Origin of the sequence: Nocardia sp. NPDC056100, assembly GCF_042266325.1 — a bacterium.
GTDB lineage: Bacteria > Actinomycetota > Actinomycetes > Mycobacteriales > Mycobacteriaceae > Nocardia.
This window is the reverse complement of the sequence record NZ_JBHJVY010000001.1, coordinates 979400-1207885: the sequence shown is the minus strand read 5'-3', so window position 1 is coordinate 1207885 and position 228486 is coordinate 979400. Positions and strand designations below refer to the sequence as shown.

The window sequence follows — 228486 nt, the reverse complement described above, 5'->3', positions numbered from 1 at the left end:
CGCGCGCATCGACGCCGATACCGTGACCCTCGCCGATGGACGCGTCATTCCCGCCGATGTGGTCGTGATGGCGATCGGCGTTCGCCCCGAGAGCGCGCTCGCCCGGGCCGCGGGACTCGACATCGGTTCCGGCGGCGGCATTGTCGTCGACGCGCGGTTGCGCACCTCGGCCCCGCACATCTACGCGGTCGGCGATGCGGTGGAGAAGCGCGACGCGGTGGGCGGGCAGGCGGCACTGATCCCGCTGGCCAATGCCGCCAATCGCCAGGGTCGCCTGGTGGCGGACGCGATCGCGGGCCTGCCGGTGCATGATCCCGCCGCGCGGGGCACCGCGATTCTCGGCGTCTTCGATCTCACGATCGCGATGACCGGCTGGAGTGAGAAGCGCTTGCGCGCTGCGGGCCGCCCGTTCCGGGCGCTGCACACCCATCCGCTGGACCATGCCGGGTACTACCCCGGAGCGGATTCGCTGTCTCTGAAACTACTGGTTGATCCCGATACCGATGAGATCCTCGGCGCGCAGGCGGTCGGCGGCGCGGGCGTCGACAAACGCATCGACGTGCTGGCCACCGCCATGGCCGGTGGTATCCGCGCCTCCCGGCTGATGGATCTGGAACTCGCCTACGCCCCGCAATTCGGATCGGCGAAGGATCCGGTGAATATGCTCGGCTACCTGGCCGACAACCTGCGCACCGGCGGAGTGGACACCCTGCAATGGCATGAGGTGGCCGAAACAGTCTCCGCCGGAACACAACTGGTGGATGTGCGCTCGCCGGAGGAGTTCGCGGCCGGATCCATTCCCGGCGCGCGAAACATCCCCCTGGACGAACTGCGCGAGCGCCTCGGCGATATCCCGCCGGGCCCGATCCTGGCCTTCTGCCAGGTCGGCCAGCGCGGGAACAGTGCCACCCGCCTGCTCACCCAGCTCGGCCGCGAGGCGCGCAATCTCGACGGCGGCTACCGCACGTGGAGTGCGGCCCGATCGTCCTAGACTACGAAACCCCTTCTTCCCGAAAGGAATTCATCTCATGTGTCAGCGCACCACCTGCCGCGCCTGCGGTAAGCCCGGTTTCACCGGATGCGGTAACCACGTCGAACAGGTGCTGGGCGATGTGCCGAAATCCGACCGCTGTTCCTGTGCGGCGGAATCGCCGACGCGCAGTCGGTGGCGGTGGTGGTGATCGCACTTTCCGCTCGCTGATCCGCGCGGGATACCGTCACGGCGTCAGGTCGGTCACGCCGCTGCCGCTCACGACATCGAACGGCACCGAGACCTGATCGTGCGCGATCAGCCAGTCGCCGTTGATCTTTCGCATACCGTAGGTGACCCGGACCCACATGCCCGCCGTCGCGGTGCCGTCACGCAGGGTGCCGCTCAGGCGGGCGAAGCCGTGGCCGAAGGCCACCTCATCGCCCACGGTGAAGGTCAGATCGCGGAGTTCGTAGGTCACCTCCGCGAAAACGGTGAAGACCTTGATCCAATTGGCGAGTTTGGCCTCGATGCCGACGTGCTGGAGCGGTGGCTCCACGTCGAAGGAGATGACATCGGGCGTGTAGAGCTGCCGCACCGCGTCGAGATCCTTGGCGCGCAGTGCCGCGATTACCTGGTCGACGGTCTCAATGGGTGACTGAAAGCTGTTCCGCGTCTTCATATTCGGCTCCTTCGATGTGACGTAGCGGTGCGAGGGCGGTGCTCCACGCGGTGAGCTGATCGAGCATGGCGTGCAGCGCCGCGGTATGGCGTTCGCCCGGAACGAATTCGGTGTAGTTCCGGAAATCGGTGAGCACCGAAATGCTGACCTGGCGGCTCACATCCGCCATGCCCAGCACCCCGCAGATCGAACGCAGATGCTCCACCGCGAGCACCCCGCCACCCGCACCGTAGGAGACGAATCCGACCGCCTTGTCCACCCATTCGGCGAAGATGTGGTCGATCGCGTTCTTCAGCACCCCGGGGGCGGAATGGTTGTATTCGGGGGTCACGATGACGAACCCGTCGAACGGCGCGATGCGCGCGGCCCACGCACGGGTGTGCTCATGCGCCGATGGTCCGAACATCGGCGCTACCGCCTCGTCCAGATGCGGTAGCGGATGATCGGCCAGATCGATCAGTTCGAATTCCGCGTCACCGCGCGCCGACGCCGTCTCCAGCACCCAGTCGGCGACCTGCGGACCATTGCGTTTGGGGCGGGTGCTGCCCAGGATGATGCCGATTTTGATCATTTCCCGAACTCCTGTTCTGCTGAGTGTCACCACCTTCCGACGACACAGGCGTCCGGAATGTCAGGCCGCCTCACAGACCGGTGCGCTATTTCGTCGGAGTCGATGAGGGCCGCAGCGACAGAGGGAGCCGACTATGACCGATCCGCAACTGGGCGCGGTGATGAGTGAGCGCGGACAGCTGATCAACCTCGCCTACCGCCTGCTCGGCTCGCTCGCCGAGGCCGAGGATGTGGTGCAGGAGACGTATGTGCGCTGGTACGCGCTCTCGGATCGGCAGCGCGCGGACGTGCTGAACCCCGGAGCCTGGTTGACCACGGTCGCCAGCCGCATCTGCCTGGATCTGCTCGGTTCCGCCCGCGCGCGGCGGGAAAGATATGTGGGCGAATGGATTCCGGAACCGCTGCCCGGCCGCTCGGAATGGCTCGGCGGTCCCGTCCCCGCCGACCCCGCCGATCGGGTCACCCTCGACGAGTCGATCGGCATGGCGTTTCTGGTCGTATTGGACGCCATGACACCGGCCGAACGGGTGGCGTTCATCCTGCACGATGTCTTCCGCTACTCCTTCGCCGAAGTCGCGGAGGTGGTCGGCCGCACTCCCGCCGCCTGCCGCCAACTCGCCTCGAGTGCGCGCCGCCGCGTCGACACCGCGCACCGCCCGTCCGGCGCCGACCGGGCCGAGGTGGTGCGCGAATTCAAACGAGCCTGGGAGACAAGCGATATCGAGGCCCTGATCGAACTGCTCGATCCCGCCGCCATCGCCACCGCGGACAGCGGCGGCCTCGCCCTGGCCTTCCGCCACCCCATCGTCGGCGGCAAGCGCATCGCCCGCGCCTGGATCGAACTCGCCGCCCGCAGAACCGAAGTGGCGCTGCTGGAGCGCACCGTCAACGGTCAACCGGGCCTGGTCGCGGAGATCGACGGGGCCGTCGTCTCGGTGTACGCCTTCGATATCGCGGACGGGCGGATCAGCCGCATCTGGGTCATCCGCAATCCGGAGAAGTTGCGGCCGTGGACCGTCAGCGAACAGCGCGAAAACCTGTCGTAGGGCTCGGCCATACTCGTCGGAAAGGTGTTGCTACAGGAGGATTGGCGTGATGGGGGAAGTACTGCCGGGGTTGTTCACCGATCCGGAGTGGGAGCGGCTCAGCCGGGCCTATACGGCAGCCACCGCCGCCGAGCGGGCGCGTGTGGTACCGCTGATGCCGGGGCTGATCGCACCCGAGGTGGAAGAGGTGGTGTGGGAGCCGGGGGAGCGCGAACAGTGGCGCACGGAGGGCGCGCGAATTCGTCTCTGGTACCGGTATCAAGAGCGGCTGGATGCCGAGGGCTGGCCCGCGACGATGGCGGCCTGCCGGCGGGGCGAGTACGACCATGCGGAGTCTCAGGTATATCTGTTCCTGAACGGACCCGAGGAATTGACCCGCCCGCTACTCGCCGAGTGGCAGCGGGACTTCGGCTGTTCCGGGACGCTGTCATGGCTGCGTGCGCTGTTCGCCAGGTTCGGCGCCGAAGTGCTGCCGCTGGTGCTGTCGCACGCGAAAGTCAGTGCCTACGACTACGGTCCGGCCCTGCTGCCGGTGCGCACCGCCGAGATCGCGGTGCTGATGGCGGACTGGCTGGTGCGATTGAAATCGGCGCGGCGTATCGCCCGCGAGTGGTTCGCCCGGCATGGGCTCGCGGCCGTGCCGCTGCTCACCCCGGACGCGCTCGGCAAGACCCGGGTGCCCCGGGAAAAGGCAACCGCCGCACTGATTCTCATTGCGGAGAAGTACGGTGCGAACGAAGTCGTCGGAGCGGCGCGGTGCCATGGCGACGAGGCCGCCGCCGGAGTAGAGGCGATACTGTCCGCGGCGTCCGATCACGGTGCTGACGCGGGGCCCGTCGAGCGGCCGGCGAAACCTCCGAAACTGCCCTGGCTCGATCGAAATAAGTTGCCGCGATTGCTGTTTCATGACGGCACCGAGCTGTCCGCGGAGGCCGAGGAACGTCTGCTCGGCGGTCTGGCGCTCTCGCCCGGGGTGTCGTGGTTCGGTCCCGCGACCCCGTATCCGGGTCTCGTCGAGGCGGTGCGCTGCTGCGATCCCGGCTCGCTGGCCGCATTCGGCTGGCGGATTTTCGAGCTCTGGGCGGCGGCTCGCACCCCGGGCCGCAATGGCTGGGTCATCGACCAGTTCTACTGGCTGGCCGATGCCGAGGTGACACGCCGATTCGGGGCGGCGATCCTGCGCTGGCCGACGGCGAACAGCGATAAGCACGCGGTGAGCGTGTTGCGTGCCATGGGCACCGATCCCGCGTTGGAACAATTGCATCGAATCTCTCAGCGCGCCAAAGCTCCCGGTCTGCGCTCCACGGCCGCCGATTGTCTGGCCGCGGCCGCGAAGCAGCGCGGGCTCAGCACCGAGGAACTCGCCGACAGGCTTGTCCCAGATCTCGGGTTGGATGCGAACGGCACGCTGGTCCTGGACTACGGTCCGCGCGCGTTCACGGTCGGATTCGACGAGAAGCTCACGCCCTTCGTGATCGACGCGGCGGGCAAACCTCGCAAGGCATTGCCCAAACCGGCCGCCGCCGATGACGGCGTCCTCGCGCCCGCCGCCTATCAGCGGTTCGCGGAGTTGAAGAAGCTGGTCCGCGGTACCGCATCCGATCAGATCATGCGGCTCGAACGCGCGATGATCTCCGGAAGAGACTGGAGCCCGGCGGATTTCGAGCGTTATCTGGTGGCTCCGCCGCTGCTGCGGCACATCACCCGCCGACTGATCTGGACCACCGGCGAAATCGTCTTCCGTATCGCGGAGGATCTCACGCTGGCCGATGTGGACGATTCGACCGTGACGCTGCCCGAATCCGCCCGGGTCCGCATCGCACATCCGCTCGAACTCGGTGCGGCGGTCAATGATTGGGGTGAGGTGCTCGCCGACTACGAGATCACCCAGCCATTCCGCCAACTCGGCCGCCCGGTCTACGAGCTGACCGAAGCGGAACGCGCCAGCGGTGAAATCACCCGATTCGCGGGGGTTACCGTGCCGGTGGGCGCGATTCTCGGTCTCATCGGCAAGGGGTGGGAGCGCGGGTACACCTGGGACGGCGGGATTCAGCACGATTTCTGTCGGCGGATCGACAAATCCCAAGCCCTGGTGGTCGAGTTGGATCCGGGCATCCTGGCTGCGGGCGCGATGATCTTCGATGAGCAGAAGATCACCGGAATCCGTTTCAATACACCGCCGTTGGAGCTCGATCCGGTGCTGGCGTCCGAGCTCCTCGCGGATCTGGCGGGGCTGGTGCCCTGAGCCGGGCGACCGCCGGGATCAGTACCGCATACGCAGGGTCGGCGGGTCCTTCTCCAACGACACCAGTTGGACCGTCGGCGGGTCCGAGGGATCGAACTCGGGCTCGGCGGCCGTGGCCCTGCGCTGTTTGCGCCGAGCCCACCAGGCTCGGATCTGGGCCGCCCGGGTCGCGCGGGCGGGCCAGAATTCCTGGACGCTGGCATTGAATTCCGCGCCGAGGATGACCGCGAACCCGAGGAAGAAGGTGAAGAGCAGGAAGGCGATGGGGGTGGCCAGCGCGCCGTAGGTGACCCCGGTGCGGGTGACCCAGGCCAGATAGCGGCGCAGGCCCTCACTCGCGGTCATGAAGAACACGCCCGCAACCAGCGCGCCGCCGAACAGTCGATGCCAAGGCAGCGTGCGATGCAGGGCGAGTTTGTAGAGCGTGGTGAGCGCGACGATGAGCAGCAGTCCCGCGCCCGGGTAATAGAAGGTGTCGATCAGTCTGAGCCCGGGCTCTTTCCATCCGCGCGGCAGCACCCGCCCCACCAGCGACGGTCCCAGCGCCACCAACGGCAGAATCAGCACCGAGGTCACCAGGAACAGCACGTACAGCCAGAGCGCGAAAATTCGCTGCCAGACCGGATGCCGCGCATTGGCCTGGCCGTGCGCGGCGGTGATGGCGTCCACGAAGGTCGCCATGGCCGAGGATCCGGCCCACAGCGAGAGCACGAAACCCACCGAGACCACCCCGCCGTGACCACGTTTGAGCACGTCATTGGTGGTGGGTTCGATGAGGTCGTCGACCACGCTGGCGCTGAACAGGTTCCGGCTGAAGGTAATGATCTTGGATTCCACGATGTCCACGGTGTCCGGGCCGAACCAGTGCCCGACATAGCCGAGACTGCCGAGCAGGCCCAGCAGCAGCGGGGCCAGCGACAGCGTCTGCCAGAACGCGGCGGCGGCGGACTTGTTGAAGATGGAATCGTTCCACGCCTTCACCGCGACGTGCACGATGAGCTCGCGAACTCGCCCGAGCCGTGTGGTGACGCGCACGTCTGCCCCGGGCGCGTCGGACGCGTCGGCGTGTTGCGGGGATTTTTCGTGCTCGTTCATCGTGGCTACAGCATCGCTCACCAGCGTTTCAAATGGACGCGGACCCACGATGTGTCGTGCGGCACTACTTGTGACCGTGTTGGATTGGTGCGTTGTCGGTCCACATCGCTAATCTCTTCCAAGTGACTTCGGGTGGTGGCGGTTCATTACGTGCTTGGCAGCGCAGGGCTCTCACCAAGTATCTGACAACCAAGCCTCGCGACTTCCTCGCCGTCGCGACTCCGGGCGCGGGTAAGACGACTTTCGCGCTGCGTGTCGCGGCCGAACTGCTCGCCGATCGAACCATCGATCAGGTGACGGTGGTCGCCCCGACCGAACATCTGAAGCATCAGTGGGCCGGATCTGCGGCGCGGCTCGGGATTCAGCTCGACTCGAACTTCTCCAACTCCACCGGATCGACCTCCTCGGACTATCACGGTGTGGTGGTGACCTACGCGCAGGTGGCCTCGCATCCGTTCAAGCATCGGGTGCGCACCGAGAACCGGCGCACGCTGGTCATCATGGACGAGATCCATCACACCGGCGACGCCAAGAGCTGGGGTGAGGCGGTCGAGGAAGCCTTCGGGGACGCCACCCGAAGACTCGCGCTGACCGGAACGCCCTTCCGCAGCGATGATTCGAAGATCCCGTTCATCACCTATGAGGCCGATGAATCGGGTTTCGAGAAATCCAAGGCCGATCACACCTACGGCTACTCCGAGGCGCTCGCGGACGGCGTGGTGCGGCCCGTGGTCTTCCTGGCCTACTCCGGTGAGGCGCACTGGCGGGACAGCGCGGGCGATGAGTACTCCGCCCGCCTGGGTGAGCCGCTGAGCGCCGAGCACACCGCGCGCGCCTGGCGCACCGCCCTGGACCCCGCCGGCGACTGGATGTCCAAGGTGCTCACCGCCGCCGATACCCGGCTGCGGCAGTTGCGGGCCACGGGTATGCCCGATGCGGGCGGTCTGGTCATCGCCACCGATCAGGACAAGGCGCGCGATTACGCCGAACTGCTGGAACATATCTCGGGCACCAAACCGACCGTGGTGCTCTCCGACGATCCGGCCTCCTCGGCGCATATCGGAACCTTCAGCGAGAGCACCGATCCGTGGATGGTCGCGGTGCGCATGGTGTCCGAGGGCGTCGACGTACCGCGCCTGGCGGTCGGCGTGTACGCCACCAGCGCTTCCACCCCGCTGTATTTCGCGCAGGCCATCGGCCGGTTCGTGCGTGCCCGCAAGACCGGTGAGACCGCGAGCGTGTTCCTGCCGTCGGTGCCGGTGCTGCTGGATCTGGCCGCGCAGCTGGAGGTGCAGCGCGATCACGTCATCGGCAAACCGCATCGGGAGAAGAACGAACTCGACGACGAACTGCTGATCGACGCCAATAAGCAGAAGGACGAACCGGGCGAGGAGGAGAAGAAGTTCATCGCCCTGGCCGCGGACGCCGAACTGGATCAGGTCATCTACGACGGTGACTCGTTCGGCACCGCCACCTTCTCCGGTAGTGATGAGGAGGCCGACTACCTCGGCATCCCGGGGCTGCTGGACGCCGATCAGATGCGCGCGCTGTTGCGTGATCGGCAGACGCGTCAGTTGCAGGAGCGCACCGCGGAATCCGCGCGGACGGTCACCCTGCCGACCAACGCCGCCTCCGCCGAACGCGCGGCCACCGCGGATCGGCTCGGTGAGCTGCGGCGTGAGCTCAACAGTCTGGTCGCCATGCACAATCACCGGACCGGCAAACCGCACGGGGTGATCCACGGTGAGCTACGCCGCGAATGCGGTGGTCCGCCAACGGCATTGGCCACGGCGGAACAGCTCACCGAACGCATCGCGGTACTGCGCCGCACCAGCTGATCCGGCGGAATCCACCGCCGATCAGGCGGTGAGGAACGTGCCCGCGTGCAGGGTCGTGCCGAATCCCGGTGCGAACGTGCCGTATTCGTACACCACGTGCCCGCCGACCACGGTGGCCGCGACCGCTCGGTCATTGCGATTGACCATGCGCGAGACGCCGCTGCCGGATAGCTCGGCTTCGGCGTAGTCGGCGGTGCCGTCGAAACCGGTCGGATCGATGACGGCGATATCGGCGCGTGCGCCGACGGCGAGCCGTCCGGCATCGAGGCCGTACCACTCCGCGAGTTCACCGGTGAGCCGGTGCACCGCCTGTTCCAGGGGCATGAAGCCGCGCCGGTGCACGCGTTCGAGCATGCGCAGGCTCGCGTTGTAGAAGGCCATATTGCGCAGGTGCGCACCGGAATCCGCGAAACCGATCTGTACCAGGGGAGAGGTTTGCAGGCGGTCCAGCACCGCGTCGCGATCATTGGCGATGGTGGTGCGCCAGCGCAGTGCCGCACCGTGTTCGACGGTCAGATCCAGCAGCGCGTCCGCGGCCGTGATACCGCGATCGGCGGCGACCGCCGCGAAGGACCTGCCGACCACGGTGGCATCGGGGCAGGCCATGATCTCGGCGTCACCGAGATCGCGATGCCATACCCGGGGACCGAATTTCTTGGCGAGATCCTTGCGGAAGCGGCGGCGATACCCCTCGTCCTTCAGCAATTCACCACGCTCGAGCACCTGCCGGATATTCAATGCCGCTGCGCCGGAACCGAATTCCTCGAAGATGACCAGATCGATCCCGTCGGCGTACACCTCGAACGGCACCGGCAGATGCTGCCAGCGCAGATCGGCCCGGCCGAGCCGATTGGCCACCCAGGCCGCGCCCAGCGCGGCATTGACCACGGTGCGATCGGCCTTGATATCGGCCGCGGACAGCAGGGAGGTCTTGAGCGGGCGGCGGCCGAACAACCGTCCGACGCTCTGCGCGAAATAGCGTCCGATCTCCAGCCGCGAGGTGAGGTTCGGTGTGCTCTGATGCACCCGGCCACGTTGCCGCAGTACGGAATTCAGTCGCGCGTACTCCGCCCACGTCGCATAGGTCGACGGCAATTGCCGAGCCGGGAAACGGGTCCCCTCGAGTTTCGAGAACGAACTGCGAATGGTGGAGAGCCCCACGAATCCGGCATCGAGCGCCTCGCCGAGCATTTCCGCCATGCGATCCAGTTCGGCGGCGGTCGGACGCTCATTCGCGTCGACCGCTCGCCCCAAACCCATGACGGCCACTCGGATATCCGAATGTCCCAGGAACGCTGCCACATTCACGCCCAATGGCTGTGCCCCGATGGCCTGCACATAGGACTTGGGACCGGTCCACGTCTTATGTTCCTTGACCGCGTCGTTGACCACATCCCACGGCAGCGCCTCGACCCGCGCGAACATATCCGCGCAGTCCTGCGCGTCCGCGTAAACGGTTGACAGCGAACAATTCCCGAAGATCACCGAGGTGACCCCGTGCCGAGCCGATTCCCCCAGCCCCGGACCGGTGAGCACCTCCGCGTCGTAATGCGTATGCACGTCGATCATCCCGGGAATGACCCACTTCCCGGTGGCGTCGATCGTCCGATTCCCCTCCGGCAGACCGGATTCGATGGCCACGACCCGCCCGTCGCGCACCCCCACATCCGCGACGATCCGCTGCCCGCCACCGCCGTCGAATATCGTTCCGCCCCGGATAACGACGTCGTAGTCGCCCATCACGCACTCCAAACTCACAGGTATTTCATGCTAACCCGCGCAAACGCCCGCGATCCCGGGAGATTCGGCCACTCTCGCGCCGATCAGGACCCGACCACTTCCAACTCCACCCGAAACGAATCCCCCGTATCGAGCCCCTCGGCCGTCCGCACCGGCTTCTTCATCGGCAACATATACGTCCCCCGCTTCCGATCCGGAAATATCGAGGTAGCCCAAGTGCTCCCCCCAACCGTCACCCGCACCCGCACCGACCCGAACCCACCCGCGAGATGCCCATGCACCTCCTCGATCTCATCCGCCACCTCCTCCGGCAAACTCGTGAAATACCACGCCGCAGGCCCCTCCCACACCCACAACTCACTGGTAAACGAGTAACGCGAAGCAGCCATCCCCAGACCGTAACCCAGCGGTACGACAGCATCGGCCGAGCGGTGGCCGGGCTCGGCTCGATGGTGCGCTGTGGGCGGACGGCTACCTTTCGCAGGCGATGCCGTCGCCGTCCCGGTCCAGACGGGAGCTGTAGCCCGGGTCGCCACGACGAAGTGGGGCGGCGCCCGCCGCCTTCGCTTCCGCGCAGCTCTTGTAGGTGACCGCTGGAGCGGCGGGTACCGGGGCAGCGGGGACCGGTACGGCGGGCGGTGCGACGGGCGCGGGAGCCGCCACCGGTGAAGTGACCACGGGCGGCACCGGTGCCGGGATCACGGCCGGGGTCGTGGCGGCGGGCGGTGGAGCCGCAGCCGGAACGGTGGCTTCGACCGTGGTGGTCGTGGCCGGAACCGTGGTGGTCGAGGTCTGCGACGCAACCGCGGTTGTGGTGGTCGGGTGCGAGCTGCTGGAGGTGCCGGTGGTACCGGAGCCACCGCCCCCGCAGCCGGTCAGTACGGCGATGGCGCTGATGGCCGTCACGGCCATCAGCATCTGATGTCGAAATGTCATGGATTCCCCGGATGCCGAATGTGGATGCGATCGGGGACGGCGGAAAGCCTGCCCCCCGACCTGGGCCTCCGATCGCGGCACTCACTCTGCCAGGAAAGCCATTCCGGCGCACTGGATCTGGGCAATCACGCGGTTTGCGCGAGGTATATCCGGATCACCGTCCCAGCAAACGCCGCCACCAAGATCGCTTCGCGGCCACTTCGACCGATTCGGCCGATACGACTGCCGCACTGGGGATTCCAACCGACCGCTCGGCTTCTCGCGCCGCCTGCCATCTGGCCACCACATCATCCGCACGCACCGGCCCGATGGGGATGTCCGGACCGCCGGGGGATCGCAGCCACCGGACTATGCGTTCGTTGAGTTCGGTGACAGCTTCGCGGACGGCGCGCTCGGAGGTCATCGTCCGCACGGTGTGGTCGATGCGTTCGCGGTCGCGGCGCAGGACTATGTGTTCGGGCAGGAGGGCGTCGGTGCCGATGCCCTCGCGTTGCAGCAGGTTCCGGACCCACCAGTTCTCATCGTCCATACCCGGCGGGATGGGTTGGCCCGCCCCGGGCAGCCTGTCGAATTCGCCCCGTTCGGTGGCCTCACGAATCTGTTTGTCTATCCACGATTCGAAGGTGAGATCGGGCGGCTTACGCTCGGTCACCCCTCCAGGGTACCGAGGGGGCAAGTGTCAGTTCTGGCAGATCGGCCACGCGGCGGCGGGGTTGCAGCGGGATGGGCAGGCCAGGATGTAGACCTGATTGCCGACGAAGAGGCCGTCGTCGAGGGCGGCGGGGTAGGAATCGTCGTCGTCGGAATCGTCGTCCTCATCGGCGACTTTGAAGTCGTAGAAGCTGAAGTTCTCCGGGATCTGGGCCAGGAAGGCCAGGTCGGTGCCGCAGGCGCAGCGGTGCGACTCGGGGCCCTGGAACCAATGCGGTGCACCGCCGATCTTGAATCCGTAATAGGGCCGGTCGTCGTCAACGTCGTCATCGTCGGTGTCGGTGGTGGGAGACAGCGACAACGCGGTCGGGGTGAGGAACGGGTCCGGTGCCTCGGCGGGGACGCCGTTGCGCTGCAGCAGGATTCGCCAGAAGGGGCGGCGGCCGTCGAGTTCGTCCCAGAATTTCTCGGGCAGTTGTTCGCCCGTGAACCAGGGGCAGTCGCTCTCCACGGGGCATTGGAAGATCAGCAGCTGATCGCCGCCGAAGACAGGGATGTCCGCGGGCACCTGGACCTGGAAGTACAGCACCATGCGCTGCCCGCACCCGCAGGCCGGCCACGGCTGATCGGCCTCCAGTAGCGGCCAGCCGCCGATGCTGTTCCGGTCGCCCGGCTTGACCTCCGCCGAATCGACGTCGATCACATGAATCCGCCCCATGCTGAACCCCTCCCGAATCGATATGTCGCGCAGACGCTATCGCATACCGGCGACAGGCTGCGAAGCCGAATCTATCGGGCGAAATAGCGGGCGGGGGAGGTGCCGACTTCGCGGTGGAAGGCGGCGATGTAGGCGCTGGGGGTGGCGTAGCCGACTCGGGTGGCGATGCGGGAGATCGGCATTTTGGCGGCGAGTAGGGGGAGGGAGGCTGCGAGGCGGATTTGGGTTCGCCACTGGCCGAAGGTGATTCCGGTTTCGGCGAGGAAGGCGCGGGCCAGGGTGCGTGGGCTGACGGCGACCGCGGCGGCGAATTCGGGGAGGGTGCGCGGGTCGGCGGGGTCGGCTTGCAGTGCGGCCGCGACCCGCTGGGCGCGGACATCGACGGGGTGGCGCGCGCCGATCGGGATGACCTCGGCGGGGTTGAGTAGATCGAAGATCACCGATTCGGCTCGCTCGCGTTGCTGCGGGGTGGTGGCGTCCGCGGTGAGGTGTTGGAAGAGTTCGTGCAGTAGCGATGACACCCGCAGCATGGTTGGTGCGGGGAAATCCACGGGCGTGCGGCTCGGATCCAGGTAGATGCCGCTCATGATCGCGCCGTCGTAGGTGCCGGTGCGGTGGCGTATGCCGCCCGGAATCCAGAGTGCGCGGGTGGGTGGCAGGACCCAGCGGCCGCCGTCCACCTCGACTGTGATGACTCCTCTTGTGGCCCAGGCGATCTGATGTTGCGGGTGTTCGTGCTCGTCGAACCAGAGTCCGGGTGGCAGGGTTCCGGCGCCGAACACCATGGCGGTCGGCCCGGCGGGTGCGGGGAAGACCAGGGGTTGGCCGTTTGGCGACACAATCTGTCACCGTAGCCGGTTCTGGTCGCGGTGAGGGCTGCCTACCGTGAGGCGCATGGGAATGAATGTCCTGCACCAACTGTGCTGCCGCTCCTCTATGTGGGAGAAGACCAGTGCCACTCGAATCGTGCCGTGGGCGCTGGATCGCCTGGATCTCGGTGACAATGCCCTGGAGGTGGGGCCGGGCTACGGGGCGAATGTGCGCACCCTGCGCGAGCGCACTGCCGTGCTGAGCGGTTTGGAGATCGATCCGGCGCTGGCCACCCGATTGCGCTCACAGCACTCCGAGCGGATGCGGGTCATCGAGGGCGACGGCACCGCTATGCCGTTGCCGGACAGGGAATTCAGCTCGGTGGTCTGCTTCACCATGCTGCATCACGTCCCGTCCCCGGCGCAGCAGGACGCGCTGTTCGCCGAGGCGTTCCGGGTGCTGCGCCCGGACGGCGTCTTCGCCGGTAGCGACGGCCTGGACCGCCCCATGTTCCGCCTCATCCACCTGGGCGACACCTGCGTCCCGGTGCCGCCCGACACCCTCGCCGACCGCCTGACGCGCATCGGCTTCACCGATATCGACATCGAACCCGGCGCGTCCATATTCCGCTTCCGCGCCCGTCGCCCCTACGCGGGCACCTCGAAATAGGCCGCCGGATCCAGCGCGGAAAGCGGCGTCCATCGCACGGCATGAGTTTCCCCGCCGTGTGCGGCCGGTACGCTCCCGCCGCTCCGGAATCCCTGCAGATCCAGTGCCAGCCAGGGCGTTTCGTCGACCTGCCGGGCCAGCGCGTAGCAGGTGGCCAGATAGTGCAGGCACCGTTCGGTGCGCGTCCGGCAGGAGCAGTCGATGCGCGCGAATTCCGGTGCGACGCCGATCCCGCGCTCGGCCAGCGCGATTCGATGCTCATCGGTCAGGGTGAGCGCATCCGCCGGAATCACCTCCGCGATGGCGGCGATGGTCGCGGCGGCGAGCGGCACCAGCTCCAGATAGGTGACGGACGCCTCGGATCCGCGATGGATCGTCGCCCGCACCATGGTGTTCTCGATCTCGGTGTGCACCAGGCCATTACCCGCGATACTGCGGGCGCGCGGCAGCATCGGCTCCGGTTTGCTCATTTTCAGCGGCTGCGCCAGCCGCACCCAGTCCATACCCCAGCCGGTGTATCCGAAGTCATTGTCGGCCATATCAGTTGGCTCGCTTTCGACGCAGGAGTTCGAATAGTCGGTCGTCGTCGAGGCGCGCGAGCGCGGCGATCCCGGCCGTATCGGTGAGATCGGTGAGCGCCGACTTGCGATCGTGCATGCCCGCGATGTGCTCCTCGATGGTGGTGCCCGAGGTCAGCGTGGTGACGGTGACCGTGCGCGTCTGCCCGATCCGATGCGCGCGATCCGAGGCCTGCGCCTCCACCGCCGGATTCCACCAGCGATCGAAGTGAATGACATCGGCCGCCCGGGTGAGCGTGAGCCCGGTGCCCGCCGCCCGCAGGCTCAGCACCAATACCGGTGGCCCGTCCGGGGATTGGAAGTTCGCCACGATCTCCCCGCGCTGCGCCTGGTTGAGCCCGCCGTGGAAGAACGGCGCGGTCACGCCCAGCTCCTCGGCGCAGTGCCGCACCAGCAGCTCCCCGGTGCGCCGGTACTGGGTGAACACCAGCGTCGGCGCGTCATTGGCCACATTGGCGGCGAGAATATCGGCACACACGTCGAATTTGCCCGAGCGCCCGGCCAATTCGTCCAGGTCCCCATTGATCAACCCGGGGTGATTGCACACCTGCTTGAGTTCGGTGAGCACCGACAACAGCCGGGTGTGCCGCTGCCCGCCCGATCCGAACCCCTCCGTCTCGGCCCGGTCGAGCAACTGGTCGTAGAGCCGCTCCTGTTCCCGGGTGAGATCGCAGACCAGATCGGTGTGGATCTTGGGCGGCAGCGATCCGGCCACCTCGGCCTTGCGCCGCGCCAGCGCCACCGGTTCGATGGCATCGCGTAGTCGCAGCACCGCCGGCGCGGACCCCTCGGAGATGGGCCGCACGAATCGCCGCCGGAATTGCGCCTTGTGCGTGAACTCGTGCGGCACAACCAGGTTCAGCAGCGCCCACAGCTCGTCGAGATTGTTCTCCACGGGCGTACCGGTCAGCGCCACCCGCGCCTCAGCCTTGATACCCCGCGCCGCCTTGGACACCTGGGTCCGCGGATTCTTGAGCACCTGCGCCTCATCGAATACCACGCTGGTCCACTGCTTCTCGTCGAGCGCCCGCCCGTGCCCGCGCAGCGTCGGATATCCGGTCACCACCACCGTCCCCGGCGCGGCCTCCGGTGGTTCCCCGCCCCGCCAGCCGACGGCCGCCAGCCCGGGCGCGAATCGCTCGATCTCGTGCACCCAGTTCCCGACCAGCGAGGTGGGGCACACCACCAGTTGCGGTCCGGCCGCCATCCGCCCCAGCAGGAACCCGATGGCCTGCACGGTCTTGCCCAGACCCATCTCATCGGCGAGCACCGCCCCGCCGTGCGCGGCCACGGTCTCGTGCAGCCAGGTGATGCCGCGCGCCTGATACGGCCGCAGTTCGGCCTTCAATCCGCTGCGCAGTTCATTGCCGAGCGCGACGGTGTCCAGCAGTGCCCGCACCGCGCGTTCCGCCGTGACGATGGCGTTCCCGCCCGCATTGGGCACCGCGTGCGCGGCGATGGGCAGTGCGGGCTCGGCACCGCTCAGTACGTCACGCCAGCCCCGCACCGAGGAACCGGGCGTGGCGAGGTCGAGTCCCGGGAACCGCTCGGGCTCGACCATCAGACAGGGCAGCTCGCGCACCGCGAAGCCGCCGTCCTCGGGGACGGCGAGGGTGACGGTATCGGGCTCACCCTCGATCTCGGGCGTGGCGCCGGGCGCGGACGCGCTCCAACTCCACAGGGCGAACATATGCCGATCGGGCAGGTAGGTGGCGTGCACGGTGGACAGAACGCGCTCCTGACGACGTGGATCCCGGCCTGAGACAGCAAATTTCATTTTTCGCAAGTCCGGGTCCGGAAACTGGACAACGGGCGACCCGTTGGGGCCGCCCGTTGTTGGGGGTAATTCTGTTGGGAAGATTCAATTTTCGAGCGGACCCCTCGGCTGGTGAACCAGGACCGAGGACGAGGAGCTGTTACAGCGCCGGTGCCGACTCCGTGTCGATCACGGCTTCGAGTTCACGGAGACGATCCATGTGCTCATTGGCGTGATGCTGGCAGAAGAGCAACTCGCCACCGGCAGGAAGGACTGCACGTACACGCGCAGCCGCCCCGCAGCGGTCACAACGATCGACCGCGGTCAGTGGGGTGCTTGTCAGGGTTCCTGGCATGACTCCTCCGTCCTGGCTCCGGGTGCTCGCACATCCCATCGCCTGGTGTGGGGCTCGCGATCCACTTCGCGAGCTCGCTACCGCTACTTCCCAGCAGTGGTTGATGACTACTCTGTCAGACGTTCGGGGCGCGGTCTTTGTTCCCGTGGAGTTTCCCGTGTGTTTTGCCTAACACGACCTGCGATTTCGCTGAAAGCGAACAGGCCCGGTTATCCCCTGCGGAGCCGTGGAAAACGCCCCTCCGTACACGCTGATCGAGTTGTCTATCGGGAGACTACCCGGGGGCACCGACACTCACACTCCGATTCGATAACCCTCCGAACACACTTAGCAAGCTCACAGCCATGAAGGGTCGAGTGCGAGGGTGGTGCGGTCGCGCGAATCGAGCAGATCGAACATCGCAGTGGTGCGCGGCAATTCCCATCGGAAGAAGTATCCGGCGGCGGTGCGCTTGCCGAGACCGAAGGCTTCGCCGCGGGCCGCGCGTGGCGCGGCGGCCAGCGCCTGTTCGAGCCAGACCCAGGCCAGCGTCACATGCCCGAACGCCTCGAGGTAGACGGCGGAGTTGGCCAGCGCGGTCTCGGCGTCGCCGTCGCGCCACAGACCCGCCGTCGTGGCGGCGAGTCGCCCGGCGGCGGCCTCCAGGGCCTCGGCGAAGCCGATCAGCTCCGCGTCATCGGTGGCGCGTGCCGCCGTGACGGTGGCGGCCATACGGGTGAGCAGGGCGGTCAGCGCCGCACCGTTGTCGAGGGTGACCTGGCGGCCGAGCAGATCCATGCTCTGGATGCCGTGCGTGCCTTCGTGGATCGGGTTGAGGCGATTGTCGCGGTAATGCTGTTCCACGTCGTAGTCGCGGGTGTAGCCCGCACCGCCGTGCACCTGGATGGCCAGATCGTTGGCGGTCAGGCACCACTGGCTCGGCCAGCTCTTGGCGATGGGGGTGAGAATGCGCAGCAGGGTCCCGGCGGCGGTGCGCTCGGCCTCGGTCTCGGCGGTGTGCTGTTCGTCGACCAGCTTGCCGCAGTAGAGGGCAAGGGCCAGTGCGCCTTCCACGTACGACTTCTGCGCCAGCAGCATGCGGCGCACATCCGGATGGTCGACGATCGGCACCTGCGGGCCACCCTTCGCGCCCAGGGGACGGCCCTGCGGGCGATTGCGGGCGTAGTCGAGGGATTTGAGATAGCCGGTGTAACCCAGTGCGGTGGCGGCCAGGCCGACGCTGATGCGGGCCTCGTTCATCATCGTGAACATCTGCGCCAGACCGTGATTGGGCTGGCCCACCAGATAGCCGATCGCACCCGGCTGCCCGCCCGGGGTGAAATTGCCGTCACCGAACACCGGCGCGGTATTGACCGTGCCGCGCCAGCCCATCTTGTGATTGATGCCCGCCAGCACCACGTCATTGCGGACGGTCGGCCGATCCTGTTCGTCCGCAAGGAATTTGGGAACGATGAACAGTGAGATGCCGCGCGTGCCCTCGGGCGCGCCGGGAATCCGGGCCAGCACCAGATGCACGATATTCTCCGAAAGTTCGTGGTCCCCACCGGAAATCCACATCTTGCGGCCGAAGATCCGATACGAGCCGTCGTCCTGCGGGATGGCGCGGGTGGTGATGTCGGCCAGGCTGGATCCGGCGTGCGGCTCGGACAGCGCCATGGTGCCGAGATTGCGGCCGTCCAGCATTGGGCGTACGAATCGGTCGATCTGTTCCGGACTGCCGTGTGTGGCAAGCAGATTGGCGTTTCCGGTGGTGAGCATCGGATAGGCGGCGGTGCCCGCGTTGGCGGCGTGGAACCAGGCCATGCACGCGGTGTAGACCACATGTGGCAGCTGCATGCCGCCGATCTCGTAATCCATTGCCGCGCCGATCATTCCGGCATCGGCGAAGGCTTTCACGGCCTGGCCGACGGCGGGGATGATGTGCACCTTGTCGCCGTCGAACTCCGGCTCGTGCAGATCGCTCTCGCGATTGTGCGGGGCGAAGTAGGTGCCCGCCAGATCCTGGCACAGCCGCAGCACCTGATCGAAGGTGTCGCGGGAGTGATCGGCGAAGCGTTCGCGCCCGGTGAGGGACTCCACATCCAGCCAGTCGTAGAGCAGGAACTCGATATCGCGGGCGGACATGATCACGGACGGGTTCATGATTCCTCGAACGGTCGGGTACGGATGGTCACGTACCCGACGGTCTACCAGATCGAGGTGATCCCGCCCACGACCCGGCGGGCCGAACTCAGGAGCGTACCGAGGTGCGGCCGCGGTGCAACCGGCCGAAATGCCCGGGTGACTGGCCCTTCCAGGTGCGGAAGGCCGAGGCGAACGCCGATACGCTGGAATAGCCCAATCGTTCGGCGGCCTGTTCGACGGTGAGCCCGGCGATGAGCAGTTCCTCGGCGAGCAGGCCGACCGTCTCGGTGCTCAGTTCGCGGAAGGTGGTGCCCTCCTCGGACAGGCGCCGGCGCAGCGTGCGCACGCTGACATCCAGATCCGCGGCGATGCGCGCCTGATCGGCGGAGCCGCCGTGCCGGATGAGCAGCTGGCGCACCCGGCCGCTGAGCCCGGTGCGACTGTGCCTGCTCTCCATCAGATCGGCGCACTGCTGTTCGTAGAAGCGGGCGGTGGACATATTCGCCTGCGGCAGTGGGGTTTGCAGGGTGGTGGTCTGAAAGCTGATGCGGGACTGGGACATCGAGAAAGCCACCTCCTCGACGCCGAAGACCGCGCCGAACATCTCGTAGATGGGATGGGCCGCGACATCCAATTCCACCCGGACGGCGGGGAGTCGCATGGGGAGCAGATCCTGCTGAATGGTGGCGATGGCGGCGAGGTCCCGCTCCAGGCAGAAGCGGCGGATGTCCTTGGGTAGTGCGCTGTCATCGCGGACCACTCGCACTTCGGCGCCATTGTCCTCGATGTAATGGTGCGCGGCGGTGAAGGACAGATCGGCGTAGCGCAGTGCGATATCCATGGCCCCGCGTAGATTCGCGGCGCTCATGAGCGCGAATCCGAGCACCCCCATGGAGGGCGGATGGCAGAGCAGACCGGCCAGCAGACCCAGACCGGGTTCGTCCTCGATACCGGTGACCACATTGCGCAGGATCGAGAATTCCTGTGCCAGCGTGATTTCGGTGGACGGATCGCGCAGATCCGTTTCCCTGATACCGGATTCGTGTAATACCGACCGGATGGTAAGTCCGCGACCCAGGGCGAAGTCGGCCAGCAGGGCGGTGCTGGTGATGGACCGCAGTTGCGCCAACTCTTCCGTCACTCAGGCATACTCGCAAACTTTCGGCGTCCCCGGGCCGTTACCGGCCGGTAAGTTGCCTGGGTGCGGCCTATATTCGTCGATTCCTGGCCCATTGCCAGCTGGTCGCTCGAAAACCTCACCCATACGGTGAGATTCATGCGCACTGCGCTTTCCGCATATTCAGAGGTGCCGTCTGCCGGAAAGGTCGGCCCGCCGATGCTCATCGTGATCGCCCCCGCCGACGGCAGAGTGATCGACACCGTTCCCGCCCACACCCCCGAACAGGTCCGCGATGCCGTCGAACGGCTGCGCGACAACAGCGTGCTGTGGCGCTCGCTAGGCGTGGTCGGCCGCATCCACTGGCTGTACCGGTTCCGGAATTGGTTGCAGGAGAACCGATCCGGGCTGGTCACGCTATTGAGCCTGGAGACCGGCAAACCCGAGACCGAGACCGAGGCCGAGCTGGCGCTCACCATCGAGGCCCTGGACCACTACCGCACCAATGCCGCCGATTTCCTCGGCGGCAAATTACCGCAGGCAGCCATGCGCCCCGGCGCGGCCATGCAATTGGCGGTCGCCCACCACGCGTGTTCGGTGGTCGGGGTGATCGGCCCGTGGACATATCCGTTGGCGCTGGCCATGTTCGACGCCCTGCCCGCCTTGGTCGCCGGGGCGGCCGTCGTTGTCAAACCCTCTTCACAGACTCCGCTCACCATGCGGGCGGTCGCGGCGGGCTGGGCAAGTATCGGCGCCCCAGCGGTTTTCGACGTCGTCGCCGGACATGAGGCCGGACCGGCGGTGCTCGACCAGGTGGATTACATCCGATTCACCGGCAGCGCCGAAACCGGAAAGGTGGTGGCGCTGCGTGCCGCTGCCCGATTGATCCCGTGCTGTCTGGATCTGGGCGGCAAATCCACGGCGGTGGTGCTCGCCGACGCCGATCTGGATAAAGCGGCCGCGAGTATCGCGCTCGGCGGGTTGGCAAACAACGGGCAAAATCCCAACGCCATCGAGCGCGTCTATGTCGAAAGTGCGGTCTACGACGCCTTTCTCGTCAAACTCGTGGACGAGACCGCCGCGTTCGGACCGGTGCTCGACGATGACACCGCCGTCGGGGTGATGACCTCGGCCAAACACATCGACCTGGTCCGCGAACAGGTGCGCGACGCACTCCTCAAGGGCGCGACGCTGCACTGCGGCGGCACCGCCATCGGGCACAGCTTCGAACCGACCGTGCTCGGCGATGTCGATCCGACCATGGCGGTGCTGACCCAGCAGACGCTCGGCCCGGTACTGCCGGTGGTGCGGGTCGCCGAAGCGGGTGAGGCGTTCGAACTCGCGCTGCGCCCGCCCGGCGCGCCCTGTGTCAGTGTCTGGACCTCGGACGCGGCGGTCGGCGCTCGCGCGGTGGGCAGGTTCGCGCCCACCCCCGTCGGCGTCAATGACGTATCGGTGCACGTGGCCCGGCCCGCGCCTTATTGATTCCGGGCCCGCGCGCCATACGGTTCCCACCCGCTCCGCCCCTGTCCCCGGCGGGCGCGGGTGGGAACGAACGCCGTATAGGACGACTAGGTTGATTTCCGTGGGAGATCAGACGACACCGAAGACGCTGCTGCACATCTGCGCCCGTGCCGAATGGGAGGCGGCCGTCGCGGCGGGGGAGTACCGCGCGCCCTCGCTCGCCGAGGTCGGATTCATTCATCTGTCCGAGCCGTATCAGGTGCATCTGCCTGCCAATCGGCTCTTCGCCGGGCGCACCGATATGGTGCTGCTGCGCCTGGATCCCGAACGCCTCGACGCGCCCGTGAAGTGGGAACCCGGTGTGCCGACCGATCCGGAATCCATGCGCTTCCCGCATCTGTACGGTCCGCTGCCGATCGCCGCGGTCGTGGAAATCACCTCCTACCAGCCAGAACCGGATGGTCAGTACGCGCCGCTCGCCGCGAGCTGAGCTGGTCCACCGGTTGGCGGCCACCCTGTCCTAATCTGGACGGGTGAACGTCGATGTGACAGCGCTGCCCGGTATCGGTGTGCGGAAGGATTTCGAGGTGCGCTCTGGGCGCCGGATCGGGGTGGTGGCGCATCGAGACGGCGCCATCGACCTGATCGTCTCCCAGCGCGACGATCCGGATGCCTGCCTCGCGCAGGTGCCGCTCACCACCGACGAGGCCGCCGTGCTGGCCAATCTGCTCGGCGCGCCGCAGCTGGTGGAAAAACTCAAGGAAGACCATCGCGATCTGCCCGGGATCACCACCCGGCAGCTGCCCATCGGCAGCAATTCGCCCTATCGCACCCGCATGCTCGGCGAGACCGGTATGCGCACCCGCACCAAGGCCTCGATCGTGGCGGTAATGCGCGCCGGGCAGTTACATCCCTCGCCCGGACCGGATTTCGTACTCGACGCCGGCGATCTGCTGGTTGTGGTCGGCACACCGCACGGGTTGGACGCGGCCGCGCGCATCCTGGCCGACGGCTGAGCCGGTGGATTTCGCCGCCCTAGCTCTCATCGAACTCGGCGCGATCTTGTTCGCGCTCGGCATGCTGGGGCGGTTCGCCGCCCGGTTCGGCATGTCCCCGATTCCGCTGTATCTGCTGGGTGGCCTCGCCTTCGGTGAGGGCGGGGTGGTGCATATGCGCGCCGCCACCGAATTCAGCCACCTGGCCGGTGAGATCGGCGTGGTGCTGCTGCTCCTGCTGCTCGGATTGGAGTACACCGCAGCCGAATTGGTGACCGGGCTGCGGCTCGGCTGGCTCGCCGGCGTGCTCGATATCGTCGCCAACGCGACCCCGGGCGCACTGGTGGCGCTGTTTCTGGGGTGGGGGCCGGTCGGCGCGGTGACCATGGCCGGTGTCACCTATATCTCGTCTTCCGGCATCGTCGCCAAGGTGCTCAACGACCTGGGCCGCCTGGGTAACCGCGAGACGCCGGTGATCCTGTCCATCCTGGTGTTCGAGGATCTGGCCATGGCGGTGTACCTGCCGATCCTGACCATGGTGCTGGTGGGGGTGAGCTTCTGGAACGGGCTGACCTCATTGGGCATCGCACTGCTGGCCATCACCGTGGTGCTGGTGGTGGCGTTGCGCTACGGCCGCTATGTCTCGGCCGTGGTGGACAGCAATGACAATGAGATCTTCCTGCTCAAACTGCTGGGCGCGGCGCTGCTGGTGGCGGGCGTGGCCTCGGAATTGAATGTCTCCGCGGCGGTGGGCGCGTTCCTGCTCGGTATCGCCATCTCCGGATCCACCGCGCAGGAAGCGGCCAAGCTGCTGGAACCGCTGCGAGATCTGTTCGCGGCCATATTCTTCGTGGCCTTCGGACTCAGTACCGATCCCACGGCCATACCGCCGGTGCTCGGCTGGGCCATCGCGCTGGCGGTGATCACCTCGCTGACCAAGATCGGCACCGGCTGGTGGGCGGCGCGGCGGCAGGGAATTCGGCGGATGGGCCGGGCGCGCGCGGGCGCGGCGCTGGTGGCGCGCGGCGAGTTCTCGATTGTCATTGCCGGACTTGCGGTTTCCAAGGGTGGCGCGGACCATCGGCTGGCCGCGCTGGCCTCGGCCTATGTACTACTGATGGCGATTCTGGGGCCGATCGCGGCCCGAGTGGTCGAGCCGGTCGTCGGGTTCTTCCAGCGGAACCGCAGCGGGATCGATCCCGTCGTCGGAGTCTGAGGGCGCGGGATCCGAAGGCGCGGCGGCTCTTTCGGCCGTCGGGCCGGAACGGGCCGCCGATTTGCGCCAGGCCAGCAGGCGGCGGGACGAGACCACCGCGAGCCCGCCGATCACGAAACCGATGATGAGCGCGAAGAAATGGCCGTAATCGGTGAAGGTGTGACCGTGCCAGACGCCGTAGCCGTACCAGATCAGTAGTCCCGCAGCCCAGATCAGTCGTGACGGGCCCTTCAACCGATACGCCATCACCGCCAGCATGGCCGAAATCCCGTAGCTCGGGCCCACATCCGACGCCACCGTCACCCGGATCGGAATCAGGTTCTGGTCCACGCGGTGCGAAATGCCCAGCACGGTAATGACTGTCGCGCCGACATGGCCGATGCCGACCACCAGGATCCAGCGCAGTGAACCCAGCCAGCGTTCGGCCAGGGCCATCACGGTCAGCAGGATGAGGATATCGCCCCACGGGAAACCGCCGTCGGTCCAGAAGGCGGAGGCCAGCAGCACCTGAATCGGATCACGCTGCATATTGCGCAGATTCGTCGACGCCGACAGGATCAGGCGGCGGCCGACCATATCGCTGGCCCCGCGCAGCGTCCACCAGGTAACGAACAGGGTGAAGGCGTAGGCGATGGAGGCCGGGGCCACCGCCAGCAAACGCTGATACGCGCTCGCGGCCCGGCGGAACCGGTGCGACCTACCCCACCACGAGCGCAGCACCCGGAGCTCGTCGACCGGGTCGACGGCATCGAGCCAGGGTGGCCGGTAGGTGCCCAAAGTCATGTGCAGGAGTCCGTTCTCGCGCGCGTCACCGTTCGAACCGACGTCCCGCCGGGGCGTCGGTGCCATGGTATCCCGAGGTCAAACACGTGTGACCGGTGTGCACAAGTAACGCGCATTAATGCCCCGGGAAAGCGGTGGTTACAGCACAGCAACATGGGCCCGGAGGATGAGCGGAATGGGCCTGTACCACCAGCGAATCGGCGGCGCGAACTACACCTTCGACGGCTTGATCGAGGTGCTCGCCAAAGCCACCCCCAAACGCAGCGGCGATGAGCTCGCCGGATGCGCGGCGGCGTCCGATGCCGAGCGGGCCGCGGCGCAGTGGGTGCTTGCTGATCTGCCGCTCACCGTGTTCCTGAACGAGGCGGTGGTGCCGTACGAGACCGACGAGGTCACCCGGCTGATCTTCGACACCCACGATCGGGTTGCCTTCCAGGCTGTTTCGCATCTCACCGTGGGCGGGCTGCGCGATTGGCTGCTCGCGGTGGCGGCCACCCCCGAGGCGGCGGTGACGCTGGCCGCCGTCTCGCGGGGGCTCACGCCGGAGATGGTGGCCGCGGTCAGCAAACTCATGCGGAATCAGGATCTCATCGCGGTCGCCAAGGCCGCCGAGGTGACCGCCGGATTCCGGACCACCGTCGGACTGCCCGGCACCCTGGCGACACGGCTGCAACCCAATCACCCCACCGATGATCCGCGCGGGATCGCCGCGGCGGTACTGGATGGGCTGCTGCTGGGCTGCGGTGACGCGGTGATCGGGATCAATCCGGCCACCGATTCGCCCAAGGCCACGGCCGATCTGTTGTACCTGCTCGACGAGGTGCGGCAGCGGTTCGACATTCCGACGCAGTCGTGTGTGCTCTCGCATGTCACCACCACGGTCGGGCTGATCGAGGCCGGGGCACCGGTGGATCTGGTGTTTCAGTCCATCGCGGGCACCGAGGGCGCGAATTCCGGCTTCGGCGTGAATATCTTGCTGCTGCGCGAGGCGAACGAGGCCGGACGGTCGCTGCGGCGCGGCACCGTGGGCGATAACGTCATGTATCTGGAAACCGGCCAGGGTTCCGCACTTTCGGCCGGAGCGCATCTCGGGGCCGGTGGCAAACCGGTCGATCAGCAGACCCTGGAGACGCGCGCCTACGCGGTGGCCCGCGACCTGGACCCGCTGCTCGTCAATACCGTCGTCGGATTCATCGGACCCGAATATCTGTACGACGGAAAGCAAATCATCCGCGCCGGGCTCGAAGACCACTTCTGCGGCAAACTCCTGGGCCTGCCCATGGGCGTCGACGTCTGCTACACCAACCACGCCGAAGCCGACCAGGACGATATGGACACCCTGCTCACCCTGTTGGGCGCGGCGGGCTGCGCCTTCGTCATCGCCGTCCCCGGCGCGGACGACGTCATGCTCGGCTACCAGAGCCTGGCCTACCACGATGCCCTCTACGCCCGAAAAGTCCTGGGCCTCACGCCCGCCCCGGAATTCGCCGCCTGGCTCGACCGCCTCGGCATGCTCAGCGCAGACGGTCGCATCCTCCCCGTCGAACCCCTGACCTCACCCCTGCGCGCTCTCGCCAGCGCCTCCTGAGGAGGAACATTGACCAGCGACAACGGGAGACGACCGATCGCCGAGAGCGACGAGAGCGCGACTTCCTCGGGTGCAACTACGAGTCATGCTGCGGCACAGCCGGATCCAGGCATGAATGCCGGGCGGATGCCATCGAGTGCTGACGGGACTACGAAGCTGGGCGCGACGGGGAGCGTTCCGCTGTCTGGCCCGGCCGCCTCGGATGCTGCCGCATCGCCGGGTCCGAGCGACATCGCCGCGCGGGCGTTCTGGGCGGAACTACGTCGGACCACGCAGGCGCGAATCGGTTTGGGGCGCACCGGAGATGCGCTGCCCACCGCCGACGTCCTGGCGCTGCGCGCCGCGCATGCGGCGGCGCGGGATGCGGTGCACAATCCACTCGACGTGGAAGCGCTTGCGGCACAGGTGAAAACGCTCGGACTGGGGGATCCGGTGCATGTGCGCAGTCATGCCGCCGACCGCTCCGAATACCTGCGGCGGCCCGATCTGGGACGGCTGCCCTATCAATCCGAACTTCCTGCGGGCCAGGGCATTTCGGCTCTCCGTCACATCGATGCGGATATCGGCGTGGTGCTGGCGGATGGTCTATCCCCGCGTGCGCTCACCGATCATGGCGCGCCTATGCTCGCCGCTCTGTTCGAGGCGCTCGGGGATCGGCTCACCTTCGCCCCGCCGGTGATCGCCACGCAATCGCGGGTCGCCCTCGGCGATCACATCGGCCACGCCCTCGGCGTGACGACCCTGCTCGTCCTCATCGGTGAACGTCCGGGCCTGTCCGTGGCCGACAGTCTCGGCATCTACCTCACCCACCTCCCGCGTCCGGGCCGCGCCGATTCCGAACGCAACTGCATCTCGAACATCCACCCGCCCGAGGGGCTCGGCTATGCCCGCGCCGCGCAGGTGGCCGCCACCCTCATCGACGGGGCTCGCCGCCTCGGCCGCTCCGGCGTGGATCTCAAGGACACCTCCGGCGACACCGCCCTCACCAGCGGTGAACCCGTGATTCTGGAAGCCGCCGAGTCCGCTTAGCCCGTCCGATCCGCGGGTGCTGCCGGAGTAGGCGGCAGGCTGTGGTTAGTGTCGAGGGTATGGGTCGCCTGCTGTTTGCTCTGTGCGTGTTGCCGGGTGGGCTCGGCGCGCTCGCGGAGCTGACGGCGGGCGGATCCTTCGGGCAGGTGCTGGTGGATCTGCTGGGGGCGGCGGGCGGAATCTACGCCTGTCTGAGCATGATTCGTGAGGACCAGGGGCCGGTGTCGCGGCGCTCCGGAGTGCTGCTCGGGGTGGCCGTGCTGGTTATCGCGATGGTGGTCGTGTGGCGGTGGCCGGAAAGTCACTCGCCCTGGGCCACCGCCTCGGCGTGGGTGGCGATCGTGGGTTGCGGGGTGGCGGCATCGCGGATCGCGGTGCCGATGGATGCGGTGTTGACCGCGATAGTGGGAGTCGCGGCGGTGGGGTCGGTACTGGGGTTGCGATCGAATCCGGCCGATGATGTGCTGCCGCTGCTGGCGGTGACGATACCGGCGATCACCGCGCTGGGAATCGGACTGCTGGTGCGGTCGCATCGGCAGCGGCTCGTGGTCGAGCGGGGTGCGGCGGTGGCCGATGAGCGGGCGCAGATGGCGCGCGAACTGCACGATGTCATCGCGCACGAGGTCATGGGGATGGTGGTGCTGGCGCAGGCCGGACAGCTCGGGGCGGATGAGCGGACCCGGCCGCTGCTGGCACGGATCGAGGGTTCGGGGCGACGGGCACTGGACGATATCCGGGCCCTGGTCGGGAACCTGCACGACGGCGCGGCACCCACGGGGACAACGGATCTCACGGATCTGGTGGAACGATTCGCCGACACCGCGCACGCCGAGGTGATCAGCGAACTCGACGAACGAGTCGGCGCGCCGGAAGTCCCGGACACGGTACTGCTGGCCGCCCACCGAATCCTGTTGGAGGCGTTCAACAATATTCGCCGCCACGCCGCCGACGCGAGCCGCGTCGACGTCACGGTGCGGCTCGTCGATGACACCGTGGATATTCACGTGTGCGACAACGGAACCGGCTTCTCCGGCCTGGGCGGCGGTGGGGGAGTAGGACTTACCGGCCTGGCCGAACGCGCCACCGCGGTGGGCGGCACCGTCACCGCCGGACGCCTGCCGAACGGACACTGGCAACTGGCGGCCAGCCTGCCGATCACCGACAACAAGGGAGGGATATGACCGACCGCGGAGATGGCGAGAGGGATCTGACAGTCCCCGGAGATGGCGGGCGAGGTATGGCCCTTCCCGGAAATGGCGGCGGGATATGACGATTCGCGTCCTGGTCGCTGACGATCAGGAGATGGTGCGCATGGGCTTCGCCATGATCCTGGACGCCGCACCCGATATCGACGTCGTGGCCCAGGCCGCCGACGGTGTCCAATCCATCGAAGCGGTCCGCGCCCACCACCCCGACGTGGCGCTGCTGGACATTCGCATGCCCCGCCTGGACGGACTCGAGGTGTGCGCCCGCATCAGCGCCGACACCCGCGTGGTCATCGTCACCACATTCAACGACGACGATTACGTCGACACGGCACTCGCCAACGGCGCGAGCGGCTTCCTGCTCAAGGACTCCGGCCCCGACCTGCTCCTGGCCGCCGTGCGCGCCGCCGTCGCCGGAGACGCCCTCATCAGCCCCGAACTCACCACCGGCCTACTGCGCCGCACCCGCGAAACCGGTTCGCGCCGAGCCCCCGCCGAGATAACCGAAGCGGTCGGTGCCCTCACCCCACGCGAACTCGACGTCACCCGCCTGGTCGCCGCCGGAGCCACCAACGCCGAAATCGGCACCCAACTCTTCCTCTCCCTCGGCACCGTGAAAACCCACGTCGCCAGCATCCAACGCCGCCTCGCCGCCCGCAACCGCGTCGAAATAGCCGCCCGCGCCTGGCAATCCGGCCTGATGGACTGAACTTCGGTTGAAATGCGGGACCATGCCCATTGCTCCCGATACTTCGTGGATACCGCCAGGTTCGGCCATTCGGCTGAGGGGTGCGGGCCGGGTTCGGTCGTTCGGCTGATGTCCCGGTGGGGTGCCGGTGGCGACCATGATCGGTATGCGACGACTACCGAGCCTCGATATCCTGCGTGGATTCGCACTGTGCGGCATTCTGTTCGCCAATGCGCCCGCGATCCTGCGGTTGGACCCGATACGGGACGATGCCGTCGATCCGGTGCTGCGGTGGCTGGAATTCGGTGTGTACCACCGGTTCTTCCCGCTGTTCTCGCTGCTGTTCGGGATCGGGTTCGCGCTCATGTGGCGATCGGCGCGGGAGCGGGCGCGGTCACCGCGCGTGGTCATGCTGCGACGGGTGCTCGCCATCGGCGCGCTGGGCGCGGTGCATCAGCTACTGCAACCGGGCGAGGCGCTGCTGCCGTACGCGATCGTGGCACTCGCGCTGCTTTTGCCCGCGACCTTCCTGCCGGATCGGTGGGCCGCGCCGGTGACAGGTGCGCTGGGCGCGATGCTCACCGTGGCGGCCGCCTTCGCCGCGAATGGCTTGCTGCTGGTACCGGGGCTGTTCCTGCTCGGGTTCGCGGCGGGTTCGGCGGGGTTGCCGCAGCGGCTGGAGGTCGGGGATAAGCGGGTGGTGATGTTCGTGCTGCTCGGGCTGGTGCCCGCCGCTGTTGCCGCTCTCATCTGGCAGGCCGCCGATGCGGAGGCCGGGGTTATCGCCGGGCTGGTTATGGCCGCCGTCTACGGCTGTGTGGTGCTGCTGGCCGTGTGTACCCGCCCGGATTCCGCGGTCGGCAGGGTGCTCACCGCTCTCGGCCGGACGGCGCTCACGAACTATTTGACCGCCACTGGAATCATCATTGCCGCACGGTTTTTCGCGACGCCGCTGGGTATCGAACCCACCGCGCCCGGGGCTTGGGGGCGCACCCTGGCGCTGTGCGTGCTGATCCTGGCCGCGCAGGCGGCGGTCTCGCTGTGGTGGTTGGGCCGATTCGCGCAGGGACCGGTGGAGTGGTTGCTGCGCCGCGTGTCCTGGGCGGGGATGTCGGTCAGTGCGCCTACCGTGCCAACTGTGCCTGTCGATGCTGCCGCAACCGCCACCGCATCCACCACTGCCTCGCCGCAGGTCGCGTTCGGTGCCAATGCGCGACCGACCGTGTCCACTGTTCGCGCGGTGCCGGTCACGCCGGACTCCGGCGCGAATGACGGCCGGGCGGAACGGTATTCGAGGTGAGCGGGTTCGTCCACCTGCTGCTGGCCGCCGGTATCGTACTGGCGGTCATCGGGGCGGTGCGCGTGGTGAGGGAACCTCGGCGGGTGTCGACGGGGCTGGTGTTGTTCGCGGCGCTCGGCTTGATCGCGCTGTGGGCGGTGTTGGCGCTGCTGGAGCGGAATACGTTGGTAGCCATTGAGATCGGCATCGCGCTGCTCGTATTGCTGCCACCGCTGTCGCTGCTGGCGGCGGGGCTCGGGCTGGTGGCTAACGGGGTGGTGCTGACCCGTCGTGAGGGGCTGCGGATCGCCACGGCGGTCGCACCGCTCGCCGGGATCGGGTTGCTGCTGTTTCCGCTGGCCGCCTGGATACTGCTGGATCCCGGTGGCCGAACGCCCGCCTGGCGCACCGGACTGGGTGTGGCGCTGGTGCTGATCGGCATGCTGCTACTGGTGCAGTTGCTCGCGTTCACCGGGTACGCGGTGCTGTACGCGCGGTTGCCGCAGCGGCCGGGCGCGGATGTGGTGATGGTGCTCGGCTGCGGGTTGGCGGGCGGGCAGGTCACACCGCTGCTGGCCTCCCGGCTGGACCGAGCGCGGGCCGCCTACGAGACGGAGCTGGCGGCGGGCGGGGATCCCATCCTGGTGACCTCGGGCGGGCAGGGGCCGGGGGAATCTGTGGCCGAGGCCGACGCCATGGCCGACTATCTCGAGGCCGCCGGGGTTCCGGCGGCGAAAATAGTGCGGGAGAACAGGTCTCGCAACACCGAACAGAATCTGCGGTTCACCACCGAGCTGCTGCGCGAACGCGCGGAGGTCACCGAGAAGCCGCGAATGACCGTGGTGACCAGTGACTTCCACGTCATGCGCTCCGCCGAGCTGACTCGCCGTCTCGGGCTGGACGCGCAGGTGGTGGGCGCGCGGACGGCCCGCTATTTCGTCCCCGCCGCCTTCCTGCGCGAATTCGTCGCCGTACTGGTCTCGCATCGGCGCGCCAATCTGGTGGTCGCGGGCGTACTCCTCACGCTCGTCGCGGCGCTGGCGGTCTACTCGTATCTGCCTGTGGGACTGGTCGATCAGGACTAGGGCGACCCGGCTTTGGTGCGCAGATCCAGGCGGCGCATGACCCGATCCACCACATCGGGCGCGATACCGGGTTCGCGCCGCGCGGCCAGTGCTTCGGTCCGCCCCGCCTCCAGCACCTCATTGGTGATGGCGCGCATCTGTTTGGCGAATACGACGGCGCGATCGGTATTGATCTTCGCATTGCCTTCCGCCGCTTCGGGATCGGCCTGTGCCAGCCGTCGTTCGAAACCGTCGCGCAGCCGCTCGTATAGCTCCTCGGGCAGAGCCTGTGTCGCCGAAATCTCTTTCAGCCGAGCCAGTTCCGCCTCCAGCACGCGAGTCCACAGGCGGCGCTCCATCTCTCGCTCGCGTTCGGTGTCCACGTGCACGCCGGTCACCCGCACCACCGCGGGCAGGGTCGGACCCTGCAACAGCAGCGTGAACATCACCACGGCGAACGCGGTGAACAGGATTTCCGAGCGGCCAGGGAACGGCGCGCCGGAATCGGTGGTGAACGGAACCGCCAGTGCCAGTGCGACTGTCGCCACCCCGCGCATTCCCGCCCACCAGGTGACCAGGGTCTCGCGCCAGGTGTACGGCTCATCGGCGTCGCGTTCACGCCACCAGCTCTTGAACAGCGCGGTGGTGATCAGCAGCCAGATCAGTCGCAGTCCCACCACCACGCCGATCACCACGGCCGCGCCGCCGATGAAGCGCGGCCAATCCGGTCCGGCGTCCTTGAGCACGGTGCTCAACTCCAGGCCGATGAGACCGAAAGCGAAACCGGTGACCAGCATCTCGGTGATCTCCCAGAAGGAATCACCGACGAGCCGGTAATCGCTATCGCTGAAATCGGTTGCGGCATCGGTGAGATAGAGCGAGCACACCAGCACCGCCAGCACGGCCGAACCGTCGCGCGCCTCGGAGACGCCGTATGCCGCGAACGGCAGCAGCAGCCCCAGCGCCACCTGCCAGGGCGCTTCACCGAGCCGCCGCATGAGCTTGCTGCCCGCCCACCCGAACAGCAGCCCGACTCCCACGCCGACCACCGCCGAGATGGCGAACTGCCCTGCCGCATGCCATGCCGAGAATTTGCCGGTGACCACCGCCTGAATGGCGACGGAGTAGACGACGATGGCCGTCACGTCATTGAACAGGCCCTCGCCCTCGAGGACGGCCACCAGGCGGCGCGGCAACCCCAGTTTGCCCGCCAGCGCGGACACCGCCACCGGATCGGGCGGTGCGACCAGTGCGCCCAGCGCCAGCGCCGCCCCGATCGGCACGGCGGGATAGAAGGCCCGGAAAGCCCAGGCCACCGCCACCGCGGTCACGATGACCAGCACCACCGCGCGCATGCTGATCGCACCCCAGTTATCGGCGAAGGCCCGCCAGGAGGTGCGGCGGGCGGCCGCGTACAGCAGCGGCGGCAGCACCAGCGGCAGGATCATCTCGGGATCGATATGGATCTCGGGAACCTGCGGTATCAGCGCCAGGACCACGCCGAAGGCGGTCATGAGCACCGCCGGCGCCTGACCGAGCCGCTTACCGAGCGGCTGGGCCAGGATCGTCGCGAACAGGACGACGAAGATCAATTCCATTTGATGCGCCACGCCAGTCAGTTTGCTGCGCGTATGCGGGTAAGTCGACCAGCGGGTCCCGTTTCTCAGCGTGCCGCCGGAAAGTTCTCAGACTCCGGTGCCCGGGGCGTAGCCGCCCGCGGGCGGGAAAGCCCCGCGCTCGGGGGCGTACAGCGGTGGTTGCGGATACTGGTACGGTTCCGGGTTCTGATACGGCTCCGGATGCTGTTGCGGCAGGCCGTGATTCTGCCCGGCAGCCGGTGTCATACCGCCCGCGCCCGCCGCCGCGCGTTGCGTGACAGCCGAATTCGCCTGCGCCCCGCGTGAACTCGACTGTAGCGACCACGGATCGTGCCGCACCGGTTCCGGCCGCACCGGTTCGCTGATCCGGCTGGCCTCATCCACCTCGGTCAGGCCGACGTGGATGAGCAGCACCATGGTGACGGTGCTGACGCTGACCATGAGCGGTGCGAGCAACTGCATCGCGCCCGCGCCGTGCGGCATGCTCGCGTGCGCGGCCTGATGCGCGCTCATGGACGCCATTCCGGTGTAATGCATGCCGCACACCGCGATTCCCATGATCAATGCCGCACCGCAGGTGGCGAGAATCCCATTGATATTCAAGGTGAACCAGAGCGCCACGATCGAGGCGACCACGGCGATCACCATCGACAGCGCGACCAGACCGAAGTCGTAGTCGATGATCGCGTCCGATTTCATGGCGTACATACCCGCGTAATGCATCGCGCCCACGCCGAGTCCGGTGATCGTGCCACCGATCGGCAATTCCCAGCCGCCCCAGCGCCCGGTCGCCACGATGGACAGTCCGACCCACACCACGATCATGGCGATGGCGGCGCTGAGCAGCGTGACCGGCACGTCATAGCGAATGGACGCGCCGTGGATGGAAAACCCCAGCATGGCAATGAAATGCATGACCCAGATACCGGTGCCGCCGATGGCGATGGCCGCCGCGATCAACCAGCCGCGGCGGCCTTCCCCGCTGCGGGCGCGCGCGGTGCAGCGCAGGCCGAGCAGACATCCGGTGACGGACATTACGTATGCCATGACGGGGGTGACCCACCCGTAACTGAAGTGGCTGATTTCCAGCACTCGAACTCCATTGCCAGAACAAAAGTTTCGCGATCGCAGCTGCGACGTGCGAAGAGTACCGGTCGGTTGCTCGATTGGGAAATTGAAATGTGAATGTTTCGTTCACATTAACGGGCGCTGAGAGCTGGGCCACGACAGCGCTTTCCGCGGGTCAGTGCGCCGCGGTCGCCGCGCTCTCGATCAGCTCGGTCACCGTCGCGGGCTGCGATAGCGCGATGGCATGGCTGCCGTCATGCTCGACCACCGTCGCATTGATGCGCTTGGCCATCGCACGCTGACCATCCGCCGGAATCATGTGATCATCGCGCGCCACCAGATACCAGGACGGAATCGACTTCCACGCCGGATCGACCGTGGTCTCGGTGAACGCCGCCACCGCCACCGGACGCTGCGCCGAGGCCAGCAGTGCCGCTTCATCGGCGGGCAGATCCTGCGCGAAATTGGCTGGGAACTGCTCCGGGCTGATCACCAGCTCCGGTGCGGTGCCGCCGGTGGTGAGCGGATAGTTCTGCGGCACAGTGATTTTGGTGGCCGGGCCACCGTAGCGGGCATCCAGTTCGCCCAGGCTCTCACCCTTGTCCGGTGCGAACGCGGCCACATAGACCAGGCCCTTCACCTTCGGCGACCCCGCGGCGGCATTGGTGATCACCGCTCCGCCGTACGAATGGCCGACCAGAATCGTCTTATTGGGCATGGCATCGAGCAGACCGCGAATATAGGCCGAATCGTAGGTGAGGCCGCGCAGCGGGACGGCCGCGCTGGTCACGCGGTAACCGTCGCGCTGGAGGCGTTCGGCGACCCGGCTCCAGCTGGAACCGTCCGCGAACGCGCCGTGCACGAGCAGTACGGCGGGCTTGTTCGGATCGGGCTGCGGTGCGGCGGCGGCCGGCTTATCGCCCGCGGCGGAACAGGCGGTGGCGGCGATACCCAGGCCGAGGGCGGTGACGATCAGCATGGTGTGGCGGAACTTCGAGGTGATACTCATGGCGACGACCATGCTTTCGATCACTCAACGGGCACTGAACGGATTCCGAAAGGCCAGCTCGCAGGCGCTTTTCGAGGTGGTCGGACGGCTGTCCCGTCCGAGACGTGGTCTTGATAGCCGCTCGCACTGACTACGCTGTCCGAGTTCGAGAAACGGATCGATCGCAGCGGTTGGGCACCCCACCCGGCGAAGAAGGGCGCGGAGTGTCGGCGGCGAATATACAGATCACCCTGCTCGACGGCGTGCAGGTGCGATTGGACGACCGCGCCGTAGCCCTCGGACCGCCACAGCGCCGCTCACTGCTGGCCATGCTCGCCATGCGCCGCCGCCGCTGGGTCGCGGCCACCGCACTGTTGGACGGTCTGTACGACGATGCCGCGCCCGCCAGCGGAATCGGCCTGGTGCAAACCCATATCTCCGCGCTGCGCCGTGCCCTCGAACCCGATCGCGCACCTCGCGCCGCCCCAACGGTGCTGCTGTCCGGACACGGCGGTTACCAGTTGAACATCACCGATGAGCAGATTGACGTCGGCGTCTTCGACCGCCTCGTCTCCGAGGCGGAACGCGCACGCGCACAAGGTGATCCGGCTATTGCCGACGAGCGGTACACGCGGGCGCTACTGCTGTGCTCTGGCGAACCGCTGGCCGGAGCGCCCGGACCAGTTGTGGCCGCGCACCGCGCACTACTGCACGAACGTGCGCTCGCCGTCCTCGAGGACAGCCTGTACGTCGCCCTCGACCTCGGCCGCACCGATCAGGTGGTCGATCGCGTTCGCCCGCTGGTCAGCGAACATCCGCTGCGCGAACGTCCCAGCGCTTTGCTCATGCGTGGGCTCGCCCGGCAGGGGAGACGAGCCGAAGCACTTGATGTGTACGCCCGCACCCGGCGGCGACTGGTCGACGAACTCGGCGTCGAACCCGGTGACGAGCTACGTGAGCTACAGAGCCGCATCCTCGCGGGTCAGGCAGAACCGGCGATCGCACCCGCTCGATCGGTTCGGGGACCGATACCGGATCCGCTTGCGGCCGCACAGGGTTCGGCAGCTGGGGTGGCTGGCGCACCATCGATGGGTTCCGAGCTATCGCGGGAATCGGCGGCCGGATCGCAGTTGGCCGCTGGTGAACGGTTGCCGGGTTCGGGGCGGGGCGGCCCGGTCGGTGACGAGATGCGGTCGCTGGTGTCCGGCCCGGTCGGTGACGAGACGCGGTCGCTGGTGTCTGGCTCGGTCGGTGACGAGATGCAGCCGCTAGTGTCCGGCCCGACGGGGATATCGGCCGATCGAACGCGGTCGGCCGGTTGGGATCGGTCAGCGGTATCGACGGCAACGGCGGGATCGCTGTCGCCTGCGGCGCATCCCGGTGGGGTTGGGCCGGAACAGTTTTCGCGCGGCCATGGCGCGGCCGCAGCGTTCTCGGTCGAATCTGCGTCGGTCGCAATGCTTTCGGACTGGTCTGCGGGCGGATCACTTGCCGCCGTCGTGCCTTCGGAGGACGCTGCCGCCTATACGCGGCTTGCGCACTCCGGCGTTGCGCTACTGGACCGCGACGAGCAGTTGGCGGCCATTTTCGGCGCGTATCAGCGGGCGATGAGCGGGCGGGGCGGGACCGTGGTGATCTCGGGGTATCCGGGATCGGGGAAGACGGTGTTGATCGAAGCCGTCGCCGAGCGGGTGCCGAATGCGGTCGTACTCAATGCCAAGGAGCTGGTCGGGCCGGAGCCGCGGTTGTTTCACGAACTTGCCCGGCTGGCCGGAATGGATACCGCGACAGCGGGAATCGAGGACACCGACTATCGCGGGCAAGCGGCGTTGCTGCGGGACGGATTCGCATCGCAACCTTGGGTGCTGCTCCTGGATGATGTGGCCGAGGCGGGCACGCCCTCGCTGGAATTGCTGGTGGCATTGACGCCGCAATTGCGCACGCTGCCCGTGCTGGTGGTGGCCGTGTTCGATGAGCGCACCTGGTACCTCGCGCCGGTCTCGTCGGTGCATACCGAGCTGGAATGCCTTGCCGCGGAGGTGATCCGGCTGGCGGGACTGCGATTGCCCGCCATCTCGGCTCTCGCCGCGCGGGCCCTGGGCGGAAGCTGTTCGGACACACTGGCGCTGGAGATACAGCAGGCCACCGGCGGTCTGCCCATTCTGGTCGGCGCACTGCTCAAAGACCTCGCGCTCCTCGATGCCCCACGGCATGTGCCGGAGCAGTTGCCCAGCGGCACCTATCAACGCGCCATGCGCCGCCTGCTGAACCGGTACTCCCGAGACGGCGGCGCGATGCTGCGGGCAATCGCCGTACTCCAGGACTATCGCGCGCCCGTCGAGGTGGTGGCCGCCGCGTGCGAGCAACCCGAGGCCGAGATTCGGGAGCGCTGTTCGCTGCTGGTCACCGAGGGCATTCTCGCCGCCGCCGATCCGCCGCGCTTCCGGCATCGCTTGCCCGCCAACACCTTGCGTCACCTGTGCCCGCGTGCGGAAGTCCGGCAGGTGCGCGAGCTCGCCGCGCAGCGTGCCCTGCTCCTCTCGCGCGACACCCGGGAGGTGGCCGCGTATCTGCTCGAACTCAGCGGACCGCAATGGTCGTACTGGGTGCCCACGCTCATCGACGCGGCGGCGGAGGCGGTGCGCGCCCTGGACCTGGCCGAAGCCACCGGTTATCTGGAAGTGGCGCAGCGGATCTCGGTGCCGGAACAGCGCTCCGACCTCGCCCTGCGGCTGGGGCTGCTGAAACAGTGGACCGATCCCGTCGCCGCTCGCGCCTATCTGGAGCAGGCGCTGGCCTTGGAGCGGGAGTCGAAAACCGCTCCGGCGGCGCTCATTCCGCTCGCCTGGACCTTGATCACCGCGTATCGCGCGACCGAGGCGGATGCCCTGCTGGATCAGGTGCTCGCCGAGACCGCCGCTCGTGATCAGGAGGCGGCGACCTCGGTGCGCGCCTCCCGCTGGATGGTCGCCGCCCTGACCTCGCAGGGCTGGTCGAGCTATCGGGAACTCGCCCGACACGATCCCCGGCCCGATGTCGTCACCGCCGCCACCCGCACCCTGGATGATGTTTTCGCCGTACGTATCTCGGCCGAAGCCGCTCGCGCGCGATTCCTGCCCGCCAGCGGCGTGCAACCTCATGAGCGGCTGCCCCGGGAGCTGTTCGGCATCTTCGCCCATATCGCCCTGTGGACCGATGAACTCACCCTCACCGCACAGCTCAGCGCGCAGAGTGAGGACAAATACTTCGGCGTGATCGACGCCTACCGCCTCATCCTGCGGTCCGAAGCGCTACTGCGCCAAGGTCGTTACGCCGACGCCGAACGCGAATGCGCGCTCATCGCCGCAACCCCCACCGGCACGCTGGTCCGCCGCCCACCCGCCCTCGTCGCGCAGTACGCGCACGCCCTACTCGGCTCCGGCCGTCTCGACGAAGCCGATGAATGGCTGGAATCCACTCGCGCCCACACGAATCCGGAATCGTGGGAATGGACCACCATCACCTACGTCCGCGCCCTGAGCTGCGTCGCCCGCAACCGGCACCGCGAAGCCGTCGCGCATTTCCTCGAATGCGGCCGCCGCCTCGCCGCCTGGGACCTGCACAACCCCGCACACATCCCGTGGCGCAGTTCCGCGGCCCTGCAACTGATTCCACTCGGCGACCACGCCCAGGCCCGTCAACTCGCCGCCGAGGAACTCGAACTCGCCCAACGCTGGAACACCCCGGTCACCCTCGGCCGTGCCTGGCGTGCGGTAGCCATGGCCGCGGCCGACGCCACCACAATCCCCCTGCTGCACACGGCAATCACCCACCTGCGCCGCGGCGAATCCGCCACAGAACTCATCCGAGCCCTGGAAGACCTCGCCGACATCCACACCGCCGAAGCCGCTTTCGTCGAAGCCCGCACCGCCCTGCGGGAAGCCCACGACATTGCGATCTCGCGCGGCGCGGCGCTGTTCGCCACTCGCATCAGCGCCCGTCTTTCGGAGCTTCCCGAATCGTAGGGGTGGCAACGACCATTCCGGCTTTCACGCGGATCCGCTGGAACCTGGTGAAGACCGCAGGGCCGAATCAGGCTCCAGGCCAACGCCGGTCGCGGATGTGGTCGGGAAGTTCGATGCCGGTGCGCAGGTCGGGGGAGGGGATCGGGCTGTCGAATGCCGTGCGCATTGGGAGGTGCCCCGCCCAGACGTCGCTGGCCGCGATATCGGCTGCCGAGTCCATCGGCCCGCCATTTCGCACCTTCACCGACGCTTCGGTGAGATCCAGCGCGAGAACACAGGTCCATCCGACATCGTGTGCGTCGGGCTCGGAAACATAATCCCAGGAGCCGGGCGCGCAGTGTTCGACAATGGTGCGCAACGCGTGCAATTTCGTTGGCGTGTCCTGGATTTCGACGGGCTGTCCATGAATTACCGCACTCCGGTAATTGAGTGAGAAGTCTTTGAGCGCCCGCGCGTAAACCACCCCGTCGACCAATGTCACCGCCACGCAAACAGGCGTGCTCGACCCCAATCGCAGACTCTCCGCGTGCGGGGAACCATGCACATACAGGGTGTCGCCATCGCGCCCGAATGTTGTCGGCAATACCAGCGGCGCACCATCCCATATCACCGCCAGATGGCATTCCAGCGCCTCATCCAGAATGGCGTAGAGCTCTGCCCGATCCGTGCGCGCCCGCTGCGCGTCACGATGAATGGTGCTGCGATCCGTCGGCGAGAGCGGGGTCAGATCCACGTACCAACACCTACCTTCGGCTTCGATTGAGGCTTCCGATGAGCGACTTCAGCACGAGCGATGAGCGGTATCGCGACTGCGATTCCCCAGCATGCCACAGCGAAAGCCCGGAACCGCCCATCCCGCGGGCCGCGGTGTATTTCGATGACGCGTCGACGCTGTACTCTTCGTCCCGAAGAAACCGGCGGGACAGCGGCCGGTACGGGAGAGATGGGGGAGTTCCAGGTGGAACTCGGCGACAACGTGCGCGCGACGAACGATCCGGCGTATGAGCCATATGGCCAGGTCCAGGCATATCCAGTCAGGATGCCGGGAGCCGCGCGGGCGGCACAGATCCTCTCCTGGAGTTTCGGAGCGCTCGGCATCGTGCTATCGGTGATAGCGGGCATCTACGGTACCGCCGAACTCTGCGGCGTGCTCATCGCGGGCTTTCTTCCGGCATTCTTCTTGGCGCTCTTCGCTTTCGGTTACACCGTGAACGGAAATGGCTTGCGGATAGCCGCAATCGTGGGTGCGAGCCTCCAAATGCTGTGGGGCGTAAGCGGAACGATGCAGAAAGTCCCACCCGGCTTCCTCGACACTCTCGTCGGACTGACAATTGTCATCCTGCTATGCAGGAATAGTTCCGAATCCTGGTTCAAACGCCCCCACTGAATTCGCGGTAACGAGCAGAACCGGTACGCACGATGTCCTCCACAACAACACCTATTCAGGAGGTCGGAATGCTATCTGCGAAGCGACTTGCTGCCGGCGCCGCCGCCGTAGCCACCGCGGCCACGGCCGCCGTGCTCACCGGTGGGGGCGTAGCCCAAGCCGACGTACCGGTCTGGCAGGCCAACTGCCACGTCTACAACATTTTCAACACCGGCGGAATGTCCAATTGCGAGCTCCCGACCTGGCACCAGGTAAAGCTCACCTGCGTAGCCTGGCCCGTCCCCTTCACCTACTGGAAATACGGCCCCATCCAATACGGCCAAAACCAATCCTGGGCCAGCTGCGACTCCCTCAACGCCATGGTCGGCATCGAAGTAATCCAAGCCTAGTGCCCGCCAACAAGATTGGGCCGCCGAACAACATTCGGCGGCCCAATCCTCACTGATTATGCGTGCCGCCAACGCAATCGTGAGTCGGTCGCGCTTGTCTCACACACCATCAGCGTTCCTGACTTGGTGTAGCCCGTCGCTCCGGCATCGCTACAGAACGCACCCGGTGTGACCGCAGTCGAAGGCTGTGAGCGAGCGGGGACAGTCGCCCAAACCTCAACAGTTGGCAGCACCGGTGCGGGCGTGTTCACCTCGGGAACCGGGACCGGGTTGTTGATCGGAGGGGGAGCGGCAGCCGCTGTAGTCGTCGACAGTGCGGGTGCCGGTGCCGCGACGAGAGGAGCCGGAACGGATTGCGTCGAATCCTGTTTCGGCGCAACAACTCCTATCAAGATGAACACCGGAAGAGCTGAGCCCAGCACCCACCCCGCCGCCCGCCTGCTGCCTATGCGCGCCCAGAGCACCCGGCCACGAATGACGCCGATGACCCCGACGACAACCAGGCCCATCCATACGAACACGAAAATAGTCGCGATTATCTGCATCAAGCTGCTTCCCTGTGATCCGGCGTCGGCGCATCCGATATCCCGGCGCATCGCGCGAAGAATCGAACGCAGCACGCGTTCCAAACGACCTTCGATCAGCTGATACAAGAAGAGTCGTTCGCCACGCCACGTCGTTACACCGCCTCACCACAACGGTTTTCAGCGATTTTCGAGGATTTCGACCTCAGGAGAATGGCAGCTCATGCGGTCGCCAACGCCATATCCAGTCCGATTGCGGGTGGGATTTCTTCAGCACGGTGCGCTCGCGGCTGTAGGCGCGCAGCGCTTCCTGAACGGCGGGGCCGGGATCGTGTCGGTCAGGAATCGGAAACCGCAGCAGCAGGTGCTGTTTCGGATGAACGAGAATGATGTCGCCATTCGGTGCACATGCCCGCAATTGGAAGTTACGCAGCGCTTTGTACTCCTTGACCGCGATATCCAACTTGGCGATCAGGCTGCCTTCGCGTGACCAAACGTAGAAGCCGTTGGAATTGAGGTGATAGGCGAATCCGCGGCTCGGATCCGTCGCGACCCGGAAATGTGAACCGGCGTACGGGCTGTCCGCGCGATCGTCGAGCCCCTCCAGCCGCCCATGCACCTTGCCCGCATCGTCCACGAGGGCGAAGGCGAACGGCATACCCTTGTTGCCGCTCCTCAACATTCGGCTGAACAGCGGCACCACGAACAGATCCTCGGACAACGGTTCCGCAACCGTAGTCCACGGCGGCCGATGCACATCCATCCAAGTCCGTTCCTCGGGCCGGGGAACGGATTCTGCCAAACTCGGTGCCGGACGGTGATCACCGAAAACCGGACTGCCGTCGAACAGTACATGCTCCCGCCCGTCGATTTCGGTCTGTTTACCCGTGTGCGGGTTCACCGTCGCGAACGCGCGTAGCAGCGGCCGATGATCGACCGCTGGACGAGTTTCGGCTATTGCCAACAGATTCGGTGTTGCGAACAGGCTGTACTCGATATTCGTCTCCGCCACCACGCACACCAACCTGCCCGCTGGAGTCCGGCGCATCGCGGACGCGAAACTCACCCCCGCGTGCCGATTGTCCGGAAGCATCCCACCATCGAATCCGGCTCGTACCGAACCCAATTCGCCGTCGATGAGAAACGTCTCATCGGAGCACCCACTGAGCGCCACCATCTCATCCGAGACCGCACACAGATGAGTCTGCGGTCCAACCCTGATCAAGCGCCCCTTCTCACTCGGTTTCCCACTGCCACAGGCGATCGCCGCGACCGGCTCCTCGTCCCGTCCATATCGAGTCACCAGCAGGCACATCGGCGAATCCCACCCATCCGCCAGCCGCGCCCAGCCCAAGGTGTACATATCCCCACCGGGCGCGAAACTCACATCCAGATGATCCACCTTCCACGCACTGTCCAACGCGCCATAGCGCAGGAGTAGTTGCTCGGGCAGAGTCAGCCGATGCACGCGAATCATGCGGACAGTGTCGTATACGCCTACGACAGAACAGGATTCATCTGTCGGCGCCAAGCGCTCCGGAATCGAGAAAGGCCCCCGAAGCCGAAGCTCAGGGGGCCTTTCTCGGATGGAACTCAGTCCAGGTAGTCGCGGAGGACCTGGGAGCGGCTCGGGTGGCGGAGCTTGCTCATGGTCTTGGACTCGATCTGGCGGATGCGTTCGCGGGTGACGCCGTAGACCTGGCCGATTTCGTCCAGGGTGCGGGGCTGGCCGTCGGTGAGGCCGAAGCGCAACCGGACTACGCCGGCTTCGCGCTCCGAGAGCGTTTCCAGGACCGACTGGAGCTGGTCCTGCAAAAGCGTGAAGCTGACCGCGTCGACGGCGACCACTGCTTCGGAGTCCTCGATGAAATCGCCGAGCTGCGAATCACCTTCGTCACCGATGGTCTGGTCGAGGGAGATGGGCTCACGGGCGTACTGCTGGATTTCCAGCACCTTCTCCGGCGTGATGTCCATTTCCTTGGCGAGCTCTTCGGGAGTGGGCTCGCGGCCCAGATCCTGTAGGAGCTCACGCTGGATGCGGCCGAGCTTGTTGATGACCTCGACCATATGCACCGGGATGCGGATGGTGCGGGCCTGATCGGCCATGGCGCGGGTGATGGCCTGACGAATCCACCAGGTGGCGTACGTGGAGAACTTGTAGCCCTTGGTGTAGTCGAACTTCTCGACCGCGCGGATCAGACCCAGATTGCCTTCCTGGATCAGATCCAGGAAGGCCATACCGCGGCCGGTGTAGCGCTTGGCGAGCGAAACCACCAGGCGCAGGTTGGCTTCGAGCAGATGGTTCTTGGCACGGTTGCCGTCGCGCATGATCCACTGCAGATCGCGGCGCAGCTGCACGGGCAGCTTCTCACCCTTCTCGGCGAGTTCGCGCAGGCGCTCGGTGGCGTAGAGACCGGCCTCGATTCGCTTGGCGAGCTCGACCTCCTCCTCCGCGTTGAGCAGCGCGACCTTGCCGATCTGCTTGAGGTAGGCGCGGACCGAGTCGGCCGAAGCGGTGAGCTCGGCGTCCTTACGGGCCTGCCGCAGGGCCTCGGATTCCTCCTCGTCCCAGACGAAATCGCCGGAAGCCTTGTCCTTCTCGGTGGGCTCCTCGGCCTCTTCGGCCTCCTCGCCCGCCGGGGCGGCCTCGGCCTCTTCCTCTTCGGCCTCGTCGTCGGCGAGATCGACTTCGACCAGATCGGTCTCATCGACCTCGAGGTCACCGAGGTCGTCGAGCTCGACCTCGTCCTCGCCGATCACATCGGCTTCGCCCTCGGCGCCCTCGGCCTTGGCCCCGGCTTTCTTGGCAACGGCCTTTTTGGCGGGCGCCTTCTTGGCAGCGACCTTCTTGGCGGCGGCCTTTTTGGCTACCGCCTTCTTGGCCGGTGCTTTCTTGGCGGCAGCCTTCTTGACCGGCCGTGCTGCGGTGGTGTCTGCGGAGTCGGCCTCATCGGCCGATTCGGCGGTCTCTCGGGTATTCGTGGCTACCACGTACGCCCTTTCGTGACGGTCTCGTGCGGCGTCACGCCAGAGTGGTGATCCGGCGGAGCGGTCTGTCGGGGGATAACCGGCGCGCATGCCGGGTTGGTTTCACCGGCGCACCGCCGGATGTTGTTCCATTGTAACGATCGAACCAGGCTGCTTACGGTGCGATACCGGCAGACACGGCCATTGCCGCTCCGACAATGCCCGCGGTGTTCTTCAAATCGGCCGCGACAACCGGTGTTCTGTTGGTCAGCAAGGGAATCCATTCAGCGTAGTCGCGACTGATGCCGCCACCCGCCACGAACACGGTCGGCCAGAACAGATTTTCGAGCGTGACCAGCACCTTACTCACCTCGGCGGCCCATTCCGCGTAGCTCAGGCCCTCGCGATCCTTGATGGACGCCGCCGCCAGATGCTCCGCCTCGCGACCGCCCACCTCGAGATGGCCGAGTTCGCTGTTCGGCATCAGCACGCCGTTGTACATCACGGCCGATCCGATGCCGGTGCCGAAGGTGAGCAGCATTACCAAGCCGGTCAGATCCTTTGCCGCGCCGTAGCGGTCCTCGGCGAGTCCGGCGGCGTCGGCATCGTTGAGCACCGTCACCTCGCGGCCGCCCAGCGCCAGCGAGAACAGCGACCGCGCGTCCGTGCCGATCCAGGACTTGTCGATATTGGCGGCCGTGCGCACCACACCGCCGATGATCACGCTCGGCATGGTGATGCCGACCGGACCGTCCCAGCCCGACTGCGCCACCACCTTCGCCACCGCCTCGGCCACCGCGTTCGGCGTGGACGGTTGCGGTGTCGGCACCTTGATGCGTTCCCGGACCAGTTCACCGGTGGCCAGATCGACCTCGGCGCCCTTGACACCGCTACCCCCGATGTCGATCCCGAACGCGTGCCCCCGAGCGGACATGACGACTCCTCGTTCTCCCAAGTGATGCCGGTGAACCCCGGCGCGCGGCACGATACCGGCTCCGGCGGTGATCAATTCACAGTTGCGGGATACACCCGCCACGCGGCCGGAACCGGCCGATGCGCTGTGTCGTGCGCGACAAGCCTAATGCGAGGTGTGCCGGATCTGTGCTGCGATGGACTTCGTGCCGGAATCCGATTTCACCTCCACCGCATCGAACACCACCGCGACCACCGACGGGACCGACATCGCCGAACTCCGGCGCATCGCGATCCATTTGGCCGAAACCGCCGCCGCGCATGTGCGCGCACGCCGACCTCAGGTCTTCGGACCGGGCGCGGTCGAAGGCGAAGCCGTGCAATCCAAGAGCACCCCGACCGATCCGGTCACCATCGTCGATACCGAAACCGAGGCCCTGGTCCGCCGCCTGGTGGACGAATTGCGCCCGGGTGACCGAGTAGTCGGGGAGGAGGACGGCGGGACGCTGGCGGACGATCCAGCGGCCGTGCAGTGGGTCGTGGATCCGATCGACGGGACGGTGAACTTCGTCTACGGGATTCCCGCGTACTCGGTCTCGGTGGCGGCGGTCCGGGACGGGCGCTCCGTGGCCGGAGCCGTCGCGGACGTCGTGCACGAGGTCACCTACAGCGCCGGACTCGGCCAGGGCGCGCATCGCTCGGTCTCCGGCACCTGGGGGAGCGCCGGCGCCACGCCGATTCCCTTGCGCTGCAATGCCGTCGACTCGGTGTCGATGGCCTTGATCGCCACCGGATTCGCGTACGCGCCCAAGCGCCGCGCCCGGCAGGGCGAACTGATCGCCGAACTGTTGCCGGAGATTCGCGATATCCGCCGTCTCGGCTCGGCGGCCCTGGATCTGTGCATGGTCGCCGAGGGCCGGGTGGACGCGCATTACGAGCACGGCCTCAACCTGTGGGACTGGGCCGCGGGCGCGCTCATCGCCGCCGAGGCGGGTGCGGTGCTGATCCTGCCCGCGCCCACATCGATGGGTACGGCCGGTGAGTTGGTGGTCGCCGCCGCCCCCGGTATAGCGACCGAACTGTCCGATCTTCTGGACCGGATCGGTGTCACCACCCCTATCCCGGTTTAGTTTCAGCCCGCTAGACACGCCCGAGTACCGAAAAAACGAATCGCCGCACCCGGTCGGGTGCGGCGATTCTCGGATTGGTCACGGCCGGAAGGGTTTTCGGCCGAGCATGCCCGAAACTGTCAGTGCCTCAGCACTTCGAGTGCCGGGCGGCGTCGAGCAGCTTCGGGTCGATGGCGGGCGTGGTGCCCGGCGTCGGATTCTTGAGGGAGCGAAGCACTTCCTCGGCATCGGTGCTGGGCCGGATATCGCGGAACAGCGAGCCCAGCACCATATCCACGGTGTCATCGGCACGCTGATCCTCGATCAGCTCCGCGCACGGCGCGACCAATTGCACGGCCGCCGCGGCGGGCCGTCCACTCACGCCGAAACGAATCTGCCCGGTGCACTCCAGATCACCGTTCACATAGACCGGATCATTGCCGACCTGCACGTCCGGTGCGCTGGCGAAGCCGAGATCGCCCAGTTCGGAGGCCACGTGCGCGGCCTGACCACGCTGGCCGTTGGCATTGAACACGCGTACTTTGGCCTGGGCGAGGGCCACCGGTTCCACATCACGTAGCCGGGATTGCCCCACCCGCTGCCCCAACGGGGCGGCGGCGGGTGCGGCGGTACTGGACGCGGGACTCGGCGAATTGCACGCCATCGCGCCGGGGTCGGACTCGGTCGTCGTCAGTGCCTTGATCCACACACCGGCGCAGATCACGACTATGACGCCAACCATGGCCGCCCACGGCTCCCAGCGTCGCCGAATGAAGGGCCGCCCCGCGGGGTCGGTCGAGTTGCCTTGGGTGATCAGTGAAACCACAGGGCACACTCTACGAAAAGCTTGCCGACGTTGCGTGCAAGGTCTCGGTAAGTCCTCGAAAGGTCGCGGGAAGCCGCGCGAAGGTCTCGGTCGGTTCCCCGGCCGGTGACGATTGACCCTCAGTTTCGACTCGCGTGTGTTTTGATTGCGACTTTTGTCCCGGGGTCCGCTATTGTCTGGCGGCCCAGATCGTATCGCCCGGGTTGAATCGGGGGTTCGATTTCGGGAACAACAAGGGCATGTCCTGCGTTGACCGAGCGCGATCAGGTGCGGACCAGGAGCATCCGGCCGGATCGGTGACAGGTGTACGTGTGGCGTACACCACGGGCGGGGCGGCAAACCCCGGTTCGATTCCGGCAGGAATCGGGTCCGGATCGAGCCGGTCCGGGATATACGGAGTAAGGACGAGGGGAAGACGACATGGCAACCGACTATGACGCACCGAGGCGTAGCGAAACCGACGAAGTGTCGGAGGACTCGCTCGAGGAGCTGAAGGCTCGTCGCAACGAGGCCGCGTCCGCCGTCGTGGATATCGACGAATCCGATACCGCGGAGTCGTTCGAGCTTCCCGGCGCGGATCTTTCGGAGGAGGTGCTCTCGGTTCGGGTCATCCCGAAGCAGGCCGATGAGTTCACCTGTTCCAGCTGCTTCCTGGTGCACCACCGCAGCCGGCTGGCCAATGAGGCCGGCGGGCAGCTGATTTGCATGGACTGCGCGGCCTGATACCAGGTCACACAGCCCTGAGCAGGAAATATCCGTCAGCCCGCGCTCGGTTCGCCGAGCGCGGCAAGGGATCTCTGGGGTTCCAGGCAGTTACTGAGTAGCCGCGTTCCGCACGCCCAGGGCTTCCATGATTCGTTCGGGCCGGCGCGTACTGACCAACCAGTACGGTGTCGGGTCGTCCGGGTCATCGAGCACGAGTAGCAGCATCGGGCCGATCCAGGCGCGGTGCTGGACATAGGCGGCCGGGTCGAGTTGTCGACCCAGGGCCGCGCTCTTCGCACTGGTCGGCACACCCGCCGCCCGTTTCACGAAGGTGGCCGGGAGATGGGCGGTGTCGATCCGCAATTCGGGGGTTCCATCACCGTCGCGGGCCACTTCGACCCGGTGCCGCGACATCCACAGCAGCACCCATACGGGGATGGGGAAGAGCAGCACATACGGCAGCCACGCCCGGATTCCCGGTGCGCCCATGTGGATTTCGGCTGCCAGCAGGCCGGTGACGGCCAAGCCGACGGGCCACCACCACAGCGGCACCCACAGGCGCTCGGAGTAGAGGGGCGTGGTCTGCTGCTGAGGTTCCATGGTCACCTGAGGGGGCTGGTCGGACACGACATCAGACTAGGTCAATGGCAGCGGGGGTGAACGCGTAGGCTCGGCGCACGTGACCGGAATTCCTCCTATCTCCCTGCTGCGGCTCGATGCCGGCATGCCCGTACCCACGCGCGCTCACGAGGGCGACGCCGGGGTGGACCTGTGCACCACCGAGGACGTCATCATCGAACCGGGGGAACGCGTGCTGGTCGGTACCGGCATCGCGATCGCGCTTCCGATCGGCACGGTCGGTTTGATCCATCCGCGATCGGGACTCGCGGCCAAGCACGGCCTGTCGGTCGTCAACACCCCCGGCACGGTCGACGCGGGGTACCGCGGTGAGATCAAGGTCTGCCTGATCAATCATGATTTACGTACTCCCATCGAGCTCCGGCGCGGTGACCGGATCGCCCAGCTGCTGGTGCAGCGGGTCGAACTGGTCGACTTCGCCGAGGTCGACACGCTCGACGAAACCGAGCGGGGCGCAGGAGGATACGGATCGAGCGGTGGGCATGCCAGCCTGACCGCGCAGTCCGGCGGGGCGGGTAGAACAGCCGGCAAGGAGGCATAACGATGTTCGGACGCAAGAAGCGCAAGGGTGACGCGGACGACGCGGGCCGGTACGAGGGCGAATACACCGAGTACGACGACTACGACGATGACGTGGAGTACGAGGCCGAGGGCTACGACGAACCCGAGTACGCCGCACCGGCTTCGGAGTTCTCCTCGGAATTCGACACCGATTCGTTCCGGGTGCCCGAGCGCGGCTCCAAGGTCGGCCCGTACAACTACGAGGACGTGGTCGATCAGCTCGAGGATGTCGCCGAGCAGCGACTCGATCTCGGGTCGGTCATCGTGCCGGTGCCCCCGGGCGGGCAGTTGCAGGTCGAGATGACCCCCGACGGCACGCCGCAGGCGGTGCACCTGGCCACCGAGCACGGCCGCATCACCGTCGCCGCGTACGCCGCGCCCAAGTCGGCGGGCCAATGGCGTTCGGTCGCAGCCGATCTCGCCGAGACGCTGCGCAAGGACGGCGCGCAGGTATCGGTGCAGAACGGGCCGTGGGGTCGCGAACTGCACGCCGTCACCGACGGTGCGGACCTGCGCTTCATCGGCGTCGACGGACATCGCTGGATGGTGCGCCTGGTCGCGGCCGGTCCATCCGGTGCGGCCTCGGAGAGCCAACCCCTGGTCGCCGCCGCCCGCGCGATCATGAGCGAGACCATCGTGCGCCGCGGCGATGAGCCGCTGCCGGTGCGCGAACCGCTGCCGGTGGTCCTACCCCAGGAGCTGGCGGATCAGCTCGCCGCCGCGCACCAGCAGCAGCTGGCCGCGCAGCAGCAGGCCGTTGCCGCGCAGCTCGCCGCGCTCCAGGGTGGCCCGCAGCCCGGCGTCCCGGCGGCCGACACCGAACCGCGTCGCGGCGCGGAAGGTTCGGCCATGCAGCAGCTCGGCCTCCAGTAACCCGAAACACCAAGAACGACAACGGCCTTCGCGCTCACCTCGACAGAGGAGCACGAAGGCCGTTCGTATATGGAATTCCCGGGTGGTCAGCGCGTTGTGATGCGGCGTTGGATCAGGGTGCTGAATCCGCGCACGCCGAGCACGGCCGGATCCGCGCCCAGCTCGTCGAGGGTGATGGGATGCAAATCGCTGCCCGGGATGAGAGTGGCCCAGCGTTCGGCGACCGCGATCGGATGCACCGGGTCATCGGTCGCGCCGACCAGTGAGACCGGGACTGTGATGCTGCTCAACAACTCCGGTTCCGGCCAGTGGTATCCGGCGGCCTCGTCGAGCGCCGAGGGCAGGTCCGGCCATTGCGAGCGCCAGGACCGGGTGAGGGCTTCGGCGAGCCAGGCGGGGCTGGACGCCCGCATGATGTCGATGACGGCGTCGATGCCGTCCGCGCGCAGCGCCGAGGCGGTGGCCGCCGCGCTCAGCGCCGCCGGGCAGCCGGTGGTATCCGCCCCGGTCCAGGCCGGGAGTGCCGCGACCACGCCGTAGACCGATTCCGGATGCCGTGCGGCCCAATTCACAGCAACCGCCGCGCCGAGGGAGATGCCCGCGATCAGGATCGGTCCCGAGCGCGCCGCGGCGTCCAGGGCGGCGTGATAGCTGTCGATGACGCGCCGGGGGTCCGGATCGACCGGATGGAACGGGATATCCAGTGCGGCGCAGGCGGATCCGAAGGCCCGGCGGGCGAAATGGGCGTCGGAGCCGGTTCCGGGCAGGGCGACGGCGACCGCCGGATGGGGGAGATCTGGCACCCGGCGAGCGTACTGGGACGGGCGCGCGTGGCGGGTGCGGGCCGTGACCTCTACAGTGGCGGTGTACATCCGCAGCCAGGGGGTAACCCCCCGGTTAAGTGGAAAGAATCGAACGACGTGCGACCCACGCCGTGAGGGTCTATCAGGAGAGCGTGCGAGATGCCATCCTCGGGTGGAAAGGACTTCCCGTCAGGGTATTTCCGGCGTTTGAGCCGGCGCCTGACGGAGGACCTGGATCGTTTGGATGCCGAGGAACTCGCCGAGACGTCGGAAGCGTCGGGCGCGTGCCGGGCATCGGAGTGTCGCCGCGGTGAGGAAGTCACCATGCTGGGCCGCCTCCGCAGTGTCGAGGCCTGTCCGAAGTCGGGCGGGGCCGAGGTGGAGGCCGAGTTCTTCGACGGCACCGACAGTGTGAACCTGGTGTTCATCGGCAGGCGTCGCATCCCGGGTATCGAGCCGGGGCGTCGTATCCTGGTCCGCGGCCGGGTCGGCGAGCGTGACGGCGGCAAGGTCATTTTCAACCCCTACTACGAACTTCGCGGGAACTCCTGACACCTATGCCGATACCTGCCAGCAGCAATGACGAGGGCCGTGCGCCCACCGGTGCCCCTCGCGAGCTGGAGGACGGCTTCGCGGCCGAGTTCGCCGCCCGTGAGGCCGAACTCACCGAGGCCGTGACCGAGCAGTACGCGGTGCAGCAGCCGCACGGTGTCCGCGAGGAATTGGAAGAGCTGCAGGAGGAAGAGGTCGAGCAGACCCTGCTCGAACAGCTCGGCGGTTTCAGCGGGCTGATCTACTCCTCCCTGCCGGTGCTGGTTTTCGTACCGGTGAATTCGCTGCGCGGGCTCACCACGGCCATTTGGGCCGCACTCGGTGTGGCCACCGCGATTCTGATCTGGCGTCTGGTGCGGCGCGGTCCGATCCAGCCCGCTATCTCCGGGTTCCTCGGTGTCGGCGTGTGCGCGTTCATCGCCTACCGGATGGGTGAGGCCAAGGGCTTCTTCCTGTTCGGTATCTACGCGAGCCTGGTGTACGCGGGCGCGTTCCTGGTGTCGCTGGTGGTGCGCTGGCCTTTGGCGGGTGTCATCTGGGGTGTGCTGAACGGTCACGGCACCGATTGGCGTTCGGATCGCCGGGCCATGCGGCTCTACGATCTGGCGACCGTGGTGTGGGCGGTGGTGTTCGGCGCCCGCTATCTGGTGCAGAACCACCTGTACGCGGCCAACAGCACCGGTCTGCTGGCCGTGGCGCGCCTGGCCATGGGCTGGCCGTTGACCGCTGTCGCGCTGGTGGTGACGGTGTGGGCGGTTCGCAAGGCCGGGCATCTGCCCGCGAATCGTGCGAAGACGGTCGAATCGGCCGAGTCGTCCGAGACCGCCGGGTCTGCCGGGAACTGACCCTCTACCAGCGACTTATCGCGCTGAACGCCCACCGCGCAACACCTTCGGGGGAATCGGTGTTGTCAAGGGGGTGACCAACCCACCCCTGGGGTGCCTATTTCCGAAGCCTCGATCATCGCAGGATCGTTATGAACGATACGGCGAAAGGATCGCGGAGTTGATTACCGACGGCAAGGCAGTGGCAGCGCAGGACCGTGTTGAGGGGCTCGGGACCGCGGTGCAGACAACGGCCGCCGCGCGCAGGCATTCGGCGGGGCGGGGAACCAAGAACGGCACCACGGCGGCTACGACGGAATCCCGGCGTGCCGCAGCGGAATTGGAGAAGCTGATCGGCCCCGCGGCCGCGGGTGACCGGGCGGCGGTCTCGGAGATTCTCAAGATCGTCTACCCCCTGGTGCGGCGCTACTGCGCGGCGCGCATGGGCGGTGCGGGACACCTGCACGTGACGGCCGACGATGTGGCACAGGAGATTTGCCTGGCGACCGTGCAGGCCATCCCGCGCTACCGGGATCAGGGCAAGTCGTTCCTGGCGTTCGTGTACGGCATCTCGGCCAATAAGGTCGCCGACGCGTTCCGGCGGGCGCAGCTGCACCCGGCGTACCCGGTGGCGGAGTTCCCGGATGAGCCGAACACCGAGGCGGGACCGGAGGAGCGGGCGTTGCAGTCCGAAACCCGGGCCGCCACAAGGGAACTCATGAAGGTGCTGGCTCCCACCCATCGCGAGGTGCTGGTCATGCGCATCGTGCTGGGGTGGACCGCGGCGCAGACCGCGGAGGCCATCGGCACCAGTCCGGGCGTGGTGCGAGTGATGCAGCACCGCGCGCTCAACAAGCTGCGCGCCGAGCTCCGGGCGGCGTCGTAAACCGTGACGGCCGCCCGGGAAGGCAGGTATCAGGCGGTTGCGCCGACCGGGCTGCCGAAACCGTTGACGCCGAGGGCTTTCCGAAGATCGTCCTCGGCCTCCACGGAGGTGACGAACAGCAATTCGTCCGACCCTTCCAGCGGATCATCGGCCTGCGGCACGATGACCCGGCCGCCGCGCAGAATGGTGACCAGCGCGGCATCGCGCGGCAGCTTCAAGGTGCGAACGGCCTTGCCCGCCAACGGCGTATCGCTGGGCAGGGTGATCTCGACCAGATTGGCCTGACCCTGGCGCAGGGTCATCAGCCGCACCAGATCACCCACCGAGACGGCCTCCTCGACCAGTGAGGCCAGCAGTCGCGGCGTGGAGACGGCGACGTCCACACCCCACGACGAATCGAACAGCCATTCATTGCGTGGATCGTTCACCCGCGCGACCACCCGGCCGACCCCGAATTCGGTCTTGGCGAGCAGGGCGAACACCAGATTGACTTTGTCATCGCCGGTGGCGGCGATGACCACGTCGTACGATTCCAGCCCGGCCTCTTCGAGCGTGGCCAGCTCGCAGGCATCGGCGTGCGTCCAGACCGCGGTGGGCGCGGCGGTGGGATCGATGTGATCGAGGCGGCGCTCGAGCAGCATCACCTGATGCCCGCCGCGCAATAGCTCCTGGGCGATGGATCGGCCGACGGCGCCGGCGCCCGCAATGGCTACCTTCATGAGTCAGTCCTCGCTAGCGGGGGCGTTACCGGCCAGCGCGACGGCTTCACCGACGGTGCCGGAGGTGGCGGCGATGTAGACGGTGTCATCGGCCTGCAGCAGCGTTTTGGAGTTCGGCAGTACGCCCTGGCCGAAGCGGATCAGGAAGGCCACGCGCGCGCCGATGGTGCTCTCCAGCGAGGTGACCGTGCGGCCGTACCACTCCTCGTGCAGCGGGATCTCGGTCACCGCGACGGTGCCGGTGGGATCGCGCCAGGTGGTGGTGGATTGATCGGCCACCAGCGTGCGCAGGAAGCGATCGGTGGTCCAGGGCACGGTGGCGATGGTCGGAATGCCCAGGCGCTCGTATACGGCGGCGCGTTTGGCGTCGTAGATGCGCGCGACCACGCGCTCGATGCCGAAGGTCTCGCGGGCCACGCGTGCGGAGATGATGTTCGAGTTGTCGCCGGAGGACACGGCCGCGAACGCGCCCGCGCGTTCGATGCCCGCGCGGGTCAGGACATCCCGGTCGAATCCGACTCCGGTGATGCACAATCCGGGGAAATCACGGCCCAGTCGCAGGAAGGCGCTCGAATTCTGATCGATCACCGCGACCTCGTGGCCGATGCGGACCAGGGCCCGGGCGAGTGAGGACCCCACTCGTCCACACCCCATGATCACTACGTACACCGTGCGAACCCCATTCCCGAAAACCGTGGTGTGCGGTCTGGTTACCGTACCGCTCGAGTTTTTCCCGAGGCATTTTCCCCCTCCGGCCGGTATCCAAACCGGAACGTGAGCTTTCACGCGCCACACTACGGTCCGTCACCCCAACGTGCCGCGCCGTGGACGCGACGGGTCGCGCACTCCCTTATGCTCACCAAAGTGTCGAAGTTGACGACGGCCGCCAAGCGCATGCTGGTTGGCCGCCCATTCCGTAGTGATTCCCTGGGGCACACCCTGCTGCCCAAGCGAATCGCGCTCCCGGTCTTCGCCTCCGATGCTTTGTCATCGGTGGCATACGCGCCCGAGGAAATCTTCCTGGTGCTGTCGGTGGCCGGGCTTTCCGCCTACACCTACGCGCCCTGGGTGGGTTTGGCGGTCGCGCTGGTAATGGCGGTCGTGGTGGCCAGTTATCGGCAGAATGTGCACGCCTATCCATCGGGCGGCGGTGATTACGAGGTCGCCACCAAGAACATCGGGCCGACGGCCGGTCTCACCGTCGGCAGTGCGCTGCTGGTGGATTATGTGCTGACGGTGGCGGTGTCGATTTCCTCGGCGGCGTCGAATATCGGTTCCGCGGTGCCGTTCGTCTCCACGCACAAGGTGTTGTTCGCGGTCGCGGCGATTGTGATTCTGACCGCTATCAATCTGCGCGGTGTCCGGGAATCGGGCACCGCGTTCGCGATTCCGACCTATGCGTTCATGATCGGCATGTTCCTCATGCTCATCTGGGGCTTCTTCCGGATCGAGGTGCTCGGCGATCAGGTGCACGCGGAGTCCTACGGATTCGAGTTGAAGGCCGAGGACGAGCATTTGATGGGGCTGGCGTTCGTCTTCCTCATCGCCCGCGCGTTCTCCTCCGGCTGTGCCGCGCTGACCGGTGTGGAGGCCATCAGCAACGGTGTGCCCGCGTTCCGGAAACCGAAGTCGCGCAATGCCGCGACCACGCTGCTGCTGCTCGGTGTCATCGCGGTGTCGCTGTTCATCTCGATGATCGTGCTGGCGCAGAAGGTCGGCATCGTCTACGCGCACAACACCGCGGATCTGATCGGCGCGCCCGCGGGCTACGAGCAGAAGACCCTCGTCGCGCAGTTGGCGGGCGCGGTGTTCCACGGCTTCCCGGCCGGGTTCTACTTCATCACCATCGTCACGGCGCTGATCCTGGTGCTGGCGGCCAATACCGCGTTCAACGGTTTCCCGGTGCTGGGATCGATCCTGGCGCAGGATCGGTTCCTGCCGCGTCAGCTGCACACCCGTGGTGATCGGCTGGCGTTCAGCAACGGCATCATCTTCCTGGCGGGCGCGGCCATCGCGTTCGTGGTGCTCTTCGGGGCCGAGGTGACCAAGCTCATCCAGCTGTACATCGTGGGCGTGTTCGTCTCGTTCGTGCTGAGCCAGACCGGCATGCTGCGGCATTGGACGCGGCTGCTGCGCACCGAGACCGATCCGGCGCAGCGCATGCGCATGAAGCGCTCGCGGGTGATCAACGCGGTCGGCCTCACCATGACCGCCACCGTGCTGGTGATCGTGCTGATCACCAAGTTCCTGGCGGGCGCGTGGATCGCGATCGTCACCATGGCGGCCATCTTCGGCATCATGAAACTCATTCGGCGGCACTACGACACGGTGTCGCGCGAGCTGGACGAGACCGAATGGGACGGCGTGCTGCCCAGCCGTACGCATTCCATCGTGCTGGTGTCCAAACTGCATCTGCCCACCAAGCGGGCCATCGCCTACGCGCGCGCCACCCGGCCGGACACCATCGAGGCCATCACCGTGAATGTCGATGAGCCCGATACCCGCGCGCTGGTGCGGGAGTGGGAGCGCAGCGATATCTCGGTGCCGCTCAAGGTGATCGAATCGCCGTATCGTGAGATCACCAAGCCGGTGGTGGATTACGTGAAGCGGGTGCGCAAGGATTCCCCGCGCGATGTGGTGACCGTGTTCATCCCCGAATACGTGGTCGGCCACTGGTGGGAACAGTTGCTGCACAACCAGAGTGCGTTGCGGCTCAAGGGCCGCCTGCTGTTCGAGCCCGGTGTCATGGTGACCTCGGTGCCGTGGCAGCTCAGTTCATCGGTCAAGGCCCGTGCGGGTCGTGAAGTCAATGCGCCCGGTTCGGTCCGGCGCGGATTCGGAGACGAGTAGTGAGCCGAGAGGACTGGCGCGGTTCGATTCTGGAGGTTCGGCTCGGCCCGCCCGGCCACGGCGGCTTCTGCGTGGCCCGCCATGAGGGCCGAGTTCTCTTCGTCCGCCACGGTCTGCCCGGCGAATTGGTGCGCGCGCGGGTCACCGAGGATCGCGGCGGATCCTTCTGCCGCGCCGACGCCGTCGAGATCCTGGAGCCCTCGGCCGACCGCATCGACCCCACCTGCCCGGTCTCCGGTCCGGGTGGCGCGGGCTGCTGCGATTTCGCACACGCCAGCCCGGAGGGCCAGCGCGCCCTGAAGGCCACCGTCGTTTCCGAGCAGTTGCGCCGACTCGCCGACTGGGAGCCGGACTTCGAGGTCGAGGTGATCCCGGCACCGGTGTACGGCGCGGCGGCCCCGCTGCTCCCGGCGACCGGCTCCGCTGCGGGTGCCAGACCCGGTGCCGTAGGGGGAGTGCGGGGCAGCGCCGCGATCAGGGTTCGAGGAGCCGTGGCGGCCTATGGCGAGGACGCCGAAGCGGCTCGCGCGGGTGCCACCGCGCCCGGCCGTGGAAGCGGCCTTGCCGCAGGCCGTGTGAAGGGCATCGCGGCGGGACGGGTACGCGACTTCATCTCCGGTCCAGGTGATGATGCCGGGATCGGAAGGGGCGCTCCTATTCTCGGAGGCCCGGAGTTCGGTTCTCCGGACCGGCCATCGGGTGTGATTGCGCCGCAGTCTTATACGGCCGGTTGGCGGTCGCGGGTGCGGTTGGTGGTGGATGCGGACGGTCGCGCCGGGGTGCATCGCTATCGCAGCACGGATGTGATCGCGGACCTGCGGTGCCCGCAGCCGATGGCGGGGGCGATGGAGGGTATCGCCGATCGCAAGTGGACGCCGGGCGCGGATCTTGTTGTGGCCGTTGACGGTGACGGGATGCGGCATCTGATCGAGTTGGCTCCGGTGGAGTCCGAGCGCGGCGGTCGGCAGGATCGCGGGCGCGCGGGTCGTGGCGGGGATCGGCGTGGTGGCCGCCAGGGCGGTGGGCACGGTGGGGATCGCAGTAGTACTGCTGCTCGCCGCGCGGCTGCGAGCGGTCCGCGCGCCGAACGCGTCATCGACGGCAGCGGCCGGACGGTGCAGTATGTATCCGGTCGTCGGTTCGAGCTGTCCGCCACCGGGTTCTGGCAGCCGCATTACGGTGCCGCGCAACGGTATTCGGATGTGGTGGCCGAGTGGTCCGATGCCGCGTCCGATGCGCTGGCATGGGATCTCTACAGCGGTGTCGGGGTATTCGCGGCGCGGCTGGCCGAGCAGGTCGGGGCGGGCGGCGCGGTGCACGGCGTGGAGTTCGCGCGCACCGCCGTCACCGAAGGCAAAGCGGCGCTGCGGGATCTGCCGTGGGTGGAGTTGCGGGCCGAGCGGGTGGAGCGCTGGATCGTCGAACAGCCCGCTACCGCACCGGATGTGGTGGTCCTGGATCCGCCGCGCGCGGGTGCGGGCAAGGAGGTCGTCGCGGCATTGGCCGAACGCGGACCGCGCCGAATTGTCCATATCGGTTGTGATCCAGCGGCTTTCGCCCGTGACCTCGGGCTCTATCGCAGCGCCGGGTACAACCCCGCTGGCCTGCGCGTCTTCGATGCTTTTCCCGGTACCCACCATGTGGAGTGCATCGCGGTGCTGGAGCGCTGACCCGGATCGTATTGCGGCAGAGTCCGTCTCCGGTTGCCCGCCGGAAGCGGGCCGTGCTGCACCCACTATCGGGCATCCGCCAAGATAGCGGTCATGACTACGCTGTCCGACCCGACGCTCGCGTCGGTGGTGGAACTGATCTACGGGGATCAGGCCAAGTTCTACTCGCTCGAGGGCCTGCTCTTGAGCGTGGACCTCAAGCGCCCCGAGTACACCGTGGAGATGTGGGTCAACAGCGATAGTTATTGGGGCCGTTTGGTCACCCCCGTCTACGGTGCGCGCATGGCGGCGCTGGCCGGTAATGCCGACGCCGATCAGGCACTGCTGAATCTGGTCGAGGTGACCGCGCAGAAGTTCCTGCGCGGGGAATCCCTGGAGCGCAAACAACTTCCGCCGTGGCTGAGCACCCTGCGCGCCGCGCTGCTGGTCGACGGCTATCAGCTGCGCATCGAAACCGTCGGCGGCACCGCCCCGGACGCCACCCTGCGCTGTCGCCTCAGACCCACGCACCGGCTCCCGGTCGCCCTGGCCGAGGAACTGGCCCTGATCGAGACCGAACTCGAATTGCGCAGTCAGCAAACACCTTTGGAACAGCTACAGCAGGCGAGCAAGGCGTACGCCCGCCGCGACTACACCGCCTGCGAGGAACACCTGAGATCCGCGCTGGACCACCTCACCGCCTACGCCGCGGGCACCCAGGACCTGGACAGCACCAAGAACGTCCGCCACCTCATCGACACCGCCCGCCTCTCGGTCCGCGAAGGCACCCGCCTACTCCGCGACCTGCGCCTGCTCACCTCGGTCAACCCGTACCCCCACCGCACCAGAGCCGACGCCACCCGCTTCCGCATCCAACTCACCGCGACCCGCGCGGCGACGCTGCTTTCGCAGATAGATTTCTGATAGCCAGATCCATATGACGGCAATGGTTCCGAACAGTGCCGCTACGGCGAATGCCACCAGCATGATCGCTTCGATGATCGCCCGGGTGAGGAATACCACGCAGACGGCGATCACACAGCCGAGCAGTACGACCAGGGGCCACGCGTGCGCGTCCCATGCCTCGTCCGCCCCGGCGTAGGCGAGCACCGTCAGGATCAGCAACCCTATGTTCCCGAGGTTGGTCCACCATTCCCGCTGTGCATCGCTCACCTGGTGAGTTTATGCCCGGAAACGAATGTTCTTCGGGTACAGCACAATCCGGCTTCGGCTAGTGGACAGGGATGTGGTTCAGCTCAATTGCCAGGTGACCTTGATCGTGGCGTTGAGTTCGCTCTCGCCGAACTCGACGGGAATCGGTGGGGCTCCGCCCATATCGCTCTTGGCGGCGGCGAAAGCTATGCGGGGCATGGGGATCGACGGCCCGGAGGTGTCCTCGGTGATTTCCAGTACCGGTCCGAGGCTGCGGCCCGCCCGGCGCGCGTACTGTTGTGCCTTGTCCAGGGCGTGATCCCAGGCGGCATCGCGGGCGAGGGTGAGCAGTGCTTCGGGATCGCTCACCGTCAGCGAGAGTCCGCCCAGTCGTACGTCATTGCCGCCCGCCTCGACCGCGTGCGCGATGATCGCCGCCGGGCCACCGTTCGCATCGGCTTTCTCCGCCGCGGCGATATCGCGCAGTGTGACCGTGAGTGAGGTGCTGGCGACGTATCCGACGACCTGCTCTCGATTGGCCTCGGTCCACACCGTATCGGTGCGTACCGACAGGCCGCTGGTCGAGATGTCCCGCCCCGGCACCCCATCCCCGCGCAGCGATTCGATGAGCGCGTTGGTGCGCTCCCCGGCAGCCGCGTAGGCCAGCGCGACCGTATCGGCCTTGGTCTCGATCGACATGGTCACGCGCATGAGATCCGGTATGTCGGTGGCGCTTCCGGAGCCGTAGATCGTAATGCTGCCGGTGTCGATTCCGGTGCTGGGCACGGCGGTCCTCCTCGATAGCTGCCAGGGCAAGTCGATGCTACCGAGGGCGATGGTTCCGCCTGGTCCGCCGCGCCCGGCCGCGGGGTCAGACGCCGCCGTGGGCCGCGAGCGCTCGGACGGCGGCATCGGCCTGGGCATAGGCGGCCGTGGCGAGGCGTTCCAGCAGCGCGAGTTTCACTTCCGGCGCTTGACGGGTCAGTTCATCGAATTTGTCCGGTGGCAGCACCGCGAGCCGAACCGTGTTCTCGGCATAGATGTCATTGCTGAATCGAACGCCGGTGAGGAGGGATATCTCACCGAATGACATTCCGGGGGAGAGGGATATGAGCCGATGCCGACGACCGTCGCGGTCTTCGAAACTCACCCGCACCCGTCCGTCGAGAATCAGGAACAGTCCGGCGCGCGGACTGTCCCGGGCGATGATGCGTTCCCCGCGCGCGATGGTGCGGATTTCGAATTCCTTGGCCAGCCGCTGCCTTTCCTCATCGGGCAGATCGGCCAGCGCCGGATGCTGTTCTATCCGCAATGCCGCCGACGGTGTGCAATCCTCCGGCCGGTATTTGTCGATGATCAGTTGTTCACACCATTCGGTGGCGCTGTCGCGGTCGGCGAATACCCGCCCGCGCGGATCGGCCGGATCCAGGCTCGATTCCATATGCCCGAGTTTGGCTTCCGGATCGACCAGCGCCACCCGGCATCCCGCCGCGGCGAGTTCGGCTTGCAGATCGTCGAGCATGCGCACCGCGATCTCCGCCACATCGGCGACCTCGCGCAGATCGAGCACCAGCGCTTCCAGGTTCCCCGACAGCGAGGCCGCCTCCACCGCGCGCACCGTGGATTCCGCGCCCGCGAACAGTAGATCGCCGTGCAGTTCGAATATCTGTGCGCGCTCACCCCATTGGCGCAGTACGTCCAATTCGTCGGCGTCGCGGCGCAATCGCGAGGGCGCTTCGGCGACGGTGTACGCGGTGCGGATCGCGGTGTGCGCGGCCCGGGTCACATGCAGGAAGTGCAGACCCAGCCGGTGCGAGAGCTCCCGGCACGCCTTGACGCCGCGCACGCTGCTGCCGTGCGCGTCCAATCGCGGTGAGTACACGGCGATGCCGATCTGCCCGGGCAGCACCGCCAGAATCCCGCCGCCCACACCACTTTTGGCGGGTAGCCCGACGGTGGTCACCCAGTCGCCCGCCGCGTCGTACATCCCGCAGGTGGTCATGACGCTGAGTACTTGCTCGACCAGCGGCCGGGACAGCGCGCGTTCGTGCGTTAAGGGATTCACGCCGTTGTTGGCCAGCGTCGCGGCCATGATGGCGAGGTCGCGGCAGGTGACGTCGATGGAGCATTGCCGGAAGTAGCGATCCACCACCTCGTCCGGATCGCCGTCGATGATTCCGGCTCCGCGCAGCAGATAGCCGATGGCGCGATTGCGGTAGCCGGTGCGCGCCTCGGAGGCGTAGACGGCCTCGTTGAGCCGAAGCTCACGGCCGGCGAATCGGCTGTAGCTGCGTTGTATCCGAGCGAACCGGTCGGCCGCGTCACGACCGTCGACGAGCCCCGCGGACGCGATCGCGCCCGCGTTGATCATCGGATTGCGCGGCCGCTGTGTCTTGGGGTCCAGACTGATTTCATTGAACGGTTCCCCGGTGGGTTCCACGTCGATGCGCTCGGCCACGGCGGCGATGCCGCGATCGGCCAATGCCAGTGCGTAGGTGAAGGGTTTGGAGATCGACTGAATCGTGAAGCCGGTGTCCAGGTCTCCGCTGCCGTACACCTGGCCGTCGGCCGTAGCCAGGCAGATGCCGAATGAATCCGGTTGTACCGCCGCGAGTTCCGGGATGTAGTCGGCCAGCTCACCGGACATATCGGATCGGCACAATTCGTACACTTCGTCGATGATGCGCGCGACCACGCCGTGCGACACGCGAGCTGGGCCGATAGTGGCCGGAATTGGGGGGACCACTGGGCCACTGTATCCGGGTAATGTGTGTGGAGCCTCACATCTATTGCGGATGTCGCAGGTGGAGTTCAGTTCCTGGCGTTGGGGGCCGGTCGGGTCTCCGTAGACTGTTGCAATCACAGGAGACATCCGGAGGGAGCAATAGCCGTGGGAGTGCTTTCCCGGGTCGACATGCCCGAGGACCTGCGTCGGCTTTCGATACCGGAGCTGCGCGAGTTGGCCGAGGAGATTCGCGAGTTCCTGGTGCGGAAGGTCGCCGTCACCGGCGGGCACCTGGGTCCGAACCTCGGCGTCGTGGAGCTGACCATCGCGCTGCACCGGATCTTCGATTCGCCGGCCGATCCGATCATCTTCGATACCGGGCATCAGGCCTACGTGCACAAGATCCTCACCGGTCGTAAGGACGGGTTCGACACGCTGCGCAAGGAAGGTGGCCTGTCGGGCTACCCGTGCCGCGCCGAGAGCCCGCACGACTGGGTCGAGTCCTCGCACGCGTCGGCCTCACTGTCCTATGCGGATGGTCTGGCCAAGGCGTTCGGGCTCACCAGGCAGAAGCGCAGCGTGGTCGCGGTCGTCGGCGACGGCGCGCTGACCGGCGGTATGTGCTGGGAGGCGTTGAACAATATCGCCGCCGGGCAGGACCGTTCGGTTGTCGTGGTGGTCAATGACAATGGGCGCTCCTACGCGCCGACCATCGGCGGTCTCGCCGAGCGGCTGGCCGGGTTGCGCATGCAGCCCGCGTACGAGCAGGCCCTGGACGCCACCAAGCGCATCGTGCAGTCCATTCCGCGCGTGGGGGATTCGGCCTATTCGATGCTGCACGCGTTGAAGACGGGCATAAAGGATGCCGTCGCACCGCAGGAGCTGTTCGGCGATCTGGGGCTGAAGTATGTCGGCCCGGTCGACGGGCACGACACCGTCGCCCTGGAGGCCGCGCTGCGGCGCGCCAAGGATTTCGGCGGTCCGGTGGTGGTGCACGTGGTCACGCAGAAGGGTCGCGGTTACAAGCCCGCCGAAGACCATGTGGCCGATCAGATGCACGCCATCAACCGCATCGACCCGGAGACCGGTGAGCCGGTCGGCGGTTCCCCGGGCACCAGCTGGACCTCGGTGTTTTCCAAGGAGCTCATCGAGCAGGCCGAGCAGCGGGACGATATTGTCGCCATTACCGCCGCCATGCCCGGTCCGACCGGTCTGTCCGCGTTCGGAAAACGCTTCCCGGAGCGCATGTTCGACGTCGGTATCGCCGAACAGCACGCTATGACCTCCGCTGCCGGTATGGCGCTGGGCGGGCTGCATCCGGTGGTGGCCATCTACTCCACATTCCTGAACCGCGCCTTCGATCAGCTGCTGATGGATGTGGCACTGCTGAAACTGCCCGTCACCTTGGTGCTGGACCGCGCCGGTATCACCGGTGACGACGGTGCCTCGCACAACGGCATGTGGGATTTCTCGGTGCTCGGCATCGTGCCCGGTATTCGCGTGGCAGCCCCGCGCGATGCGGCCACACTGCGTGAGGAATTGGGCGAGGCCGTGCACATCAGCGACGGCCCCACCGCCATCCGTTTCCCGAAGGGCACTGTCTCGGAGGATATTTCCGCCGTCGAGCGCTTCGAGGGCGTGGATGTGCTGCGCCTGCCGCAGGGTGAGGACTCCGGTGCGCAGTCCGCGCGCGGCGATGTGCTGCTGGTCGCGGTCGGCGCGTTCGCCGAATTGGCCTTGAAGGTCGCGGATCTGCTGTCGGCCGAAGGGGTTTCGGTCACGGTCGTCGATCCGCGCTGGGTGCTGCCGGTATCGGACACCGTGGTGAAGCTGGCCGAGAACTACCGGCTGGTGGTCACTTTGGAGGACAGCGGTCTGCACGGCGGTATCGGCAGTACGGTGTCCGCGCGCCTGCGCACCGCCGGAGTCGATGTCGCCACCCGCGATCTCGGTGTGCCGCAGCAGTTCCTGGATCACGCCAAGCGTGCGCAGATCCATCACGATCTGGGTCTGACGCCGGGCGATATCGCGCAGCGCGTGCACGGCTGGCTCGGTGACAGCGCCGAGGCGGATATCGCGATGTCCGAAGCCGAGGGCGGTAAGGCGGTCCGCACCACCGCGCGGGCGGTCGCGGAATAGCGAGTTGTTCTCGAGCTGAACTGTTCGAGCTGGGCGGGCGATATCTCCGGATATCGTCCGCTCTCTCATCTCCGCGGCTTTTCATATACGCCGCAGCGCATCTCGCGTAGATTCTAGAACCGGTTACAGTTTTCGGTCAGGAGTCTTGCATGTCCGTAGATGGCCCAGCGTCGAGCGATCCCGCCTTCGTACTGGTCGAGAAGCCGCGCCCGGGGATCGCCCTGGTGACGCTCAACCGCCCGGAGCGAATGAATGCCATGGCCTTCGACGTCATGATCCCGCTCCGCGAAACCCTGGAGGCGGTCGCCGCCGACAACGAGGTTCGCGTGGTCGTGCTCACCGGTGCGGGCCACGGTTTCTGCTCGGGTGCGGATCTGCAACACGCGGGCCGCGTCCCCGGTGTCGAGGGCTTGACCAAAACCACGGTCGCCCGCCGCTCGATGGAACTGCTCAACAACGTGATGCTCACCATCCGCCGCATGCATCAGCCGGTGATCAGCGCCATCAACGGCGCGGCCATCGGCGGCGGCTTCTGCCTCGCGGTCGGCACGGATATCCGAATCGCCTCGGAGGACGCCTACTTCCGCGCCGCGGGCATCAATAACGGCCTCACCTCGGCCGAACTCGGCATCAGCTACCTGCTGCCCCGCGTGGTCGGCACCACTCGGGCCTTCGAAATCATGCTCACCGGTCGTGACGTGGATGCCGCCGAAGCCGAACGCATCGGCATAGTCTCGCGCGTGGTCCCCGCCGACAAACTCCTGGAAGCGGCCTACGACACCGCGGATCAAATCATCCGCTGGAGCCGAGTCGGCACCGAACTCACCAAACGCATGCTGTGGAGCGGCCTGGAAGCAAGCAGCTTCGAATCCCATATGCAGCACGAGGGCACAGCCCAGCTGTACGTCCGCCTCACCACCGAAAACTTCGACGAGGCCATCCGAGCCCGCCGCGACCGCAGACCACCTGTTTTCGAGGACTGACGGGCAGCTAGTCCTTCTCTTCGGCCGGGTAGAGCGCTTCGGTGAGGCGGGGGACCGCGAGTTCCCGCTGCCAGGGGCGAGCGCCGCCGGCCGAGAGGAAGTCGTCGATCAGGGCCGGGGCTTCACCGTTGGTGGCGGTGCGGGGGAGTCCGTCCCAGCACATGCGGCGCAGCAGGTCGGGGGTGAGCAGGTTCTCGATGGGGACCGAGACCTCGGTGGAGAGATCGCTCATCGCCGAGCGGGCGCGCTGTAGCCGGGCCGCGGCGGCCGGATCGCGGCGTTCCCAGCGGTTGACCGGGGGCGGGCCGTCGAAGGGCTGCGTGAGCGGGGGAAGTTCGGATTCCGGAAGCGCCCGGGCGCGTTCGATCGCACCGAGCCATTCCCGGGAGTAGCGGCGCTGCCGGGGTCCGCCGAACACGGGCAGGGCGCGCAGCTGTGCGATGGATTTGGGTTCGCCATTGGCGGCCGCCACGATCGCGGAGTCCGGCAGGATGCGGGCCGGGGCCACATCGCGCAGCCGGGCCAGGCGGTCACGGGTGGTCCAGAGTTCGCGGACGATACCGAGCTGCCGGGTCCGGCGCAGCGTATGGATTCCGGAGGTGCGCCGCCATCTATCCGATTTGGGAGCGGACGGTTCGGCATTGCGGACGTGCTCGAATTCCTGTGCCGCCCAATCGGTCTTGCCCTGCTCATCGAGCTCGAGCGCGACCGCGTCCCGGAGTTCGAGCAGCAGTTCCACATCGAGCGCGGCGTAGTTCAACCAGTCGTCGGGCAATGGCCGGGTCGACCAGTCGGCGGCCCCGTGCCCCTTGCGCAGTTCGCGCCCGAGCAGGTTCTCCACCATGGCCGCGAGCCCGACGCGCTCATATCCGGCGAGCCGCCCACCGAGTTCGGTATCGAAGAGCTTGGCCGGATAGAGCCCGAGTTCGGCGAGTCCGGGCAGATCCTGATCGGCCGAATGCAGCACCCATTCCAGCCCGTTGATGGCGTCCGCGAGCGGTTCCAGATCTCCGTCGAGCGGAATCGGATCGATGAGGAATGAGCCCGAGCCCGCGCGCCGCAACTGAATCAGGTAGGCGCGATTGGAGTAACGGAATCCGGAGGCGCGTTCGGCGTCGACCGCGAGCGGCCCGGTACCGGCGGCCAAGCGGCGCGCGGCGTCCGTGATTTCGGCAGCACTGTCCAATACCGGCGGCACACCCTCCACTGGCGCGAGCAACGGTACCGCGGCAGTGGCTTCGGGCTCTTCTGGTACGGACATGGTCTTGAACTCTACGGGTAGGACAGGGGCGATCCGCGTCACGTCGGCGAAACGGTGGACCTCGACTCGGGGCCGGGCTGTTGGGAATCGTAATGGCCCCGGATCGATTTCGTTGCGGTACAGGTGTTCTCGTACGGGACTAGTCGGAATCGCCGTCGTCGTGCCGGACATCCAGCCGGGTAACGCCCGCGGGCGGCAGTCCGGCGGCGTAGGCGAGGACCTCGCAGAAGGCTTCCACATGCGAGCGCATCTCACTGTCGCCGACGGTCCAGGAGGCCCGCAGTTCGAGTTGATGCGCGCGCGGCGGTCCCGCGATATCGCCGTACCGCACCGAGGAGGTGGAGGTGACGGTGCCGCCCAGCGCGGTGAACGGGGTGCGCGATTCGAGCGCGTCCACCAGCCAGCTCCACGCCACCTCGGGCAGCAGCGGATCGGCAGCGAGCGCGGAATCGATATCGGCCTGTATATAGGCGACCAACCGGAACACCCCGTGCCAGGCTTCCTGCCCGTCCGGGTCGTGCAGCAGGATGAGCCGCCCGAAGGCGTCCCCGTCGGAGTCGACGGGAACCACATTCGTATCGGGCCGTGTGACTTCCGCACCTAGTGCGTAGGAGTACGGCGCCAAGCGCTGCGGCGGGCGGATCGGAGCTAGCTCGATCCGAGGATGCACGGTTGCGGTTCCCATCGCATCGACCGCGGCACGGAACCCGATGGGTTCTTCTGGCTCTGGGGTCGGTGCGGCGCCGTCGCGGAAGTCGAGCGGTGTCACGTATGAGGACGGTAGACCTACCCGGCGCGGTGTAGTGAGAGGCGCGCCGCCCGGGGCCTTTACGATGAGCGGTGATGAGCACTCACATCCGCCGCCAGCTGACCGACGCGCCCCTTCTAGTAGCCGCCTCGGGTGGTGTGCCGCATCGTCGTCCGGTGTGGTTCATGCGCCAGGCAGGGCGTTCGCTGCCGGAGTACCGCGAACTGCGCGCCGGTATCGGCATGCTCGAATCATGCTTCGATCCGGAACTGGTGTGCGAGATCACCATGCAGCCGATCCGGCGACACGATGTCGACGCGGCAATCCTGTTCTCGGACATCGTGGTTCCGCTGAAGGCGGCCGGGATCGATCTGGACATCGTGCCCGGGGTCGGCCCGGTGGTCGCGAATCCGGTGCGCACCGTCGCCGACGTGCGGGCCCTGCCCCGCCTGCGCGCCGAAGAGGTGGGCGCGGTGACCGCCGGTATCGGGCTGCTGCTCGACGCACTCGGCGAGGTACCGCTGATCGGTTTCGCGGGCGCGCCGTTCACCCTGGCCTCCTATCTGGTGGAGGGCGGGCCGAGCAAGAACCACGAGCGCACCAAGGCGATGATGCTCGCCGATCCGGAGACCTGGCATGAGCTGCTGGGCGTGCTGACCGATATCACCATCGAGTTCCTGCAGGCGCAGATCGCGGCCGGGGTGGACGCGGTGCAGCTGTTCGACTCGTGGGCGGGTGCGCTGACGCTCGCCCAGTACCGGGAGTACGTGTTCCCGCATTCGCAGCGGGTGTTCGCGGAGGTGGCGTCGGCGGGGATTCCGCGCATCCACTTCGGCGTGGGTACCGGAGAGCTGTTGAGCGCCATGGGCGAAGCCGGGGCCGACGTGGTCGGTGTGGACTGGCGGATTCCGCTCAATGACGCCGTGCGGCGGGTCGGGCCCGGAAAAGCGTTGCAGGGCAACCTGGATCCGGCCGTGTTGTTCGCGGGGTCGGCGGCTATCGAGTCGGAGATTCTTCGGATCGCTCGGGAAGCGGATGAGGCAATTACGTTGGGAGCCAAGGGACATATCTTCAATTTGGGGCATGGGGTGTTGCCGAATACCGATCCGACGGCAATTACCGAGGCGGTCAAATTGATTCACAGTTTGCCTATGCCGTTGTAAATGCCGATCCTTCTGAAAAGGATTGCATCACAATAGAATTAACCTTTCGGGGTCTGTTTTATCGCGGTAAAATTGTGGTATGGAATCAGGGGGATTCACCGCAGAGGTCGCCGCCAGCGTGCACGCGTTGCGCGCGGCGGTTGACGGGCTGCTGGAATCCCAGCTGATTCCTTTGTCGGATGACGAATTCACCAGCGTGATGCGGGAAGTCGAGACCGAGCTGCGGCGGCTCGACGCGCTCAAGGTCCAGTTCGCCACCGAAACCGTCCGCCGCAAGTTGCATGAGACCGTGGGCGTCAGCTCCCCGGCTCGTTTCCTGGAGGGGGCGCTGCGGCTTTCCCGCGCGGACGCCTACGGCCGGGTCAACCTGGCCGCCAAGATCGGTGTGCGACGCCAGCTGGGTGAAGAGCTCGAGCCCGAGTTCCCGATGCTGGCCGAGGCCCAGCGGGCCGGTGTGATGTCGGTGGATGCTGTGCGCCGGATCGTGCACGTGATGGATCGGCTGCCGGGCAGCACCGCTATCGAACTTCGTGAACGCGCCGAGGCTTCGCTCACCGAATACGCCGCCACCGGCTGGCCCGACGATGTGCGCCCGCTCGGCGAAGCGCTGTTGGCTCGCGTGGATCCGGATGGTCGGCTCAACACCGATGCCGACCGGCAGCGCAAGCGCGGGGTGACTCTGGGAACCGAACGGGTGGATGGCATGACCCCGCTGTGCGGTGAGATCACCCCCGAACTGCGTGCCCTGGTCGATCCACTGCTCGCGAAGTACGCGCGCCCGGGCATGTGCAACCCCGAGGATCCGGAGAGCCCCAACACCGCCGGACCGGTGGATCGTGACGCACTGGAGGCAGCCGCCAAGCGGGACACCCGCACCGCGGCACAGCGCAATCACGATGCGCTGCTTGCGTTTCTGCGCCTGGAACTCGATGCCTCCAAGCTGGGTACGCATCGGGGTGTTCCGGTCGGAACGATCCTGACCATGAGCGCCGCCGATGTGGAGAAGGGCACCGGCATCGCGACCACCGCGGCCGGAGGCACCCTCTCCATCCCCGAAGCCATGCGGCTGATCGCCAACGCCAACCACGTCGACAACTACCTCGCGGTCCTGGATTCGCACGGCATGCCGCTCCACTTCGGCCGCGTCGAGGCGCACCGATTGGCAAGCAAGGCACAGCGTTTGGCGCTGACCGCCACCGAGCGGGGTTGCACCCGCCCGGGTTGCAGCGCGCCCGCCACGCTGGTGGCGGTGCACCACGTCACCGAATGGGCCAAGGGTGGAGCCACCGATATCGACAACCTCACCCTCGCCTGCGATGCCTGCCACACACTGGTCAAAGACGGCCCCGACGGCTGGAAGACCGTGAAACTCGGTGCGGACAGCGCTTTCCCGGGCCGCACCGGCTGGATCGCCCCCCACCACATGGACCCCACCGCAACACCGCAGGTGAATCACCGGCACCACCCCGACGAGGCGATGACCGCTGCCGTAGCGCGAATCCAAGCCCGCAACAAACGCGAGCGAGACCGCCTCAAGCAGTGGCTCAACCGCCGCAACTCTTCCCTGACCAGGCATTAGCCTTCCGGGGTCACCCGGCATGGTCCCGGGGCCTTCGTAGCAAACCCATGCCCACACCCCGCCGTCCAGCGGGGTTCGGAAGAGCGCCACGATTTTTCGGAGTGGGAACCCCGCCTGCCGTACCCCGCTTTACCCCTCACCCCCGGAACCCACCTCACCTCCCAGCCCGGCTGAACGGCCCCGGTCACTTTCAAACCCAACACCCCAAATCGAGGGTTTGGTGTTGTGGTCTCGAGACGTGACCACGGCCAGCCAGCCACGCTGGAACGCGAGGTGGATTCTCAGCCGGTGGGGTAAAGCCGGGTACGGCAGGCGACGCAACCACTCCGAAAATTCGTGGCCATCTGCCGAACGCCGCTGGAAGCGGAGGCTCCGAGGGTTGGTCCGCTACGAAGGCCCCGGGTACAAACCCGCTCCCCACCCCCGGAGTAACTTCAACATGGAAAGGAGTGATCGATGCGGATCGCAATAGTCGGCGGCGGAATCAGCGGCTTGGTAACCGCCTACAGACTGCGCCAGTCCCTGGGCACCTCAGCCGACCTGATCCTCATCGATCAGCGAGACCGCCTCGGCGGCATCCTCCACACCACGGACATCGAAGGCGACCCGGTAGACCTGGGCGCGGAGGCATTCGTAGGCCGCCGCCCCGAAATCCCCGCGCTCATGCGCGAATTGGGCATCGAGGATCAACTGGTCCACCCCGCCGGTAAACGCCCCCTGGTGTGGTCCGGTGGTACCGCTCACCCGCTGCCCGGCAACACCCTGATGGGTATCCCCGCCAGCTCCGAGTCCCTTGCCGGTCTGGTCGATGCGGAGACCATGGCCCGTGTCGCCGCCGAGCCCAGCAGGCCGCTGCACTGGGAGCGTGGTGCGGATATCTCCGTCGGCTCACTGGTCGCGGACCGTTTCGGCGAGCAGGTGGTGCGCCGCAGTGTCGATCCACTGCTCGGTGGCGTCTATGCCGGAACCGCCGATTCGATCGGCGTCCGTGCCGCCCTGCCGACTCTCGCCGCCGCACTGGATGCCGGTGCGCGGAGTCTCACTCAGGCTGTGCGCGAGGCCCTCCCGCCCCCATCCACCACCCCGGTATTCGGCGGTATCCGCGACGGTTACCGAGCACTCTTGGATGCGCTCGAGGCCGCCGCCGATGTGAAGGTCGAAACCGGTACCGCCGCAACGCGGCTCACGCGCGCGGGTGCGGGTTGGCAGCTCGACCCGATCGGTGCGGTTGATGCCGTGGTGCTGGCCACCCCGGCCCCGGTGACCGCCGCCCTACTGCGTGACATCGCTCCCGACGCCGCCGAGATCGCCGCCGGTATCGAGCTGGCCTCCTCGGCCGTGGTGGCGATGGCCCTGCCCGCTGCCACCGAACTCCCTGACAACTCCGGCATCCTGGTGGCGACGGGTGAACCCTTGCGTGCCAAGGCTTTCACCCTCTCCAGCCGCAAGTGGCCGCATCTGGCCGCCCGCGATGTGGCCCTGGTCCGTGCCTCCTTCGGCCGCTTCGGGGACGACTCGCTACTCGCGTGGCAGGACGCCGAACTGATTCAAGCCGCAGTCGACGACCTCACGACGGTCACCGGCGCGAACATCCGACCCCTGAGCGCCGTGGTGCAACGCTGGCGCGGTGGCCTACCGCAGTACGCTCCCGGTCACACCGCCCGTGTAGCCGACCTACGTTCCGCCACAGCCGATCTCGCCGGCCTGGCCCTGGCCGGTGCCTATCTCGATGGTGTCGGAGTACCCGCCTGCGCGGCTTCCGGCACCGCGGCGGCTGCCCGAATCCACGCATCCCTCGCCTGACGCCCCAACACTGCCCGCCGAGCAGCACCACGGGCAGGAAGAACGCCGCTCCCGCGTGCGAGAGCGGCGTGCAGATAAGGAATTCCGGCCGCGTCGGCCATTCTCACTCTGTCGCGCGCAGATCCGCCCCGCTCCGATTCGTGGAGTTGCAGCGGGTCCCGCGCGCAAGCTGGCGCGGGAGACCTGAGCGGCGGGATTCGGGCCGACGGTTACGGGGTGACGAGGTCGGTGGGGTCGGTGTTGGCTCCGCAGATGACTACGGCGATTCGTTCGCCTGGTTCCGGGGTGTAGATGCCGGAATGCAGTGCGGCCAAGGCGGTTCCCGCCGCGTGCTCCACGGCGAGCCTGCGGTTGTCCCACAGGGATTGGCGTGCGGCGATGATCTGAGCGTCGGTCACCAGCACGGAGACGGTGTCCGCGGATTGAGCCGCTGACAAGGCCATCTCCGAGGTGCGGCGCGCGCCGAGGGAATCGGCGGCGACGGAGTCGATCGGTACGTCCACCGGATGCCCGGCTGCGAGCCCCGCATTGAAGGCGCGGCAGTTCTCCGGTTCGACCGCGACCACCCGAATGCCGTGGTGCGCGGCGGCCGTCGCCACCCCGGTGAAGAGTCCGCCACCGCCGACCGCGACGACAACGGTGTCGAGATCGGGCATCTGGGTGACGATCTCCTCCAGCAGTGTGCCCGCACCCGCCGCGATGTACGGATCGTCATAGGCGTGGGAGCGCAATGCTCCGGTGGTCGCGGCGTATCGCTCGCATTCGATGGCCGCGTCCGCGTAGGAGTCGCCGCCGCGCAAGACCTGCGCGCCGAGCGTCCGGAGCCGGGCCAGTTTGACCGCCGGTGCGGAGTTGGGCAGGAATACCGTGGCGGCGGAGTCGACCATCTGGGCGGCCCAGGCGCAGGCCACGCCCGCATTGCCGCCCGAGGCGATGGTGACCCCCACTCGCGGCAGGGTTCCTCGTTCCCGGTGCGCGAGTAGGAAATTGGCCGCACCGCGAGCCTTGAAGCTCCCCGCGTATTGCAGATGTTCCAGCGCCAGCCGGAGTTGGATGCCGTCGGTGGTTTCGGCCGGGGTGAGGATCACGGGGCGGATATGCCCGGAGATGCGGTCGCTGGCCGCCTTCACGTCGGCGTAAGTCGGATGCACTGCACTTCCTTCGCTGTTCGGTTCGGGGCTGTTACCGGTCGAGGCCGGAGGGGGTGCGCGACACGCGTCGGGGCCGATGCCGGGGATAATTACACTGTAACTTACGCTGTTCGCATGCCCAGGACCTCGAAGTCGCTCGAAGACGCGACCCCGGAGGCGATCGCGCGCGCCGGATTGGCGATCATCGAGAGCAGCGGTGCGGCCCAGCTCAGTTTCCGCGCCATCGCCACCTATCTGGGGGTGTCGCATACGACCGTGGTGCGCCGCGGTGGCGGCGATTTCCTCGGCCTGCTGGATCTGCTCGCCGATCATCTGGCAGCGGACCTGCCCGCTATCGCCCCGGGGTCGGGGGAGTGGGCGCGGGCCACCGAGGAGCGTTTCGTCGCCTGGTACACCCTGATCGCCGCCCATCCGGGTCTGGTGCTGTTCCGCGGATCCCGTCCGCTGCTCGGCCCCCGCCTGCTCGCCCGTCTGACGGAACCGCAAGTGGCCGACAATCTTTCACTGGGTCTTACCCTGCCCCGAGCGCTGCAAGCGTATCGAGAGATGTACCTGTTCACCCTCGGTTGCGCCGCGATGGTGGAGCACCGGGATACGAAAGCCGTTCAACTGCGCACCCGTTCGACCCTCGCGGCCCTGGACCCCGACGAATACCCACTGCTGTCAGGGCATTTGAACGAGGTATCCGAAGCCATAGTCGACGTCGAGCCGTTCCGCGACGGCCTGCGCCGCCTCATCGCCTCCTGGGCCGCGAGCGTGAAATAGCCCACCGGGTCCGCCGCTGTCATCCGGAAAGCCGAATGGCACGATGGGGTCATGGCGCGACTCGACTACAAGTCCCTCAACGACACCATCCGCTACCTCATGTTCTCGGTGTTCCAGGTGGAACCCGGCGTGCTGGGTGAGGATCGGGCGGCCGCCATCAAGGAGGCCCGCGCCTTCTTCGATTCGCTGGAAGAGCGCGGTGTGGTGGTGCGCGGTATCTACGATGTGGCCGGTATGCGCGCCGACGCCGATTTCATGATCTGGTGGCACGCCGAGAAGATCGAGGAGTTGCAGGCCGCGTACGCCGATTTCCGCCGGGTCACCGAGCTGGGTTCGGTGAGCAATCCGGTGTGGAGCAATGCCGCGCTGCATCGCCCCGCCGAGTTCAACAAGAGCCATATCCCCGCGTTCCTGGCGGGCGAGGATCCGGGCAACTACATCTGCGTCTACCCGTTCGTGCGTTCGTACGAGTGGTACCTGCTCCCCGATGAGGAGCGTCGCAAGATGCTGGCCGACCACGGTAAGGCCGCCCGCGAGTTCCCGGACGTGCGCGCCAATACCGTCGCCTCGTTCGCCCTGGGCGACTACGAGTGGATCCTGGCCTTCGAGGCTCCCGAACTGCATCGCATCGTGGATCTCATGCGCGAACTGCGCGCCACCGAGGCGAGGTTGCATGTGCGCGAGGAGATTCCGTTCTTCACCGGCCCGCGCGTCGAGGTCGAGCAGTTGATCGCCGCCCTCCCGTAAGCACCGTTTCACCGGTAACCGTGAGCTAGCTCGCCGCCTGCCCAGAAAATTTGGGGCATGCACGGAACCGCATACGCCCCATAGGGTTCCTGCGACCAGCTCATTGCGTTGTCCGAGGGGTGCAAGCGCAGCGGGTTCGAGTTGACGCATTAGCGCCAGGGCCCTTCGGCGCGTCGGATCGCGACGCGCCGAAGGGCTTTTTCGATCTGATTGGCTGGGTCGGTCGGTGATCGAAAGATGGGGATTCACACAATGACTCAGCCCGTGTTCAGCATTCTGACCGTGGTCGACGGACCCGAGTCGCCGCTGATCGACTTGATCGAATCGATCCGGGAGCAGACCTTCCCGGAGTGGGAGTTGATCGTCGTCGACGAATCCGGCACCGCCCAGCCGGTGGTCGACAAGTACGGCGATGACCGAATCCGCTTGGCGCAGTCCGAGGCTCCGGGTTTCGGCGCGGGCGTGAATCAAGCCGCGGGCTTGGCGACCGGCGAGATCCACACCGTGGTGCGCGCCAACCACAAGCTGATGCCGACGTTCTGTGAACGCACGCACGGCGTCCTTCAGGCGCACCCGGGGGTCGATGTCGTAGCCGTGGACGCGGTCGGTTTCACCGATGCGGGCGAAACGACCCCGACCACCTTCCGAAGCGAAGGCGGCGTCACCGCCGAGCCCGGCGTCGATCACCCTGTCACCCTCGCCGAATTCGTGGCCGGTTCGGTTCTCTACTATTCGGCTGCCATCCGAGCGGCCGCCTGGAACGCCGCCGGCGGCTACGCCACCGATGTGCCGACCGTCGAAGGTCTGCTGCTTTTCGCGCGAATGCTCGCCCGGGGCAACGATATTCGGGTACTCCCCGAACCACTGGCGGGCTACCGCGTCCCCGAGGACCCCGCCGTATTCCAGGTCTACCAGGACAGCGTCCAACTGGCGTTCACCCGCATCGCCGAGCTGACCGACGACCCCGCCGTGCGCTCGACAGCCCTGCACAAGCTCAGCGAGATCCGTTTCCACCAGGCCATGGGCCGCGCCCGCCAAGCCCTTTCCATCTCCGATGCGAAAGCCGCCCGCGCACAGGTCCGCCTCGCCCTGCGCGAACGCTTCTCCGTGAAACCCGCGATCATCTACACCGCCCTCACCATCGCCCCGAGCGGCCTGAAGCTGGCGCAATCGGCCAAGAAACGCCTGCGCCCGAACTGAGGCGGCCATTCACCCGGTAGTTCTCGGGCGCGAACTGTCAATTCGATGGCAGTAGATGTCCTTCTGCGCCCGAATTCCACGCCTTACCGTCATGCGACGGGAATTTCGACGACACCCGGGTGAATGTTGTTCGACCACAGGAGGATCGGGTGCGGCAGGTGCGTCGCTTGGTGAAGGCAACCATGATCGTTGCCACGGCATTGTCGCTGGTGGCCGCGGGTGGCGCGATGGCTTCGGCCGAGCCCGCACCGCCGCCCGATCCGAATCCGGATAACTCCTATCTGATGACGCAGCTGTCCGACCTGGTCAGCGGTATTTTCGGCGGAACAGCCCGGGATTTGAAGACGCCCGGCATGGTCGATTATCTGGTTCGCGCGGGCATCACCGATATCACCGGAAACTGGCAGGGCGGCTTCGCGGATCTGGCGAATCCCGATACCTACAGCGGCCCCGATTCCCAGCACAAGATTCTGGTCGCGGCGCAGAAGGCATGGGATCTGATCGCGCATCTGGAGGCGTTCGGAATCAATTTCCCGCCGCATCCGGATTACCTGCCCGATTGGAATCATGACGGCAATTTCGGATTGGCGGACAATCCGTCATCGCCCACCTCCGATGTGGCGCTCGATGACGTCTACGACAATCCCGCGTTCATGACCGCCAAGTTCCGCTACCCGTGCCTGAATTCCGACGGCAGCGTGTTCTACGAAACCCGTTCCGGGGCATGTGTTCCCGGCGATACCGCGGGCGCGGATTTCAAACTCGGTGACGTGCACAAGATTCAGATCATCGGTTCGCGCGGCATCCCCATGTCGGCGATGGTGTGGCTGCCCGAGGGCGCGGAGGGTTCCGGCCGGAAATTCCCGGTCGCCTACGGTATGCCCGGTGCGGCCGAGACGATGAACCACATCGCCATGTACACCGAATCGTATGTGCGCGACGGCTTCATCGGCGTCTCGCTGGCCCAGGTCGGTCAGCCGGACAGCCCCGGCACCCTGCTGGACATGTTCCTGCCCCAGTTCACCGTCCCCGACTGTTTCGCCCCGTCGACCTGCTGGTCGGCGCAGGACGGCATTCGCTGGGTCGCGGGTCAGGACATCATTCCGGTCGTCGATCTCAATAACGAGGCCGCCAATATTCTGATGGTGCCCCGACTGGTGCGCTCGAATCCCGCGTACGCGCCGGTCGGTGCCAATCAGGTGAACCCGTGGATCGACCTCATGGACGTTGACCACATCAATGTCTACGGCCAATCCATCGGCGCGGTAGGCGTTTCCAGCTATCTGGACTGGCAGCGCAAGGGTCACGGCTTCGACGGCCGCCCGCTGCCGCGCGTCTCCTCGGCCTCGCTGATGTCGGGTTTCCAGATGATGGGCTCCGACGTCCCCGTCCAAATGCAGACCGCCGATTTCGACATCCCCGGCCTGTCCACCTACGGCCTCACCAACTTCTATCAGTCCCTGTTCAATCCGACCGACGGCCCCTTCGGCACCGCCGACCGCTACCGCGACATGCTGAACGCGAAAACCGATGTCGCACAGCAGTGGATCGATATCCAGAGCGGCAGCCACGGCGATTCCATCAACTGGCTCGGCGTCCCCCGCAATGTGAAATCCCCCGCCATGTCGGTGAAGTACTCCACCGCCTGGTTCAGCTGCTACGGCCGCGCCGATGCCGACGAGTCCGCCTGCCGGACCCTGATGCAGTCCGATGACGCCATGTCCCGCGCCTTCGCCAGCGAATACGCCCCCCAGGGCGGCTCCGGCCCCAACTGGTGCCTGCGCGTCCCCGACCGCGCCTCGATCGGCCAGGCCATCCGCCCCGAATGGTTCGCCGACGCCCTGAACGGCCACCCCCGCTACAGCTGCACCCCGCAGAACTGACAACTCCCGAGACCGGCGGACATGATGTGTCCGCCGGTCTTTTTCGTGCCGTGACTACCGCCGGAAACTACCCGGGGGAGCACCGCGCCAGCGTGCGAACGCGTGGGTGAACGCCGCGGTCTCGGAGTAGCCGAGCCGATGCGCGATCTGCTCGATCGACAACTGGGTGGTGGTGAGCAGTTCCATGGCCAGCCCCTCGCGAACCTCGTCCACCAGTGCCCGATACGAGGTCTGCTCATCGATGAGGCGACGGCGCAGCGTGCGCTGCGACAATCCCAATTCCTCGGCCAGCCCCGCGATCGAGGGCATCGCACGGGGATCCGCGAGCAGCCGCGCCCGCACGACCGCCGATAACCCGCTGCGCCTGCGCCGCCCGTCGAGAATGCTCTCGCACTGTCGCAGGCAGGCCCGCAGGGTTTCCTCGTCCGCCCCGGACAGCGGTTGGTCGAGGAGCGTGCGCGCGAATCGAATTCGGGTCACCGCGGTGTCCGGGGTGGCGCGCATCAGCCCGCCGCTGTATTCGGTCAGGCGCGCGCACCGCTGTGCGTCGAGACGCAGTGCCACGCTGAGGCTTTCGATCGGCAGCACGGAACTGAAGGAGACGAACGCGACCTGTAATACCGAGGCCAGATCGCGTTCGACGAGGAACGGGCGGATATCCGCGGGTATCTCACTGTCATCGATGGTCAGCACGGCCTGATCGTCCGCCTCGGCCAGATCGAACCGCACGAACGCCGAAGACAGTGCGAGATAGTCGATTCCGACCGTGATGGCCTCGCGCACCGTGCGGCTGGACAGCATGGCGTAGCCCAGCATGCCCATGCTGGTGAGGTTGTAGTGCAGCCCGGCCTCGACCCCGAGGCCGGGGTGATCGCCGAGCCGGACCAGCAGATTGCGGGCCACCGCCAATTCCTGGTCGGCGCGGATCAGCTGATCGATATCGAGCACGGTGATGTCGAGTCCGGTGCCGCGCAGGCACTCCGCCGTGGTCGCCCCGTGCACCGCCGCCGTGGCGAGCAGGCCGCGCAGGGCGGCGGGGGAGCGGGGAAAGTCCCATGACGGCCGGGCCACTGGCCGAATGTATCAAAGGCTGGCCGTCGCGATCCTGGCTCCGGCCGGATCGCGGACCATAGCGTCTAGATATGACAATGGAGTCGAATCAGGAGCCGGGTGGCCGTGTCGTGGTCATCACCGGCGCGGGGAGCGGTATCGGTGCGCAGACCGCGCGTCTGCTGGTCACCCGCGGCATCCGGGTGGGATTGCTCGATCGTGACGAAAAATCCGTGCGGGCAATGGAATCCGAGCTGGGAATACTGTCGGCGGCGTGCGTCGCCGATGTCACCGATACCGCATCGCTGACGGTCGCGATGGCCGCGGTGGCGGATCACTTCGGCGGTATCGACGCGATCGTCGCCAACGCGGGCATCTCCGGGCCGGGGGCCACGGTCGAGTCGATCGATCCGGCGGAGTTCGAACGGGTCATCGACATCAATCTGCTGGGCGTGTGGCGAACCGTCCGCGCCGCACTGCCTTTCGTGCGCGAGCGCCGAGGCTATGTCCTGGCCATCTCCTCCATTGCCGCGGTCATTCCCTGTCCGACGATGCCCGCCTACGCCGCGAGCAAGGCCGGGGTCGAACAGTTCACCCGGGCACTGCGCATGGAACTCGCGGATACCGGGATCGCCGTCGGCACCGCGTATTTCGGCGCGATCGACACCCCGATGGTGGCGCGCATGCGAAATGAGCCGGGGCTCAACCAATTACTCGAACGTCTCGGTTTCGCGGGTCGCCCGGTACCGGTCGGCCACGCGGCGGCGGCGATCGTGCGGGGTATCGAGAGCCGCCACCGCACCGTCTCCGCGCCCGCGTACGTGCCCGCGCTCTTGGCCCTGCGCAGCGTGCTCGCCTGGACCGATCCGCTGCTGGCCCGGCTGCCCGCGATCCGCGAACTGGTGCGCGATGCTGCCGTCGCGAACGGGGCATCACGATGACGCGGCAGCCGCGCGTGGTCATCATCGGCGCGGGCATGTCCGGCATCTGCATGGCGATCACCCTGCTGCGCAACGGATTCGATGACCTCACCATCTACGAGAAGGCCGAGCGCGGCGGCGGCACCTGGCGGGACAACACCTATCCCGGACTCTCCTGCGATGTGCCGTCACGGTTCTATCAGTTCACCTTCGCGCCGAACCCCGGCTGGAGCCACTTCTTCTCCCCGGGTCCGGAGATCGACGCCTATTTCGCCCGTGTCGCAAGCGAATACGGCCTGCCCGCCCGCACCCGATTCGGCACCGAGGTGACCGCGGCGGAATTCCAGGACGGCCGCTGGTCACTCACCACCGCGAACGGCGACAGCGACAGCGCCGATTTCGTCATCACCGCAACGGGTCTGCTGCACCATCCGCGCCTCCCGCACATCACCGGTATGGAGACGTTCGCGGGAGCGAGCTTCCACAGCGCACGCTGGGATCACTCGGTCCCGTTGTCCGGCAAGCGCATCGGCGTGATCGGCACCGGTTCGACGGGTGTGCAGATCGTCAGCGCCCTCGCGGGCGACGCCGCGCACGTGGATATGTTCCAGCGCACGCCGCACTGGGTGCTGCCCATCCCGAACTTCCGGTACTCGCGCGCCGGATCGGCGCTGTACCGCGGGCTGCCCGTCCTGAACAAGGTCTCCTACCGACTCCTGCGCGGGGTGTTCGAATGGTTCGCGGTGGCCCTGATCGAACCGGGTCAGCGCCGCGATTTCATCGAAACCCTGTGCCGGATAAGCCTGTTGCGCATCCGGGACGGCGAATTGCGCGCCGCGCTCACCCCCGATTTCGACCCCATGTGCAAGCGCCTGATCATCTCCTCCGGCTTCTTCACCGCCGTGAACCGCGACGACGTGCGGATCGTCACCGCCGCCATCGATCACATCGAGCCTCGCGGCGTGGTGACCGTCGACGGTGACCTGCACGAACTCGACGTCCTGGTCTACGCGACGGGATTCGACGCACACGCCTTCATGCGGCCGATGAAGCTGACCGGCCGCGATGGCATGACCATCGACCGGGCCTGGGCCGAAACCCCGCGCGGTTTCCAGACGGTCACCATCCCGGGTTTCCCGAACCTGTTCACCCTCATCGGCCCGCACAGCCCCGTCGGCAACTACGCCCTGACCGCCATCGCCGAATCCCAAGCCGACCACATTCTGGGCTGGATTCAGCGTTGGAGCACACGCGAATTCGACTCCGTCGAGCCGAAACAGCAGGCCACGGACGACTTCAATGCGGCCATCCGCGAGGCGATGCCGGGCACCGTATGGGCATCGGGTTGCGACAGTTGGTATCTGGGCCCGGATGGCACCCCCGAACTCTGGCCCTGGACCCCGGACCGGCACCGAAACATGATGCGGCACCCCGATACAGCCGACTACACCCTGCGGTCCGGCGACCGCGGGTGAGTGATCACATCCGGCAGATCAGTCGGCAGACCCGTCGGCGGGCTCCAAGCGCAGCGAGATCGAGTTGATGCAGTACCGCTTATCGGTCGGCGTCGGGTAGCCCTCGCCCTCGAAGACGTGGCCGAGGTGGCTGTGGCAGTTGGCGCACAGCACCTCGACGCGGGACGCGCCCAGGGAGTTGTCGGCGCGCAGGATGACCGCGTTGGAGTCAGCCGGGTCGAAGAAGGACGGCCAGCCGCAATGCGAGTGGAATTTCTCACCGCTGCGGAACAATTCGGAGCCGCAGGCGCGGCAGGCGTAGACGCCTTCGGTTTCGGTGTCGGTGTATTCGCCGGTGAAGGCGCGTTCGGTGCCCGCCTCGCGGAGCACCTGGTATTCCTCCGGGCTCAGCTTGGCGCGCCATTCCTGCGGGGTGAGCTGGATGCGGGGAGCCGGTAGCGAGGTGTCAGCGTCGGAACTCATGGGGTCCACGCTAATACCTCGCGCGCTGGCGGGGCCGAATCAGGTGGTGACGGGCTCCGGAATTCGGGTGCGGCCGTTGGTCGCCGGGTCGGCTTCCAATTCGGGATGCATCCACGCCGGGTCGAGGGTCTGGCCGTCCCGCAGGCGGCCTTCGCGCTTGGCGGCCAGGTAGCGATCGCCGATCACGCAGAACGCCACGATGAGCAGCAGACCCCAGCCGAAGGTGACGCGCAGGTAGTCCAGCGAGCGGCCGATGCTCTGCCAGCGGTCCGAGAGCCACTTGTCGTAGGACATGAATCCGAAGATCGCGACCCAGGCCGGCCAGTTGCGCAGCAGCGAATTGCGTTGCACCACGGTCATCAGCATGGGGAACAGGAACATCGAGTAGTACATCTGGCCGAGCGAGCCGAGCAGCAGCACACCGGCGATGAGCAGGCCGGAGGTGGTGCAGATGAAGAAGACCTCATCCTCGCGGTAGTACCGGTACAGCAGCCACAGCGTGATCAGCACCAGCACGCCGAGGGTGATGCGAATGAGCCAGGTGAGCCAGCCCGCGACCCCGTAGTACCCGGCATTTCCGACGATCGCGCTGTTGAAGTAATCCCGCGATTCGACCAGGTACGGCAGCGTATGCGACCAGAACTGCTTGTAGTCCACGATCAGCGGCCACGCCAGCAGGTTCAGCACCACCGGTACACCCAGCGAGGTGATGAACACCTTCCATTGTCCGCGCATGAGCGGAATCAGCAGCAGCGGTGCGAACAATGGCCCCTTGACCGCGATCGTCAACCCCAATGCCACACCGGCCCACAGGTCTTTGCGCTGCAGGATCAGGTGGATGAACACCACCATGGCCAGCAGCAGACAGCCGTTGATATTGGTGAAGACGAGCGTATTGGTCACCGTCTCGGAGGCGAACATGGCCAGCAGCAGTGCGGGCGCGGCCACCGAGGAGATGCTGTAGTTGAACAACCGCAGCAGCAGATATCCGGCCAGGATGATGGCCGCCGCGTTCACCAGGATGAACAGCCAGCGCGACTTCTCCGGATCGACGATCGCGAGCGGAGAGATCAGCAGCGTCCCACTGGGCGGATACAGATAGTGCGGATCGGTCGAGTCGAAATTGGCGTTGTAGATCGCCTTGTGGTTCAGGAACGCCAGCGACGCGTTGTACACGGGCCGGAAGTCATCGGTGATGTACCCGTTGACGGCCTTGATGAACACCCGGTTCAGCACTGTGAGCACCGCGAAGGGCCACAGAGCGAAGTTCAGCACCTCGGCGGTGGTGCGAGCGGTGCGGGGCTCGAGCTGGCGAAGGAACACTCGGGCACGGTACACCGAACAGCCCCCTCCCGCGTGTGCCGACCCGCCTGTGTCGTGCCGTGGCGCTCGAGCGGACCCGCCGGTCGGAGGGCGATCCGGGGTGCGGGTGCGCTCCGATTCGGGTGTCAGGCGGGCTGCCGATGTGCGCTATGCCGGGCAGGCGGTCCCGTCCTGGGGCAGTTTGGCGTCTTTGAGGTAGTCCGTCACGGTTTGCTGGGCGCAGCCCGAATGCGCGAACGTGGGGTGCCCCCAGCCCTGCCAGACCACGGTCGCGGTGCGCGCTCCGGCCGCGCCGAGCGCACCGGTGACCGACGGTCGGCTGTCGACGCCGGCGACCGGATCGGCTTCACCGCCGAGTACCAGCACCGGCTTGTCGAACTTGTCCGGCAGTGCGGTGACCGCGGGTGCGGGCCACGCGGTGCAGGCCATCAGATCGATGGCCGCGACCTTGCCGAACACCTGGTACTTCGCACCCCATTGGGTGGCAAGGTCTTTGGCGCGCGCCGGGGTGGCGGGTTCGTGATTGTCGCTGCACCGGTTCACGTATTCGCCGTCATTGGCGATGGCGGTGGTCTGCCGCTGCACCAGCGGTGTGATCGGCCCGCGGTCACCGCGCCCCAGCGCCGAGAGCGCGTCCGCGAATTCGGTGACCTCCGAATTGCCTTGATTGCGTGGATCACCGAGGAATCCGTTGAGCGTGGTGACGAGCGCGGCTGCGGACAGATCGCCGAATTCGCCATTGCCCGCCCGGTTCACCAGCGTGGTGATGGCGGCGCGCGGATCACCGCCGAGCGAACACTTCAGCGCCGCGCATTTGCCCGCGAACGCGGTGAGCGCCGCCTCGGCCCCGCGCACCCGCTGTTCGGCCCGCCCGATGGCGTCCAGCCCGACCGCCTGCGGCGAATCGAGCACCAGCCGGGCGATGTGGTCGCCGTACTTGCGGGCGTAGCTCATGGCGACCGTCGCACCGCTGCCCGTGCCCATCACCGCGATGTGCTCGACCTGCCACTGCTTGCGCAGCTGCTCGATATCGTCCGCGGCGTGCGCGGCGTCGAACGTCCCCTGTGCGGGTGAGAGGAAGTCCAGGCACGCGATGGTGGCGTCCTGACTGGCCTTGGCGACCGCGTCCACGGGATCGGCTGTGCCGTGCGTGAATTGGGCCTGATCGGCGATGGTGCGCCGAATATCGTTGGTGAGACAGCTGACCGGCTGCGAACTGCCGATCCCGCGCCGGTCGATGGCCACAATGGGCCGCGCGGCCAGCAGTGATCCGGACGGCCCGGCCGCCAGCGAGGCGAGCGTGGCGGTGGAGGACCGATCCGATCCGGAGGTCAGCACCAGCGGCGCGACATCCTTGGGCGTGCGGTCGTATCGCGCCCGCATGGCCGCGTTGCGGAAGTTGCCGCCCACGGCTCCGGCGATATCGACCTGCGTCGAGTACTCCGCGCATTCGAGAATGAGCCCGGTGGGCGGTGCGCCCAGCGACAGCAGGGTGAACGTGGGCACCGTGCAGTCGTGCCACGCCAGATCGGTTTTGGGGACCTCCGGTGGCGGCGGCGCGTTATCGGTGGGCGCGGTCGTGGGTTCGCTGATCCCCTGATGCGGTCGTTCCACGGCAACGGCGGGCCGATCCGAGGGCCCGGCGGCACAGCCGGTGGTCACCAGGATCGAAAGTGTCGACGCCAGCAGAGCGGCCCGAGTCCAGCGCATGCGGTACAGCCTGCCAGGTCTCGCGGCCGGTTTCAGCTACAGGGTGTGCGTGCGCGTCCAGCGGGTCAGGATCGTGCCGTCCTCGTCGAAGATGAGATGGCGGCATGTCATGGGTGTGGGCATGGCATTGGGGGACATCGAGATTCGCCGTTCCGTCCCCGCGACCAGCATGGGAGACAGTGTCAGGCACAGTTCGTCGACGGCCTGGGCGACGATGAGATCACCGAACAGCGCGGGTCCGCCCTCGCAGAGCACGCGTCGCATATGGAGTCTTTCGAGCGCGTCGCGGAGTCCGGTCGCGGTGACGGTGGTGTCCCCGGCTTCGATCACCTCACCGCCCGCATCGCGCAGTGCCCGTTTGCGGTCCTCGGGTGCGGCGGCGGTCGTCAGGACGATCGGCCGCGCGCCCGTATCGGTGAAGAGCCGCCCGGCCGGGTCCAGTGTGGCCGTGGCGGTGACGACCGCGATGCGCGGCGGCGCGCCGTTCGGATCGCCGCCGAAGCCGTGATGGTGCAGTCGCGTCCGCAATCGCGAATCCGTATGCGCCGCCCCGTAATTCTCGGCCCGTGCGGTGCCCGCCCCGACCACCACCACATCGGCGAGATCGCGCAGGATCCGGAACACCTTCTTGTCGGCGGGCGTGCCGAGCCCGCCAGAGCGCCCGTCCACGCTGACCGCGCCGTCCAGACTGCTCACGAAATTCACTCGGATCCAGGGTTCCGCAGGTCCGGCGGGGTACGCGTACAGCGCCAGCAGATCGTCGAAGGCGAGTTCTGTGAGCTGGATCGCATTGGGCATACGCTGCATGAGAACCGATTCCACCACGTAACTACGCTATGGCGGTGCAACAACGCCTTGTCGATCGCCATCCGGAGGTTCCGGCAGACCAGCTCGTGGCGCAGATGGTTCCCCCGCCGACCTTCGACGAGGTGAGCTTCGCCAGCTACATCCCGGATCCGAAGGAGCCGTCGCAGGCTGCCGCGGTGCTGAAGGCCGAGCTATTCGCCGATCAGGTCACCAAGCTGCACAAGGCCAATGCGAAGAAGCCGCTGTTCGGTAAGAAGAAGCCGGTGTCCGGCATCGGCCTGTACCTGGACGGTGGCTTCGGCGTGGGCAAGACCCACCTGCTGGCCTCGATCTTCCACAGCGTGCCCGGTCCGAAGTCGTTCGGCACCTTCGGTGAGGTGACCAATCTCGTCGGCGCGCTCGGCTTCAACAACACCGTCGAACGGCTCGCCGCGAACAGCGTGCTGTGCATCGACGAATTCGAGCTCGACGATCCGGGCGACACCATGCTGGTGTCCCGGCTGCTGGCCGAACTGACCGCGCGCGGGGTGTCCATCGTGGCCACCTCGAATACGCTGCCGGGTCAGCTGGGCGAGGGTCGTTTCGCCGCCCAGGACTTCCTGCGCGAGATCAAGAAGCTGGGTTCGCTGTTCGAGCCCATTCGCGTCGACGGTCCGGACTACCGTCACCGTGATCTGCCGCCCGCCCCGGAGCCGACCGCTCCCGAGCTGCTGGCCGAAAAGGCTTCCCACACACCGGGATCCACGCTCGACGACTTCGACGCGCTGCTGAAGCATCTCAGTACGCTGCATCCCTCGAAGTACAACGCGCTCATCTCCGGTGTGTCCGCGGTGTACATCTCCGGCGTGCACACGGTCACCGATCAGGCGGTCGCGCTGCGCATCGTGGTGCTGGCCGACCGGCTCTACGACGCGGGCACCCCGGTCACCGTGTCCGGGGCCAAGCTGGATCAGATTTTCTCGCAGGAAATGCTCGATGGCGGCTACCGCAAGAAGTATCTGCGCGCCATCTCGCGCCTGCTGGCGCTGTCGCGATTCGAGGCTCCCGCGACCGCCTCCTAGATTGCCGCCTGGCTGTTCAGGTTTCGCCGGGCACTCGAGAAAGGGAAGTTCTGCAATGATTCGACCCCGCGTGCTCGGCGCTTCGCTGGTGCTGGCCTCCGCGCTGTCCTTCGGCTCGCTCCCGGCGGTGGCCTTCGCCGATCAGCCCGCCCCGGTGGCCGTGCAGCCGCCCGCCACCACCGGCAATGTGGTGCTCGATACCGCCGCCCGATCGCTGAATCTGCAGGGCGTGGTGAACGCCCGGGACGCGGGCGGCTACAAGACCGTCGACGGCCACACCGTGCGCACCGGCCTGGTGTACCGCACCGGTGAGCTGACCAAGGCCACCGATTCCGATCTCGCCGATCTGGCCGCGCGGAACGTGAAGTCCGTGCACGATCTGCGCACTTCGATGGAACAGCAGCTCATGGGCGTGGACAAGGTGCCCGCCGGGGCGACCGAGTACCACAACGACATCATCGGCCAGGCCCCGCCGCAGGTCATGATGTCCACCCTGATGGCGGGAACGGATCTGTACCGTGCCTTCATCACCGCCCCGGGTGCGAACGAGGGGTTCGCGGACGTGCTCCGCGATATCGCGAACAATCCGGGTGCCGTGCTCTTCCACTGCACCGCGGGCAAGGATCGCACCGGCTGGACTTCGGCTGTGCTGCTGACGATTCTGGGCGTCGACCGTGACACCGTCACCTACGACTACCTGCTGTCGAACTACTACCGCGGCGCCTCGGACACCGACGCGCTCAACGGCGTCAATGCCGCCGCCCTGAATTCGGCCTTCGATCAGGCGAATCAGACCTACGGCAGCTTCGACAACTATGTCCGCGACGGTCTGAAGCTCACCGACGCGGACATCGCCGCTCTGAAGGCGAAACTGCTCGCCTGAGGCATGTCAGCTCGCTTCGGCGACCTGAGTTCGCTTGCCGCGCAGGCTGTATCGTTCCCGAGCCTGCGCGGGCGTGATCGTCTCCAACGTGGTCGGCAGTTCCTTGGACAGGTGCTGCTTCAGGATCTGCCCGGCCATCGGCGCGATGAACGGCGCGGCCTTGATCAACCCGAACGATCCGAACAGTGTGAAGGCCCACACCACCAGCTTGGCCGGAATCTTCACCAGCGGGTCGACGATGCGAGGCACGTTGTAGCGCCCCAGCTTTCGCATCCACATCGGGGTGAGCGCCGCCGTGGTGAGTGAGAGCACGATGCTGCCCAGCGCGTAGGTGATGCCCGCGCCATTGCGCGGTGAGGTGCGCAGCAGGTGATGCATACCCTCTTCGGCGCGCACCGAGGTGCACAGTCGCGGCTTGACCCGCTCGAAGTACGCGCGCACCTCATCGCGGTTGCGCGGTACATCCTCGGGCTTGCAGGTCTGGAGTTCGGCCGCGATGGCGCATTCTTCCCAGAACCGCAGCTCTTCCTCCGGGCTGAGCTTGCCGGGCCCGTAGACCTCGTAGGCCTTGAGCACCGAATGCCAGCCGGTGATGTGAATCCACAGCTGCGTCTCGGGGCTGTTCGCCGCGTACCGCTGCCCGGTGATGGGTTCGATGCCGGTCATCGGCGCGTGCACCTGCATGAGGTGCTCCGAGGCCTGAATCGCCGTGCGCCCGTCCGCGATCGCCGCGAGCAGGAAGTACGAGAAGGTGTGGTCGAGGCGCTGTCGCGGATTGCTGTAGATGCCCTGCGAATCGGCGACGGCCGCGGTCAGGAACGGGTCGAAGTGTTCGAGGACGACCGCGCGCTGGAAGCCGATCACCGCGGTCGGCGCGGTCCAGATCTTCCAGCTGGGGGAGTCGGGTCCGAAGAACCCGTAGTCGTCCCGGCGAAGGGTGGTCGGATCGAAGCCCATCGGTTGTCTCCTTGGTGCGCTGCCCGCCTCGACGGTGAATACAACGCAACCGTAGCAATTGTTCCCATCGAATACAACGGTCGCGTAAGATTCGGCGGGGGAGGGTTCCCCCTACCCTCCGGACGGCTGACATGATGAAGCCGATGAGGTGGAGAAGGCAGTGACGACAACACGCGCGGCGGCCGAACGGCCCAAACGCCGCTATGCCCCGCGCTTGCCGCCCGAGCAGCGGCGCGCCCAGCTGCTCGACGCCGCCTTCGAGGTGCTGAGCCGGGTCGAGTTGCACGAACTCAGCATGGAGGCGGTCGCCCTCGAGGCGGGCGTGGGAAAACCGGTGCTGTACACCGTGTTCAAGACCCGCGCCGAATTGGTCGAGGCGCTGCTGGAACGTGAACGCGAACGCGCCCTGGATCAGGTGGTGACCACCCTGCCCACCGATCTGCTGGGCGGTGATCCGGTGGATATCGCGTCCAAGACGGTCGAGGCGTTCGTCGGTGTGGTGCTCGCGCATCCCACCCGCTGGCGGTTGATCCTGGCCAGTCCGGGCACCGCGCCCGAGGAGTACCGTGCCGCGCTGCGCAGTTCGCGCACCGGCATCTTCGATCAGGCCGAGGCGCTGGTGCGCATGGGCGCGGCGCTGGATTCGCGCTGGGCCGCAATCGATTCCGGACTGCTCACCAATTCGCTGCTGACGGTCGCGGAGATGCTCGGCGGTATGGCGGTGCGCGATCCGGGTGAGTACCCGCGCGAGCGGATCGAGGGTTTCGTGCGCTCGATCGTCTTCCTGCTCAGCGGCGGCGCGCCTGATTCTCGAGAAAACTCTTGACGGCTTCGGCGCGGCTCCGCTAACTTCCTAAGCCTCATGCATTTCTTCTTCTTCGTGTAATCGCCTCGCCGCGTTGAGCATTGCTCCGCCGCGAATCATCACCCGCACAAAACACCCCTGTAGGCGTGTGTTTTTCGTGCGCGTTCCGAGCGATCCGGCCCATGCCGAGAACAGGGGATAGCCATGCGTACCGCGCAACTCACCCTCTCCGAAATCACCAAACGATACGACGACCGCATCGTGCTCGACCGTGTCAGCCTGTCCATCCGTCCCGGCGACAAGGTGGGCGTGGTCGGCGACAACGGCTCCGGGAAGTCCACGCTGTTGCGGCTGATGGCCGGTCGCGAACAGCCCGACAACGGTGCGGTGATCGTGCAATCACCCGGCGGCACAGGCTATTTGGCGCAGACCCTGGACCTGGGTCCGGCCGCCACCGTCGCCGATGCCATCGACCTGGCGCTCACCGATCTCCGGGAACTCGAAGCCCGGATGCGGCAGGCCGAACAGGCGCTCATCGCGCCCGGTGCGCTGGGCAGGCGGCTGGCCGTCTACGACGACCTGGTACTCCGCTTCGAGGCGCGTGGCGGATATGCCGCCGAGCAGCGGGTGGAAGCCGCACTGCACGGCCTCGGCCTCCCCGGTCTCGATCGAAATCGCCTGCTGGACACGCTGTCCGGTGGTGAACGACGTCGCCTCGCCCTGGCGGGCACGCTCGCCTCGTCCCCGGAACTGCTGCTGCTCGACGAGCCCACCAACGACCTCGACGATGCGGCGGTGGAATGGCTGGAACGACAACTCCGCGCCCACCGCGGCACGGTGGTGGCGGTGACCCACGACCGCGTCTTCCTCGACCGCATCACGTCCACGGTGCTCGAGGTCGAGGCGGGCCGGGTCTCCCGGCACGGCAACGGTTACGCGGGCTATCTGACCGCCAAGGCCGCCGCCCGCCAGCGCCGGCAGCAGGAATACGACGCCTGGCAGGCCGAACTCTCCCGGGGAACTCGCCTCGCGGAGTCGAATGTGGCTCGCCTGGAGGCGATCCCGCGCAAGCTCCCGCTCGCGGTCTTCGCCGCGGGACCGTTCCGCACCCGCAGCCGCGGTCACGGAGCCCAGTCCCGCATCCGTAACGCCAAGGAACGCGTGGCCAGGCTGACCGCGAATCCTGTTGCGGCCCCGACCGATCCGCTGCACTTCCGGATGCGAATGGATATCGTCGATGCCCCGGTCGATCAGCCGGTCGCGGAGCTGACGAATGTCGTGGTCGACGGCCGGCTTCGGCTCGACGCACTGAGTATCGCTGCGGGAGAGCGGTTATTGGTGACCGGTCCGAACGGAGCCGGTAAGACGACGTTGCTCCAGGTCCTGGCGGGGGAACTCGCATCGGATGGTGGCGAGGTGACCGTGCGCGGTCGGGTCGGACACCTGAGACAGGAGGAATCACCGTGGGCGGCAACCGAAACCGTGCTCGAAGCCTTCGCCTCGGGCCGGATCGGTTACCCGGACGAGCACGCCGATGAACTGCTCTCGCTCGGCCTGTTCCGTCCGGCGGACCTGCGTCTGCGAGTCGGAGAGCTGTCCTACGGTCAGCGTCGTCGCATCGAATTGGCAAGGCTGGTAACCGATCCCGCCGATCTGCTGCTGCTCGATGAGCCGACGAACCATCTGTCCCCGGCCCTGGTCGAGGACCTGGAACAGGCCCTGGACGGTTTCCCCGGCGCGGTCGTGCTGGTCACGCACGACCGGCGGATGCGCTCCCGGTTCCGCGGTTCTCGACTGGAAATGGCCGCGCGGCATCCGGCGCTCATGGCCGGGTGATCGGGCCCGGCAGTCATCGCCGGGTGATCGTCTGCCGTGCCGCGCTTCAGAACTCGTACTGCATGACGTAATCGCTGTGCAGCTGCGATCCGACCAGAAAGGTCTTGGTGCCCGCGATGCGGAAGCCGTGTTTGCTGTAGAACCGCTGCGCCCGCACGTTCTCCTGATTCACGCCCAGCCAGACGGCCGCGCTGCCCTCGTGTCGCGCGGCCTCGAGGGCCTGGGACATCAGGCCCCCGGACACGCCGTTGCCGTGGTGCCCGGGCAGGACGTACATCTTGGAGAGTTCGGTCACCGGCCGCAGATTGATCACCGCTGCCACATCCGGGTTGGCGGGTTCGGCGGTGTGCAGCAGGCTGTATCCGATGATCTGCCCGTTGTCGACGGCCTTGAGCACGGTGCGCGCCGGATCGGTGAGGTATTCGCCGAACCGTTCCGGCGACAGCACCTCCGCGATGAAGGCCGCGATATCGGCCGCCGTCGACCCCGGCGGACAGGCCAGTGGGAACGTCGCGGCGGCGACTTCACTCAGTGCGGCCGCGTCCCCCGAATCGGCCCGATCGATGGTGACTGGGGAGTTGCTCACTTGTCCAGTGAAGCATGCCCCGCATCGGCTCGCGCATCGGCTCCCGCGGCCGGAACTGCGCCTCCGGTACCGCCGGTCCGGGTGTGGAACACCTGCGCGAATCCGATCAGCACGAACGCGAACAGCAGCGGCACCACGAATCCGGCGCGCAGGTTCGCCGCCGCCGAAATGGCCCCGACCACCACGCCACCCACCAGGGTGCCCGCGTAGTTGAACAGGTTGAGCCGCGCGATCAAGGCATCGAGTCCGCGCCCGCTGGTGAGCTGTCCGGCCTCGGAGAAGCACAGCGGCGCGATGAGCGGCAATCCGATTCCGGCAATGAGGAATCCGATGATGGCGACCACCGGATGCGGCGCGCTGACCACCACGATCAGACCGACCGCACCGACACTGGATGCGGCCCGCACCACCATGCGCGGCCCGGAGCGCCGCACCAGCACATCGCCGGTGAGACGTCCGATCAGTGACGCCCCCTGATAGGCGGCCAGCGCCAGCGCCGCCGTAGCCGACGAGGACAGCAGTACATCGGTGAGGAACAGCGCCGACCAGTTGCCGACCGCGAAGTCGATGGCGAACGCCAGCGCCAGCACCACCCCGAAGATCAGGAAGATCCGGGTGGGCACCGTCCCTACCGGCTCCGGTTCGGCGGGTCCGGCCTCGGCCTGGCTGGTGCCGAGCAGTCGTGGTCCGGCGAGCAGCGCGCCCGCGAGCACGATCGCCGACGCGGTCAGAATGCTCGCCCACAGCGGCACCCCCAGCGCCTCGAACGCGGATACGAACAGCGCCCCGATGATCGATCCGCCACTCCAGGCCGCGTAGAACGAGGACAGGACAAATCGGCCATAGCCGTGCTGAATGAATACCGCCTGCATATTCGTGCCCGCGTCCACGATGCCGACCGCGATGCCGTAGACCGCGAGCGCCCCGAGCAGCACGAACTTGTTCGGCGAGAACGCGACTCCGATTCCGGCGACCGCGATGAGCAGCAGCCCGATCCGCAGCGCGGTCCGGCTGGACCGGTGCAGTGCGATCTTCTCCGCGGTGATGCTGCCCGCGCCCGCGAGGACGGAGATCATCGCCACAGCGGCGACTATCAAGGTATCGGTCAGCCCGAACTTATCGCGCTGCTGGGGAAGTTCGGTCAGAATGACCGCGAGGAAGAATCCCTGTAGCGCGAACGCCACCGAATTCGCGGCGCGCGCCGCGCGTAGCAGCGGGTTCGTGGTCTCGAGCATCCCGAAAGAGTAGCGGCGGCAATCGAGTCCGGCATCCCGGGCGCCGATAACAATCCGCGCGGCACTTCATCACGCCGTGCTCGCGGTTGGATAACGAATCTTGCCGCTTTCTCACCTGGGGGGCTGTTCGCTGCTGCACTCTGGAGGGTACGGCGTGGGCCGGTGGTTTCCGGGTACTACTGGAGCGGCTCATGGAAGAAGTGGCTGGGGCGGTGATCGTGTGAGCACGAGGCGTGTTGAAGTTCCGCGCGGGCAATCGGTGGCCCTCGTCGATGCGGAACCGAATCAGACATCGGCGGTGGCGGATTCGCGTGGGCACGCACCGGGGGAGCGTTGCCGGGAACCGGGTTGTCCGGACTGCCGCTGGGATACCCAGCGGTTCAAATTCTGGCTACGCGCGCGCCTGCTGTCGGCGGGCGCGGATGAGGCGCAGGTCGACGTGGCGATCGGCGGTCTGACGCCGGATCTGCTGTGGCGCATAGGAGATCGCGTCTGCGCCATCGAAGTACACAGTGCCGCACCGGAGTTGGCGCGTGCACGGCAGCAGACCGCGGCGCTGAAGTCCGGCGGCTGCACCGAAGTGTTGTGGATCACCCCGCCGGGATTCTGGACCGCGCAGCTGCCCGCGCTCGGCATCGATGATTTCGCGCCCGCGGCCTGCGACTACAAGGTGCTGGGCGGTATGCTCTCCGGCGGCCCCGGTGGTGTGGTTTCGCCCAGTCAATCCGCCTGTGAGCTGCGGGAATTCATCACGGGATGGGTTGCGGAGGAGCTCGCCTACGGCTTCCGCGACGAGCATATGGGAGGCTGGGCCACGGTGACCGATTGGGAACGTCACACTCGGACACAGGCCGCCGTCATCGCACGGCAGCGCCAGGAACTCCAGAATCAGCGCACCGCGCTCGCCCTGGCCCGCAAGGCCACCCGCGATAAGACCAAACAGCTGATCCGCCTGACCCAGCGCCTGGAGCGCACCGAGGCGAGCTCACAGCAGCAGGCCGACGATCTCGCCCAGGCCCGGCGCCGCATCGCCGATCACAGTCGGGTGGATGCCACCCTGCGCATCACCGTGGCGGGTCAGAAGTCCGCGATCATGCACTGGCAGCTCATCTCCTGGTTCGCCCTGCTGATCATCGTGACTTTCATTGCCGCGGGCATGCTGATGATCTGACGCTCTACGTATACAGAATGGGTTGGTCCGCACCGGATTTCGGTTGCGGACCAACCCATTCTTCGCTGCGACGCCGCGCTACTTCTTCTCGATGTTCTCGAAGTCGAACAGTCCGGCCCAGGTGACCTTCGCCTGCACCCGATCCGACCGCGCGGAGGCCGCGTTGTACTCGAGTACCGGAACGTCCGCCATATCGGCCAGCAGCAGGGTTTGCGCCTGTGCCAGCAGCGCGTACCCCTGATCCGGGGTCGGCGCGGCCAGCGCCGCGTTCAGCAGCCGGTCGAATTCCGGGTTGGCGTAATCGATGTCATTGGTCTCGGACCCCGTGAGGTACTGCGAGGTCAGGAATTCGAACATGGACGGGTAGTCGCCCTGCCAGGCGTACCGGAAGGCCTTGTTCAGACTGCGATGGGTGATCTCATCGCGCAGATTCTTGAACGTCGGATACGGCGCGGGCCCGGCGGCGATGCCCAGGGTGTTCTTGACGCTGTTCGCGATCGCCTCGATGACGGCCTGATGATCGCCATCGGAGTTGTACGCGATCTGCAGATCCCCGGACCACGGCGAGATGGCGTCGGCCTGCGCCCACAGCTTCTTGGCCTCATCGGGGTTGTAGCTCAGCCACTGCACCCCGGGCAGATCGCCCCGGAAGCCCGGCAAGGTGGAGGCGGTGAAATCGCGGGCGGGCAGGCGTGCACCGTAGAAGATGTTGGCGCAGATCTGTTCCCGGTTGATCGCCATCGAGATGGCCTTGCGCCGCAGCACACCCTCGGCCCCGCCGAAGTGCGGCAGATCCTTGGGGAACCCAACGTGCAGATTCTGTGCCGTGGGGTGATCGATGGCGCGATCGCCGAGATCCTTCTTGTAGGTGGCGAGCGCACTGGCGGGCACGGTGTCGAGCACATCGAGATTACCGGCGAGCAGGTCCGCGTAGGCGGTGTCGAAGCTCTGGTACATCATGAACCGCAGGCCCTTGTTCTTGGCGGGCCGTCCGCCGTGATAGCCCGGATTCGCCTGCACCACGATCTTGACGTTGTGATCCCAGCTGCTGAACTGGTACGGCCCGTTCCCGATCGGATGCTCCCCGAACGCCTTCATATCCTTGTACGCGACATCGGGCAGCGGATAGAACGGTGAAAATCCCAGCGACAGTTCGAAATCCATCGAGGGCTGGGTGAGATCCACTGTGAACGTGCGATTGTCGACCACCTTGAGCCCGGACATGGTCTGCGCCTTGGGCGGATCGACCGACACATCGGTGTATCCGACGATGGGGGAGAACACCCAGCTGCTCAATTGCGCATTGCTGCCCAGCGCACCGTAATTCCAGGCGTCGACGAACGACTTCGCCGTTACTGGGGTGCCGTCGGTGAAGGTCCAATCCGGTTTCAGCGTGATCGTGTAGTGCTGCCGATCCGGTGAGTCGATGGACTGCGCCATTTCGTTGTACGACTTGCCGTCCACGTCGTAGTACTTCAGCCCCGCGAACAGCCGGTCGACGACGCGCCCGCCCTGATTCTCATTGGTATTGGCCGGAAGCAGCGGATTCTGCGGTTCTCCGGCATTGACGGTGACGTAGCCGTCATCGTCGCCGCCACCGGAGGAGCAGCCCGTCAATGCGGGACTCGCGGCCAATACGGCGGCGAAACAGAGCGCGGTGAGCCTGGACCATTTCATGTTGTCTCCCGATTCCAGCGTTTCCGGCAGATCTGGATCGTATTTGTTTCAGCAGTTTCGTGCCGAGGCAACAAGAAATACTGTGCGCGGGCTAGGTTCGGGTGAGCTGGAACGGCCCACGGTCCCAACGCCATTGGTTGCGCAGCACCATGGCGGCCAGATCCAGCGGTTCGATACCGGTGTCGGCGCGGTAGCGGCGCAGCGCGGTCCAGTCGAGCGGTCCGGCGGCGAGCCGATTGCGCAGCAGGTTCTCGTGCCGGGTGCTCACCTTGCGCGCGAGCAGATCCGTGACGCCCTCCTCCGCGCCGGTCCAGACCAGCCAGCCCCAGCCCTGCGCGTGCGCGTGCGCGCGGCCCGCGGTGGATTTCACCCGATTCACATGGAATGCGGTGTGTGCCAGCGGGATCACATCCATCAGCACCACGCGCCCGTCGGTGAAGCGGGCCACGGCGGCGGGATAGTGCACGCGTTCGCTGCCGTCGATGTCGTAGACGATCTCGGCGGGATACTCCTGGAAGCTCTCGACGCGTTCGCTGCCGTCCAGCAGGCGCAGCAGCCGGGCTTGCAGGCCGGTGTCGAAAGTCGTTTCGCGGGCGAGCTTTTCGGAGTACATGAACCCGCGCCCGTCATCGCCGAGGTCGAGGGTGCGCGCGGGCGCGGCCGGCAGCTCCCGCGGATCGCCCGCCGCCCACTCCACGCGGTGCAGCCAAGGGTTCCAGGCGTCCGCTGGGACCTCTTCCAGGTGTTCGGGCGGCATCAGGTGCCATCGGCCCTTCTGCTGCCAGCCCGCGATGCGCTGGAAGACGAAGCCCGCCAAGCGTTTCGACTCCTGGAGGTCGTGCCCCGCCAGGCGCAGATGCAGATACGCGCGATCCTGGCCCGCGATATCGCTGTCGGTGGCATAGATTTCGGCGAGCAGGGTGCGCACCAGGCGCTCATCGCTCCAGCCGACGGGGTAGCGGTCGGCGAAGACGCTCAGATCGTATTCACCGCTCAATTGGGCGGCGCGCACCATGTTTCCGATGGCGCGGGTGTAGAGCTGGCGCGCGCGATCGCGTGAGACGCCGAAGCGCGCGCCCAGCAGGGTCAGGGTTTCCGCTGGTTCGCCGTCCAGGCCGAGACGGCGAGTGATGAGCAGGCCGTCGCGCGGGCGTTCGGCCGCCTGTTCGCCGACCATGGCGGCCAGCACCTCGTCGATATCCTCCAGGCCGAAGGCATCGTGCCCGGTCGCGGCCGCATCGCGCGCGGGAACGCGCGGATCGCGCCCGGCCGCGTTCGCGGTGCGCCCGGGGGTGCCCGCGGTGCGCCCGGAGGCGCTCGTCCCACTCCCGGGGGCAGCCGCCCCGCTCCCAGAGGCTGCTGCCTCGCGCTCAGTACTCGTCACAGTGGCCCCTGCCGTTTCGCCAGTCTGTTCGACGAGCTTAGTGGCGGGGGCCGACAGGTTGCGGGAGGTCGGCCGCTCGAATCAGCCGATGGCCGCGTTCATTCAGCCGATGGCCGGGCTCATTCAGCCGATGGCCGCGTTCATGATGGTTCCGGCGCTGGTGGCGATGATGCCGCCGATCATCGCGCCGGCCACCATCTTCGGCGAGGCCAGGCCGCCGCCGGACCACTTCTCCCAGGCGAAGCGGCCACCGGCGTAGGTGATTCCCATGACGCCGGACAGCAGCACGAACCAGGTGAAGTAGCGCACCAGCTTCATCAGTTTGTCGGCCACCGGCGGTGTCTCGGGGGTCGGGTTGCTGATCTGCGCGAGCACGGTGCTGTCGCTGAAGTGAAGCGCGGAGCTGTCGCTGAGATGAAGCACAGTGTCGTGGAAGGCGCTGAGCATGGGGGTCACCCCGCTCACGATATTCCAAAATGGCCCGACATGCCCGGGAATGTTTGTGAGATGCTTTGCACCAGAGCGGATTCCGAGTGTTCAGGGGACTGAACTCGAAAGTCTTGCGAAGTCCGGGACTTGATAGCCCGGCGAGCGCCGCATCACTGGTCTTGCGAGAGTTGGATCCGGGCTGAAAAGCAGTTCGACCTGCGGCCTTGAAAGCATTGGACCTGGGGCCCGTTGAGCGGATGACGAGATTCGAACTCGCGACCCTCACCTTGGCAAGGTGATGCGCTACCAGCTGCGCTACATCCGCTTGCGCGTCCCTCGGGGCCTTGCGGCTCCTCCGGCGTGCGAGAGAAAACATTAGCCGACGATGCGCCGAACACCAAAACGGGTGTTCAGCGCGGCACTGTCTGGTTCTGCGGTGGCACTGTCTGGTTCTGCGGTGGTTCCGTCTGGCTTTGTGGCGGAGTGGCATCACCCTGCAACGGCACGATGGAGGCCACCAGGGTGCGATCCCCGCTGACCGCGGTGAGCACCAGTTGCGGCGGCCACACCTTGCTCGACTTGTCCGGATGCGATTCGCTCACCACCATGATGTGCTGCCCGGCGAACGGCCCGGGCATGATCTGCACACAGTAGGTGGTCCCCACCGGAATGCTGTCGATCCCGGCCTGGATATCGGCGACCGGCGGCGGGGTGGCATCGGGTGCGAACATCTCCCGCACCCGCGCACCGTTGCGTTCGACGTAGTACCGATTCTGCAGCGCCAGGATCGCGTCCGTCCCGGTGCGGGTGCTGCCCGGTCCATTGCCCCGGATGCTGGTGCCGCTCATCTCATTCGGGCACAGCGCCGGATCGGTGTTCGCCGCCGGTGCGGCCGAACTCGATGTGACCGATGTCGCCGGGGGAGCGGCGACCGTCGGCATGGGCCCGCTGTTGTCGGCGGGGCTCACCTTGGCGATCTGCACCGCGACGGCGGCGACCACCGCCAGCACCGCGAGCACCCCGAGCAGCGGTACCGCCCAGGCGGGATAGGGCCCCCGCTGTGGTTTCGAGCGCAGCGGTGTCGCACGCCGATGCCGGGCTCCGAGATGCGGCCGCAGTCCGGGCTCGTAGTCATCGTCATCGTCATCGTCGTAGTAGTCGTCATCGTCGTCGTAGTACTCGGGTTCGCTGTGCCGCGCGGCGACCGGTTTCGGTTCCGGCGCAATCCAATCCGACCAGTTGCCGGTGTACTCCTGGTCCGCGTCCGGATGCTGCGGTTCCCGCCGCTCCTGTGTGGTCATCGCGTCCCCTGTGGTTGCAGGTCCGGGATGAGCGGTGCGCCGCTGGTGGGCGCGGCCGCGGTGGTGGGCGCGATCGCGATCAGCGGCGCGGCCGAGGTACTGGGCGCACTGCTGCCGCCGCCGTTGGAATCGCCTATGCCGAGCGGGAATTGACCGCCGGGCACCGCGCTGGTGGTGACGGTGCTGGACGGCGCGAAATCGAAGCCGCCGCTGGGCTTGTCACTGCCGCCCTTGGGCGTCGCCCCCGGCGTGCTCACCGAGGACAGATCATGTGCCAGCGCCGCGAACCAGGTGCCCACGAATTGCGTTGGGCTGTTGCCGAATCCGCCGCCCTGCGCATGGGTGTAATCGTGTTTGGCGGCGGTGTTCCAATACCGCACCCAGGTGGTGACGTTGAGCAGATCCTTATTGTCGGTGACATTCTGCACCAGCGCCGAGAACGCCTGACTGGTCAGTTTGCTGATGGTGGTGGGCGGCACCAGATCCGCCACCGCGCCGACCAGTTTCGCCCCGAGAACGGCAAGTCCCGCAATGGGATTCGCCAATCCGGCGGCCGCTATTTCGGCGATATTGGTGCCGGTGAGCACATTCTTCACCACGGCCACAACGGAATTGAAGGCAATGGTGCCGACCTTCACCAGCGCCTGAATCGCACCCGGCAGATTCAGCGCGGTATTGGGATCGGCGGCATCGGCCACCCGCTGCGACAGCGATTTCTGCGGCTGAATCGACAGATCGGTGATCGAGTTCCCGGAGATGTCGTTGTTCACCACATTGGTGAACGTCTTGATCGAGGTGTAGGCCAGCGCCTCCGCAATGGATTTGAGCGAGGCGATCGGATCGCCGCCCGAAATCTCCACCTGCCCCGCGATATTGGCCACCGCGCGCAGCAGCGGCGCGTTATCCGGTGCGTCACAGGCGAGATCGCCGTCCGCGCAGAAGCTGGCGACCCGTCCGCTCAGACTGCCGAAGTTGACCCCGCCGCCGGTGGTTCCGCCCGTGCTGATGGTGCTCACATTGGTGCCGAGTTTGGCGGCGGTGCCCATACCGGATCCGGCGGGCGGTTGATCCGATTGCGGCGGCGGCGGCAGTTTCGCGACCTCGGTGCCGCTGGTGCCGGGCGCGGGATCGGGTTCCTTCTGTCCGGGCTTGCCGGGGAACATGGCCGCGCCCGCGGTGCGCGTCGGATCGCCGAACAGCGCGACCGCCGCGATCTTATCGGCCGGGACCACGCCCTTGCCCGCCGCGATCTCCTGTGCGAACAGCGAGGCCACGTTCGCGCCCTGCGAATACCCAGCAATCGCGAGCCTGGTGTTGGCGCATCGATCGGCCACCTGCTTGGCCATGGACCGCAATCGATCGAGACCGTTGGAAACCGATTGTGAGTAAGTGGTCTTGTCGGCGGCGATCACCCCGCCGAACGACGACTCGTACGGCACGTACGCGCGATCGACCAATCCGGTATCGGACGCCTCGGACATCATCGGCCGGAACACCGTGGACAGCATGCCGGTATCGGTGGTCACCGCGGCATCGGGTGAGGATTCCCCGGTGCCCTGCACGCCGAGCGCGAACAGCGCCGGGCAGGTGTCGATGGGCAGGCTGGTATCGGGCGGGCCCGCACCGGCCCCGCCTATGGTCACCGCGGTGAAAAGCCCCGCGGTGGTAATGATGAGCAGCAGTTTCCGGACCACGCCCGCACCTCGTTCAGTTCATGGACTCGGGTTCCGAGCGCCGGGTTGCGCGCTCGCGGTGATCCGCGCCCCGGCCGCGCGGGCCGTGGTGAGGATCAGTTCGGCGAGATGCCGAACCGGTTGTGGCGGTGTGCGGGTGGGATCGCCGTCATCCAGCGGGGAGCTGGATACGGACGGATTCCACGCCGCCATCTCATGGGGTTCCAGGGCGCGCCACTGTTCCAGCCAGCCCAGTCGCCAGACCTGCGCGCCGAGCTCATAGGCCAGGTCCTCGACGTCGCGGCGGCGTTCCTCGACCGGATTGGGCAGTGGGCGTGCGGAATCGGCGACGGTGATCATGCCGACGACTTCGCTGCCCGCCGGGGTGGCGTGCTGTTCATGCGCGACCAGCGCGCGATGCAGCATGTTCATCCCGCGCATATGGGTGCGCGCGACCAGCACCACCAGCGGTGAATCCATATCCGCGGCAAGGCCGATGCGCGCGGGCCAGCGCTGGCCGGCATCCCCGGCCCAGCTCATGCTGGCGGCCAGGCTGCTCACACCCGCGCCGCCGTGCACGCCGACCAGCCACAGCAGTGGCGGCCGGGCGGGCCGATTCGGAACCGCGCGCTGCCACATGGGCACCGGGGGCACGCTGAGCGCGGTCATCGCAGCGCTCCCAGCAGTGCCAGGTACGCGTCGCGGGTTTCGGCGGCCATCCGATGCCAGGAGATGAGGCTGCCGCTGGCGAGGTGAATATCGAAGGGCACCAACTGCACCGCGCGCACCCATTCGCCCAGGTGTGCGCGCACATGCGCGAGAATGCCGACCCCGGTGCCGGGTGTCTGTTCGGTCAGCACGATCACCGCGTCGCCGACGACGAATTCGCTGAAGTTCTCGTCCAGCCAGCTCAGTGCGGGCTGTAACCGGTTGATGGCATCGGGCCGCGCGGCCACGGTGATGACCAGCCCGACCCGGGGATCGGCGAGCAGGGGAGCGGCCAGACGACTGGTCACCGGTGCGCCCGCGTCGAAAACGGCCAGCAGTCCGGCGGTTTCGAGATGCCGGGCCACCGACACCAGCGATTCCCGGCGCGGCAGCGCGTCCGGACTGCGCGTGAGCACCCGTACCCCGGTGCTGGTCTGTCCCGCGCACGCGCCGACGCTGGACGGCAATTCGGGATGCGCGGAAACCAGCCAGGTCTGCAACGTGCTCACCGGTTGTGCGGTATCGCAGCCGCGCAGGCCGATATCGCCGCCGCCGAGCGTGGCGTCCACCGCCACCGGCCAGATCTCGCCCTCGGAGTCGACGGCGGCCGCGGCGGCCAATCCCAGTGCGGTGGTCGATGATCCGGATGATCCGGAGCCGCCCAGCACCAGCACCGAGGGCACGGCGGCCCGCATGAGACGGCCCTGTCCGCCGCGCAGCGGCACCGGGTCGGTGGGGGAACCGACCGGGGTGCGCGGCGTGGGCTCGTCCTCGGCTTCGGTGGCGCGGCGGATCAGATCGTGGACATCGACCATATCGTCACCCGCCGGAGGACCGGATCGAGCTGATCAGTACGTGGCCCTCCCGGTTGACGGTGGTGAAGACCTGCTGCCAGGACGATTGCGCGCCGTCCGGGCGGAGTTCATTGACGGTGACATCCCAGCTGTCGGCGGTGAGCCGGGCGATGGCGACGCAGTGCTGGGTACCGGCCGGGACGGCCGAAATGGCATCGCGGGTGGCCTGTTCCGGTGCGGCCATCGCGTCCGGGGTGAGCATGCTGCGCACCACGGCCGCATCGCGCAGCACGTACCAGGCGTATTCCAGGTGCAGGATGACGCCCGGGCCGGTATCGAGATCGCCTGTGCTGGAACCGCTCACCCGATCGGCGGTACTGCTGGTCTGGCACCACGGAGCCGGGGTGGGCGGATTGGCCGGGGCGGCGGCGGGTTTCGAGGTGGGTGCGGCGGTGGGGGTGCCGCTCGGGGTGAGCGTCACCCACGCGCCCACCGCGACCAGCAGCAGCACGACGGCTCCGGCCCCCGCCGCGATCAGCCGATTGCGCAGCTGACGGCGGCGGCGGGTCTGGAGCGCGCGTTCGCGCGCGGCCTCCATGAGCGGGGCCATCGGATCGTCGTCGTACAGCTCACCGTCCTCGGCGAGCGGTACGCGCACATGGGTATTCGAATCGCCGGGCGCGGTGGCGGAGTCATCGAGCCACTGCGCCCAGGCGGGAGCCCCCGACTGCGCGGAGCGCGGAGTCGGGGCCGTCGGCGGTAACGCGGGTATCGGTGGTCGCGGCGCCGTGCGGTCGTCCTGTTCGATCACGGCGTCACCCAGGCTTTCTCGTTCAGGCACCCGGCGCGGGCGCTAGTCCCGCCAGGAAGGATTCGGGAGTCAGCGGCGGCATCTGGGCGACGGCGGAACGCAGGGAATCGACCGTGGTTTCCACGGTTTGGGTCACCTGGTCGACGGTTTGCGCGACCTGGGTGCCAACCTGATTCACCACGGTCTCGACCTGCTGTGCCACGGGGGCCACGGCGTCGTAGACGGGCTGGGCCGCGGGGATCGGGGCCACGGCGGGGACGATCGGCGCGACCGATGCCACAGGGGCGGAAACCGGTGCTACGAAAGGCTGATCGACCGTTGCGGGATCGGCCGGTGGTGGCTTGCTCGCATCACCGCCGCTGAGCGCACCGGCACCGAGTGCGGCCAATGCTCCGCCGCCGGCGACGAGCGGAACGCTGGCGAGGCCGCCCAAGGATCCGCCGCCGATGCATCCTGCGATGCCACCGACGATCGCACCTGCCGGAGCGCCGACACCGGCGGTTGGGATGCCACCGATCAATGCGCCTGTGACAGCACCGACTACGGCACCGACTCCACAGCCGACCGGAACGAGTGCGGCCGGTGCCGCCACGCCGATCGTGCCCGCACCGATCAGAGCGCCCATCGAGCTGGACGCGGCCATGCGGTCGGAGTCTTCACGTGAGAAGCCCATGCGGTCGTAAGCGGCCGCGATCTGCCACTCCGTCATGTCCAGGTACGCCTGGGTCTTATCGCGCGTCTTGACGTCGACGAAGTCCGGCAGTTGGACCGAGGCCGTTCCCACCCGCAGCTTGTGCGGATCGGTCGGCATGACTTCCTGCGTCTGCGGCTGCACCGCCTCCGGCTCCACCGTATCCGGCTGCGTGGCCTGCGGTTTCGGCCCGACCAGCGTATTCACATCCGGCTGCGTCTGCTGTTGCGGCCGTGGCCGGTTGGGCGGTGCGATGGGCGGATCCGGAATCCAGTCCGCGGGACTGGGTGCGGTGGCCGCGGGTGGTGACTGGGGCGTGGTGCTCAGCCCCGGCTGTCCTTCACCCGGTACCGCGAGCCCCGGTTGTCCCGGCGCGGCCGCGGCGACCCCCTGCCCGGCGACCAGCATTATCGGTAAAACCGATAATGCGAGTGAAGTTCGTTTGGAATTCATTACCCATTCCCCTTACCCGAACGGCCGACGGCGGTTGAACCCGCCTGAAACCCCCTGCCGACCAGCACTATTCGCGCCTCCGGCTCAATCCACCGCAGTTGACCCATGACTGAACCCCACCGGTGTGCGATGATCATGTTTCCGGGTCGATCTTACCCGTAACCGTTCCCCTCACAACCTGATACGGATTAGTCGGAACGAATACTTCTGCCCCATCCGATTCCACATCGTAAGATCACTCGCGTTCATCGCAAGAACCGTGCGCCACAATATTTCTCATCGCGCCCGCCGGTTCCCGGAAGGAATTCCCATGCGCGCACGCCCAGCACACTTCGCGCTACCCCTCGCCGCAGCGTGTGTCCTCACCGCCTGCGGCGGCCTCGGCGGTGGCGGTGTGACGACCACCAATATCGCCCCGCCCGATCCGGCCCGCGCCCCCGCCGACGTCCACTGGGAAGCCTTCCAGGGCATCCAACTCCCCATCGGCGCGCACGACGGCCCCACCAAACTCTCCACCACCGCCGCGGGCTACTCGCACACCCCGCAGGGCGCGGCCCTCGCCGCGGTCAACCTTTCGGTCCGCCTATCCCTGGCCCCCGACGCCGCCTGGCCCGAAATCGCCTCCCAATCCCTGATGCCCGGCCCCGCCAAAGACTCCTGGGTCCTCTCCCGAGCCCAGATCTCCATCACCGCCCCCGCCAACCCAGCCGTGGCCCCCCGCATCTCCGGCTACAAGATCCCCGCCTACGACCCCCTCCGCACCGAAGTAACCATCTACACCACCTATCCGGACGCCAGCATCGCCGCCACCCGCCAAACCGTCCAGTGGTCAGCCGAGGACTGGCGCTTGACCCTCCCCGACCCCACCTCCAAAACCCCCACGGTGCAATCGATCCCGTCGATCCCGGCAGACGCGGTGAAACTGGAGCCCGCCAAGTAGGCACGGGGGCCGCCGCCGTTCCGGAACCGGCGGCCGCGCGCTTCAGCGCTGCCACACCCCGCTGCTCAGGAATCGATCCCACTGCTCGCCGGAGAAGACCAGCGCCGGGCCACCCGCATCCTTCGAATCCCGCACGCCCACATGATCGTCGACGAACGCGATCTCAACGCATTCGGAGGCGTTCGCGGATCTGGAGGATTTGAACCAGCTGGCGTCGGCTAGATCGTCGTTCATGTCGCGTACTCCTTCGCGATCTTACTTATGAATTCCCGAGAGTCCTTCTCGCTCAACGCTACCCGCTGGATCTCGGAGATCGCATCCTTGAATCGGGTAATCGTGTCACGTTGTTCGAGATAGAGCGCGCCCTCGGAGCCTTCGGTGTAGACAACCGGAGGCTCCGCTAGATGTCTTGCAAGATCGGGGAATTCGAGCAGGCTGAAAGATAGCGTCGCCAGGCCGCGGTACATGCCTACGCTGTGTGGAATCACTCGAATCGAGACATTGTCGCTTTCGCCGATTGTGGCCAGATGTCTCAATTGTTCGATCATGGCGGGTGGCCCGCCGGGCTGATGACGGAGTACGGCTTCCGACAGCATGACATCGAGCCGGAAGTCGTTGTCGCGGAGCCGTTCCTGTCGACGCGCGGCGAGTTCGAGTCGTCGCTCTACATTGACCGCAGACATACTCGGATGCGTTTCCTTGATGATCGCCCGCCGGTATTTGGGTGTTTGAACAAGTCCGTGCACCAGCACGAGCTGATGTGTGGTCAGGTGATTGGTCACCTCCTCCAGCCGCAGATAGTGATTGAAGTGCGGCGCGTATTGATCCGCGTACGCCTGCCACCAACCCTTCGCTATGCCTTGGGCTTTGGCCGCTTTGGCCTGCTGCCGAACCTCCTCCCACAGCTCCAGGGCCTCGGCCCGCACCTGCGGTCCGACCTTGTACAGATCGAGCAGTTCCTTCAGTTGCGGCGTGGAGACTTTGGTTGCCAGCCCGTCCTCCAGCCGCATGACGGTTTGCTTGGAAGTCTCGATTTGCAGCCCGGCGGTGAGCAGCGTGGCTCCGGCCTGCTCGCGAAGTCCGCGCAGAAATCGGCCGAAAGCCCTACGGGGAATGGTTGATCCGACCATTTCGTTAGCCTCTCTATCTGGGGAGACGCTTCATGCAACGGTTCAAATTGGAATTCCAGAATACCGACTCGGATTCGATCCCGCAGAGCTTCTGCTAGGTCATTGTGGGTTGTGCGGCTTGTTAGCCGGAGCCACAATCACATCCATTGCTGGAGGTCGTAATGTCCTGGGACGCATGGGCTCTCCTGTCGATCCTCGCCCTGTGCGGCACCGTCATCGCCTGGTCCTGCTGGGGCTTCCACCGTGACCGCGACCCACAGGAGCCCCACTCATACCGCCTGGCCCTGTCCGGCGGCGGTCACCTCTACATCCCCCGCCCCATCGATCACCCGATAGCCCGCCACCGAATGGCGCGGAGTGTCTGAAGAAAGGCGCAGCCGCCATGGAACTCGGCCATCAACCCCCGGACTACCCGATCATGAACCTCGAGGTCGCCCAACGCGGTCAACGGGCTCACCAATCCTGCGATATCGAAACGTGTGCCGCCAGAGCCTATTTCGATAAGGTCGCACTGCGTCTCGCTCGTCGGTCCTCCGAAGCCCCTGAAGGCTCCGGGTCGCCGAACCGTTGGTTGGACATGTGATCACCCGCGATCCCACTCAGTGCATCAGTGATTGGAGATTCAAAAGACGCGCGAATGTAAATATGGGATGGTCTGAATAGCGTTGTATCACAACCGAATTAGACTCTCCATCTCTGTTTCAGGGGAGTAGAATAGAAGCATGAACTCAGGGGAGGAAGTCGCAATCACGGAGAGTGCAACCGCACTCTCCGCTGCGATCGACACCCTCGTTTCTCTGCCGCTTATTCCGTTGTCGGACAACGACATCGTCGAATTGATGCAGCAGATCGAAACCGCCACCCGCAAACTCGACGCGCTCAAACTCGACCTGGTCGTGCAAACCTGCTCGCGGTCGCTGCCCAAGCGCGCCGGAGCAGGCAGCGTCGCACTGTTCCTGCAAGACACCCTGCGGATCTCACACGGGGACGCGCTGAACCGCTGGCACTGCGCTGAGCAGGCCGCGATCTGGCCGCGTGTAGGAGACGACGCCGAAGTATCGACCCCTGCGCCGGTGCTGCCCAATACTGCTCTGGCGCAAGAAGAAGGCGCGATCGGACTCGACCATGTGCGCGTGATCCGGCAGGTCATGGACCGCCTGCCCAACCAAGTCACCGCCGAAGACCGCGCCCTGGCTGAAGAACACCTCGCGCGGCACGCACGCGCGTTGAACCCGAACCAGCTCCCCAAAATCGGTGACCGCATCCTGGGACACCTGGATCCCGATGGCACCCTCACCGACGACACCGATCGGGCTCGTATGCGCAGCATGCGGTTGAGCCCCCAAGGGTTCGACCTGATGTCCACCATGACCGTGGTGTTGACCCCCGCAGCTCGCGCGGCCATGGATGCGGTCTTGGCTAAGCTCGCCCGGCCTGGCCTGTGCAACCCGGCTGATCCCGAAAGCCCGTTCGTGGTGGACGAGAACCTGAGCCCCGACGTGGTCGAGGCCGCCGCCAAGCGGGACACACGCACGACCGTGCAGCGTCAGCACGATGCCCTGTTCGCGCTCCTGCACCCTGACTTCAACCCCGCCCACCTGGGCTCACACCGTGGACTGCCCGTCACCACGATCCTGACCATGAACATCGCCGATGTGGAACGCGCCGCCGGAGTAGCGACCACCGCCACCGGCGGGACTGTGCCGGTCGCGGTCGCGTTGGAAATGGCTGCACGCAAAAGCAAGACGTTCTCCGTCGTCACCGACGGCAACAACATGCCCCTGCACATCGGCGAAGCCCGTTTGGCGAACCCGGCACAGCGCATGGCGTTGATCGCCACCGAGCGTGGCTGCACCCGCCCCGGATGCACCGCACCAGCAAGCATGGCCGCTGTCCACCATGTCACCGAGTACATCAAGGGCGGACCCACCGACATCGAAAACCTCACCCTGGCTTGCGATCACTGCCACGCCCTGGTGAACGACACTCCGACCGGGTGGACCACGATCAAGCTCGGCAAGGATTCGGCCTTCGCGGGCCGCACCGCGTGGATCGCGCCCGCGCACATCGACCCGACTCGCACACCGAGGGTGAACCATCTTCACCACCCGGACGAGTTGATGGCCACCGCCCCGGCAGCCCCGCCGTTGCCCGCACGCCCCTCTCGGGCCTGTGTGCCGAATCGGATGCGTCAGCGACCGTGGGTATTGCCTCGCCCGGCTTGCCCAGCCCGGCAATAGCTCCACCCCACCTGCCTCCACCGTCAGGAACCCTCCTGCCGGTGCTACAGGCATGTCCTCACCCACCCGACGGTGTGACAGGCGGCGGTCACCTCCCAGACCCAAGAACCAAGCCGCCCAGTTGTTTTGGTTCTTGTTGTTGGTCTTTGTCTTTGGCTCTGTTCTTGATCTTTGTTCTTGTTCTCTTCTTGTCCAGGCGTCTTTGTCTCTTGTTCTTCGGTCTCTTGTCCTCCAGAGCCATGTCTCACATCGCTGTCCGCCGTAACTGGCGTTAGGTTGGAGCGGTGGGCGAATTGGGGGTATTCGACGAATTGCGGCCGCTGCTGTTCACGATCGCGTACGAGATCCTGGGCAGTGCGGCCGATGCCGAGGATGTGGTGCAGGACAGCTACATTCGCTGGCGCGACGCCGAAGCGGTGGAGCATCCGCGCGCGTATCTCACCCAGGTGGTGACGCGGCAGGCATTGAATCGATTGCGTTCGCTGCGGCGGCGGCGCGAGGAGTACGTGGGCAATTGGCTGCCCGAGCCGATTCGCACCGAGCACGATGCCAGCCACGACGTCCTCCTCGCGGAATCGGTGTCGATGGCCATGCTGCTGGTGCTGGAAACCCTCGGCCCCACCGAGCGCGCGGTCTTCGTACTGTCCGAGGTGTTCGGGCATTCCCTGGTCGAAATCGCGGGCATGATAGGCAAATCCGATGCCACCGTGCGGCAGATCGCGCATCGTGCCCGCGCGCATGTGCGGGCGCGGCGTAAGCGCTTCGAACCCGATTCGGATACCAGCCGCGCGGTGATCGCCCGTTTCGCGCTGGCCGCGCGCACCGGTGAAGTGCAGACGCTGATGGATGTGCTCGCCCCGGATGTGGTGTCGATTTCCGACGGCGGCGGCAAGGTCACCGTGGCGGGCCGCCCGATCCTGGGGCCCGAACCGGTCGCCAAGTACCTCATCGCTTTGGCGCGAGGTCCCATGGCGGACATGACTTTCGAGCTCGGCCGGTTCAACGCGCTGCCCGCACTGCTGTGCCGCGCCGCCGATGGATCGCTCGATTCCATCCTCATGATCGAGGTGTCCGGTGACTTGATCACCGGCCTGTACGCCGTGCGCAATCCCGACAAACTGCGCGAGGTCGAGGTGGTTCGCCCACTGCTGCGAAAAATTTCGTGATCACATGTCACGGTCTCGGACCCGGAGGTGTCCCAGAGGTATGGAAACCATCACCGTAGAACGCACCATCCCCGCGCCCATCGATCAGGTATTCGATTGGTGCGCAACCACGACCAACTACGAGCGCACCCGCTGGGTGCTGCGCTGCAAGCTCACCGAACCCGGCCGCGACGCCCCCTACGGCGTCGGCGCGATCCGCGTGCACACCTGGCTGATCGGCTATTTCGTCGAACGCGTCACCCGCTACGACGCCCCGCGCTCCTTCGACTACGTGGTCGACCGCAGCATCCCGCCCTCGCGTCACGAGGGCGGCACCATGACCTTCACCGAGGTCCCCGGCGGCACCCATGTGGTGTGGTCGACCACCACCGAAATGGCCGTCCCCTTCGCCGCGGCCGCCGCCACCCGCCGCATCGCGCGGCCCATCGTGACCCATGTCTTCGGCCGCATCCTGCGCGCCTGCGCCGACGACCTCTCCTCCCGAACCCCTCCGAATCCCGTGGAAGCTCCGCATGACTGACACCACCCCGGCCCTGGCGGTCACCGAACACATCGTGGACGGCGTCCGCTGCGCCGTCCACGACAGCGATCCGGCGGGCGCGGGGGAGGCCGTGGTCTTCGTCCACGGCAACCCCGGCCCCATGGACGACTGGACGGACCTGGTCCCGCCCATCGCGGGCTTCGCTCGCGTAATCGCCATGGACATGCCGGGTTTCGGGCGATCCGAGCGCCCGAAGTCCTTCGACCACAGCGTCACCGGCCACGCCCGCTTCCTCGGTCGACTCCTGGACCAACTCGGCATCACCCGGGTTCACCTGGTGCTGCACGACTTCGGCGGCGCGTGGGGCTTGCGCTGGGCCCTGGACCATCAGGACGCGCTTGCCAGCCTCACCCTGATCAATACCGGCGCACTCCAGGGCTACCGCTGGCATCGCTACGCCCGCATCTGGCAAACCCCATTGCTCGGTGAGCTCTTCCAATTGGCGAGCAATCCCAGAGCCATGCACATCGCCCTCAACCGCGACAATCCAAAACCGTTGCCGCGCAACTACGTCGACCGCGTCGCCAGCTTCGCCGACTGGCCGCACAAACGCGCCGTCCTCACCCTCTACCGCAACACTCGCGACCCCGCCAGCGCCTTCCCCGAACAAAACCTCGGCCTATCCGCCGATTCCCTTCCGGTATGCGTGATCTGGGGCGCGGGCGACAGCTACATCCCGGTCCGCTTCGCCGACCAACAACGAAAGTTCTTCCCCGCCGCCGAGATTCACATCATCGAAGACGCGGGCCACTGGCCATTCATCGACGACCCCCAAGCGGTCCTGACACCCCTGGAAGCATTCCTTCGCCGACAAATTCACTGACTTCTCAGCGGGCGAGTACGGCCTCGAGTTTGGGCATCAGATTCCGCCATCCGCGCTCCATGGCATTGCGCGCCATCTTCTGCCGTCGATCCTCGATATCGAATCCGGTCTGCGTCAGTAGCAGCCGCGTTCCCCGCCCCTGCTGTTCAATCGTCCAATCCACCACCCACTTCGGCGGATTCTCACCCTTCGTGTAAACCCAGGTATACGTCAACTGCTCTCCGGGCCGCGCCACCAGCACCTCGGACACGATTTCCGAGGGCGGCTCGGTGGGCATGACGAACATGAAATGCGTCCCCACCTCGGGCGTGAACCCCACCGACCGCAACAGCCACTGCTCCAGCAGGTCCGGATCCGTCAACGCCCGCCACACCTCCTCCGGCGGCTGCGGAAAGAACCTCCCCACCTCCACCGCCGCCGGATTCAATTCAGCATCCTCCGCCATCCCCCCACCATGCCACGCCACCCGTGCTCATGTGAGGTAGCGACCCGCACCCGAAACGCTGCGGCGGGCGTGTCCCGGAGCGGTGCGGCGGCCGCGAGCAGCCGCCGGAATCGAGTCTCGACCTCACCGAACGCGCTATGCTGCAATGGGTTTCATGAACGCCGATCTCTCGGCCGCGCGCGGCCACGGGGCCGTTACGGAGGGCTGGGGAAGATGCTGGTCTGGCGGGATATCTTCACCGGAGATGACGTCATCTCCGATTCCTTCGAGATCGCGGAAGCGATCGACGCGCAAGGATCTGCGGTCCCCGGAATGTTCCGAGTCGATTCCAAGATCATCACCAGGGCCGCCGACGAGAAGGTCAACAATGTCATCGACGAGCAGGTGGGCTTCGGGTACACGCAAACCTATTTCGAAACCAAAGCCGAGCTGAAGGCCTACCTGAAGCAGTATTTCGTGCGAATCCTCAACCACCTGAAGGGTTCCGGCGCTTCCGGCGACGAAATCGACCGCTTCGAATCGGACGCCGTGGAAATCCTGAAATTCCTGAATCCACGGTTCAAGGACCTCCAGTACTACATGTTCCGCAGTATGGCCGGTGACGGCGGAATGGCGTTCGCCTACTACGAACCCGAAAGCCACACCCCCACCTTCCTGTACATCAGGTGGGGGCTCGAAGAAGTCAAGTCATAGCCGCCGGTGGCTCACTCGTCGGGTGATGCGCTCCACGCCGGATAGTCGATGACGACCACACCGCCGGTGGCGTAATTGGCGACATCGGCGTTCGCCCGCTGGCCCTGCGGCGACGACCGCGCTGCCTTCATGGCGTCGGCGTCGGCGAAGTCGGCTTCGAAGACCGCGAAATACGGCGCTTTTCCGCCGACCGCCGACACCTCGAAGCTGTACCGCGCCGCGAGCAGTCCGGGCATCGCCAGGGCCAGCGGAAGGTGGGTGTTCACGTAGTAGTCGCGGAAGTGGTCGGGGTCGGTGGGCGCGGGGTACAGGACCAGCAACTTATGCATGTCGGCCTCCGCGCGGATCAGGGTTGCCGTGCTCGGCCCGTTGAATTGTCATATCCGCAGGTTAGGGCTTGATGTGCGGGCAAGGGAAAGACCCGAACGGGATAGACTCAGAACGGATCGTTATCAATCGACGGGGAGGGTGCGTGGCACCGGACACGGTGAGCCTGCGGTACTTCCTGGTACTGGCTCAGGAGCTGAACTTCACCCGCGCGGCCGCACGAATCGGCATCGCACAGCCCGCGCTCAGCGCCCGAATGCGCCGCCTGGAAGCCGAACTCGGCACCAGCCTGCTGGTTCGCGATACCCGCACCGTCGTATTGACCACGGCCGGTGCGGCTTTGGCCGAGTCCGCACCGCCCGCCCTCGCGGCGCTGGACCGAGCCTGGGACGCCGCCCGGAGCGCAGGCGCGGGTGAAGTGGGCACCCTCCGCATCGGATACAGCCTCAGCACCGGTGCCGAAACGGCACCGTCCCTGGTGGACAGACTCATCCGCGACACCCCGGGCCTCGAGGTCAGCGCCGTCCCGATGGCGACCCCGGAGATCTCCACCGCCGTCGCCGACGGCCGCATCGACACCGGAATCACCCGCGGTGAACAGCCGGGCCGCGGCGTGCGTCGTTTCCTGCTGCGCCGCCAGCGCGTCGGTGTCCAACTGGCACAGCATCATCCGCTCGCCGAAGACCCGGAGATCGATATCGCCGCGGCGGCCGCGTATCCACTGCGACTCCCGGACCGCACGGTCAACCCCGCAGTCCACGATCAACTCGCCGCACTGTTCCGCGATATCCAGCCGACCCCCCGATTCCGCACGCCCGCAATCTCTTTCGATCTGTTTCAGCGCGATCTACGCGACGGCCTGACCCTCGCCCCGGCAGGCGAGGCCGCGATCACGGTCCTCTCGGCCGGTCTCACCTGGCGACCCTTGCGAGACGCCCCCACCCTGACGATTCACCTCGTCCTCCCGCGCGTCCAATCGCCCCTGCACCGCCGCGTCCGCGCCGTCGCCAAAACTCTGGCACACGAGCTGAACTGGCTGCCGGGCTGACGCGCGACCCGGCTGCTTCGGTCAGTCGAGGCGGCTCAGTTCCATGGTGACGCCCGGTGCCCGGGGCGGTGATGCGTTCGATGAGTACATCGCCGAAGGCGGCGGCCGGAGTGAGCACACCGCTGATCTTCGGCAGTCGATCCTGGTCCTGCACCAGACTCAATGCCGCCTGGCCGATGATCATGCCGGTCATCTCGTAACCGGGTTCGAGTGTCGAATGCATGCGCACCTTGTACCGAGCGCCGGTCGAGGTCGTGGTGTAGGTCTCCAGGGTGAGGAATCCGAACCGCCGCACCAGTTTTCCCAGTCCGCCCCCGGGTTTCGGCCCGAGGAAATCGACGATGCCGCGCATCCACAAATGAGCTTGATGAGCCCAAAAATCGCTGCGAGCCCGGCGATACCGATGATCGCGCGGGGCACCACGTCCAGATCGTCATTGATGGCAGTGCAGATCAGCATGACGGTGAGCGCGGCGAGTACACCGGCGACCCCGGTGCCCAACCTGGCACCGCCGCGGCCTCGCGCGCCCGTTGCGTGGCGGCCGCGGCGATATCCAGCGCCTGCTGTGGAGTCTGTGCATCTTGCATGAGCCGACCCTCGGTCAACAGGTTTCCGATTGGCCCGCTGTTTCCAGCGGTGAGAACACCCAGCCCTCATCGGTCGGGAGTTGCCGTGTCGCAGACCAGTAGGTAGTCGATCCTGCAATGATTGAGACCGGTGAGAACGGCTCAGGCTGAGCCTTTCAGAATGGCTCCGCGAACACGTTGAGGCGCAGGATGCAGCAACCCAACGGTGGACCCCGAGCAGGCGCGAGCCGGGCGGTCCTACTTGAGTCGTTCGGCGGCCCAGAGGTATTGACCGTCCAGGACGTGCCCGAACCCCAGGCGGGCGACGGCCAGGTCCGCATCCGAGTCACCGCCGCGGGCCTGAACCCCATGGACTGGGTCATGACCGCCGACGCCGAAACCGCGGCCACGTTCGGCCTGACCCTGCCCGTTGGTTTCGGCACCGATTACGCGGGCATCGTCGACCAGATCGGCCCCGACGCGACCGGCTACACTATCGGCGACCGATTATTCGGAACGGCCCTGTCCCAGCCATCGCCGACTTCGTAGTGATAGACGCGAACGGAAACATCGTCAGCGGCGTCGCCCACCACACACCCGACGAGGTAGACGACCGCACCGCAGCCACCCTGTCGATCGCCGGCAGTACCGCCTCCGCCGCCCTCGACGTCCTCGACCTCGGCCCCAACGACACGGTCCTGATCGGCGGCGCCGGCTGCGGAGCAGGCGTATTCGCCATCCAACTGGCCCGAATCGCGGGCGCACAAGTAATCGGAACCGGCACCGTGCACGTAGCCCGCGAACTAGGCGTTCCGGACACCCGCATCTGCACCATCGCCACTGTCCTCGACGGCATCCCCGCCGCCAACGGAGCCAACACCGCCCTACCGCCCTCGACACCATCGCAACCCTCATAGCCTCCGGCCACATGCGCGTCCCCATCGCCGCAACCTTCCCCATCGACGACATCCGCGCGGCAGCCGAACTCCAAGCCGCCCGCCACGTCAGCGGCAAAGTGGTGATCGACCGCTGACAGCTGCATTGAGCGCACCAACCGGATTCTCGAAGTGGCCGATGCAGGTGCGGTCCCGTCCCGTACGTGCCACGGTCGGTATGCCCGCTGAGAAGTTTCAATACACTCGATGCGAGTCCGATCTACTGAGACAATTGTCGTGAGGCGGATGGATCACGACCTTCGTTGGCGGCATAGTTCTCGCCCAGGAGAATAGGTTCAGCTCTTTCTGCAACTTTACTCGAATTCCCACTCTTCACTCTGGCATATCGAGACAAGAGAGCGAGGCTGGAACCTGCCAAGGATTATTGAGAGACATGTGCGTATTATTTGGTACGAGTATCTTTCCGGCGATTTCATTACCAGCTTTGCAGTCTCTAAGGATGGTCTATAGCCGTCGACGCGATACGCGGACTCTGGAGAATATGACCACTGAGTATCGCGCAACTCGCAGTCTCGTTGTACGAGCTTTAGCTCGTCGAGATCATCTCGTGAGCCGGAAGCATCTCTAAGATATTCGTACTCCGTCCGCCACTCAAGCCAGTCACTGAACTCTCGGTGCTTGGCATGTGTGTCAGTATAGATCAACGACCGGATATCGGCTCCAAATGCTATAGCGACAAGCGCGGCTGCACGCCCGGAGAGTGCGGTCAAGTCTACGCTACTCAATCTTTTTCGATCACTTCTAATAGCACCCTCGGCGGTCACTGCAAATAATGTAGATTGCAATGAATTGTACTCATCGGCATCGAGGTCGTCGATTAACTCGTTGATTTGTGTGGTCAAGCTGAAAAGGTTCTTCGGGCTGGACCATTGGACAACCATGCCAGCCCAAAATATTTTATCTACTCTGGTCGTCGCTTCTTCTAGCTCGTTCAACCATCGGTCTGCGCCACCTCGCCACATTCTTAGACTTCTCGCGCGAATGCATATGGGTATTTCTGCATATGAAGTATGAGTGCTATCTGAAATTTTGACGCGAGGCTTCATTCCCGCTGCTCGGATTGCTATCGACCGCAATGCCCACCGCTCTCCAAAATGACTTCGCGCGGCTTCGCAAATTATATTCCATCCATCGAATGAAAGACCATTTTGGGATAGCTCTTGGCTGACCAGGTTTGACGATCTCAGTAAATCATCGACAAACGCCGATACCTTTTCTCCTCCTGGAGGGATATCGCCTCCCAAATCGCTTTCCTGAGTGTAGTCTAAGAGGCTGTAGAGTCTTCTATATCCCGTCGTTCGAGAATCTCTTGTGTACTTAGGAATCGCCAACATCACCCTGAATGCATCAAGTGATGGAAATCGCATAGAGCTCGGACGATAGGCAGATTCTACCACCATGCCGTCGAGAATTCCTTCGATCATTGCATCGACAACTTGAATCGAGCTCATAGCTGTATTTGCCCGATCCATGCATGCAACGGTAATCCGGTCCAGAAGTACTCTCCGACTTGGTTTGTCTACTGTAAGTAGTTCCCATATCTCAGAGGGATCCGCGACCTCCGCAGCTCCACTCTGGAACACCTGAATCAGCTGTGTCGTCCGTTCCTGCCCAGTCAGGCTCTCCAGTATAGACCGGTATTGCGGCATCAAATCATGAGAGTTCAGATAGGCCAGTTGATAACTACACAGGGCCACGAGATTTCTATTCTTGATCTTCTGCAGGAACTCAAAATATAAAGTCCGCAAAATTTCTTGACCACATTCAGGCTGGAGTCGAGGAGACTCATCGAACTGCGATCCTATTGTGAGAGAGACAATTCCAAGTGAGTCAAAAATTGACCGGATAAGGTCTTCCTGTAAGAATTTCTTGGAGGTGAACAGGCGATCTTGGAGTAGAGCCAGACCAACCCTTCTTGCATGCAACGAAGTTGCGAGGTCCGGAGATGCGATTAGTTCGCGCAGACTTGATACGAGACTTCCCAGCTCGCCGCGTACGTAGAACCCAGCGTAGAATCTAGTCACATTGAGCCAAAATGGATTGGCAGCCATAGCCTCGAATCGCTGGGATCTGTCGCCGTTTACAGACCCACCGCGTCTAGTTGCAGTAGGCGCCGTAGTGTACAAATAGTGTGCACAGAAGTACTCGCGGAGAGGCTGCACCTCGAACTCGTAGAGTCCCTCAATTCTCTCGACCAAGACATAAATTCTTTCGAGACCTCCACCGAAAAGATTCTCTGCGAGGTCTGCGTCGTGATCACCTTCGCGTAGGTAGCCCCTTGCCAGTGTTAGAAGTTCGTCGTTTGAAACACTTCCGCTTGCCCGACTCGCTTCGGCTTGGCTTTGCAAATGCCAAGCAAGGTATTCAATGAAACCAATGAGGACGTCTCGGTTGTTATGAAATTCGCGTGATTTCTCTGCCTCTCGGACAAAGAAATAGTCGAGATATTTGTTATAGAGTTCCGTACGCTGGTCAGGAAGAGAATAGCCCACCTGATGAATTAGTGTCAGCAGGATCGTGAGCTGCATCGGATTGCGGGTGAGTTCACGGATGTGCGGCAGGGCTATCTTCTCGGAAAGTATGGACTTCACTTCCCGTTCATCGATGGCCCGCAATTTTCTTGCCTTTATCCATTTGTCTGCATACTCGAACACTCGAGATTCATCTATGTGTCCAAGCGTCGCGTTAACGAACCCGAAACGCTGAAAGGTGTTTACTTTCCCAAAAACCGAAGGCCGACTCGTGACGACCACTTGCAAATCAGCGCCAAGTTCCTTTAGCCGACTGAGTGTTTGTCCGGTCAACTTGACGATGTTCCGACGCATTGTGAGATCGGCGACCTCGTCGAGCCCGTCCAAGAACAGAAGAACGGGAGCTTTGGTGAGTATCTCCTGAACTTCGTGGGTATCCAGATCGACCCCGCCGGAACCATAGAAGATCAACTCTCCAAGAAAGCCTTCGAGGCTCTTCGGGCGAGTTGTAATAGTTTCGACAATCTCAAAAGGTGACTTACCCTCGAGGAACTTCGAAAAATCCCGAAGATCGACCTTCAAAGGTATTCTGAAGGCTGTTTCTTTATATTTCGTCGGAATTCGGTCAAGCAATTCTGTTCTACTGAGATACCTTGCTCGGTGAACCTGGCAGACGAACTGTGAAAGCGTTGATTTTCCCTGGCCGGGCGCTCCTTCCAGGATGATGAGCTTCATTTTTTCTTGCGCGGCGAGGCTCAATAGAAATCGACCCGCACCTATGGGACTGTAGATGCCGTTCCGGCGATCTGCGGGGTCGATGAGGGCAAATCCTGGATTTAGGCCATCCTGAAGGTAGTGATGAGGAAAAATGTCTTCGTAGTGAACTTGCCCGACGTTGTCTATCGCATTCCTGGGAAATATGATTGGTATATCTATAAACAGATTCAATAATTCATTTGAAAGGTCTATTTGGCGAAATTTAATGTCTTCATCGTCTTCGTACTGCTTTACTATGAAACAGCGAATCGCATCGTCTCGGCGCTTATTCGAGCTACCCAATACCTTCTTTAGTACGACATCAATTCCATCTTCAAGGGTTAGTATTTCGGAGTATTTCAATTTTAACTCAGTCGGCGCGAGGTCCATCCTGCGATCTATTTCATCTCGCCACCAGCACATAGAGTCTATCTGCAAATGTGATTTCAGCCAGGCGTCTATCCTGTCTATTCGTCCACTGTCGAGATGCGATGTTCCACGAGCGTTTGTGACGATCACGTACTTCTTGAGGCCGCGATCAATTAAATTCTCAATCTTTGGCAACTCGGCGGTTAAGGTATTGATCAGCCAGTCTGAATTATCTTCACCATCGTCAGCTCGTTTGAATTTTATTTGAGCAACAGTCGAACTCTCGGTGTCGAGTGCATCTCTGCCCCCATCCGGCTGCCCCACAGGATAGCACTGAAGATTCGGATATTCTTTTATGAGAAGACTCTGGCAAAGCTGTTGAAATCGATCGGGAGTGCTGTTCTCGTACAAATAGCCCACCGTTGCCCCATTCTAATAAACTATCTGTGCCACACTTTACGTTCTCGCGCTCGAGCTTTGCGTTCTCGTGCTCAAGGTGAATGCAGTCTCGTAACTCTGGCATACGATAGTGAAGGTCGTTGTCCCTATTATTGGAAGGTGCAAATTATGGCACGATTTAGCATAGCAATGGCCTTCCTGGACATACCAGTGACGGCAGCCGACCCGGTGTCGGCTACGAACCGACCAACTGCGGTGGACGAGTGCTGCATACGAGCGAACGCTCCTGTGACCGAACTACCTGTGTGAGAGAAACGCGCCCCTCGAAGGCGCTGCAGCCTCCAACCAATGGCCGATGTGCTTGCCTTTGTAGGGTAATTGGACTGCAACATAGCGGCTTGATTGGAAGGTCACGCTCCGAACAACGGCTTTCACGTTGGCTACTCGGACGTTGGCCAGAGCAGCAACAGCTCTCGGCCTTCCTTTGTCTGGCTTATACACTCGGTGAGATGGCACTATGGCTCGGCTGCCGTAAGGAGGTGCGGAGCGGGCATGAGAACGGAGTCAGGCCCCGACTGCAAGGGTGCCGGCTGCCAAACACGAAGCCCTTTGATAGGCGATCACATCGTGAGAGTCGCTCGCCCCTCCCCCATTCCGGGCGTGGGGGAGGTCTGACAGGACCGCCCACGGGAGAGGTTGGGGGGAGGTCTGACAGGACCGCCCACGGGAGAGGTTGAGTGAAGATGTCCTGGAATCCGCTGTTGCTCAAGTAAATCCACAGAAATCGAAACGAGGGACGAATGCAGACGTGGCGCGCGATCAGTGACGTGTGAAACCGGTGGTCGACACGCCATCGATGCGGAACTCGTGCGAAACATCGATAGATCGTTCACCTGGTTCGACCCAAGTCCCGAACTCCGACATGCAGACCTACCAGCATAAACGGGAGGACGGAAGAAGGTTGTGGGAGGAGTAGCTAGTGAAGGAGGGAGGGGCCTGATTGGCTGGGTCCGCTAGTTAACCGTGCGGTTGACTAGGTGGCGGCGCGCGGTTTGCCTGTGGCGGGTGACGTGGGCGGCCTGATTTAGGGCACTAACGCGGTAGTAATGCCTCGCGCGATGAGTTACGCGTAGATGACCGAGGTCGGTGTCAAGAGTCGACTTGGCGCAGTCCGATTTTCAGGATCCTGAAGTACTGTGCGAGGGGAGATTCCCCGCGTGTGCGTCGCGGTCGTGCGGTGCTGCCTATCGCGATTCCGGAGAAGGTGCCCGGTGGAACCCGAGCCTCATCTGATCCCTCGTTGGTGCGCGATACTGGGATTGAACCAGTGACCTCTTCCGTGTCAGGGAAGCGCTCTCCCGCTGAGCTAATCGCGCGAGATCGTACTTTGAGCGGATGACGAGATTCGAACTCGCGACCCTCACCTTGGCAAGGTGATGCGCTACCAGCTGCGCTACATCCGCTTGCTTGCCGGGGCCCTGGAGCCGATCGGCTTGCGGGACAGAACTTTAGGGACAAACCGGGGTGGAAAGCAAATCGGCACCATATCGGGTGTTTCGCGGCGTAGCGGGAAGCATGTCGGGGGGCGCTCAGCCGCCGTATGAGTACCGCAGATCCGCGAAGAGCAACACGTTGAGTCGCCGTCGCAGATGCCCGGCCTTGCTTGCGTCGGGAGCCGCGCCGGGCGTCAGCAGTGTGAATCGCACCAGCGTCTCCCGGCTCGGCGTCGCCGACAATTCGAACCGAATCTCATCATCCGGCCGACTCGGCCACAGCGACGACCACACCACCGTCCGTGGTTCCTCGGCCCGCAGGATCCGCGGCTCGACCTCATCGCCCAGCAGATTCAGCCACGGCCGCGCCCCGGCCCGCCGCGGCTGGGTGAGCGATTCCCACACCGCTGTCGGCGACGCCGGTAGTTTCCTTGCCCGCGAACCGAACTCGATCACGGCCCCAGCGTAGTAGCGGCGGCCCCCGATGACGCAGGTCACCGGGCCGGGAAAAGGTCATCCTTCAGTCGCTTCGATTCCAGACCACAGGCTGATGCGCACCACCGGGATCCGAAGGGAATCTTGGTGGGGTGACCGAGATCAGCATGCCCCTACGCCCGGGCCCCGCGCCGCTGCGCTGGTGGCAGCAGGGCTGGCGACTGCTGGTCGTGGTGCTCTTCGCCGCGCTGTCCTGGATCATCGCCAAGCAGAGCCTGCCGGACGATGTCTCCGGGATGCTGGTGACGTGGCTGTGTGTGGCCGATCCGATCATCGGTGTCGCAATGCTGGCGCTGCTGGGTTTCCGCCGGCGCTGGCCGGTCGCCGTCGCCGCGATCACCACGGCCGCCTCGGCGGTGTCGACGACCGCCAGCGGCCCCTCCCTGCTCGCCCTGTGCTCGGTGGCGACCCGGCGGCGGTCGCGGGAGATCGTCCCCATCGCGGTCGGCGGTGTCATCTCGGGCATGGCCATGACGGTCCTCTACCCGGACCTGAACGTCGACAACGGCCTGCCCGGCGCATTCTGGTACACCGTGGCGTTCCTGGCCCTGGCCATCAGCGCCGTGGTGGCGATCGGCGTCGCCGTCGGTTCGCGTCGCGAGGTGATCTGGTCCCTGCAACAGCGCACCGAGATCGCCGAACGAGCCCAGGTCGCCCGCGCCGCCGAGGCCCGCATCCTGGAACGCCACCGCATCGCCCGCGAGATGCATGATGTTCTCGCACACCGGATCTCACTGGTCGCCATGCAGGCGGGCGTGCTCACCTACCGCCCGGATCTGGACTCCGAACAGGTCGGCGCGATCGCCAAAACCATCGCCGACAATTCCCGTCAGGCGCTGGAGGAACTCCGCGATGTGCTCGGCGTGCTGCGCGCCGACGAATTGCACACCAGCGATCCGGAACCCCCGCAACCGTCACTGGCCGCCCTGCCCACCCTGGTGGCCGATGCCCGCGATTCCGGCCTCGCCGTGACACTCACCGACCGCACGGTGGGCGATCCGCCCGTGACGAGCGCCCGCACCGCATACCGCATCGTCCAGGAGGGCCTGACCAATGTCGGCAAACACGCCCCGGGCGCGCGCGTCTGGATCGGCGTGGAGGGTACGGCGGGGGAGGGCCTGGCGGTCACCGTCCGCGACTCCGGCGGAGACGATGCGACCCGCCCCGCCCCGCTGTCCGGTTACGGCCTGCTCGGCCTCACCGAACGCGCCGAATTGGTGGGCGGCACACTCGCTTTCGGCCCCCGCCCGTTCGGCGGTTTCCAACTCCGCGCCACCCTGCCCTGGCCGGTGGCGGTCGAGGACTGACGGCCGCCGACTCGGGCACCACGGCAGTGTGCCCGGTCGCGCGGTATGCGTCGAACCTCAGAGCGCCTGATTGATCCGCACGTGATTGCCCGCCGGATCCCGGAACGCGCAATCCCGCACCCCGTACGGCTGATCCATCGGCTCCTGCACGACCTCCGCGCCGGTGGCCTGGATCTTGTCGAACACCCCGTTGATATCGGAGGTGGTCAGCACGATGGTCGCGTACGTTCCCTTCGCCATCATCTCGGTGATCACGCGCCGCTCATCCTCGGTGATGCCCGGATCCGCGCCCGGCGGATGCAGCACGATCGACACCCCGGGCTGCCCGGCCGGACCGACGGTGATCCACCGCATCGGCCCGTATTCGACGTCATTGCGCACCTCGAATCCGAGCGCGTCACGGTAGAACGCCAGCGATTCCTCCGGATCGGTGTGCGGGAGGAAAGTATTGAGAATCGATAGGTCCATGTCCTAGACGCTATCCGCGCGCCCGCGCCGCGCGCTTCTTGATTCCTGACCGACCCACGTATTCGGCGAGATGTTCGCCGGTCAGCGTGGCGCGAGATGCGACCAGATCCTCGGGCGTGCCCTCGAACACGATCTGCCCACCGTCATGACCGGCCCCCGGCCCGAGGTCGATGATCCAGTCGGCGTGCGCCATCACGGCCTGATGATGCTCGACCACGATCACCGACTTGCCGGAGTCCACGAGCCGGTCGAGCAATCCGAGCAACTGCTCCACATCGGCCAGATGCAGGCCCGCGGTCGGCTCGTCGAGCACGTACACCCCGCCCTTCTCGCCCATATGCGTGGCCAGCTTCAGCCGCTGTCGCTCACCGCCGGAGAGTGTGGTCAGCGGCTGCCCGATGGTCAGATACCCCAGCCCGACATCCGCCAGCTGCTGCAGAATCTTGTGCGCCGCAGGCAGTTTCGCCTCACCGTCGGCGAAGAACTCGACAGCCTCGGACACCGGCATGGCCAGCACCTGACTGATATCGCGTCCACCCAGGTGGTAGTCCAGCACGGCGGCCTGGAACCGCTTACCCCCGCACTCCTCACAGACGGTGGCGACCCCGGCCATCACGGCCAGATCGGTGTAGATGACCCCGTTGCCATTGCACGCCGGGCACGCGCCCTCGGAATTGGCGCTGAACAGCGCGGGTTTGACCCCGTTGGCCTTGGCGAACGCCTTGCGAATCGGCTCCAGCAGCCCGGTGTAGGTCGCCGGATTGCTCCGCCGCGACCCCTTGATTGGAGCCTGATCGATCGACACCACATCCTCCCCGGCGGGGATGGACCCGTGCACCAGGGAACTCTTGCCCGACCCCGCGACACCGGTGACCACCACCAGCACCCCGAGCGGCACATCGACATTCACATTCCGCAGGTTGTGCAGTTTCGCCCCACGAATCTTCAACGCGCCCTTGGATTTCCGCACCGCATCCTTGACCGCGGCGCGATCGTCGAAATGCCGTCCGGTAATGGTGTCGCTCTTGCGCAATCCGTCGACGGTGCCCTCGAAACACACCGTGCCGCCGCCCGCGCCCGCACCCGGTCCGAGATCCACGATGTGATCCGCGATCGAGATGGTCTCCGGCTTGTGCTCGACCACGAGCACCGTATTCCCCTTGTCCCGCAGTCGAATCAGCAGTTCGTTCATGCGCTGGATGTCATGCGGGTGCAGCCCGACCGTCGGCTCGTCGAAGACATAGGTGACATCGGTCAACGCCGATCCGAGATGTCGAATCATCTTGACGCGCTGCGCTTCTCCGCCCGACAGCGTGCCCGAGGCGCGATCCAGGCTCAAATATCCGAGCCCGATCTCCACGAATGAATCCAGGGTCTGGCCCAGCGATTCCAGCAGCGGCCCCACCGAAGGCTCATCGAGCCCCTTCACCCATTCGGCGAGATCGCTGATCTGCATGGCGCAGGCGTCGGCGATGCTGATCTTCTTGATCTTCGATGACCGCGCCTGCTCGCTGAGCCGGGTGCCATGGCATTCCGGGCAGACGGTGAAGGTCACCGCCCGCTCCACGAACGCCCGGATATGCGACTGCAACGCATCGACATCCTTGGACAGCATCGACTTCTGAATGCGCGGGATCAAACCCTCGTACGTCAGGTTGATGCCGTCGACCTTGATCTTGGTCGGCTCCTTGTACAGCAGATCGTTCAATTCGCGCTTGTTGTACTTCTTGATCGGCTTATCCGGATCGAAATACCCACAGCCGGTGAAGATTCGGCCGAACCAGCCGTCCATGCTGTACCCGGGAATGGTCAGCGCGCCCTCGTTCAGCGATTTGTTCTCGTCGTACAGCTGCGTCAGATCGATGTCATTCACCGATCCCCGGCCCTCACACCGCGGGCACATACCGCCGGTAATGCTGAACGTGCGCTTCTCGCGAATCTGCCGCCCGGCCTTCTCCACCGTGACCGCACCCGCGCCGCTGATCGAGGCCACATTGAACGAATACGCCTTCGGCGATCCGATATGCGGTTTCCCCAAGCGGCTGAACAGGATTCGCAGCATGGCATTGGCATCGGTGGCCGTGCCGACCGTCGACCGCGGATCCGATCCCATCCGCTGCTGATCGACCAGGATCGCCGTGGTGAGCCCCTCCAGCACATCCACCTCGGGCCGCGCCTGACTCGGCATGAACCCCTGTACGAAACTGCTGTAGGTCTCATTGATCAATCGCTGCGATTCCGCGGCGATCGTCCCGAACACCAGTGAACTCTTCCCCGACCCGGAAACCCCCGTGAACACCGTCAGCCGCCGCTTGGGAATCGCGATGCTGACATCCTTGAGATTGTTCACCCGCGCGCCGTAGACACGGATCACCTCGTGACTGTCCGCCGCGTGCGCCGCGGGCTGCTTCTTCGTCGGTGTGGTCATGGGATCAGCCTATTTGCTGATCCGATGCCTAGGCTTCTCGATTCCTGATCGGTCTGGTGACCTGCTTGGCCACGCACGCCGGAATCCCGACGGTGGCGTCGGCCTCCTGCTTGCGATAGGTGCTCGGCGGTACGCCGACCAACTCGGTGAACCGCGTGCTGAACGTCCCCAGTGAGGAGCACCCCACCGCGAAACACACCTCGGTGACGCTCATATCCGCACGTCGCAGCAGTGTCATGGCCCGCTCGATGCGTCGCGTCATGAGATAGCTGTACGGCGATTCGCCGTAAGCGAGCTTGAACTGCCTGCTCAAATGCCCGGCCGACATATGTGCGTCCTGCGCCAGCGCCACCACGTCCAGCGGCTGCGCGTACTCGCGATCGATGCGATCGCGGACCTTGCGCAGGCGCGCCAGGTCACGCAGATGCTGTTCGGCGGAGGGTGTACCGGTCATGGGTATGAGCCTAAGCGCCGACTCACCGAGGCGTGCAGTCCAATTGGAAGGGATAGCAGGTCTGCGCGCTCGTGATGGGCGCGGGGGCGGTGACCGCGACCCCGTTCGAGGGCGCGGCGGGCGCGACCGGTTCGTGCCGGGGCTGCAGGAAGATCAGCGCGGCGAGCAGTATCAGCGGAAAGAAGATCAGCACCACGAGGAAGACGAGCAGCGGAACGATCCCGAACCGGGTGAGCTTTCCCCACAGCGACCGTTTCGCCCGTGGCGGCTGTACATATCGGCCATTCTGCTGTTGCCCGGGGTTGCGAACCGTCATACCGCCAGTCTGGCAGGTGCGTCCGGCGGTCGTCGCGATCTGGCTTGCGGCACTGCGTGATCCGCCTGAAACCATCATCTGAATTGAAAATGTTTCATATGCTCTGCCCCGGCGGAGCGGGATAGCACCGCGCCCGCCAGAGATCCGGATTAGGGGACAACTTCATGAAACGCACCATTCTCGTCGGCGCGACCGCTCTCGCCTTCCTCGGCGGTGTCGCCGGCACGGCCGCCGCGGAAGGCCTTCCGCTCAACGCCCAGGAGGTGGACATCACCCCCGGCTCGGCCTCGGACCTGGGCAATGTGATCGGCGCCGGCTCCGTGAACACCGGCAGCACCGCCGCCAACCTCGGCAGCGCCTTCAGCGGCGGCTACCTGGACGGGGTACTCAGCAGCCTGTCGGCCCACTGACCTGGATAAACACGAAAGGCCCGGCCGAAGCCGGGCCTTTCGTGAACTCTGGTGCGCGATACTGGGATTGAACCAGTGACCTCTTCCGTGTCAGGGAAGCGCTCTCCCGCTGAGCTAATCGCGCGGGTCTTTATGTCTCTTCATAAAGAAGAGGCGGCGACGGGAATCGAACCCGTGTGCACGGCTTTGCAGGCCGTTGCCTCACCACTCGGCCACACCGCCAAGCAGGCCGTGTTGGCCCCTCGAGCGGATGACGGGATTCGAACCCGCGACCCTCACCTTGGCAAGGTGATGCGCTACCAGCTGCGCTACATCCGCATTTCTGTCTCCCGGGGACCTTGCGGCCGTCCGGCTGACGAGGTAGAACACTAGCCGACCCGCGGCGCAGGTAACAAATCGCCTGGTAAACAGGGGTAAATATGAACTACACCCGTGTAGTTCGGCCGCTCCGGGACCGAAACCGCGTCTGCCCACCCAACCTCGTCGACACGACACCCCCGTATCGCCCCGGCAACACCCAGATGAAACCTCACCCGTCACACCTCCCCGTAGAACCCCGTTTTTACGCCGTTGTGCACGCGATTTGGCGTCCTGCCACCCCTATGTGTAATCTTCATTCTCGTTCGAGCAGCACAGAAACAGCCGCCCGAACACCGCAACATCTCCCGGTTCTATAGCTCAGTGGGAGAGCACTCGCCTCACACGCGAGGGGTCGCTGGTTCGAACCCAGCTAGAACCACAGCAAAGCCGCAGATCATCGATCTGCGGCTTTTTCGTATTCATGTCAGGTTCTCGGTCGCGTCGCGCCCCGCGGTAACCGCGCGGCGCAGGAACCCGGTGATGAGTTCGAGTTCGGCCGCGCTGTGGTCGGCGCAGATCTCGTCCAGGGACGAGTTCATCCCGGAAAACAGGCTCAGCAGTTCGGAATTGCGTTCCCGCAGCCCTTGGATCAGCGTGGCCCGGCGGTCGGACGGGTCGCGTTCGCGGGCGATCCAGCCACCCTTCTCGAGCCGGTCGAGGATTCCGGTGAGGGTCGCCGGATGCAGCCCCGCCTCATGGGCCAGCGCTTTCGGGCTGAGTGGACCCATTCGATTGATCAGGTCGAGGCAGTCGAGGTCGACATCCTTCATCTCGACCTTGCTCCCGACCCGCCGGTTGAGCAGGGACAGCTGATTGCTCAGCTCTCGCAGCGACCCCTTGAGTGCCACGGTCGCCTTCCGATGCGCAGATGATACGGAACTCATATAGTACGACTCCCAAAGTAATATGCTACGGTTCTCGTACTATACGACAACCGAATGGATCACCTCATGTACCTCGTGACCGGAGCGACCGGCATCATCGGACGCCCACTCATCGAAGCCCTGCTTTCCGAAGGTGCCGAGGTCCGCGCCGTAACTCGCGACCCGGCGACGGCCGCCTTCCCCGCAGGAGTGGAAGCCGTTGCGCCAGAGTCGATCCGCTCCGCACTGCGGGGCGTTCGCGGGCTCTTCGTCCACCCCCGCGCGGCCAAGGACGACACCGACAAGCTCGTGCAGCTTGCCGCCGAAGCGGGAGTCCCGAAACTGGTTGTCATGTCGGCGATCAATGTGGACGACCCCCTCGACCATCAGCCGTCCCGCCGCAACGGCGACCGCAACGCCGAGGTGGAGCGCGCCGTCATCGACAGCGGTCTGCCATGGATTGCGGTGCGCCCCAGCTCATTCGCGATGAACACCCTCGCAATGTGGCGCGGCCAACTCGCATTCGGCGATACCGTCCGAGGCCCGTACGGCGGCTTCACCGAGGCGGTCATCCACGAGCGCGACGTCGCCGACATGATCGCCCGTGCGCTCCTGGACGATTCGCTGCTCGGCAGAAAGATCGCCATCACCGGCCCCGAGCCGCTCAGCCTCGAAGCGATGGTCCCGATCATCGGCGAAGCGATCGGCAGGCCACTGCGTTTCCAAGAGGTCCCCGCGGAGCTGGCAGCCCAGGGCATGATCCGCAACGGTCTCGACGAAGGTTTCGTCCAAGCGCTGATGGCGCGCTACCGCCGCGAACTGGATCAACCCGCGACGGTCACCACCGAGATCGAAACGATCCTGGGTCGCCCCGCCCGCCCCTTCGCAACCTGGGCCGCCGATCACGCGGGAGCATGGGCATGACGAGATACACGCGCGTCGCCAGCCTCGTATTCACCGGCCTGTTCGCCGGATTCCTCACCGGCGTAATGGTTTTGGAGCTCTCCCTACGCCACTTCAACGGTGCGGTCTACACCCAGGTCAGACAGGTCGAACTCGACTCCCTGGACAAACTAGCCGTCGCCACCCTGCTGCCCGCACTACTCACCACGGCATTCCTCGCCTACCGCACGTTCCAAACAAATACCCGCTGGTTGCCCCTGACCGCCCTCGCGCTACTCCTATTCGTCTTCGGCCTCACACTCGTGGTCAACCTCCCAATCAACGCCGACCAACTCGCTTGGACCATCCAATCCCCACCCGCCGACTGGTCGCACGTCCGCAACCGCTGGCAACTAGCCCATTTCGCCCGAACAACAGCCGCCGTCCTAGCTTTCGGCCTCCTATCCCTGGCGTCTTCCCTTCCCGTACGTTGGGTTCGTGACCAAGCTGCGAGACCTGCAACACCGAGTGGTGACAACCGGCCAGCGATACATCGGTAACCCGATCCTGGCCCGACTGCCGATCCAAACCCTGCTCGAAACAACAGGCCGCAAGACCGGTCAGCCCCGAATCACCCCCATCGGCGGCCGCCGCGAAGGCAACTCCTTCTGGCTCGTCTCCGAGTTCGGCGAGAAGTCTCAATACATCCGAAACATCCAGTCGGACAACCGGATTCGACTCCGCATCCGTGGCCGTTGGTACTCCGGCACCGCGCACCTGGTGCCAGCCGATGACGCAAGGGCTCGGCTCCGCAAACTCCCGCGCGCCAATAGCGCGGTGGTATGGGCCGTCGGCACAGACTTGCTGACCGTCCGCATCGACTTGGACTGATCCTGGCGCTCGGTAGCTGTGTCACCGCTGACCTCTGGCCGTGATGCGATCGACGATGTATCCGATGTGGTGGCTGGTACCGATCGCTCGCCACGTCGTGGCATTACCCGGTCCGGGCGCGGTGGGCGGCCGGTCATGGTGGCTGCGGGCCTCGATTTCCCGATCTCCCCAGGTCAGTCCCGGGGTGAACTCGGGGTGTTCGGCGATCTCCGCACAGATATCGAAGAACCGGGCGTGCTGTTCATTCTTGCCGTATTTCGTTACCAGCCAAGCGTTGTCGACGGTGTAGCGCAGCTGCGGTGGAGCATGGAATCCTCGACCGATTGTGTGTCGCGGAGAAGCAACCACGTAGTCGCCGAAACCGGGAGTCCTGCCGTGCTTTTCACCCAGCTGTCTCGCAACGGTACGCCAGCATCCCACCTCCGAGCGCTCCAGTCGCGTCAGGATTTTGGGCGGCACATTGCGGAGGTCGTCCGGAAATGACCCTCCCGCAACGGTTATCGACTGCCAGTACTCGATATGCGGAAGGTATGGCAGCGCCAGTCGCGTAATTCGAGCCTTGTGTAAAGCGTCCCGCTCGCCCGCGATAGCACCGAGATCGACAACCAGATGAATCGAGTCCGGATCCTTCTCCATGGCATCTATCGCCGCGTCAATTCGTGCCGGGAGCCGAGATACGTTCTCCCCGAGCAGATCTACCTCGGTGACGCGAATGCAGATCGACTGATGGCAAGCTCGCCGCACAGCAGCCCCAACCTGGCGCTGCACACCCACGGAATCCGACAGTCTCACCGCCGGTATCACAGCCATCTGCGCCTCGGCACAGCCATCAACCATGTACGCGGTCGGATTCCACCGTTCCACCCCAGGCAGACCATGCGTATCGACGATCAACTCGAACCGAGGATTCCAATGGTTCAACAAGCTCTCCAACGAATCCTGATACCTCGGCTCGAGCGCCGTACCACCCCGCCCACCTGGCACGAAATCGACAAGCGGCAAACAACTCTCAGCAATCTCGTCCGCCATCTGCCTCAGCGCAGTCAACTCCCCGAGTCGACTCTTCAAGATCGGCAGATACCGCACCGCCCTCTTCACCGACGTCTGCCATCAGCCGCCCCGAAGGTGCCGGACATCCGAATCCCTCTGTCCCTCACTGCGGTAACCCGCCGAACCATCCCATCCGAGCTAGGCCCCCAGTATCGGATCGCACGGTCACACGCGACCCGACTCCGAACGTATGAATCCGACGTTGGCCCGATATGTCGCAAATTAGGCACGGATGGTGAAATCTTGTGCTGACACACAGGTCCCGACAGGGGCTCCGCTGGCTACGTCTCGTCGTAGATTGAGTCCTTGATTGCGGCCTTCAGCGTGCGGTGATGCCGCGGCGGTTGCGCGGCATCACTCTCCGGGATCGCTCTGCTGCTCGTCTCGGGACACGCGAACCGCTGGAAGTGTGTTCTTCCTGCGCCTGGTGTACCCGTGACACTGTCGATGATCAGGGCAAAGATCTGCGCCCGCGCCGGGGTCCGGTAGGCGGTGAAATATCGCATGTTTGTGCACGCTTCCGTGTGGCCGCACGGGTTGGGTGACTCATCCGCACCGGTGGCGTAGGTAAGGGAAAGGTCTGTCCGTGTCGGCGTGGTGTCCGAGTTGGCTTGCAGCGAAGCATGCTGGGTTGGCTGGATTGCCAGAATCGTTGTCCCCCAATCGGTTCTATGTCGCATGAAGGTGGTCGGAACCAGCGGTTACTTTTGGGCGTTGTACGCCTCGAAAAGTGGAGCGAGAGGGGTGAAGTGGGCAAACGGAACGTTGAACCCGGCCGGTCGGAAATGCTGGCCGATCGAAAGGCGCGCCGCGACGCGCGGCGCGAGGCGGAGGGGTTGCCGGCGCTGCAGACAATGAGCAAGGGTGCGAAGCGGCGAGAGCGGCAGGAGGCAAGGGCGGCGCAACGCGTAGCCCAGGGGCTACCGCCGACGAAGCCGCGCAGCGTGTATGAAACCTACATCGCGTCATCGTGGTGGGTGAACCGGAGGCGCGACTACTTCACCAAGCACGAGAAGAAGTGTTCGGGATGCGGTGGGAGAGAGGGGATTTCGCTTCATCACAAGACCTACGCCAGAAAGGGCGCTGAGCTGGACAGTGACCTCGTGCCTGTCTGCCAGCCGTGCCATACGGGGATTGGCGCCTACCATAAGGCGAAACAGTCGGGCAGCCTTGCTTCGAACACGGATATTGTTCTCGCCCATGTGCGGACCACGGGGGAGCCGGGTGCCCATCCTCTGGAGACCCCAGAGCAGTGCGAACGCCGACGTAAGAAGGCTGCGTCGAAGGCATCGCCCGGCACCAAGGCTCGGCGTAGCGCTCGAGGGATGAAGTACGACGTTTACATCGCGTCGGATGCGTGGGCGCAGCGGCGGCGCGAGTATTTCGCAGCTCACGAAAGGAAGTGCGCCGGCTGCGGAACGATTCTGGATATCACGCTGCATCACAGGACATATGCCAGGTCGGGCGCTGGTCGCGAACTGGATGCCGACTTAAGTCCGGTGTGCCGAGCCTGTCACTCTGCGATTCACCTGTATCACAAGCTGAAACTCGGACGACTGGAGGACGCGACGGACACCGTACTGGCGTACATCCGCACGACTGAGCTGGCGGGCTCGTACCCCGAGATCAAACAACAGCGGCGGGTGCGGAACAAGAGGCGCAACAGTAAAGCGCGGCTCGCCGCGGCAGGGGAAAGCTGAGCAATGCCTCGAGGGAGTCGGGCGGGGCCGTCCCCGTGCACCCACAGGGAGAGATCGAACTGACGGTCTTCGCGGCTCGATGCCGCGTAGATGCCCGCGCCCGGAACCACTTTCGATCGAAACAGCTTTTTCCGATCGCATCGTCTGGCTAATGTCGACCGCATGGACGCGGTACAGGTGCAGAAGAAGCTCGACCTCACTCCCGACGAGGATTTCATCCTCACGGTCTGGCAATACCGGATGATGCAGCGCGACATCGCCGCATCGAAGGGCAAGAACCTGTCGTCCAAGCGAGAAGTCCGTAATGCCTTCCGTGACAACGTGGTCGCGGCGATCCAGCAGCGCGACCGGGAAGACTGGTCACCCGCGGTTGCCGAGGCCGTTGATCAGATCCTCGTGCAGGGCGAGTCTCCGAATCTCGAGGCGCTCGAATCCGCTGGGCCACAGATCTTCTCGGTCGTAGCGAGAAGGTCGCGAGCTCTCCTTCTGCTCATCGACCTGTATGGGTTCGAGCCATGGGTCGAGGGCAAATGGGAGAAGGCCGTTCGCGCCGAGGTCCTCACGGCGGCTCATGAATCGATGGGTCAATTGCATCCGGAAGACCTTCATGCTGTGGAAACCGCGTACAAGGATGCGATCAAGAAGCTGTCGAAGGCGGGTAACTGGAGCAAAATTGCGCTTCTGGCCGGGGCGGGCCTCGGACTCGGCGTTCTGACCGGCGGCCTCGCCGCACCCGCGATCGCGGGCGCGTACGGGGCGATCGTTCTCGGTTATTCGGGCGCGGTGGCGACTTCGGCGGGCTTGGCCGCGATCGGTGGCGGTTCCCTCGCTGCCGGTGGTCTCGGCATGGCCGGTGGTGCCGCCGTCATCACCGGCTTGAGTGGTGCGGTGGGAGCCGGGGCGGCCACGCTTGCCGGAAAGGCCTCCGGGCTCACCGCGGCTCGCATCGCGGCCGACGCCATCCGGCTGCACGTCGTGACCCAACTCGTACTCCGCGATGTCGACGGCAACGAAGAAGCGGCGAAGGCCGTCATTGTCAGTCTGCGCGAGCGAGTCACCAACCTCGGCAGGACCGTCGTGACCCTCGCCGAACGAATTGACATTCTTCGTGCGCAGCTCGAGGCCAAGCAGGCGGAGGTGAACGCGGAGCGAGATCAGCGCGTCGCGGCCGAGGATCGCGTTGCCCGCTTCCGCGTCGTCGCCGACCGGCTCAAGGAACGTGTCACCGGCCCCGAGGATGACGAGCTTCAGGCCTTGCTCGCCGAACTCGAAGACCTCGAGGGCGAGAAGAAGACCGTCGAAAGTCTTGCCCAGGGAGTTTCCATCCTCGCGGACGATCTCGAGGACGCGGCGTGAGTACCGCCGGCGGTGACTCCGGCGACCGGACCTCACCGATCGATGCCGACTACATCGGCAACCTGGATGCCCTCACCCGCGACCTCGACGACATCGAAAAGATTGCCGCGGCAGCGCTTTCAGGAACCCCGACCGACCACGTGGCGAGAGATCGCATCGCGAGTACTCCAGCGGAGCTCACCTATTCCGAACTCACCGCCCGCCAGCAACAGCGCCGTGTAGCCGAGGGCTGGGGCGAGCCCGAAATCGCCGACATCCTCGACCCGATCGCGCTCGCGCAACTCGATGAATGGCGTGCGGCCCAACGCATTTCGTGGGAACGAAGTGACCTGGTCGTCGTCGGCATCTCCGCGCTCATCGGCGCACTCGGCAATCTCTACGATAGCCGCGTGGACGCCGCCGTTCTCGGTGGCCTGTCCTTGTTGAAGAAGACCGACCTGCTGCGCCGGTGGGAGAAGGAAGCCGCCCGTCTCCCCATCGATTACACCGGTCCGAAATTCGGCGGTCCGGCACATCGTGTCCGATCCGCTGGCCACGATATCGGCCGGTTCTTCGCCGCTCTCAATCAAGTTCGCACCGGAGTCTTCGAAGGCACATGGTGGGACGGCGGACAGCGTATGGCCGGATTCGCCACGACAACCCGTTCGGGCCTGCCGTTCGCCCAAGCCTCCGAACCGCATCTCGCAGTAGCACTTCTGCTGAAGCACTGGGCCGCAGACTTTGTCACCCCGATGAATCTTCCCCTGCCGGGCTGGACTCTTCTCTATGAGATGCCGGACGCCAACTTGCGGAAATTCGCCTACGACGCCTACGCCGGCACAAATTCCGGCGACGGGCTGAACCTCCGCTCCGGACTATTAACCCCCGGCCTAGGGATGTTCGCCACCGAGGTAGTCATCCGAACCCACACCCACCTCCGGTCCTACCGCTCCACAGGCACCGCCCGCCTGGCGACCTCCGCGGCCGCCAACCACCGAGAAATGCTCCTCGCAGCCCACGCCGCAGCCGGAGCAATCAGCCTCTCGAAAACCGCAGCCGCAGCAATCGCCGGCGAAACCGCAGTCGCCGCCAGACATCTCAACCTCGCCGTCCTCACGCGAATCGGCATGCTCGCACTGAAAGTCCGCGCCGACGCCGCAGCCCGCGCCAGCGCCGGAGCCCCTTCCTGGGACCAGCTACTCGCCGCGGAATCCGCAACCTGGACCCTCCCCGAAGCACTCACCATCGCGGACCTCCTGACGAACTAGCCCAACACCCAATTGAACCGGCTCGTCTGAAGGTTGGGGTCGTGACCAAGACACGAGAGTTGCAACACCGAGTGGTGATTACCGACCAGCGATGAATCGGTAACCGGATTCTGGTACGACCGCCGATTCAGACCCTGCTCGAAACAACAGGGCGTAAGAATCACTTCGACCCAGGTGCCGCTGTGCCGCCGCAAGCCGCAGCGAAGCACAGTCGTAGTCATAGATCGGACACCCTGAGTCGGTGATTTCTGTGCGAACAGTCGCGGCTGCCTCGCAAGACCTCGGTTTGGTAGGTGCGAGATCACTACCCACTAGGTCAGCGGCCACTCCATCGGGTCGGCTGGGCGGCTGAGATCGCCTGTGGTGACGAGGGTGAGTGGTGCAATGGAACTTGGAGATGGTGACCTGGCACCCCGAGGTGGCGAAACTCGGGGCGAATCAGCTTGTGCAGCAACCTCTTTCCTGCGCGTCCTTTGTGTGGCGGCAGCGCTGTTGGCGGCGGCGGGGACCGCGAAAACCCGCGTCGGCGGATCTCTGAGGTTTGTCCGCCAAATATTGGCTCTGCCGCTATCATCGTGACTGGCTGGCGTACACCGGCCGGATTCCGAGCCGCAATCCCGCCCACGCAGGGGCCGCTGGCAAAGAGGACAAGGGGGCCTTCCTCGTGTACACCAGATTTATTCCGCACCCCACTGGCAATGTGGCAGAGCGCGTGGGGTTCTGCCCAACTCAAAAGGGACGGAATGATGACCGAGAACAAGGCTTTCAAGAAAGCGATTCGCGCGGCTGCTGAAGCCAATGGCACCTCCTACACGCGAACGCGGCGGTTCATGCTTGCCAAAGAATCCGGCACTGAACCAGACATCACGCAACTCGTTGAGCAGGCGAAGGCGCAACTGCGGCTTCAGGTCCAACAGGAGTACGACCACGGCCGCGTCGCAGCGTTGAAGCGGATCCCGGACCTGCCGTGGCACCACCTCGAGGAAATCGCCACACGCCACAGCGGTGACGTTGAGGCATGGATCCGGTTCCATAGGAAAAACGCAGAGTTCTTCCTTGTGCAACAAGCGGAGGAGGCAGCGAACCCCGACCAACCCCAGACGCTGGCGAATGCGCGGACATTCGACTTCGTTTGGAAACTTGCGGAGGATCTGGGTGAGTTTGCGGCTCCCATTAACTTCGACCACATTTCGTACCGGCGGTCGGACAGGTGGGTTCGTGGATACTGTGATGCGATCCGAGGACTGCTTGACGACATCCTGCAGTTACAGGATCTGCCGACCGGCCCCGACACGATTTAGACGTCCAATTAGTCGTCGGACCCACATGGCTACATAGCTCTCACCTCGGACATCCTGCCGAGACTGGAGTGGTTGCCGGAGACAGAGTTTCTTTTGGCAACCACGCCGGGAGTGGATTCGGATCCGCCGCCTCATGGCTTAGGAGTCTTCGATGGCGAATCTGATGTCGCTGTCGGAACGATGCGAATCGTGAATCGGGTGCCGCGCCAGCATGTTCGCGTTGCTACCAGACGAACTGGTGTCGGACGACCATCTGAAGCCCTGCCTTGATCTCGTACACGCATGCCTCGAGCTGTAACCGGTCGTGTTCGGGATGTTGTGAATCCCAAGCTGATCGGAGCTCCATCGTTCGATCCGGGTTCAGGCGAGGAAGTGTGAGCCCATCAATCGTCGCCGTGATCTCAAGTCTGGATCGAGTGAGGACAACCCACGCGGACCTGGGTATCCCTGACCACCATGAGGCTGTGGCTGTCTTTATCAGAGTATGGTCGGACTTACGTCGCGCCAGGGTTACCCCTCCAGCCCGATCATGTGCTGGGAACAGTGGCACGGATGTGTCAAATGCATTGACGGGCAGGAGCATATCTGGACTCGGCAGGTACAGCTTGACGTGCGAGCCAGGATGTCCGTCGGCATCTATGACAACGATCCCGCTCGACTCGATCGGGCAACCCGCCAGCTCTATCACCGGTGCAAATCCCGCCGCGTCCGCTGCGCCCAACTCGCCTACTCGTGTGTTTCCGATGCTCACCTCGACCTTGTCGCCGGCGAGACGCACTGTCGCATCGTCCATGTGCATCGACTTTGGTCCCGTACGCCCACGTTCGGCGATCACACCTTCCAACGCCTGTCGATCGTGATCGTCGGCGCTGACCTCGATCCAGTAGCTTCCGAAGCTCGTACCCCGCACAGCCCTCGAAGAATCAGTCCCTCGCATATGTGGTTCATGGTCTCGGGCGGGTTGCCCGTTACCTGCTCAGCGCATCTGCGTGAACGCGCGCCCGAAATCCGTGATTCAAAGGACGGGGCGCATGATGGCTTCGAAATCCTCGACGGAGATCCTGACTCGATCAGCGTGTGTGCGCAGAATCCAAACCGACCAATATCGCGACTACTTCGCCCTGTCCACTGACCCTTGGCCTAGTGGGCGGGTGGCCCGGCGCGGGGCTGCTTTCGCGCGCCGTCCCGCCCGGGACCCCATGTGTCGCCTGGCCACTCAGAGTTGCGTGTGCCCGGAACCGCCGAGGATGATCAGTGGCATCAGGAGCACGCCGAGGATGCTGTTTCCGGTGCACTGCGCCGAAGCCGTGGAGCTGCCGGTCGGCTGGTTGACGCAGTTCTGCATCGTCATCGACTTGGATGACGAGCCCTGGGTTGCCGTGAGGTTGTAGATGCCTTCGGGAAGCTTTGAGCGGTAGATGTATTGGATGGATCCCGTGCCGGGGGTGGATCCCGCTTGCGGGGTGAATGTGCCGACGTTCTGGCCAGCCAGGGTGATGGTGACCGGTGTGAGGGCGTCCGCGCCGCTGGTGGACACCAGGATCGTGCACGTGTTGCCCGTGCCCTCGCACCATCCGGCGCCGGTGAGGACCTGCATCATGTTCACACTGTCGACTGCGGCCGACGCCGATGCCGCCGCGGCGACCGGAATCGTCAGCATGGCCACAGTGGCTGCGGCCCAACTCATTTGCCTCATCTGTACTTCCCGTTGGAGTGATCGGCACCCGAGTGCCGCTCCGACGGTAACCGCGCGGTGAGGTTGCGCGTGGATAAATTGAAAAGCTGATACTTCAGTCTGGCGACCGTCTAGGCGGCCGCCACCGCCCGGTTGCGCCGCCACACGCCGATCGCGTCGGTAGCCAGCAGTGCCCACGCCACGAGCGCCGGTTGAAACACCAGCCGCGCAGCGCGTTTGGCATCGGAGTCGAGTCCGAACGCGTCGCGATGCTCGACCAGCTGCGCGATATTCCCCGGAAAAATCACGACGAAGAACGCGGCGACGATCGCTCCGACGAGCGCGCGGCGCGGCTGCTTCCACGCCCCGAGCAGCGCCGCGCCGAGCGTGATCTCGACGACCCCGGAGGCCAGTACGACGAAGTCGGTGTCGAGCGGGAACCAGGACGGCACCTGGGCGCGGAAATCGTTGCGGGCGAAGGTCAAGTGGCTTGTGCCTGCGGATATGAGCATCACGCCTAGGAAGGCCTGCGCTGCCAACCGGACTCTGGACGAACGTTCACCGTGGATCACCATGGGGAAAGCATCGCACACGATGTATCAGGGAGCGGCCTCACCGAACCTGCGCGTATTCGTCGAAGCCGAGCCGGGGGTGGTGATCGGCGAAGCCTGTGACGGTGACCTGGTCGGTCACCATCGAATATCCGCGAACCATGACGGTGTACTCGCCGTCGGGCAGGCCGCTCACCGCGTAGCGGCCGTTTTCATCGGTGCGAGCGGTGCCGACGATGTCGCCGGATAAATCGAGCACGGTGACCCTGGCATCGCGCACCGTGCGGCCGCCGCCGCGCACCGTGCCGGACAACACCGCCATCGGCGTCAGTGTGACGTCGAAACAGAGTCGCCCGCTGTCGGGGACCGTCAATGTTGTTGCCGTGGGCCGCATTCGGGCGGCGACTGCCACCAGTGTGTAGGTTCCGGCGGGCACACCATGGCAGGTGTACGTGCCGTCCGCCGCCGTGACGGCGGTACCCGCTACATCACCGAGCAGGTCGGTCACGCTGACGGTGGCATCCGGCACCGGTTCGTGCTCGATCGTGCGCACCACGCCGGATACTTCGCCGGATCCCGACAGCGTGACGTCGAGCTGATGTACGCCGTCATTGCGCACCGTAACGTTCACCGCGGTTGGTTGATGTCCGTCTGCCGAGACGATCAGGACATAGCTGCCAGGTGCGGGCGGCTCGATGGTATAGCCGCCGCTGACGTCCGTGGTCGCCCGCGAAACCTGTTGTCCGCGTTGGCTGATCAGTGTCACTGTTGCCCCCGGCACCGGATGCCGGTCATCCCGGCGAATGTGGCCGCCGATCATCCGCCCATCGACCGGTACAAGCGGTTCGGAGGCCGCCTCGGGGCTGCGCGTAGCGACCCGATCCTGTTCGGCTGCCTCGGAATACACGGCATCGACAGGCACAGGCAGGTCGACCTGCACCGGCCGCCGCAGCTCACGCAGCCTTGCCCCTTCCACATCGATATCGGGCAGTATGCGGTTGAGCCACCGCGGAATCCACCACGATCGGTGTCCCATGATCACCAGCAGCGCCGGAACCACCACCATGCGCACCACGAAGGCATCGATAGCGACACCGCAGGCCAGCGCGAACCCCATGGATTTGGCGGTGACATCGGATTCCAGCAGGAACGACCCGAACACCGAGATCATGATGATCGCCGCCGAGGTGACCACGCGGGCACCATGGTGATACCCGGCGATCATCGCCTCTCGTGGCGACTTACCGTGCACGTATTCCTCGCGCATGCGGGTCACCAGGAACACTTGGTAATCCATGGCGAGCCCGAATACCAACCCGATCAACATGATCGGCAGAAAACTGATGATCGGCTGCGGATCGGCGATCAGCCCGAAGGTGCCTTCCTGGAAAATCAGCACGGTCGCGCCGAAGGTCGCGGCCATCGACAGCAGGAATCCGAGCGCCGCCGTGAACGGCACCAGGATCGACCGGAAAACCAGGATCAACAGCACGAAGGCCGCCCCGGCCACGATCGCGAGATAGGGCACGATCTTGCCGAGCAGGACATGATCCATATCGGCGTAAATGGCTGTGGTGCCGGTGATTCCGTACTCGATGCCGTACCGCTCGGTCAGTGCGCCTTCGGCCTCGCGAGCCGTGCGCACCAAATCCTTGGTCGCCTGGTTGTTGGGCCCCGATTTCGGTACGCCGCTGAGCATTACGCCGAGCCCGTTCGCACTCAGCTGCGGTGCGGTGACGTAATCCATCTCCGCGAACCCCGCCAGCCGATCGCGCAGCGCGCCGACCGCGGCCTCGCGTTCGCCGGCGGGCACCTTCTCCAGATCGGCGACGACGGTCAGCACACCGTTGCTGCCCTCGCCGAACCCCGCCGTCCTGATGTCGTAGGCCTGCCGCACGGTGGAATCGGTCGGGAAGCTGTTCTCACCCGGCAGCCCCAGTTGCAATCCGAGTGCCGGAGCGGCCAGCGCGCCCAGGGTCGCCACCGCGATGGTCAACGCGACCCACGGTCGTCGTCCGATCAGGCGAGCCACCCGGGTGCCGATGGTGACCGAGGTGTCGTCCTCCGGGTCGTGCCGCGCGACCATCGGCAGCTTCGGCGTGAACAGAAAGCGGCCGAAAGCCCCGAGCAGAGCGGGCATCAGGGTGATGGCGGTCAGGACCGCGAAGAAGGCCGCGACGGCCCCACCGAGGCCCATGAACGTCAGGAAGTTCACCCCGACGATGCTCAGCGCACCGAGGGCGACAATGACGGTGAGCCCGGCGAACACCACCGCGGAACCGGCGGTCCCGACCGAAATGCCCGCTGCCTCTTCGGAACTCTCCGCGACACGCAGTTCATGCTTGTAGCGGGAGACGATGAACAGCGCGTAGTCGATGGACAGTGCGATACCGATCATCGACGCGAGAAACGTTGTGAAGCTGGGTATCTCGATGATCGAAGTGCTCAGCGAGATCACCAGCATGGCCGCGCCGAGCCCGGCGATGGCGGTCACGATCGGCACGAACGCCGCCACGATGGCCCCGAAGGCGATCACCATGACGACCAGCGCCACCCCCATACCGATCATCTCGGCCTGCCCGCTCGGCTGCCCCTGCTTCTGCTCGATCGCGCCGCCGATCTCGACGGTCAACCCGTGCGCACGAGCGGGTGCGGCCACCTCGTAGGCGGCCCGCCGCTGCGCATCGGTGATATCCGCCGCCGAGGCGATATCGAATGGCACCGAGAGCACCGCGACGGTGGCGGGCGCATCATGATTCAGCACATTCAACGGCGCACCTGCGCACACCGCCGGATTGGCGTCGGTCAGACATCCCATCGCCTTGGTCACCGCGATCGGATTCTTCAGTGCCGCGGCGTCTTTCTCGGCGACGAGTGGCCGACCCTCGTTCGAAAGGTGCTGGAGATCGCTGATCAGCGCATCGATGGCGGCGGCATTGTCCTTATCGGTCAGCTTCGTCCCCGCAGGCGCCTTGATGACGTACGTACCGCCGACGGCATCGATGCCGAATTGTCCTGACATACCCGGGAACTGCTTATCCAGGATGTCGGTGGCGCGTTCCGAAGGCAGCGACGGCATGCTGAACTTATCGCTCATCGGCTTGCTCAACATGCTGCCGCCGACGCCGAGCGTCACCAGCAGCAGGAGCCACACCGGCAGCACGATCCACTTGCGTCTGAACGCGAATTTGCCCCAGCGATAAAGGTATACGGACACGAAGGGTGCTCCTAGGTGGTATCCGGGTGTGCCTGATTCGGGGCCCGAGTACAACGCTTTCGCGGCCCGCAACGCATGCGAACAGTCCCCCCGGCCCGCTCTGCCGATCCACCGCACCGTACGACTGGTTGATCGTCCGAAAGCCGAAAATGGAGGAGTAACCTCAAGTTTCGCGAGCTTACCGCACGCGAAATAGGCACCGCGGTCTGCGGTGCCTTCTCGCCGTTGACATCCGGGCTACTGCGTCGCGGCGAGGACTTTGTCGACGGCGTTGTCGACCGCGTCGGCGATGATGGTCTGCGCCTCGGTTTGCGCAGCTGCCGCCGAGTCCAGCCCCGCGGCGAACGCCTGTTCGGGATCGCCGGTAGCCGCGAGTTCCCGCGCTGCGGCATCGGGCACTTGGAACGCCGCGGACAAGACGGTATTGAAAGCCGGGAAGGCGACTGCCGCGCCCGCATCGATCACCCCGATCACCGCGGCCTGCACGGCATCATGCGGAGCGACGGTGCGTGGGGGATTGGGCATGATCGGCGCGTTCATCGCGGTGTAGGTGTCCTGCCGAGCGGTCTGGATTGCCGGGTCGATCGCGGGAAGCCCACCTGCGGCGGCAGCCGGGCCGATATCGAGCAGCCCGACCACACCCACCTCGAACGCGTTCAGCGCCCGCGGCGCCACGATCGTCCCGTCCGCGACAATGGTCTGCTGCGCCGCGACACTCACGGGTCCGGTGATAGAAGCCGCAGCGATGCCGAGCGCCGTCACCGGATCATCAACCTGCGAAGCGGCCGCGAATACACCCGGCGCCTGCCCGATCGCGGTCCCGGCCGTAGTGGCGGTCTGAACAGCGAGCGGGCAGATGATCGAACAATAGGTCACCTGGTTCTGCACGAACCGAGTGATCAAGCCACCGGGTGGAACCGCCTCGGAGATCGCTCCACCATCACGCAGCGCAGTCGGCGATGCCTGGAGTCCGCTGCCCGGATCAGCCAAGGCCGTGGCAGGCAGCGCACCAACAGCGAGCCCGGTGGCTGCGACGCCGACAAATAGCAGACGGGACGGTATCCGCATGGTGATCCTCGAATCGTCGGTTATTGACACCACTACGGTGTACGGACGTTCCGGGTTCAGTCTCCATCGCCATGGCCTTCGATGCGGGGAGGCGGCTGGCGATCACCACCTGCGGCTTCCGGGGTTTCCAGCCGCAGTCCCGTGTGGTGGGCGATGAAGGCGAGCAGGGAGATCAGGGCTTCGGCCGCGTCGTGGCCGCCTCCGGCGTGGCCTTTGCCCGCGATCACATCCAGGAGAACCGGTGCGGCGCAGTCTCGTTGGAGGGCGGCGACCATCTTGTAGGAGTGCAGCGGCGGGACTCGGGTGTCATGGTCCCCGGTGCTGAACAGGGCGGCTGGAAAGGGTTGCGCCTGTTCGCCGCTGCGAGTGGTGACGGTGTAATACGGCGAATACTGGAGTAGTACGTGCAAGGCCGCGGGGTCGCAGGCCGAGCCGTATTCTTCGCGCCAGGCTCGGCCCAGGCCCCAGCGTTCATAACGGACCATGTCCAGTGGGGCGGCGGCGCTTACGACCGCGGCGTAATCGCCGGGGCGCTGCACCATGGCACCGACCGCCATGAGGCCGCCGTTGCTGCCGCCGAGTAGCGCCAGCTCACCGCGACGGGTCAACCCCGTGTCAACCAGCCAGTCACCGGCCGCGTGCAGATCGGCGAAGGCGTTGAGCTTGTGCGGACCCGCACCGTCTCGATGCCAGCGGCGACCACGCTCGCCACCGCCGCGGACGCCCGCGATCACCATGATTCCGCCCGCCAGCACCCAGGCCAGTCCATCGGGTTGATAGTCCGGGCGGATGGTGATTCCGAAGCCGCCGTAGCAGGTCAGGATGGCGGGCCGGGGGAGTTGCGGTCCGGCGGGGGCCAGCACGGTTACCGGTACCTCGGTGGCGTCGCCGGAACGGTAAGTCGTTCTGGTGACGGTGATTCCGGACAGCGCCCGCGGTGCGGGATCGGTTGGTTCGACCTGTCCGGTCAGCAGGCTCAGTCGCCATTTTCCGAGCGGCCGGATCCAGTCGGTGTAACTCAGGGCGAGTACGCCGGGTTCGTCCGTGGGTTCTATCGCGGCGATCGTGCCCGCACCAGGTAGATCGGCATCGAGTAGCCAAGTGCCGCACCGTGGTTCGTGGACCGATAGTTCGGAATAGCCGTCGCGCGTGCGAAGGAGCACCAGCCGGTCGCCATCGTCGGTCGGGGCCAGGGCGAAGGCGGCCAGTACCGCGGGCTCCCTGCCTTCGACGAGCGTCCGCCAGGAACCCCACCCGCCGCCGGGCAGCGGATCGGCGACGAGTAATTGGCCGAATTCGCATGTGGCCGTGGATATCGCGAGTATTCGACCCGAGTCGTCCACCACGACTCCCGCCGAGGAGAGTCCGCCGAGGTCGAGTGGCTGTGGTGAATCACCGGCCGCCACATCCGCAATGGATACCCGGGTTGCCCGGCTGGTGCCGGTGCGGGCGGTGATGACCAGCCATCGGTCCTGCCAGAGGGCGAGATGGAACCGCCCCATCGGGTCGTCGTCACCGGCGAGCAGTTCATCGCAAGTGGTCGGTGTACCCACCCGATGCCGGTATACCCCACTGCCGCAACGGTTATCGTGACGACGCACATAGAAGTATCCGGTTTCGTCGGCCAGCCACGCCACCGGCGAATACCGCGTCGACGCACATGTCTTCAAGACGTCGCCGGTCGAGGTATCAATCAGCGAGAGCGGAGTCGTATCCTCGGCCCCGCCGGAAGTCACCTGCACGACCACGTATCTGCCGTTCGGTGACGGCACCCAGCGGCGCAGGATCGCATTGGCTCCCAATGCCGCCGCATCGATCAGCGTTCGCCAGCCATCGTGCGACCCACGGTCGATCTGCAGTTCCCAGGGTGATCCCGGGCGTGGCCGCGAGACCCGGAATCGTTGCGCACCGGCGATTTTCACCGATGATGCGACCGGTCCCTGCACGATGATCTCCCGCAGCACCTCCCGCAATCGCGCCCGCCCGGGCAGCCCGGCGAGATACTCCCCGGCCAACTGCCGCTGTGCCGCCGCCCAGGCCAGCACCTCCGGATCGCTCGGATCTTCGAGTCGGCGATATGGATCCGGAATCGATATGCCGTGCAGGACATCTCGCGACGCGGAGCAGGGAGCGGGTGGATATTCGGCGTTCATCGCGCCACCTCCGGTATCGGCTCGACATCGTTGTCACTGCCCGTTGTCGTGCGGCCCACGGTCGCGAGGAAAATGACGGCCGCGACCAGATCGGCGGCCACGAAGACCCAGATTCCGGTACGGGCGCCGAATCTTTCGCCGACTTCGCCGCCGAGCAGCGCGCCGACCAGACCCGCCGCCGTGGTCCCGGTCGCCAGCAGAGCGCCGATGCGGGCGAAGTAGCCGTCGCCGATACCGTCGCACAGCACCGTCACCAGCGCGATATTGAGCACCGCGCCGAAGAACATGGGCACCGCCGCACCGAGAGCGGCGGCGAGCACTACGGCCACCGCCGGTCCCGTCGCGATCGGCAGTGCGATGGCACCCAGCGCCGCTCCGAATACCGCGACCGAGAGCACCCGCCGCGGCGGCACCCCGCGAGTGTGCAGCCGCGGTGCCAGCAGCGATCCGCCGGCCGAGCTCAGCGTCGCCACCACGGCCGGAATCCCGTACACCGCAACGGGTAACGCGACCTCGTGCAGCAGGAACACCGCTCGCAGGGCGGAGACCCCGCCCGCGGCCATCCCGCCCACGAGCAGATACATCGTCAATGCCACGAGCAGCGGATGACCTCGCAAAACCCGCAGGGCGTCGAGGAATTCGCGATCGAACCGGTCGCGCTGCTCGACCGCGCGCCGGTCCGGCGCTTCGAGCCGGATCAGGCAGTAGGCGCTGAAAAGATAGCTCACCGCATCACAGGCGAACATCGCCGCCGCGCCGACCGAGGCCACCAGCGGTCCGGCGACCGAGGTGGCCACCGAACGCGACAGCATCGTGGTGGATTGCAGATCAGCACGCGCCCGCCCCAGATCGGCGACCATCAGGGTATTCAGATGAGCGAAGTAGACGCCCTCGAACACCACCCGGGTCATGCCCAGGATCAGCGACAGCGTCGCCAGACCCGCCACGGTCAATGCGCCCGCGAACATGGCGGCCGCGACCGCGAGCACCGCCGTCGCGGCCACCAGATCGGTTGCCAGCAACATCCGCCGCGGTCGGCTGACCCGGTCCAGGAAGACTCCGGCGAACGGTCCGAAGACCAGGGTCGGAAGCATCGCGCTGAGCACGATGAGCGAGACCGCGTGCGGTCCGGCTCCGAGCCCCACCACCGCGACGACCGATGCCGCGGTGCCGGTGAGGGTGCTACCGAAGGTCGATGCCGCCTGCGCTATGCGGTAGCGCCGCAGGTCGGCCTCGGGCGCGGCTGATTCCATCAGGTCACCCGAAATACGCGTCGTCGCAGTAGGTGACCGACAGCACGCTGAGCGGCGCGTCGTCGAACACATCCTCGCCGGGGGACATGATCAATAGTGGGAGTGGGTTCTTCATGGTAGTTCCTCGAATTGTCTTATGCGTGAGATGTATTCGCCGAGCTCGGTGAACCGAGCTCGGCGAAGGCATGAATTGCGTTGTGTGTGAGTTGTTTCCGCCGGATGGCGAATTACTGAGCGACCTCCCCGCCGTCGATGCAGAGCAGGATGCTCTTGGTGCTGTCGGGGGCGTCGTCGCCGATTTCCGGATCGGACTTCAGCTGGAGCTTGAGCACGTTGATCATGTTGTTCACCTCCTTTCGAGACTTGTCGTGGTCGGTGCTGCCGTGCGACTCGGTTCCGAGTCGAGGCAGTGGTCGAGGGTGAACAGCGGGTCGGTGACGCCGGTCGTGGCGTGCTGCAGGGCCAGCAGAATGCCCGCGGAGCCGGTGGCCAGGTCGGCGCTGAGCCGCTGCCCGTGCTCACCCAGCCAGCGGACGCCGCTTTCGTGCGGTATCGCGTGCATGAACAGCGCCGTCGGCCGGGCGATCGGATCGGGCAGGAGCTGCTCCCGGGGGAATCTGGCGGCAATATCGGCGTGCACGAGTGCCAGCCCCGCTTGGCCGAGGAGCAGTCCGGGTCCCGCGGTGAGCCGGATGCCCACCGCCCGGGCGCAGCTGCGCAGCAGTCCGGTCAGTTCCGGATCGGCGGCAGGCTCGAGATAGCGCGCCAGCACGTGCAGATAGCCCGCGCTGCCGCATCCGAGGTACGGCATATTGCGCCGGTCTCGCGTCGAGACTCGAAACCCGGTGGCGCCCACCGGAAGCGGTTCGGCGTGCACGAGTTCCGCGCGCAGTAGTCGCACTCCGCGCTCGAACGGCTCGTCCGCCCCGGTGAACCTGGACAGGTAATACAGCGCGAGCGCGATACCGGGCCTGCCGTGCACCAGCCCGGAGCCGTGGTCGCGGCCGAGCGCGGGAATCAGCGCATCGCCCTCGGGTATCGCGTCCAGCAGCCGCTGCGCCCGGTCGAGATGTTCCGGATCGCCGGTGCGGTGGAAGAACGAAAGGTGTGTCATGGCAACGCCCGCCGCACCGCCGCCCCATCCGGCCGCCTCGGTCGTGAGCCGGTGACCGTCGGCCTCTGCCAGCAACGTCAGCGCCGCGTCGCGTTCGCCGAGATCATCGAGGACCCAGGCGATTCCGGCATTGCCGAACAGCAGACCCGGTCCGGTCCCGCGCCGCTCGCGCAGCGCATCGGTGCGCAGTCGTTCGACCACCGCCGGGTCGATTTCCCGACCGGCCGAGCGCAGTGCGTGCAAGACGCCCGCGGTGCCGTAGGCGACACACCTGGTATTGGTCCGATGTCCCTGCGGCGCTGTGGGATACACCCACCGCGGATGGCCGGGATCGGCCATGGCCTGTAAGGCGTCGGCCGTGCGATCACGCAGCCATCGGGTCGCGTCCGCAGGCTCCGAGCGCACTCGGTCGGGCGTCAGCAGCAGCGGTGCGTCGAGTTCGCGCCGCGAACGCAACACGGCCGTCCACAGCCGCCGCGGCGGCGGGCAGATCTCGGCCAGCTCCGCATGCAGATGATCCAGCGTCTGCGGGCTGCGCCGCGCCGCCTCGTGCATCGGGAAGACCAGCAGCTGTGCGAGCGCCGACAGACCGTAGTCGTCCACCCGCGCCGGATCGAGCTTGGCGCGTTCACCCGGCGAACGTGATTCCGGCGGTTCATATCCCGGCGTGCCGAGCAGGCCGAGGGGATGGTCGATGGGCTGGGTGGCCTCGAAATCGATCAGGCGCACCGTATCGTCGTCGTCGACCAGGATATTGCCGGGCGAGAGGTCGACGAACGCGTATCCGAGCTCGTGCAGGGCGGCCAGTTGCGCGGTGAGCTGATCGAGAATGTGCTCGCACCGCCGGTAGTAGGCGGGGAATACGGTCGCATCCGGAACGGCGTGCGTCGCAGGCGAATTCGCGACGACCCATTTGTTGAGCGTGCGGCCGGGAACGAATTCGGTGACGAGATAGGTGTGCTCCCATTCGGTGAACAACTCCAGCGGCCGCGGGGCGAGACCGGGCGCGAGGGTGTGCAGGGTGCGCAATGTCAGGTACTCGCGTTCGAGCCGTTCCCGGGCGGCCTCGTCACCGGCGTAACCGTTGTGCGCCCGCGCCTCTTTCACGAATACCGTTGTGCCGTCGGCACAGTGGGCGCGGTACGCGCCACCGGCATTGCTGGGCCGCAGCATGGTTTCGAAGGTGTAGCCGTGGAAGCTGACCTCGTCACCCACATCGCCCTCATCGTCCGGGGTCGGAGCGGGGTCGAACGGATCGGCGATTCCGGTGGGCAGCAGGAAACCTGGGCCGCGCTCATCCGGAATCTCGGTGCCGTCCAGGGCCAGCATGGTCGGCACCCGGGTGCCGTCGGATTGCAGTCGATACCGCGGCCGGAACGACCCGTACCGGTAGGACACGCATTGCGACGATCCGAAGCGCCGGTCGGTGAGCACGTACGGTCCTGCGACACCGGCCAATTCGCGTTCGAGCCGGTTCAGCAGCGTGTACGCCAGCTGTGGCGTCGGGGGATAGAGCGCGCAGAACTTGCCGCTCTGTACGCGGCTGCCGTGTTTGCCGTGCAGCCACAGGAAGTAGTTGCGGCCGGTGAGGTGCTTGAATGGGACACCCAGTTCGGCGCAGGTGGCGCTGACCACGTCGAGCACCTGCTGCGCGGAGCCGAGCGTGCTCGACACGTGCACTTTCCAGCCCTGTGCGGGCAGTTCGGCCCGCGGCGGCGTCCAATGCGTCCAGATCTCGAACTGCTGCCGGGTCCAGCCGTGCGGCGGCATGGTCGGGTTGTACCGCCGGCCCGGATCGACGCAGTCGACCGGTTGGTAGTAGTCGGGGTGTGCAAAAGTGAAGGCCGCGTCGGGAAGCATTGTGCTGCTGCCTTTCTCGTGCTCTGGGGCCGGTGGATCGAACGAGTCAAGAATCTCCCGCCGACGCCCTCGCGCGAATCCGCCTGTCGCGGTGTTCTTCGCCTACCGTGGCGCGATGAGAGGTCTCATCTCCACGCGGTAGCACCGCGATTCGTGCGACACTGCCGATATGACAAGGCAGGCTTCGGTGGTGGTGTACGCGGTGGGTGATACCGGGGCCACGGGCGAATTCCTCGGCGCGGCCACTCTGATCGAACCGGAATTCGCACTCGCCGATCCACCGCTGAACCGGACACTCGCGGACAATCCGCAGGCGGTGCGGGTCGGCATCTTCGCCGCCGCGGGCGATATCGCGGAAGTCATCGATGTCGCGCGCGTCCGGGTGCTTCCCGATGCCCCGGACGTGGTGCTGCTCCAGCTCGCTGTCGTCTCGGCGGCTCCCGCGGTGGGAGTTCCGGTCGAGCTGCATGCGGACCCCACGGGTGTGGAGCTGTTTCCACAGCCGACCCGGGCGGAAATCATTGCCGCCGTGCGCCGGGTGCTGGCAGCGGCCCCACCCCCGCCGTCCCCTGATTTGACCCCGCACGTCGCCGACGATCCGATTCGATGGCTACTGCACCTCTTCGGCAACGACTGAACTCGCGGGTACGCCTGCCCAGGCCGGAGTGCGCGGGACGAGCACCTCCCCGCGTCACCTGTTCTGTGGGAAAATGCAGCGCATGAGGCGGCGGACTTCGGTGCGGCAGTGACCGATTCATGGCGTTCGCCCGCCCTGCTGCGTCACCGGCTCGCGGATCTGGCACTCGTCGTCCTGGCGGGTGGCGTGGATATGGCTTTCTGGGGCGGGGATCATCGCGATCTGACCGGTAGTGGGCGTTTGCCGTCGTGGCTGGTGCCCGTGGTCGCGATCGGCCTGTGCGCGGCGCTGCTGTTCCGCCATCGGTTCCCGGTGCAGGTGTGGCTGTTGGCGTGGTTGCATACCAGCGCCAATCTTGTTGTCCCGGACTACTATCCGTTCACCTACCTGCTGATCGCGAACTACGCGGTGGCACGCCGCGCGCCCGCTCTAACCGCCCGCATCGTGCTCATCGCATCCGCCCTGCCGCTCGGACTGTTCAGCTACCGCTCGGCGCAATCGGCCGCACCCGAGCCGCACATCCGCGATTTCCTGGCGGCGGTCGTGATCTGGTCCATCATCCTTTCCGTCGCCTGGGGGTCGGGCCGGGTGGTGCACGCTCGGGAACAACACGCGATCGCCGAGCGGGAACGCTTGACCGCGGCGGCCGAAAAGGAGCTCATCGCACAGCGATTGCGACTCGCGCACGAATTGCACGACAGCGTCACCGGTGCGGTGGCGGGCATGATCCTGCACGCCGGGGCCGCTCGCGCGCTCTGCACCGGCAGTGATTCCCGCGTGGAACAGGCGCTGGAGGTCATCGAACACGCGGGCGCGCAGGCCATGACCGAACTGCATTCCATGCTGGGATTGCTGCGCTCGACCGAGCCGCCCGGCGCGGCTCCGGCGCGTTTCGCCGATGCCGAACGGCTGCTCGAATCCGCTCGGCATGCGGGCCTGCGGGTGCGCAGCGAGATCACCGGTACGCCAAGACCTTTGGATCCCGGTGCAGATCTGGCCGCCTACCGCACCGTCCAGGAGTCGCTCACCAATGCGACCAAACACGCGGGCCGTGGCGCAGAGGTCACGCTCAGCGTCGCCTGGACCCCCGCCACCCTCGACCTGACCGTGCGCAGTTCCGGTGGCAGCGCACCGTCAGCGGCCGCCGCCCTCTCCGCCGGTACCGGTCTGCACGGCCTCCGCGAACGCCTCGACGCCTTGGGCGGCGAACTGACCTGCGGCCCGGAAGGCGACGGCTGGTGTGTGCACGCCAGCCTGCCCGCCGTGACGGGAATGCCATGACGATCACCGTGCTCGTCGCCGAAGACGAGGCACTCGTGCGCGCGGGCTGCGTCATGCTGCTCGGCACGGCCTCCGACATCGAGGTGACAGGTGAGGCCGGTGACGGTGAGGCTGCGGTAGCCGCCGTGAAAACCCTTGCGCCCCAAGTGGTCCTGATGGACCTGCGAATGCCGATCCTGGACGGTGTCGCGGCCACCCGCGCGATCACCGCCCTCCCCGCCGCCCCTGCGGTCCTCGTCCTCACCACCTTCCGGGACGAAACCATGGTCCAGGAGGCGCTCGCCGCCGGCGCCAGCGGCTTCCTACTCAAACAGGCCGCCCCCGCCGACCTCATCCAAGCCGTCCGCCGCTGCGCCGCCGGCGACGGCTGGCTCGACCCCAGCATCGTCGGCGGCGTCCTGGGTGCCCTCCGTCGCACCGGCCCCCGCGCCGCCACCGCCCCCACCACCCTCGCAACCCTCACCACCCGAGAACGAGAAGTCCTGGTACTCATGGCATTAGGCCGCTCCAACACCGAAATCAGCACCGAACTCTTCATCAGTGAAGCCACCACCCGCACCCACGTAGCCCACGTAATAGCCAAAACAGCCTCCCGCGACCGCACCCAAGCCGTAGTCCTGGCCTACCAAAGCGGCCTCATGAGCTGACGGGAGCGGGGTGTCGCGGATTCGTCCGCCACACCGAACGCCAAGCGGCGACGGCTGCCAGCGCGTAGGCGATGGTGATGGCGGTGAAGGCGGCCGAGGCGCGGGAGTACCAGTCGTGGTTCATGGTGATCGCCACGCCCATGGCGGCGATGCCGAAGAGGGAGCCGATCTGCCTGGTGGCGTTGAGGATTGAGCCGACGCTGGCGGCGTGGTCGACCCCGGCGGAGTCGACCAGGACGGCTGTCATGGCGGGGGAGATGATTCCCGCGCCGATATTTGCGACTCCGACCGCCACCGCGAGTACCCAGTACGGGGTGCCGGGGGAGATGAACACCAGACCGGCCGTGGCGGCCGCCGCGAGGGCGGGAAATGCCGTGAGCAGCAGGCCATTCGAGACGCGACCGGAGATCCGCGAGTAGACGATGTTCGAGAGGGGGAAGAACGCCGTCATCGGCAGCAATTGCAGTCCGGACTCGAAAGGGCTTGCGCCGCGCGCGTTCTGGAGGAAGAGCCCGAGTGCGAAGATACTGCCGTACAGGGCGAAGTTGAACAGGAATCCGATCAGATTGCCACCGGCGAAGGCGGGCCGGGTGAACAGCATCCACGGCATGACCTGCGAACCAGCCGAGCGCTCGCGAAGTATCGAGACCCCCGCGGCCAGCAGTGCGACGGCGTAGGCGACCAGCACCGGCGGAGCGATCCAACCCTGTTCGGGGCCCTCGATCACCGCGAAACAGATGGCGGCAAGCGCGGTGATGGCGAGCAGATGCCCGGCGATCGGGACGGCGGTCCGCTTCGGCGCGATCGGCGCGACATAGCGCCAGGTCAGTACCGCGCCGAGTACGCCGATGGGCAGGTTGATCAAGAAGATGCTGGGCCAGCCGAATGCCGAGACCAATATCCCGCCGACGGTCGGCCCGAGTCCGGCCGCGGTGGCGACGATGGCGGACCAGAGCCCCAGCATTCGGGTGCGCTGCCTCGGATCGGGAAACGAATGCACGAGCAGGGCAAGGGAACTGGGCATGAACAACGCCGCGCCGACGCCCTGTGCCAGCCGCGCCGCGATCAACAGGGCGCTGTTCGGAGCCGCCGCGCAGGCAAGCGAGGCGAGTACGAACACCCCCATTCCCCACATGTAGACGCGCAGGCTGCCGAGCCGATTGGCGAGTCCACCGGCGAGCAGTAGCAGGGCGGCGAAGGTCAGCACGTACCCGTCGACGATCCAGGTGAGTTCGGTGACGGATGCGCCGATATCGCGTTGGATACGAGCGCCCGCGACATTCACCACGGTCGCGTCCACCGAGGCCATGACGAACCCGGCCGCGAGCGCCGTGAGCTTGACGCCGCCCATCTCGGGCGCTTGTGGTGCCGATTGTGTTGTGTGACTGAGTGATCGGGTCATCGCTGATAGACCGCCTGCACGGATCGAATGGCTGCGAATGAGGTGTCGACGACTTTTCCAGGCAACCACATAGTTCGATGACCGTCAACATTTGATGCTCATCAAACGTTGATGCTGATGGTAGTATCGGCCACGGAGAGGAGTCGCCGATGACCTCGGAAACCGACAGTCGCATCACCGACCACATCGAGCCGGGTGAGATCACCGCCCAGGGCCTGCTCGACGCCCTGGTGGATCCGGTGCGCCGCAGCATCGTTCGACAGCTGGCGGCCTCGGACGTGGATATCGCCTGCGGCAATTTCGATATCACCGTGAGCCGCTCCACCGGCACCCACCACTTCAAGGTGCTGCGCCACGCGGGCGTCATCCGCCAGTACTACCTGGGCACCTCCAAGATGAACACCCTGCGCCAGGCCGATCTCGACGCCGTCGCCCCCGGCCTCATCGAAGCGATCCTCGCCCTGCCCGAGACCGCACGCCGCTGAACCGACATCCATTTCAATGGCGAGACTGTGCTGGTCGCACGATCGTTTGTCGTGGTGATTTGGATACCGAATCGCATCTGTCCTGTCGTCCTTCGATACGGACGTTTAGCTGATCCGGCTGCCAGGGGGTGCGGACCTCATTTGGCGAGCTTGGGGGAAATCAACGTTTCGTGCCAAGGTGTTGGATGTGTGAAAGGTGCTGCGTACCAATGGTTATCTGTGGGCTACATCTAGGCTCGGCTGTTTTGTGCAAATGATCGTGACATTTTGTGCCAACATGTACATGCGGAAACCGTCATGCTTGACCATGTCAGTATGGATAGCGGGGCGGGGTACTCAACTGACGATGTAGCCGTGCTGGGTGCGAATGGGGCTAAGGCACGGTTCGGCTTGGCATATGTGCGGGCGGTGTGCAGTCAGGCTGGAGTCGTGTTCCAGGAAACCAGTCCTGACGAGGATGTGCGCGCGGTCGATGGCTTGGTTGGGTTTGCAATCGCGGACGTACGAGTCCAGGTGAAATGCACGGGGCAGTTTCGGATCAACAGTGGACCGACAGCAACATGGCCGATTGAAGACTCGTGGCGCAAAAACTGGAATCAATGCAAGCTCCCCGTTTATTTCGTGCTGGTTATCGTCGATCCTGATGACCAGATCGCATGGCTGCAACACCACGACAACGCGACATTGCATCGAGCAGCTGCCTTTTGGGTTCGAGTGGATACGATCCCCGACAGTCAAGGCATCGTTGTTCCCAAGGCTCAGCGACTAACCGCTGACACGCTGCGCCTTTGGCTTGCTGATGTGGAGGCAATCTTCGACGGATCGAGAGGGTCAGGTGTTGTCTGACGACGTCTTTTTGCCATCCGTTGCTGACTTGATTACCTATCTCACCGCCCACGACTGGTCACCGAATCCTCCAGGAACGGGCGGCACATTGTGGGTGAAAGATGAGGTTCGTATCGGGGTTCCGAACGACCCTGATCAGACCTTGATCAGCTCGGTATTGACTCGTCTTGCCCGTGCGGAGCGGCGGGATCTCAAGACAACCGCGGACGCTGTTCGGTACGTTCGGTTCGACGTTACGCATCTGCGGGCCGTGAATAGTGAGCGGATTGTCGACAAGATTCCTCTCGAGACGGCAACGAAGTTGCTTAGTTCCGCTCGAATGATGCTGCGCGCGACGGCGACTACAGCAAGGTCGGAGCGAGCGCAGATTGGCGGCAACTATTCTCGTATCGGTGATGACGTTATCCGAGACGCGTTCATGGGCCACACGGAGCGAGGCTCCTACATCATTCCTGTTCTGGTACCGATTCCACCGCCCGCGGAACCGAATCTTCAGCAGCTGAGCTTGTGCGAAGACGAAGAAGGGCCGACGCTGTACAACGCCGCTCCTGAGCCTTTCGCTCGGCGCGTTGTCAGGACGTTCGCCCAATCAATGCAGGCTATGCACGATCTGGTCGTTGAACCTGGTAGGTTGCCGAACGTCGACAGTATTCACGAACTCGTCTATCGCGGGGTTAGCCGTGAGTTCTGCACGGGCTTGGTCACTGTCCTTGATGAGAGCGCAATCGGCGAGTTCGAGACCATCGTTGACTGGGCGCCTGTCGTAGCGGCTCCGGACACGATGCCGCGGAACATCTCGATCAGCGCGGACGCCGCAGATCTTGTCCGCCACGTCGCTGAACGGCTGCGCCAGCAGAAACCTCAATCCAGCCAGGTGTTTTCGGGAACCATCATCCAGTTCAGGCACGAGAATCATGATGATCCCCATGGTGAGATCGCGGTTTCGACGATGCAGCGTGGCCGGCCGTCAGAGATCAAGGTACGACTCCCTCTGCGGACGTACCGCGAGGCTTGGGAATGGCACAACGCAGGCCGGGCTGTTCTAGTTGAGGGATTGATTCGACGCACGCCTGGACGGCCAGGCGTTGTGGATGAACCGACTCGCTTCCAGCCACTCGATGAGTTGATGTTGCCTGGTCTCCGGCTTCGCTGAGATCTGCTGAATTCGTTTCCGCCACAATCGACTTCGGGTATGAGAGAGTTCGGTCATGGGGCTCTTTTCGAATGATGATCCTGCTGTCGCCGCTGAGAAGGCGCGCGTGAAAGCGCAACAGCAGGCGGACCGGCAAGCACGGCAGGCCGAGAATGAGAAGCGGGAAGCGGAAGCAGCTTTCAACGCATCGCCTGGGGGACAAGCGAGGACCGCTCATAAGAGGGGTGATCAGCTCTTTCAGATCAATGTCGACCTCGAACAGGTTTCGGGCCAGATTGTCACGATGGCGAGCGTGAGCATGAAACCGACTGGCGCACACAGTAATAGCAGAAGATCCAGCCCATCAACGGTGCTCAACGCGATTTTGGCGGAAGGCTGGTCACTTCAGATACTTTCAACTGCTTTCATACCGACTACCCAAGAGTCGAGAGACAAGTTCCTCGCCTCCGGTCAGCAGGTCGCGGTTTCAGGACGTCTTGTAGGCACCTACGTCTTTTCGCGAGCGGATTGACGGTCGGTTCGACGTGCGGACCGACCTGCTCGAATCGTGAGGCTAAGGTCCTCCCATGCCAACTACCTTGCCCGCGAAAGCCGCCGCGGCGATCAATGGCGGATTGCTCGCCCATCTGGTCACCATCAATGAGGATGGGTCGCCGTATGTGCGGTGTGTGTGGACGCATGCCGAGGCCGATGCGCTGAGCATCGGCTCGATGAGCTTGGACAAGCGGTATGTGCGGAATCTGCAACGGGATTCGCGGGTGTCGATCTCCTATCAGTCGGGTGTGATCGATGCCCACGGGCTGGCCGAATACCTTGTCGCCGAAGGACATGCGGAAGTGGTCGAAGGTGGCGACGGGCGGGCTCTGCTGAATCGGCTCGGGAAGGCGTACATCGGTCCCGACGCGGATTTCCTCGCCGATCCGGCGGTGGGACCGGGACACTTGATTCGGGTGCGACTGACCAAGGTCACCGGTGTCGGAGCCTGGCTGAACTGAGATCGCCGCCGGGTATCCGGCGGCGATCAAAAGCGCTCAGCCGTACAGGAATTCGTAGGTGCAGAACACCAGGCCGTCGCCGATCTTGCGGGTGTCGGCCAGACGCAGCGGTGTGGTGTCGCCGATCTTGTCGAAGAGGCGCTGGCCGCTTCCCAGCACGACCGGGAAGACGGTCAGGCGCAGTTCGTCGGCCAGGTGCTCTGCCAGCAGTGTGCGCACGAGCTGATAGCTGCCGTAGACCAGGATGTCGCCGTCCACCCGCCGCTTGAGCTCCGAAATCTCCTTTGCCGCATCACCGTTGAGGACGGTGGTGTTGTTCCACTCCGGGTTCTCGAGGGTCGAGGACACCGCGTATTTGGGGCGTCCGTTCATTGTGTCCGCCCACTCGGGACTCACCCGGACGTCCGCGCCGTGCATCCGGGTCGCGAACCAGTCGTAGCTGCGCCTGCCCAGCAGCAGCGCCTCGGCGTGCAGTACCTCCCCGGTCTCGTTGGTGGTCCACGCTTGCAGGTCCTCGACCGCGACGAAGCGGTGGAACCAGCCGCCCGGCCCGAACCCTTCCTGGCCGTCCGGGTCCTGGACCACGCCGTCGAGGGTGGCGTTCGCGCTGATGACGATCTTTCCCATTTCCGTACTCCTTTGAAATGCTGTCGGCTGTCACCGGTTCTGACGCCGACGTATCGAAAAAGGGGGCGCGGGGCCCGACCGCCCCGTTCCCGCCTCGGCCGACGTCCATACCGCATGGAGCCGTACACAGGGAATGAGGCGCGAGTGCCGAGAACAGATCTGATGTCGAGGGCGCGGGCCGGTGACGGTGAGGCGTTTCGCGCGCTGACCGAGCCGCACCGTCGCGAACTACAGGTGCACTGCTACCGGATGCTCGGATCGTTCCAGGATGCCGAGGACGCGCTCCAGGACACCATGCTCGCCGCATGGCGCGGTCTCGAACGATTCGACGGGCGCGCGTCGCTGCGCACCTGGCTCTACCGCATCGCCACCAACCGGTGCCTGGACGCACTGCGCTCGGCTCACCGCCGCCCGGCGAAGCAGTGGGACATCCCGGGGATCGAACCGCCCGAACCTACCGGACTCGGCGAAATCCATTGGCTGGAGCCCTATCCCGATGCCCTGCTGGACGGCGCGGTCAGCGTTCCGCTCGGTCCCGAGGCGCGGTACGAGCAAACCGAGTCGATCTCCCTGGCCTTCGTGACCGCGTTGCAGATCCTGCCGCCGCGCCAGCTGGCCGTCCTGATCCTGCGCGATGTGCTCGGATTCCGTGCGAGCGAAGTAGCCGAAATGCTGGACACCACAGTCGAATCGGTGAAGAGCGCCCTCAAACGCGCACGTGCTGGCATGCGGGACACCACCGTCCCGGAGCACCCGCCCGCCGAGGACGCGATCGTGGCGAAATTCGTCAGCGCCTACGAATCCGCCGATATCAACGCCGTCGTCGCCCTGCTGACCGACGACGTCTTCATTTCGATGCCACCGCTCCCGCTGGAATACCAGGGTCGAGACAGCGCGACGCGCTTCCTGACGTTCCTGTTCGGCCCGGCGAAGAGATTCGACCTACTGCCGACGCGGGCCAACGGTCAGCGGGCATTCGGGATCTACCGGCACACACCCGACGGCATCCACGCCGCCGGACTTCTCGTAATAGCATTCGCCGACAACGGAATTCGAGCCATGATCGCCTTCGAGAACTCCGTCTTCGCCAATTTCGGCCTGCCGCAATCCCTCCCGAGCGCCCAACCGCCCGGTTTCCGTCATTAGTCCGCGCTTGGGATCTGATTGGTCGCGCCGCCCACCATCGGTGCCATGACAAAGAAATTCCTCGCCACCGCCGTCCTCGCCGCCGCGTCCGCCGCCACCATCCTGGGTAGCGGCACCGCCGGTGCCGACGACGTGCGTCAGATCTACTTCGCCTACGGCACCGATAACGGTTATGTCAGTGGCCGTCTCACCGGTTTCAGCCACGACAGCTACCGGGTCGACGCCCGCGGCGGTCAGGTCATGATCGTCGACGCGAACCCCAACTGGTCAGATGTCGTCGTCACCGTCACCGGCCCGACCGGCACCCTGTCCTACCAGAACCAGTGGACCCGAGTTGTCCTGCCCGTCAACGGTTCCTACCAGCTCACCGTGACGTCCCCGCATCACAACACCATCGACTACGGAATGAGCGTCAAGATCGACTGAATCCGTTCCTCAGCCTTCGCGGGCTGCGATCGCGGCTTGGATTCGCCGCAGTGTGCGCAGCCCCTTCTTCGCGGCGACGCTGACCATGCCGTCGAAGACCGTCGAGCCCCGGTCATCGGCCATCAGCCGTTCCAGCGTCGGCGCGGCACGGTCGTCGCCCGTCGAACCGAGCGCGACGGCCGCCCAATAGCGCTGGTTCGGATCGGTGCTCTCGGCCGCCTCGCACAGTCGCGGGATGATGTCCGGGGCGAAGGTGGACAGCGCGCTGGCGATATACCCGATGCGGTAGTACCGGCGATTCTCGAACTCATCCCAGAGCGCGGCGAGGGCCTCCTCGCCGCCGATCATCCCGAGCGATTCCGCGGCCCGTTCGCGCATTCCCGCGATCTGATCCCGCAGTACGGGCGTGAGCGCCGGGACCACCGACTCGTCCCCGAGGACCCCCAGCGCGATCACCGCCTGCTCCCGCGCTATCTCCTGCGGATGGTCCAGCAGTGCGATCAATCCGGGAACCGCATCGTGGAACCCGAGCGCCGCACACCCCATCGCCGCCCAGGCCTGGCAGTTGTACCGCGTGTCGCCGAGTGCGGCGAGCAGCGGTTCACGCAAGGTCTCGTCCCCGAAGACCTCCGCCCGATTCAAGGCCAGGCTGTACAGCGTGCGATGGGAGCCCGAATAGTCGCGCACGAGCGCCCGCAGCGTCTCCCGAGCCGACGCGTCACCCGCAGCGGCCCGATCGAGCAAAGCTCGTAGGTTGTCCTTGCGGGTCTCTAGATCACCGTCTTTGAGGCGGCGCGTATCTGCTGGGTTCACTGCCCAACGGTACCCGCCGGTACACCGAGGTCAGATGGGCAGGCAGGGGTTGTCGTTGCCCGGGACCTCCTTCACGCTGCCGGTATTCAGCCCGATCAAGCAGGCGATCACCGCCGTGATGGCGAACGGGGCCGCCGCCGAGGCGGTGATCATCCCCGAGTCCCAGTCGATGCCGAACGCGCTCGACCCCGAATTCGGCGCGGCCACAGGGGTTTCGGCCGACGGCGCGGCTTGGGTGGTGGCCGCGGTGGTGACGGTTCCGGCGATCGCGAGCGCGGCGACGATGACGCGGATTCGAGTGCGGCCGAGCGATGCTGACATTGGTGATACCTCCGGAAAGTGATGACTACGGCCGGAGCCTATTCGAAATAACTCCATTTCAGATGACTTCCCGCGCCCCGAGAAGCTGGGGCATGACCACTGTCGATTCGACGTGTCGCGCGTAACATCGTGAGCCGCAGGCGCAATCGCGGGAAGGACATGCCGGTGGGCAGCACACTCGGTGCCGGCGAGTCCTTCGCGGGATACCGCATCGAACGACCCTTGGGCGCGGGCGGGATGGGCGAGGTGTACCTGGCCCGCGACCGTGACCTACCGCGATTCGTGGCATTGAAAATCCTCAAGGGGAACGGGGATGCGGAGCTGGCGCGCCGCTTCCTGCGCGAGGCCGAGGCGATGGCCCGCCTCGATCATCCGAATATCGTCACCGTGCACGCGCGCGGGGAGACGGCCGGGCGGTTGTGGATCGCCATGACCTTCGTCGAGGGCGGTGATCTGGCCGGTGTGCTCGCCCGGGGACCGATTGCACTGCCCACCGCCGTGCGCATCCTCGCCGAAGTCGCCGATGCGCTGGACTATGCGCACGGCCGGGGCATCGTGCACCGTGACATCAAGCCCGCGAACATCTTGCTCACCGAAACCCGGGTGCTGATAACCGATTTCGGCATCGCGAAGACTCTCGACGAGAGCATGCAACTTACGAGCGTGAGCCAGGTACCCGCGAGCTTCCAGTACGTCGCCCCCGAGCGGTTACTGCTGGACGCGACGGTCGACGGCCGCGCGGACGTGTATTCGCTGGGCTGCACCTTCTTTCAGATGGTGACCGGCTCCGTCCCATACCGTGGCGCCGACCTGCACCAGCTGATCGCGGCACACCTGCAAGCCCCGATCCCTGCCGTGAGCCGCCGAAACCCGCTGCTCCCAACAGCATTGGACGCGGTGCTCACCCGGGCCCTGGCCAAGAATCCCGCCGACCGATACGCCACCTGCGAAGAGTTCGCCCGTGCCGCCGGACGGTGCCTCCGCACTTCGCCACCCAACTCGGTCCCGATTACCGTCCGCCCTCCCCGTACCGCGGGTTCCTCGCTCCGCGGCTACCTCCGAAGGCACCGGCGTCGGACGATAGCGGGAGCCGTTGTGGCCGTGGCGATTCTGGGAACCACGGCGGCCGTTCGCGGCTGGGATGACTCCTCGTCAACCGGCGGCGCACCCGCAGTCGTGACCATCGCCGTCGGGCAGAGCCCCAACGCGATCGCCGTCGACCCCGGCGCGCACACCGCCTACGTCACCAACGGCGCGGCGAACACCGTCTCGGTTCTCGACCTCGTCACTCGCACCGTCACCGCCACGATTCCCGTCGGGAAGTATCCGAACGGTGTGGCCGTAGATTCCGCGGCGCACACCGTCTATGTCACCGACGGCCGCGATAACGCCGTCTCGGTCATCGACACCGTCTCGCGCGCGGTCACCGCCAGCATCCCGGTGGGGCGGAACCCGACCGGCGTGGCCGTGGATCCCGATATCCACACCGCCTACGTCACCGGCGGCAGCATCATGGGAAGCCCTGGCGACAACAGTGTTTCGATGATCGATACGGTCGCGGGTACGGTCACCGCCACGATTCCGGTCGGGAAGAACCCGAACGGCGTGGCCGTGGATACCGGTGCCCACACCGCCTACGTCGCCAATGGCGACAGCACCGTGTCGGTGATCAATCCCGAGGCCCGCGCCGTCTTCGCCACCGTTCCGGTGAGCGGTGGGGCGCTGGCCATCGCCGTCGACTCCGGCTCGCACGCGGCCTATGTCGTGGGCGGTGCGCACGAAAACTATGTCGTCTCGGTGCTCGAGCTCGCTTCCCGCAAGGTCACCGCCGCCATTCCCGCCGGGGACCTGCCGATCGCGGTGGCCCTGGACCCCGGCACCGGCAGCGCCTACGTCGCCAACAATGCCGCACTCACCGTGTCGGTGATCGACACCGGCAGGCGCACGATCACCAGCACACTTCGCGTCGGCCAGGGCCCACAGGGTGTGGCGGTAGATCCCGCCACGCACACCGTCTACGTCGCCAACCTGGGCGACAGCACGGTGTCGGTGCTAACTCGCTGATTGCAGAAATAGTGAATTGCATACCTTGCGGAATTCTTCAGCAATCAACTGTGATTCATCCGCGCCGCAGGTAGCGTCTCGGCACGCCAAGGCTTTTGGCGATGCGGGAAAGGAATGATCATGGCCAATATGGAAGTTGCGCTCAAAGACATGATGCTGCTGGATGGTGCGCTCGGTGCCGCCGTCGTCGACTACGGCAGCGGTATGGCGCTCGGCACCCTCGGCGGTTCGAAGAATTTGGACCTGGAAGTCGCCGCAGCGGGCAATACCGAACTGGTGCGTGCGAAGCTTCGCACGATTGACCAACTCGGGCTGAATGAAGAGATCGAAGACGTCCTCATCACGCTCGGCAGCCAGTACCATCTCATCCGGCCGACGCGTGGTCGCAGGGCCGGCGGTCTGTTTCTCTATGTCGCCCTCGACCGCCAGCGCGGCAACCTGGCACTGGCCAGGCATCGGCTGAAGGACATCGAGGAAGAGCTCGAAATCTGATTCACCTGGCGGAAAGGGTGGCCACGTAATGCCATCGATGCAGCGGCCGCTCTATCAAATGAAGGCTGAGTTCTTCAAAACACTGGGCCATCCCGTGCGCATTCGCGTTCTCGAATTGCTCAGTGTGCGTGCGCACGCGGTCTCGGAGCTGCTGGAGGAGATCGACGTGGAAGCGGCGAATCTCTCCCAGCAGCTGTCGATTCTGCGGCGCGCCGGTTTGGTGCGGGCTTGCCGGACCGGGCTCTCGGTTACCTACGAGCTCACCTCACCCAAGGTGGCGGAGCTACTCGCGGTGGCGCGCGCGATCCTCACCGGTGTGGTCGCCGACCAGGTCGAGGCGCTGGGATAGCGCACGACCACACCCGGGCCGAACGTCAGCCCTCGGCCGCGACGGTGGTGGCCGAACGCACCGGCGGCAGACCGAGGTTGTCGCGCAAGGTGTTTCCGGTGTACTCCGTGCGCAGCGCGCCGCGATCCTGTAGCAGCGGCACCACCCGATCGACGAATTCGTCCAGCCCCGACGGCACCAGATGCGAGCCGAGAATGAACCCGTCCGAGCCGTCATTGCTCACGAAATCGTCGATCTGCTGCGCCACCTGCGCCGGGGTGCCGACCAGCGGACCGCGTTCGAACTGATCGATGACGGCCTCGCGCAGCGTCAGCTTCTTCGCCTCGGCGACATCGCGCAGCCGCTGCGCGGTCGCGAAGCGATCCTGGTGCACGAACGCGCGGCCCTGAATGATCGGCGGCGCATCGGGATCCGGATCGATGGCGGGCACCGGACCCTCCGGATCGTAGGCGGACAGATCGCGATTCCAGATCTGCTCCAGCAGGATCAGCGCGGTCTGCCCGGTGACCTGCTCATTGCGAATCGCGTGATACTTCTCGATCGCCTCGGCCTCGGTATCGCCGAGCACGAAACTCGCCGACGGCAGGATCTTGATGTCGTCGGCCGAGCGCCCGGCCGCCACCGCGCGCGCCTTGATATCGCGATAGAACTCGGCCGCCTCCGGCAGCTTGCCGTAGGGGGAGAAGATGGCGTCGGCGTTCGCGGCGGCGAAGGCCCGGCCCTGCGGTGAGACACCGGCCTGCAGGATCACCGGCCGTCCCTGCGGGCTGCGCGGGACGTCGAACCGTCCGGCGATATCGAATTGACCGCTGTGGAAGGCGAATTCACCGGCCTCGGCGCGGGCCAGGAATCGGCCGGATTCCCTATCCGCTGCCAGATCGTCCTCGCGCCACGAATCCCACAGCGCGCGAACGGCATTGAGAGTCTCCTCGGCGCGGGCGTACCGATCGGCGGGCGCGAGATAGCCACCGCGCCGGAAGTTCTGCCCGGTGAACTCGTCGAAGGAGGTGACGACGTTCCACGCCGCGCGACCGCCGGACAGATGATCCAGGCTCGCGAATTGCCGTGCCAATTCATAGGGTTCGTTGAACGTGGTGTTGATGGTGCCCGCCAGCCCCAGGTGCTCGGTGACCGCGGCGAGCGAGGCCAGCACGGTGAGGGTGTCCGGGCGGCCGATAATGTCCTGATCGAAGATCTGCCCCGCGCGCTCGCGCAGGATGAGTCCCTCGGCCAGGAAGAAGAAGTCGAATTTGCCGCGTTCGGCGGTGCGCGCGGTGTGCTCGAAGCTGTCGAAATCGATCTGGCTGCCCGCCTCGGGATGCCACCACGCGGTGCTGTGGTTCACGCCGCCGAGGTATGCGCCGAGGATGACCTGCTTACGGGATGTGCTCATGGATGGCCTCGCTCAGGCGTTCGCGTATCGATTGGGGACGGTGGTGGGCAGTCCGAGCAGCCCGCGCAGGGTGGTCTCGGCGTAGCCGGTGCGGAACAGGCCACGCTGTTGCAGAACAGGCACGAGTACGTCGGCGATGGTGGTGAGATCGTCGACGGCGACACCGGGCCGCAGGCGCACACCGTCGACCCCGGCGTCCTGCCAGGCGGCGAGCAGATCCGCCAGATCCGCGGCGCTTCCGGCGAAAACGGCTGCATCGGAGACGAATTCGCGCCCGGCGAGCTCATTGAGACGGGCCAGCCGCTCCGCCCCGGTGCCGTCGCCGTTATCGAGGAATACGACCAGATCGGCATACACCCGCAGCGGTTCGCCATCGCGCTCGACCCGCTCGGCGGCCTCGGCGACCTGGCGCACGATCGGTACGGGACCGTCCTCGCGCGTCGGGGTGACGAACACCAGATCCGCACCGCGAGCGGCGAATTCGTAGATGAGCGGCGCGTGCGCCAGTGCCGTCACCACGGGCTGCCCCTGCGGCGGTCGCGGGGTGATGGACGGGCCCCGCACGCTGAAGTATTTCCCCTGGAAATCGACGTAATGCAATTTGTCGCGATCGATGAAACGCCGCGTGGCGATATCGCGAATCTCGGCACCGTCCTCCCAGCTGTCCCACAGTCGGCGCACCACCTCGACCGCATCGGTCGCCTCATCGAACAGTTCGTGCACCGCCTGCGGGAATCGGCCGGTGGCCACGGCCTCGGCAAGTTCGGCGGTGCTGAGGTCGGTGACCGTGCGCCTGCCGAAAAGCGCTGCCTCCGAGGCGGTTCCGGATACCCGCACCTGCCATCCGGCCCGCCCGCGCGAGGTGTAGTCCAGGGTGGCGAGCGCCTTGGATACGTGGAACGGTTCGGTATGCGTGGTCGTCACCACCGGTATCAGCCCGAGGCGGCTGGTCACCGGCGCGAGCCGCGCGGCGATCAATTCGGCGTCGAGCCGGGCGTGCACGCCGTCGTCTCCGGATGCGTGCCGCACCCCCAGCCCGTCCTCGATGGTCACGAAATCCAACAGCCCCCGCTCGGCGATGGCGGCGAGATCCGCCCAATAGCGGGCATCGAACAATTCGGCGGGACGAGAATTCGGTTCCCGCCAGGCCGCCGGATGCCAGCCCGCCCCGTCCAGGGCCACGCCCAGGTGCAATGGTGTCGATGCCATAGGTTTCCCGTCCTCGCTCGCAGCCCGCCGATCGGCGTACGTACTCCCCAACCTTGTCGATGGCCCGCATCCGGCCAACAGTTGCGATCAGGTTGATCCTGCGGAAATACCGCGAGGCATCGTGTGTGAGCGTGACTTCCACTGCGCGAAGGCCATTTCCGAGCGAGGAACAGCCCGGCCTGACGAGCGATTCGCGCGAACGCCCGGTTACCGCTAGGGTCGGCGGTGACAGCGTATAGGGTTCCGCGCGCACACCGCCTGAACGACAACACAATCAGGTGTGGGTGGACTGGACCGAGCTACGCCTCGGTGGACGGCAACCTGCCGGCCGCCGACATCTGAAGGGATAAAAGCCTGGAGGACTCCTATTGTGCTACCCGAAAACTCAGGTGGTACCGAGTAGAGAGTCCCGCCAATGGTTTTCGCCTCGTCCGTTCCCGCCACGGCCGGTGTTCCGGTCGTCGTTCTCATCGCGGTGCTGGTGGCCGCGGTCCTGCACGCGGCCTGGAATGCCATCGCGCACTGGATTCCCGATAAGGCCGCCGCGCTGACGCTGGTGCCACTGGGCTGTGTGCTGTGCTCGATTCCCATGATTCTCGTTGCGGCAGCGCCTGATTCGCGCAGCTGGCCGTATCTGGCGGCATCGTCGGTGCTGCACATCCTCTACAACGGACTGCTCATGCTGTCCTATCGTTTCGGCGATCTCAGCCAGACCTATCCCTTGGCGCGCGGTACCGCGCCCCTGGTGGTGGCGCTGGTCGCGGCCATCGCACTGGGCGAGACGCCCGGCCACGGACAGCTCGCCGGTGTGCTGCTGATCTCGATGGGCCTCGGGTTCCTGGTCTTCTGGGGCCGCCGCGATAATCCGAGCCGCCCGGCCGCGATGGGCGCGGCCGTCACCACCGGTCTGGTGATCGCCGCGTACACGGTCGTGGACGGAACCGGAATCCGCTTGTCGCACAGCACACTCGGCTATATCGCCTGGCTCATGCTGCTCGGCGAGGTCACGATGCCGGTGCTGGTCTTCGCCTGGATCGGACCGAAGCTGTGGCCGCGCGTGCGGCCGGTATGGCATATCGGCCTGCTCGGCGGTGTGCTCAGCGTCGCGGCCTACGGGCTGGTGCTGTGGGCGCAAACCCGCGGCGCGCTGGCCTCGATCGCGGCGATGCGGGAATCGAGCATCATCATCGCGGCGGTGATCGGCGCGGTCTGGTTCAAGGAGGGCTTCGGCAAGCCCCGAATCCTGGCCACCTGCGTCGTCGCCGCGGGTATCGCGGTCATGGTCCTGACCTGAGACGGCCGGTCCATCGGGAGGAGGATGGACCGGCCGTTCGGACTGCGCACGGCTAGTGGTGCTGCAGCCTCTCCTTCATCTCCTCGTTCATATCCTTGATCCCCGAGCGCGCCTGCTGGGCTTCACGCTTCATGCCGTCGCCCAGCCGGTCCATATCGCGCTTGGCATCATCGGCCATGCGGTCCATGCCGTCGGCCATGCGCTGGCCCTGGTCCTTCATGTCCTGCTTGACCTTGTTCGCCATCTGGCCGGGTTTTCGGCCTTTGCGGTCAGACATTCCAACCTCCGCGTCGGTAGGTTTCAGGTCCGAACTACGAGATGGGAGTGCGGGTGAGAACCCGCATCCGTCGAGTCTCCGAGCGCTGTCGAGCGTCCTTCGAAGTCTGCGAGGGTCGCCGACAACCGGATCCAGCCTGCTGCCGATGGGTCCGCGGTGTCAACCTTTCTGGCGAAAACAGGTCGCTCACCTCGGGGACTTGAACGGACGTCCGGTTTTATTTGCTCCCGTATTGCCCGAGCTTCGCAAATTCGCGGGTGATCGGGGTAACGGACAGACCGAAAGGTCCGAAGGAAGGGCATCGGGATACAACGTCTGGAAGTGAATTCATAATGTCGGCAAGGACATTCACGGTGGTGGCGGCCGCCGTAGCAGCAGTCGCGCTTTGCGCACCGTCGGTCGGCGCGGAACCTCCCACGACGACTCCGCCCGCCCCGGGCCTCGGGTTGGGTGTCGATCTCAATGGCGGTGGCAACGTCGGGGCGAACCCCGGCGGGAACGGTCCGGGGGCGAATGCGGGTCTCGGCCTCGGGGTCGACGTGCAGGCCGGTGGCGGCGGTCTCGGCGTCACCATTGCGCCTAGCGTCGGTGCGAACGCCGGGGGAGGGGTGCAGGCCGGTGGCGGTGCCCAGGCGGGCGGCGGCGTCCAAGCCGGTGGAAATGCCGGTGGTGGCGTGCAGAGCGGCGGCGGTGTGCAGGTCGGCGGCGATGCCAATGGCGGCGTCCAAGGCGGCGGTGATGCCAACGGTGGTGTGCAGACCGGCGGTGGCGTTCAGGTCGGCGGTGACGCCAATGGCGGTGTGCAGACCGGTGGCGGCGTTCAGGTCGGCGGTGACGCCAACGGCGGTGTGCAGACCGGCGGTGGCGTTCAGGTCGGCGGCACCGGCAACGGTGGCGTGCAGACCGGAGGCGGTGTGCAGATCGGTGGCACCGCGGGCGGCGTCCAAACCGGTGGCGGAGTTCAGGTCGGTGGCACTGCCGGTGGTGGTGTGCAGACCGGTGGTGGCGTTCAGGTCGGCGGGAACGCGGGCGGCGGTGTGCAGACCGGCGGACTCGGCGGCATCGATCTGATCGCCGTCGGCGCGGCGGCCGCGGGACCGGACACGGTGTACGGCATGGCGATTCCGGTCGGCGCGACCACCGGTATCCCCGGCGGCACGGCCGTCACCGATAAGACTCCGGCGGGCGGATATGTCATCCCCAAGGGCGCACCGGAGACCGGAGCGGGCGGTATGGCGTGCGTCGTGAGCGCGCGATGAGCCGAAACATCAAGGGCGCGGCGAGGATTCGGCGGACTCCACTCGCCGCCCTGATCGCCGCGCTTGCGGTCATCGCCGCCCTGATCACCGGGTGCGGATCCACCGAGACCACCGCGGCCTCGACCACGACCGCGGCCACGCCCGCCAAAGTGCAGACGGCGGCATCGGTCACCCGGTCCACGCCGGTCTCGTTCGATATCCCCTCGATCAAGGCATCGGGTTCGCTGGTCTCGTTGGGGCTCAACGCCGATGGAACGGTTCAGGTCCCGGCGGACTATCAGCAGGCGGGCTGGTATCAGCAGGGTCCCGCGCCCGGTGAGCAGGGTTCGGCGGTGATCCTCGGCCATGTCGACTCCTATAAGGGCGAAGGCGTCTTCTTCTCTCTCAAGAAGGTCAAAGCGGGCGACATGATCGATGTGAAGCGCGCGGACGGTAAGACCGCGCATTTCAAGGTCACCGATGTGCGCATGTATCTCAAATCCGAGTTTCCGGACCAGCTGGTTTATGGTCCGCGCGGCGGGGCTACCCTCCAAGTGGTCACCTGCGGAGGCGATTTCGATCAATCCGCCAAGAGTTACCAGTCCAACGTGGTGGTGTTCTCCTCACTCGATTCGGTCACCTAGCGATCGTTTTCGGCTGCAAGGTGCAAATGTACTTTCATTTGTCGTTTGCAGGTGTCGTTGTCGAGGACCTCTGGTGCCGACTAGCTGACGGGTTGTGCCACAAAGGGATTCGAGGGAGCAAAGTGCTCGCATCTCATGACAGTTTTGTGGGTGCGGCCCCGCGAGGCCGCTGTCCAGTCCGCCGCGCAACCTGATGAGGAAGTTGGCTGCCGGCGTACCCCGTTTGCGTATGGAGGCGAAACCAGAGCATGACGGCATCCGAAGAGGAGCGGCAGATCAGCGAGCTCGTCGCCCGGCTGGCCGCTAAATTCCCGCATTTGACGGCGCGGGTTGTCGGTGAGGAAGTGCGCGGAATACACCGCGATTTCGAAGGGCATCGGGTTCGGGAATTCATTCCGCTGTTGGTGGAGCGAATCGCCGAACGGCAGTTGAGCAAGCGAGTGTCGTACCGTTCGTCCGCGAATATCGGGGATCCGCTATGGAATCGGGCGCAACCCTTATGCCCGGTCTTCCGGTGGTGAATTCGCTCAGCGCGCAGCCGAGTTCGACACGCCGAAGCCGCAGGTCGGGAAACCTGCGGCTTTTTCTATCGGCGACTACTGAAGTCGCTTGGGTTCGATAGCCGCGGGGAGCCCGCGCAGCTGCGCGAAATCCGGACTCTCCTCCCAGCAATCCATGAGCAGCCGCGGCGTGGTGTGGTGTTTGACGTGGTCGCTGTGCACTGTCGACCCGAAGATGGTCAGGCTCGTGATGGCGGTGGCGGCGCATATGCCGCCCGCGATCAACGCCCAACCGGCGTATCCACTTGCGGCAGCGGCCAAAGCCATTGCGCAGGTGCCGAATGAGACGAGTATCGAGGTGTAACCGAACCAGGCGGCGAAACTGTTCCGTCTGACCCAGCCTGGGTTGTGGGGCATCCACCCAGCATACCGACATATGTGATCTACGGCACTCCGGGTTTTCCGGGGGCGATTACGATACTTCGATGACCGGCAGATACATCCACACCGCACTCGGCCGGATCTACGTCGACATATCCGGTGCGGGCGAGCCGATACTGCTGCTGCCCAGCCTGCTCACCGACCACACCCTCTTCGCCGCGCAGATACGCCATTTCGGCGATCGGTACACCACGATCGCGGTGGACCCGCCCGGTCAGGGCAGCAGCGAACACCTCGAACGCCAATTCTCCTTCGAGGAGAGCGCCCGCAGCTATCTGCAGATCCTCGATGAACTGGGATTCGCGCGCGCCCACATAGTCGGAAACTCTTGGGGCGCAATGATCGGTGGCACCCTGGCCGCGAGCTACCCCGACCGCGTGGCCTGCGCCATCCTCATCAACGGCACCGCCTCCCCGGCACCTGCCTGGGACCGCCGGAAGCTGGCTCTCTCCGCTCAGCTGAGCCGCCGCCTCGGCCGCATGGCCTTCCCTCGAATCCTGGTCGTCCCCCGCTTCCTCGGCGCGACGACCAGACGCACCCGGCCCGAATTAGTCGACGATTTCCTGACCATCCTGGCCCGCAACAATCCCCGCTCCGCGAGCCTGGCGGTCGAGAGCATCGTGGTGAATCGCCCCGACCAGCACGCCCTCTTCACCCGAATCCAATCCCCGGTCCTCATCATCACCGGCGATGAGGACATCAGCTTCCCGGTTCCCGAGGTCCGTCGCATGGCCCGCGCCATCCCCGGCTCGGAATTCGCCGTCCTCGATCACGTGGGCCATCTCGCGGCCTACGAAGCCCCCGATGTGGTCAACCGTCTCATCGACGACTTCCTGTCCCGTCACCCATCCGCATGAAAACTCAACGGGTGGAATTGATTACAGCTGAAGCGGTCGGTCCACCGTCGGGGATGGACCGACCGGGTTCGAGCTAGGAGGCGCTGCCGGACAGCAGGCCCGACAGCAGCCCGCCGCCGCCGAGGCCGGAGGAGCCGGTGGAGGTTTGCAGGGTCCAGGTGCCGCAGCCGGTGGTGAAGAAGGCGATATCGGTGGACTGGATGGTGACGGTGGCCGAACCGTTCACCGCCCCACCGGTTTCCAGCACGGCGGTGGCGCTGGGGGTCAGAGCCGAGAGCCGGGCCCAGGCGCAGGTGGAGAGCGCGGTGCTGGTGGTGTAGGTGCCGGCCTGGATATCGGTGCCGACGGTGAAGATGGAGTCGGTGCCCATGCTGGTGCCGACCGCGCTCGCGGTTCCGGTGGAGCTCAGTACGGCGGTGGCGGCGAGTGCGAGCCCGGTCGCCCAGAGTGACTTACGCATAAAGGAGTGTCCTCAATCGTCTGAAATGAATGCGTTTCGCAGGCTATGAGCCGTCGGTTCCACTCGGGACCGGATCCAGGAACCTCACAGGAACATCGCGGCTGGAATCGGCCGGGCGAGGTTCGGGGTGCGCGAGTAGCCCGATGTGAGCTCGCCGTGACTGTGATTCATCCCGTATATCTGGTTCTGCTCCCCGAACGGTCTTGGTACCGCTTAACGTCGCGGGGGCAGAACTGAGTTGGGAAGGTGGCAGTAGGCGTGATCGGTACGCAGGCGAAGCTCGATGAACTGGCCAAGATTTTGGAGATCGCCGCGGAACCCGCGGGCGAGGCCGGGGTCGCCAAGCGGGAGAAGAAGGGCATTCCGAGTGTGCGGCAGCGGGTCGACATGCTGCTCGATCGCGGGACGTTCATCGAGACCGGTGCGCTGGCTCGACAGCCGGGACAGGCGGACGCGCTCTATGGTGACGGCCTGGTCACCGGTCGCGGGTTGATCGGGGGACGCCCGGTGGTGGTGATTTCTCATGATCAGACCGTGTACGGCGGGTCAGTGGGCGTCACCTCGGCGCAGAAGTTCATGCGGGCGCTGCAATTCGCGTTCGACAACGCGTGCCCGGTGGTGACGATCAACGATTCCGGTGGTGCGCGCATTCAGGACGCGGTGGGTTCCATCGCCTCGTTCGGTGATATCTCGCGGGTGCTGGAGAAGCTGTCCGGATATGTGCCGCAGGTGTCGATCATTCTCGGCAAGTGCGCGGCGGGATCGGTGTACGGGCCGATCAATACCGATGTGCTTATCGGGACCAAGGATTCGTACATGTTCGTCACCGGGCCGGATGTGATCAAGGCCGTCAACGGTGAGGATGTCACTGCCGAGGAGCTCGGCGGCGCGGAGGTGCAGGCCAAGCGCGGCACGCTGCATCACGTGGCCGAGACCGAGCAGGAGGCGTACGACTGGGCACGCAATTACCTGAGCTACTTCCCGACCAGCTGCGTCGAAACGCCGCCGATCGTGAATCCCGGTCTGGAGCCGGAGATTACGGCCTCGGATCTGGAACTCGACCGGATCATCCCGGATTCCGATCGCTCCGGCTACGACATGCACGAGATCCTGCTGCGCCTGTTCGACGACGGTGAATTCCACGAGGTCCGCGCCGCGTTCGCGCCCAACCTGATTACCGGATTCGCCCGCGTGGACGGCTATCCCGTCGGCGTGATCGCCAATCAGCCACTGGTGCTGGGAGGTTCGATCGACGCCGCCTGCTCGGACAAGTCGACCTATTTCATCCGCCTCTGCGACGCCTTCAATATCCCGCTCGTCTTCGTCGCCGACACCCCCGGCGTCCTCCCGGGCCTGTCCGAGGAAGCCGCGGGCGTGATCATCCGCGGCGGCCGCGTCCCCCGCGCCATCATCGAAGCGACCGTCCCGATCATCAACCTGGTGGTCCGCAAGTCCTACGGCGGCGCCTACGGCATGATGGCCGCCCGCCAGGTCGGCGCCGACTTCAGCTTCGCCTGGCCCACCGCCCGAATCGCGGTAATCGGCGCCGAAAGCGCGGTCGACCTCCTCGGCAAACGCCAACTGGCCGCCATCCCCGAGGAACACCGAGCCGCCGCCCGCGACTTCATGGTCAACCAGTACAACGAAACCGTCGCCACCCCTTGGATCGCCGCCGAACGCGGCTACATCGACGCGGTAATCGAACCCTCCCGCACCCGCCTCGAAATCCGCCACGCCCTCCGCCTCCTCCGCGACAAACAACCCCTCAAGCCCGAATTCAACCCCCGCAAACACGCCATCTACCCCATGTAATGCCGGGTATGCGATTCCGCTTCGAGCTGACACCGCTCGAGGAGGTTCACCCCTGGGGCTCGGTGACCCCGAACCTGCACTGGTTCGGGCTCACCGACGGTCTCTACTGCCTCGATGTAGGTGGCGTCGAACTGCTGCGCTACACCGATCGAACGATGGATTGGCTGACAACCCAACGGGATCGGCCGCCACTGCCGTGGGTGGACTACTACGTGGTCCGCCTGTGGGAGGACATGCTGGCCGCGCTGCCGTACATCCTCGAGCCCGTCCCGGACGATCTGGTGGACTACATGGTCACCGGATCCATGGTGCCGGTCGATCTCGACGATTCGATTCTGGACGACCCCGCCGTCGACGCGGCGTGGGACGCGTCCGGCGAACGCAGGGTCGATACGTCCTACCTGCGCTTCGGTCCGACGCTCTCATGGTGCCGCACACTCGATCCGGTGGACACCGTCACCGTGGGTTGGCACACCACCGCAGACCCCGACGGTGAAATCGCGTTCACCGCACCGCTATCGGGCAGGGTGTCGGTGACCACGGCTGAGTTCATCGATGCCGTAACGGATTTCGACCGCAGGCTGTTCGAATCCATGCGGGTGCGCGTGGATCGATTGGCCGAGACCGGCCCGCCCGACGGGATAGAACTCGATATCCCGCACCTGATTCGGGAGCATGAGGATCGTCGTACCTGGTTGGCTCGGGCCATGTCACGGCAGGTCGGCACCGATTGGGAGGCGGTCCGGGCGGGCGTGGCGATTCTGGTGCAACCGGGAGTCGGTCAGAAGTAGACGCCGGGGACGCAATAGCCGGTGACGTATTGGCGGTCGCCGTAGCGTACAGCGGATGGATTCCATTGTGCGCCAAGGGCTTCTACAAAGGAGTGGACTGCGTCGAGGTCGCTGCGGTCGGCGATCAGGATGAGGTTGTCGTCTTCGGTGACGGAGCCGCCGCCGAGGGTGTCGCGGGCTGCCGGGTCGGCGAGGAGGGCGTCGTGCAGTCGGGTTCGGTCGATGCCGGGGATTTGGACGATGAATCCGTCTGCGCGGGGGTCGTCGGCGGGTAGGAACTCGATGCCGAGGACGGCTTCCTGGTGGTAGCGCACTCGCAGGTCGTCGGCGATCCAGCACAGGTTGTCGCGGCCGGTGCAGGCCAGTTCGAAGCGGCGGGCCGGTTCGTAGGTTATCTGCTGGGATTGCTCGGACCAGAACACGCCGTCGATGGGTTCGGACTGCACGGTGAGCCCGAGTTCCATGGCGGCGGTGAGGTTGGTTTCCAGTTCGAACTGGGTGAGCGGATCGTTCAGGCGTGGATCGGCCGGATCGGTGATGGTGGCGGTATTCCAGGTGCCGAACAATTCGGCGGTCGGCTGCAAGGGGTTCCCCGCCGCGCACGAGGCCGGGCCGTAGGCGTCGGCCGCGCCCGCGCCGACCGAGATCAGGGTGGCGCCGAAGGTGACGGCGGCAGCCAGGGTGACGGCGACTCGATTGGCGATCATGAGGCCGCTCCTCCTCTCCAGCGGGTCGAGATTCGACGGATCCGGGACGAGATGAGATCAATCGAAGTCTATTGCGCCGGATCCGGCGGTATTCGGAAACGCACAAGTCCGGCACCGCGCCCTACCTGGACCGTTGACCGGTGAGAGCAAGCACACACATTGCCTGCCGTTTGCCCACTTAGACTGGCTGCGAGTTCCGATCGATGATGATCGCCTGTGGCACCGCGCTTTTCGCGCGTGAATCGTTTGAGGAGTGGATCCAGTTGAGCAGCGCCTTCCGACGCCGCATCTCGCCCACCGAACGGATGTATCTATCCGCCAGGGAGGTCCACCCACACTTTCTGATCCAGGTGATCGTCGAGGGCACGGGAGCACTGGACCCGGACAAACTGCGGGACGCGGTTCAGGTCGCATCGCTGGCACATCCCGGCTCACGCCTGGAGCGCTCGGGCCGCGATTGGGTCGCCCGAGCCGATACGCCCCGGGTCAGGGTGATCGCGAACACCACCGTCGACTACGACCGGCTCACCGAGGACGACATCCTCAACGGCCCGATCTCACGGCCCGATTACGTATCCGAAGCGCCGAACTGTGAAGTCGTGCTGCTCACCGCCGACCCGGTCACGGTGATCTTCCGCGGTTTCCACGGCGTCATGGATGCCAAGGGCCTGCAGATGTGGGCCGCGGATGTCTTCCGGGTGCTGCGCGATGAGACGCCCGAGGGCGCGAACGATCCCACAACCGATCTGGAATTCGCACTGCGCCTGGGCATTCCGGGATCACCCGCGCCGATGCGAGTGCGCTTCCGCTCGCCGATCGGGCACGGTGCCGCGGTGGCGGGCCGCCCCTTCCTGCTGCGGCATCGGAACGTGCCCGGCACCACCACCGCGATAGCGGCCCGAGTCGGTGAAATCGTCGCCCGGGCAACGGGTTCCACGGCCCGCCTGATGATCCCGGTCGACCTGCGCAGACATGACGCCGAACTGCGCTCGACCGCGAACCTCACCCTGCCGCTGTTCCTGGACACCGAGCCGGGGGAGAACTGGCGGGAGATCAACGGCCGCATGCTGGCCGGACTGATGCGCCGCGATGAACTCAATCAAATGAAAAACCCGGGCCTGGAACAGATTCCGGTCCCCGTGGCCAAGGCCGCCGTACGCACCATCGACGCGATCGGCAGGCGTACGGGCCGAAACCTGTGCTCGGCCATCGTCTCGCACGCGGGCAAGGTCGCGCTCGCCGATTTCGCCGGACCGGATTTCACCCCCACCGGCGTGGTGGCGATTCCCGCGCACACCGGCCTGGCCCCGATCAGCTTCGCGATCGTGGAATCCGAGCATTCCACCGGCATCACGGTCTCCTGCCGCAACGGCCACGGCGTCGCCGAACGCCTGGAGATCCTGCTGGACTCCATCGCGGCCGCCCTCACCGAACCCGAACAGCCGGTCCAGCAGGCCGACGCGGCCCTTCAGGCCGATGTGGACGGGTCCGAATCGGAATCCGTCGAGCAGGCGACCACGCTGGTGGAATTGCTTCGCGCGCAGATCGCGGCGCGGCCTGCGGCGCTCGCGGTGACCGGGCCGGACGGTTCGCTCACATACGCGCAGTTGGGCGCGCGCTCTGCCGATATCGCGGATGTGCTTCGTGAGCGCGGGGTCGGGAGGGGCGATATCGTCGCCATTCTCGCGGGGCGCACGCTGGAGGGACTGGCCGGGCAGTGGGGCATTCTGGAGGCCGGTGCGGCCTTCCTGCCGCTGGATCCCAAGCATCCGCGCGAGCGCATCATCCAGACCCTGCGTGATTCCGGTGCGAGCGTATGCCTGGTCGAACGCCGGTACGCCGATATCGTCGGTGACGCCGTTCCGGCCCTGGTGCTCGAGAACCTGCCCGAAAGCGGTTCCGAGCCACTCGATCTCGGCGTCGAACCCGGCGACGTCGCGTACGTGACCTACACCTCCGGCTCGACCGGCCGCCCCAAGGGCGTGCGCGTCACCCACGATGGTGTCATGCACTACCTGCGCGCGGCGCGGGACTGGTATCAGCTCACGCCCGATACCCGGTACGCGCACTATCACACCCCCGCGGCCGATATGGCGGCCATGGCGATGGTGTCCCCGGTCATCGCGGGCGGCACGGTGCTGCTGGTACCGGGCGATATCAACCACCTCACCCTGTCGGACATGCTCGGCGAAAACGGCGCGAACGCACTGTTCTTCACGCCCAGCCTGGCGGAAGTCGCACTGCGCCAAGATATTCGACCCGCCGCCTTCAATACTGTCGTCCTCGGCGGGGAACAGTTGAGCCACGACCTGGCCCGCCGGGTGCGCGAATTCTTCGGTCCCGAGGTGAGACTGGTCAACAGTTACGGCCCGACCGAGGTCAGCCTGGTCTGCGTCTCGCACCTCCTCACCGATACGAGGTCGCCCGGCGCGACTTCCGCCCCGATCGGCTTCCCCGCTCCCGGCACCACCGTGCACCTGCTAGATCCCGAGGGCGAGCCGGTGCCGGACGGTACGGCGGGCGAATTGTATTTGGGCGGACCGCAAGTCGCCGCCGGATATCTGGACCGCCCCGAACTGACCGCCGAACGCTTCGTCACCGTGCACGGCGAACGCACCTACCGCACCGGCGATCTGGTGCGCCGCCTGGCGGACGGCGCGCTCGAATTCGTCGGCCGCGTCGACCACCAGGTCAAGATTCGCGGTAACCGCGTGGAACCGGATGAGATCCGCTGTGTGCTGGAATCGCATCCGGATATCGCGGCGGCCGCCGTAATCAGCCGCCGCCGTGAAGAACACAGCGATCACGTGCTGGAAGCCTTTGTGGTACCGACCTCGCAAGCCCCTGCCGATCAGGCGCTGCGTGACTTCCTGGCGGATCGCCTGCCGGTGTACATGATCCCCAGCGGCTTCCATCACATCGCCGAACTTCCGCTCACCAGCAACGGTAAGACCGACCGCGCCGCGCTCGCGGACCTCCTCGCGGGTGAGTCCGAATCGAGTCGAAATACGCTGCCCGGCAACCTTTCCAACTCCGAGGGCGGTAACGGCGCGGGCGCATCCACGCCCTCGGCCGGTGACGACGTGGATGACTCCGAGAGCGATCTCCAGGAACAGATCGCCGAGATCTGGGCTCGTGTCCTGCGATGCGATTCCGCTGCCCTCGGACCCGATTCCGACTTCTTCGCCCTGGGCGGCGATTCACTCGCCACCGTCGAGATGCTCGCCCAGGTCTCCAAGCGAATTGTCGGCCGGGACGCCGAACAGGCATTCGTGGCCCAGGTCGAGGGCCTCATCACCCATCTGACCCTGAACCGGGTATGCGAGGCCGTGGCCGTTGCCGCGGGTACAGGAGCATTCGAATGATCTTCATCGGCAGCGGTTCGCTACTGTGGCGGGCCGTCGATTTCGCCACCGCCGCAGGTCATTCCGTCGATCTCGTGGTGGTGCCCGCCGGTCAGCAGGCATCGGCCGGGGCCAGACAGGTCCCGGTGCTCGCCACCGCCGATGTGAACGCCGCCGCCGATGAGCTGGCCAGCGCCTGCACGGACGGCATCGTATTCTCCATCAATAACGCCACCATCCTGCGGGAGCCCGTGCTGGACAAGAATTTCCGCGTCTACAACATCCACAATGGCCTGCTGCCCCGCCATCGCGGCCTGCCCGAGGCCGCGATCGCGCACGCGATCCTCAACGGCGATAACGCCTACGGCGCGACCCTGCATGAAATCGACGCCGGGGTCGACACCGGCGCGGTGCTGGATGTCGAACAGTTCCCGATCACGGAAGCAGACGGCTTCCAGGACATCATGTTGCAGGGCCTGCGCGCCTGCACGGTGCTGTTCGAACGCAATCTGGAAGCCATTGTCGCGCACCGCATCACCCCGATCCCGCAGCCGACCGAGAACAGCGGCTACTACGGCCGCAAGGCCCTCGACAGCCTCCGCGATCTGACCGATCACCCCGATTTCCCCCGGGCCACCGACCTCGGCATCTTCTCGGCGTTCTACCCGGAACTGGCTGCCGCCAGCCGCACCGCCTGACCTATATCGAAGTCTCGTGTTGCGCCTTACGCCAGCGCAGTGGTGACTGCCCGGTCCAGCGCGCGAAAGCGCGGGTGAAGCTGGCGGATTCGGAGTACCCCAGCCGATCGGCGATGGTGGCGGTCGGCAGCGTGGTGGCGGACAGCAACTCACACGCGAGCGTGCAGCGCACCTCATCGACCAGTGACCGATACGAATGCCCCTCCGCCGCCAATTGCCGCCGCAGTGTCCGAGTCGAAATATGCAGCGCCGTCGCCACTTCGGATTCGGTGAGCAGTCCGCGCGGCGGGGTGAGCACCACCTCGCGCACCTGCCCCGCCGTGCCGATCCGGGCGCGGCGCGCGATCGCCAGTTCCCGGCACTGCTGGGTGGTGAGGTCGGCGGTATAGGGATCGGACTGCGGCAGCGGCGCGTCGACGGTCCGCACATCGAATACGGCCGCATAGTCGTCGGCACCGTATTGCGTTGTGTCGGAGATGAGTTCGGTGGTCGGGTGCGCACTCGCGAACTCCGGACCGGAGTATGGCAGCCGGATCGCGTGCAGCCGTGCGCCCGCCGCGGTGATATCGCTGTACAGCGTGGCGATGATGCCGATATCGCGTTCGGCCACGAACCGGGCCAGCACCGGATCGGTCACCTCCGGCTCGATCACCAGGGCGAGTTCCCCAGCACTCTCGACCGCGGTGATCCGGCTGAACGAATACGACAGATCCAGGAACCGCAGCCCGACATCGATGGCATCGCGCACGGATCGGCTCGCGATGAGCGCATACCCCCAGATACCGTGCGCGGTGGCGTGATACCGCAGCCCGGCGGCCAAGCCGAAGCCGGTGGTATCGGGTACCGCCCGCAGCACATTGGTGATGATGGCGATTTCCTGCGCCCCGGTGACGAGCGCGCCCGGGCGGCGCAGTTCGGCGGCCGCGACCCCGGTGCCGCGCAGGCATATCGCTTCCGAGACGCCGTGCTCGGCGGCCAGCCGGGTGATGAGCAGCGCGCTGGTGGGTGCCCGTAATGCGGTCAGCACGCTCATGGTCGGCTCCGCCCGGCGATTGTCACTGGCCAAAAATATCAAAAAACCGGCCCGCGCGGACGTGGGAATCACCACCCTCGCCGCCTTACCCTCGGGCTGAGCGGACCGTGACGGCGGTCACGGGAGCGGTGAGGATACGAGGCGAATTTGAGCGAGCACACCAGCTTCGACTACGTGATCGTCGGAGCGGGCAGCGCGGGTGCGGTGGTGGCCGCGCGGCTGTCGGAGGATCCATCGATATCGGTACTGCTGCTGGAGGCGGGCGGTGCGGCCGATGCCGACGAGATCGCCATTCCCGCGGCCTTCCCGCAGCTGTTCAAGACCAAATGGGATTGGAACTACGAGACCACCGAACAGAAGCATATGGCCGGGCGGCGCGCGTTCTGGCCGCGCATGAAGGCGCTCGGCGGCTGCTCGTCCATGAACGCCATGATCTACATTCGCGGCAATCGCGCCGACTTCGATTCCTGGCGTGACGATTTCGGGGCCGAGGGCTGGGGTTATGACGATGTGCTGCCGTATTTCGTTCGCGCGGAGACCAATACGCGACTGCGCGACCGATTCCACGGCGCGACGGGTCCCTTGCACGTCGAGGACCGCCGCTACACCCATGAGCTGACCGACGGCTGGATCGATGCCGCCACCGGGCACGGATTGGCGCGCAATGCCGATTTCAACGGCGCGACCCAGGAGGGCGCGGGCCACTATCAGGTGACCTGTAGGAACGGCAGGCGCTGGTCGACCGCCGACGGCTATCTGACGCCCGCGCTGGAGCGGCCCAACCTGACCGTCCGCACCCACGCCTTCGTCACCAGGGTGATCCTGGACGGCACCCGCGCGATCGGCGTGGCCTATCGCCATCGTGGCCAGGAACAGATCGCGCACGCGGCCGCCGAGGTGGTGCTGTCCGGCGGCGCGATCAATTCGCCTCAGCTGCTGATGCTTTCGGGCATCGGCCCGGCCGCGCATCTGCGTGAACACGGCATCGATCCGGTGGTCGATCTGCCCGGCGTCGGCGAGAATCTGCACGACCATCCGGTGACACCGCTCATCTGGCGCACCAGGGGCACCTCGGATCTGACCGACTTCTCCAACCCCGCGCGGCTGGCGCAGTGGAAGCTGGCCGGGCGCGGTCCGCTGTCCTCGAACGTCGGTGAGGGCGGGGCCTTCTTCGCCTCGCGCGACGGTCTTCCCGCACCCGATATCCAGGTCATCGTCGCGCCGACCGGCTTCTACGACAATGGATTCCGCGAACCCGCGGGCCAGATGTTCACCGCCGGTGTGACCCTGGTGAATGTCGGCAGCCGGGGCCGGGTCCGCCTGCGTTCCGCCGATCCGGCGTGGAAGCCGGAGATGGATCCCGGCTACTTCGAGGATCCGGCCGATCTGGCCGCCTCGGTGGCGGGGGCGCGCCGGGTGTTCGAGATCGTGCGCGAACGCCCCCTCGCGCGTTTCCTGGGCGAGCCATTCCTGCCCGATCGCGTCGACGGACTCTCCGATGAGCTGCTGGCCGACCATATTCGCGCCTGGACGCAGACGCTGTATCACCCGGTCGCCACCTGCTCGATGGGCACCGGCGACAACGCGGTCGTGGACCCGCAATTGCGGGTGTACGGCATCGACGGGCTGCGGGTGGCCGACGCCTCGGTCATGCCGGTCGTACCGCGCGGTAATACCAACGCCCCCACGGTCATGGTGGGCGAGAAGGCATCCGATCTGATTCGGGACGGCCGCACGTCATGACGCGGGCCGAAGATACGCAGGGAGCCATCGTGACGGCAACGGTCACAAAGACATTCGACTCACTGAACCCGGCGACGGGTGATCTGGTCGGCACCCATCCGGTATTCGACGCCGAGCAGGTGAACGATACGGTGGTCCGCGCCCGCGAGGCCGCAAGCTGGTGGGCGGGACTGAGTTTCGCCGAACGCGCCGAGCGGCTGAAGATCTGGCGCGGCATCATTGCCCGCCGGATGGCGCAGCTCGCCGAGATCTCACACGCCGAGACCGGTAAGCCCACCGCCGACGCCCAGCTCGAAATCGTGATGATGCTCGACCATCTGGCCTGGGCGGCGGGAAATGCCCGAAAGGTATTGGGCCGTAAGAAGGTTTCCACCGGGCTGATGGCACAGGACCTGGGCGCGTCGGTGGAGTACCTGCCGCTCGGCGTGATCGGCGTGATCGGGCCGTGGAACTTCCCGGTCTTCACCCCGATGGGTTCCATCGCTTACGCGCTCGCGGCGGGCAACGCGGTGGTGTTCAAGCCGAGTGAATTCACCCCGGGCGTCGGCGTCTGGCTGGTGGACGCGTTCGCGCAGGCGGTGCCCGAGCATCCCGTGCTCCAGGTGGTGACCGGACTCGGCGAAACCGGTGCGGCACTGTGTAGCTCGGGCGTGGACAAGATCGCCTTCACCGGCTCGACCGCCACCGGCAAGAAGGTCATGCGCGCCTGCGCGGACACCCTGACCCCGGTGCTGATCGAGGCCGGTGGCAAGGATGTGCTGCTGGTCGACGCGGACGCCGATCTCGACGCGGCGGCCGAGGCGGCGGTCTGGGGCGGGCTCTCCAATGCGGGGCAGGCGTGCATCGGCACCGAACGGGTCTACGTGCACGAGCGGGTGTACGACGAATTCGTCGGCAAGCTGGGCGATCTGGTGACGAACCTGCGCGCGGGCGATGACCCGGAGGCGCAGCTCGGCCCCATGACCATGCCGTCCCAGCCGAAGGTGGTGGCGGACCATATCGCCGATGCGCTGAGCAAAGGCGCGCGAGCGCTCGTCGGCGGAATCGCCGCGGTCGGTGAGCGATTGGTGCAGCCCACCGTCCTGGTGGATGTGCCCGAGGACTCCATCGCCATGACGGAGGAGACGTTCGGGCCGACGCTGGCGGTCAACAAGGTTCGCGATATGGATGAGGCGATCGAGCGGGCGAACGATTCGCGCTACGGACTCGGTGCCGCCGTATTCTCCAAGGGTCGCGGCCAGGAGTTGGCGCGGCGCATCCGATCCGGCATGACCGGCGTGAATCTGGTCTACCTGTTCGCCGCGCTGCCCGAACTGCCGTTCGGTGGCGTCGGTGATTCCGGTTTCGGCCGCATCCACGGCCCGGATGGGCTGCGCGAGTTCACCTACGCGAAATCCATTGCGCACCGCCGCTTCCCGGCGTTGCTGCCGCTGACCACGTTCGCGCGCACCGCCAAGATCGACAAACTGATGGCGACCCTGACCGTGCTGCGGCACGGCTGATCATCGTCATACCGGCCTCGAAATCCATTGATAGGAATCAGAGTTCAATGTTGAGCACAATGCAGGACGAGCAGCTGTCGCTGGCGACACTGCTGAAGTACGCGTCCACCTTCCAGGGGGAGAGCACGATTTCGACCTGGACCGGTGACGGGGTCCGTACCCAGACTTTCTCCGAGATCGGCGCGGATGCGGCCCGTCTTGCCAATGCCTTGCGTGACCTTGGCATCGGTGAGGGTGATCGGGTCGGGACCTTCATGTGGAACAACAATGAGCACATGGTCGTGTACGTGGCGGTGCCGGCGATGGGTGCGGTGCTGCACGCGTTGAACATTCGTTTGTTCCCGGAGCAGTTGGTGTATGTGGCCAATCATGCCGAGGATCAGGTGGTGATCGTCGATGGCACGTTGGTGCCGATGTTCGCGCGGTATCTGCCGAACCTTAAGACGGTGCGGCATGTGATCGTGGCCAACGGTGATGCGTCGGCGTTGACTGCGCCCGAGGGTGTGCAGGTGCATTCGTACGCGGAACTGCTTGCCGCGCAACCTGATACCTATGATTACCCGGTCGTGGACGAGCGGTCGGCGGCGGGGATGTGTTACACCTCGGGCACCACCGGTGACCCCAAGGGTGTCGTCTACTCCCACCGGTCGAATTTCCTGCACGCGATGCAGGTGTGCGCCCCCAACGGGATGGGTTTCAGCGAAGCCGACACGGTGCTGGCGATCGTGCCGCTGTTCCATGCCAACGCGTGGGGTTTGCCGTACGCGGCGATGATGTCGGGTGCGAACCTGCTGATGCCGGACCGTTTCCTGCAACCGGGTCCGCTGCTGGAGATGATGGCTGCGATCAAGCCGACCTTCGCCGCGGCTGTGCCGACCATCTGGGGTGGTGTGCTGGCCGGTTTGCAGGCCGCGCCGCAGGACATTTCCCATCTCCGCACCTGCGTGGTCGGCGGTGCCGCCCTGCCGCCCTCGATGATGCACGCCTTCGAGGACAAGTACGGTGTCAAACTCCTGCACGCCTGGGGTATGACCGAAACCTCCCCGCTCGGCTCGGTCTCGCACCCGCCGAGCACCTCCGAGGGCGATGAGCGCTGGGCCTACCGCTATACCCAGGGACGTTTCCCCGCGGGTGTGCAGGCGCGCCTGGTCTCCGATGACGGCGACGTCATCCCCAATGACGGAGAATCGCTGGGCGAGTTGGAAGTTCGCGGTCCCTGGATCACCGGCTCGTACTACTCCCCGGACGGCGACACCATCGATCCGGACAAGTTCCACGATGGCTGGCTGCGCACCGGGGATGTCGGCAAGATCAGCCCCAATGGCTTCCTGACCCTGGTGGACCGTTCCAAGGATGTCATCAAGTCCGGTGGTGAATGGATCTCCTCGGTGGATCTGGAGAACGCCGTTGTCGGTCACGCCTCGGTCGCCGAGGCCGCCGTCATCGGCATCCCGGATCCCAAGTGGGATGAACGTCCCCTGGTCGCGGTCGTACTGGCCGCCGGATCGCAGGCCGAACCCGAGGAGCTGCGCGACTTTTTGGCCGATAAGTTCGCCAAATGGCAGCTGCCCGAGTACTGGACCTTCATCGACGAGGTGCCCAAGACCTCGGTCGGCAAATTCGACAAGAAGCGCCTGCGCGGCCAGTACGCCGACGGCGCGCTGACGGTCACGAAACTGGGCTGATACCGGCCGCGCGGATCGGCAGCCTAACCGGCCATATGACCGGTCTGGCTGTCGAGCAGGCGGCGCAATACCTTTCCGCTCGGATTGCGCGGAATCTGTTCCAGCACAATGAATTCCTTGGGCACCTTATAGCGCTCGAGCCGTCCGCGAATATGGGTCTTGAGCTCCTCGGCGGCCGGAACGGCGTGGTCGGGCGCGGGCACCAGATAGGCGCGCAGCACCTGTCCGAATTCCGCATCGGGAACGCCGATTACGACGATATCGGCGATGGCGGGATGGTCGGCGAGGACATCCTCCACCTCTTTGGGATAGATGTTCTCGCCACCGGAGACGATCATGTCGTCATCGCGGCCGTCGATGTAGAGGCGGCCGCCGGTGTCGAAATGACCCATATCGCCGGTGTTCACATGGCCGTCGATAATCTCCTTGGCCGGTGCGGGCGACTTCCCATCGGAGACATAACCGTGGTAGCCGAGTCCGCCACGGACGAAGATCGTGCCGGTCTCACCGATGGCGGCCCGGGTGCGATCGGCGCGCAGAATCCGCACGGACACACCGATGGCGGGACGTCCGGCGGTCTTGGGGGAGTGCGCCAGATCCGCCGCCGTGGCCAGTGAGACCACGCCCGCCTCGGTGGAACCATAGCCATTGACCAGGATCGGGCCGAACGCCGCCAGGAACTGGCCGATCGTGGCGGGGGAGATCGGTGCGGCTCCGGTCACGGCCAAACGCAGTGAACCGGTGCGGAATTCACTCCGCCGCTGCTCGGGAACGGCCATCAGTCGCGCAATCATCACCGGTACGCCGACGAATACCGCGGCCCGGTGCCGGTCGATATCGGCCAGTGCGGCCTCGGGATCGAACCGCCTGCGAATGATCATGGTCGAACCGAGCGCCAGTCCACCGAGTGCGATGGCGAGGCCGAAGCCGTGGAAGAACGGCGGTGCGAGCACCATTGCCTCGCCATTGCGAAAACGGGTGGCCGCCATGGCGGTAGCGACCATCTCGGCGATGGCGCGCCGGCTGATCGGGCGGGAGACGCCCTTGGCGAGGCCGCCGGTGCCGGAGGTGAGCAGGGTGATCTTGACCGGCTGGCGCACCGGCGGCGGTGCCGGATGCGATTGCCGGGCAAGTGAATCCAGCGATGTGCCGGTCTCGGAATCCTGCCAGGCGATCACTCGGACGCCGCCGAATCCCGATGCGGTGACATCCGCGTCGTACTCCTGATCGTGTACCAGGATATCGGGCCGATGCCGCTCCAGGATCTGCCGCAACTGCGCCTCGGGCAGATCGGTATTGAGGAAGACCAGTTCGCATCCGAGCTGCGCGCCCGCCACGGCAGCCTCGAGGAATCCGCGATGATTGCGGCACAGCACCGCAAGCGATTTCGCCCCCGGCGCGAGCGAATGCAATGCGGCGGAGATCTTTTCGGTGCGCCGTTGCAAATGTCCGTAGGTGATCGAACCGAGCTCGTCGATCACCGCGACGCGGTCCGGGTACCGTGCCGCCGACATCGCCATCACCGTCGCGATCGACGGCCCGTACTGCCGGAATCCCCGGCCGATGCGGATCAGCGCACCCGGACCGATCGGCCGTACCGCACCCGAAGTCAGCAGGGGCACAACGGCATCCCACCACTGAAAGGTCATATTACGAGCCATCACGGGCTCCGTTCTCGATGCTGCGCAGCGACGCCTTGGTATCGCCGAGGAACCGGTAGAGGAAGGTGGTGGAGATTTCCAGCGGTGTGCGCAGCAGCGGTACCAGCACCGATAGCGGCCACACCACATTCGGGGCCAGCGTGCGCGGTTTGCGCACGATCGCGCGGGCGATGATGTATCCGGCGTCGCGAGCCGAATGCCCGGGAATCGCCGACACCCAGCCGCTGGGCGCGCTCATCCGGGTGAACATGGCCCCGGCGTAGAAGCTGGTCAGCGTGACGCCGTCGGGCCTGGCCTCCATGGCGACCGACCGCATCCAGATATCGAACGCGGCCTTGGTGGACAGGTAGAAACTCCATTTGGGCGCGACCGGGAACATGACCGCCGCCGTCGAGACATTGACGATGTGCCCGGAACCCCGCTCGCGCATACCGGGCAGCAGGGCCAGGGTGAGCCGCATAGGCCCGATGTAGTTGGCCGCGGTGGTGCTGTTGAGGTCCTTGGGCCGGTCATAGGACAGATGAATCGAGCGGCGCAATGATTTGCCCGCGTTGTGCACCAGATAGTCGACCCGGCCGAACTGTGTGAGCACCTGTTCGGCAAAGGTTTCCACCGATTGCTCAGATGCCAGATCCAGCGGGATGGCGACCGCGTTACCGCCCGCCTCCTTGATCTCGCGGACGATGAGATCGAGTTGTTCGGCCGAGCGCGCACCCAGCACCACGGTCGCACCGGCGGCGGCCAGAATGCGCGCGGTAGCCTCGCCGACGCCGAACGACGCACCGGTGATCACGGCGATCTTGTCCGCGACCTCCGCGCGCAGCCGGGCCTGATTTCGGTAGGGACGCGGCCCGATCAGCCAGATGACGGACCTGCCGATGGGTCCGGCGGCCAGCCAATTGTTGGGTCCGGCGTCGAGAGAGTTGCTCACTCGTTGTACTCCGTTGTCTCGGTGGGCAAGTGGGAACGGTCGAGGAGCGCGCTGATGGCGCGCGAGGACAGCGGGGTGCCGGGTGCGAGGGTCAGTACCGTCTGCCCGGTGGCGAACAGGTTGGCCACCAGCAGTTCTCGCACCTGGACCCGGCTCAATTCGCGGTGTTGCAGCCAGTCGGTCACCACACCTTCGACGAAGGCGAGCCAGCCGATGACGGCGCTGCGCGCCAAAGCCGTTGTCGCACCGCCGCTCAGCTCCTGCATGAGCCCGTCCACCAGGCGGTCGATATGGCGCTGCTGGATGGCGCGCAATTCCGCGTCGGGGACCCGGGTCGACAGTGCCAGGGGCGAACCCTCGAATTCGGCGGCGGTATCGAGGTACAGGTCCAGGCCCCGGATGAGCCGCGATACCGCGGGTCCGCGCAGGGCTTGCAGCCGATCCCAGAAATCGCCGTAAACGGTTTCGGCGGCGGCGAGGTAGAGGCCGCGCTTACCGCCGAAGTGGTAGGTGATCAAGCCGATCGCGACACCGGCGCGCTGCGCGATCTCAGTGGTGGACACCTCGTCGAAGCGTTTGGCACGGAAGACGGTAATCGCGGCTCCGAGCAGTGCGGCTCGGGAGGCTTCGCTGCGAGTCGAGGCCGACCTCTGTTTTGAATGATTTTCAACCGCGTCGGCTGCGTTGGCCGGAGGTTGAACATCTTTCAATACATCGAACCCGGCGGTGGCCAGCAGGCTCGGCAGCAACAGCGCCAAGATCCGATCGGCCGTGACCGAGGTGTCGATCAGGCGCTGCGCGCTCAACCCTACGCCCAGGCTGAACACGGTTTTCGCGGCATCGCGGAACCTGTCCGGCGCGTTCGAACCGGCCATATCGGCGAAGAGCGCGGCAATGGCGTCCTGGAGTGTGGCCACATTGGCGGTCAGTTGATCGCGCAATCCGGGATCGCCCTGTGCCACCAGCGCCAATTCCAGTTCGAGTCGATTGCGGCCGGTATCCCGCACATTCGCGCCCGCCCAATCCAGTGCCGCCGCAAGCCGATCCGCGGTCGCACCGCCGCGTTCGCGCAGTGTCGCGAGATCGGCCATGGCCTCGACGTGGATCAGCTCCACGACCTCCAGGCAGAGTTCGTTCTTATTGCGGAAGTTCGAGTACACAGCGCCTTTGGAGTATCCGGCGACTTCGGCGACGTGAGCCAGCGAGGTGTTCGACAGACCGTCCGCGATGAACAGATCGCGCGCGGTGCGAACCAGGTCGGCGCGGGTGCGCGCCTGGCTTTCCGGTCGTGACATGCGTGCCATGCGAATCAAAATACCACTGGTATCTGAGTACTGTCACTCCCGAATTTCCGGCCCGGACCGGGTGTGTCGGTGCACAACGGATTCCGCGGGGCCTTTGTGATTCGACGGAGTTTTCGCGATTCCGGCATTTCGGACCGATTGGATCGCTAGAACGGGAGGGCCGGATACCTGAAGAGTTCCGGCGGACGGGGAGTGGCACACCGGTGATAACCGACGACTTCGATATTTCCGTGGATATCGTCGCCCCTCGGCATGCGCTGTGGTCGCTGCTCGTCGATCCGCACGCCTATCCGCGCATCCTGCCCGGCATCGGCGCGTGCGAACCGCTCGGCTCGATCGATGGCGATCGGATCGTCAGCTTCCGCATCGGCGATCCGCGCATGGGCATCGGGGTGATCGAAGTGCGGGTGATCGCCGGACGTTGGTGTGAGGCACTGGAATTGCGTTCGGAGCGGCTCGGCAGCGTCGTGCGGGTGCAGCTGGTCGGCGATGCCGAGCGCACCCGGGTCACGGTCAGCTGTTTCGGAATCCGCCGGATCCATCCGGTGCTCGGGCAATTGACCGAAGCGACCGTGCGGCGCTGGATTCGGACCGGATTGGAGCGGGCCGCCGATATCAATCGGGGCGTGCGCAATTCGGTCGCGGTCAATGCCGAGGATTCCCCCGCGCGCAGACAACTGGGCGTGGCATGGCATATGTTGCAGCGCGGGGTGGTCGCGCCCAAGCGCCCCGATCTCGCGATGCGACAGCTGTCCGGACTGGTGCGCTGGGGCTTCAATCTGGCGGGGGGATATGCGGCGGGAGCGGCGGTCACCCCGGATCGGGTGGCGGTGGTGGATGCGCGCGGCAGCCACACCTTCGCCGAGATAAACAGTCGTACAACGAATCTGGCGGCCGCGATGGCGGCATTGGGGCTCCGGTTTGGCGATGCGATCGGATTGCTGGCACGCAATCACGCCGGGATGGTCGAGACCATGGTCGCGGCCGGGAAGATCGGCGTGGACGTGGTGCTGTTGAACGCGGGCCTGTCGGCGCGACGGCTGGAGGAGATCGTGCAGCGCGATCGTCTCACCAAATTGTTCGTGGACGCGGATCTGGAACCGCTGGTGGACTTTCTGCACCGGGGCATTCAGCGTGTCACCACGGCGGGTGAGCCGCCGGTGGCGGGGCGGCTCACCGTCCCGGATCTGATCGCGGTGGCGGCGGAGGGTTTTCGCCGCCCACCGCAGCCCGGACGGCTGGTGGTGCTGACCTCGGGCACATCGGGTGCGCCCAAGGGCGCGCGCCGTCCGCACGCCCGGGGCTTCGGCGCGCTGGCGGCGCTGCTGTCCCGAATTCCCTTCGGTATGAACGAGATCATGCTGATCCCGGCTCCGCTGTTCCACACCTGGGGGCTGGGCGGGCTGCAATTGGCGGCCGCGCTGCGCGCGACAGTGGTGCTGCCGGAACAGTTCTCGGCCGAACAGCTGCTGGAGCTGATCGCTCGGCATCGGATCACCAGCGTGCTGGTGGTGCCGACCATGGTGCAGCGATTACTGGACGTGCCCACCGCGGTGCGGGCGCGCTATGACCTGTCCAGCCTGCGCGTGGTGGCCAGTTGCGGTGCGCCGCTGGCGGGTTCGACGGTATTGCGATTCCTGGACGCGTTCGGTGATGTGCTCTACAACGTGTACGGGTCCACCGAGGTGTCCTGGGCGACCATCGCCACACCCGAGGATCTGCGCGTTTCCCCGATGACCGCCGGGCGGCCGCCGTTCGGCACGAAAGTCGCTGTGCTGGGCCACGATCGCAAGCCGGTGCCGGTGGGTGTCACCGGCCGGATCTTCGTCGCCAATCAGATGCTGTTCGAGGGTTATGTGAATGCCGTTCCGCCCGAACAGAATGGCGGGCTGCTCGATACCGGCGATCTGGGCTACCTCGACGCCACCGGCCGCCTGTTCATCGCGGGCCGCGACGATGAGATGATTGTCTCAGGTGGTGAGAATGTCTTCCCGCGCCCGGTGGAGGAGGCGCTGGCGCTGCTGCCGCAGGTGCGCGAGGTCGCCGTGGCGGGGGTGCCGGATGTGGAGTTCGGTCAGCGCCTGGTCGCGTTCGTGGTGAAACATGAAGGGGCGGAGCTGGATCCGGAGTCGGTCCGGCGGCACATCAGGTATCTCCTGGGCCGCGTCTCGGTGCCGCGTGAGGTCGAGTTCGTGCCGGACTTACCACGTGGTGAGACGGGCAAAATTCTCAAAAACCTGTTGACCGGCAGCTATACCGACTGAGCCGTCCGCCCGACACTGCCTGGCAAGCCTCCCGCCCGATGATCGAATACGATCCCCGCACAGGGAATTTGAGGTTTGAGAAGTACGAGGTAGTGCGTTGAACAGCGTTAAAAAGGCCATTGCGGGACTCCAGAACGAACTGGTCCGGCAGGTGGTCAATGTCTTGACCGTGCCGCGACCGCTACCGCGGCCGTTCGGCCCCACCCTGCACGATCGGGTGGCGGGCAAGACGGTTCTCATCACCGGTGCGTCCAGCGGTATCGGGCGTGCGCTGGCGTTGCGGGTCGCGGACGAGGGTGCCATCGTCGTCGTGACCGCCCGCCGCACAAGCGAATTGGATCAGCTCGTCGCCGAGATCCGGACCCGGGGCGGGCAGGCGTATGCCGTCACCTCGGATCTGTCCACCGAGGAGGGGGTGAACAAGTTCGCCGATGAGGTGCTCGTCCAGTTCGGCGCCCCCGATATCCTGGTCAACAACGCCGGCCGTTCCATCTGGCGTTCGATCGCCAGTTCCGAACACCGCCTGCACGATTTCGAGCGCACCATGCGCATCAACTATTTCGGACCGGTCGGTCTTATGTTGCGGTTGTTGCCGGAGATGCGCCGCCGCGGTTCCGGCCATATCGTGTCGAGCTCCACCCTCGGCGTCATCACCAACGTTCCCCGCTTCTCCGCCTATCTCGGCTCCAAGGCTGCCCTGGAAGCGGTCATGCGCGTGGCCGCCGTCGAATGTCACTCCGACGGAATCGCTTTCAGTGACGTCCGCCTGCCGCTGGTCGCGACCGAACTGAGCGCGCCGCTCGGGTTCACCGGCTACACCGCCCTGTCGGCCGAGGCCGCCGTGGAAATGCTGGTGAACGCGATCGTGCGCCGCCCGATCACCCTGGAGAATCCGCACGGCTCGCTTTCCCTGCTCTTCAACACGATGTTCCCGGGTCTCGCGCGCCAGGGCCTGCGCCAGCTCCACCGCATGCTCCCCGACCCCGGCCCCGGCAACCCCCAGCCGCCCGTGCGGCACGAAGGTCTGCCCGTCAGCCGTCCGACCGGCAAGGCCCCGACGCCCGCGCCCGCCGAGGTCGCCACCTCGTCAGTCCCGCTGGGCGACTGACCTTCTCGGCACGTCCGACTACTCGGCGTCGCCGGTCATCCATGTGATCGGCGACGAGGGCCCGGGCCCTTCGATGTGTCGGCACCGAATCGCATCACGGTAGCTATATATTTGCTGAAGGGAGGTTCGGGGGTCGACGGTCGACAAGGAGTTGATGCGTGAAAACTCTTCGGTTGTGGGCGATTCTGATTGTTGCCGTGGTGAGTTGCGCTCCGCTGTCGGGGTGCGGGAAGGACTCCGCTGATACCGACAAAAGCGCCACCACGAGCGGGGGTGCGAAGAGTTCGACGGCGGCGGAGTATCCGCTGGGGCAGCCGGTACAGGTGACGGCGGACAATTTCGTCCGGGCGGAAACCGATCGGGAGTTCGCCATGTCCGTGGCGGAGGGCGGGTTCGGGGCGTTCCATCACATCCGGGAGCCGATGCCGATCGATCATCAGGTGGTGGTGCGCGCCAATCGGGACACGCTGTACTCCTCGCGGGTCTTCGATCTCGATGCCGGACCGGTGACCATCACGCTGCCGGACGCGGGTAAGCGCTTCATGTCCTTGCAGATCATCACCGAGGACGAGTACACGCCCGAGGTGGTGTACAAGGCCGGGAGCTACACCTTCGATCGGGACAAGATCGGGACGCGGTACTTCATGGCCGCGATCCGCACCTTCGTGGATCCGAACAATCCGCAGGATATCGCCGCGGTGCATGCCCTACAGGACAGCATCAAGGCCGAACAGGCGGGGAACGGAACCTTCGAGGTTCCGCAGTGGGACAAAGCGAGTCAGGACAATGTCCGGAACGCGCTGCTCGCCCTCGCCGCGACGCTGCCCGATACCAAGAACTCGTTCGGTCCTGAGGGGCAGGTCGACGAGGTGCGGCATCTGATCACCGCCGCATCGGCGTGGGGCGGCAATCCCGAAAAGGATGCGCTGTACCTCAATGTCGTTCCGCCGCAGAACAATGGCGAGGTGAAGTACGCGCTGCACGTGAAAGATGTTCCGGTGGACGGCTTCTGGTCGGTCAGCCTGTACAACGCGCAGGGATATTACGAGGCGAATCCGTTCAACGCCTACTCCGTGAACAACACCACCGCGAAGGCCAACCCGGACGGCTCGATCGATATCCGGTTCGGCGGCTGCGACGGGCAGATCCCGAACTGCCTGCCGACCATGCCGGGCTGGAACTACATGGTCCGCCTCTACCGCCCGCAGCCCCAAATCCTCGACGGCACTTGGAAATTCCCCGACGCCACGATCGTGCCGTAGCGCTCCGAACTAGGATTTCCAGGCATCCCCGGTGAGGAAGCTCTCCCACTGCTCGGCGGTGAACCAGAGTTCGGGGCCACCGGGGTTCTTGGAATCGCGTACGCCGGTACGGGTTTCGCCGTGATAGACCTCCACGCACTGCTTCGCGCCGTCGGATTTGGTCGACTTGTACCATTCACCCTGCACTGACTTCTTCACGCTGCGTACTCCTTCGCAACCTTCAGCACCAGATCCCTGGTGCCGCGCGCTGTCAACGCTACAGCCCGCATACCTTCGATCGCCCGACGATATTCGCTGACCTCTTCGCTGTGCTCATGGAATGTCGAGCCGATCGCGCCCTCCGCGTAAACCACAGGCGGCAAGCTGATTCCGCTTGCGCCCGCTGGAAATCGGAGCAGATTGAATACGTGCATCGCCAGGCCGGGGTGCGGTCCGCAGGAGAACGGGATCACGTTGATATCGACGTTTTCACGTTCGCCGACCTCGGCCAGCCAGCGCAGTTGACCGGACATTGCCGAGGGTTCCGCCGGTCTGTGCAGCAACACCGCCTCCGAAAGGAAAACCTCCAGCCGAAAGCCGGTCTCATCGAGTCGGGCCTGGCGACGTGCGGTGAGTTCGAGGCGACGTTCCAGATCGACTGCCGACAGGTCTGGTTCACTCATTCGAACTATCGCGCGCCGATACTCCGGAGTCTGAAGCAGACCGGGAACGATCGTCGGTTGATGCGCGACAATATGGTTGGCCGCACCCTCGAGACGAAGGAACTTCGGGAAGTTCGGGGCGATCTGATCGGTGTATGCCTTCCAGAATCCTTTCGAATTCCCCTGTGCCTTAGCGGTTTTATCCTGGTCACGTACCTCCGACCACAGCCGCAATGCCTCTGCTCGATCCTCCGGTGTCGCTGCGTAGTGATCGAGGAGACTCTCGAGCTGTGGTGTGGTGAGCCTGGTGGGAAGCCCGTCTTCCACACGCATGAGGACAAACCGAGTCACCTCGAGGTGAGCGGCTGCCCGCGATAGCGCGGGGTGCGGTGCGCGCTTTCGAATCCCCTGGATGAAATTGCCGAAGTCCATGCGAGAGAACGTCAGTCCGGCCATTTCGTTAGCCTCGCTATCTGGGGAGTGCCTCCAGCGCACACGTGTGCGATGCACCTCAATTCTATTTCGTGCGATGTTGGCTGTGCACGTATTACAGAAACTCGATCGGGTGTCTACTTGGATCTGTAGCAGCAGTCGCGAGATCCAAGGGGTTATCGAAATGCGCTGGGACACATGGGCTCTGCTGGCGATTACCGGATTGTGTCTGGCCGTGATCGGCTGGGCGGCGTGGGGTTTCCATCGGGAGCGTGGTGATGCCCGGTCTCTCAGATTGCGGCTCTCGACAGGGGGATGCCTCTACATCCCTGTCGCGAGCGGGCAGCGCGGGGGATGGCGGCATCGGGGACGGCATCGCGCGTTCGGCGTGGGCGGAACAGTCGCATTGGGTGCGATGCGCGCATTGTCGCTCAGTGGTCACCGACTGCCAGGAAGGTGAGGTGGCTGGGGTGGTCGGTGTCCAGGATGATGCTCTGGCCGTTGACCTTTCGCTTCAGGGCGGGGCGGAGCCAGTGGCGGCCGGGGGCGTTGGCGGCGATGGCGACGCGGAGGCGGTGACCGGCGCGCAGGACCGCCGAGGTGGGGTTGATCTCGATATCGAGGTCGAAGGGTTCGCCGGGGATGACCGGCAGGACCGTATCGGCACGCAGGGTGTGCAGGGGGAAGATCAATTCGCCGTCGATGTAGGTGCTGCGTTCGGTGTCGATCGCGCGCAATGAGGACAGCAGGCAGCCGCGGGTGAGGGTGGCCGACGCGCCATCGGGCTCGACATCGGTGACGGTGACGGACCAGAAGGCGTCGGTACCACCGGCTTCCACCCGCAGCCGGAGGTTGAGCGGCCCGGACAGCGTCAGATCGGCGTCCAGCGGTGCGGTGGTGAAGGTGACCGCATCGGCTTCCGCGCCCCGGTCGTCCGAGCCCGCGCGGGCGCTCAACAGGGTGGTCAGGCCCATGGACATGAGCGCGACATTGTTGGAGGTCCAACTCGCCTTGGCCGTCGGCAGCGGCAGCCGGGTGAGGTCTTCGGGCGGGGTATCGCGCAGTGCCGCATCGGTATTCGCGTGCGCGGCGGAACCGCTGACCTCGGGGGCAAGGTAGAGCCGCCGCACCTGTGCGGCAGGATCGGGAAACGCCGGCTGCGCGACCCAGCCGCCACCGCCCTGGCGGCGCACCGTGACCGGCCCGTACCCGTCGATCCCGTTCTCGATTCCCTTACACCACCTGTCGAACCAGGCGCATTGCAATTCGTCGAGCGATTGCGGACTGTCGGGTTCACCGAATCCGCTACCCACGGTGAGGTGATATCCGTCATCGACGACCACCTGTTTGCGCCCGTCCGACAGCGCCAGCCGATCGAACATCCGGAAATTGGAGCGGTTGTAGACATCGTGCCAAGCGCCGTGAATCCAGGTGGCGCAGGTGATTTCCTCGAATCGGGCCAGTCGCTCATCCCAGTGTTCATTGAGGTATCCGTCCGGATGATCCTCCTCGCGCGCGATCCGCGCGGCATGCCCGAGCCCGCCCGGCTCACGCACCCGATCCCGCAGATACGCCCCGAGCACCCGATTCCGGATCATTCCGCGCGGTGACGGCAGGAACTTCGCCGCATTGACCGCCGCCAGCCACGCTCCCATCCCCAATGTGATTGCGCCCCCGGTCAATCCCAGCTCACGCGGCGCGTCCTCCCCGGCGACGATGGCGAAGATCGCATCGAGCCCTTCGGGCCGCAACCCGGCCGCGATGAGCGCCGCGATCCCGCCGTAGGAAATGCCGGTCAGCGCGAGATGTCCATCGCACCAGGGCTGTTGGCGCACCCACTCCAGGGTCTCGACATAGTCCCGCTGCTCGCGGGGGCTGAAGAAATCCCATCCACCCGTCGAGGAGCCGGTACCGCGCACATCGACGATCAGTTGAATGTATCCGCGCGACACCAGCGTTCGATTGGTCGCCCACACATCGATCGCGCCCCCGGCGGGCGTATGCGTCAGATCCCGCCGGGTGAATCGCCGCCGATCCGATCCGGCACCCCGCTCACTCCGGCGCTGCGCCCATCCCGCGATCCGCCCCGCGAACCGATTCCCCATGCGGTTGTACGGCGTGAAGTTCACGACCACCGGAAACGCCTGCGGCACAGGCGTGGACCGGTCATATCCCGGCCGCACCAGATCGGCGCACAACACCACCCCATCCGACATGGGAATGGTCACGGTGGTGTCGGTATGCACGGCCGCGAACCGCGCGGGCCCGATATCGAAGCGCGCATCCGGTGGCAGCGGTACGACACCGGAACTGGCGGAGACAGCGGACCTGGACATGAACAGCCTCCAAAACGTCGTCTTGGCAACGACCATAAGGCTGACTAGACACCCTCGTCCAGGATTCGGGAAAGATTGTCTGAGACGATCTTTCGCAATCGGGCCACCGCCGCCTCGCGTCAGCCCTTCGGCAGGGTATTCGCGAGGGCGCGCACGGTGGATTCCAGCCGCTCCGGCGGAAAGCGTTCCGGATCGGACAGCACCAGCCGCCCCAGTACCTCGATGAACCCGAGCAGCACATGCCCGACCAGCTCGGTATCGGCATCGCTTGGGCCGCCGCGCAATTCGATGCCGAGTTCGAGCAGTTCGACACAGCGTTCCACCAGTCGATCCCGCGCCGCGGCGAGCAATCCCCGGTAGTCGGTGGGCGCGTCCTCCGGCGGCATCAGAATCAGTCGCCATCGCACGGGATCGGTGCGAACGGCGGCCAGGAACGCCATCACCGCCGACAGATACTCGTCATCGGGGTTGGAATTGCGCAGATCCTTCGGCATGGCATCGAAGATCTGCGTCATGCCCTGACTGTGCTCGCGGTGCAGCAGCGCCCCGACCAGTTCCGGAGCCGTCGGAAACACCGCGTACAGCACGGGTTTCGCGACACCGGCGGTTTTGGCCACCGCCTGCATGGTGAGTCCGGACAGCCCGTCCTCGCCGACCACGGTCAATGCCGCATCGAGAAGTTGCTCGCGCCGCTGGTGCAATGGCAGCCGCGGACCATTGCGCCGCCTGGGCCGCGGCTCCGCGCGCTCCGGCGATATCTGCCAGACGCCGACGGACTTCTTCTCGATGCTCACCCAGCCATGATCCCTCAGTGCGGTGGTCCGTCGGCACGCACCCCGAGCCGGACTGACCGCATCGCTACGGTCGCGTAGAAATTGGCGAGTCCTGCCGTTGACGGGCGTTTCCCTGCGTGAATACCCTTTCTACGCAAGCGTAGTAGTGAAAACTACGCAGAAGTAGAAAATGGGTGGGACAGCTATGCCACTGATCGAATCCCTGCGCTCCTGGCTCGCACTTCCGGAGGTGGAACCGGCGCAGGACTACGGATTCTTCGGACCCGATTCCATCGCCTGGAAGGTGTGGAGCTATCCGAGCAGCCTGACCATCGGTTTCCAGCGCGCCGTGGTCATCGAGGAACTCGACCCCGCGCTGGTCGCGTCCGTGGACGCCACGGCCGCCATCTACGATCGCCCGCGCACCCGCTACGACCGCACCCTGCGCTATTTCGCGATGGTCATGTTCGCCGACAGCCGCTCCACCGCCAAGGCCGCGGACGTGCTGGTCAAGATCCACTCCAAGGGCGTGGGCACCTGCCCGGTCACCGGACAGCGCTATGACGCCAATGATCCCAAGTCGCAGTTGTGGATTCACCTGACGGCCTGGCATTCACTGCTCATCGCATACGAGAAGTACGGCCCCGGCCGCTTGAGCGCGGAGGAGGAGAACAGGTACTGGGAGGAGTGCGCGCGGGCCGCCGAACTCCAGACCTGCGATCCGGCGGATGTCCCGCGCACCCGAGAGGGGATTCAGGATTACTTCGAACAGATGCGACCGCAACTACTCGGCTCGGAGATCGCGAAAAAGGCGATGCGGCATCTGCTGCGCGCCGATGTCATGCTGCCGCCCATGCCGCCGCTGCTGCGGCCCGCGTTCTATATCGTCTCGGCCTTCCTGCGCCGGGGAACGCTGGCCACCATGCCGCGCTGGATGCGGAAGATGGCCGGGCTGCCGACCAATCCGCTGCTGGATCTGCTCATCGTCCCCCTGCTGAGCTCGGCGTTCACGGTGGTGAGTCTCAATGCGCGACTGGAGATCCTGCTGCTGCGCCTGATCTCGCCGATGACGGTCGCCGTCGCCGCCCCCGTACTGCTGCGCATTCCGCCGGTGCACGAGGAGACCATGACGCCACGAGAAGCGCAGCGCCGCTACGGCTATGACATCCCGTCGCAGGCGCACCTGGCACTGCGCGAGAAGCAGGCGAATCGAATCTTCGGCAGCGGACTGCCGCCGGGCGATGAGGGCATCATCGAATCCCAGCCCATTCTCGGCAATATCGCCTGATCGCGGGCGCGTCATGTTGAGAGATCTGCTGAACTACCGCATCAGCCTGCGCCAAATCATGTATCTGGCAATAGCATTCGGCGTTCCCTACCTCGCGATCGGACTGGTGTGGCTGGGCCTGCACCACGATCATCTGAATGAGCTGCACGGCCTCGATCTCGTGTTCTCGGCGATCGGCGAGGTCATCGCCTGGCCACCGCTGCTGATCTCGAATATCGAGCTGCGATGACCGTCGGCGCCCAGCACAGCGCGCGCATGCGCGTGCTGACCTCCGGCCTCGACTACTGGCGTGATCATCCGCGGCGTTCGGTGGAAACGGCCGGCAGGCAGGTGCTGATGACCGGACGAGCGACCGCCGAGCTGTTCGGCTCGCTCGTTCGGCGGCGATTCCCTATGCAGGAGTTCATAAGACAGTGCGCGTTCATGGCGAGCGTATCGGCGACGCCGACACTGCTGGTGGCGATCCCGATCGCCGTGGTGGTCTCCATCCAGGTGGGATCGCTGGTCAGTCAGGTCGGCGCGACCACCTTCATCGGCGCGGTGAACGGCCTCGGCATCATCCGCCAGGGTGCGCCGCTGGTGACCTCGCTGATGATCGCGGGCGCGGTCGGCTCGGCCATCTGCGCCGATCTGGGGTCGCGCACCATCCGCGAGGAGATCGACGCCATGCGGGTGATGGGCGTTGATCCCATCCGGCGGCTGGTCGCACCCCGCCTGGCGGCGGCCGTGGTGGTCAGCACGCTGCTGTGCGGTCTGGTGGTATTCGTGGGCTTCGCAACGGGTTACGCGTTCAACGTCTACATCCAGGCGGGTACGCCCGGGGCGTACATCAGCACCTTCGCCTCCTTCGCGGTGGCGAGCGATCTGATCATCGCCATGGTCAAGGCGATGATCTTCGGCGCACTGGCCGCGATCATCGCCTGCGACACCGGATTACACACCCGGGGCGGCCCGGCCGGGGTCGCCGACGCGGTGAACTCGGCGGTGGTCAACTCCGCGATCGTGCTGTTCGCCAGCAATATCATCGTCACCCAGCTCTACAACACGCTGTTTCCGACGAAGGTCATCTGAAATGGCGAATTATGTTCCGCCGGTGCTGCGCCCGATCCATCGGCTGCGCGCGGTCGCCGCGGCTCCGGCGGCGGTGCCGGTGCGCCTGGGCCATCAGGGGCTGGTGTTCTTCCAGGCCATCGCCGCGATTCCGTTCGCGCTCAAGCAGTATCGCAAGGAGCTGCTGCGCCTGATCACCGATGTGAGCTTCGGCAATGGCGCACTGGTCGTCGGCGGCGGGGTGATCGGCGTGGTGGCGATCCTGTGCGGATTCGGCGGGATCACCGTCGGCATGGAATCGCATACCGCGCTGAACCTGCTCAGCATGAGCCCGCTCACCGGTGCGATCTCCGGTTTCGCGACCACTCGCGAATTGGCCCCGTTGCTGGCCACTTTGGCGTTCGGGGCGCAGGCCGGATGCCGATTCACCGCACAGCTCGGATCGATGCGCATCTCCGAGGAGATCGATGCGCTCGAGTCCATCGCCATCCGGCCGCTGCCGTATCTGATCAGCACCCGCATGGTCGCCGCGGTGGTGGCGATCGTTCCGCTGTACACCGTCGGACTCGCGATCGCCTATCTGAGTACGCGATTCACGGTGATCTTCCTGGGTGGCACCACGCTCGGCACCTATGACCATTACTTCCACCAGTTCCTGAATCCGGTGGACCTGCTCTATTCGATCCTCAAAGTCGTTGTGTTCACGCTGATCTCGACGTTCGTGCAGTGCTACTACGGCTTCGTCGCCGCCGGGGGACCGGAGGGCGTTGGCGTGGCCGCCGGACGGGCCATTCGCGCCTCGATCATCGTCATCGTCTTCGTGAATCTGGTCCTGTCCCTGTCGATTTGGGGCATCGATCCCGGCATTCGGATCTCCGGATAGGAGTTTTCGTGTACATCGATCCCAGTGGCAGGGGTCTGTCCGCAGCCTGGCTGGCCCTGATCGGCCTGCTCATCGCGGCGGTCACCACGGCCACCGTCTACCTGCTCGGACTGCGCTATACCGGGGCATTCGCCGACACGGTGGATGTGACCGCGCGGCTGACCAGCACCGGTGACGGACTACCGCAGCGGGCGGACGTCAAATTCCGCGGCATGCTGGTTGGCCAGGTCGGCAGCTCCGGCATCGCCGCCGCGGGGGAACGCCAGGATGTCGTTTTGCGCATCAAACCCGAACTGGCGCAGTCCATTCCGTCCACGGTGACGGCCCGTGTGGTGCCGAACAACCTCTTCGGGGTGACCGCGGTCGAACTGATCGACAACGGCCCGTCCGGGCAGGGTTTGCGCACCGGTGCGACCATCGTGCAGGACACGAGCACCGTCACCACGCAATTGCAGGCCACCCTGACCACGCTGCGCACCGTGCTCGACGCCATCGATCCGATCAAACTCGCCCATGTACTCGGTTCGCTCGCCGACGCCCTCGATCCCGCCTATCGCATGCCGGGCTCCACCATCGAACGGCTGGACACCTGGACCACCGAGGTGCGCGCGATCCCGGGAGTCGGTGATCTCTTGGGCGATCTGGGCGCGGCGGCGTCGGCGCTGAATCGGTCCGCGCCGCAATTGATCGACACGCTCACCGAATCGGTGACCGTGGCAAGGACTCTGAATGATCACCGCGCCGGTTTGGTGGCCTTACTGACCTCCGCGAGCGGGGCGGTCGACGCGACCAACGACCTGTTCGCCCGCAATCCGGGCGCGGGCCCGGAGCTGGTCGGCGGACTCGACCAGACCTTCGGCGCGCTCGCCCGAGATCCGGACGCCATCGCCGCCTCGGTCGCGGACCTCAATGCGGCACTGGGCAAATTGTCGACTGTCTTCAACTGGGGGCCCAACAAACTGATGAGCTGGGTGATGGATTTGAGCGTCACCCCGTTCCAGCAGTACACCGCGCGCGACTGCCCGCGCTACGGCGAGTTGGCGGGTCCGCGCTGCACCGCCGCGGCGGCCCCGGGATCCGGGTCACCGCTGCCCTCGGGGTCGACCCAACCCGCTTCGTCGCGGACCGGCGGATTGCAAGGCGCGGAAGCCATTTCGGCATTGACCGGCGGCAATCCCACTGCCGCCCAGCTCATGCTGCTCGGCCCGATCCTCACCGGCGGCTCGCTCACCGTGACCGATTCGACCCCGCGACCCGGAGGGCGCTGACCATGCTGAAGCTTCGCACCGCGGTGCTGGGGCTGGCCCTGTTCACGGGGTTGGCGCTGGTGGCCACCTACACCATCTTCTCCACCCTGCAACGCGGGGTGAGCGGCGATACCGCAAGCTACACGGCGACATTCGGCAATGTGCTGGGTCTGCGCGCAGGCGATGACGTGCGCATGGCCGGGGTCCGGGTGGGCCGGGTCGACACCGTCGAACTCGATGCCGATCGCCGCGCCCGCGTGGTGATCCGGGTGCAGGCCCGGCAGCATCTCACCACCACGACCAAGGCGCTGATCCGGTATCAGAATCTGATCGGGCAGCGCTATATCGCGCTCGCCCCGGGAACCGGTGCGGCGCAACCCCTACCGCCGGGTGGCTCGATTCCCTACGAGCGCACCGAATCCTCCTTCGACGTCTCGACCGTGCTCGCCGGATTCCAGCCGCTGTTCAGCACCCTGCAACCGGAACAGGTGAATTCGCTGTCCAACACCCTGGTGCAGGCGCTCCAGGGCGACGGAGTCTCGTTGAGCGCCTTGGTGACCCAGGCCGCCGCGCTCGCGAGCACCTTCCGCGACCGCGACGAGATCCTCGGCCAGGTGATCACCAATCTGGGCGGCGTCGTCGAGGGCCTGGCCCATCGCGGAGACGAATTGGCCACGCTCATCACGCAATCGCGCACACTGCTGTCCGATCTCTACGCGCAGGGCGAGACGCTCAAAGGCGCGGTCGATCAGGCCGCCGGTTCCACCACCCGGCTCGCACAGCTCATCGAGCAGATCAAACCGGGCCTGGCGCAGGCCCAGCAGTCCGCCACCGCCGGGGTGAATCTATTGCTGTCCAACGGTTCCCGGCTCGATATCACCGCCGCCGAACTGCCCTACCTGCTGGCCGGACTGGCCCGGATCAGCGGTAACGGCACCTATATCGGTTCCTACATCTGCAGTCTGGACGTATCGCTCTGGGGCGTGCTCTTCCCGCCCGGAGTCATCAGCCAGATCGGCGGCACTGCGCATTCGGAGGTATGCCGGTAATGAAATCAGCGAATGTCCGCGCCCGCCTGAAATCGCTCTGGTACCTGGTACCCGGCTATTCGCGGAACCGCGAATGGTGGCTCGGCCTGGCCGCCGGTGCGGTGATCCTGCTCCTGCTACTGGGGTCGAGTGTGCTGACCCGGGCCGGTATCGGACGCCACACCGTCACAGCGGAATTCGCCCAGGCCGCCGGATTGCGGACGGGCGACAGCGTCGATATCGCCGGAATCGAGGTCGGCTCGGTCGAATCCGCGCGAGTGGCCGGTGATCGGGTCGTGGTCGGGTTATCGATCAAGAGTGATATCCGGCTCGGTGACGATGCCAAGGCCGCGATCAAGATGTCCACCATTCTCGGCCGCATGCACGTGGAATTGGACGCGGGCAGGACTTCCGGCCCCACGACCGAGCGCATACCGCTGGAACGGACCCAGGTGCCGTACAACCTGGCCAAGGTCGTGAACGATCCCGACTACACGCATTCGTTCGAACATCTCGAACGCGTCGACCCGAATGCGCTGCGCGCCTCCCTCGATGCGGTCGCCCGGCAGATGGGCGATTCCCCGCAGCTCACCGCGCAGGCCCTCGACTCGGTCGGCGTGCTGGCCAAGGTAATCAGCGATCGCGGTGACGAGGTGGGCAAACTGCTGCGCAATATCGACTCGGTCTCGCAATTGGTATCGGACAACCGGAGTGCGGTACTGCTGCTGCTCACCCGCGGTCAGGCCGTCGGTGACGCGGTCGCCGCCCGGCAGACCCTGATCACCCAGCTGCTGGACAATATCGCGACCATTTCGAAGAACCTGCGGGATATGGGAATCGAGAACAACGGTGGGCTCGCCCCATTGATCCGGGATCTGAACACGATGTCGGACGGTCTGCAGAAGAACAAGGACAACCTTGACAAACTCTTCCAGATCATGCCGGTGACACTGCGGCAGTTCAACAACAGCCTCGGCAATGGGCCGTACGGCGAGCTGTATCTGCCCTGGGTGTTCCCGGACAATCTGCTGTGCGCGACCGCAGCGGTGCAGGGGTGCCACTGATGCGCACTGCACCGATTCGTCTCGCGATCATCACTCTCGTCCTGCTGTTCGCCGCGGGCTGCTCCGGGCTGCCGCACGGCGTGACCTCACTGCCGGATCGGTTGCTGGGTAAGGAGAAAACGCTCACCGCCGATTTCGAGAACACGGCGGGCCTGTACGTCGGCAATGAGGTGTCGGTGCTCGGGCTGCCCGTCGGCCGGGTGACCGAACTGCTTCCCAAGGGACGCTACGTCGAAGTCCACATGGTCGTGGACGGCGATGTGGAACTGCCCGCGGAAGTCATTGCCGCGCTGGTGTCTCCGCAGCTCATCACCAACCGGCATATCGAACTGACCCCCGCCTACACCGGTGGGCCGCGGCTGTCGGACGGCGGGCATATTCCATTGCCCCGCACCAGAACTCCGGTGGAACTCGACCGCATTCTGCGATCGTTCGACGATATCGGTAAAGCGCTGGCGGGCAGCAATACCGATGGGCCGATGGCCAGCCGGGTGCTGTTCCCGCTGCTGGACGGCAATGGCGATCGCATTCGCCAGACCCTCGACGCGCTCTCGGGGGCGTTCCAGGTGACGCTGGCCAACAAGGATCAGATCTCCAATGCCATCGTCCGGCTCAGCGAGATCACCCAGACCATCGCCGACAATGATTCCACCGTCCGCGATTTCAGCGCCCGGCTCACCCAATTGGTGACCCTCATGCGCGATCAAGCCCCGGGCCTGGGCGCCGTGCTCACCCAGATCAATGATTTCGTGGCCAATATCAGCGCGGTGGTGGGGGAGAACCGGCAACCGCTCACCGATGCATTGTCGCGACTGACCGGCATCACCGCGCAAATGCGGGACCACGCCCGCGATCTCACCGAAATCGTCGATGTCGGACCGCTGTTCTTCACCAATCTCGGCAATGCGGTGAGCCCGGAGGCCAATGCGGTGCGATTACATCTGCTCACCGATAAGACCCTGCTCGACAATGAACTGCTGGCACTGTTCTGCGAACGGTTGCAGATGCGGTCCGACGGCTGTCGCACGGGCAAACTCCGCGACTTCGGACCGGATTTCGGGCTGACGGCCGCACTGCTGGGACTGCTCCGATGAGCCGCCGGATTCGCCGCCTGGCCGCCGCGAGCCTGCTCACGCTGTCGATGACCGGATGCGCGGTCACCGTCGACTCCATGCCGCTGCCCAAACCCGGTGTGGGCGGGCCGACCTATCGGGTGCGCGCCATCTTCGACAATGCGCTGAATCTGCCCGAACGCGCGCGGGTGAAGATCGGCGGCAGCGATATCGGCATCGTCACCCATATCGACACCGCCAACTTCCTGGCGACGGTGGAACTGGAAATCCGGGAGGACATACCGCTACCCCGGGACGTGCGCGCCGAACTGCGGCAGCCCACGCCGCTCGGGGATATCTATGTCGCGGTGACGCTTCCGCAGCAGCGCGCCGGTACGCCACTGCTGCATGACGGCGACGTCATCGACCGTGAGCACACCTCGGCGGGCGCATCGGTGGAGCAGCTGATGATGTCACTGTCGATGCTGCTCAATGGCGGTGCGCTGGAACAGGTCGCGCGCATCACCAGCGATGCGGACTCCATGGTGGCGGGGCGCGGCCCGCAACTGTCGCATCTGATCACCGAGATCACCGCGACCCTGACCGCCTTGAACCAGCGCACCGATCAACTCGACAGCGTGCTGCACGGGATGGACGCGCTCGGCACCACACTCAATCAGCGCAAAGCCGAACTCGGGCAGGCCGCGGACAGCTTCCCGCCGCTGATCTCCATCATCACCGAGAACAACCGGGCCATTACCGATCTCACCGCGAAGGTGACCGGAACCCTCGGCGCACTGGGGGATTTCACCGCCACCAGCAGCGCGGAAACGGTCAGCCTGTTCCACAGCGTGCAGCAGCTCATGGACGGATTCAGTGCGATGGGGGACAACCTCGCCGGTGCGCTGGACCGGCTGCACACCCTGCAACCCTCGGTACTGGCCTCCACGAAGGGCACCAACTTGGCTGTGGCGGCGACGGTTTCGTATTTGAGCATCGGGGCGCTCACCGATCCGAATGGCAGCAGACTGCCCGACGGCACCGATCCGGGGGCGTTCCTCGGCAGTCTCGCCGATGTGCTGACCCGGGTGATCAACCGGTTGCAGGGTGGTGCGCGATGAAGGGGCAACGCCCCGAGGGCGATCGTCCTGAGCTGCTCGCTCTGGTCTGGTGGGTGATCGCCTTGGTTCTGGAGGTGGTCGCGGAACTGCTTCTGGACGCGGCCGATTGGGCTCGGCGGCATATCGCCGGGTTGGCCGCGGTGGGCCTGGTGATCACGCTGCTGGTCGGCGGCGGCTACCTGCTGGTCGATGTGGTGCGCATCGATCCGCTGCGCGAGACCATGACGGTGCGGGTGGAACTGACCTCCTCGGGCGGCTTGCTGCCGCACTCCGATGTCACCTTCCGGGGTGTGCGGGTCGGCACCGTCCGATCGGCCGAATTGTCTGAACACGGTGTCATCGCGATCGCCGAAATCGATGCGGACCAGCATATTCCGGTGGGCGGTACGGTCGTGGTGGCGCGGCTGTCGGCGGCCGGGGAACAGTATCTGGACTTCCGGCCCGATAGTGACGGGCCGCCGTATCTGGCAGACGGAGCGGTCATCTCGACGGATCGCACCGGCACACCGGTGACGATCAACGAATTCCTCACCGATACGGCGGGATTCATCGGCGGGCTGAACCCCGACCGGCTGAATGTGATTGTCGCCGAACTGGATAAGGCGCTGGCCGGTGGACCGGATCGGCTGCGCACGGTGCTCAGCGGGATCAGCCAGGCCATGAACGGCCTGACCGGGCTGCTGCCGCAAACCCGCAATCTCATCGAGAAGCTCGAGGTGATCGCCGAGACCACCAGCCACGCGCAACCCGATCTCGGCACCCTCGTCGGCGGGGCGGGAGTGCTGTTCGGGCAGTTCACCGCCGCCGATCAGGAGGTGCGCCGATTACTCGAACTGGGTCCCGGACAACTGGCGACGCTCGGCGGGGTGGTGGCCGAGACCACGGACCCGGTGACGAATCTGGTCACCAATCTGTCCGCGATCACCAGGGCCGCGCGACTGCGGACACCCGCGCTGGCGGCACTGTTCCCGGCGCTGCGATCCGGCACCGCGATGCTGGGTATCCCGGTGCACGACAACGCCTTCCACACCATGGTGGACATCTGGCCGCGACCCACCTGCGAATACGCGACCATCCCGGTATCGCCGGTCAAGGTCAGCGACGGCGCGATCCGGCTCTACAACTACTGCGTCACCGACGATCCGGCGCAGCAGATCCGCGGTTCGGCCAACGCGCCCCGCCCCGGCGGCCCGGACAACACCTCCGGACCGCCACCCGGGGTGACCGGCAATGAACTATCGGTCCCCTTGCCCGCCAACTGATTACGGCAGCACCGCCATCGATAACTGGCAGAGAGATGTGATATCCGTGAACGACACCCACGACGTGATCGACGATGTGGCCGCCCCCGCGGCGGACGAGATCGACGCGGCCCCGCGCAGTGCGGCGGTGGCAGATGAGCCGTCGGCCGAGGCTCGCGGAACTCGCCGATCGACCCGTCGCACAGTACTTTTCGCTGCTGCTGCGGTGGCCCTCACCGGTGCGGCGATCGCGCACGATGTCTACACCTCGGTGCGGAGCCGACACGCCGAAGACCTCGTCGAAGCCCGCGAAACGGCTCGCAAGACCGCCTGCGAATACGGCCCGGTCCTGGCCAACTACGACGTCGAACATCTCGACTCCTACTTCGCGGCGGTTCTGGATCACGCCACCGGCGACTGGAAGCGGGAATTCGACTCCACCAGTAAGGATTTGCGCGACGTCCTGGTGCAGGGCCAGGTGACATCCAAATCCGGCACCGTCGACTGCGCCATCTCGGCCAGTGATGCGAGCACCGCCGCCGCGGTCGTCGTCATCGATCAATCCGTCACCAGCGTCGGCACCCAGGGCCAGCCGCGCCGAGGGCAACTCGCGATCACCCTGTCCCTGGTCAAATCGGGCGACCGCTGGCTGGTCGACAAGGTGTCCTCCCCGCTGCTGCGCACCCAATGACAGGAGATAGCACGTCATGACTCAGGTACTCATCGTGCTGGCGGCGGTGCTGGTCGCCGTGGGGGCAATGCTGGCCGTCATCATCCCGACCGCGCTACTGCGCCGGGCCCGGCGTCTCATCGAATCCGACGTTCCGCCCGCCGACGAGCGAGCACTCGCCGAATTCGCGGCGCAGCGCCCGACATTCACGATGACGGTCACCAATCATCTCGCCGCCCCGCCGGACAAAGTGTGGCCCGTCCTGGAGAACAACGCCTTCTCCTGGATCCCGATGATCAACGGCGTCAGCTACGCGGACACCGACCGCGCCCCCGGCGCCGTCCGCAAACTCGACCTGCTGTTCTTCGCTGCCGCCGAACAGGTCACCCACCGCAGCCCCGGCTCTCGCCTCAGCGTGACCGGAATCCACACCTCGATTCCCGTCGCGGTGAAGTCCTACACCGTCGACTATCAACTCCGCGAAACCGACGACGGCGGCACCGACCTGGAATGGACAATCGCGGGCCGCCCCGCCCTGTTCGCCTTCCTCCCACTGTCCTGGACGGCGGTCTTCATCCGTCCGTTCGCCCGAATCATCATGGCCCAGTTGCAAAGTCGCCTCTGAACCGTGCACGGCCGACCGTCAGGACACCAGGGGCTGCGCTGTCGATTCGGTCAACTGCACGATGCACAGGCCGCCGCGTTGCGCTTGGACGCCGGTCACCTCCAATTGGGTGCCCGGCAGCAGGATGAATTCCTCCTCCTCGGTGAACGCGGAGAAATCGCGAATGCTCACCGCCCGGGCGGGTCGCACCTCGAAGAGCGTTCGCTTACCCCGGCTGCCCAGGAATGCCCGCGCCACACTGGATTCCGAGGTGCAGGAGGACACGCCCCACCAGGTCACGGTGCGATTCAGCGGATATTGCGCGCGCAGATCCAGTGAGACTCCGCGCCACAGCGGTTCGGTGCGGGTGGGCAGCGCCGACACCGCCGCGAACAAGAGGCGTAGATAGGGCAGATACGGGATCAACTGGGCACGATCCGGGGCGCGCAACACCCGGTTGATCTCCCGGTAGAACGCGGACTCGCAGGTGTAGAGATGCAGTGCCGCAATCGCATCGGCGGACAGGGCGGCGCGCGACCGGTCCGCCCGCAGCTTGCCGAACTCGTCCGAGCGCACGGCATGCCGATCCAGACCGGCAAGCAGGGTGGCCACCGGTGCGATGGCATCGCGGAAACTCTGTAGCGGAGTGTCGAAGACGCCGGTGATGGCGGGCAGGACCAGGCCCTCGTCCTTGACGCTCGCCAGGCGTTCCAGATAGAGCTGATGCAATTCCATGGTGGAGGCGATGAACGCGCCCATGCGGTCGGCGGTATCCCGGTCCGTCCCAGTGGTTTCCGCCTCACCGGTTTTCCATCCGGCACTCGGCAGCCAATCGATCGGGTCCGCGCCTGTGGCGGCCAGCGCCGCGTTGACCATGGCGAAATGGTCTCCGTCGCAGAAGATATCGCCCTGCGCGGCGGGATTGGCGTGGTCCACATGCCGGACATCGACGCCCGGGTATTTCTTCTGCAGTTGCAGCACAATCTTTTTCAGGCTGCGCGCGTGCGTTCCCCACCACGCGAATACCACACCCCGATCGGCCTCATCCGCCTCCTGTTTGGCGCGCAGGATCTCCTCGATGATCCGCTCGGCCACCGGACGCCAGAAGGCGGTGTGCTGATCGGTCGCCAGCGCCCCGTCACTGCTGGCGGTCAATGCCGCGTTGAGCAGCAGCACGCCCTGGGTGAGCATGGCCTGGAACCACTCCGGCGGCTGTACGGTGTCCTGTTCGCGCAGCAGGGCGCGGATATCGGCGATCGGGGTCTTCTTGGGAATGCCGTACTTCCACATGGCCGCCGCTTTGATGATGCAGCGAATGCTGATCACCCGGCCGAACTGACTGTCCTTCCAATCGTGAAAGGCGTTGTCGAACATCGCGATTCCGGTGGCGCTCTCGGGCCGCGGATACGGGTTCTGGCCGAACACCACCACCTTCCACTTATGCGGCGGATGCGGTTTGAGCGCCTGAAAAGTCAACTCGCGCACCGGAACGACACTCGGACCCCGGCCGGGGCCGATGAAGGTGGCCGCATTCGGCTGCGCCTCGATCACCGGTCGCAGCACCGGCAGCCACGGCTCACCGCCGCCATTGAAGAGATCGGTCAGGGACAGCGGGTCATTCGTGCTCACGCCCGGCACTATATGTCATGAAAATCGCTCTGGCAGAAAGCATGTCGGTGGGTGCGGGTAACGTCCCGGGCAGTGCAGGACCGCATCTCACCGGGAGTGTTTTCATGAGTTCGAATCGGGTGCAACCGCCGCTGCGGGTGGTATTGGCCGATATCAATCCGCAGGTTGTCCAGGCGTGGCTGGCGGCGTTCGCCGACCATCCCGAGATCGAGATCCACAAGGGTTCGATCCTGGACGAGCGGGTCGACGCCTGGGTCACCCCGACCAATGCGCGCGGCCTGATGGACGGCGGCGTCGACGCGGCCATCAAACGGCATCTCGGGGCGGGCATCCAGGTGCGGGTGCAGCGCGCGATCCGGGACGGCTTCGCGGGCAGGCTGCCGGTCGGCAGCGCGGTCTGCGTGTCCTCGGGGGCGATCAATCCGAAGTTCCTGATCTCGACCCCGACCATGCGGGAGTCGGCCGAGGATGTCAGCGAGACACTCAATGTGGCGCTCGCCTGCGCGGCGGCCTTCCAGGCGATCCACCGCCAGAATCGGGACGCGCCGGGCAGCATCTCCTCGGTCGCGCTGGTGGGCATGGGGGCCAATACCGGTCAGGTGCCCGCGCGGGTGTGCGCCAACCTGATGTGGACCGGATACACCCTGTTCAACGACCACACCTTCGATGATTACGACGAATTGCGCGCGACCATCCTGGCCCAGCTGGACGATATCGAGAACGCGCCGGCCGATAAGCCGGTCCGCATCAAGCGCCCCGCGACCAGGCGCTGAGCTGATTCGACACCGCCCGCGCTCGTGGCTGCCCGAACTTGTCTGTGCCCGATGCGAGACTCTGGGACATGCGATGGGCGTTGGCGGCGACGAGCGAGGGCGGTGCGCTGCTGTGTCCGCTGGAGCAGGACGGAAGTCCCGCCGGGCCGATACTGCGCGAGCCCGCTCTCGCCGCGGCGGTACGGGACCGTCCCGAGGTGGAGCGGTGGGTGTGGCGCTCGACCGCCGAGATCTACCGGCAGCTGCTCGACGCCGGGGTGCGGGTCGAGCGCTGCTATGACGTGGAAGCGGCCGAAGCGCTGCTGATCGGTCATGAGCACGGGCAATCCGGGCAGCCGCGTTCACTGGCGGCGGCGTGGGCGCGACTGCATAAACAGCCGGTTCCGCCGGACGCGCCGCTGCGAGCCGCCGATGAGCAGCCGTCACTGTTCGACTCCGGCCCGGTACCGCTGCCGCCCGGCACCGACGAATTCACCGCGCTGCTGGAGGTTTACGCGCAGCAGGTGGCCCGCACCGCGAAGGCCGAATTCCCCGACCGCATGCGCCTGCTGCTGGCGGCCGAATCGGCGGCCATGCTGGTCGCCGCCGAAATGTCCCGCGCCGGAATTCCCTGGCGCGCGGACGTGCACCGGGACCTGCTGGATAGTCTGCTGGGGGAACGCATTTCGGGTGATGCCGAACCGCGGCGCATGGTCGAGTTGGCCGAGCAGGTCTCCCGGGCGTTCGGCGAAGGCGTGCGAGTACGCCCCGATCTGCCCCAGGACATCATCAAAGCCTTCGCCCGCGTGGGTATTCCGCTCTCCTCCACCCGCAAATGGGAACTCCAGGAGGTGGATCACCCGGCCATCGCACCGCTGCTCGCCTATAAATCGCTCTATCGGCTCTACACCGCGCACGGCTGGTCCTGGCTCGATCAATGGGTTCGCGACGGCCGCTTCCGTCCCGAATACCTGCCCGGCGGCACGGTTTCGGGGCGCTGGACCGCCAATGGCGGTGGGGCGCTACAGATCCCGAAAATCATTCGCAAAGCGATCCGCGCCGACCCGGGCTGGCGTCTGGTGGTCGCCGATGCCGACCAGATGGAACCGCGTGTGCTGGCCGCGATCTCGCGCGATCCGGGTCTGATGGAAGTGGCGGGCCGGGGCGAGGACCTCTATGCCGATCTTGCTGCCCGCTCGTTCAACGGCGACCGCGCCAAGGCCAAAATCGCGCTGCTGGGCGCGATTTACGGCCAGACCTCCGGCGATGCGCTCGTGCATATGGCCGAACTACGCCGTCGCTATCCGGCCGCGGTCGCCTATGTCGACGATGCCGCCACCGCCGGGGAACAGGGCCGCCTGGTGCGCACCTGGCTGGGCCGCACCTGCCCGCCCGCCTCGGCGCAGCCCGAGTCCGATGATGATCCGGGCCTGTCCACCCGATACGGTCCGAACCCGAAAGCCCGTGCCCGAGGCCGTTTCACCCGCAACTTCGTCGTCCAGGGCAGCGCGGCCGACTGGACCCTGCTGCTGCTGGCGGCCCTGCGGTCCGAGCTGACCCGGACCGCGCCCGCGGCGGAACTCGTTTTCTTCCAGCACGATGAGGTGATCGTGCACTGTCCGGCCGAGGATGCCGACACGGCCGCCGCCGCGATCTCGGCGGCGGCCGACACCGCGGCGCGATTGGCTTTCGGCTCGACCCCGGTCCGCTTCCCGTTCACCACCGCGATCGTCGAGTGCTATCACGATGCCAAATAGGATCGAGCCCGCCGGATGCGAGCCGGATCGCTACGAGGTTGTGCGCCGGATTTTTTCGAGGACGGTGGCGGTTTGGGCGGTGGCACCCAATGCGTTCGGATGCAGCGGATACGCCACGCCGGGGGCATTGTGCGGCGACGAGAAGGCGATGCCCTCCACATAGCGGGTCGCGGCGGGCTGGCAGACATCGTGACCGGTGCTGGGCGTGTAGGTGTCGACGAACTCGATACCGGCGGCCTTGGCCACGCGCGCGAGCATGGCGTTCATGAGGGCGAATTTATCTCGGAGATAGGTGATGTCGACATCGGCCGCGGGTAGGTCGGGGCGACAGCCCTTGCCCGAGACGGGGAGTGCGTTGAGATAGTCGACCAGCAGGATGCGCGCCTTCGGGGCGCGCTCGCGAATACCGGCGATGGTCGCCTGCACCAGCGGTGCGGTGGCTTCGATCTTGGCGGTCACCCGATCGTCGGCGGCGGGAGTCGTCGCGCAGGCGGGAGTTTCCTTGGCCGCCCCGCCCGCGGCAGCGGCGGCGGGCACCGGTTGCAGGCAGCTCATGGCCAAGGCGGGAAACCCGATATCGTTTCCGCCGATGCCGAGAGTAACCAAATCGGTTGTGGGGGATAGCTTCTCGAATTGAGGCGGATTGACCCCGCCCAGCGGGAGCTGCTGCTCCGCGGTCATATCGGCGGTGGTCGCCGAGGCGCAGCTGGCATCGCGGAATACCTTGACGCCCAGGGCCGCGGCCACCTGGTGCGGATAGTTCGAGGTGGATTGGACGCAATCGGCGGGAACGTCCGTCATCGCGGGCGGAAGGGTGGTGAAGACCGCCGCGGTCCAGGAATCGCCCAGTGCCACATATTCGTGATAGGCGGGCGAATCCGCCTGTGCCGGAATCGATATCAGGGATGCGGCCAGTACGCCCAGGGCCACCGGGGCGAGTCGTGCGGGTTGGACCGTTTTCACTGCGGAAGAACCTCCGAACTGGTCAGTTGGACAGCTTCGAGGGAGGTGGAGCAGATGATCGACGGCCATACTCGCGTACATATCGGGCATTCCGGCGACGACACGGTATGACCGCCGGTGAATTCTTACTGGACTATCAACTTTGCGGTTTCGGTATGCGGAGCGTCACGATTCCGCGGTCCGCGCTATCCGATCTGATCGCTTCGTGCCCGCGTGCCGTGATTCCGGATCAGCCGTGGTCCGGAGGCCGGGAAATCCGGCTGAACGTTTCCGGCGTCGCGGGCGGTACATTCGGAAGGGCCGTTCGCGTATGGATCCCGTCGCCCATTGGGCTCGGGGCGGGACGAAGAGTGTAGCGGTGCTGAGGGAGAATACGAACGTGAGTTACACGAACAGGAAGAATTTCAGCGACCAGGCCGAGCCGGCGGTGGTGGCGGCAAGCGCCGCCGCGACTCCTGTCGGCGGCTAGTTCGATGTCCGAGCAGGAAGGACCGGGACGGGGATCCGTACCCGGACCAGGCACGAACAGGTTCGAAGCGGTGGAACGGCTGCGCCGGAAGCTGGAGAGTCTCAAGGCCGCCGAGACCGCCACGCCCGATGCGGAAGACGATGCGTCCGGGGTTACCCGGCTGCCGCGCCGCCCGCGGCGCATGCATGAGGAACCCGGTGCGCGCCCGGATCAGATCTGGCGTCCGGATGGCGGCACCATCTACGATCCCGCACCGACCCGGCCCGTACTGCGCTCGGAATTGCAGCGGGAGACAGGGTGGTGGCCGGTCGATCCGGGCCGGATGCCGCAGCCCGCGCCGCAGGATGATTCGGGTGCCGCCGGATCGGACGCGAACATTATCGATCTCGACGCTCTGCGGCGTAAACGCGCCGGTGACGCGCCCGCCGCCGGTATCCGGCGGATCGCGCGGCCGCGCCGAATCGGACAGTCGGGGGAGCCGACCGCGGCGGAGGGCAAGGCGGAAGGTCACGACGGCGACCCTGATTCGCCGCCGGATCCACCGATGCGACGACGCTGAGCCACTACCCGAGCGTGCGAATCACGCGGGTGACGAGGTGATCGACGAATTCGGCGTCCATCGGCTCACGGGTGAGGAAGTGCCGGAAGTGAATCGGCGCGATGAGCGATTCCAAGGCCGTGCGCGCATCGGTGCCGACCGGTAGTTCACCCCGGGTCACCGCACGGGTGATCATTGCCCGATTCGCTTCATAGCGTGTGTCCCAGAACATTTTTCGCGCCGCGGCGAGTTCCGCGGAATCGGTGGCGAAGGCGAGTGCGCGCGCCAGCCCGTTCCCCAGTGGCGTGTCGAAATAGGCGATGAGCGCCTGGGCGAACGCGGTGAGGTCGCCGCGCAGTTCACCGGTGTCGGGTAGCGGCAGGGTGCGTTCGCTCGCGGTGAGCATGATGTCCAGGATCAGGTTCTCGCGCGTACCCCAGCGGCGATAGATGGAACTGTCCCGCACGCCCGCGCGCCGACTGATATCGGGAATCCCGACCTTGTCGACGCCGTGTTCGGCGACCGCTTCGAGGACCGCGCGCTGCACGGCCTCGGTGACCTTCGCCGCGCGTCCGCCCGGTCGGCGCTGACGTGCGATGTTCTCGGCTTCGGACATGCCCGGAATTCTAAAGCAGAACTTCTTGCTTTTGCTCATTCCGGCTGTCTACTCTCGCTAAAGCGGAACATTCCGCTATTACGCTTGCGGCGAGAGGTACAACGATGACGTTGTCGGAGATCGGTGAACGAGTTCGAATTACCGCGCACGCGATGACCCACACCACCGAACGGGCGGCCCACCGCAGGGGCGTCGCGCCGTTCCTGCCCCGATTGTTCGCGGACCGGTTCACCCATCTCGGCGGGTTTCGGGCGCAGGAGTTCGCCCGCCAACTGGCCGGATGCCGATCCTTCGACGATGCGCGATGGGCCGGGTATTGGGAGGGCTTCGCGGGTGAACAGCTAGCGCGAGCCGACACGGCGCTAGCCCGACTCGGCGCGCCCGGCTCGGCGCAACTGCTCGATCCGGGCGCGGCCGTCGATTTGCGTGCCCTCGGCGCATTGCTCGCCCCGGCGGTGACGATCCTGGCCGATCGTGGCGCGGTCGCCGATCCCGATGCGGTGCAACGGTTTTGCGCCGCGCAACCTGATGCGGCCGATGCCGCGATCGCGATCGACGGGTTGATCAAGGCGCTGGTCTACGAGTTCGTCGCCGCCTGGCCGGGCTGGAGTCCGCGCCGGCTGCTCGCCTATGAGCGCTCGCATCGCCTGGGTGAAGTGCTGGTCCTCGCGCTGGCCCCGGCAATGGGCCTGACCGCCGAAGTGGTGCGCATTCCGATCGACGGCGATGAGGTGCGCGGAATCCTATTGCTGCCCAGCGGTTCCGATCGCGTACCGACCGTACTGGTCACCAATGGGCTGGAGGGCACGATCGCCGAGGTGCTGCTGCCGCTGCTCGCCCAGCGCGCGGCGAGGCTGGGCATATTCGTGATGGAGATGCCCGGCACGTATTCCTATCGCGTCCGGCTCTCGGACGCGGCCGAGCGCGCGTACTCCACGGTCATCGACCACCTATCCGCCGATGCGCGGATCGATGCCGATCGAATCGGCATGATGGGCTTCAGTTTCGGGGGCTACTGGTCCACCCGCATGGCGGCGGTCGATCCGCGGCTGCGGGTGGCGGTGTCCAACGGCCCGCTCAGCCATCGCAGTTTCGGCGCACTGAATTCGATCGGGATGCCCGAGATCATGATCTCGACATTGAATTCCACCCTGGGCACGCGCGGTACCCTCGAACTGACTCGCGAGCTCGCGAAACTCTCACTGGCGCAGCTGTATCGGCGCATCGACATCCCGCTATTGGTGATCAACGGCGCGCGAGACACGCTGGCCAGTACACAGGATTCGATCGATATCGCCATCGGCGCACCCAACGCGCAATTGGTGCTCTACGCCGATGACGACCACTGCGCCATGGGCAATGCCGAGCACTGGTCGGCGCTGTCGGCGACCTTCCTGCGCGACCACTTGACCGCCCCGATCGCCGTCGAGGTCGCATGATGGGCGGTATGACGACGACTCCGCCGCCGCGCATCCGCCGCGTTCTCAACCGTGCCGACAATCGCATCGACACCCAGATCGATACCGGTGACGGATGGCGCGGCGTCGATGAAAACGACAGCGCCGGTGGGATTTCCGTGATTCCGCCCGCGTTCAGCGCCGAATTCGAGATCGCCCGCTACGACCTGCTCGGCCTGCCCGACGGTGCGACCGTGCTACCGGTGTGCCCGGCGTCGTTCCGCGATTTCATGGTCTTCGAAAAGCATGCCGTCGATGCCGCGCGCGGTATGGCCGCACGATTCCTGCCCGCCGCGCACCGCATCGCCACGGCGTACGAGACGGTGACCCGTCGCACCTTCCCGCCGTTCCGCCCGAACGCGCTGTGGTACCGCGAGCCGATCTACTACATGTCCAACGCGCTGACCATTGTTCCCTCCGGAACGCCCGTCGCCCCGCCTTCCTACAGTCGCGCACTGGATTTCGAGCTCGAACTCGGCGTCGTCCTGGGCGCCCCGTTGCGTGATGCCACCGTCGACCAGGCGGCCGCCGCCATCGCCGCCGTGGTGGTGGTCAATGACTTCTCCGCCCGCGACGTCCAATTGGCGGAGATGCGTTCGGGTTTCGGGCCGCAGCGTTCCAAGCATTTCGCGACGTCCATATCGTCGACGGCCGTCGTGGGAGCGGCGCTTGCCGATCACCTGGATCAGCTCACGGCCACGGTGAGCATCAATGGAAATGTCATCTCGCACACCGGAACTCACGCCATGAAGTACTCGATGGCCGAGGCTATCGCTCACGTCTCGCGCGGCGAACAGCTCTTCCCGGGTGAACTGCTGTGCAGTGGTACTCTCCCCGGCGGCAGTGGTATGGAACTGGGGCGCTGGCTCGCCCCCGGTGATGAGCTGCGGCTGGAAATCGACGGCATCGGCGTCATCGAACACCGAATCCCCAACTGAGCGAGGCGTTTGTGAAGATCGACCAGATTTCCGATTCCGTCTACGTGGTGGCCGGAACCAATGTCAACTGGGCCCTGGTCACCGACGGCTCCGGCGTCACCGTTATCGACGCGGGCTACCCCGCCGACGCGGCCGACCTGCAGGACTCGGTCCGCCAGATCGGCCATCAACTCTCCGATATCGCCGCCGTGCTGCTCACCCACGCCCACCTCGACCACATCGGCGGCATCCCCGCCCTCGTCGAGCAGGTGGGCATGCCCGTCTACACCGGCCCCGAAGAAGTACGCCACGCCAAACGTGAATACCTCCAGCAGATCACCCCGGTGGAAATGGTGAAACGCCTCGGCTCCGCCCGCGGCCGCCGCTGGGTCACGCACACCGTCCGAGCCTGCTTCGGTCATATCAACATGTCCGTCCCCTCGGCCACCACCGCCGACGCAGCCACGCTCGCCGCCCTCCCCGGCGGCCTCGTCGCCGTACCCACCCCCGGCCACACCGATGGCCACACCGCCTACCTGCTGCCCTCCGAAGGCGTCCTGTTCTCCGGTGACACCCTCGTCACCGGCCACCCCCTCCTGCCGAATACCGGACTCCAACTCCTCCCGGGCTTCTTCAACCACAACGAGTCCGGCACCCGCGCCAGCGCCCTGCTCCTGGCCGATCAGCCCGCCAAGATCCTGGTCCCCGGCCACGGCCTCCCCACGACCTTCGACCCCGAGGAAGTCCGGCGCGCTTTCGAGTCTTAAGCGAACTCACCGGCCTCCTTTAAGGACCCACCCCTACGGTCGATCCGCAGCGTTCAGACGTGGGGGAGGGTCCATGGACACCGATGTGGTCAGTGCGCCCGAGGAACGCTGGCATCCGCTGACCCGTATCGGGTTTCGGTTCGGATGCTGTTATTTCGGATTGTTCGGGCTGGCGGGCGTGCTCGGGTTGATGCCGGTGCTGTTGGCGGGCATGGGAATTGACGCTGGGTGGGCGTCGGTGGTGAGTGTGCTGCGATGGGTGCGGCCGCCGATCGAGTGGACCGCCGCGCATGTGCTCGGGTTGCGGGTGGTCGGCACGCAGGTGGGGAGTGACAGCGCGTTCCAGTGGGCCGCTTTGTTTCTCATGGTGGTGGTCGCGGGGGTGGGGACCGCGGTGTGGTCGGTGCTGGATCGGCGCAGGGGGCGGTATCCGAAGTTGTTCGCGTGGTCGCGGGTGTATTTGCGGCTGGTGCTGGCGCTGGCGATGTTCTATTTCGGGATGGCGAAGGCGATTCCGACGCAGATGCCGTTCGTATTGAATCGGCTGGTCGAGCCGTACGGGAACTTCAGCCCGGAGGGTGTGCTGTGGTCGCAGGTCAGCGTGTCGCAGCCGTATGAGATCGCGCTCGGCGCGGCCGAATTGCTGGCGGGGTTGTTATTGCTGGTGCCGCGCGCCACGGCGGCGGGGGCGCTGTTGTGCGCGGTGGATATGACGCAGGTGTTCCTGCTGAATATGACCTATGACATTCGGCTCAAGACCGTGTCATCGCAGTTCCTGCTGTTGAGCCTGTTTCTGCTCGCGCCCTATGCGCGGCGGCTGTTCGCGGTGCTGTTCACCGACCGGGTCCCGCCCGCGATCCGGCCGGTCCCGCTGTTCGAATCGTTGCGGGCCAACCGGATCGCGCTGGTGGCGCAGGTGGCGGTGGGGCTGCTGCTGCTCGGGGTGATCGGTGTGCAGAGCTGGCGGCAGTGGCAGACGCCCACACCGGAGCTGTACGGGATCTACCGGGTGGATGGGTTCTCCTCCGAGGGGTATGCCCGAGATCCCCTGCTCACCGACGAATTGCGTTGGCGCAGGGTGATAGTCGACCGGCCGTTCCATGTATCGGATCCGCTGATGCTGACCATTCAGCATATGGACGATTCCTTCGAGATCTACGGCGGCACAATAGATCCCAGGAAGCATCACATCGATCTCGGTAACCGCATCGCACTGGGAACCTACGCCGAGACCCCGGTCCGGGTCCGGCTCACCTATTGGTGGCCGGGACCCGGTCGCCTGGTCATCGATGCCGACGATTACGCCGGGCATCGCATCCACGCCTGGTTCACCCAGCTCGACCCGAAGTCGTTCCCGCTCTTGGAACGTGGATTCAGCTGGGTGCAGGAGGAGCCCTACAACCGGTAGCGGGTCAGTGCGCGGCGAGCTGCGTGAGTGCGGCCTCGGCCTCGGCCCGGTTGACCGTGCGGCCGAGTGCGCCGAATTCGTGCAGGTCGCCGAAGACCTCGAGGCGAATGGAGGCGTCGATGCCACCGGCGTGCACCGGATCGAAACCGGCGGCCGAAATCAACTGGGCCACCGCCGTTCCCGCCGCCTCGTCATCGGTGGCGTAGAAGGCCACCGCGAGTTCCGGGGTGCAGCGGGCGGCGGTGTCGAGGGATTCGGCCGACAGGGTGCCGAACGCCTTGACCAGGCGGGTGTCCGCGGGCAGCAGGGCCGCCAGCAGCTGGCCGGAGGATTCGTCCGCGCCGATGGTCTTGACGAAGCCGCCCTGCCCGTCCGGTGCGATGGGGTTGGACGGGTCGACGATGATCTTGCCGTGCAGTCGATCACCGTAGGTGGCGACGAGTTCGCGGATGGTGTCGAACCAGACGGCCAGGATCAGGATATCGGCCCGGTCGACGGCCTCGTCGACGGTGACGGCGGTGGCATGCGCACCCAAATCCACTGCCTGCGAACGGGTTTCATCCAGCTCTCGCCCGGCGAGCAGAATATCCACCCCGCCCTCGGTGAGATGGGAGGCGAGGCGGCGGCCGATATTGCCGGTGCCGATAATGGCGATGGTCATGGGTGTTCTCCTTCGATGGGTTATCGAATGCGGCGGCGGCGTGCCGCCGTATAGATGGCGGATCGATCGGCGGCGAGTTGATCGCGCGGGGCGGTCATACCGGTGGGCAGTCGCAGCGGATCGAAATCCAGGTCGTGGTCGTCGATGATGTGGTCCAGGCGTAAACGCCCCAGCCGGATCAGACGCGGCGGATCCGCCCAGAGCGCGGTCGGATCGTGCACCGCGTCCCCGTCCGCCGGTAGCCGCGCGTACAGCCCGAAATGGGCCGGTAGCCGCCGCGCGAGATCCCGAGCCAGGTAATCGGCCGGAAAGTGGCCCGCGGCAAAGGGATCCAGTCCGGCCAGGCCCACCTCCGGATGCCATTCCAGCCTCGCCCAGGTCTGCCTGCCGTCGTGGGCGCGGAAGCCGAACGCGTGAATCGCGTGGTACCGCTGCGAGACATAGCTGGCGGGTGCGAGCCCGGAGCCCGCCGCCAGCGCGGCAGCGGCCTCCGGATGCCGTTCGGTGAACTCGGCCATCGCGCCCGGTATCGGTTCTCCGGTAACGGGATCGGGTGCGATCGCGGCGAAGAAGTCGAGCATGTCCGCGCCATTGCGCACGAAGAACACCGGCAGCGTGAACGCGGTCAGATCCGCGACCGGTGCCCCATGCAGTGCGAATCGCACCGAGAGTCCCTGATCGCCGGTGTGCGCGTCATGGCCGTGCGCATCGCCGCGGGTACCCGAGAAGCGCCCGACCACCGGTACCGGCCCGCCCGCGAATATCGCGGCCGCGGTCAGTTCGGCGGCGGTGTCCTCGGCCTGGAAGACGCCCGTCACCGCCGTGCCGCGACTGTGCAGCAGCCGCGTATGCGGTTCGGCGGGCAGCAGTTCGGCCATGCGTTCGGCCGATTCCTCTGCGGTGAGCTCATTGTCAGTGGTCATGGTGAAGTACTTCGTTCGCCGGATGGGGGTGCGGGGCGAGCCAGCCGCGCAGCAGGCCGCTGACGGCCGGGAGCGCCGCGAAGGTCATGAGCACGCTGAATAGCACGGTGAAAACCAAGGTGCGCAACACCAGTGGCGCACCGGCCAGCAGCGGACCCAGTACGGCATTGCCGAGCAATGAGATCGGGAAGATGGCCAGGCCCGAGGCCACCGCCTGTTTCCAGCGCGCCGGTCGCGGGCACGCGCAGGTGCTGATCATCCCCGGGGCGCGGGATGGACCATATGCTTGATCTCCTGGAACTCGCCGAGCCCGCGCAGCCCGTTGAGGCGGCCCATACCGCTCTGCTTGAACCCGCCCTCCTCGAACTGATCGACCACGACCGCCCAGGTATTGGTCCACACCGTCCCGGCCTGGAGTTCCCGCCCGACCCGCAGCGGGCGATCCACATCGCGGGTCCAAATGCTCGCGGCGAGACCGTATTCCGTGGCATTGGCGCGTGCGATGGCCTCGGCCTCATCGTCGAAGCGTTCGAAGGTGGCGACCGGCCCGAACACCTCGTGCTGCACGATGGGCGAGTTCAGATCGGCCACTTCGATCAAGCTGGGGTGGTAGTAGGCGTCGGGACCGGTGGTCAGCAATCCGCCGCGTTCCACGATGGTGGCGTATTCGGCGGCCTCGGCGACCGTGCGATCCACCCGCTCGGCATTGGCGCGATCGATCATCGGGCCCATCTCGCTGGCCGGATCGTCACCGGGGCCGACCCGCACCGCCGCAAGGGATTTCGCCATCCGATCGCGCAACTCGTCCGCGATACCGCGCTGGGCCAGAATGCGACTGCCGGTCATGCAGAACTGCCCGGTGAAGGTGGTGATCGCCTTGGTGAGCACCGGGACGACGACATCGAGATCGGCATCGTCGAACACCAGCATCGGGCTCTTACCGCCCAACTCCAGCGATAGCGGCTTGAGCGTATCGGCGGCATTGCGCATGATGATTCGCCCGACCATGGTGCTGCCGGTGTAACTGACGACATCGACCTCGGGCGAGGAAACCAGCAGCGGCGCACCGTCATTGCCGGATTCGGTGAAACAGTTCATCACACCGGCGGGCAGCGATTCGGTGGCCGCGATGATCTCGTACAGCAGGCCGTTGACCAGCCCGGTCTGACCGGGCAGCTTCATCGCGACCGTGCAGCCCGCCGCCAGCGCCGGTGCGAAGGACCGCACCGCCAGCACCACCGGCGAATTCCACGGCGCGATCACTCCGGCGACACCTGCGGCCTCGGTGAGCGTCATGGAGTACAGGCCGGGCTTGACCTCGGCGGCGCGCCCCGATTCGGCCAGTGCCAGCGCACCGTAGTAGCGCAGCTTGGGAATGCTGAGATCCACCTCGAAGGCGGCCTCCGCAAGGATCTTTCCATTCTCCCGGGCCAGCAGGGCGACGAGTTCATCGCGGCGTTCTGCCATCCGGTCGGCCATCTCGAACAGGGCGCGGGCGCGCAATTCCCGGTCCCGGGACCAGGTTCCGGTGCGGAAGGCGCGGCGCGCGGCGGTGATCGCGGCCTGTGCCTCGGCCGCACCGCCTTCGGCGAAGGTGCCCACCGGCTGTCCCGTCGCGGGGCTGTACGAGGTGCCGGTGGCGGTGCCCTCGTGCCAGGCTCCGTCGATCCAGTTGCGGGCGTGCGGAAGTCGATCGTTGGTCACTGAGTCTCCTGAATATGGTTGCTGGGCAGGTGATTACAGCTGTGCGGCGATATGTTCGGCGGCCATGATCACGGTGGCGTTGGTGGCCGCGGAGACCGCGTCGGGAAGGATGGACGCGTCCACCACGCGCAGCTTCCGCACCCCGCGCACCCCGCCCAGGCGATCCACCACCGCGTCCGGGTCATCGGCTCCGCCCATCGGTGCGGTGGAGCTCGGGTGGTGGTAGGTGTCGAGGGTGGCCAGCATCGCGGCCTCCACGTCGGCGTCGCCGAGAGCCGTTGCACCCGGGGCCATTTCGTGATCGATGAGATCGGACAGCGGTGCGGTGGCCCCGATCCGGCGGCTCAATGCGATGCCCTCGAGCAGGCGCTTGCGATCGGCGGGTTCGGCCAGGAAGTTCAGGTCGATGCGCGGCGCGTCGAGGGGATCACGGCTGCGCAGGGTCAGCGATCCACGCGAATGCGGCCGGGTCAGGGCGACCGCCAGTACGAACGCCGCACCGGTCGGACTCATGCTCTGATCGATCAGGTGGGTGGCGGTGATGTGCAGATCCAATTCACCCGCGGCCGCGTCCGAACTCGCGGTCCAGACCTTGGCCCCGATGACCGGATGCGCGCCGCCGATCCGATCGGGATGGGCGGCATAGGCGTTGTAGTAGAACGGGTGGTCATAGAGCGTACGCCCGACCGGAAGATCGGCGACGATCGGGATATCCAGTGCGGCAAGGTCTTCGGCCGGACCGATACCGGAGCGCAGCAGGATGGCGGCGGAACCGTAGGCGCCCGCGCTCAGAATCACCTCACCGGCGATCAGCTCGGAGCCGTCGGCCAGCAGTACTCCTCGCGCCTGCGCGGCGTCGCCCTGCTCGAACAGCACGCGATCCACGAGCGTATCCGCCCGGATCTCCAGATTCGGCCGGGCGCGCACGGCATCGGTGAGATAGGCCATGCCGGTATTGACCCGCACCCCGTCCGCCACATTCATGGCGTACGGCGCGACGCCGTAGGGCTGCGGACCATTGAAATCCTCGGTCGCCGGAATGCCGATCGCGAGCGCGGCATCGACGAAAGCCCTTTGCATATCGCTCAATTCGGCACGATCGAGCTGATGCACCGGCAGCGGTCCGCCGCGCCCGTGCCAATGCTCGTCACCCGCATCGGTGCGCTCGAGCGCGCGGAAGCTGGGCAGGACTTCCTCGAATGACCAGCCCGTCAGGCCGCGTGCGGCCCAGCGGTCGAAGTCCGCGGGCAGGGCACGGGCCACGACCGACCCATTGACGGCGGAACTGCCGCCGAGCACCTTGCCCCGGTACGCATGCACCGGATGGCCGATGACGCCGGGCTCGGAGGCATAACCCCAATCGTGTCCGGTGTATCCGCCCAGAATGTCGCTGGCGGCAACAGATTCCGGATACCCCGTCGCGGGATACGCGGGTCCGGCCTCCAGCAGCAGAACCCGTCGCTCCGGATTCTCGCTGAGCCGGGCGGCGAGCACCGCACCGGCGGAACCGCCACCGACAATGAGGATGTCGGGGGTGTGAGACATGGCTGTCCTTTCGGGAATGTCAGGGTGTGAGAACGGCTTTGACTGTTTTTCCGGCGCGTACGTCCGCGACGGCGCTGTTGATCTGCGCCAACGGATAGGTGCGGATCATGCGGCCGATCGGGAATCGGCCCGCCTGGAAGAGGTTGAGCAGGCGCGGGATCAGCACCGCCGGGGCCTGATGGCCCATCACCGATCCGGTGACGGTGCGGCCCTTGAGCAGTTCGAAGACATTGGCGCGCATGGCCGCATCCGGCGCGGTCACGCCGAGAATGGCGGCCGACCCGAGTGGCGCGAGGACCTCGACGGCGGTATTCATCACCTGCACCACGCCGGTCGACTCCACCGCGAAGTCGACGCCGCGCCCGCGGGTGAGTTCCCGAATCGCGGCGGCGGGATCCTCGACATCGGCGTCGATGGTGTCGGTCGCACCCAGATCCGTTGCGAGGGACAGCCGCTCGACATTGCGATCGACGACGATAATGCGCGCCGCCCCGGCGACCTCGGCCGCCATCAGGGCACTGAGCCCGACCGCCCCCGCACCGAAGACCGCGACCGTACTGCCCGCCTGTACCCGCAGCGAGTTCAGCACCGCGCCCGCACCGGTGATGACACCGCAGCCCATGGGCGCGAGCACCTCGAGAGGCAGCTGAGGATCGACCTTCACCGCACCGCGCGGATGCACCAAACCGTAGGTGGCGTGCGAGGACTGGCCGAAGAAGTGATCGTGCACCGGCTCGCCGTCGGCATCGCGCAACCCCACCGATCCGTCCGAGCGGACGGCATGGAAGTTGAGCGGAATATGGCGAACGCAGTAGGCGGGCTGCCCGGCCAGGCAATTCCCGCACAGGCCACAGGAATCCAGGCTCAGCAGCACCCGATCACCGGGCCGGAAGCCGCTGACCGCCGAACCGACGGCCACTACCTCCCCGGCTCCCTCATGCCCCAGCACGACCGGTCGCGGCGTCGGCACGGTGCCGCGCGCCGCTTCCAGATCGGTATGGCACAGTCCGGAAGCGATATAGCGGACCAGCATCTCGTCCGGCCGCGGATCTTCGAGTTCGAGCCGCTCCACGCTGAATTCGGCCGCGTTGTCGCGGGCGACCGATGCGGTGATCGTCAGGCTCATGCGGCGGTCCGGCCGAGCATGAGATCGGCGGCCTTCTCGGCGATCATAATGGTGGGGCCGTTGGTGTTTCCGCTTGGCAGTGCGGGCATGACGGACGCGTCGACCACCCGCAAGCCGTGTACGCCGTGCACCCGCAGTTCGGGGTCGACGACCGCGAGCGCGTCCAGACCCATACGCGCCGTGCCGATCTGGTGATGTCCGCTGACCACGGTCGCGCGGGCGTGATCGCGCAACTGCTCCCGGGTGCGCACCGCGGGTCCGGGTACCGCCTCACCGTCCGTCCATTCGCGTAGCGCGTCCTGGGCGGCGATCTCGCGCAGCAATTCGAGATTGTCCACCAGGGTCTCGAGATCGCGCGGATCGGAGAAGACCTTCGGGTCGTAGCTCGGCGCGATCGTGGGATCGGCCGAGCGCAAACGCATTTCGCCACGGCTGTACGGATGCAACAGCTGTGCGACCGCCGAGAATCCGTGCTCGGGCAGTGCGCGATCGGGCAGCGGATAGACCCAGGACAGGAATAGCGGCTGGATATCCGGGGCGATCAATCCGGGGCGCGTGGCGGTGAACAGATGCGCCTCCAGGCCCTGCGCGGACCACTCCGGGGTCGGCCCGGTGGCACGCCAGATGAGCGGGCTGGACCAGTGATCCTGGAGGTTCCGGCCGACCCCGGGCAGATCGGTGCGCACCCGCAGACCGAACGACCGGAGGTGTTCGGCCGGACCGAGGCCCGAGAGCATCAGCAGCTGCGGCGATCCCAGCACCCCGGCGGACAGGACGACCTCGGCGTCCGCGTGCGCGGTATGCGCCACCCCGTCCACCAGATATTCGACGCCCACCGCGCGGTCCTGTTCGAACAGCACCCGGGTGGCATGCGCTCCGGTGACCACCGTCAGGTTCGGGTTCCCGGCGATGGGCTGCCCGTAGCCCACCCAGGTGCTCTGCCGCCGATGATCGCGAATGGTGTGCTGGGTGTAGCTGACACCGGTGATATCGCCGCTGTTGTAATCCTCGTTGAACGGCAGCCCGTACTGTCCGGCCGCCTCCACCCAGGCTTTGACAAGGGCGTTCGGTCCCGGATTGCGCTGCACCCAGAGCGGTCCGTCGATACCGCGACCGCCGTCGGGTCCGCCCTCGAAATGTTCGAGCCGCCGGAAGTAGGGCTCCACGCCCCGCCAATCCCAGCCCGCCGCACCCTGATACGCCCAGGCGTCATAGTCCGCGGCGATACCGCGCACATAGATCATGCCGTTGAAGGCACTGCTGCCGCCGAGCGTCCTACCGCGCGGCCAGGGCAGCCGTCGCCCGTCGGCATGGGTCTGCGGTTCGGTGCTGAAGCCCCAATCCACCGCACTGCCCCACAGTTCGATCGACCGGACCGGATCGTGGATGGCCGGATTCGTATCGGCCGGACCGGCTTCCAACAGCAGCACCCGGTGACCGGCGTCGACCAGCCGCCGGGCCAGCACCACACCCGCCGAACCGGCGCCGACGATGATGTAGTCGTGGTTCATCGACCGCAGCCCTTCTCGTTTCGCGAACGCGCCGGAAACCCGGCGCCGGGCAAACCATGTTCTCGGTCACTGAAAATGCTCTGGATGGATTCAGAACGGCCAGGTCAGCGGTATATGCGCTGGTTCGGTGCGCGGGCGGGGCGGCGGAACCGGTCATGCGACTGACTACGCTGTGCGAGTTCGAGAAGCGGCAGCTATGCGGAGGAAGGAAGCCCCCGGCCGGGCGCAAGGCGCAAGACAATGGCGACAATTCGCATCAACCTGCTCAACGGTGTCGAGGTGCTCCGCGACGATCAACCCGTGCCCTCGGGTCCGCCGCAGCGCTGTGCGCTGCTGGCCGCACTGGCCCTGCGCCGCGGGCGCTGGGTGCCCGCGACCGTACTGCTCGACGGCCTCTACGACGGCGATGTCCCCGCCAGCGGCACCGGTTTGATCCAAACCCACATCTCCGCCCTGCGCCGCGTCCTCGAACCCGACCGCGCACCCCGCGCCGAACCGCGAGTGCTGCTGTCCGGACATGGCGGGTACCAATTGCGGATCACCGATGACCAGGTCGACGCCGGAATCTTCGACGCCCTGGTCGCACGGGCGGAACACGCTCGCGCCCAAGGGGATTGGCAGACCGCGGACCAGCTCTACACCCACGCGCTACCGCTGTGTTCGGGCGAACCCCTGGCCGGACTGCCCGGCCCGGCGGCCTCCGCCCAGCGCGCGGTGCTCCGCGAGCGCTACCTCTCCGCCCTGGAGGAAAGCCTCTTCGTGGCCTCCATGCTCGGCCGCACCGACCGGGTCCTGGACCGCCTGCGCCCCCTGGTCGGCGAACACCCGCTCCGCGAACGCGCCGCCGAACTCCTCATGCGCGCCCTGGTCCGCCAGGGCCGCCGCTCCGAAGCCCTCGAGGTCTACACCCGCACCCGCCGCGCCCTGATCGACACCCTCGGCGTCGAACCGGGCAATGACCTTCGCACCCTGCAAACCAGCATCCTTGCCGGACAACCGATCCCGAGCCCCACCCGCCATCCGTCGTCGCCAGACTTGTTCCCGGCTGTGCTGTCCCGTCGGCCCAACGACGGCACGGCGGGAGTTACCGCGTCCCCGGTTCCCGCGACCGTTGCATCGAGTGATGAAAGTGCGCGGTATCGATCCTCCACCTCCGAGGCGATCGATTTACGGGAATCCCCGGCGCCGGCGACCATTCGACCGGGCGTACTGGGTGCCGCCGAAATCGCGGCGCTGGCCGAGCGGGTGCTGGGAATCCCCGGCGGCCGGTTCGCGCTTGACATTCATCGGGCCACCGGCGGCTCTCCGGTGCTGGTCACCGCGCTGCTGAAAGACCTTGCCCTGCTGGATGATCCGCCGTGCGTTCCGGAGTATCTTGCGAACGGAAACTACACGCGCGCGGTTCGCCGGCAACTCGATCAGCTCGCACCGGCCACGGTCCGAGCGCTCCGCGCGATCGCGGTGCTCCACGAGTACGCCGCACCGCCGGAGGTGGTGGCCGCCGCCTGCGGCCAGTCCGACAGCGAATTCCGGGACAGCTGCGGCACACTGATGGCTCACGGCATTACGGCTCCGCCTCGGCCGCGCCACGGCACAGCGGTCGACGAGGCCGAGGGGTATCCGGGGTACGACTCGGCTCGCACGTCGGCCTCGGCGGTCGGTGTGCATCAGCGGCCGGTCGGCGGGGGCGCGGCTCATCCGACGGCCGTATCCGGTGGTGCGCCGGAGCTGTCTCGGCTGCGGCATGCGTTGCCCGCCAATACCTTGCGCCGATTGTGCACACGCGAAGAGGTGCAGGGCATGCTGGCGGCGGCGGCCCAGCGTGCGGCGGTGCTGACCGGGGACAGTCGGGTGGCGGCGCGGTATCTGCGGGAGTTGTCGGGGGAGCGGTGGGCGGAGTGGGTGCCCACGCTGGTGGACGCGGGGGCGGAAGCTGTTCGGGCGCTGGAGCTTCCGGAGGCGATCGGGTATCTCGAAGTGGCGCAGCGGGTATGCGCGCCGGAACAGCGTGATGAGATCGGAGTGCGGCTCGGGCTGGTCAAGCAGTGGACCGATCCGGTGGCGGCGCGGGCGTACTTCGAGCGGGCGCTGATGGGGCAGCGGGCCGCGAAAGTGGCTCCGACGGCGTTGATTCCGCTCGCGTG

At 65.9% G+C, this 228486-nt stretch carries 208 protein-coding genes, 7 tRNA genes and 3 pseudogenes (2 of these 218 only partly in view); 113 read left to right on the top strand and 105 right to left on the bottom strand.

The genetic code is table 11. The annotated features are described in order from the left end of the window. Positions 1-991: the 3' portion of an FAD-dependent oxidoreductase gene (locus ACFC0O_RS05555; protein ID WP_375954089.1), read on the top strand. The gene continues 629 nt to the left of window position 1, outside the view; the window shows 991 of its 1620 coding nt (coding positions 630-1620); its start codon lies off the left edge, out of view; its stop codon occupies positions 989-991. Between the two features lie 37 nt (positions 992-1028). Continuing rightward, positions 1029-1181, top strand: a complete 153-nt coding sequence (locus ACFC0O_RS05550; RefSeq protein WP_375954087.1) for a hypothetical protein — start codon at positions 1029-1031, stop codon at positions 1179-1181. A gap of 36 nt (positions 1182-1217) precedes the next feature. Here the strand turns inward: ACFC0O_RS05550 and ACFC0O_RS05545 are convergent, their stop codons facing one another. Both ACFC0O_RS05545 and ACFC0O_RS05540 read right to left on the bottom strand, forming a co-directional pair. Beyond that, a complete protein-coding gene (locus ACFC0O_RS05545; protein ID WP_375954085.1) occupies positions 1218-1652 on the bottom strand; it encodes a YybH family protein in 435 nt (144 codons plus the stop codon). Then, positions 1618-2223 carry an NADPH-dependent FMN reductase gene (locus ACFC0O_RS05540; RefSeq protein ID WP_375954083.1) on the bottom strand — a complete coding sequence of 202 codons (606 nt, stop codon included), beginning with the start codon at positions 2221-2223 and terminating at the stop codon, positions 1618-1620. The genes ACFC0O_RS05545 and ACFC0O_RS05540 overlap by 35 nt, the downstream gene beginning before the upstream one ends. A 133-nt stretch (positions 2224-2356) precedes the next feature. Here ACFC0O_RS05540 and sigJ point away from each other — a divergent pair, with 133 nt between their 5' ends. Further along, entirely contained in the window at positions 2357-3268 is a 912-nt protein-coding gene (gene sigJ / locus ACFC0O_RS05535; protein ID WP_375954081.1) for an RNA polymerase sigma factor SigJ, read from the top strand. Between the two features lie 49 nt (positions 3269-3317). Beyond that, entirely contained in the window at positions 3318-5513 is a 2196-nt protein-coding gene (locus tag ACFC0O_RS05530; protein ID WP_375954080.1) for a DUF4132 domain-containing protein, read from the top strand. An 18-nt stretch (positions 5514-5531) separates the two neighbouring features. On the opposite strand, the gene ACFC0O_RS05525 is transcribed toward ACFC0O_RS05530, so the two are convergent. Further along, positions 5532-6608, bottom strand: coding sequence for a YihY/virulence factor BrkB family protein (locus ACFC0O_RS05525; protein ID WP_375954078.1), 1077 nt, complete (start codon positions 6606-6608; stop codon positions 5532-5534). A 122-nt stretch (positions 6609-6730) separates the two neighbouring features. Between ACFC0O_RS05525 and ACFC0O_RS05520 the strand changes: the two genes are divergently transcribed. Next, positions 6731-8446, top strand: a complete 1716-nt coding sequence (locus ACFC0O_RS05520; RefSeq protein WP_375954076.1) for a DEAD/DEAH box helicase — start codon at positions 6731-6733, stop codon at positions 8444-8446. Between the two features lie 21 nt (positions 8447-8467). On the opposite strand, the gene ACFC0O_RS05515 is transcribed toward ACFC0O_RS05520, so the two are convergent. From ACFC0O_RS05515 to ACFC0O_RS05505, 3 genes are all read right to left on the bottom strand, one after another. After that, positions 8468-10186, bottom strand: a complete 1719-nt coding sequence (locus ACFC0O_RS05515) for an amidohydrolase family protein (protein WP_375954074.1) — start codon at positions 10184-10186, stop codon at positions 8468-8470. An 83-nt stretch (positions 10187-10269) separates the two neighbouring features. Next, positions 10270-10575, bottom strand: coding sequence for a DUF1905 domain-containing protein (locus tag ACFC0O_RS05510; protein WP_375954073.1), 306 nt, complete (start codon positions 10573-10575; stop codon positions 10270-10272). Between the two features lie 82 nt (positions 10576-10657). Further along, positions 10658-10849, bottom strand: coding sequence for an excalibur calcium-binding domain-containing protein (locus tag ACFC0O_RS05505; RefSeq protein ID WP_375955958.1), 192 nt, complete (start codon positions 10847-10849; stop codon positions 10658-10660). Here ACFC0O_RS05505 and ACFC0O_RS05500 point away from each other — a divergent pair. Continuing rightward, a complete protein-coding gene (locus tag ACFC0O_RS05500) occupies positions 10773-11108 on the top strand; it encodes a hypothetical protein (protein ID WP_375956133.1) in 336 nt (111 codons plus the stop codon). The two genes, ACFC0O_RS05505 and ACFC0O_RS05500, sit on opposite strands and share 77 nt — an antisense overlap. A gap of 168 nt (positions 11109-11276) precedes the next feature. On the opposite strand, the gene ACFC0O_RS05495 is transcribed toward ACFC0O_RS05500, so the two are convergent. The 3 genes from ACFC0O_RS05495 to ACFC0O_RS05485 form a co-directional block, all read right to left on the bottom strand. Continuing rightward, positions 11277-11774, bottom strand: coding sequence for a DUF1992 domain-containing protein (locus ACFC0O_RS05495; RefSeq protein ID WP_375954071.1), 498 nt, complete (start codon positions 11772-11774; stop codon positions 11277-11279). Positions 11775-11801: 27 nt separating this feature from the next. Then, positions 11802-12491, bottom strand: coding sequence for a hypothetical protein (locus ACFC0O_RS05490; protein ID WP_375954069.1), 690 nt, complete (start codon positions 12489-12491; stop codon positions 11802-11804). A gap of 71 nt (positions 12492-12562) precedes the next feature. After that, positions 12563-13330 (bottom strand): helix-turn-helix transcriptional regulator, encoded by a 768-nt coding sequence (locus ACFC0O_RS05485; protein WP_375954067.1) that lies wholly within the window; start codon positions 13328-13330, stop codon positions 12563-12565. Positions 13331-13385: 55 nt separating this feature from the next. On the opposite strand from ACFC0O_RS05485, the gene ACFC0O_RS05480 reads away from it, so the two are divergent. After that, a complete protein-coding gene (locus ACFC0O_RS05480; RefSeq protein ID WP_375954065.1) occupies positions 13386-13970 on the top strand; it encodes a class I SAM-dependent methyltransferase in 585 nt (194 codons plus the stop codon). Here the strand turns inward: ACFC0O_RS05480 and ACFC0O_RS05475 are convergent. The 5 genes from ACFC0O_RS05475 to ACFC0O_RS05455 all read right to left on the bottom strand — a co-directional run bounded on the left by ACFC0O_RS05475 (position 13949) and on the right by ACFC0O_RS05455 (position 19924). Beyond that, positions 13949-14509, bottom strand: a complete 561-nt coding sequence (locus ACFC0O_RS05475) for a hypothetical protein (RefSeq protein WP_364631629.1) — start codon at positions 14507-14509, stop codon at positions 13949-13951. The genes ACFC0O_RS05480 and ACFC0O_RS05475 overlap by 22 nt on opposite strands. 1 nt (position 14510) lies before the next feature. After that, on the bottom strand, positions 14511-16238 hold the full coding sequence (locus ACFC0O_RS05470) for a DEAD/DEAH box helicase (protein ID WP_375955956.1): 1728 nt from the start codon (positions 16236-16238) through the stop codon (positions 14511-14513). 226 nt (positions 16239-16464) lie between these two features. After that, positions 16465-16659, bottom strand: a complete 195-nt coding sequence (locus ACFC0O_RS05465) for a hypothetical protein (RefSeq protein ID WP_029903635.1) — start codon at positions 16657-16659, stop codon at positions 16465-16467. A 336-nt stretch (positions 16660-16995) separates the two neighbouring features. Then, positions 16996-18801, bottom strand: coding sequence for an acyl-CoA dehydrogenase (locus ACFC0O_RS05460; protein ID WP_375954063.1), 1806 nt, complete (start codon positions 18799-18801; stop codon positions 16996-16998). Between the two features lie 88 nt (positions 18802-18889). Then, positions 18890-19924, bottom strand: a complete 1035-nt coding sequence (locus tag ACFC0O_RS05455) for an AraC family transcriptional regulator ligand-binding domain-containing protein (RefSeq protein WP_375954061.1) — start codon at positions 19922-19924, stop codon at positions 18890-18892. A 135-nt stretch (positions 19925-20059) separates the two neighbouring features. On the opposite strand from ACFC0O_RS05455, the gene ACFC0O_RS05450 reads away from it, so the two are divergent. The 4 genes from ACFC0O_RS05450 (at position 20060) to ACFC0O_RS05435 (ending at position 23575) form a co-directional block, all read left to right on the top strand. Then, entirely contained in the window at positions 20060-21385 is a 1326-nt protein-coding gene (locus tag ACFC0O_RS05450; RefSeq protein ID WP_375954059.1) for an aldehyde dehydrogenase family protein, read from the top strand. A 100-nt stretch (positions 21386-21485) separates the two neighbouring features. Then, the gene (locus tag ACFC0O_RS05445; protein ID WP_375954057.1) at positions 21486-21854 is read left to right on the top strand and encodes a DUF952 domain-containing protein; all 369 of its coding nucleotides are present in this window, start codon (positions 21486-21488) and stop codon (positions 21852-21854) included. A gap of 43 nt (positions 21855-21897) precedes the next feature. Next, entirely contained in the window at positions 21898-22380 is a 483-nt protein-coding gene (locus tag ACFC0O_RS05440) for a cation:proton antiporter regulatory subunit (protein ID WP_364631644.1), read from the top strand. A 4-nt stretch (positions 22381-22384) separates the two neighbouring features. Beyond that, positions 22385-23575 (top strand): cation:proton antiporter, encoded by a 1191-nt coding sequence (locus ACFC0O_RS05435; RefSeq protein WP_375954055.1) that lies wholly within the window; start codon positions 22385-22387, stop codon positions 23573-23575. Here ACFC0O_RS05435 and ACFC0O_RS05430 read toward each other — a convergent pair. After that, positions 23471-24424, bottom strand: coding sequence for a rhomboid-like protein (locus ACFC0O_RS05430; RefSeq protein WP_375954053.1), 954 nt, complete (start codon positions 24422-24424; stop codon positions 23471-23473). The two genes, ACFC0O_RS05435 and ACFC0O_RS05430, sit on opposite strands and share 105 nt — an antisense overlap. A gap of 109 nt (positions 24425-24533) precedes the next feature. Here ACFC0O_RS05430 and ACFC0O_RS05425 point away from each other — a divergent pair, with 109 nt between their 5' ends. The 6 genes from ACFC0O_RS05425 (at position 24534) to ACFC0O_RS05400 (ending at position 31232) form a co-directional block, all read left to right on the top strand. Beyond that, a complete protein-coding gene (locus ACFC0O_RS05425) occupies positions 24534-25946 on the top strand; it encodes an ethanolamine ammonia-lyase subunit EutB (protein WP_375954051.1) in 1413 nt (470 codons plus the stop codon). Between the two features lie 126 nt (positions 25947-26072). Further along, complete coding sequence (gene eutC / locus ACFC0O_RS05420) at positions 26073-26975, top strand: ethanolamine ammonia-lyase subunit EutC (protein WP_375954049.1); 903 nt, start codon at positions 26073-26075, stop codon at positions 26973-26975. 59 nt (positions 26976-27034) lie between these two features. Beyond that, positions 27035-28156, top strand: coding sequence for a sensor histidine kinase (locus tag ACFC0O_RS05415; protein WP_375954047.1), 1122 nt, complete (start codon positions 27035-27037; stop codon positions 28154-28156). An 85-nt stretch (positions 28157-28241) separates the two neighbouring features. After that, a complete protein-coding gene (locus tag ACFC0O_RS05410; RefSeq protein WP_375954045.1) occupies positions 28242-28889 on the top strand; it encodes a response regulator in 648 nt (215 codons plus the stop codon). Positions 28890-29034: 145 nt separating this feature from the next. After that, complete coding sequence (locus ACFC0O_RS05405) at positions 29035-30168, top strand: DUF418 domain-containing protein (RefSeq protein ID WP_375954043.1); 1134 nt, start codon at positions 29035-29037, stop codon at positions 30166-30168. Continuing rightward, entirely contained in the window at positions 30165-31232 is a 1068-nt protein-coding gene (locus ACFC0O_RS05400) for a YdcF family protein (protein ID WP_375954041.1), read from the top strand. Before ACFC0O_RS05405 ends, ACFC0O_RS05400 begins: the two co-directional genes overlap by 4 nt. Here the strand turns inward: ACFC0O_RS05400 and ACFC0O_RS05395 are convergent. The 3 genes from ACFC0O_RS05395 to ACFC0O_RS05385 form a co-directional block, all read right to left on the bottom strand. Then, positions 31229-32821: a Na+/H+ antiporter gene (locus ACFC0O_RS05395; RefSeq protein WP_375954039.1), complete on the bottom strand. Its 1593-nt coding sequence runs from the start codon at positions 32819-32821 to the stop codon at positions 31229-31231. The two genes, ACFC0O_RS05400 and ACFC0O_RS05395, sit on opposite strands and share 4 nt — an antisense overlap. A gap of 75 nt (positions 32822-32896) precedes the next feature. Beyond that, the gene (locus ACFC0O_RS05390) at positions 32897-33901 is read right to left on the bottom strand and encodes an MHYT domain-containing protein (protein ID WP_375954037.1); all 1005 of its coding nucleotides are present in this window, start codon (positions 33899-33901) and stop codon (positions 32897-32899) included. A gap of 151 nt (positions 33902-34052) precedes the next feature. Beyond that, positions 34053-34886: an alpha/beta fold hydrolase gene (locus tag ACFC0O_RS05385; protein ID WP_375954035.1), complete on the bottom strand. Its 834-nt coding sequence runs from the start codon at positions 34884-34886 to the stop codon at positions 34053-34055. A gap of 203 nt (positions 34887-35089) precedes the next feature. On the opposite strand from ACFC0O_RS05385, the gene ACFC0O_RS05380 reads away from it, so the two are divergent. Continuing rightward, positions 35090-38869, top strand: coding sequence for a BTAD domain-containing putative transcriptional regulator (locus ACFC0O_RS05380; protein ID WP_375954033.1), 3780 nt, complete (start codon positions 35090-35092; stop codon positions 38867-38869). A 67-nt stretch (positions 38870-38936) separates the two neighbouring features. Here ACFC0O_RS05380 and ACFC0O_RS05375 read toward each other — a convergent pair whose 3' ends face one another. Next, complete coding sequence (locus ACFC0O_RS05375) at positions 38937-39602, bottom strand: pyridoxamine 5'-phosphate oxidase family protein (RefSeq protein ID WP_375954032.1); 666 nt, start codon at positions 39600-39602, stop codon at positions 38937-38939. A 225-nt stretch (positions 39603-39827) separates the two neighbouring features. On the opposite strand from ACFC0O_RS05375, the gene ACFC0O_RS05370 reads away from it, so the two are divergent. Both ACFC0O_RS05370 and ACFC0O_RS05365 read left to right on the top strand, forming a co-directional pair. Beyond that, entirely contained in the window at positions 39828-40256 is a 429-nt protein-coding gene (locus ACFC0O_RS05370) for a hypothetical protein (protein ID WP_375954030.1), read from the top strand. A 68-nt stretch (positions 40257-40324) separates the two neighbouring features. Further along, positions 40325-40645, top strand: a complete 321-nt coding sequence (locus ACFC0O_RS05365; protein ID WP_364631678.1) for a hypothetical protein — start codon at positions 40325-40327, stop codon at positions 40643-40645. Positions 40646-40701: 56 nt separating this feature from the next. Here ACFC0O_RS05365 and ACFC0O_RS05360 read toward each other — a convergent pair whose 3' ends face one another. From ACFC0O_RS05360 to ppgK, 4 genes are all read right to left on the bottom strand, one after another. Beyond that, positions 40702-41298: a hypothetical protein gene (locus tag ACFC0O_RS05360; protein ID WP_375954029.1), complete on the bottom strand. Its 597-nt coding sequence runs from the start codon at positions 41296-41298 to the stop codon at positions 40702-40704. Positions 41299-41374: 76 nt separating this feature from the next. Continuing rightward, complete coding sequence (locus ACFC0O_RS05355; RefSeq protein ID WP_375954028.1) at positions 41375-42646, bottom strand: hypothetical protein; 1272 nt, start codon at positions 42644-42646, stop codon at positions 41375-41377. 116 nt (positions 42647-42762) lie between these two features. Then, positions 42763-44160, bottom strand: coding sequence for an RNA polymerase sigma factor (locus ACFC0O_RS05350; RefSeq protein WP_375954026.1), 1398 nt, complete (start codon positions 44158-44160; stop codon positions 42763-42765). A gap of 151 nt (positions 44161-44311) precedes the next feature. Beyond that, positions 44312-45070 carry a polyphosphate--glucose phosphotransferase gene (ppgK, locus tag ACFC0O_RS05345; RefSeq protein ID WP_375954024.1) on the bottom strand — a complete coding sequence of 253 codons (759 nt, stop codon included), beginning with the start codon at positions 45068-45070 and terminating at the stop codon, positions 44312-44314. A gap of 175 nt (positions 45071-45245) precedes the next feature. Between ppgK and ACFC0O_RS05340 the strand changes: the two genes are divergently transcribed. After that, positions 45246-46178, top strand: a complete 933-nt coding sequence (locus ACFC0O_RS05340) for an inositol monophosphatase family protein (RefSeq protein ID WP_375954022.1) — start codon at positions 45246-45248, stop codon at positions 46176-46178. 127 nt (positions 46179-46305) lie between these two features. On the opposite strand, the gene cei is transcribed toward ACFC0O_RS05340, so the two are convergent. Beyond that, entirely contained in the window at positions 46306-46983 is a 678-nt protein-coding gene (gene cei, locus ACFC0O_RS05335; protein WP_364631691.1) for an envelope integrity protein Cei, read from the bottom strand. A 420-nt stretch (positions 46984-47403) separates the two neighbouring features. On the opposite strand from cei, the gene ACFC0O_RS05330 reads away from it, so the two are divergent. After that, the gene (locus ACFC0O_RS05330; RefSeq protein ID WP_067566805.1) at positions 47404-47706 is read left to right on the top strand and encodes a DUF4193 domain-containing protein; all 303 of its coding nucleotides are present in this window, start codon (positions 47404-47406) and stop codon (positions 47704-47706) included. 90 nt (positions 47707-47796) lie between these two features. Here the strand turns inward: ACFC0O_RS05330 and ACFC0O_RS05325 are convergent, their stop codons facing one another. Next, complete coding sequence (locus ACFC0O_RS05325) at positions 47797-48288, bottom strand: DUF3093 domain-containing protein (protein WP_375955953.1); 492 nt, start codon at positions 48286-48288, stop codon at positions 47797-47799. 79 nt (positions 48289-48367) lie between these two features. Between ACFC0O_RS05325 and dut the strand changes: the two genes are divergently transcribed. Continuing rightward, a complete protein-coding gene (dut, locus tag ACFC0O_RS05320) occupies positions 48368-48868 on the top strand; it encodes a dUTP diphosphatase (RefSeq protein WP_364631695.1) in 501 nt (166 codons plus the stop codon). A gap of 2 nt (positions 48869-48870) precedes the next feature. Next, positions 48871-49761, top strand: a complete 891-nt coding sequence (locus ACFC0O_RS05315) for a DUF3710 domain-containing protein (protein WP_375954020.1) — start codon at positions 48871-48873, stop codon at positions 49759-49761. A gap of 86 nt (positions 49762-49847) precedes the next feature. On the opposite strand, the gene ACFC0O_RS05310 is transcribed toward ACFC0O_RS05315, so the two are convergent. Next, on the bottom strand, positions 49848-50564 hold the full coding sequence (locus ACFC0O_RS05310; protein ID WP_375954018.1) for an alpha/beta fold hydrolase: 717 nt from the start codon (positions 50562-50564) through the stop codon (positions 49848-49850). Positions 50565-50723: 159 nt separating this feature from the next. Between ACFC0O_RS05310 and ACFC0O_RS05305 the strand changes: the two genes are divergently transcribed. The 3 genes from ACFC0O_RS05305 to ACFC0O_RS05295 all read left to right on the top strand — a co-directional run bounded on the left by ACFC0O_RS05305 (position 50724) and on the right by ACFC0O_RS05295 (position 52826). Continuing rightward, positions 50724-51116, top strand: a complete 393-nt coding sequence (locus tag ACFC0O_RS05305; protein ID WP_364631704.1) for an OB-fold nucleic acid binding domain-containing protein — start codon at positions 50724-50726, stop codon at positions 51114-51116. A gap of 5 nt (positions 51117-51121) precedes the next feature. Continuing rightward, on the top strand, positions 51122-51961 hold the full coding sequence (locus ACFC0O_RS05300; protein ID WP_375954016.1) for a DUF3159 domain-containing protein: 840 nt from the start codon (positions 51122-51124) through the stop codon (positions 51959-51961). 160 nt (positions 51962-52121) lie between these two features. After that, positions 52122-52826, top strand: a complete 705-nt coding sequence (locus ACFC0O_RS05295; RefSeq protein ID WP_364631707.1) for a sigma-70 family RNA polymerase sigma factor — start codon at positions 52122-52124, stop codon at positions 52824-52826. A gap of 29 nt (positions 52827-52855) precedes the next feature. On the opposite strand, the gene ACFC0O_RS05290 is transcribed toward ACFC0O_RS05295, so the two are convergent. Together ACFC0O_RS05290 and ACFC0O_RS05285 are read right to left on the bottom strand one after the other, a co-directional pair. Beyond that, the gene (locus ACFC0O_RS05290; protein ID WP_375954014.1) at positions 52856-53545 is read right to left on the bottom strand and encodes a potassium channel family protein; all 690 of its coding nucleotides are present in this window, start codon (positions 53543-53545) and stop codon (positions 52856-52858) included. Positions 53546-53548: 3 nt separating this feature from the next. After that, positions 53549-54214, bottom strand: a complete 666-nt coding sequence (locus tag ACFC0O_RS05285) for a TrkA family potassium uptake protein (protein ID WP_364631713.1) — start codon at positions 54212-54214, stop codon at positions 53549-53551. A 195-nt stretch (positions 54215-54409) separates the two neighbouring features. On the opposite strand from ACFC0O_RS05285, the gene ACFC0O_RS05280 reads away from it, so the two are divergent. From ACFC0O_RS05280 to ACFC0O_RS05270, 3 genes are all read left to right on the top strand, one after another. Continuing rightward, positions 54410-56395: an APC family permease gene (locus tag ACFC0O_RS05280; RefSeq protein WP_364631716.1), complete on the top strand. Its 1986-nt coding sequence runs from the start codon at positions 54410-54412 to the stop codon at positions 56393-56395. After that, entirely contained in the window at positions 56395-58065 is a 1671-nt protein-coding gene (locus tag ACFC0O_RS05275) for a class I SAM-dependent RNA methyltransferase (RefSeq protein WP_375954012.1), read from the top strand. The genes ACFC0O_RS05280 and ACFC0O_RS05275 overlap by 1 nt, the downstream gene beginning before the upstream one ends. A gap of 93 nt (positions 58066-58158) precedes the next feature. Then, positions 58159-58968, top strand: a complete 810-nt coding sequence (locus ACFC0O_RS05270; protein ID WP_375954010.1) for a hypothetical protein — start codon at positions 58159-58161, stop codon at positions 58966-58968. A gap of 327 nt (positions 58969-59295) precedes the next feature. Here ACFC0O_RS05270 and ACFC0O_RS05265 read toward each other — a convergent pair whose 3' ends face one another. Both ACFC0O_RS05265 and glsA read right to left on the bottom strand, forming a co-directional pair. Then, positions 59296-59982: an SIMPL domain-containing protein gene (locus tag ACFC0O_RS05265; RefSeq protein WP_375954008.1), complete on the bottom strand. Its 687-nt coding sequence runs from the start codon at positions 59980-59982 to the stop codon at positions 59296-59298. Between the two features lie 85 nt (positions 59983-60067). Continuing rightward, complete coding sequence (glsA, locus tag ACFC0O_RS05260; protein ID WP_375954007.1) at positions 60068-61942, bottom strand: glutaminase A; 1875 nt, start codon at positions 61940-61942, stop codon at positions 60068-60070. Positions 61943-62086: 144 nt separating this feature from the next. Here glsA and dxs point away from each other — a divergent pair, with 144 nt between their 5' ends. Both dxs and ACFC0O_RS05250 read left to right on the top strand, forming a co-directional pair. Next, positions 62087-64060, top strand: coding sequence for a 1-deoxy-D-xylulose-5-phosphate synthase (gene dxs, locus ACFC0O_RS05255; protein ID WP_375954005.1), 1974 nt, complete (start codon positions 62087-62089; stop codon positions 64058-64060). Positions 64061-64209: 149 nt separating this feature from the next. Then, positions 64210-65043 carry an enoyl-CoA hydratase gene (locus ACFC0O_RS05250; RefSeq protein WP_375954004.1) on the top strand — a complete coding sequence of 278 codons (834 nt, stop codon included), beginning with the start codon at positions 64210-64212 and terminating at the stop codon, positions 65041-65043. Positions 65044-65050: 7 nt separating this feature from the next. On the opposite strand, the gene ACFC0O_RS05245 is transcribed toward ACFC0O_RS05250, so the two are convergent. After that, positions 65051-66304, bottom strand: coding sequence for an HRDC domain-containing protein (locus ACFC0O_RS05245; RefSeq protein ID WP_375954002.1), 1254 nt, complete (start codon positions 66302-66304; stop codon positions 65051-65053). 139 nt (positions 66305-66443) lie between these two features. Further along, a complete protein-coding gene (locus tag ACFC0O_RS05240; RefSeq protein WP_364631738.1) occupies positions 66444-67073 on the bottom strand; it encodes a DUF3000 domain-containing protein in 630 nt (209 codons plus the stop codon). A 74-nt stretch (positions 67074-67147) separates the two neighbouring features. Between ACFC0O_RS05240 and hemE the strand changes: the two genes are divergently transcribed. The 3 genes from hemE (at position 67148) to ACFC0O_RS05225 (ending at position 71597) form a co-directional block, all read left to right on the top strand. Further along, the gene (gene hemE, locus ACFC0O_RS05235) at positions 67148-68215 is read left to right on the top strand and encodes a uroporphyrinogen decarboxylase (protein WP_375954000.1); all 1068 of its coding nucleotides are present in this window, start codon (positions 67148-67150) and stop codon (positions 68213-68215) included. Between the two features lie 79 nt (positions 68216-68294). Then, positions 68295-69794, top strand: a complete 1500-nt coding sequence (locus ACFC0O_RS05230) for a DUF222 domain-containing protein (RefSeq protein ID WP_375953998.1) — start codon at positions 68295-68297, stop codon at positions 69792-69794. 456 nt (positions 69795-70250) lie between these two features. Next, positions 70251-71597, top strand: a complete 1347-nt coding sequence (locus tag ACFC0O_RS05225) for a protoporphyrinogen oxidase (protein WP_375953996.1) — start codon at positions 70251-70253, stop codon at positions 71595-71597. Between the two features lie 209 nt (positions 71598-71806). On the opposite strand, the gene ACFC0O_RS05220 is transcribed toward ACFC0O_RS05225, so the two are convergent. After that, on the bottom strand, positions 71807-72748 hold the full coding sequence (locus tag ACFC0O_RS05220; RefSeq protein WP_364631750.1) for a threonine/serine dehydratase: 942 nt from the start codon (positions 72746-72748) through the stop codon (positions 71807-71809). A gap of 114 nt (positions 72749-72862) precedes the next feature. Here ACFC0O_RS05220 and ACFC0O_RS05215 point away from each other — a divergent pair, with 114 nt between their 5' ends. The 4 genes from ACFC0O_RS05215 to ACFC0O_RS05200 all read left to right on the top strand — a co-directional run bounded on the left by ACFC0O_RS05215 (position 72863) and on the right by ACFC0O_RS05200 (position 77343). Next, a complete protein-coding gene (locus ACFC0O_RS05215) occupies positions 72863-73513 on the top strand; it encodes a TetR/AcrR family transcriptional regulator C-terminal domain-containing protein (protein WP_375953994.1) in 651 nt (216 codons plus the stop codon). A gap of 51 nt (positions 73514-73564) precedes the next feature. Beyond that, positions 73565-74260, top strand: a complete 696-nt coding sequence (gene hemQ, locus ACFC0O_RS05210; RefSeq protein ID WP_364631756.1) for a hydrogen peroxide-dependent heme synthase — start codon at positions 73565-73567, stop codon at positions 74258-74260. Positions 74261-74512: 252 nt separating this feature from the next. Continuing rightward, positions 74513-75460 carry a glycosyltransferase family 2 protein gene (locus ACFC0O_RS05205; RefSeq protein ID WP_375953993.1) on the top strand — a complete coding sequence of 316 codons (948 nt, stop codon included), beginning with the start codon at positions 74513-74515 and terminating at the stop codon, positions 75458-75460. Positions 75461-75609: 149 nt separating this feature from the next. Further along, positions 75610-77343, top strand: a complete 1734-nt coding sequence (locus ACFC0O_RS05200) for a hypothetical protein (RefSeq protein WP_375953991.1) — start codon at positions 75610-75612, stop codon at positions 77341-77343. Positions 77344-77397: 54 nt separating this feature from the next. Here ACFC0O_RS05200 and ACFC0O_RS05195 read toward each other — a convergent pair whose 3' ends face one another. Further along, positions 77398-78414, bottom strand: a complete 1017-nt coding sequence (locus ACFC0O_RS05195) for an AraC family transcriptional regulator ligand-binding domain-containing protein (protein WP_375953989.1) — start codon at positions 78412-78414, stop codon at positions 77398-77400. Positions 78415-78485: 71 nt separating this feature from the next. On the opposite strand from ACFC0O_RS05195, the gene ACFC0O_RS05190 reads away from it, so the two are divergent. Both ACFC0O_RS05190 and ACFC0O_RS05185 read left to right on the top strand, forming a co-directional pair. Beyond that, positions 78486-79334, top strand: a complete 849-nt coding sequence (locus tag ACFC0O_RS05190; protein ID WP_375953988.1) for a short-chain dehydrogenase/reductase — start codon at positions 78486-78488, stop codon at positions 79332-79334. After that, positions 79331-80788 (top strand): flavin-containing monooxygenase, encoded by a 1458-nt coding sequence (locus ACFC0O_RS05185; protein WP_375953986.1) that lies wholly within the window; start codon positions 79331-79333, stop codon positions 80786-80788. Before ACFC0O_RS05190 ends, ACFC0O_RS05185 begins: the two co-directional genes overlap by 4 nt. Before the next feature lie 18 nt (positions 80789-80806). Here the strand turns inward: ACFC0O_RS05185 and msrB are convergent, their stop codons facing one another. The 4 genes from msrB to ACFC0O_RS05165 form a co-directional block, all read right to left on the bottom strand. Further along, positions 80807-81250, bottom strand: a complete 444-nt coding sequence (gene msrB / locus ACFC0O_RS05180) for a peptide-methionine (R)-S-oxide reductase MsrB (protein ID WP_375953985.1) — start codon at positions 81248-81250, stop codon at positions 80807-80809. 39 nt (positions 81251-81289) lie between these two features. Continuing rightward, positions 81290-82573: a glycosyltransferase family 87 protein gene (locus ACFC0O_RS05175; RefSeq protein WP_375953983.1), complete on the bottom strand. Its 1284-nt coding sequence runs from the start codon at positions 82571-82573 to the stop codon at positions 81290-81292. A 147-nt stretch (positions 82574-82720) separates the two neighbouring features. Further along, positions 82721-84283: an alpha/beta hydrolase gene (locus ACFC0O_RS05170; protein ID WP_375953981.1), complete on the bottom strand. Its 1563-nt coding sequence runs from the start codon at positions 84281-84283 to the stop codon at positions 82721-82723. Between the two features lie 36 nt (positions 84284-84319). After that, entirely contained in the window at positions 84320-85090 is a 771-nt protein-coding gene (locus tag ACFC0O_RS05165) for a pyrimidine reductase family protein (protein WP_375955951.1), read from the bottom strand. A 35-nt stretch (positions 85091-85125) separates the two neighbouring features. Between ACFC0O_RS05165 and zapE the strand changes: the two genes are divergently transcribed. Both zapE and ACFC0O_RS05155 read left to right on the top strand, forming a co-directional pair. After that, a complete protein-coding gene (gene zapE / locus ACFC0O_RS05160; RefSeq protein WP_375953979.1) occupies positions 85126-86151 on the top strand; it encodes a cell division protein ZapE in 1026 nt (341 codons plus the stop codon). 55 nt (positions 86152-86206) lie between these two features. Next, positions 86207-87034: a tyrosine-protein phosphatase gene (locus ACFC0O_RS05155; RefSeq protein ID WP_375953977.1), complete on the top strand. Its 828-nt coding sequence runs from the start codon at positions 86207-86209 to the stop codon at positions 87032-87034. A gap of 6 nt (positions 87035-87040) precedes the next feature. On the opposite strand, the gene ACFC0O_RS05150 is transcribed toward ACFC0O_RS05155, so the two are convergent. Next, entirely contained in the window at positions 87041-87991 is a 951-nt protein-coding gene (locus ACFC0O_RS05150; protein WP_375953975.1) for an oxygenase MpaB family protein, read from the bottom strand. A gap of 160 nt (positions 87992-88151) precedes the next feature. Here ACFC0O_RS05150 and ACFC0O_RS05145 point away from each other — a divergent pair, with 160 nt between their 5' ends. Together ACFC0O_RS05145 and ACFC0O_RS05140 are read left to right on the top strand one after the other, a co-directional pair. Beyond that, positions 88152-88817: a TetR/AcrR family transcriptional regulator gene (locus ACFC0O_RS05145; protein WP_375953973.1), complete on the top strand. Its 666-nt coding sequence runs from the start codon at positions 88152-88154 to the stop codon at positions 88815-88817. A 183-nt stretch (positions 88818-89000) separates the two neighbouring features. Then, positions 89001-90632: a TlrC/CarA/OleB/SrmB family ABC-F type ribosomal protection protein gene (locus ACFC0O_RS05140; protein WP_375953971.1), complete on the top strand. Its 1632-nt coding sequence runs from the start codon at positions 89001-89003 to the stop codon at positions 90630-90632. A 46-nt stretch (positions 90633-90678) separates the two neighbouring features. On the opposite strand, the gene ACFC0O_RS05135 is transcribed toward ACFC0O_RS05140, so the two are convergent. Together ACFC0O_RS05135 and ACFC0O_RS05130 are read right to left on the bottom strand one after the other, a co-directional pair. Further along, positions 90679-91218, bottom strand: coding sequence for a GNAT family N-acetyltransferase (locus ACFC0O_RS05135; RefSeq protein WP_375953969.1), 540 nt, complete (start codon positions 91216-91218; stop codon positions 90679-90681). Further along, entirely contained in the window at positions 91215-92453 is a 1239-nt protein-coding gene (locus tag ACFC0O_RS05130) for an MFS transporter (protein WP_375953967.1), read from the bottom strand. Before ACFC0O_RS05130 ends, ACFC0O_RS05135 begins: the two co-directional genes overlap by 4 nt. A gap of 220 nt (positions 92454-92673) precedes the next feature. On the opposite strand from ACFC0O_RS05130, the gene ACFC0O_RS05125 reads away from it, so the two are divergent. Next, positions 92674-93624 (top strand): hypothetical protein, encoded by a 951-nt coding sequence (locus ACFC0O_RS05125; RefSeq protein WP_375953965.1) that lies wholly within the window; start codon positions 92674-92676, stop codon positions 93622-93624. Positions 93625-93702: 78 nt separating this feature from the next. Here ACFC0O_RS05125 and ACFC0O_RS05120 read toward each other — a convergent pair whose 3' ends face one another. From ACFC0O_RS05120 to ACFC0O_RS05075, 10 genes are all read right to left on the bottom strand, one after another. Beyond that, on the bottom strand, positions 93703-95301 hold the full coding sequence (locus ACFC0O_RS05120) for an ABC transporter substrate-binding protein (protein WP_375953964.1): 1599 nt from the start codon (positions 95299-95301) through the stop codon (positions 93703-93705). 91 nt (positions 95302-95392) lie between these two features. Further along, positions 95393-96685 carry a hypothetical protein gene (locus ACFC0O_RS05115; RefSeq protein ID WP_375953963.1) on the bottom strand — a complete coding sequence of 431 codons (1293 nt, stop codon included), beginning with the start codon at positions 96683-96685 and terminating at the stop codon, positions 95393-95395. A 123-nt stretch (positions 96686-96808) separates the two neighbouring features. Further along, positions 96809-97132, bottom strand: coding sequence for a hypothetical protein (locus ACFC0O_RS05110; protein WP_364632820.1), 324 nt, complete (start codon positions 97130-97132; stop codon positions 96809-96811). A gap of 234 nt (positions 97133-97366) precedes the next feature. Next, positions 97367-97439, bottom strand: a tRNA-Gly gene (locus ACFC0O_RS05105). Positions 97440-97524: 85 nt separating this feature from the next. Continuing rightward, on the bottom strand, positions 97525-98415 hold the full coding sequence (locus ACFC0O_RS05100; protein WP_375953961.1) for a hypothetical protein: 891 nt from the start codon (positions 98413-98415) through the stop codon (positions 97525-97527). Beyond that, positions 98412-100109, bottom strand: a complete 1698-nt coding sequence (locus tag ACFC0O_RS05095; protein ID WP_375953959.1) for a cutinase family protein — start codon at positions 100107-100109, stop codon at positions 98412-98414. Before ACFC0O_RS05095 ends, ACFC0O_RS05100 begins: the two co-directional genes overlap by 4 nt. 18 nt (positions 100110-100127) lie before the next feature. Next, positions 100128-100757, bottom strand: a complete 630-nt coding sequence (locus ACFC0O_RS05090; RefSeq protein WP_364631802.1) for a hypothetical protein — start codon at positions 100755-100757, stop codon at positions 100128-100130. After that, positions 100754-101611, bottom strand: coding sequence for a hypothetical protein (locus ACFC0O_RS05085; protein WP_375953957.1), 858 nt, complete (start codon positions 101609-101611; stop codon positions 100754-100756). The genes ACFC0O_RS05090 and ACFC0O_RS05085 overlap by 4 nt, the downstream gene beginning before the upstream one ends. 4 nt (positions 101612-101615) lie before the next feature. Beyond that, positions 101616-102401: a hypothetical protein gene (locus ACFC0O_RS05080; RefSeq protein ID WP_375953955.1), complete on the bottom strand. Its 786-nt coding sequence runs from the start codon at positions 102399-102401 to the stop codon at positions 101616-101618. A gap of 22 nt (positions 102402-102423) precedes the next feature. Continuing rightward, the gene (locus tag ACFC0O_RS05075) at positions 102424-103545 is read right to left on the bottom strand and encodes a hypothetical protein (protein ID WP_375953953.1); all 1122 of its coding nucleotides are present in this window, start codon (positions 103543-103545) and stop codon (positions 102424-102426) included. A gap of 310 nt (positions 103546-103855) precedes the next feature. Here ACFC0O_RS05075 and ACFC0O_RS05070 point away from each other — a divergent pair, with 310 nt between their 5' ends. Next, positions 103856-104485, top strand: a complete 630-nt coding sequence (locus ACFC0O_RS05070; protein ID WP_375953952.1) for a hypothetical protein — start codon at positions 103856-103858, stop codon at positions 104483-104485. Positions 104486-104527: 42 nt separating this feature from the next. On the opposite strand, the gene ACFC0O_RS05065 is transcribed toward ACFC0O_RS05070, so the two are convergent. Next, a complete protein-coding gene (locus ACFC0O_RS05065; RefSeq protein WP_375953950.1) occupies positions 104528-104719 on the bottom strand; it encodes a DUF397 domain-containing protein in 192 nt (63 codons plus the stop codon). Next, on the bottom strand, positions 104716-105615 hold the full coding sequence (locus ACFC0O_RS05060; protein ID WP_375953949.1) for a helix-turn-helix domain-containing protein: 900 nt from the start codon (positions 105613-105615) through the stop codon (positions 104716-104718). Before ACFC0O_RS05060 ends, ACFC0O_RS05065 begins: the two co-directional genes overlap by 4 nt. 161 nt (positions 105616-105776) lie before the next feature. Here ACFC0O_RS05060 and ACFC0O_RS05055 point away from each other — a divergent pair, with 161 nt between their 5' ends. From ACFC0O_RS05055 to ACFC0O_RS05035, 5 genes are all read left to right on the top strand, one after another. After that, positions 105777-105980, top strand: a complete 204-nt coding sequence (locus ACFC0O_RS05055; RefSeq protein WP_375953947.1) for a hypothetical protein — start codon at positions 105777-105779, stop codon at positions 105978-105980. Positions 105981-106454: 474 nt separating this feature from the next. Continuing rightward, on the top strand, positions 106455-107855 hold the full coding sequence (locus ACFC0O_RS05050; protein WP_375953945.1) for a DUF222 domain-containing protein: 1401 nt from the start codon (positions 106455-106457) through the stop codon (positions 107853-107855). A 284-nt stretch (positions 107856-108139) separates the two neighbouring features. Further along, the gene (locus ACFC0O_RS05045; RefSeq protein WP_375953943.1) at positions 108140-109021 is read left to right on the top strand and encodes an RNA polymerase sigma-70 factor; all 882 of its coding nucleotides are present in this window, start codon (positions 108140-108142) and stop codon (positions 109019-109021) included. A gap of 40 nt (positions 109022-109061) precedes the next feature. Then, positions 109062-109541: an SRPBCC family protein gene (locus tag ACFC0O_RS05040; RefSeq protein ID WP_375953941.1), complete on the top strand. Its 480-nt coding sequence runs from the start codon at positions 109062-109064 to the stop codon at positions 109539-109541. Continuing rightward, complete coding sequence (locus ACFC0O_RS05035; protein ID WP_375953939.1) at positions 109534-110385, top strand: alpha/beta fold hydrolase; 852 nt, start codon at positions 109534-109536, stop codon at positions 110383-110385. The genes ACFC0O_RS05040 and ACFC0O_RS05035 overlap by 8 nt, the downstream gene beginning before the upstream one ends. Before the next feature lie 4 nt (positions 110386-110389). On the opposite strand, the gene ACFC0O_RS05030 is transcribed toward ACFC0O_RS05035, so the two are convergent. Further along, positions 110390-110830: an SRPBCC domain-containing protein gene (locus ACFC0O_RS05030; RefSeq protein ID WP_364631834.1), complete on the bottom strand. Its 441-nt coding sequence runs from the start codon at positions 110828-110830 to the stop codon at positions 110390-110392. Between the two features lie 213 nt (positions 110831-111043). On the opposite strand from ACFC0O_RS05030, the gene ACFC0O_RS05025 reads away from it, so the two are divergent. Next, a complete protein-coding gene (locus tag ACFC0O_RS05025; RefSeq protein ID WP_375953937.1) occupies positions 111044-111523 on the top strand; it encodes a hypothetical protein in 480 nt (159 codons plus the stop codon). An 11-nt stretch (positions 111524-111534) separates the two neighbouring features. On the opposite strand, the gene ACFC0O_RS05020 is transcribed toward ACFC0O_RS05025, so the two are convergent. Beyond that, positions 111535-111852, bottom strand: a complete 318-nt coding sequence (locus ACFC0O_RS05020; RefSeq protein ID WP_375953935.1) for an EthD family reductase — start codon at positions 111850-111852, stop codon at positions 111535-111537. A 143-nt stretch (positions 111853-111995) separates the two neighbouring features. Between ACFC0O_RS05020 and ACFC0O_RS05015 the strand changes: the two genes are divergently transcribed. Together ACFC0O_RS05015 and ACFC0O_RS05010 are read left to right on the top strand one after the other, a co-directional pair. Next, positions 111996-112898: a LysR family transcriptional regulator gene (locus ACFC0O_RS05015; RefSeq protein ID WP_375953934.1), complete on the top strand. Its 903-nt coding sequence runs from the start codon at positions 111996-111998 to the stop codon at positions 112896-112898. Between the two features lie 776 nt (positions 112899-113674). Then, positions 113675-114497: pseudogene (locus ACFC0O_RS05010) on the top strand (NADP-dependent oxidoreductase). 216 nt (positions 114498-114713) lie between these two features. On the opposite strand, the gene ACFC0O_RS05005 reads toward ACFC0O_RS05010, so the two are convergent. The 4 genes from ACFC0O_RS05005 to ACFC0O_RS04990 all read right to left on the bottom strand — a co-directional run bounded on the left by ACFC0O_RS05005 (position 114714) and on the right by ACFC0O_RS04990 (position 120364). Next, the gene (locus ACFC0O_RS05005) at positions 114714-118436 is read right to left on the bottom strand and encodes an NACHT domain-containing protein (RefSeq protein WP_375953932.1); all 3723 of its coding nucleotides are present in this window, start codon (positions 118434-118436) and stop codon (positions 114714-114716) included. 1280 nt (positions 118437-119716) lie between these two features. Further along, a tRNA-Val gene (locus tag ACFC0O_RS05000) sits at positions 119717-119791 on the bottom strand. A 14-nt stretch (positions 119792-119805) separates the two neighbouring features. Continuing rightward, positions 119806-119878, bottom strand: a tRNA-Gly gene (locus ACFC0O_RS04995). 126 nt (positions 119879-120004) lie between these two features. Next, positions 120005-120364: a hypothetical protein gene (locus ACFC0O_RS04990; RefSeq protein WP_375953931.1), complete on the bottom strand. Its 360-nt coding sequence runs from the start codon at positions 120362-120364 to the stop codon at positions 120005-120007. A 131-nt stretch (positions 120365-120495) separates the two neighbouring features. Here ACFC0O_RS04990 and ACFC0O_RS04985 point away from each other — a divergent pair, with 131 nt between their 5' ends. Then, positions 120496-121710, top strand: a complete 1215-nt coding sequence (locus tag ACFC0O_RS04985; RefSeq protein ID WP_375953929.1) for a sensor histidine kinase — start codon at positions 120496-120498, stop codon at positions 121708-121710. A gap of 57 nt (positions 121711-121767) precedes the next feature. Here ACFC0O_RS04985 and ACFC0O_RS04980 read toward each other — a convergent pair whose 3' ends face one another. The 4 genes from ACFC0O_RS04980 to ACFC0O_RS04965 are packed head-to-tail and all read right to left on the bottom strand — an operon-like array spanning position 121768 to position 125376. Then, the gene (locus ACFC0O_RS04980; RefSeq protein ID WP_364631845.1) at positions 121768-122178 is read right to left on the bottom strand and encodes a VOC family protein; all 411 of its coding nucleotides are present in this window, start codon (positions 122176-122178) and stop codon (positions 121768-121770) included. Positions 122179-122188: 10 nt separating this feature from the next. Next, positions 122189-124606 carry an ATP-binding cassette domain-containing protein gene (locus ACFC0O_RS04975; RefSeq protein WP_375953927.1) on the bottom strand — a complete coding sequence of 806 codons (2418 nt, stop codon included), beginning with the start codon at positions 124604-124606 and terminating at the stop codon, positions 122189-122191. Between the two features lie 28 nt (positions 124607-124634). Beyond that, complete coding sequence (locus ACFC0O_RS04970) at positions 124635-125060, bottom strand: AraC family transcriptional regulator (RefSeq protein WP_364631850.1); 426 nt, start codon at positions 125058-125060, stop codon at positions 124635-124637. Positions 125061-125082: 22 nt separating this feature from the next. Then, a complete protein-coding gene (locus ACFC0O_RS04965) occupies positions 125083-125376 on the bottom strand; it encodes a hypothetical protein (protein WP_375953925.1) in 294 nt (97 codons plus the stop codon). A gap of 164 nt (positions 125377-125540) precedes the next feature. Between ACFC0O_RS04965 and ACFC0O_RS04960 the strand changes: the two genes are divergently transcribed. Beyond that, positions 125541-125786: a hypothetical protein gene (locus tag ACFC0O_RS04960; protein ID WP_364631856.1), complete on the top strand. Its 246-nt coding sequence runs from the start codon at positions 125541-125543 to the stop codon at positions 125784-125786. Positions 125787-125835: 49 nt separating this feature from the next. Here ACFC0O_RS04960 and ACFC0O_RS04955 read toward each other — a convergent pair. The 3 genes from ACFC0O_RS04955 to ACFC0O_RS04945 all read right to left on the bottom strand — a co-directional run bounded on the left by ACFC0O_RS04955 (position 125836) and on the right by ACFC0O_RS04945 (position 126104). Further along, a tRNA-Val gene (locus ACFC0O_RS04955) sits at positions 125836-125910 on the bottom strand. A gap of 27 nt (positions 125911-125937) precedes the next feature. After that, positions 125938-126008: transfer RNA gene (locus ACFC0O_RS04950), tRNA-Cys, on the bottom strand. A gap of 23 nt (positions 126009-126031) precedes the next feature. Then, positions 126032-126104, bottom strand: a tRNA-Gly gene (locus ACFC0O_RS04945). Between the two features lie 349 nt (positions 126105-126453). Between ACFC0O_RS04945 and ACFC0O_RS04940 the strand changes: the two genes are divergently transcribed. Further along, positions 126454-126525 (top strand) — tRNA-Val (locus tag ACFC0O_RS04940). A 40-nt stretch (positions 126526-126565) separates the two neighbouring features. On the opposite strand, the gene ACFC0O_RS04935 is transcribed toward ACFC0O_RS04940, so the two are convergent. After that, positions 126566-126994, bottom strand: coding sequence for a MarR family winged helix-turn-helix transcriptional regulator (locus tag ACFC0O_RS04935; RefSeq protein ID WP_375953923.1), 429 nt, complete (start codon positions 126992-126994; stop codon positions 126566-126568). 102 nt (positions 126995-127096) lie between these two features. On the opposite strand from ACFC0O_RS04935, the gene ACFC0O_RS04930 reads away from it, so the two are divergent. From ACFC0O_RS04930 to ACFC0O_RS04920, 3 genes are read left to right on the top strand one after another with little or no spacing between them, the layout of a single operon-like run. Continuing rightward, positions 127097-127933: an SDR family oxidoreductase gene (locus ACFC0O_RS04930; protein ID WP_375953921.1), complete on the top strand. Its 837-nt coding sequence runs from the start codon at positions 127097-127099 to the stop codon at positions 127931-127933. Further along, complete coding sequence (locus tag ACFC0O_RS04925) at positions 127924-128451, top strand: anthrone oxygenase family protein (RefSeq protein WP_375953919.1); 528 nt, start codon at positions 127924-127926, stop codon at positions 128449-128451. The genes ACFC0O_RS04930 and ACFC0O_RS04925 overlap by 10 nt, the downstream gene beginning before the upstream one ends. Continuing rightward, positions 128390-128782 (top strand): nitroreductase/quinone reductase family protein, encoded by a 393-nt coding sequence (locus ACFC0O_RS04920; RefSeq protein WP_375953917.1) that lies wholly within the window; start codon positions 128390-128392, stop codon positions 128780-128782. Before ACFC0O_RS04925 ends, ACFC0O_RS04920 begins: the two co-directional genes overlap by 62 nt. 21 nt (positions 128783-128803) lie before the next feature. Here ACFC0O_RS04920 and ACFC0O_RS04915 read toward each other — a convergent pair whose 3' ends face one another. Continuing rightward, the gene (locus ACFC0O_RS04915) at positions 128804-129868 is read right to left on the bottom strand and encodes a beta family protein (RefSeq protein ID WP_375953916.1); all 1065 of its coding nucleotides are present in this window, start codon (positions 129866-129868) and stop codon (positions 128804-128806) included. A 713-nt stretch (positions 129869-130581) separates the two neighbouring features. Between ACFC0O_RS04915 and ACFC0O_RS04910 the strand changes: the two genes are divergently transcribed. The 4 genes from ACFC0O_RS04910 to ACFC0O_RS04895 all read left to right on the top strand — a co-directional run bounded on the left by ACFC0O_RS04910 (position 130582) and on the right by ACFC0O_RS04895 (position 135436). After that, positions 130582-131532 carry an HNH endonuclease signature motif containing protein gene (locus ACFC0O_RS04910; protein ID WP_375953914.1) on the top strand — a complete coding sequence of 317 codons (951 nt, stop codon included), beginning with the start codon at positions 130582-130584 and terminating at the stop codon, positions 131530-131532. 162 nt (positions 131533-131694) lie between these two features. Next, positions 131695-132888 (top strand): hypothetical protein, encoded by a 1194-nt coding sequence (locus tag ACFC0O_RS04905; RefSeq protein WP_375953913.1) that lies wholly within the window; start codon positions 131695-131697, stop codon positions 132886-132888. After that, positions 132885-134135, top strand: a complete 1251-nt coding sequence (locus ACFC0O_RS04900; RefSeq protein WP_375953912.1) for a hypothetical protein — start codon at positions 132885-132887, stop codon at positions 134133-134135. Before ACFC0O_RS04905 ends, ACFC0O_RS04900 begins: the two co-directional genes overlap by 4 nt. A 746-nt stretch (positions 134136-134881) precedes the next feature. Continuing rightward, positions 134882-135436: a hypothetical protein gene (locus tag ACFC0O_RS04895; protein WP_375953910.1), complete on the top strand. Its 555-nt coding sequence runs from the start codon at positions 134882-134884 to the stop codon at positions 135434-135436. A gap of 1216 nt (positions 135437-136652) precedes the next feature. On the opposite strand, the gene ACFC0O_RS04890 is transcribed toward ACFC0O_RS04895, so the two are convergent. The 9 genes and pseudogenes from ACFC0O_RS04890 to lanKC form a co-directional block, all read right to left on the bottom strand. Beyond that, on the bottom strand, positions 136653-137096 hold the full coding sequence (locus ACFC0O_RS04890) for a hypothetical protein (RefSeq protein ID WP_375953908.1): 444 nt from the start codon (positions 137094-137096) through the stop codon (positions 136653-136655). 146 nt (positions 137097-137242) lie between these two features. After that, entirely contained in the window at positions 137243-137686 is a 444-nt protein-coding gene (locus ACFC0O_RS04885; RefSeq protein WP_375953906.1) for a hypothetical protein, read from the bottom strand. A gap of 37 nt (positions 137687-137723) precedes the next feature. After that, positions 137724-137984, bottom strand: coding sequence for a carboxypeptidase-like regulatory domain-containing protein (locus tag ACFC0O_RS04880; RefSeq protein ID WP_375955947.1), 261 nt, complete (start codon positions 137982-137984; stop codon positions 137724-137726). Between the two features lie 15 nt (positions 137985-137999). Continuing rightward, positions 138000-138467: pseudogene (locus tag ACFC0O_RS04875) on the bottom strand (collagen binding domain-containing protein); the annotation flags it as partial. A gap of 108 nt (positions 138468-138575) precedes the next feature. Then, a pseudogene (locus ACFC0O_RS04870) lies at positions 138576-140879 on the bottom strand (MMPL family transporter); the annotation flags it as partial. A 237-nt stretch (positions 140880-141116) separates the two neighbouring features. Next, a complete protein-coding gene (locus tag ACFC0O_RS04865) occupies positions 141117-141947 on the bottom strand; it encodes a hypothetical protein (protein ID WP_375953904.1) in 831 nt (276 codons plus the stop codon). 56 nt (positions 141948-142003) lie between these two features. Continuing rightward, positions 142004-144100 carry a prolyl oligopeptidase family serine peptidase gene (locus ACFC0O_RS04860; RefSeq protein ID WP_375953902.1) on the bottom strand — a complete coding sequence of 699 codons (2097 nt, stop codon included), beginning with the start codon at positions 144098-144100 and terminating at the stop codon, positions 142004-142006. Then, a complete protein-coding gene (locus ACFC0O_RS04855; protein ID WP_375953900.1) occupies positions 144097-145353 on the bottom strand; it encodes an MFS transporter in 1257 nt (418 codons plus the stop codon). Before ACFC0O_RS04855 ends, ACFC0O_RS04860 begins: the two co-directional genes overlap by 4 nt. A 346-nt stretch (positions 145354-145699) precedes the next feature. After that, entirely contained in the window at positions 145700-148327 is a 2628-nt protein-coding gene (gene lanKC / locus ACFC0O_RS04850; RefSeq protein WP_375953898.1) for a class III lanthionine synthetase LanKC, read from the bottom strand. 169 nt (positions 148328-148496) lie between these two features. Between lanKC and ACFC0O_RS04845 the strand changes: the two genes are divergently transcribed. From ACFC0O_RS04845 to ACFC0O_RS04835, 3 genes are all read left to right on the top strand, one after another. Next, on the top strand, positions 148497-148964 hold the full coding sequence (locus tag ACFC0O_RS04845; RefSeq protein WP_375953897.1) for a hypothetical protein: 468 nt from the start codon (positions 148497-148499) through the stop codon (positions 148962-148964). A gap of 108 nt (positions 148965-149072) precedes the next feature. Further along, positions 149073-150245 (top strand): sensor histidine kinase, encoded by a 1173-nt coding sequence (locus tag ACFC0O_RS04840; RefSeq protein WP_375953896.1) that lies wholly within the window; start codon positions 149073-149075, stop codon positions 150243-150245. Continuing rightward, positions 150242-150892, top strand: coding sequence for a response regulator (locus ACFC0O_RS04835; protein ID WP_375953894.1), 651 nt, complete (start codon positions 150242-150244; stop codon positions 150890-150892). Before ACFC0O_RS04840 ends, ACFC0O_RS04835 begins: the two co-directional genes overlap by 4 nt. On the opposite strand, the gene ACFC0O_RS04830 is transcribed toward ACFC0O_RS04835, so the two are convergent. Then, positions 150882-152243, bottom strand: a complete 1362-nt coding sequence (locus ACFC0O_RS04830) for an MFS transporter (protein ID WP_375953892.1) — start codon at positions 152241-152243, stop codon at positions 150882-150884. The two genes, ACFC0O_RS04835 and ACFC0O_RS04830, sit on opposite strands and share 11 nt — an antisense overlap. A gap of 200 nt (positions 152244-152443) precedes the next feature. On the opposite strand from ACFC0O_RS04830, the gene ACFC0O_RS04825 reads away from it, so the two are divergent. The 5 genes from ACFC0O_RS04825 (at position 152444) to ACFC0O_RS04805 (ending at position 155773) form a co-directional block, all read left to right on the top strand. Continuing rightward, positions 152444-152779 (top strand): ArsR/SmtB family transcription factor, encoded by a 336-nt coding sequence (locus tag ACFC0O_RS04825; protein WP_375953890.1) that lies wholly within the window; start codon positions 152444-152446, stop codon positions 152777-152779. A gap of 297 nt (positions 152780-153076) precedes the next feature. Next, positions 153077-153625: a DUF4365 domain-containing protein gene (locus ACFC0O_RS04820; protein WP_375953888.1), complete on the top strand. Its 549-nt coding sequence runs from the start codon at positions 153077-153079 to the stop codon at positions 153623-153625. Further along, positions 153618-154778 (top strand): hypothetical protein, encoded by a 1161-nt coding sequence (locus tag ACFC0O_RS04815; protein WP_375953886.1) that lies wholly within the window; start codon positions 153618-153620, stop codon positions 154776-154778. Before ACFC0O_RS04820 ends, ACFC0O_RS04815 begins: the two co-directional genes overlap by 8 nt. A gap of 55 nt (positions 154779-154833) precedes the next feature. Further along, positions 154834-155289 (top strand): hypothetical protein, encoded by a 456-nt coding sequence (locus ACFC0O_RS04810; RefSeq protein WP_375953885.1) that lies wholly within the window; start codon positions 154834-154836, stop codon positions 155287-155289. A 55-nt stretch (positions 155290-155344) separates the two neighbouring features. Next, positions 155345-155773, top strand: a complete 429-nt coding sequence (locus ACFC0O_RS04805) for a pyridoxamine 5'-phosphate oxidase family protein (protein ID WP_375953883.1) — start codon at positions 155345-155347, stop codon at positions 155771-155773. A 36-nt stretch (positions 155774-155809) separates the two neighbouring features. Here the strand turns inward: ACFC0O_RS04805 and ACFC0O_RS04800 are convergent, their stop codons facing one another. After that, entirely contained in the window at positions 155810-156400 is a 591-nt protein-coding gene (locus ACFC0O_RS04800; RefSeq protein ID WP_375953881.1) for a dihydrofolate reductase family protein, read from the bottom strand. A 162-nt stretch (positions 156401-156562) separates the two neighbouring features. Between ACFC0O_RS04800 and ACFC0O_RS04795 the strand changes: the two genes are divergently transcribed. Both ACFC0O_RS04795 and ACFC0O_RS04790 read left to right on the top strand, forming a co-directional pair. Next, a complete protein-coding gene (locus ACFC0O_RS04795; RefSeq protein WP_375955944.1) occupies positions 156563-157546 on the top strand; it encodes a sigma-70 family RNA polymerase sigma factor in 984 nt (327 codons plus the stop codon). A gap of 45 nt (positions 157547-157591) precedes the next feature. Beyond that, a complete protein-coding gene (locus tag ACFC0O_RS04790; RefSeq protein WP_364631916.1) occupies positions 157592-157972 on the top strand; it encodes a hypothetical protein in 381 nt (126 codons plus the stop codon). A gap of 9 nt (positions 157973-157981) precedes the next feature. Here ACFC0O_RS04790 and ACFC0O_RS04785 read toward each other — a convergent pair whose 3' ends face one another. Together ACFC0O_RS04785 and ACFC0O_RS04780 are read right to left on the bottom strand one after the other, a co-directional pair. Beyond that, on the bottom strand, positions 157982-158785 hold the full coding sequence (locus tag ACFC0O_RS04785; protein ID WP_375953879.1) for a HEAT repeat domain-containing protein: 804 nt from the start codon (positions 158783-158785) through the stop codon (positions 157982-157984). Positions 158786-158815: 30 nt separating this feature from the next. Beyond that, the gene (locus ACFC0O_RS04780) at positions 158816-159106 is read right to left on the bottom strand and encodes a hypothetical protein (RefSeq protein ID WP_375953877.1); all 291 of its coding nucleotides are present in this window, start codon (positions 159104-159106) and stop codon (positions 158816-158818) included. A 165-nt stretch (positions 159107-159271) separates the two neighbouring features. Between ACFC0O_RS04780 and ACFC0O_RS04775 the strand changes: the two genes are divergently transcribed. From ACFC0O_RS04775 to ACFC0O_RS04765, 3 genes are all read left to right on the top strand, one after another. Then, entirely contained in the window at positions 159272-161170 is a 1899-nt protein-coding gene (locus ACFC0O_RS04775; protein ID WP_375953875.1) for a protein kinase, read from the top strand. Between the two features lie 120 nt (positions 161171-161290). Beyond that, positions 161291-161662 (top strand): hypothetical protein, encoded by a 372-nt coding sequence (locus ACFC0O_RS04770; protein WP_375953873.1) that lies wholly within the window; start codon positions 161291-161293, stop codon positions 161660-161662. Positions 161663-161690: 28 nt separating this feature from the next. Beyond that, on the top strand, positions 161691-162011 hold the full coding sequence (locus tag ACFC0O_RS04765; protein ID WP_364631925.1) for a metalloregulator ArsR/SmtB family transcription factor: 321 nt from the start codon (positions 161691-161693) through the stop codon (positions 162009-162011). A gap of 25 nt (positions 162012-162036) precedes the next feature. Here the strand turns inward: ACFC0O_RS04765 and ACFC0O_RS04760 are convergent, their stop codons facing one another. Both ACFC0O_RS04760 and ACFC0O_RS04755 read right to left on the bottom strand, forming a co-directional pair. Continuing rightward, the gene (locus ACFC0O_RS04760; RefSeq protein WP_375953870.1) at positions 162037-163404 is read right to left on the bottom strand and encodes an NtaA/DmoA family FMN-dependent monooxygenase; all 1368 of its coding nucleotides are present in this window, start codon (positions 163402-163404) and stop codon (positions 162037-162039) included. 12 nt (positions 163405-163416) lie between these two features. Further along, the gene (locus tag ACFC0O_RS04755; RefSeq protein WP_375953868.1) at positions 163417-164613 is read right to left on the bottom strand and encodes an LLM class flavin-dependent oxidoreductase; all 1197 of its coding nucleotides are present in this window, start codon (positions 164611-164613) and stop codon (positions 163417-163419) included. A gap of 415 nt (positions 164614-165028) precedes the next feature. Here ACFC0O_RS04755 and ACFC0O_RS04750 point away from each other — a divergent pair, with 415 nt between their 5' ends. Continuing rightward, a complete protein-coding gene (locus tag ACFC0O_RS04750; protein ID WP_375953866.1) occupies positions 165029-165907 on the top strand; it encodes a DMT family transporter in 879 nt (292 codons plus the stop codon). Between the two features lie 52 nt (positions 165908-165959). Here ACFC0O_RS04750 and ACFC0O_RS04745 read toward each other — a convergent pair whose 3' ends face one another. Further along, the gene (locus ACFC0O_RS04745; protein ID WP_364631935.1) at positions 165960-166184 is read right to left on the bottom strand and encodes a hypothetical protein; all 225 of its coding nucleotides are present in this window, start codon (positions 166182-166184) and stop codon (positions 165960-165962) included. A 332-nt stretch (positions 166185-166516) separates the two neighbouring features. Here ACFC0O_RS04745 and ACFC0O_RS04740 point away from each other — a divergent pair, with 332 nt between their 5' ends. The 3 genes from ACFC0O_RS04740 (at position 166517) to ACFC0O_RS04730 (ending at position 168587) form a co-directional block, all read left to right on the top strand. Next, positions 166517-167443: a hypothetical protein gene (locus ACFC0O_RS04740; protein ID WP_375953864.1), complete on the top strand. Its 927-nt coding sequence runs from the start codon at positions 166517-166519 to the stop codon at positions 167441-167443. Further along, positions 167440-168066 (top strand): class F sortase, encoded by a 627-nt coding sequence (locus tag ACFC0O_RS04735; protein ID WP_375953862.1) that lies wholly within the window; start codon positions 167440-167442, stop codon positions 168064-168066. Before ACFC0O_RS04740 ends, ACFC0O_RS04735 begins: the two co-directional genes overlap by 4 nt. Before the next feature lie 248 nt (positions 168067-168314). After that, positions 168315-168587, top strand: a complete 273-nt coding sequence (locus tag ACFC0O_RS04730) for a three-helix bundle dimerization domain-containing protein (RefSeq protein ID WP_364631943.1) — start codon at positions 168315-168317, stop codon at positions 168585-168587. Between the two features lie 75 nt (positions 168588-168662). Here ACFC0O_RS04730 and ACFC0O_RS04725 read toward each other — a convergent pair whose 3' ends face one another. Then, positions 168663-168983 carry a hypothetical protein gene (locus ACFC0O_RS04725; RefSeq protein WP_364631945.1) on the bottom strand — a complete coding sequence of 107 codons (321 nt, stop codon included), beginning with the start codon at positions 168981-168983 and terminating at the stop codon, positions 168663-168665. A 68-nt stretch (positions 168984-169051) separates the two neighbouring features. Here ACFC0O_RS04725 and ACFC0O_RS04720 point away from each other — a divergent pair, with 68 nt between their 5' ends. Then, complete coding sequence (locus ACFC0O_RS04720; RefSeq protein ID WP_375953860.1) at positions 169052-169864, top strand: alpha/beta fold hydrolase; 813 nt, start codon at positions 169052-169054, stop codon at positions 169862-169864. A gap of 73 nt (positions 169865-169937) precedes the next feature. On the opposite strand, the gene ACFC0O_RS04715 is transcribed toward ACFC0O_RS04720, so the two are convergent. Then, complete coding sequence (locus ACFC0O_RS04715; RefSeq protein ID WP_375953858.1) at positions 169938-170324, bottom strand: hypothetical protein; 387 nt, start codon at positions 170322-170324, stop codon at positions 169938-169940. A 258-nt stretch (positions 170325-170582) separates the two neighbouring features. On the opposite strand from ACFC0O_RS04715, the gene ACFC0O_RS04710 reads away from it, so the two are divergent. Both ACFC0O_RS04710 and ACFC0O_RS04705 read left to right on the top strand, forming a co-directional pair. After that, positions 170583-172136: an acyl-CoA carboxylase subunit beta gene (locus tag ACFC0O_RS04710; protein WP_375953856.1), complete on the top strand. Its 1554-nt coding sequence runs from the start codon at positions 170583-170585 to the stop codon at positions 172134-172136. An 8-nt stretch (positions 172137-172144) separates the two neighbouring features. Next, a complete protein-coding gene (locus ACFC0O_RS04705) occupies positions 172145-172927 on the top strand; it encodes a DUF5984 family protein (protein WP_375953854.1) in 783 nt (260 codons plus the stop codon). On the opposite strand, the gene ACFC0O_RS04700 is transcribed toward ACFC0O_RS04705, so the two are convergent. After that, the gene (locus tag ACFC0O_RS04700; protein ID WP_375953852.1) at positions 172918-173634 is read right to left on the bottom strand and encodes a hypothetical protein; all 717 of its coding nucleotides are present in this window, start codon (positions 173632-173634) and stop codon (positions 172918-172920) included. The genes ACFC0O_RS04705 and ACFC0O_RS04700 overlap by 10 nt on opposite strands. Before the next feature lie 263 nt (positions 173635-173897). Here ACFC0O_RS04700 and ACFC0O_RS04695 point away from each other — a divergent pair, with 263 nt between their 5' ends. Together ACFC0O_RS04695 and ACFC0O_RS04690 are read left to right on the top strand one after the other, a co-directional pair. After that, the gene (locus tag ACFC0O_RS04695; RefSeq protein ID WP_375953850.1) at positions 173898-176999 is read left to right on the top strand and encodes an amino acid adenylation domain-containing protein; all 3102 of its coding nucleotides are present in this window, start codon (positions 173898-173900) and stop codon (positions 176997-176999) included. Further along, positions 176996-177676 (top strand): formyltransferase family protein, encoded by a 681-nt coding sequence (locus ACFC0O_RS04690; RefSeq protein ID WP_375953848.1) that lies wholly within the window; start codon positions 176996-176998, stop codon positions 177674-177676. Before ACFC0O_RS04695 ends, ACFC0O_RS04690 begins: the two co-directional genes overlap by 4 nt. A 1-nt stretch (position 177677) precedes the next feature. On the opposite strand, the gene ACFC0O_RS04685 is transcribed toward ACFC0O_RS04690, so the two are convergent. After that, entirely contained in the window at positions 177678-178709 is a 1032-nt protein-coding gene (locus tag ACFC0O_RS04685; protein WP_375953846.1) for an AraC family transcriptional regulator, read from the bottom strand. Between the two features lie 147 nt (positions 178710-178856). Between ACFC0O_RS04685 and ACFC0O_RS04680 the strand changes: the two genes are divergently transcribed. From ACFC0O_RS04680 to ACFC0O_RS04670, 3 genes are read left to right on the top strand one after another with little or no spacing between them, the layout of a single operon-like run. Next, on the top strand, positions 178857-180452 hold the full coding sequence (locus ACFC0O_RS04680) for a GMC family oxidoreductase (RefSeq protein WP_375953844.1): 1596 nt from the start codon (positions 178857-178859) through the stop codon (positions 180450-180452). Next, positions 180449-181954, top strand: a complete 1506-nt coding sequence (locus tag ACFC0O_RS04675) for an aldehyde dehydrogenase family protein (RefSeq protein ID WP_375953842.1) — start codon at positions 180449-180451, stop codon at positions 181952-181954. Before ACFC0O_RS04680 ends, ACFC0O_RS04675 begins: the two co-directional genes overlap by 4 nt. A 47-nt stretch (positions 181955-182001) precedes the next feature. Then, the gene (locus ACFC0O_RS04670; protein WP_375953840.1) at positions 182002-183639 is read left to right on the top strand and encodes a long-chain fatty acid--CoA ligase; all 1638 of its coding nucleotides are present in this window, start codon (positions 182002-182004) and stop codon (positions 183637-183639) included. Positions 183640-183662: 23 nt separating this feature from the next. Here the strand turns inward: ACFC0O_RS04670 and ACFC0O_RS04665 are convergent, their stop codons facing one another. Genes ACFC0O_RS04665 through ACFC0O_RS04655 form a run of 3 tightly spaced genes read right to left on the bottom strand, consistent with a single transcriptional unit; the run spans position 183663 to position 187535 of the window. Beyond that, entirely contained in the window at positions 183663-185300 is a 1638-nt protein-coding gene (locus ACFC0O_RS04665) for an AMP-binding protein (protein WP_375953838.1), read from the bottom strand. Continuing rightward, positions 185290-186231 carry an SDR family NAD(P)-dependent oxidoreductase gene (locus tag ACFC0O_RS04660; RefSeq protein WP_364631980.1) on the bottom strand — a complete coding sequence of 314 codons (942 nt, stop codon included), beginning with the start codon at positions 186229-186231 and terminating at the stop codon, positions 185290-185292. Before ACFC0O_RS04660 ends, ACFC0O_RS04665 begins: the two co-directional genes overlap by 11 nt. Then, the gene (locus ACFC0O_RS04655) at positions 186228-187535 is read right to left on the bottom strand and encodes a TetR/AcrR family transcriptional regulator (RefSeq protein WP_375953836.1); all 1308 of its coding nucleotides are present in this window, start codon (positions 187533-187535) and stop codon (positions 186228-186230) included. The genes ACFC0O_RS04660 and ACFC0O_RS04655 overlap by 4 nt, the downstream gene beginning before the upstream one ends. Positions 187536-187738: 203 nt before the next feature. Here ACFC0O_RS04655 and ACFC0O_RS04650 point away from each other — a divergent pair, with 203 nt between their 5' ends. The 3 genes from ACFC0O_RS04650 to ACFC0O_RS04640 all read left to right on the top strand — a co-directional run bounded on the left by ACFC0O_RS04650 (position 187739) and on the right by ACFC0O_RS04640 (position 192169). After that, positions 187739-189799 carry an AMP-binding protein gene (locus ACFC0O_RS04650; protein ID WP_375953835.1) on the top strand — a complete coding sequence of 687 codons (2061 nt, stop codon included), beginning with the start codon at positions 187739-187741 and terminating at the stop codon, positions 189797-189799. Positions 189800-189896: 97 nt separating this feature from the next. After that, complete coding sequence (locus ACFC0O_RS04645) at positions 189897-190907, top strand: SDR family NAD(P)-dependent oxidoreductase (RefSeq protein WP_375953833.1); 1011 nt, start codon at positions 189897-189899, stop codon at positions 190905-190907. A 323-nt stretch (positions 190908-191230) separates the two neighbouring features. Further along, on the top strand, positions 191231-192169 hold the full coding sequence (locus ACFC0O_RS04640; protein WP_375955941.1) for a DUF1254 domain-containing protein: 939 nt from the start codon (positions 191231-191233) through the stop codon (positions 192167-192169). A gap of 9 nt (positions 192170-192178) precedes the next feature. On the opposite strand, the gene ACFC0O_RS04635 is transcribed toward ACFC0O_RS04640, so the two are convergent. The 4 genes from ACFC0O_RS04635 to ACFC0O_RS04620 all read right to left on the bottom strand — a co-directional run bounded on the left by ACFC0O_RS04635 (position 192179) and on the right by ACFC0O_RS04620 (position 196372). After that, positions 192179-192367: a DUF397 domain-containing protein gene (locus ACFC0O_RS04635; protein ID WP_375953831.1), complete on the bottom strand. Its 189-nt coding sequence runs from the start codon at positions 192365-192367 to the stop codon at positions 192179-192181. Then, positions 192364-193266, bottom strand: coding sequence for a DUF5753 domain-containing protein (locus ACFC0O_RS04630; RefSeq protein WP_375953829.1), 903 nt, complete (start codon positions 193264-193266; stop codon positions 192364-192366). The genes ACFC0O_RS04635 and ACFC0O_RS04630 overlap by 4 nt, the downstream gene beginning before the upstream one ends. A 407-nt stretch (positions 193267-193673) precedes the next feature. After that, positions 193674-195578, bottom strand: coding sequence for a CocE/NonD family hydrolase (locus ACFC0O_RS04625; protein ID WP_375953828.1), 1905 nt, complete (start codon positions 195576-195578; stop codon positions 193674-193676). 119 nt (positions 195579-195697) lie between these two features. Then, positions 195698-196372, bottom strand: coding sequence for a TetR/AcrR family transcriptional regulator (locus tag ACFC0O_RS04620; protein ID WP_375953826.1), 675 nt, complete (start codon positions 196370-196372; stop codon positions 195698-195700). Between the two features lie 184 nt (positions 196373-196556). Between ACFC0O_RS04620 and ACFC0O_RS04615 the strand changes: the two genes are divergently transcribed. From ACFC0O_RS04615 to ACFC0O_RS04560, 12 genes are read left to right on the top strand one after another with little or no spacing between them, the layout of a single operon-like run. Further along, entirely contained in the window at positions 196557-197639 is a 1083-nt protein-coding gene (locus tag ACFC0O_RS04615; protein ID WP_375953825.1) for an oxygenase MpaB family protein, read from the top strand. Positions 197640-197652: 13 nt separating this feature from the next. Then, entirely contained in the window at positions 197653-197868 is a 216-nt protein-coding gene (locus ACFC0O_RS04610; RefSeq protein WP_364632006.1) for a hypothetical protein, read from the top strand. After that, positions 197865-198710 (top strand): MlaE family ABC transporter permease, encoded by an 846-nt coding sequence (locus ACFC0O_RS04605; protein WP_375953823.1) that lies wholly within the window; start codon positions 197865-197867, stop codon positions 198708-198710. The genes ACFC0O_RS04610 and ACFC0O_RS04605 overlap by 4 nt, the downstream gene beginning before the upstream one ends. Position 198711: 1 nt before the next feature. Continuing rightward, entirely contained in the window at positions 198712-199572 is an 861-nt protein-coding gene (locus tag ACFC0O_RS04600) for an ABC transporter permease (RefSeq protein ID WP_375953821.1), read from the top strand. Positions 199573-199580: 8 nt separating this feature from the next. After that, positions 199581-200840: an MlaD family protein gene (locus tag ACFC0O_RS04595; RefSeq protein ID WP_375953819.1), complete on the top strand. Its 1260-nt coding sequence runs from the start codon at positions 199581-199583 to the stop codon at positions 200838-200840. A gap of 2 nt (positions 200841-200842) precedes the next feature. Beyond that, positions 200843-201868, top strand: coding sequence for an MlaD family protein (locus ACFC0O_RS04590; protein WP_375953817.1), 1026 nt, complete (start codon positions 200843-200845; stop codon positions 201866-201868). Then, complete coding sequence (locus ACFC0O_RS04585) at positions 201868-202911, top strand: MCE family protein (protein ID WP_375953816.1); 1044 nt, start codon at positions 201868-201870, stop codon at positions 202909-202911. Before ACFC0O_RS04590 ends, ACFC0O_RS04585 begins: the two co-directional genes overlap by 1 nt. After that, positions 202911-204005 carry an MCE family protein gene (locus ACFC0O_RS04580; RefSeq protein ID WP_375953814.1) on the top strand — a complete coding sequence of 365 codons (1095 nt, stop codon included), beginning with the start codon at positions 202911-202913 and terminating at the stop codon, positions 204003-204005. The genes ACFC0O_RS04585 and ACFC0O_RS04580 overlap by 1 nt, the downstream gene beginning before the upstream one ends. Further along, the gene (locus tag ACFC0O_RS04575) at positions 204002-205084 is read left to right on the top strand and encodes an MCE family protein (protein WP_375953812.1); all 1083 of its coding nucleotides are present in this window, start codon (positions 204002-204004) and stop codon (positions 205082-205084) included. Before ACFC0O_RS04580 ends, ACFC0O_RS04575 begins: the two co-directional genes overlap by 4 nt. Next, a complete protein-coding gene (locus tag ACFC0O_RS04570) occupies positions 205081-206346 on the top strand; it encodes an MlaD family protein (RefSeq protein WP_375953810.1) in 1266 nt (421 codons plus the stop codon). Before ACFC0O_RS04575 ends, ACFC0O_RS04570 begins: the two co-directional genes overlap by 4 nt. A 46-nt stretch (positions 206347-206392) precedes the next feature. After that, positions 206393-207016 (top strand): hypothetical protein, encoded by a 624-nt coding sequence (locus tag ACFC0O_RS04565; RefSeq protein WP_375953808.1) that lies wholly within the window; start codon positions 206393-206395, stop codon positions 207014-207016. A gap of 16 nt (positions 207017-207032) precedes the next feature. Then, positions 207033-207620, top strand: coding sequence for an SRPBCC family protein (locus ACFC0O_RS04560; protein WP_375953806.1), 588 nt, complete (start codon positions 207033-207035; stop codon positions 207618-207620). Positions 207621-207638: 18 nt separating this feature from the next. On the opposite strand, the gene ACFC0O_RS04555 is transcribed toward ACFC0O_RS04560, so the two are convergent. Beyond that, entirely contained in the window at positions 207639-209228 is a 1590-nt protein-coding gene (locus tag ACFC0O_RS04555; protein ID WP_375953804.1) for an ADP-ribosyltransferase domain-containing protein, read from the bottom strand. A 104-nt stretch (positions 209229-209332) separates the two neighbouring features. Between ACFC0O_RS04555 and ACFC0O_RS04550 the strand changes: the two genes are divergently transcribed. Together ACFC0O_RS04550 and ACFC0O_RS04545 are read left to right on the top strand one after the other, a co-directional pair. Beyond that, a complete protein-coding gene (locus ACFC0O_RS04550; protein ID WP_375953802.1) occupies positions 209333-210001 on the top strand; it encodes a macro domain-containing protein in 669 nt (222 codons plus the stop codon). Between the two features lie 68 nt (positions 210002-210069). Next, on the top strand, positions 210070-211737 hold the full coding sequence (locus ACFC0O_RS04545) for a bifunctional 3'-5' exonuclease/DNA polymerase (RefSeq protein ID WP_375953800.1): 1668 nt from the start codon (positions 210070-210072) through the stop codon (positions 211735-211737). A 30-nt stretch (positions 211738-211767) separates the two neighbouring features. Here ACFC0O_RS04545 and ACFC0O_RS04540 read toward each other — a convergent pair whose 3' ends face one another. Beyond that, positions 211768-212700, bottom strand: a complete 933-nt coding sequence (locus ACFC0O_RS04540; protein WP_375953798.1) for an SGNH/GDSL hydrolase family protein — start codon at positions 212698-212700, stop codon at positions 211768-211770. A gap of 539 nt (positions 212701-213239) precedes the next feature. On the opposite strand from ACFC0O_RS04540, the gene ACFC0O_RS04535 reads away from it, so the two are divergent. Next, positions 213240-213728 (top strand): hypothetical protein, encoded by a 489-nt coding sequence (locus ACFC0O_RS04535; protein WP_375953797.1) that lies wholly within the window; start codon positions 213240-213242, stop codon positions 213726-213728. Between the two features lie 4 nt (positions 213729-213732). On the opposite strand, the gene ACFC0O_RS04530 is transcribed toward ACFC0O_RS04535, so the two are convergent. Beyond that, positions 213733-214323, bottom strand: a complete 591-nt coding sequence (locus ACFC0O_RS04530; protein ID WP_375953795.1) for a TetR/AcrR family transcriptional regulator — start codon at positions 214321-214323, stop codon at positions 213733-213735. A 104-nt stretch (positions 214324-214427) separates the two neighbouring features. On the opposite strand from ACFC0O_RS04530, the gene ACFC0O_RS04525 reads away from it, so the two are divergent. The 4 genes from ACFC0O_RS04525 (at position 214428) to ACFC0O_RS04510 (ending at position 218872) form a co-directional block, all read left to right on the top strand. Then, positions 214428-215762: an alpha/beta hydrolase family protein gene (locus ACFC0O_RS04525; RefSeq protein ID WP_375953793.1), complete on the top strand. Its 1335-nt coding sequence runs from the start codon at positions 214428-214430 to the stop codon at positions 215760-215762. 8 nt (positions 215763-215770) lie between these two features. Continuing rightward, a complete protein-coding gene (locus ACFC0O_RS04520) occupies positions 215771-216718 on the top strand; it encodes a fumarylacetoacetate hydrolase family protein (protein ID WP_375953791.1) in 948 nt (315 codons plus the stop codon). A gap of 11 nt (positions 216719-216729) precedes the next feature. Continuing rightward, positions 216730-217464, top strand: a complete 735-nt coding sequence (locus ACFC0O_RS04515) for an MBL fold metallo-hydrolase (RefSeq protein WP_375953789.1) — start codon at positions 216730-216732, stop codon at positions 217462-217464. Positions 217465-217537: 73 nt separating this feature from the next. Then, on the top strand, positions 217538-218872 hold the full coding sequence (locus ACFC0O_RS04510) for a DoxX family protein (RefSeq protein WP_375953787.1): 1335 nt from the start codon (positions 217538-217540) through the stop codon (positions 218870-218872). A gap of 4 nt (positions 218873-218876) precedes the next feature. Here ACFC0O_RS04510 and ACFC0O_RS04505 read toward each other — a convergent pair whose 3' ends face one another. From ACFC0O_RS04505 to ACFC0O_RS04475, 7 genes are read right to left on the bottom strand one after another with little or no spacing between them, the layout of a single operon-like run. Next, positions 218877-219533 (bottom strand): NADPH-dependent F420 reductase, encoded by a 657-nt coding sequence (locus tag ACFC0O_RS04505; RefSeq protein ID WP_375953785.1) that lies wholly within the window; start codon positions 219531-219533, stop codon positions 218877-218879. 20 nt (positions 219534-219553) lie between these two features. Continuing rightward, complete coding sequence (locus ACFC0O_RS04500) at positions 219554-220456, bottom strand: catalase (protein ID WP_375953783.1); 903 nt, start codon at positions 220454-220456, stop codon at positions 219554-219556. Next, a complete protein-coding gene (locus tag ACFC0O_RS04495; protein WP_375953781.1) occupies positions 220446-220667 on the bottom strand; it encodes a hypothetical protein in 222 nt (73 codons plus the stop codon). The genes ACFC0O_RS04500 and ACFC0O_RS04495 overlap by 11 nt, the downstream gene beginning before the upstream one ends. Before the next feature lie 44 nt (positions 220668-220711). Next, positions 220712-222160: an aldehyde dehydrogenase family protein gene (locus tag ACFC0O_RS04490; RefSeq protein WP_375953779.1), complete on the bottom strand. Its 1449-nt coding sequence runs from the start codon at positions 222158-222160 to the stop codon at positions 220712-220714. 33 nt (positions 222161-222193) lie between these two features. Beyond that, positions 222194-223705: a GMC family oxidoreductase gene (locus tag ACFC0O_RS04485; protein ID WP_375953777.1), complete on the bottom strand. Its 1512-nt coding sequence runs from the start codon at positions 223703-223705 to the stop codon at positions 222194-222196. Positions 223706-223724: 19 nt separating this feature from the next. Further along, positions 223725-224831, bottom strand: coding sequence for an NAD(P)-dependent alcohol dehydrogenase (locus ACFC0O_RS04480; protein ID WP_375953775.1), 1107 nt, complete (start codon positions 224829-224831; stop codon positions 223725-223727). Then, positions 224828-226342: a GMC family oxidoreductase gene (locus tag ACFC0O_RS04475; RefSeq protein ID WP_375953773.1), complete on the bottom strand. Its 1515-nt coding sequence runs from the start codon at positions 226340-226342 to the stop codon at positions 224828-224830. The genes ACFC0O_RS04480 and ACFC0O_RS04475 overlap by 4 nt, the downstream gene beginning before the upstream one ends. A 240-nt stretch (positions 226343-226582) precedes the next feature. Here ACFC0O_RS04475 and ACFC0O_RS04470 point away from each other — a divergent pair, with 240 nt between their 5' ends. Continuing rightward, a protein-coding gene (locus ACFC0O_RS04470) for a BTAD domain-containing putative transcriptional regulator (RefSeq protein WP_375953771.1) crosses the window boundary here: on the top strand, positions 226583-228486 show its 5' portion. Its footprint extends 1222 nt past the window's final position; 1904 of the gene's 3126 nt are visible here — the first part of the coding sequence; its start codon is at positions 226583-226585; the stop codon falls past the right edge of the window.

Excerpts from the sequence above, each read along its gene's own strand:
- ACFC0O_RS04980 (WP_364631845.1), bottom strand. The coding sequence starts at position 122,178 with ATGGACCTATCGATTCTCAATACTTTCCTCCCGCACACCGATCCGGAG.
- ACFC0O_RS04725 (WP_364631945.1), bottom strand. The coding sequence starts at position 168,983 with ATGCCCCACAACCCAGGCTGGGTCAGACGGAACAGTTTCGCCGCCTGG.
- msrB (WP_375953985.1), bottom strand. The coding sequence starts at position 81,250 with ATGAGTTCCGACGCTGACACCTCGCTACCGGCTCCCCGCATCCAGCTC.
- ACFC0O_RS05515 (WP_375954074.1), bottom strand. The coding sequence starts at position 10,186 with ATGGGCGACTACGACGTCGTTATCCGGGGCGGAACGATATTCGACGGC.
- ACFC0O_RS05215 (WP_375953994.1), top strand. The coding sequence starts at position 72,863 with ATGCCCAGGACCTCGAAGTCGCTCGAAGACGCGACCCCGGAGGCGATC.
- ACFC0O_RS04480 (WP_375953775.1), bottom strand. The coding sequence starts at position 224,831 with ATGAGCCTGACGATCACCGCATCGGTCGCCCGCGACAACGCGGCCGAA.
- ACFC0O_RS04755 (WP_375953868.1), bottom strand. The coding sequence starts at position 164,613 with ATGGCATCGACACCATTGCACCTGGGCGTGGCCCTGGACGGGGCGGGC.
- ACFC0O_RS05300 (WP_375954016.1), top strand. The coding sequence starts at position 51,122 with ATGCCGATACCTGCCAGCAGCAATGACGAGGGCCGTGCGCCCACCGGT.
- ACFC0O_RS05510 (WP_375954073.1), bottom strand. The coding sequence starts at position 10,575 with ATGGCTGCTTCGCGTTACTCGTTTACCAGTGAGTTGTGGGTGTGGGAG.
- ACFC0O_RS04735 (WP_375953862.1), top strand. The coding sequence starts at position 167,440 with ATGAGCCGAAACATCAAGGGCGCGGCGAGGATTCGGCGGACTCCACTC.
- ACFC0O_RS05430 (WP_375954053.1), bottom strand. The coding sequence starts at position 24,424 with ATGGCACCGACGCCCCGGCGGGACGTCGGTTCGAACGGTGACGCGCGC.
- ACFC0O_RS05055 (WP_375953947.1), top strand. The coding sequence starts at position 105,777 with ATGTCCTGGGACGCATGGGCTCTCCTGTCGATCCTCGCCCTGTGCGGC.
- ACFC0O_RS05325 (WP_375955953.1), bottom strand. The coding sequence starts at position 48,288 with ATGGAACCTCAGCAGCAGACCACGCCCCTCTACTCCGAGCGCCTGTGG.
- ACFC0O_RS04750 (WP_375953866.1), top strand. The coding sequence starts at position 165,029 with ATGGTTTTCGCCTCGTCCGTTCCCGCCACGGCCGGTGTTCCGGTCGTC.
- ACFC0O_RS05110 (WP_364632820.1), bottom strand. The coding sequence starts at position 97,132 with ATGCTCAGCGCCTTCCACGACACTGTGCTTCATCTCAGCGACAGCTCC.
- ACFC0O_RS04675 (WP_375953842.1), top strand. The coding sequence starts at position 180,449 with ATGACGCGGGCCGAAGATACGCAGGGAGCCATCGTGACGGCAACGGTC.
- ACFC0O_RS05035 (WP_375953939.1), top strand. The coding sequence starts at position 109,534 with ATGACTGACACCACCCCGGCCCTGGCGGTCACCGAACACATCGTGGAC.
- ACFC0O_RS04530 (WP_375953795.1), bottom strand. The coding sequence starts at position 214,323 with ATGTCCGAAGCCGAGAACATCGCACGTCAGCGCCGACCGGGCGGACGC.
- ACFC0O_RS04720 (WP_375953860.1), top strand. The coding sequence starts at position 169,052 with ATGACCGGCAGATACATCCACACCGCACTCGGCCGGATCTACGTCGAC.
- ACFC0O_RS04500 (WP_375953783.1), bottom strand. The coding sequence starts at position 220,456 with ATGACCACTGACAATGAGCTCACCGCAGAGGAATCGGCCGAACGCATG.
- ACFC0O_RS04780 (WP_375953877.1), bottom strand. The coding sequence starts at position 159,106 with ATGTCAGCATCGCTCGGCCGCACTCGAATCCGCGTCATCGTCGCCGCG.
- ACFC0O_RS04745 (WP_364631935.1), bottom strand. The coding sequence starts at position 166,184 with ATGTCTGACCGCAAAGGCCGAAAACCCGGCCAGATGGCGAACAAGGTC.
- ACFC0O_RS05490 (WP_375954069.1), bottom strand. The coding sequence starts at position 12,491 with ATGGGGCGGATTCATGTGATCGACGTCGATTCGGCGGAGGTCAAGCCG.
- ACFC0O_RS05290 (WP_375954014.1), bottom strand. The coding sequence starts at position 53,545 with ATGAAGGTAGCCATTGCGGGCGCCGGCGCCGTCGGCCGATCCATCGCC.
- ACFC0O_RS05090 (WP_364631802.1), bottom strand. The coding sequence starts at position 100,757 with ATGACCGCGCTCAGCGTGCCCCCGGTGCCCATGTGGCAGCGCGCGGTT.
- ACFC0O_RS04835 (WP_375953894.1), top strand. The coding sequence starts at position 150,242 with ATGACGATCACCGTGCTCGTCGCCGAAGACGAGGCACTCGTGCGCGCG.
- ACFC0O_RS05165 (WP_375955951.1), bottom strand. The coding sequence starts at position 85,090 with ATGCAGCGTATGCCCAATGCGATCCAGCTCACAGAACTCGCCTTCGAC.
- ACFC0O_RS05155 (WP_375953977.1), top strand. The coding sequence starts at position 86,207 with ATGATTCGACCCCGCGTGCTCGGCGCTTCGCTGGTGCTGGCCTCCGCG.
- ACFC0O_RS04890 (WP_375953908.1), bottom strand. The coding sequence starts at position 137,096 with ATGCTGACGATTCCGGTCGCCGCGGCGGCATCGGCGTCGGCCGCAGTC.
- ACFC0O_RS04820 (WP_375953888.1), top strand. The coding sequence starts at position 153,077 with ATGCTTGACCATGTCAGTATGGATAGCGGGGCGGGGTACTCAACTGAC.
- ACFC0O_RS04550 (WP_375953802.1), top strand. The coding sequence starts at position 209,333 with ATGAGTTCGAATCGGGTGCAACCGCCGCTGCGGGTGGTATTGGCCGAT.
- ACFC0O_RS04585 (WP_375953816.1), top strand. The coding sequence starts at position 201,868 with ATGAAATCAGCGAATGTCCGCGCCCGCCTGAAATCGCTCTGGTACCTG.
- ACFC0O_RS04860 (WP_375953902.1), bottom strand. The coding sequence starts at position 144,100 with ATGAACGCCGAATATCCACCCGCTCCCTGCTCCGCGTCGCGAGATGTC.
- ACFC0O_RS04590 (WP_375953817.1), top strand. The coding sequence starts at position 200,843 with ATGCTGAAGCTTCGCACCGCGGTGCTGGGGCTGGCCCTGTTCACGGGG.
- ACFC0O_RS05075 (WP_375953953.1), bottom strand. The coding sequence starts at position 103,545 with ATGAATTCCAAACGAACTTCACTCGCATTATCGGTTTTACCGATAATG.
- ACFC0O_RS04790 (WP_364631916.1), top strand. The coding sequence starts at position 157,592 with ATGACAAAGAAATTCCTCGCCACCGCCGTCCTCGCCGCCGCGTCCGCC.
- ACFC0O_RS04655 (WP_375953836.1), bottom strand. The coding sequence starts at position 187,535 with ATGGCACGCATGTCACGACCGGAAAGCCAGGCGCGCACCCGCGCCGAC.
- ACFC0O_RS05460 (WP_375954063.1), bottom strand. The coding sequence starts at position 18,801 with ATGAACCCGTCCGTGATCATGTCCGCCCGCGATATCGAGTTCCTGCTC.
- ACFC0O_RS04730 (WP_364631943.1), top strand. The coding sequence starts at position 168,315 with ATGACGGCATCCGAAGAGGAGCGGCAGATCAGCGAGCTCGTCGCCCGG.
- ACFC0O_RS04810 (WP_375953885.1), top strand. The coding sequence starts at position 154,834 with ATGGGGCTCTTTTCGAATGATGATCCTGCTGTCGCCGCTGAGAAGGCG.
- ACFC0O_RS05475 (WP_364631629.1), bottom strand. The coding sequence starts at position 14,509 with ATGGCCGACAATGACTTCGGATACACCGGCTGGGGTATGGACTGGGTG.
- ACFC0O_RS04830 (WP_375953892.1), bottom strand. The coding sequence starts at position 152,243 with ATGGGCGGCGTCAAGCTCACGGCGCTCGCGGCCGGGTTCGTCATGGCC.
- ACFC0O_RS04885 (WP_375953906.1), bottom strand. The coding sequence starts at position 137,686 with ATGGTGATCCACGGTGAACGTTCGTCCAGAGTCCGGTTGGCAGCGCAG.
- ACFC0O_RS04930 (WP_375953921.1), top strand. The coding sequence starts at position 127,097 with ATGTACCTCGTGACCGGAGCGACCGGCATCATCGGACGCCCACTCATC.
- ACFC0O_RS04845 (WP_375953897.1), top strand. The coding sequence starts at position 148,497 with ATGACAAGGCAGGCTTCGGTGGTGGTGTACGCGGTGGGTGATACCGGG.
- ACFC0O_RS04570 (WP_375953810.1), top strand. The coding sequence starts at position 205,081 with ATGAAGGGGCAACGCCCCGAGGGCGATCGTCCTGAGCTGCTCGCTCTG.
- ACFC0O_RS05185 (WP_375953986.1), top strand. The coding sequence starts at position 79,331 with ATGACGCGGCAGCCGCGCGTGGTCATCATCGGCGCGGGCATGTCCGGC.
- ACFC0O_RS04505 (WP_375953785.1), bottom strand. The coding sequence starts at position 219,533 with ATGACCATCGCCATTATCGGCACCGGCAATATCGGCCGCCGCCTCGCC.
- ACFC0O_RS04880 (WP_375955947.1), bottom strand. The coding sequence starts at position 137,984 with ATGGCGGTGTTGTCCGGCACGGTGCGCGGCGGCGGCCGCACGGTGCGC.
- lanKC (WP_375953898.1), bottom strand. The coding sequence starts at position 148,327 with ATGCTTCCCGACGCGGCCTTCACTTTTGCACACCCCGACTACTACCAA.
- ACFC0O_RS04485 (WP_375953777.1), bottom strand. The coding sequence starts at position 223,705 with ATGTCTCACACCCCCGACATCCTCATTGTCGGTGGCGGTTCCGCCGGT.
- ACFC0O_RS04670 (WP_375953840.1), top strand. The coding sequence starts at position 182,002 with ATGTTGAGCACAATGCAGGACGAGCAGCTGTCGCTGGCGACACTGCTG.
- ACFC0O_RS04600 (WP_375953821.1), top strand. The coding sequence starts at position 198,712 with ATGGCGAATTATGTTCCGCCGGTGCTGCGCCCGATCCATCGGCTGCGC.
- ACFC0O_RS05330 (WP_067566805.1), top strand. The coding sequence starts at position 47,404 with ATGGCAACCGACTATGACGCACCGAGGCGTAGCGAAACCGACGAAGTG.
- ACFC0O_RS05060 (WP_375953949.1), bottom strand. The coding sequence starts at position 105,615 with ATGGTCGGATCAACCATTCCCCGTAGGGCTTTCGGCCGATTTCTGCGC.
- ACFC0O_RS05205 (WP_375953993.1), top strand. The coding sequence starts at position 74,513 with ATGACTCAGCCCGTGTTCAGCATTCTGACCGTGGTCGACGGACCCGAG.
- ACFC0O_RS04685 (WP_375953846.1), bottom strand. The coding sequence starts at position 178,709 with ATGAGCGTGCTGACCGCATTACGGGCACCCACCAGCGCGCTGCTCATC.
- ACFC0O_RS04520 (WP_375953791.1), top strand. The coding sequence starts at position 215,771 with ATGACGACGACTCCGCCGCCGCGCATCCGCCGCGTTCTCAACCGTGCC.
- ACFC0O_RS05355 (WP_375954028.1), bottom strand. The coding sequence starts at position 42,646 with ATGATTCGCGTGCATCGGCTGACTCTGCCCGAGCAACTACTCCTGCGC.
- ACFC0O_RS05040 (WP_375953941.1), top strand. The coding sequence starts at position 109,062 with ATGGAAACCATCACCGTAGAACGCACCATCCCCGCGCCCATCGATCAG.
- ACFC0O_RS04895 (WP_375953910.1), top strand. The coding sequence starts at position 134,882 with ATGACCGAGAACAAGGCTTTCAAGAAAGCGATTCGCGCGGCTGCTGAA.
- ACFC0O_RS05340 (WP_375954022.1), top strand. The coding sequence starts at position 45,246 with ATGGACTTCGTGCCGGAATCCGATTTCACCTCCACCGCATCGAACACC.
- ACFC0O_RS04560 (WP_375953806.1), top strand. The coding sequence starts at position 207,033 with ATGACTCAGGTACTCATCGTGCTGGCGGCGGTGCTGGTCGCCGTGGGG.
- ACFC0O_RS04475 (WP_375953773.1), bottom strand. The coding sequence starts at position 226,342 with ATGAACCACGACTACATCATCGTCGGCGCCGGTTCGGCGGGTGTGGTG.
- ACFC0O_RS05315 (WP_375954020.1), top strand. The coding sequence starts at position 48,871 with ATGTTCGGACGCAAGAAGCGCAAGGGTGACGCGGACGACGCGGGCCGG.
- ACFC0O_RS05525 (WP_375954078.1), bottom strand. The coding sequence starts at position 6,608 with ATGAACGAGCACGAAAAATCCCCGCAACACGCCGACGCGTCCGACGCG.
- ACFC0O_RS05410 (WP_375954045.1), top strand. The coding sequence starts at position 28,242 with ATGACGATTCGCGTCCTGGTCGCTGACGATCAGGAGATGGTGCGCATG.
- ACFC0O_RS05550 (WP_375954087.1), top strand. The coding sequence starts at position 1,029 with ATGTGTCAGCGCACCACCTGCCGCGCCTGCGGTAAGCCCGGTTTCACC.
- ACFC0O_RS05120 (WP_375953964.1), bottom strand. The coding sequence starts at position 95,301 with ATGAAATGGTCCAGGCTCACCGCGCTCTGTTTCGCCGCCGTATTGGCC.
- ppgK (WP_375954024.1), bottom strand. The coding sequence starts at position 45,070 with ATGTCCGCTCGGGGGCACGCGTTCGGGATCGACATCGGGGGTAGCGGT.
- ACFC0O_RS04615 (WP_375953825.1), top strand. The coding sequence starts at position 196,557 with ATGCCACTGATCGAATCCCTGCGCTCCTGGCTCGCACTTCCGGAGGTG.
- ACFC0O_RS05480 (WP_375954065.1), top strand. The coding sequence starts at position 13,386 with ATGGGAATGAATGTCCTGCACCAACTGTGCTGCCGCTCCTCTATGTGG.
- ACFC0O_RS05065 (WP_375953950.1), bottom strand. The coding sequence starts at position 104,719 with ATGAACGACGATCTAGCCGACGCCAGCTGGTTCAAATCCTCCAGATCC.
- ACFC0O_RS04825 (WP_375953890.1), top strand. The coding sequence starts at position 152,444 with ATGACCTCGGAAACCGACAGTCGCATCACCGACCACATCGAGCCGGGT.
- ACFC0O_RS05305 (WP_364631704.1), top strand. The coding sequence starts at position 50,724 with ATGCCATCCTCGGGTGGAAAGGACTTCCCGTCAGGGTATTTCCGGCGT.
- ACFC0O_RS04795 (WP_375955944.1), top strand. The coding sequence starts at position 156,563 with ATGTCGAGGGCGCGGGCCGGTGACGGTGAGGCGTTTCGCGCGCTGACC.
- ACFC0O_RS04800 (WP_375953881.1), bottom strand. The coding sequence starts at position 156,400 with ATGGGAAAGATCGTCATCAGCGCGAACGCCACCCTCGACGGCGTGGTC.
- ACFC0O_RS05385 (WP_375954035.1), bottom strand. The coding sequence starts at position 34,886 with ATGAGTATCACCTCGAAGTTCCGCCACACCATGCTGATCGTCACCGCC.
- ACFC0O_RS05530 (WP_375954080.1), top strand. The coding sequence starts at position 3,318 with ATGGGGGAAGTACTGCCGGGGTTGTTCACCGATCCGGAGTGGGAGCGG.
- ACFC0O_RS04525 (WP_375953793.1), top strand. The coding sequence starts at position 214,428 with ATGACGTTGTCGGAGATCGGTGAACGAGTTCGAATTACCGCGCACGCG.
- ACFC0O_RS04855 (WP_375953900.1), bottom strand. The coding sequence starts at position 145,353 with ATGGAATCAGCCGCGCCCGAGGCCGACCTGCGGCGCTACCGCATAGCG.
- ACFC0O_RS05140 (WP_375953971.1), top strand. The coding sequence starts at position 89,001 with ATGCGTACCGCGCAACTCACCCTCTCCGAAATCACCAAACGATACGAC.
- ACFC0O_RS05100 (WP_375953961.1), bottom strand. The coding sequence starts at position 98,415 with ATGACCACACAGGAGCGGCGGGAACCGCAGCATCCGGACGCGGACCAG.
- ACFC0O_RS05085 (WP_375953957.1), bottom strand. The coding sequence starts at position 101,611 with ATGGTCGATGTCCACGATCTGATCCGCCGCGCCACCGAAGCCGAGGAC.
- ACFC0O_RS04970 (WP_364631850.1), bottom strand. The coding sequence starts at position 125,060 with ATGACCGGTACACCCTCCGCCGAACAGCATCTGCGTGACCTGGCGCGC.
- sigJ (WP_375954081.1), top strand. The coding sequence starts at position 2,357 with ATGACCGATCCGCAACTGGGCGCGGTGATGAGTGAGCGCGGACAGCTG.
- ACFC0O_RS05365 (WP_364631678.1), top strand. The coding sequence starts at position 40,325 with ATGCTATCTGCGAAGCGACTTGCTGCCGGCGCCGCCGCCGTAGCCACC.
- ACFC0O_RS05150 (WP_375953975.1), bottom strand. The coding sequence starts at position 87,991 with ATGGGCTTCGATCCGACCACCCTTCGCCGGGACGACTACGGGTTCTTC.
- ACFC0O_RS05245 (WP_375954002.1), bottom strand. The coding sequence starts at position 66,304 with ATGTCCGTACCAGAAGAGCCCGAAGCCACTGCCGCGGTACCGTTGCTC.
- ACFC0O_RS04510 (WP_375953787.1), top strand. The coding sequence starts at position 217,538 with ATGGACACCGATGTGGTCAGTGCGCCCGAGGAACGCTGGCATCCGCTG.
- ACFC0O_RS05465 (WP_029903635.1), bottom strand. The coding sequence starts at position 16,659 with ATGCCAGGAACCCTGACAAGCACCCCACTGACCGCGGTCGATCGTTGT.
- ACFC0O_RS04965 (WP_375953925.1), bottom strand. The coding sequence starts at position 125,376 with ATGACGGTTCGCAACCCCGGGCAACAGCAGAATGGCCGATATGTACAG.
- ACFC0O_RS05025 (WP_375953937.1), top strand. The coding sequence starts at position 111,044 with ATGCTGGTCTGGCGGGATATCTTCACCGGAGATGACGTCATCTCCGAT.
- ACFC0O_RS05425 (WP_375954051.1), top strand. The coding sequence starts at position 24,534 with ATGGGCCTGTACCACCAGCGAATCGGCGGCGCGAACTACACCTTCGAC.
- ACFC0O_RS04740 (WP_375953864.1), top strand. The coding sequence starts at position 166,517 with ATGTCGGCAAGGACATTCACGGTGGTGGCGGCCGCCGTAGCAGCAGTC.
- ACFC0O_RS04960 (WP_364631856.1), top strand. The coding sequence starts at position 125,541 with ATGAAACGCACCATTCTCGTCGGCGCGACCGCTCTCGCCTTCCTCGGC.
- hemE (WP_375954000.1), top strand. The coding sequence starts at position 67,148 with ATGAGCACTCACATCCGCCGCCAGCTGACCGACGCGCCCCTTCTAGTA.
- hemQ (WP_364631756.1), top strand. The coding sequence starts at position 73,565 with ATGGCGCGACTCGACTACAAGTCCCTCAACGACACCATCCGCTACCTC.
- eutC (WP_375954049.1), top strand. The coding sequence starts at position 26,073 with ATGCCATCGAGTGCTGACGGGACTACGAAGCTGGGCGCGACGGGGAGC.
- ACFC0O_RS04610 (WP_364632006.1), top strand. The coding sequence starts at position 197,653 with ATGTTGAGAGATCTGCTGAACTACCGCATCAGCCTGCGCCAAATCATG.
- ACFC0O_RS05230 (WP_375953998.1), top strand. The coding sequence starts at position 68,295 with ATGGAATCAGGGGGATTCACCGCAGAGGTCGCCGCCAGCGTGCACGCG.
- ACFC0O_RS05020 (WP_375953935.1), bottom strand. The coding sequence starts at position 111,852 with ATGCATAAGTTGCTGGTCCTGTACCCCGCGCCCACCGACCCCGACCAC.
- ACFC0O_RS04630 (WP_375953829.1), bottom strand. The coding sequence starts at position 193,266 with ATGGCCGGACTGACGTTCTCTCGCATGGACTTCGGCAATTTCATCCAG.
- ACFC0O_RS05415 (WP_375954047.1), top strand. The coding sequence starts at position 27,035 with ATGGGTCGCCTGCTGTTTGCTCTGTGCGTGTTGCCGGGTGGGCTCGGC.
- ACFC0O_RS04700 (WP_375953852.1), bottom strand. The coding sequence starts at position 173,634 with ATGATCGCCAATCGAGTCGCCGTCACCCTGGCTGCCGCCGTCACCTTC.
- ACFC0O_RS05545 (WP_375954085.1), bottom strand. The coding sequence starts at position 1,652 with ATGAAGACGCGGAACAGCTTTCAGTCACCCATTGAGACCGTCGACCAG.
- ACFC0O_RS04770 (WP_375953873.1), top strand. The coding sequence starts at position 161,291 with ATGGCCAATATGGAAGTTGCGCTCAAAGACATGATGCTGCTGGATGGT.
- ACFC0O_RS05190 (WP_375953988.1), top strand. The coding sequence starts at position 78,486 with ATGACAATGGAGTCGAATCAGGAGCCGGGTGGCCGTGTCGTGGTCATC.
- ACFC0O_RS05405 (WP_375954043.1), top strand. The coding sequence starts at position 29,035 with ATGCGACGACTACCGAGCCTCGATATCCTGCGTGGATTCGCACTGTGC.
- ACFC0O_RS04665 (WP_375953838.1), bottom strand. The coding sequence starts at position 185,300 with ATGGCTCGTAATATGACCTTTCAGTGGTGGGATGCCGTTGTGCCCCTG.
- ACFC0O_RS05250 (WP_375954004.1), top strand. The coding sequence starts at position 64,210 with ATGTCCGTAGATGGCCCAGCGTCGAGCGATCCCGCCTTCGTACTGGTC.
- ACFC0O_RS05270 (WP_375954010.1), top strand. The coding sequence starts at position 58,159 with ATGACTACGCTGTCCGACCCGACGCTCGCGTCGGTGGTGGAACTGATC.
- ACFC0O_RS04545 (WP_375953800.1), top strand. The coding sequence starts at position 210,070 with ATGCGATGGGCGTTGGCGGCGACGAGCGAGGGCGGTGCGCTGCTGTGT.
- ACFC0O_RS04705 (WP_375953854.1), top strand. The coding sequence starts at position 172,145 with ATGCGATTCCGCTTCGAGCTGACACCGCTCGAGGAGGTTCACCCCTGG.
- ACFC0O_RS04580 (WP_375953814.1), top strand. The coding sequence starts at position 202,911 with ATGCGCACTGCACCGATTCGTCTCGCGATCATCACTCTCGTCCTGCTG.
- ACFC0O_RS05470 (WP_375955956.1), bottom strand. The coding sequence starts at position 16,238 with ATGTTCGCCCTGTGGAGTTGGAGCGCGTCCGCGCCCGGCGCCACGCCC.
- ACFC0O_RS05050 (WP_375953945.1), top strand. The coding sequence starts at position 106,455 with ATGCAGCAGATCGAAACCGCCACCCGCAAACTCGACGCGCTCAAACTC.
- ACFC0O_RS04975 (WP_375953927.1), bottom strand. The coding sequence starts at position 124,606 with ATGACCACACCGACGAAGAAGCAGCCCGCGGCGCACGCGGCGGACAGT.
- ACFC0O_RS04925 (WP_375953919.1), top strand. The coding sequence starts at position 127,924 with ATGGGCATGACGAGATACACGCGCGTCGCCAGCCTCGTATTCACCGGC.
- ACFC0O_RS05070 (WP_375953952.1), top strand. The coding sequence starts at position 103,856 with ATGCGCGCACGCCCAGCACACTTCGCGCTACCCCTCGCCGCAGCGTGT.
- ACFC0O_RS04625 (WP_375953828.1), bottom strand. The coding sequence starts at position 195,578 with ATGTCCAGGTCCGCTGTCTCCGCCAGTTCCGGTGTCGTACCGCTGCCA.
- ACFC0O_RS04690 (WP_375953848.1), top strand. The coding sequence starts at position 176,996 with ATGATCTTCATCGGCAGCGGTTCGCTACTGTGGCGGGCCGTCGATTTC.
- ACFC0O_RS04715 (WP_375953858.1), bottom strand. The coding sequence starts at position 170,324 with ATGCGTAAGTCACTCTGGGCGACCGGGCTCGCACTCGCCGCCACCGCC.
- ACFC0O_RS05030 (WP_364631834.1), bottom strand. The coding sequence starts at position 110,830 with ATGGCGGAGGATGCTGAATTGAATCCGGCGGCGGTGGAGGTGGGGAGG.
- ACFC0O_RS04760 (WP_375953870.1), bottom strand. The coding sequence starts at position 163,404 with ATGAGCACATCCCGTAAGCAGGTCATCCTCGGCGCATACCTCGGCGGC.
- ACFC0O_RS04865 (WP_375953904.1), bottom strand. The coding sequence starts at position 141,947 with ATGCGGATACCGTCCCGTCTGCTATTTGTCGGCGTCGCAGCCACCGGG.
- ACFC0O_RS05450 (WP_375954059.1), top strand. The coding sequence starts at position 20,060 with ATGCGCACTGCGCTTTCCGCATATTCAGAGGTGCCGTCTGCCGGAAAG.
- ACFC0O_RS04575 (WP_375953812.1), top strand. The coding sequence starts at position 204,002 with ATGAGCCGCCGGATTCGCCGCCTGGCCGCCGCGAGCCTGCTCACGCTG.
- ACFC0O_RS04605 (WP_375953823.1), top strand. The coding sequence starts at position 197,865 with ATGACCGTCGGCGCCCAGCACAGCGCGCGCATGCGCGTGCTGACCTCC.
- ACFC0O_RS04905 (WP_375953913.1), top strand. The coding sequence starts at position 131,695 with ATGGACGCGGTACAGGTGCAGAAGAAGCTCGACCTCACTCCCGACGAG.
- ACFC0O_RS05130 (WP_375953967.1), bottom strand. The coding sequence starts at position 92,453 with ATGCTCGAGACCACGAACCCGCTGCTACGCGCGGCGCGCGCCGCGAAT.
- ACFC0O_RS04765 (WP_364631925.1), top strand. The coding sequence starts at position 161,691 with ATGCCATCGATGCAGCGGCCGCTCTATCAAATGAAGGCTGAGTTCTTC.
- ACFC0O_RS05540 (WP_375954083.1), bottom strand. The coding sequence starts at position 2,223 with ATGATCAAAATCGGCATCATCCTGGGCAGCACCCGCCCCAAACGCAAT.
- ACFC0O_RS04805 (WP_375953883.1), top strand. The coding sequence starts at position 155,345 with ATGCCAACTACCTTGCCCGCGAAAGCCGCCGCGGCGATCAATGGCGGA.
- ACFC0O_RS05170 (WP_375953981.1), bottom strand. The coding sequence starts at position 84,283 with ATGCGCTGGACTCGGGCCGCTCTGCTGGCGTCGACACTTTCGATCCTG.
- ACFC0O_RS05225 (WP_375953996.1), top strand. The coding sequence starts at position 70,251 with ATGCGGATCGCAATAGTCGGCGGCGGAATCAGCGGCTTGGTAACCGCC.